Here is a 224,490-nt window from a genome sequence, read left to right as displayed (position 1 = left end):
GCCTGTCCGTCGCCGGGAGCCATCATTCAGTACGCCAACGGCATCGTGGATTTCCAGTCCGAGCACTGCATAGGCTGCGGCTATTGCATCTCCGGCTGTCCGTTCAATGTGCCGCGCATCAACCAGAAGGACAACAAGGCGTATAAATGCACCTTGTGTTCCGACCGGGTGATGGTGGGCCAGGAGCCGGCCTGCGTGAAGACCTGTCCCACCGGAGCCATTCGCTTCGGCACCAAGGCCGATATGCAGGCCTACGCCCATGACCGGGTGGAAGAGCTGAAGACCCGCGGCTACGCCAACGCCGGGCTGTACGATCCGGAAGGCGTGGGCGGCACCCACGTGATGTACGTGCTGCACCACGCCGACAAGCCGGAGCTGTATTCCGGCCTGGCCAAGGATCCCAAGATCAGCCCGGTGGTCAGCCTGTGGAAGGGCATCCTCAAGCCGCTGTCCACCATCGGCCTGGCGGCTTCGGTCTTGTTCGGCTTCTTCCACTACATCGGCGTCGGCCCCAATAAGGCGGAAGAGGAAGAGGAGGAAAAGGCATGAGCAAGGAAAAGCTGATCAAGCGCTACAGCGCGGCGGAACGCGTCAACCACTGGATCGTGGCGGTGTGCTTCGTGCTGTTGGCGATTTCCGGCCTGGCCTTCTTTTACCCGGCCTTCTTCTGGCTGACCGGCGTATTCGGCACGCCGCAGCTGGCGCGCATCATCCACCCCTTCGTCGGGGTGCTGATGTTCGTCGGCTTCGCGCGCCAATTCCTGCGTTACTGGCATCACAACTTCCTGGACAAGGAAGACGTGAAGTGGATGATGGCGGTGAAGTCGGTGCTGTCCGGCCACGAGGTCGGCGACATCGGCAAGTACAACGGCGGCCAGAAAGGCATGTTCTGGCTGATGACCGGCTGCATGCTGGTGCTGGTGTGCACCGGCTTCATCATGTGGCGGCCGTACTTCGCGCTGTACTTCCCCATCCCGGTGATCCGCGTGGCCCTGCTCCTGCACGCCTGGAGCGCGCTGATCCTGATCGCCGGCATCATCGTCCACGTCTACGCCGCCATCTGGGTGCGCGGCACGATACGGGCGATGGTGGAAGGCGTGGTCACCCATGCCTGGGCCAAGAAGCATCATCCGCGCTGGTACCGTGAAATGACCGGAGACAAGAACAAGCCATGAGCATACGCATCGTCCCCCTGGACGAGGCTGGCCGGCTGCAAACCGCGGCGGGAGAGATCCCGCCGTTATTGCTGCCCCAGCCCGCCGAACGCTATCTGGCCCGCAGCCGGCGCCTGACGGCGCTGGCCGACGGCCACCCGATGGCGGCCTATCTGGCCTTCGCCGCCCGCATCGCCGCGGCTCAGCACCTCCTGGTGCGCGAACAGCCGGTGACGCTGCCGCCGCGCGGCGATTACTTCCATCATTGCGCCGAACACGGCCTGCCGCCGCTGGGCGCCGCCGCCTGGCCGCGCGATCCGGTCTGGCGCGATCTGCTGCGCGCGCTGTGCGCGGAGCTCGCCGCCCTGCCCGGCCCCGCCGGCCAGGTGGCGCGCGAGCTGGAACAGACGGACGACGCCGCGCTGGAAAGCGCCGCCCGCGCGCTGCTGGACGGCGACTTCACCGCCGTCGGCTCGGCGCGCGCGCCCTTGCTGTGGGCGGCGCTGTCGGTCTATTTCAGCCAGCTGGCCGCGCAACTACAGGTGACGGCGGTGGCCGAACCCGACGACGCCCGCCACCTGTGCCCGGTGTGCGCGATGCCGCCGGTGGCCAGCGTGGTGCGCCTCGGCAACGAGTCCGGCCTGCGCTATCTGCATTGCAGCCTGTGCGAGAGCGAATGGCATCTGGTGCGCGCCAAGTGCAGCAATTGCGAGGCGACCCGCGACATCGGCTACTGGTCGCTGGAGCAAGGCGACAGCCAGCAGGCCGCGGTGCGCGGCGAAAGCTGCGGCGACTGCGGCAGCTATCTGAAGATCCTGGCGCTGGACAAGGACCTGGACGCCGAGCCGGCGGCCGACGATCTGGCCACGCTGGCGCTGGACCAGCAGCTGGAACAGCGCGGCTTCGCTCGCAGCGGGGTCAATCCGCTGCTGTTTCCCGGCTAAGCCCCCGCTCCCAACGTCCCCCAAGCCTCCTACGCGGAGGCTTTTTTCATGGCGTCGGCGAGCGCTTTGGCCGCGCCGTCCGTTTGCATAAGAAAAAACCAACAACTACAAAAAAGGTATGACTTTTTTCCATCCCGGTTGATCGACATGGTCCTGCTCCCGCCTCTGACGCCAAGAAACCGCCTGTTGCTGGGCCTGGCCATCAATGGCGGCGTCCTCTGCTGGCTGTTCTGGGGGCATCCGCTGCTTTGGGCCGGACTGGCGCTCAGCTGCGCCGCGCTGGCGCTGGTCCTGTTCTGGCCGGCGCCGGCCGCCGCCGCGGAGCCGGCCCCGACTCCGGACGAATACTGGCAGGGCTTCGCCAGCCACGTCTGCGCCTTGCTGCCCTTGTGGGCCGGCCACATCTCCTTGGGCAAGGAGCAGATGGACGACGCCGCCAACCGGCTGACCCTGCGCTTCGACGGCATACTGCGCCAAGTGGGCGGCGCGGTGCCCAAGCCGGGCGAACACACCGACCAGGCGGCGCTGGCCCAGGCGGAGAGCCGGCTCAAGCACATGCTGCAGCTATTGCAGAACGCCACCCGGCAACAGACCGATCTCGCCATCCACCTGCACACCCTGGGCCAATCGGCCAACACCCTGCAGAACCTGGTGCGCAGCCTGGTCAGCGGCCACCAGCTGGACGGCGAGCAAAGCATGGAGCAATTGGGCAGCGACACGCTGGAACAGCTGTCCCGGCTGCAGAACCAGATCGACAAGGCCATGGACAGCCTGGCGCAGATGGCGCACGAGCCGCTGCGGCCGCACGCGCCGCTGAACGCCGCCGACGCCTCCGCCCCGGCGGAAGAAGCCGCGCCTGACGACGAGGCCGTCCAATCCCAGTCCTTGCAGCAAGCGCTGGAAGACATTCTGGTGCAGCTGCAATTCCAGGACCGGGTCGACCAAATCCTCAGCGGAGTGCAGAACGATATGCGCCGGCTGGAGAGCGTCTTCAGCCAGGCGCTGGTGGACACCGAGCGTCGGCCGACGCCGCCGGACACCGCCGCCTGGCTGGACGCCTTGAAAAACAGCTATACCACCCATGAGCAGCGCGTCCTGCACAGCAGCGACCAAGCGGAATCGGGCAATAAGCAAAACAACATCACTTTCTTTTGATCCGGGGAATGTTCCAGATGGCCAAGACCATACTCATCGTCGATGACTCGGCCAGCCTGCGGCAGGTGGTTCGCATGACGCTCGCCGGCGCGGGCTATGAGGTGCTGGAGGCCGCCAACGGCCAGGAAGCCCTTGACGTGCTGGACGGACGCAAAGTCCATTTGATCGTCTCCGATGTGAACATGCCGTTGATGGACGGCATCGCGCTGCTGCGCAATATCAAGATCCATCCCAATTACAAATTCACTCCGGTCATCATGCTGACCACGGAATCCTCCGAGGAAAAGAAGCAGGAAGGCAAGGCCGCCGGGGCCAAGGCCTGGGTGGTCAAACCCTTCCAGCCGCCGGTGCTGTTGACCGCCGTTTCCAAATTGATCCTGCCCTGATCGGGAGCCCGACATGCCGCGCGCCCGCAAAAAACCAGACGCCAAAGACAGCGCGCCCGCCGCGCCGGCCGCCGCCGTTTTCCAACTGACGCTCAGCGGAGAACAAACCATTTACCAGGCGGCGGAACTGCATCAGCAGCTCCACGCCGCCCTCGCCGGCCACGCCGCCATCGAACTGGATCTGTCCTGCGTCGGAGAGCTGGACTGCGCCATCGCCCAGGTCTTGCTGTGGCTGCGCCGGGAAAGCCTGCGCAAGGACGTCGCGTTGCGCTTCATCGCCCCCAGCCCGGCCTCGCTGGACTTCATCCGCCTGGTGGGCCTGCAAGGCCAGCTCTCTTTGGAGGAGGTTGCGCATGGATCTTGAACTGGCGCTGCAAACCTTCTTCGAAGAATCCAACGATCTGCTGGGGGAGATGGAAAGCATTCTGCTGGACGCGGAAGCCGACTCCACCACCACGGAACAGTTGAACGCCCTGTTCCGCTCCATGCACACCATCAAGGGCTCGGCCGGGCTGTTCGGCCTGGACGTCGTCGTCGGCTTCACCCATGAAGTGGAAAACGTGCTGGACCTGCTGCGCGACGGCGCACTGCGGCTGGACGATATGCTGACCGGCCTGCTGCTGCGCTGCCACGACCACGTCAAGGAAATGCTGACCGCGCTGGCGGCCAAGGACAGCCTGGAGCGTTTCGCCGGCACCGAGCTGCTGGACGAGCTGGTCGCCTACAGCCGCGCCGCCGGCGGCGCGGCCGCCCAGGAGGCGCCGGCCGGGATGGAACAAACGGAAGCGCCGCCCGAGCCGCAGCCCGAGCTCGCCGCGCCGCCGCCGGAGCAATGGCTGCTGTCGCTGCGCTTCGGTCCGGACATGCTGCGCAACGGCATGGACCCGTCGTCCTTTATCCGCTATCTCGCCACCATAGGCGAGATCGACCGGATCGAGGCCGTCGCCACCCAGCTGCCAAGCGGCGACGACTTCAACCCGGAAACCAATTATCTGCGCCTGGAGGCGCTGTACCGCAGCCAGGAGGCGCAGCAGACGCTGCTGGATGTTTTCGAGTTCGCGCGCGAAGACAGCGAGGTCCATATCTGGCCGTGGCCGCCCAGCTCGCGGCAGCAGGCTCAGACCCTGGCCAGCGCGCCACGGGAGGAGGCCGACGCGGTCCGGGCGGTATGGCTGCGCTTTGGCCTGGAACCCGCAGCCGATGCCGCCGAGCCGGAAGCGGCGTTCGCCGAAGCAGAGGCGACGGCGCCGTCGGTGGAAATCGTGGAGTTCGCGCCGGACGAACCGCTCGCCGCCGACGCCGTGTCCGATGCCCCCGCCGACGCCGCGCCGGAAGCGCCCGCCGCGCGCGCCGCCGCCAAAACCGCCGGCGACGCCAAAAGCGGCAAATCGGCCGAAAGCAAATTCATCAAGGTGGAGGCCGGCAAACTGGACAGCCTGATCAATCTGATCGGCGAACTGGTGATCGCCGGCGCCGCCGCCAATCTGGTGGCGCGCCGCTCGCAGCAAAGCGCGCTGGTGGAGTCCACCCAGACCATCGCCAATCTGATCGAACAGATCCGCGCCGGCACGCTGTCCATGCGCATGATACAGATAGGCGAAATCTTCAACCGCTTCCCGCGCGTGGCGCGCGACGTCTCGCGCGAACTGGGCAAGGACATCCAGCTGCACATCTCCGGCGCGGAGACCGAGCTGGACAAATCCATGGTGGAAAAACTGGGCGATCCGCTGATGCACATCGTGCGCAACGCCATCGACCACGGCATAGAAACCACCGAGCGCCGGCTGGCCGGCGGCAAGCCGGCCGAAGGCCATGTCTGGCTCAACGCCTACCATGAATCCGGCAGCATCGTGATCGAAGTGGCCGACGACGGCGGCGGCCTCAACCAAGAGCGCATCCTGGCCAAGGCGGTGGAGCGCGGCCTGCTGCCCGCCGACATGGCGCTGCCGGAGCAGGACGTGTTCCGCCTGATCTTCGAGGCCGGCTTCTCCACCGCGGACCAGGTCACCAACATCTCCGGCCGCGGCGTGGGCATGGACGTGGTGAGGAAAAGCATAGAGCAGCTGCGCGGCACCATAGACATCGAATCCGAACTGGGCTTAGGCACCACCTTCCGCATCCGGCTGCCGCTGACCCTCGCCATCATCGACGGCTTCCTGGTGGAAGTCGCCGCCGCCACCTTCGTGGTGCCGCTGGAAGCGGTGATCGAATGCATAGAGCTGCCCGCCGCGCTGGACAAGGACAGCGTTCACGACTGCCTGAACCTGCGCGGCGAACTGCTGCCCTTGCTGCGCCTGGACGGCTTTCTGGAACTACCCGCCGTCGCGGCCAAACGCCGCAACGTGGTGGTGGTGCACTACGGCGAACGCAAGGCCGGCCTGGTGGTGGACGCGCTGCTGGGCGAATTCCAGACCGTGATCAAGCCGCTGGGCAATCTGTTCCGCCACCTCAAGGCCATTAGCGGCTCCACCATCCTGGGCACCGGCGAAGTCGCCTTGATTCTCGACGTGCCCGCCCTGATCCACCATGCCACCCAAAAAGAGGCGGAGCGGTACGCGCTGCTTCCCGCCCGGGAATGGGAAGCTGGCACCACAAACACCGCGGCGAAAACGGATAGGAGCGCCCAATGAGCCAATACAAACACGGCATGTCCATCGCGCAGAAGCTCGGCCTGGGCTTCGGCCTGATCATCGCGCTGATGCTGATCTGCGTCAGCGCGGCGCTGTACGGGCTGGAGATCAGCAATATCGCCCTGCGCGACATCACCCAGGTCAACAATGTGGAAAGCCGGCTGGCGCGCCAATTGATCAGCGACAACCAGGACATCCGCATCGCCTACCGCAATGTGATGCTGGCCGAGGGGCCCGCCGACATCAACAGCGCGCTGCAAGCCTATCAGGCGAGCAAAGTCGCCTATATGGACAGGGAAAAGAAACTGGCCGAAGTCTTCCGGCAGGCCGACAACAACACCCCCCAGGAGCTGGAACAGATGAGCCGCATTCAGAACATGCGGCCGGCCACGCTCACGATGGTGGACAAGGCGGTGGACCTGGCCAATCAAGGGCGTCAGGACGAAGCCAAGAAACTGATGCAGAACGAGATCGCGCCGCAGATGGTCGCCTTCAACCAGCAACTGACCGCGCTGGCGGACCTGGAGGACAAACTCAACGACCAGTTGGCCAATCAGGCCAACGCCAGCTATCAACAGGCGCACTGGGTGATGATCGCGCTGTCCTTGCTGGCCGCCCTGATCAGCGCCGGCCTGGCCACCCTGATCACCCGCAATCTGCTGCGCACCCTGGGCGGGGAGCCGCACTATGTGTCCGAGGTGATGCGCCAGGTGGCCGACGGCAATCTGGACGCGGAAATCCGGCTGCGGCCGGGCGACCAAAGCAGCTTGTGCGCCGCCATCGCCGTCACCATTGAACGGATGCGCAACATCATCGCCGAGGTCAAGAGCGGCTCCGAGGCGCTGTCCAGCGCCGCGCAACAGATCAACTCCACCTCGCAGGCGCTGTCCCAGGCCGCCAGCGAGCAGGCGGCCGGCATCGAAGAAACCTCGGCCTCGGTGGAGGAAATGTCCTCCTCCATCAGCCAGACCAACGACAACGCCCGCGTCACCGAGAGCATCGCCACCAAGGCCTCGCGCGAGGCGGCCGAAGGCGGCGAGGCGGTGCGCCGCACCGTGGAGGCGATGCGCCAGATCGCCGACAAGATCGGCATCGTCGACGACATCGCCTACCAGACCAATCTGCTGGCGCTCAACGCCGCCATCGAAGCCGCTCGCGCCGGCGAACACGGCAAGGGCTTCGCCGTGGTGGCGGCCGAGGTGCGCAAGCTGGCCGAGCGCAGCCAGATCGCCGCCCAGGAAATCAGCGGCGTGGCCGGCAGCAGCGTCAAGCTGGCCGAGCAGGCCGGCCAGTTCCTGGAGGAAATCGTCCGCTCCAGCAGCCGCACCGCCGATCTGGTGCAGGAGATCGCCGCCGCCTCCAATGAACAGGCCAGCGGCGTCAGCCAGATCAACTCCGCCATCCAGCAACTGAGCCTGACCACGCAGCAAAACGCGTCCGCCAGCGAAGAACTGGCTTCCACCGCCGAGGAAATGAACGATCAGGCCGAGCACCTGCACGAGTTGATGGGCTACTTCAAGCTGGGCGCCGCCGAGTCCTTCCACCCGGCGCCGCGCGCGCGGCGCGAGCCCCTGTTGCCGCACAAGCCGCTGCACCCGCCGCTGGCGGAAGAGTCCGACTTCATCCGTTTCTAACCGGACAGCGCCATGAAACCGCTCCATCTGCAGCGCAAGCACGACAACGCCGCCTCCGCCGAACCGCAGGCCGACGCCCGCCAATACCTGACTTTCCAGCTGGGCGGCGACGTCTTCGCCATCGGCATCCTGGCGATACGCGAAATCCTGGAATACCTGAAACCGACCCACGTGCCGCTGATGCCGGCCTTCATCCGCGGCGTGATGAATTTGCGCGGCTCGGTGGTGCCGGTGATAGACCTGTCGCTGCGCTTCGCCCGCGGCGAAACCGAAATCAATCGCCGCACCTGCGTCGTCATCATCGAAGTGGAGGGCGAAGAACAATTGCAGCTGATCGGCATTCTGGTGGACGCGGTGCATGAGGTGCTGGCCATCCCCGACGCCGACATCGAACCGCCGCCTCAGTTCGGCAGCAAGATACGCGTCGACTTCATCGCCGGCATGGCCAAGCTGGACGGCCATTTCATCGTGCTGCTCAACGTCAACAAAGTGCTGTCGGTCGATGAAATGGCCTTGATCTCCAGCCTGGGCCAACAGGACGCCGCCGCGGAAACCCAGACGGAAAAGGCCTGAGCGGCGATGCCGGCCCACTTCGTCCCCGCGCCCGGCCGAAGCGCCCTGTCCGTCTCCCGGCAACTGAAACTGGGCTTCGGCGCGCTGCTGATCCTGCTGCTGGCCCTGATCGCCGCCGGGCTCTACGGCCTTGAGCAATTCCATACCCAGTTGGAAGAAATCACCCAAGTCTATGGCCGCCACGCCCGGCTCAGCGACCGCATGCACGTCCAGATCCAGGAAATGCGCATCGACTACCGCTCGCTGATCATCGTCTCCAGCCGCCGCGACATCCAGGCCTGGCGGGAGCGCTATCTGGCCGCCCGCGGCCGCTATCTGGAGTTGGAGCGGAAACTGGCCGACGCCATCGAGCGGCAGCAGGCGCCTGGCAAGGACGCGCTGCAACGCTCGATGCGGCAGCTGCAAGCCCAGCGCGGCCTGGCCTTCCCCATGCTGGACCAGGGCGTGCGCCAGGCCGCCGCCAATCAGAAGTACGAAGCCCGCAAAGCGCTGGACCAGGCCGCGCCGGCGCTGCTCGCCCCGCTGCGGCAAGTCCGCGAACAAGCGCACGCCTTGCGCCAGCAAGCCGCCCTGCAAGCGGAGCGCCGCGGCCGCGAACTGAAAACGCTGCTGATGGCGCTGGCCGGCGGCAGCGCGCTGGCCGGCCTGGCGCTGGCCTGGGCCATCCACCGCAATCTGTGGCGCATTCTGGGCGCGGAGCCCGACGCGCTGGCCGAGCGCATGCGCGAGATGGCCGCCGGCCGGCTATCCCGCGGCGACAGGCCGCCCCCCGGAACGCGCCGCAGCGTGCACGCCACCCTGGGCTACTGCAGCCGCCACCTGAGCGACATCATCCTGGACGTGCGCCGCAGCGCCGACCAACTGGCCGACAGCGCCCAGGAAATCCGGGCCACCGCCGAGGCGCTGGCGCAAAACAGCTGGGCCGCCGCGCTCAGCGTCGGCGCCACCGCCCACTCCTGCGCCCAAATGCACGAAGTCAGCCAAAGCAATCTGGCGCAGGCGGAACTGACCAACGCCGCCGCGCACGACGCCGCGCGCCAGGTGGCGGACGGCAAGCAAGCGGTGCAGACCGCGGAAAGCGCGCTGGAGCAGATCGCCGGGCGCATAGAAATCGTCGAGGACATCGCCTACCAGACCAATTTGCTGGCCCTCAACGCCGCCATCGAAGCCGCCACCGCCGGCCCGCACGGCCGCGGCTTCGCCGTGGTGGCCGACGACGTGCGCAAACTGGCGGAACGCAGCCAGAACGCCGCCCGGGAAATCGGCGAACTGGCCCGGCGCAGCCGCCATGAAGCGCGTCTGGCCGCGCGCGCGCTGTCCGGCATTCTGGAGCGCAGCGCGGCCACCGCGGAGTTGGTGGGCGGCATCAGCACCGCCAGCCGGGAAGAAGCGCGCGGCATCGCCCAGGTCAACGGCTCGATGGAACACCTGGGCGGCGTGTCCCAGCGCAACACCGCCAACAGCGAAGCCCTGGCCGCCACCGCCGCCGAAGTGCACAAACAGGCTGCGCGCCTGCAACAGCAAATCGCCTATTTCCTGGTCCGGGAATCGGGCGCGGCGGCGGAGGACGCGCCGAATCCGCCCTGAAACGGCGCGGCAACTGTTCTACATTGAAACGAATGAACCGGTCGCTTGGCCGACTTTCGGCGCAAAGGCCCTGGCAATGACAAAACAAGAAGTCGATATATTCCTGCATCCCGGCGATTGGTACTTTGGCGACAAGCACCACAAGATCCGCACGCTGCTCGGCTCCTGCGTCTCGATCACGCTGTGGCACCCCAAGGCCAAGATCGGCGGCATGTGCCACTACCTGCTGGCGCGGCGCACCGACCGCAGACCGACGGCGCTGTCCGGCCGCTACGGCGACGAAGCCATGCTGCTGATGCTGCACGAGGTGCTGGCCTCCGGCCTGCCCTTGCAGGAATTCCACGCCAAGCTGGTGGGCGGCGCCGCGGTGCTGGCCGGCGTCGAGCGCGATCAGCCGCACGACGTGCCCTCGCGCAATATCGACATGGCCTACCAGTTGGTCAAGCAGCTCGGACTATCGGTGCAGGCGGAGGATTTGGGCGGCAACAGCCCGCGGTTGGTGATGTTCGACCTGGCCACGGGCGATGTGTGGGTAAAACAGACGCAGGACGCGGACATGAGCAGGATTTCCGCACACCATAAGGCAAGGACTCGGGCATGACTATCAAAGTGCTGATCGTGGACGACTCTGCAGTGGTTCGCCAGGTGCTGAGCCAGGTTTTCAGCCAGGCAACCGGCATGACGGTGATGGATGTGGCCACCGACCCCATCGCCGCGATGGAAAAAATGAAGCAGCAATGGCCGGACGTCATCGTGCTGGACATCGAGATGCCGCGCATGGACGGCATCACCTTTCTCAAGCAGCTGATGGCCAGCCGGCCCACGCCGGTGGTGATCTGCTCCTCGCTGACGCAGAAAGGCACCGACATCAGCATGCAGGCGATGGCCGCCGGCGCGGTGGAGGTGATCGCCAAGCCCATGGCCGGGGTCAAGGGCTTCCTGGAGGAAAGCGCCAATCAGCTGGTGCACGCGGTGCGAAGCGCCGCCGCCGCCCGGATGAACCGGGTGCGGGTGATGCCCTCGGCCGGCGGCTCCGCGCCCGGCGGCGCCGCGCCGGCGTCCAACCCGCTGGAGACCCGGCCCAAGCTGTCCGCCGACGCCATCCTGTCCGCGCCCACCGGCGGCAATATGTTCGCCACCACCGAACGCATCATCGCCGTGGGCACCTCCACCGGCGGCACCCAGGCGCTGGAAACCGTGCTCACCGCGCTGCCGCGCACCTGCCCCGGCCTCGCCATCGTCCAGCACATGCCGGAAAAATTCACCCGCTCCTTCGCCGAGCGGCTGGACAGCCTGTCCCAGATCGAAGTCAAGGAAGCGAGCAACGGCGACCGCATCCTGCCGGGCCGCGCGCTGATCGCCCCCGGCGGCAAGCACATGATGATCAAGCGCAGCGGCGCTTTTTATCTGGTGGAGGTGGTGGACGGCCCGCTGGTCAGCCGCCACAAGCCCTCGGTGGACGTGCTGTTCCGCTCCGCCGCCAAGTTCGCCGGCAAGAACGCGCTGGGCATCATCATGACCGGCATGGGCGACGACGGCGCCAAGGGCTTGAAGGAAATGCACGACTGCGGCGCCAAGACCATCGCCCAGGACGAGGAAAGCTGCGTGGTCTTCGGCATGCCCAAGGAGGCGATCCGCCTGGGCGCGGCCGACGAAGTGATGCCGCTGGACACCATCGCCAAGGCGATTTGCCGTTGAACGAGGAAACACCATGCAACTGGATATCCAGGACGTCCTGATCATCGACGACAGCACCTTGCAGCGTCAGCACGGCTGCGAGATCTGCCAAGGCCTGGGCGCGCAGCAGATCCGCCAAGCCGCCAACGGCGAGGAAGGCCTGGAGCGGATGCGCGAGCAGCTTCCCAGCCTGATCCTGCTGGATTTGGAAATGCCCAAGCTGGACGGCGTGCAAGTGATGCAGCACATGGCCAAAGAAGGCCTGGGCGCGCCGCTGGTGGTCACCTCCAGCAAGGATTACCTGCTGATCTCCACCGTGGAACTGATGGGGCGGGAACTGGGTCTGCCGGTGCTCGGCGGCCTAAAGAAGCCGCTGCGCCAGCCCGAGCTGCTGGACCTGCTCAAACGGGTGTGGACGCCCAAGGGCGGCGACGACCATCACGCCGAACTGTTCAGCGAGGTGGAAGTGCGCGAAGCGCTGGACAAGGGCGAGATCATTCCCTACTACCAGCCCAAGGTCACCCTCAACGGCGGCCTGCTCAAGGGCGCGGAAATGCTGGCGCGCTGGCAGCATCCGGAACTCGGCATCGTCTCCCCCGCCCGTTTCATCCCGGTGGTGGAGGCCAGCGGCTGGGCCACCGAACTGACGCTGAGCATGCTGGACCAGGGCCTGAAGCAATGGCAGGAATGGGCGCGCCGCGGCCTGCGGCTGCCGCTGTCGGTCAATCTGTCGGCGCTGTCGCTCAAGGGTGACGACCTGACCCAGCAAATCGAACAACGGCTGCTCAGCACCCATGTGCCGCCGCGCTTCATCATTTTCGAAGTGACGGAAACCGCCATCGCCGACAATCTGGCCGAAGCCATCGGCATCGCCGCCCGGCTGCGCCTGGGCGGCCTGGGCCTGTCCATCGACGACTTCGGCACCGGCTTCGCCACCTTGCAGCAACTGACCCGTTTCCCGTTCACCGAACTGAAAATCGACCAGTCGCTGGTCACCTCGGTGTCCACCAAGCCTCATCTGGAGGCGGTGCTCAACAGCGTGATCGAACTGGCCCAGCGCATGCAGCTGACCACGGTGGCCGAAGGCATAGAAACCACCACCGACCTGGACTTCATGGGCAACCGCGGCTGCTTGATGGGCCAGGGTTATTTCATCGCCAAGCCGATGGACGCACCCCACTTCGAAAGCTGGGTCAAGGAAAGAATGCAGCAAAGCAAGGAAGCCAGCACCGGCTGAACGGCACGCTCAGGCAGACCACAGCGGCGGCTCGTCCAGCAGCGCAATCTGTTCGCGCAGCGTCAGAATCTGCTCCTCCCAGTAACGCTGGCTGTTGAACCAGGGGAAGGCGGCCGGGAAGGCCGGATCGTGCCAGCGCCGCGCCAGCCAGGCGCTGTAATGGATCAAGCGCAAGGTGCGCAGCGCCTCCAGCAGATGCAGCTCGCGCAGATCGAACTCGCAGAAATCCTCGTAGCCGGCCAGCACCTCGGCCAGTTGCGCCGACTGCTCCTCGCGGCTGCCGGACAACAGCATCCACAAATCCTGCACCGCCGGCCCCATGCGGCTGTCGTCGAAGTCGACGAAATGCGGGCCGTCGTCGGTCCACAGCATATTCCCGACATGGCAATCGCCGTGCAGCCGCAGCGCGCTCACCGCGCCGGCGCGCTGGTAAGCGCGGTCGACGCCGGCCAGCGCCTGCTCCAGCACGCCGCGGAAGACTTCGCGCAGTTCCGGCGGCAAGTCCGCGTGCCGCAATAGATAGTCCGCCGGCTCGCGGCCGAAGCTGTCCGCGTCCAAAGCCGGCCGCCGCGCGTAATCCTCCACCCGGCCCAAAGCGTGGATGCGGCCCAGAAAGCGGCCTATCCATTCCAGCGTGCGCGCGTCGCCCAACTCCGGCACCCGGCCGCCGCGACGCGGAAACAAAGCAAAACGGAAACCGCCGTGATGATGCAAGGTGGCGCCCTTGAAGGCCAGCGGCGGCACCACCGGAATCTCGCGCTCCGCCAATTGCAGCGAAAACGCGTGCTCCTCCAGAATCTGCTCATCGCTCCAGCGCTCCGGCCGGTAAAACTTGGCCACCAGCGGCGCGGCGTCGTCGATGCCGATCTGGTAAACCCGGTTCTCATAGCTGTTCAGCGCCAGCAGGCTGCCGGAGCTGTAAAGGCCAAGGCTATCCACGGCGTCGAGAATGGCGTCCGGCGTCAGGCCGGCGAAGGGAGGCGTTTGATGTGTCTGCATCCAGGCATTATACGCAGCCGGCAGCGCTCGAGCGTAAGCGGGTAAAATGAAGGAATCTGACCTTGCGCCGGAAGCTTCCATGGACCTGAAGAACCTGTACACCCGCCTGCCCTCCGTTGACCGCCTGCTGGGCCACGAGCGTCTGGCCCGCCTGCTGGGCCGCCACGGCAACGCCGCGCTGGCCGAGGCCGTGCGCCAGACGCTGGAGCAGGCGCGCCGGACCATACGCGAACAACAGGCGCTGCCCGCCTGGGCCGACAGCGACGACAGCCTGGCCGCCGCCGTCGGCGACCGGGTCGCCGAACGGCAACGCATGCGGATGCGGCCGGTGTTCAATCTGTCCGGCACCGTATTGCACACCAATCTGGGCCGCGCGCCGATGGCCGAGGCCGCGGTGGAAGCCGTCGCCGCGGCGATGCGCGAAGCCGCCACGCTGGAATTTGATCTGCAAGGCGCTGGCCGCGGCCACCGCGACCAGGCGGTCAGCGAGCTGCTGCGCGAACTCACCGGCGCCGAAGCCGCCTGCGTGGTCAACAACAACGCGGCCGCGGTGCTCATCATGCTGTCCACCGTCGCCGCCGGCCGCGAGGTGATCCTGTCCCGCGGCGAGATGGTGGAGATCGGCGGCGCCTTCCGCATGCCGGACGTGATGCGTCAGGCCGGCTGCCGGCTGGTGGAAGTGGGCGCCACCAACCGCACCCATCTGAAGGACTATCGCAACGCCGTCACCGCGGAAACCGGCCTCCTGCTCAAGGTCCACACCAGCAATTACGCGATTCAGGGCTTCGCCAGCAGCGTGGCGGAGGCCGAACTGGCGGAACTGGCGCGCGAACGCGGCCTGCCGGTGGCCACCGACCTGGGCTCCGGCGCGCTGATCGACCTGGCCGCCTACGGCCTGCCGCACGAGCCTATGCCGCAACAGATGATCGCCGCCGGCGTTGACCTGGTCAGCTTCTCCGGCGACAAGCTGCTGGGCGGCCCGCAGGCCGGCCTGATCATCGGCAAGCGCGAATGGATAGACAAGATTCAACAGCACCCGCTCAAACGCGCGCTGCGCTGCGACAAGATGACGCTGGCGGCGCTGGAAGCCACGCTGCGCCTCTATCTGGAACCGGACCGGCTGGCCGACACGCTGCCGACGCTGCGCCGGCTGAGCCGCCCGCAAGCGGCGATGCGCGCCAGCGCCGAGCGCTTGCTCGCCCCGCTGAGCGCGGCGCTGGGAACGGACTACCTGGTGGAAGGCGCCACCTGCCTGTCCCAGATCGGCAGCGGCTCGCTGCCGGTGGACCGGCTGCCCAGCTGGGCGCTGGCGGTTTCGCCGGCCGACGGCCGGGGCGGCACGCTGGAACGGCTGGCCGAAGCGCTGCGCGCGCTGCCGCAGCCGGTGATCGGCCGGCTGGCCGACGGCAGGCTGTGGCTGGACCTGCGCTGTCTGGAGGACGAAGCCGGCTTCATCGCCAATCTGGCCTCATTGGCGCGTCCATAGCCAGATCAAGACGCCGGCGGCCGCGGCCCAGCACGCCGCCGCGCCCAGCAAGGCCGCGCCCAGCCGCCAGCGGTCTATCAGCCAATACAGGGCCAGCAAATAGATGAAATAAGGCAGCAGCGAAGCCATGCCGAACAGCAAGGTGGTTTTCAGCTCGGCCGCGCCGCGCTCGCTGCCGACAATATAGTGCGCGATCAACGCGAAAGTGGGGAATAGCGGCACCAGGCCGGCGATATAGTAATTCCTGGACCTGGCCAACACGCTGATCAACAGCACCGCCAGCGCGCCCAAGGCGCTTTTCAGCAATAAAGCCATTCCCCTCCCCGTCCCCGGAAAACCCCAATTGTGTCACAAGGCGTCCCCGCCGCGGCTGAGGTTCATTCTTGTTCTCATTCTCATTAATAAAAACAATCAATTTTTTAAAATTAATAGCCTTTGTGCGATAATCAGGGCATCCCACCCACTGCCGGACTGCACTGCCATGGCCCACACTCATCACGCCATCGACGGCGACAGCGTAGAGAAACGCCGCGCCGGCCGCGTCAGCACGCTGGTCAGCGTCGCGGTCAACCTGATCCTCTCCACCACCCAGATCGTGGTGGGCGCACTGGCGCACTCCTCCGCCTTGATCGCCGACGGCCTGCACTCGCTGTCCGACCTGATCGCCGACTTCGTGGTCTTGCTGGCCGGCAAACACAGCCATAAAGCGCCGGACAACGATCACCACTACGGCCATCACCGCTACGAGAACGCCGCCTCGCTGATCCTGGGCCTGCTCTTGCTGGGCGTGGGCCTGGGCATGCTGTACAGCGCCGCCGCGAAATTCCACGACCCCGCCTCCATTCCCACCGTCCACGCCGTCGCCCTGTGGGTGGCGCTGCTGGCCTTGGCGGTCAAGGAGGCACTGTTCCGCTACATGCTGGCGGTGGCCAAGCGCGTGCGCTCCAGCATGCTGGTGGCCAATGCCTGGCACGCGCGCTCCGACGCGGCCTCCTCGCTGGTGGTGGCGCTGGGCATCATCGGCAACCTGATGGGCTATCCGCTGCTGGACCCGGTGGCCGCCCTGCTGGTGGGCCTGCTGGTCGCCCGCATGGGCTGGCGCTTCGGCTGGGACGCGATGCACGACCTGATGGACCGCGCCGCCGACGACGACGCCGTCGCCGCCATCCGCCAGACCCTGCTGAGCACCCCGGGCATTCACGGCGTGCACGATCTGCGCACCCGCAAGATGGGCGACCTGATCCAGGTGGACGTGCACCTGGAAGTGGACGGCGCCATCAGCGTGGAACAGGCCCACGCCATCTCGGAAGCCGCGCGCCACCGCGTGCTGGAACGGCACCCGGTGCTGGACGTACTCGCCCACATCGACCCCGCCGGCCATTATCTGCCGGACCCCTCGCCCGTCCGCTGAGCCCAGCCCATGGCCAAGTCCGCCGTTTCTGGCGATACTTGACCTTTTACCCCTGCCGCTTCGCCCGCCATGATTATCGCCACCGCCGGACACGTAGACCACGGCAAGACCGCCCTGCTTCACGCCCTGACCGGCACCGACGCCGACCGCCTGCCGGAAGAAAAAAAGCGCGGCATGACCATAGACCTGGGCTATGCCTATCTGCCGACGCCCGAGGGCGGCGCGATCGGCTTCATCGACGTGCCCGGCCATGAGCGTTTCCTGAGCAATATGCTGGCCGGCGTCGGCGGCGTGCGCCACGCGCTGCTGGTGATCGCCGCCGACGACGGCGTGATGCCGCAAACCCGAGAACACCTGGCCATCCTGCAATTGCTGCAACTGGACAGCCTGACCGTGGCCATCAGCAAAAGCGACCTGGCCGGCCCGGAAGCGCTGGAAGGCGTCATGGACGAGGCGCGGCGGGCGCTGGCCGAACACGGCCTGCGCGCGGCTGCGCTGCTGCCGGTTTCCGCGCGCAGCGGCGCCGGCGTCGACGTCTTGCGGCGGCATCTGCTGCAACTGCGCGACCAAGCCGCCGGAACCGAACGCCGCTTCCGCCTGGCGATAGACCGCGCCTTCACCATAGGCGGCGCCGGCCTGGTGGTGACCGGCACCGCCTGGGGCGGCCGCGTGAACGTGGGCGACGCCCTATGGCTGAGCGGCAAGGACGTCACCGTCCGCGTGCGCGGCCTGCACGTGCAAAACCAGCCGGCGCGGCAAGGCCAGGCCGGCCAGCGCATTGCGCTCAACCTGGTCGGCGACATCGACAAACGACAGATTCAACGCGGCGACTGGCTGCTGGAGCAAGCGGCGCCGGCGCCGGCCGCCCGCGTCAGCGTGCGCGTGCGCCTGGCCCCGGCCGCTCACGCCACTTTGCGCCACTGGCAGGCCGTCCATCTCCATCACGCCGCCAGCCACTGCACCGGCCGGGTGGCCCTGCTGGAACGTCCGCAACTCCATCCCGGCGACGAGGGACTGGCTGAACTGAGCCTGGACCGGCCGCTGCTCCTGGCCGACGGCGACAAGCTGATCCTGCGCGATGCCGGCGCGCAGCACACCCTGGCCTGCGCCACGGTGCTGGAACGGCAGCCGCCTACGCGCGGCAAGCGCCAAGACGAACGGCTGGCCCATCTGCGCGCCCTGGCCGCGGCCGGAAGCGACAACGTCCAGAACCTGCGGCTGCGCCTGAGCCGACAGGCGCTTTCCCTGCCCGATCTCGCCTGGGACCGGCAATTGAGCGAAGCCGGGCTGGCGGAGCTGCTGCGCGCCGCCCCGCTGCTCACCGCCGGCCAGCACGCTTACGCGCCGGAACACTGGGCGGAGTTGCAAGGACAGCTGCTGGAACGGCTGGCGGCGCTGCATCTCCAGCAGCCGGACCAGCTGGGCGCCAGCCGCGGCCGCGCGCGCCGGCTGGCGCTGCCGCAGGAAAGCGAGGCCGCAGTCAATTTGATGATCGATCAATTGCTGGCGGAGGGAAGGCTGGCCAATACCCGCGGCTGGCTGCATCTGCCCGGCCACGTGCTGGCTTTCGACGCGGAAGAGACCGCGCTGTGGCGGCGTTTGGAACCGGCTTTCACCGATCAGGGACAGCCGCATTGGGTGCGGGATTTGGCCGCGGCGGCCGGCGTGGAGGAGGACACGGCGCGCGCCGTGCTGCGCAAAGCCGCGAGGCTGGGCCATGTCCACGCCGTGGTGCGGGACCGTTATTTCTCCAGCACGGCGATCCGCGGCATGGCGGCCATCGTGCACAGCCTGAATCAGGACGCCGGCTATGCCGACGCCGCCAACTTCCGCGACCAACTGGGCTGCGGCCGCAAGCTGGCGATTCAAATCCTGGAGTATTTCGACCGCTGCGGCTTCACCCGCCGCCTGGGGGACAGGCATTTGCTGCGCGAAGCGCGGCTGTTCGACTAACCTGCGTGTCCAGGGCCGGACGGCGATTCCAGCGCCCGGCCCAACACCGCGCGCAACCGGCTGATATCGAAAGGCTTCTCCAGCCGCGCGGCGAACCAGGCGGCGCGCGGATCGGCGTATTCCTCGGGGTAAGCGGTCATCGCGATGATTTTCACGCCGCGGTGGCGCACGCTGCGCTTCAGCGCCTCCGCCACCGAATAACCGCTCTCATTGCCCAGCTGCATGTCCAGCAAGACCACGTTGAAGCTGGCTTGTTGCAGCTTCTGACAGGCTTCCGCCACCGAGCTGGCGGTGGACACCGCGTAGCCGTTCATTTGCAGGCAATCGGAAAACGGCTCTCGGATATTCTTGTCGTCGTCCACCACTAGCACCGAACGTTCCGGCCCCGGCGGCTGATCCGGCACCACGATGGGCAAGCGGACGATGAACTCGGAGCCCACGCCCACCACGCTCTTCAGCTCCAGCTCCCCGCCCAGCAAGGACACCAGTTCCTTGACCACCGCCAGGCCCAGCACGCTGCTGCCCACCCGGCGCGCGTGCCCCTGGAAAAACGGCTGGAAGATGCGCGATTGAAACTCCTCCGGCACGCCGATGCCGGTGTCTATCACGCGGATATCCAGGATATTGCGACCGTCGGCGCTGTCCACGCCGGCCTCCACCGTGACCGTGCCGTGATCGGTGTAGCGGATGGCGTTGGTCAGCAGATTGCCGACGATCTGCCGCAAGCGGTCGCCGTCCAGTTTCACCGTCTCAGGCAATTCGCCCAGCCGCACATGCAGGCCCAGGCCCTTGCCGTCCAACTGCGCGCGATGCACGTCGATCACCTCGTTCAAGGTCGCCGCCACGTCCACATCGCCGATATGCAGCCGGAACTGCATATTCTTGATCGCGGAGATGTCCATGATGTCGCGCACCTGGGTCATCAGATGCGCCATGCAGGTTTTCAAGCGTCCCACCGCCTTGGCGGCCTTACCGGCCGGATCGATGTCCGGCTCGATCAACTCCACGCACACCTGCATGGTCTGCAGCGGCGAGCGGATCTCGTGGCTTAGCGTGGCGAGGAAGGTGGTGCGGTCCAGCTCCGCGTTCACCGTGGCCTTGTGCGCCGCCCGCTCCTGCTCCAGCAGCTGCTGGCGCGCGGCGGCGTCGCGACGCGCGCCCTGATAGCGGTACAGCAGCACGAAAATCACCATGCAGATGCCGCCCAGCGCAAACCACAGCGAGGCGACCAATTGCTGGTTGTGCCGCAAGTCCTTGTTGCGCGCGTCGCGCGAAGACACCTCGGCCACGCGCGCCTGGACCGCGAACTCCGCCAGCGACGGCCGGATGCTGTCGATGCGGTCTATGTTCTGCTGCGCGCTCCGGACGCTGGGATGCAGGATGTTTTCGTCCTCGAAGAAATCCTGCAACAGGCTGGCTGTGCCTTTGAAACCATCGACGCGGCTCAGCATCTCCTGCATCTTGGACGGCGTAACGAAATCCAGGAAACGGCTGTTGGCCACCGCCAGCCGGAATTGCACCTGCGACTCGGGAACTTCCCCCGCCTTCAAACGCAATAAGTCGGCGCGCGCTTTCTCCAGCTCAAGCTGCATCTGCGCCACCGACCAGTACAAATCCTCGCTGCGCCCCTCAAAGCTGCGCGCCGGCACATAACGCTCGATCGCCATGTAAACGCCGATGCCCAACAGCAAAAAGCCGAGCAAGGCCAGCGCCGGGATGCCCTTCCAGCCGGACAGCATCGACTTGTTCACCGCTCGTCCCGAGCCCTCCTGGCCGGCCGGCATCAGAACACCACCAGGCGGTTGATCTGCCACACCAGCTTGGCGTCCATCACCGGCCCTTTCTTGTCCTCCGGCATTTGATCCAGCGGATACATCAGCCATAAGGGACCGCGGTTGGTGATGTCCAAAGGCTTGTTGTTGACCGAGCGCGCCAACACCACGTCGAAGTCGTAGAACTCGCGGCGGTCTATCCAGTACACGTAATCGTTCAGGGCCCGCAGCTTGACCTTCTGGCCGCTGGCGCCCACCTTGGCCAGAATGTCCCGCATCAGCGGCCCGCTGAACACCGATTGCGGCGTCCAGGTGGTCCGGGTCACCACCGAATGCTGACGCAAGCTCTGCAAGTCCTGCTCACGGAACTCGTACACATTCTTTTCTTTATTGGTGAACTGGCTGATCTTGCCCGACACCGTCAACACCACAGGCCCCGGCGCGGCATGAAGCGCGGCCACGCAACACGCCAGCGCCACTCCGCTCAAGACCGCCTTCCCGCTCTTCCCCATGCCAAGCTCCCAACCCTGCTCATCCCGCGTCCTTGGCCCGGCGGCTTCACGCGCCGGACTCATGACATTTGAACTTTGATTTCACAAGCAAAATAATTGAATCTAATTAGAACAAAAATGCCATTAAAATATTTACGGCCAATATATCAAGCCGTCCAACAAAACGCCATCCGCCCGCATCCAGACCAGTCCCATGGGACAGTAGCCGCGACCCGCCGCCAGGGCGGCGCGCCGCGCGCAATGAAAAAGCGGCCCCTTGGGCCGCTTTTTCTGGGCTCCGCCGGCGTCGCCGGCCATGCTTTACTTGCCGCGACGCAGCCCCGGACGGCCGGCGACATGGCAAAGCTGGATAAACAGGGACAGAACGTGCTTCATGCTGATTTCCTTTATTCTCGGTAGACGGAATGCCCCGACGCTCTTGCGGCGCGTTCGGCGGGGCTCTCCATTCTAACGGCATGAGGCGAGGCCAAGACATTCATTTTATTTATCAGGCATAAAATTAACTTATCGCCGGTTCACCCTCTCGCCAGCAAGACAAGGCAGGCCGGCAGAGGCGGAGGAAGCGGATCGCACTAGCCGCTCATCCTCGTTTCAAAGCGGTGCTCAAGGCCCTTCCCCCGTATCCTTGCCGCGCGACAGATCGTGAACGGGTTCCGCGATTCCGCGATATAATGCGCGCTGGCGTCCCCGGACGCCATCGGGCCAAGAGCCCGCTCGCTCGCAGGAAGAGACGCGTCCCCGGTGGGGCGGCTGGTCTTCAAAATCAGATGGGGCCGCCAGCGGTCCCGGGCAGGTTCGACTCCTGTTCTCTTCCGCCAGTTCCAAGCCGTTGAAAACCACGGCAAGCCAAGGAAAGCCAAGCAAGCAAAGGGCTTTCAGTGTGTATCACACTAATCGCCGCCGGCCTTGAACGGCTTGCCGCGGCTTCGAAATTCGCACAACTATCGCACAAATTTTCCAGCGACCTACCATTCCTTCTATATAGGGTTTTGTGCATCACATTCGGCCATACCCTTGGCCTCTGCTGAGAGTCTCCACTCTTGCCGCGATTGCATGCATAGCACGCATGAAAACGCATGAACCAAGCCACCCCACCAGCCGGCCGGATTGCCGCGCCTGAAGCGTTTGCGGGGTATCTGTGCAGGTGCATAAATCCCGGCCTATTTAGTGCGGGGGCGAGGCGGGGCTTCGATAGCGCGCGCCGGGGTTTGGGTGGGGATCTGGCTGCCGGCCGCCAAGGCTTGGGGGCTGATAATGGGCCGTGCCGGGCCACCGTCGCACATGGCGAGGCGCTGGAGTTCTGGATGGGGCGGCAGCATGCAAAAAGGCCGCCTTACAGGCGGCCTTCTATGGGGCGGTGGCGCCCTATTGCGCTTGGCTTTTCGGGCTGTAGGGTAGGAACTCGATGATCTCCTCCCCGACCATGTCGTTGATCGCGGATATCCGCGCCTGGAGCGGGACAATCTCGCCTTCGTGGAAGGCTTCGTCCGCCTTGCCGACGTCACCGAAGCCGCCGGTATTGCTAGGAACGATGCCTAGAAGCTGAGGCGGGACACGGTGCGCGGCCAGGACATCGTCGCGGGTCACGTTCTTGATGTTGAAGAACTCGTCGCGCGCGGCCACTTCGCTGATCGGGATGATCTGCACCCCGTCTTTCTTGCCTCCCGGCGCGTACATGAACAGGTTGCGAAAATTCCCCACGCCTTTGGACTCTTTCACTTTCTGCCGTAGCTCGTCCACGTCCTTCTGGCTGTGGGCGGCGTCGGTCATGTAGAGCAGGAAGCCCGCGTGCGAACCGTTCAAATAGTATTTACGCCGGAACAGTGTCGCCGACTCATTCAGCCAGGCGCTGTTCAGCGCGGCCAGGTATTCCGGCAAGCCGTAGATTTCCTGATTGATGTCGGGTTCGATCAGGTGGCAGACCTCGCCCAGTTCCTGTTCCTGACCATGGTTCGGTACCCACCAGTATTGACCGGCCTCTTTGCCGCGGCGGGTGTGCTTGGCTAGCGCCGGCTTGTGGCGGATGGTGCCGCCCAGGACATTGCGTTCGCGCTCTAGATAGCCGTTGCCGAAAATCAGAAAGTCCTGCGCCAGAATGGTGAAATGTTCACGGGACAACAGCTTGTGCGGCTTGAACAACGCGGCCAGGCGGTTGCGCTTCACCGCCAGCGCGCTGGCGTGGTGGACGCTGGCGCGCCAGGAACGGGCCAGCCCTTCCCATGAAATCGGCGGTTCGTACCACTTGCCCGCGTCCGAACACTGTAAGTAGTCGAGGATTTCTCGCCTGTCCAAAACCGGGACCGGGTCGCCAAAGCTGAAGGCTTCCATCTTGGTAGCGCCTGCGGCTGTTTCTTGTTGGGTGGCGCGGATGCGTCGATTGCGTGGCTTGCTCATCAGGAAAACTCCATGAAGCTGGAAGACACGCCGCTGGCGCCCTCCAGCGGTTCGTTGATCAGGGTATGCATCACGGCGAACGCCAGATCCGCGTGACTGGTTTCTTCGGATCGACCGGCCTGGAAGGTCACGGCGCGGCCGCTAGCGGTGCTGGTTTTCTTGATCGACAGGAAGGATGCGGCGATATCCGTGTGGCCGGCTTCGAACTCAAGGCGGCCGTGGTGGATCACGTCCATGGCCTTGAGCACCATCTTGGTTTTCAGCTCCAGCGAATACTGCAGGCCCACCGCATCAGGCCGGAACTGCTTCACCAGCTGGAACACACCGGAGCCCAGGCCGGTGGCGTCGATGCCCAAATAGCCAACGTTGTAGCGCTCGCACTGGTCCTTGATCGCCTTGGCCTGGGCGGCGAAGTCCCAGCCCTTGAACTGCATGCGCTCCAGCACGCGGAACTTGCCGCCCGGCGTCAACGGCGGCGCCACGATCACCAGCGCGGCGCTGTCACCGCTCTCGCTTGGGTCATAACCCAGCCACACTTCGCGGTGGCCGTAGGGCCGCAGCGCGAACGGCTTGAAGTCGTCGGACCATTTCTCCCAGCTGTCCACCATGCAGCTCTGCAGCGAAGCGAAGGAAAACACGCTGGCGCCGTCGTCGATGAACTGGCAATAGAACAGCTGCAGCAGTTCCTCCGGGCTGTACTCCAGCCGCAGCCGGTCCAGATCGAACAAATCGCAACCACCGCGCAAGGCGTCTTCGATGGTGACGATCTGGCGCCACTGGCCATCGGCGCAGAGCAGGCCGCCGGCCAGCGCCGCATGACTGACGTCCAGCTTGATGTGGTCCTTCTTCGGCCGGCCTTTGTTGTAGTGCTCGCCGGTCCAGAACGGGTAAGCCTCGTGGCTCATTGCCGACGGCGTCGAAAAATAGGTCATGCGGAAGCGCTTTTGCGACGCCATCGCGCTGACCAGCTTGCGCAGCTCCTGGTAACGCGGAATCCAGAACACCTCGTCAACGTAGACATTGCCGGAACGCCCTTGCGCGGTACGGCCATTGGTCCCCAGGAAGGCCAGCTCCGCGCCGTTGGGCAGCTTGATCACCTCCCCTTTCAGCTCCACATCCGCAGCGTCGCGGGCGAAGTCGACGATATAGGCCCGGAACAGGTGGGCCTGGGCCTTGGACGCCGACAGGAAAATCTGATTGCGCCCGGTCTGCAGCGCGTCGATGAAGGCTTCGTGGGCAAAGTAATAGGTCGCGCCGATCTGGCGGCTCTTGAGGATGTTGCGGATGCGTTCGGTCTGGCCGGCGCGGTGCCAGTTCTTCTGGTAGCCGAACATCTTGTCGAGGAAGGCCGCCACCAGCTTGGCCTGCTGCTCCTCGCTGATCGCGTTCTTCTCCGGCGCCTTGCGCGGCTTGGCGTTGCGGCCGGCCACCTTCGGATTAAGGTCAGCCTCATTGCCGCCGGTGCGATAGCGCCGCACCCGCTCCAGCCGCTCCATCTGCCGACCGAGAGCGTCCAGCTCCTTGTATTCGCTGTTTCCCTTCGTCGGCATGCTGATCAGCTGAATCATGCGTGTTTCCAGCGCGCAATCCACCCGCTCCAGCGGCGTGGTGTCGTCCCACTGGTCGCGGCGCTTCCAGCTATGGATGGTCGCCGGCTTCTGTTTCAGCGTCTCCGCAATGCGCGCCACCCGCCAGCCTTGAAAGTACAAATGCTTGGCCAGGCGGCGCGGGTCCAGATCGTCGGGAATGGGAAAAGTGCTCGTCATGCCGCGAGTGTGCAGAGCGCTCCCGGCTAAATCCCGCCATGCCGGTTGTCCTGCGGCGTGGCACAACGACATGTCGATGACGGCGCGGCGGCGCGGCCGGAACATGGGCGCATCGTCACGACCGACACCTGACAGAGGACCGCAACCCATGGCAAGCAAGAGCCGGAAATTCCGCGTCGCCACCGAAGGCGCCACCACCGACGGCCGCAAAATCGAACGCGTCTGGATTGAGCAGATGGCCGCGAACTACAACCCGAAAAAATACGGCGCCCGCGTCAACCTGGAACACGTCAAAGGCATCTCGCCGGACAGCCAGTTCAAGCGCTACGGAGACGTGCTGGCGCTGAGCTCCGACAAGGTGGAAGACGGCAAGCTCGGGCTGTTCGCCGTCATCGACCCCACCGACGATTTGATCGCGCTGAACAAGGCGCGACAGAAAGTTTACACCTCCATCGAGGTGAACCCCGAGTTCTCCGATACCGGCGAGGCCTATCTGGTGGGCCTGGCCGTCACCGACGACCCCGCCAGCCTGGGCTGCGAAATGCTGCAATTCAGTGCCACAGCGAGCAGAAGCCCGCTGGCCGGCCGCAAGCTCAGCCCTAGCAATCTGTTCACCGAAGCCATCGAATTCACCCTGGAGCTGGAAGACGACCACCCCGGCGCCGTCGAGGGCTTCGCCAACAAGATCAAGGCCATGTTCAGCAGCAACCGCAAGGCGGTGGACAGCGGTTTCAGCGAGCTGCAGCAGGCCATCGAAACCATCGCCGACAGCCAACAGCAAGTGCTCAAACAGACGGAAGGCTTCAGCCAGCTGGAAGACCAGCACAAGACGCTGCAGGCCGAGCACAAGACCCTGGCCGGCGATTTCGCCGAACTGAAGCAGCAATTGAGCGCGCAGCCGGCCGGCTTCGTCCGCCAGCCCACTGCCGGCGGCAAAGACCGCATCGCGACCGATTGCTGAGCAATCGACGGCCGAACCCAAGCCCACTACCCCGGAGCCTCACACTATGCGCAAAGAAACCCGCGAGCAGTTCAAGCACTATCTGAACGACATCGCCCGCCTGAACGGCATCGAAGTCGGCGACGTCGTCAGCAAATTCAACGTCGAACCCAGCGTCCAGCAAAAGCTGGAAACCCGGGTGCAGGAATCCAGCGAGTTCCTGGGCAAGATCAACCTCTACCCGGTGCAAGAGCAATCCGGCGATACCGTAGGCCTGGGCGTGTCCGGCCCCATCGCCGGCACTCAGAACACCGACGAGGGAGAACGCGAAACTCGCGACGTGGCGCAGCTGGACGAAGACGGCTACCGCTGCGAGCAGATCAACTACGACACCCACATCAAATACAAGATGCTGGACGCCTGGGCCAAATTCCCGGACTTCGCCCCTCGACTCAGCGGCGCCATCATCCAGCGCATCGCGCTGGACCGCATCATGATGGGCTTCAACGGCGTCAAACGCGCCCGTACCAGCAACCGCGTTCAATACCCGCTGCTGCAGGATGTCGCCGTCGGCTGGCTGCAGAAAATCCGCGAGCGCGCGCCCGGCCGCTACCTGAAGGAAGGCAAGAAAGAAGCCGGCAAGATGAAGATCGGCAAGGGTGGCGACTTCAACAACCTGGACGCGATGGTGTTCGCCGCGGTCAATGAGCTGATCGACCCCTGGCACCAGAACGACACCCAGTTGGTGGCCATCAGCGGCCGCCGGCTGATGTCGGACAAGCTGTTCCCGCTGGTCAACGGCAACTACGACCCGATGAACCAGAAAGCCGCCCAGGATCTGATCGTCAGCCAGCGTCGCATCGGCAATCTGCAAGCGGTGCAAGTGCCCTACTTCCCGCCCAACGCCATGCTGATCACCCGCCTGGACAACCTGTCGGTGTACTGGCAGGAAGGCACCAACCGCCGTAGCGTCATCGACAACCCCAAGCGCGACCGCATCGAAACCTACCAGTCCAGCAATGACGACTTCGTCATCGAGGACTACGGCTGCTGCGCCTTCATCGAAAACATCGAGCTGCTGCCGGAGTCCGCCGCATGAACTTGTTCCGCGAGCACTTCCAGCGCGAAGCCGCGCGGCGGGAGTCGGGCGAGGACGACTTCGGCGGCATGGCCAACGCCAGCGGCTACCAGCTGATGCTGGCCAAGCTGGCCGACGACCGGCGCCGGCTCAAGCAAATCCAGTCCATCGAGCGCAAGGGCGAGGTCAAGCGCGAGCTGCTGCCGGATTACGCGCCCTGGGTCGACGGCGTGCTGCAGGCCGACGCCGGCGGTCGCGACGACGTCGTCGTCACGGTGATGATCTGGCGCATCGACGCCGGCGACTACCCGGGCGCGCTCGACATCGCCGACTACGCAATGCGCCATGACCTCTATGTGCCGGACCGCTTCGAACGCACGCTGGGCACCATCGTCGCCGAAGAACTCTCCGACGCCGCCAAACGTCTGCGCGACGCCAAAGAGCACGGCTTTGATGTCGGCCTGCTGGCGCGCGCCATGGCCATGACCGCCCATGCCGACATGCCGGATCAGGTGCGCGCCAAGCTGCATTGCGAGCTGGGCTTCGCGCTGGCGGACAGCAACCCGGAACAGGCGCTGGAGCAGTTGCGCCGCGCGCTGCAGTTGCACAACGGCATCGGCGTCAAGAAAGCCATCGAAGGGCTGGAACGCAAGCTGAAGAACACGTCAACGCCCCCGGGCTGAGGCACACCGAGCGACCCCGCGCGACTGACGGCAGGGGGTGGACGCCGGGCGCAAGCCCACAGCCGAAGCCCCCTCCACCGTCACACCAAGGACAGCCATGATCATCCCCTCCACCGCCGCCCCGGCCGCCGACAGCCCGCTGGCCCAGCCCATCCGCCCCGGCGCGTTCTGGCCGGAGCTAGACCCGGCCCACGCGCGCGCCGTCATGCGCCTGGACGGCACCGTCACCGATGAACGGCTGCGCCATGAACTGGTGGTCGCCATCGCCAGCGTCAACAGCGAGCTGACCGAGTGGCGCCAACGCCAACAGGCCGCCGGCGTCCAGCGGCTGGCCGACGTGGCCGGCGAGGACATCGACGGCGAGCCGGTCAACCTGACCCACTGGCGCCGCGCCATCTACGCCACCGCCGCCGCCGCGCTGAACGAACGCTATCGCAGCTTCGACAGCACCGCCGAAGGCCGGCGCCGCGCCGAAGAGCTGGACCTGGCCGCCGACGACCTGCGGCGCGACGCGCGCTGGGCCATCAGCGACATCCAGAGCAAGGGCCGCGCCACCGTGGATCTGATCTGATGCGCACCGTTCGCGCCCAGCAGCATGACAGCGTCGACGCCATCGTCTGGCGGCACTACGGCAAAACCGCCGGTGTGGTGGAGGCCATCCTGGCCAGCAATCCCGGCCTGGCCGAGCACGGCCCGACCCTGCCCATGGGCCTGGCGGTGCAACTGCCGGAGCTGGACGCCTCCGACGCCGAACCCGTCAAAACCTTAATCAACCTGTGGGACTAAATATGGCCGAACCCATCAGCACCACCACCACCGCCGGCGCGCTCGCCACCGCCGCGCTGCTGACCCTGATTCCCGGCGTCGACGCCGCCGTCGTGCTCGGCGCGTTCGCCGGCGGCGCCGTCTTCGTCATCAGCTCCAGAGACATCAGCGTCGGCAAAAAAGCAGTCTTCTTCGTGCTCAGCTTTGTGGCCGGCCTCATCGCCGCCCGCGGCGTCGCCACCTTCGTTGACTGGCTGCTGCCGGAACCGGTGGAAGTCAGCAACGGCGTGGGCGCGCTGATCGCCTCCGCCCTCGCCGTCAAAGCGCTGCTGAGCCTGATCAGCGCCGCCGACAGTCCGGAGTTTTTCCAAAAGCTGCGCCTGACCAAGGGGAAAGAGAAATGACCCTGCCCATCGCTACCGCCCTGGTTTGCCTGCTGATCGCCGCCCGCCTGCTGCTGTTCGCCCGCGGCGGCGCCGTGCACCGGCCGCGCGCCGGCCTGTTCGCCTACCTGCTGGCCGTCGCCGCCGGCAGCGTCGGCGTATTCGAGCTGTTCGGCCTGGACAGCCGCCTGCCGCAGCTGGCGCTGAACTTGGCCTTGCTGCTGGCGTTGCTGGCGGTGCGCGGCAATGTGGTGGAGCTGTTCCGCACCACCGACAACCGCCAGTCCTGGCTCGCCATCCTGTTGCGCAAAGAAAAATGGATTTGAAGGAGGAAACCGCCATGCCCAGCCGTCGCATTGAAGACCTGCACCCGGCGCTGCAGCCGCTATGCCGCCAGTTCCTGGAACACTGCCAGGCCGCCGGCCTCGACATCCTGATCACCTGCACCTGGCGCAGCGGCCAAGAGCAAGACCAGCTCTATGCCCAAGGCCGCACCGCGCCCGGCGCCAAAGTCACCAAGGCCCGCGCCGGCCAGTCCGCCCACAACGCCATGTTGGCCGGCAAGCCGGCGGCGCGCGCCTTCGACATCGTGCCCAAGGTGAACGGCAAACCGGAATGGAACGCCGCCCACCCGCATTGGCAGATCGCCGGCCGCATCGGCATGGAGCTGGGCCTCAACTGGTACGGCCGCCCCGGCGCGCCGTTCCGCGAGTTTCCCCACTTCGAGCTGCCGAAGGAACGCTGATGCTCGCCGACATCGTCAAGCGCTACGCCGCCACCCTGGCCCTGCTCGCCGCGCTGCTCGGCGGGCTCGGCCTGTGGCTGCAAGCCCGCGTTATCCAGCAGCAGCAAGCGGCGGCACGGGAGCGGATCGCCGCCTATGCCCAACTGGAAGCCGCCCACCGCCAGCAGACCGCGCAACTGCGCCAGCAAGAACAGGACGCCCGCGCCCAGGCTGCCGCCGTGCGCCAGCTGGCTGAGCGCCTGGAAGCCCTCGCCCGCAAACACGCCGCCAACGCGGCCAAACTGGAGAACGCCCTTAATGCCACCCCGGAAAATATTGCTTGGGGCGATGTGGTTATCCCTGCTGACATTGCCCGCCTGCTCGACTACGCCGCCGCCGGCGCCCACGGTGCTGAGCAGTCCGCGCTGCGCGCCGCTGACCCGCTGCCAGCTGCCGCCGACGGCACCGGCCAACAACCGCCAGCTGGCCCAGGCGCTGCAACTGCAGCGGCAGGCGCTTGAAGTCTGCGCCGCCAAAGTCAACGCCACCCTCGAATGCCAAGACCATGACTGACTTTTACGACCGCGCCCAGGCGCTGGAACAGCTGCAGCGCGACGCCGCCATCGATGCCCACTTTGCCGGCGCCCGCGCCGCCGGCGACAGCCTCAGCCACTGCGAGGATTGCGGCGAACCGATACCGGCCGCGCGCCAGCGCATCGTCCCCGGCTGCACCCGCTGCGTGCCCTGCCAGCAATGGGCGGAACGATGAACAAGCCGCACGCCCTGCGCGCGGCGCTGGAAGCCGCGCTGCCCGAACTGCGTCACAACCCGGACCGGCTGACCATGTGGACCGAGGACGGCCAGCTGGCCACCCGGCCCGGCGCGCTGCATTTCACCCTGCACTACACCCTGAAGCTGGTCGTCATCGAATACGGCCGCGGCATCGAATCCATCCTGCTGCCGCTGCTGGACTGGATCGCCGTCAACGAGCCGCCGCTGCAGCAAAACCCGGACGCGCGCGCCGACGGCCTCAGCTACCGCAGTGAAATCATCAGCCACAGCGCCGAGGACATCGAAATCACCCTCAAGCTGAGCGAGCGCGTCAAGGCGGTCAAAGACGCCGCCGGCGGCTTCGCCTTCGAATACCTGGGCGAGCCGGAAGACCCGCCGGGTATGTTCTGATGGCCGACGCCCTCGCCCAGCTGGACAGCAAGCTGTCCGGCCTGCTCGCCCAGCTCGGCCCCGCTCAGCGCCGCGCGCTGGCGCGCCAGATCGTCACCCGCCTGCGCGCCAGCCAGCAACAGCGCATCCGTCTGCAGCAAAACCCGGACGGCAGCGGCTTTGAAGCCCGCCGGCCACAGCTGCGCAAGAAAAAGGGCGCCCTCCGCCGGCAGATGTTCGCCAAGCTGCGCCTGGCGCGCTTCCTCAAGACCCAGGCCGGCCCGGCCGGCGGCGCGGTGGAATTCATCGGCCAGGTCCAGCGCATCGCCCGCGTGCACCAACTCGGCCTGCGCGACCGCGTCAGCCGCCAGCGCGGCGTGATGGCGCAATACCCGGCGCGCGAGCTGCTGGGCTTCAGCAATGCCGATATCGATGCGATACAAGGCCAGATTGTCGACCACCTGGCCGTCTAGGTTGTCGCAAGGCCCGGCACAACAGCCGCCGCGCCACAGCGGCCGGCGGCACATGCACACTGGCGCCATGGACCAAATCGACCTGCTCACCCGCCTGGAAAACCTGCTGCGCACCGGCACCGTCGCCGCCGTGCAGGCCAAGCCGCCACGCGTCCGCATCCGCTCCGGCGGCCTGCTGACCGGCTGGCTGGCCTGGCTGCACGCGCGCGCCGGCGGCACCCGCGATTGGGACCCGCCGACACCCGGCGAACAATGCCTGATCCTGAGCCCGTCCGGCGAAACCACCGCCGGCCTGGTGCTGCTGGGCCTCAATGCCGACGACGCGCCGCCGCCCAGCGCCGACACCGGCGAATGGGTTCGCGTGTTCCCGGACGGCGCCCGCCTCGCCTACCACCACGGCCGCGGCGCGCTCAGCGTGTCCGGCATCCAGACCGCCACCGTCCAGGCTGCGGTGCGCTGCGTCATCGACTGCCCGGAAACCGAAACCAGCGGCAACCTGACCGTGGGCGGCAATCTGCTGGTCAAGGGCGCCACCACCAGCGAAGGCCTGCTCAGCTATCAAGCCGGCCTGGCCGGCACCGGCGGCGGCGCCGGCACCGCCATCAGCGGCGACATCACCCACAGCGGCGGCCAGCTCAGCAGCAACGGCGTGGTGCTGGACAGCCACACCCACCCCGACGCCCACGGCGGCAACACCGGAGGCCCGCAATGAACTACCTCGGACTCAACGCCAACACCGGCCGCGCCATCATCGACGATGCGCAGCTGCGGCAATGCGTACAAAAAGTGCTGACCACGCCGCTGTATCAGCGCGTGCAGCGCCGGCTGTTCGGCAGCCAGTTGCCGGAACTGGTGGACGCGCCGCTCAACGGCAAAACCCGGATGCAATGCCTGGCCGCCACCGTGATGGCGCTGGCGCGTCATGAGCCACGCATTGAGCTGCAGCGGGTGGGCATGCGCATCGGCGCCGGCAGTCAGGCCGGCGCGCTGGCCATCGACATCGAAGCGCGGCGCCGCGATGGACCGTCCACCGGCCAGGCGCTCAATCTCTCGGTGGGCCTGCGATGATAGACCTGACCCAGCTGCCGCCGCCGGACGTGATCGAAGCGCTGGACTTCGAAACCCTGTTCCAAAGCCGCAAGGCCAGGCTGCTGGCGGCCGCGCCGGCGGAGCTGCGCGCCGGCCTCGCCGCCGCGCTGCAATTGGACAGCGAACCGCTGACCATGCTGCTGCAGGAGTTCGCCTTCACCGAGCTGCTGCTGCGCCAGCGCGTCAACGAAGCCGCGCTCGCCAGCCTGCTGGCCTACGCCGCCGGAGCCGACCTTGACAACCGCGCCGCCGACTACGGCGTACAACGGCTGCTGCTGCGGCCGGCCGATCCGGACGCCGAGCCGCCGACGCCGGCGGAATGGGAAGAAGACAGCGCGCTGCGCCGGCGCTGCCAGATGGCGCTGGAAGGCCTCAGCGTGGCCGGCCCGGCCGGCGCCTACAAATTCCACGCCCTCAGCGCCAACGGCCAGGTGCTGGACGCCAGCGTCGAAGGCCCGAACAGTCCCTTGCCTATGCCGCCGGAGCCCGGCACCGTGCGCGTGTTCGTGATGGACCGTCGCGGCGACGGCGTGCCCGACGCCGCGCTGCTGTCCGCCGTCGCCGCGGCGCTCAACGACGAAGCCGTGCGGCCGATCTGCGACACCGTCGAAGTGCGGCCAGCCGAGCCCTTGGCCTTTGCCGTGGAAGCCGCCATCGAATGGGAGCCCGGCGGCCGGGCCGCCAGCGGCGGGCTGGACGGCGCCAGACTAAGGCTGGCCCGCCTGCTGGAATCGCGCCGCCGGCTGGGCGCCGCCGTCGCGCGTTCGGCCATTGACGCCGCGCTACATGTCGCCGGCGTACGCCGCGTGCTGCTCACCGCGCCGACGGCCGACGTGCTGTGCTCGCTGCGCCAATTCCCCACGGCCGAGGAGATTGCCCTTCATGACTAGCCGCTTGCTGCCATCCAATCGCACCCCGCTGGAAGCCGCCATCGCCGATTGCTGCGCGCCGGATCTCGACCCATCGCCGATACGCGGCATCGCCGACAGCGCCCGCTGTCCGATAGCGCTGCTGCCGCTGCTGGCCTGGGAACGCAGCATCGACAACTTCGACGCCGCCGCCAGCGAGGCGCGCCAGCGCGCCGTGATCCGCTCCTCCGTCGCCGTGCATCGCCGCAAGGGCACCGTCGCCGCGGTGCGCCAGTTGTTCCGGGATCTCGGCCTGGGCGAAGTCGACATTGAGCAAGGCCGCAGCGGCTACCGGCGCAACGGCAGCCGCCGGCGCGAAGCCTACAACCGACGCGGGACGCGCGGCGCGCATTGGGCCGAATACCGCGTCATCTGTTACAGCCTGCTGACCAACCAACAAGCCAGGACCGCGCGCGCGCTGCTGGACGACATCGCCGCCGGCCGCTGCCGGCTGGTGGCGCTGGACTTCAGCCGCGCGGCGCTGACGCGCAACGGCTACGGCCGGCGCGACGGCGCGTTCTCCCGCGGCCTGGCGTGATGAGAGAGGAACACAATGGGATATCTGAACGATAAGGAAGTCTGGGACCGCGTCCCCTATTTTGCCGAAGACGCGGTGCTGACCGGCGGGCCGGACTGCCCGGACAACATCCCGATTCAAGCGCTGACAAACCGGACGGCCCTGCTTAAGAAGCGGCTGGACGACGCCGTGGCCGGCGCGCTGGCCATCGAGTACGCCAACAGGCTGAGCACGGCGCGCAAAATCGGAATGAGCGGCGACGGTAGTTGGTCTGTGCAGTTCGACGGCGGCGGCAACGTCAGCGCGGCGCTGACGCTGGCGGACTCCGGTGTGGAGGCCGGCGCGTACCCGGTGATCACGGTGGACAAGAAGGGCCGCGCCACGGCCGGCCGCGCGCTGCAGTCGGCGGACTTGCCGATCAATGCCGCGCTGCCGGGCGAGCCCACGGTAAAAACGCCTCCGGCCGGCGCCAGCGACAAGCGCATCGTCAACGCCGAATTCGTCGCCGGCGCGCTGGCGGCGCTGGTGGGATCAGCGCCGGCAGTGCTGGACACGCTGAACGAGCTGGCCGCGGCCTTGGGCAACGACCCGAACTTCGCCACCACCATGACAAGCGCGCTGGCGGGTAAAGCGCCCAAGGCAACAACGTTGGCCGGATATGGCATCGTCGATGGCGCGACCAAAACCGATGTCAATCACGCCGCCCCAGCCGGCGCTGTCGCATTCTTCGCCATGTCGGCTGAGCCGGTTGGCTGGCTGAGAGCGGACGGCGCCGTGGTCAGCCGGACTGTCTATTCGGCGTTGTTCGCTGCAATTGGAACCCGATTCGGGGCCGGCGACGGCGCGAGTACGTTCAAGCTTCCGGATCTGCGGGGCGAGTTCGTGCGTGGGTGGGACGATGGCGGCGGCGGGGTAGATAGCAGCGATGGAACGCGGGCATTGGGATCGCTTCAAAAAGCAACGGCAATCGCTAACTACACGCACTCAGATTCAACAATCGTTGGAGCGTCAACAGGAATCCAATCACCGATTGCGTTTCCGGATAGTGCGGGGCCTGTGCTGGCTACGGCTAACGCCGCCTATTACCTGACCGCTGTGAGCGCGTCGAATGGGGGGGCGGGGTATTCAGGCATGTCAAACGTTCGCCCGCGCAACATCGCGCTGCTCGCCTGCATCAAATTCTGAGGGTTCACAATGATTACGATCTACCACTATCACCCCGTCACGGGTGAATACCTGTCAACCGGCACCGCCAACGCGTCGCCGCTCGAGCCCGGTGTATGGCTACTCCCCGCCCATGCCTCCAAGGCCAAGCCGCCGGTCACCGCAGAGAGAGAAATTGCGCTGTTCCGCGACGGTGCTTGGGTCGTGGAGCAAGATTGGCGCGGAATAGAACTCTGGAGTAAAGCGACGGCGGCACGAGTTCAGGCGCAATTGGGCAACAGCCCGGACAGCCTCAATGCAACTGAACTGGAGCCGCCGCCCTTCGCTGTCTGGTCCGGCGATGGCTGGAGCGTCGACGCCAACGCCCAGCGCGCGGCCCAAGCCGCGGCCGTGGATATCGAAACCGCCAGTCGACGAGCGGCGGCGGACGCCGCCATCACCCCGCTGGAAGATGCGGTGGAGCTGGGCATGGCCACGGCGGATGAACTGGCCGCGCTCAAAGCCTGGAAGCGCTGCCGCGTGCTGTTGTCGCGGGTACCGCAACAAGCCGGCTATCCTGCGACAGTAGACTGGCCGCCGGCGCCTTGAGCGGCGCGAAACGCAAAAAGCCCGGCCAATTGCCGGGCTGTTTCATTGAGATGATGGGAATTAACGCTGGCCCAGCCTGCCGGCTTCAAACCGTAGCGCCGCCGCGCAGCTGGCAGTGAAAAAATAGATGGACGGATCGGCATGACTGGCCGCCAGCGTTTCGCCTAGCCGGCTCAGACAGGTGGTCAAGTTTTCCAGCGTGTCCTGGCAAGTGTCCCCGATCAGGGGGTTTAATTGTTGTGGAGTCGTCACTGCGCCTAGAGTCATTTTTAACCTCGCTTGCTTAATGTACTGCAACGACGATTGTGAAGACTCGACTCCCGCGCGTTAATCGGCGGAAACGCCGGTGTCCCGCATAGTCTCCGCGAAATAGACATGGCGGATGATTTTTCTAACGGTGATTTTGCCCTCGTCAGAATGGCCCACGCCTAGTTTTCTCCCAATGTTTTCAATGTGATTCCGCACGGTTCGCTCGCTAATGCCCAAAGCTTCCGCCGCTTGCCGATTGCTACAACCAGCAGCTACCGCCTCAAGAACCTGAATTTCCCTATCCGTCAATTGACCTAAAGCATGGGCTTTTTTTTGCTCCCGCGCCGCGGCCTCGCCCAGCAAGCGCCGCAAACCCGCCGCCATGCCGCCGACCAGATGGGGCGGAATCTCAAGATGAGCGACGCCGGACAGATGCCGCAACAACGTGCGAATCTCGCGGTCTCCCGCCGCCGCCAAATAATGCTGGAGCAAGCCGGCGACGTCTGGCGGCATCCTAAAACATTCTAATTCAGACCATCGGCCCGTCACTCTAAGTTGTCCGGGCCGCTGGCACAACGCAGCGCAGTCGCATCGACCCGCCGCCTGCGCCACCATGCCGGAAACCCCGCATGGAGAAGCCCGCATGGCCACTGATTACCATCACGGCGTCCGCGTCCTTGAAATCGACGAAGGCAGCCGCCCCATCCGCACCATCGCCACCGCCGTTATCGGCATGGTCTGCACCTCCGACGACGCCGACCCGGTCGCGTTCCCGGAAGACGTGCCGGTGCTGATCACCGATATTGACCGCGCCATCGGCAAGGCCGGCGTCAAGGGCACGCTGGCGCCCAGCCTGGCCGGCATCGCCGACCAGTGCAAGCCGGTGCTCATCGTCGTGCGCATCAAGCCCGGCAAGACCGCAGAAGAAACCACCACCAAGGTGATCGGCACCACCACCCCGGACGGCCGCAAGACCGGCATCAAAGCCTTGCTGAACAGCAAAGCCCGCTTTGCCCTGTCGCCACGCATTCTCGGCGCGCCCGGCCTGGACAGCCAGCCGGTGGCGGCGGCGCTGGCCGCGCTGGCACAACAGACCCGCGCCTTCGCCTACCTGTCCGCCTACGGTTGCAAAACCATGGAAGACGCGGTGGCCTACCGCAAAAACTTCGGCCAGCGCGAGGCGATGCTGATCTGGCCGGACTTCATCGCCAGGGACGGCGCCGCCAATAAAGAGGCCGCCGCCTACGCCACCGCTCGCGCGCTGGGCCTGCGAGCCTTCATCGACGAAACCGTCGGCTGGCACAAGACCTTGTCCAATGTGCCGGTGCAGGGCGTCACCGGCATCAGCGCTGACGTCTACTTCGATCTGCAAGGCACCGCCACCGACGCCGACTACCTGAACAGCAATGAAGTCACCACCCTGATCAACCAGAACGGCTACCGCTTCTGGGGCTCGCGCACCTGCAGCGCAGACCCCTTGTATGCCTTCGAAAGCTACACCCGCACCGCCCAAGTGCTGGCCGACACCTTCGCCGAGGCGCAATTCTGGGCCGTCGACAAGCCGCTGACACCGGGCCTGGCGCGCGACATCATCGAAAGCCTCAAGGCCAAGGGCCGCAGTCTGGTCAACCAAGGCTATCTGCTCGGCTTCGACTGCTGGTTCGACGCCAAGGTCAACGACAAGGACAGCCTCAAGGCCGGCAAGCTGGCCATCGACTACGACTACACCCCGGTGCCGCCGGCGGAAAACATCACCTTGCGCCAGCGCATCACCGATCACTACCTGATGGACTTCGCCAGCCAGGTCAACGCATAAGGACACGCCCCCATGTCAGGCATCGCACTGCCGCGCGCGCTGCGCAAATTCAATGTCTTCATCGACGGCGTCGGCTTCATCGGCCAGGCGCTGGAAGTCAAGCTGCCCAAGGTCTCAATGGAAACCGAAAAGTACCGCGGCGCCGGCATGATCGGCTCGGTCGCGCTGCTCAAGGGCCTGGGCGACCTGGAGATGGAGCAGACCTATAACGGACCCATCCGCGAAATCGTCGCCACCTTCGGCGCCGAAAACCACGACGCCGCCCAGATCCGCTTCATGGGCAGCTACGCCAAGGAAGACGACGCCAGCGCCCAGGCGGTGGAAGTCGTCGTCCGCGGCCGCCACAACGAACTGGACATGGGCGACGCCAAGGCCAAGGAAAACGGCTCGTTCAAGGTCAAGTCCGATCTCAGCTATTACAAGCTGATCGTCGACGGCGAGGAGTGGCTGGAAGTGGACGTCGTCAACGACGTGTTCAAAGTGTTTGGCCAAGACCGCCAGGCCCAGCACCGCGCCAACGTCGGTCTGTAAAACCCTCACCCGGCCCGCTCGGGCCGCTCAATCCTAAGGACGCATCATGCAAGACAAAGACCCCATCACCCTGGACCAGCCTATCCAGCGCGGACAGACCCAAATCGCCGCCATCCGCATCAGCAAGCCCAGCGCCGGCCAGCTGCGCGGCACCAAGCTGGTGGACCTGCTGCAAATGGACGTCGGCGCGCTGATCACCCTGCTGCCGCGCATCACCCTGCCGCCGCTGACCGAGCAGGAAGTGCAAGCCATGGACCCGGCCGACCTGACCGAATGCGGCATCGCGGTGGCCAGTTTTTTGGGGAAGAAGGAGCGGCAGCCGAGCGAAGCGGACACGGCCTCCCCGGCCGCGTAGAAGACGCCATCGCCGACGTCGCGGTCATCTTCCATTGGCCGCCGTCGGCGTTTGATCACATGAGCCTGGCCGAACTGGCCGATTGGCGCGAACACGCCCGCCTGCGCAGCGGCAACGAGGACACATGAGCGATACCCGGATGAAGCTGGAAGTGCTGCTGGCGGGCGTGGACAAACTGAGCCGCCCGCTGCGCGACGCCATGGCCGGCAGCAAGGAGCTGGCCCAGGCGGTCAAGCACTCCCGCGAACAGCTGAAGGCGCTGGAGCGCACCCAGTCCAATATCAGCGGCTACAAAAAGCAGGCCGCCGCGCTGCAGGATACCCGCGCCAAGCTGGACCAGGCGCAGCAGCGCGTGCGCACGATGCGCGACCAGATGCGCGCCGGTGAGGAACAAACCGCCAAATTCCGCAAAGCCTTCACCAAGGTCAACGAAAGCGTGCACAGCCTCACCACCCAGGTACAGCGCCAAACCCGCGACCTAGCCCCGCTGCGCGCCAAGCTGAGCGAGGCCGGCGTCAAGGTCGCGCAGCTGGGCAACGCGGAAACCGCGCTCAAGGGCAAGATCGACGGCACCAGCGAAGCGCTGAAGCGGCAGCGCGAACAACTGGAAAAAGTCAGCCGCCACCAGCAGCGCCTGAACGACATTCGCGGCCGCTACGGCCGGGCCAAGGAAGTGCGCGACAAGGTGGCCGGCGTTGGCGTGGCCTCCATGGCCGGCGGCGTGGCCACCGGCGCGGCGGTGCTGAAGCCGGTAGCGGCCTATGCGGAAGCGGAAGATTCGGCAACCCAGTTGAAGGGCGCCATGATGCGCGCCGGCGGCGTCGTGCCCCCCGAATACGAGCAAGTCAACCGGCTGGCCGAAAAGCTGGGCGACCGTCTGCCAGGCACAACGGCGGACTTTCAGGACATGATGACGATGCTGCAGCGCCAGGGCATGAGCGCCAAGTCCGTGTTGGGCGGCTTGGGCGAGGCCACCGCCTACCTGGGCGTGCAACTGAAGATGGCGCCGACGGAAGCCGCGGAATTCACCGCCAAGCTGCAAGACGCCACCCGCACCAGCGAAAAAGACATGATGGGGCTGGTGGACATGATCCAGCGCGGTTTCTACGCCGGCGTCGACTCCGGCAACATGCTGGAAGCCTACAAGGGTTTGGGCGCGGCCATGGACATGATCAAGGTCAAGGGCCTGGAGGGCGCCAAGGCCTTCGCGCCCTTCGTCGTGATGATGGACCAAGCCGGCATGCGTGGAGAGTCCGCCGGCAACGCCATCCGCAAAGTCATCGCGGCGGGGCTGAACGTCGACAAGATCAAAAAAGTGGAGAAGTCACTGCTCAAGAAGAAAAAGATAAGCCTGGGGCTGGACTTCACCAATGGCAAGGGCGAGTTCGGCGGCCTGGACAATCTGATGAAGCAGCTGGGCAAGCTGCAGAAGCTGGACACCGTCAACCGCCTGGCGGTGCTGAAAGACATTTTTGGCGACGACAAGGAAACCAATGAAGTTCTTTCCAAGATCATCGAGAAGGGCCAAGGCGGCTACGACGATGTGGTAAAGAACTTGGCGGAACAGGCCAGCCTGCAGGAGCGCGTCAACCAACAGCTCGGCACCCTCAAGAACCTGTGGGACGCCGCCAGCGGCACCTTCACCAACGCCATGGTGAAGTTTGGCGAATCCATCTCGCCGGAGTTGAAAGCCGCCGCGGAATGGATCGCCGACTTATCCGAAAAAACCGGCGCCTGGGCGCGGGAAAACCCGCAACTGGCGGCCACCCTGATGAAAATCGCCGCCGTCGTCGCCGTGGCGCTCACCGCGCTGGGCGGGCTGCTGATCGCCGCGGCGGCCATCGCCGGCCCCTTCATGCTGGCGCGCTTCGGCCTGTCCATGTTCATGGCCACCCTCAGCAGCGGCCTGGGCGTCCTCGGCCGGGTAGGCCCGGCGCTGATGACGGTGCTGAAAGTCGTCGGTTTCGTCGGCCGCATGATGATGTTCACTCCGATTGGCCTCGCCATCACCGCCATCGCCGCCGCCGCCACGCTGATCTACCTCTACTGGGAGCCGATCAAGGCCTTCTTCGCCGACATCTGGGCGGAAATCGTTATGGCGTTCAGCGGCGGCGTCGCCGGCATTGCCGCGCTGATCCTCAACTGGTCACCGCTGGGGCTGTTCTATCGCGCCTTCGCCGCGGTGATGGGCTGGTTCGGCGTGGAGCTGCCAAACCGCTTTACCGGCTTCGGCAGCATGATCATGCAAGGCCTGGTCAGCGGCATCAAAAGCGGGCTGGGCTGGGTCAAAGACGCCATCCTCGGCGTCGGCGACATGCTGCCGGAGTGGCTGCGCAACAAGCTGGACATCCACTCGCCGTCCCGCGTGTTCGCCGGCATCGGCGGCTACACCATGGCCGGACTTGAACAGGGCATCACCCAGGGTCAAGACGGCCCGCTGGCCGCGCTGCGCAGCGCCACCGGCAAACTGACCGCGCTCGGCGCTGGCGTCATGCTCGGAGCCGGCCCGGCGCTGGCCGGCCAGCTGGACACCCGCCCGCCGCTGGCGCGGCCGGCCGCGGTGGCCACCGCTCCGGTGATGATCAACGCCCCGATCACCATCCACGCCGCGCCCGGCATGGACGAACGCGCGCTGGCGCGGCTAGTGCGCCAAGAACTGGAAAAAGCCCAGCGCGACGCCCAGGCCAGACAGCGCAGCAAATTTGGAGACATCGACTAATGCTAGGCCTGCCGATGATGGCGCTCGGGCTGTTCGTGTTCACCCGCAGCACCCTGCCCTATCAAGAAATGAAACAGCAATACGGCTGGCGCTGGCCGGGCAATCCCCGCGTCGGCGCCGCGCCCGGCCGCCAATACACCGGCCCGGAGGAAGAGCCCATCACCCTGTCCGGCAAGCTGCTGCCGGAACTGACCGGCGGCGACACTTCGCTGGCCCTGCTCAAGCTGATGGCCGATCAGGCGCTGGCCTGGCCGCTGATCGAGGGCACCGGCATGATTTACGGCTTCTACGTCATCGAAAAGCTGGACCTGACCCGCCGCGAATTCTTCAGCGACGGCAAGGCGCGCGAGATCGACTTCACCCTGACCCTGCAGCGCGTCGACGGCAGCATGCTGGACCTGCTCGGCAACCTCAGCCGCGCGGTGATGGAGTTGGCGTTTTGAGCCTGGACAGCCTGATGGCCGCCGGCCAGGGCATCGCCCAGCAAGGCCTGGACAACCTCGCCGACTTCGCCGGCCTCAACGGCGCGCCGACGCCGGCCTGGCGGCTCAGCCTCAACGGCAAGCCGCTGGACAGCGCGCTGCGCCACCGGCTGGTGGCGCTGACGCTGACCGACAACCGCGGCTTAGAGGCCGACCAGCTCGACATCGTGCTGGACGACAGCGACGGCATGCTGGAGCTGCCCGGCCGCGGCGCCGTCATCGCCGTGGCGCTGGGCTGGCGGCATAGCGGCCTGATCGACAAGGGCAGCTACACCGTCGACGAAGTCGAGCACAGCGGCACGCCGGACATTCTGACCCTGCGCGCTCGCTCCAGCGACTTGCGCGAAGGCATCGCCGCGAAGCGCGAAAAGAGCTGGAGCAAAACCACGCTCGGCGCCATCGTCCACGCCATCGCCGCCGCCAACCAGCTGCAGCCGGCGATACCGGACTGGCTGGCCAAGCGCCGCGTGGAGCAGCTGGATCAGCGCAATGAAAGCGACGCCCAGCTGCTGCACCGGCTGGCGCGCGAACACGACGCCGTGGCCACGGTGAAAAACGGCCGCTTGGTGTTCTGCAAGGCCGGCGACGCCGAAACCGTCAGCGGTAAGCCCTTCCCGGTCTGCACCCTCACCCGCGCCAACGGCGACAGCCACCGCTTCAACATCGCCGACCGCAACGCCTACACCGCCGTCAAAGCGCAATGGCAGGATCTGAACCGCGCCAAGCGCGGCGAAGTCGTCGTCGACAAAAACACCCGCTTCGAACGCCGCGCCACCGTCACCAAGCTGGGCCGCACAAGCAAGCGCAAAAAGCTCACCGCCATCCAGCAAAAAGGCGTGGAGCCGCGCGCCGGCAACGTCAAGGTGCTGCGCCACATCTACGCCAGCGAAGCCACCGCGCTGCAGGGCGCGAAAGCGGCGTGGGAGAAGCTGCAGCGCGGCGCCGCCGAGTTCAGCATCAACCTGGCCTACGGCCGACCGGAACTGTTCGCCGAACTGCCGGCCAGGGTGCAGGGCTTCAAGCCGGCCATCGACGCCACCGACTGGGTGATCAACAAAATCACCCACACCCTGAACGACGGCGGCTATACCTGCCAGCTGGAGCTGGAAATGAAGCTGGAGGCGATGGAAGACCCCGCGCCCTCCGGATCAACACCGCGCTAGGCGACGTTGCCGCCACTCACACAGCGTCCATTCATATCGGGTTTTCCGATCAAAACCATCTTCTCTCCATCTATAAAACCAATATAATCGCCTCACCTGTGATACACATTCCACCGCGGAAACCCGAGTAGGCTTATTAGACGGGCACGCGGTGAATAGGAGAAAACATGCAAGTACAAGCACCCAAATCCTGGCAAGAACGCGTCTTCTACGCAGTCGTTTATGAAGTGTGCGCCATCATCCTGCTGATGCTGCTGGGGACCTGGCTGCTCAACCAAGACACCACCAAAATGGGCGTATTGGCCGTCATGCTGACCACCATGGCCATGCTGTGGAACATGGTGTTCAACGCGCTGTTCGAGAGACTGGAACGGAGACAAGGCTGGACGCGCACCCCCGCGCTGCGCGTATTGCACGCATTGCTGTTTGAAGGCGGCTTGGTGATCCTGCTGGTGCCGCCGACCGCCTGGTGGATGGGTCTCAGCTACTGGCACGCCTTTCTGCTGGACATCGGCTTCTTCTTGTTTTTCCTGCCCTACACCTTTGTCTTCGGCTGGGTGTACGACAAGCTCCGCGCCCGCCTGCGGAGCCGCCAACACGGCTTCTAAACAGCCAGCCGTACCGCAGTGTTGGAAGAAACGCCCGGCGCCGTGCCGGGCGTTTTTTATTTAACGCTTCCCAGCCTCTGCCTGCCGGCAACGTCAAAGTGCTGTAGCGCGGCGCCGCCGAGTTCAGCATCAATCTGGCCTACGGCCGGTCGGAGCGGCTCGCCAAACTCCCCGCCAAGGTGCAGGGCTTCAAGCCCGTCATCGACGCCACCGGCTGGGTGCTAAAGAAGGTGATGCATCAGCTGAGCGACGGTGGCTGCACCGCAGCGCTGGAGCGGGAAGCACGGCGAGAGAATGCGGCGGGGTAAGAGCGGGTCGCAATTCTTTTTCATTGGTATACTATTCAAAATACGGCATTGCCGTATAATGCGCGCATGCACACCGTGATCGAAACCCATGTCTTCAAGCGCTGCGCGGACGAAATCTGGCCAGCGGACGAGCGTTTGGCCTTCATCGAATGGTTGGCCAACAATGCGCTGGCCGGCGATGTCATCCCTGGATCGGGCGGGCTGCGCAAGGTGCGCTGGAGCCGGCCGGGCATGGGTAAGCGCGGTGGTGCACGGGTGATTTACTACAACCTGCTGGAGGGTGGCCGCATCTATCTGCTGATTGCGTACACCAAGGCCAAGTTCGATAACTTGCCCCCAGCTTTCCTCAACCAGTTGCGTGAAGAGGTGGAAAATGGATAAGGAAATGGAGCAATTCCAGGCCGACTTGCTGCAGTCGGTCAAGGAAATGAAGGCCGGCGAAGCGGCGCGCGTAACGAAAGTGGCCGTGTCCTCGGTCGCAGCTACCCGCGCCAAGGTTGGACTGTCGCAAGCAGCATTCGCCGATCTGCTGGGCGTCAGCGCGCGCACGTTACAGGATTGGGAGCAGAATAGACGCCAACCGACTGGCGCCGCCAAAACACTGCTGAAGGTAGCGGACCAGCACCCTGAAGTGCTGCGGGAGCTTAACCCCGCGTAATGCGGCTACCCTGTTGAACTGCAAAGCACCCCGCCTGGGGTAATGCCAGTCAGTTAAGACTTGCAGATGCAAATCCAGTAAAAGGGGACATGTTCATCATGTTCCCTTTTTTGCTGCATGAGCCTGCTACAACGCGCCTTAGATGACACGCTACCACACGCCCCTTCTCGGCTGGAGACATTGGCCGCATTGATTGACCCTGCCTGGATCGAGCAAGCACTCGCCGTTACCGGCAAAGCTTCCATTCGGCGCCGCAAACTTCCTGCCGAGCATGCCGTCTGGTTGGTCATTGGCTTGGCCCTCTTTCACAACTTGCCGCTATGGCAGGTCGTGCAGCAATTGGCTCTGAGCCTCGATCAACACGCCTTGCTCGCCCTCAGTGCCAGCGTGCAGGCTCGTCAGCGGCTTGGCGATGAACCGATGGCGCAACTGTTCCGGATGCTTACGCAAGCCTGGTGCCGAGCCCCCGCCAATGACGCCCTGCGCGTACTGGCCGTTGCTGGCTAAGAGCTGCCCTAGATATGCTGGACTCGTTCGTGCTCATAACTCACCAGAATATCCATCAGCACAGAAGCCAAACCTGGGGTTAAAATTGTAAGTTGCTTCGAGGTGTAGGCTTCACTTATAGCATAGAATATTGCTCTACTATCACCTGCCAAGTCCCTCAAATCATTTACAGTAAACAGTCGAATGTCGTAGCGCCCACCCATCAACAACCAGAAGCTAGCTAGCAACGCACTATCGCGACTTCCATTCATCGCTTCGATTCGTTCCAAAATCTCACTTTCAGTCATCGAGCGCCTCTCATTCCAAGTATTACCGTTGTCTGCAACCGAATTTTGAGAAGTTCCACATCTTCTAACAAAAAGCCGGCCAATAGCTCTACTTTTGTTTACTTCTTTGCATCTGTTTGTGTCTGCCAGTGGCAACATTCAGGGCTAATCATTGAAACGACTTAACGGAACAACAGGTTTGCGACATTAGACAAGGTGACTTCGTCACTGATGTCCTGTTGTAGTCGTCTGGAGAAGTTCAGCACGAAATCAGCCGCAGCAGTAGCACTGGCCGCTCCCGCATCATGGCAGGGGCCAGGGGTGACGAACAAGGCTTTTGGGTCGGCTACAATGGCTTTGAGTAGCGCCGCCAGCGCTAGTACGTCGGCATTTGTTTTGTGCATAAAATTTTTCCAAATAATTTATTTCAGTCTTGTGCGTTGTAGAGAGGGGCGAGCAGACGGATACACCGGGCTTGCAAACCATTCACGCCGATAGCCTTTATGTAGCTGACACGTTGCCCTGGAGGTAAATTCTCCGGAATATCCATCATTACTTGCGACACCTCCAGATACAGATTATCTCCAGTAAAGTCTGGCTGGATGATGCCGACACCTTTGGCCGGATCAAAAAATTTGATAATACCTGTTGCCATAATGGCAATCTCCTTATTCATTAGTATCAATACATTCTAGAAGATGTGTGGGATATACCTGACCTTGATGCTTTTTTATTTAATGGAGATATATATGCCCAAGCCGTGCCTTCCGTTGCAAAATCGATTACTTACAGCTTTGCCTCCCGAAGTACAACAACGTCTTCTACCACATTTGGAGTACGTTTCGTTAGCCTTGGGGGAGATGCTAAGTGATGCTAGCCGCCCCATGTCCCGTGTTTACTTCCCTGCTGATTCAATCGTGTCGATTTTGTATGTAATGGAGAATGGCGCGTCTGCAGAAATCGCCGTGATCGGCAATGAAGGGCTGGTGGGCGTGTCAGCTTTCATGGGTGGGGCGCCCTCCACCGGTCAAGCCATTGTTCAAAGCGCTGGTCATGCTTACGCTTTACCCGCTACACATTTTTTGCACGAGTTCAGTCGCCATGGCGAGATGTTGCTGTTGATGCTGCGCTACACCCAAGCGTTAATGGCTCAAATGGTACAGACCGCCGCATGCAACCGGCATCACTCCATCGACCAACAACTCTGCCGCTGGCTGCTGCTATCCTTAGATTGTTTATCAGGCAACCAACTGTGTATGACTCAGGAACTGATTGCTAATATGTTAGGAGTGAGGCGTGCTGGGGTCACCCATGCCGCAGGCAAACTGCAAAAACTGAAAATAATCGAATATCGGCGCGGTCATATTACCGTACTAGATAGAGTAAAACTGGAGCAACTTAGTTGCGAGTGTTATGCGGTAGTGAGAGCTGAAATGGACCGCTTGTTGCCAGCACCGGGTAAAAGCTAATCCAGAATGCTTGCCGTTCCACTTGGGGATCTGGAACGGCAAGGTTTTTGCTTTTTCAAAAATTGCAAATTCTTGTTACAAGTCTGAACTCAGATCAACAAAGCCTGGTGGCTATTATTTGACTTTGCGAAAAATTGAGTTCGAGCTCGATGCTTTTTTAGGTGGGGTTGGAGTGATGGGCTCCTTCGGAGAGGTTCCTGGGGTGCCCGGTTTGGCCGAGGTATCTGCTGGCTGTGACGGCTTGACGACATCAGCGGGATTGCTGTGATCACCGGTAGTTTGTTGAGCGGGCTTATTCATAAAGATTACCTTAAGATTGGTATGCGCCTCACTTGCAAGGTTGCAGGTGTCGGTAAGCCTATAATGTCCGCTTGTTTCTTCCGTGTCTGTGCGGTAGCGCACATAATCTATATGTTCTTAATTGCATTGGGATACCCGGTTCATTTTGTTTGCTATCTTTACTAGCAACTCTCTTGTTTTTCCTCTTGGTGTCAAAGCAATTGCCGAAGCTAATCTCACTGTTATAGAAAATTAACGCTGCTGGGCTTCCCAGCCATTCTCGCGACTGAAGTGGTATGTTCCACATGGAGAGTGGATTGCAGCAAAACAGTACATGGGAGGCACCTTTGCGTCTAAAGCCTTATCAATAGATTCGAACCTGGCGCACGCCTCATGTTTGGAGCGATGAATCTGGCTATTTCTGGATGTGATATCGCCAGCAAATAAGTGTTTGTTGCTGTAGTAAAAGACAAGTACAAAATGGTTTGATTTGATCATTATTATTTCCTTAATTTCGCTCCAAAAAACATTATAGAATTTTTTAGACACGATTTTGATAATTAGGTTCAGCTTTTTTCCAATTAATTTTAATATTTAATTACCAAGAACATTAAAGTTCATTACAAAAATAAGACGGCAAGTGTTGATACTGGCCCCTCGACCCTAGCTAGACCTCCCACGTAAAAAAATTACATTTAATGTACGGTAGCAGACAGACAATCATTGAGGCCTCGCTGAGGATGGAAATCCAATAAGCAAGGAGCTCAAGTCATGATCAAGACAGATAGCCAGTTACAAGCCGATGTAATAGCCGAGCTAATGTGGGACCCAGCGATCAATTCCACCCATATTGGGGTACAGGTAAATGATGGGGTTGTTACACTTTGTGGACATGTTGCCAACTATGCACAGAAATGGTCAGCAGAACGCGCGGCGTTGCGTGTGAGTGGTGTAACAGCCATTGCGGAGGGAATAACGGTGGAACTCCCTGGCCAAGAAAATCCTAATGATTCAGATATCTCACGTACTGCAGCCCGTGTTCTTCAAATGATGGGATATCTCAAGGAGAACTCTATCAAAGTCTTGGTAGAGCATGGCTGGGTCACCCTTTCCGGCGAAGTTGAGTGGGACTACCAGAGAAAGGATGCCTGCAAGCTAGTGTGCCACCTTTCGGGGGTCACCGGGATTAGCAGCGACATTGGCATTCGCCCTAAAGTAATCAGCCGGGCGGTCAAAGAAGAGGTGGAAGCAGCGCTGAAGCGTCGGGCTATCCGTGATATTGCAAGCATCACCGTCAGTATTGACGGTTCCGATGTCATTCTGGGGGGCACTGTACACAGTTGGTCGGAACGTGCACTGGCCCAACATGCTGCCGCGGGGATGCCTGGTGTCCGTAATGTCATTGACAAAATCAAAGTCACTATCTGACGCCCCAAATCAATCTACAGGAGAAAATACCATGCTCAAACGTATCGGTATGATATTGCTACTCGGTGGCTCGCTGATCAGCTGCACGACGACATCGCCTAATTATCAAGCAAGTGACATGACGAGGAATCTGGCCATTGATGCCAATGTAGATCAAACACTAAGCGAGCTTTATCAGCAGGCAAAAGGATCTCGCGAACTGATGGGCCGCGCCAAAGGGGTTCTGGTTTTTCCCTCAGTGCTAACCGCCGGCTTAGTCGTTGGAGCCGCTTATGGAGAGGGCCAATTACGTATTGGAAACCAGTATGCAGGTTATTACAAGACAATGACGGGCTCTGTCGGCTTCCAGGCAGGGGCACAGTCTAAGGCCATTATATTTTTGTTCATGACACAGGAGTCATTGGATCATTTCCGCAAAGGGAATGGCTGGACCGCCGGGGTTGATGCCAATGTGGTTCTGTTGAAAATTGGCGCGGATGGATCGGTTGATACTGAAACAGCCAAAGCTCCAGTCATTGGTTTTGTGCTGACCAATGGTGGCCTAATGTTCAATGTCTCTTTACAAGGCACCAAGGTATCCAAGCTTAAACCGTGATTTAGTCCGGCCCAGTCTCATTTCCATATGGCTGTTAGCGTACAGACCGCTGTGCACACAAGCCATATAGTAATGATGCTGAATGTTGATTCTACGTAATTTTACGTGGAGCAACCTAATCAGAGGTGAACAAAATGACCAATATCCAAGAAAAGCATGAAACCGCAAAAACTGGCGAAACTGACAAAAACAAAACCAGTACCGGCCAAGCATTCGAAAATAAGGCAAAACCTACCAACGACCCCCAAAAAGACCATAACAAGGAATCCGATAAAAAAAAAGATGGTGGAACATTTGGGAATAAACAAGATGGGGTTCTGACCCATAAGGCCAAACCGTAACTGCGGGTTAGTTCTGAAACCCTGTCAATTAGAAGACTAGGCCTTTAATTGGCTTGATGGATGCCCATTAATTCTACATGTGAATTGATGGGCACCGTTCTTTTCACTTTCAATGTATGGCACAAGCAAAGTAGCCCTACTAGCTGGCACCGGCGGTAGCGTCGGACAGATTGCCATCGGCGGCGAGTTGATCACGCAGCGGGAGTTAAGCGCGCAGACGAACAATAGAGTTTTCCAGTTTAATTTTTCCATTCTTCATTCCGGGATAGCGCCTGCCCTACCATATCAATCCTGAGAACCCGATACATTCCACATGTGTATGGCAGCGAACAGACCAGATGTAGCTGATGAACTATGGTGCGATTGTGTGGCCGTCGCCATGCGTCGACATCGAGTCGACTGAATTTTTAGGAGCACATCATGGACATCAACAAAGATCAAATCAAAGGACGTGTAGAAGAAGCGAAGGGCAAAGTGAAGGAAGTCGTCGGCAAAGCCGTGGGTAACAAGGACCTAGAAGCGAAAGGCAATATCCAGAAAAACGTTGGGGCTGTTCAGGCATCAGTAGGCGATATGAAAGATGATCTCGCGAAGAAACTGAAAACGCCTTAATTACAACACAGAACCGGCGTGTGAATTCACTCGACGCCCGTTCGGTTGAAACAAATCAAATGGAGAAATCATGGACATCAAACTCACCGGCGCCTTGCTTTTGTTGGGTGCCTTGCTCGCTCCAGTAGGCGTATACGCCGAAGACTTAACGAGCGAAACACCTGGGCAGCACCTGGATGACTCCGTCATCACCACCAAGGTCAAGGCCGTATTCGCCAAAGACAAGGGGGTCAAAGGACTTGGTATCAATGTCCGCACCGACCATGGCGTTGTCGATCTAAATGGCACCGTAAACACCCAAAATCAATCTGATCGCGCCACGAAGCTGGCGGCACAGGTCAAGTCGGTTATCGCTGTTAACAACAAACTGACCGTTCTGCCTCGCTAGTGATGAATCGTGGTTATTAGCACTAGCATGGTGGAAAATCTGTGTGCATCAATGTTGACGGTCGAAGTTTCGCTTCTTACTTAGGAGAGAAAACATGGACTTACTCATTATTGCGATTTTGCTCTTGCTGCTGTTTGGCAGCGGCTTGTATTGGGGTCTGGGCATGGGCTGGGGAATGGGCCCTATCGGACTGATTGTTGTAGCTCTGATCGTTTCTTTTGCACTGCTTGGTTGTCGCGGGCGAAGGGGCAGCTGAAATGGAGCGCGCTCCGACCCATGGGACATGGATTGCCCATAGAAGCCGGGCAGTTCAGCGAGGCTCACAAGGTATCTGGGAACGTAGGGGCGATTCAAGATTCATGCGTCGACTCAAGCAAAAAGCCCCGCTAATGCGGGGCTATTGTTTTAGAGGATCGCGCAGCGGTCCAGCGTGGGGCTGCCAATGATTCGGGTGCTGCCTTGGCAGGACACGGTCACGGTTTGCCCTTTCTTGAGCACTTTGGCCTTGGGGGCTTCCTCGTCACTCAGCTTGGCCATGACACGGTTGAAATCGTCCTTGGCACGCAGCCAGACTATCGTGTTGTCGAAAGCGTCTTTGTCGATGGAGGCAATGCGGCCTTCCACCTCCAACAGCTTGCCTTTGTATTCATCATCCGCCGCGGCCTCGTTATCGTCATAGGCTTGAAATAGCTTCTTGGCGCTAACCTTGATGGCCGCCTCTTGGACCGGCGCAGCGGCAGGTGACTCCTGCTGCGCCGTCTGTTGGGCGCCGCTGGCATCATGGCTGGCCGTGACCGGCGCCTTGCCCTTGTTCTCTCCAAAGATAATGCCGATAGCGATCAAAGCCACTAGGGCAATCCCAATCCATTTCAGGGCTTTTTTCATAGCGTGCATCCTAAGCGATATTTGTCATTATCAAATCAAACTTGCCAAACCTTTATCATATCACGTGGGCATAATGCAAATCACAAGCACAACGCCCGGCACATGGCCGGGCGTTGTCTTGAAGCAAACAAACCTGAATTACTTGCTGGCGGAAGCCTCAGCAGCCTTGCCCGCCGGGCTAGCCTTATCGGCTGTGGCTTTGGCGTCTGACTTGCTGCTCTGCCCGGCCTGGAAGGCGGACAATGTGGTTTGAACAATACTGAGATTGGAAGACTGCGTAGCGAAGTAAGCGCCGACAGCAATCCCCAGAATGGAAACGATGGTGGTGAGGGACGTGACCCACATCGTCGACTTCAGGCCCGCGGCGCGGTTAGCGGACGCTTCCGCGCTGGCGGCCAAATCGGTTAGCCGCTTATCCCGTTCATTGAGCTGATTGGTCAGCCCCTCGAAAGTAGCTTTTAGCGTCTTTTCGCGTTCCTGTGCCACCCCCTCAAACCGTTTCTCCTGATCGACGACTTTCGCCTCCAAACGCTCGGACATTGCTTGCAGGCTGGCCGTCAAGGCACGATCACGCCCTTCCATGCTGGCCAGCATGGTGTTGATCTTGCCTTCCACCGACGCCACCCGGGCATCCATGCGCGCTTCCATGGCTTCCAGCCGGGCGTCGAAGACTTCTTGAGATTGGCTCATATCATTATCTTGGGGGCGAGCATCCTCAAGGTCAAGCCTAGACTGGAGTGCCCCCGTCACCACTACTACCTCAGATCGCTGTCTAGCCTTTTCTTTCTCCAATTCGTCATAAACTTGCTGAGCGCTAGCGACAAGGCGCTCAATCACGTCTTCTTTCATGCTTCGCCTCCATCACTGGCTAACCCTAGCGCCTTAGTTTTCTCAACAGACTTCGTGTTGTTTTCTGTCAGGATCAAACCGATCTCAACCAGTTTTTCCGACGTAGCGTCACCAAGCTTGAAATTGTATTTTCCAGGGTTCTGGAGCATTTCGACCACGATATCAACCGCTTCTTGCTTCGCTTGCATCTGCTCCCATGAAAGCGACTCCCATGCACGAAGCAACTCTTTGAGTTTCATTTTTCTTACCCGCTAACACGTAATCTCAGAAAGCATAATGTAAATCACTCGACATGCCAAAGTCGTATCAACCCATTTAAATAAAACGCCCGGCACATGGCCGGGCGTTGTGTTTGGTCTCGGGTCCGCGCTACTCGGACAGGTTTTGATGGATCTGCTGCATCACCCCGAGGGCCAGGCGCTGGCCACGCGGGTCCAGTTGCTGGAACTGATTCAAGAGGACGTGAGCTTCCGGCGTGAGCTTCGAATCATCGCGCTTGCCGGTGATGATGTAGGTGACATCGAAGCCGGCAGCATAGAGCTTTGCTAGCACTTCAGCGTTAGGGAAGCTGGTCCCTTTTTCATAGCCGAGGTAAGTCGCATAGCTAACATCGGCGGCCTTGTGCGCTTCCATCTGGATCAAGCCAAGACGGCCTCTTTCCTCTTTTAGACGTTCCCCGATGCTCACATTACACCCCGTTCGCCTGTGGCGAATATGAATCACACCTCTAGTTTTCTCGAGTATGTGGTTTGCAATATCAAATTTTCTAGAGTACGATTCACATCAACTCTACTTTTCCATAGATAGTAACTCACATGCAAAACGCCGAACAGACAGCACGCCCGCGCCGCGCTTACGGTCCGCGCGGCACCTCCAAGGTCAAGCCGGTGCAGATGCGCTTGCTGCAAGCCGAACGCAGCGAGTTCGATCAGGCCATCGCCGACACCGGTTACTCCGAAAGCAAGCTGGCCCGCGATATCTATCTGCTGGGCCTGGCCGCCTGGAAAGCCAGCCGCGCCGACAATGCTTGAACTGTAGCCAAGCCGCCGCGGCCTGGAAACCACAAGACCTCTAGATTTTTGGTGATACCCGATGGACAACTTCAGAAATTGCTACCAACAGATGTGCAAGGGCATGCCCGGCGGATGGCCGGCGATGGCCGCCGCGCTGGGGATCACCAAGGACGCGCTGGAAAACCGCGTCTACGAGCGCAAAGGTCAGGCGGTGAGCCTGCATGAGGCGATGCAGATGCAGGCCTTTCACGGCTCCACGCTGTTTGCCGAGGCGGTGGCGATGGACAGCGGCGGCGTGTTTGTGCGCATGCCGGACGCCGAGCGGGTGGACAACGAGGAAATCCAGACCCTGTACATGGAGCTGGTGGAAGACGTGGCGCGGCTGGCGCGCGAGTGGCGCGAGGCCACCCGCGACGGCGAGGTGGACAGCCGCGAGCGCCGCCGCCTGGAGCGCATCCAGCACGATATCTGCGCCAAGACGGTGCAGATGAACGAGCTGACCTTTCAGTTGTTTTGCCGGAGCTGAGGCATGGCGTACCCGTGCAAATACTGCGGCTTTGTCTCCTACGCGCGCACCAGCCGGATGCTGACGGAAACGGTGAGGGAAACCTACTACCAGTGCGGCGATTACGAGAACTGCGGCAAGCCGTTCAAAACCTATAGCGAGTCCTGCGCCATCGAGCATAAGCGCACGCGCCTGGGCTTGAGAACGCCGATTGACGATAGGCAGCTGGAGCTGCCCGGCCTCGCCTGACGAGCTGATTTAACCCCGTTCCCCCTTGCAAAAAATCGCACCCGCGCGGCGCGAGGGGGCTTTTTACGCCCAAAAACTGGAGAACCCCATGAAAAAGCTGCGTTACGTCCGCTTCCAAAACGGCACCGGCTGCTACACCGCGCCGCTGCGCCAGCCGGCCGGCAACGGCCAGGCCATCGCCGCCGGCCTGGTGCTGGCGCTGTTGGTGGTGCTCCAGTTCACCCTGCCCGTCTGAGGAAACCGTCATGTCCTACGCAAACTTTCAGGCCGCCCGTCAGCAGCTGGCCGCCCAGGTAGACGAACGCCGCGCGGTACGGCACTTGCAATCGGTCCGAGCGCTTCAGTCCAAAGTGCTGACGCTGGCGCAGCTGGAAGCCATCGCCGATATGCAGGACGGGCTGAAAGTGATGGCCGGGGTGCGCGAGCAGATCGTCCGCCTGTCCGCCTTGCACCGCCTGCCGCTTGCCGGCCTGGGCATGGCGGAGATGGGGCAGCTTTGGTATCAGCTGGAAACCCTGTTGGCGGAAAGCGAACACGCCGCGGCGCGGCTGGCCGCCGGTGCGGTAGACGTGGAAGCGCCGGCAGCTCAGCGGCACAGCCAGGACGCAGCCGCATGACACCCAAGATGCCGGAGTTGAGCCACCTGCCGGACAGCTGGGCGCTGGCCAAGATTGGCCACTTTCCGCGCCACTTGCAGCGGGCGGTGCGCCGCAACTGGCTGCGTCGGCGCAACCGCAACCTCACCTGCCGCAAGGGCGTGCTGGACGATGGCCGCGAGGCGGAGGCGAACAACTACCTGCGCGAGCTGGTGGGCCGTTTCCCGGCCAAGGCGCTGGAGCTGGGCGCCAGCGAAAGCCAACTGGTGGAATACGCCAAGGCCAAGGCCAGCCAGGCGGAGGCGCTGCACCGCGACGGCGCGAGCATGGAGGATCTGGAGCGCTTCTGCAGCGAGCACGGCATTGCGCTGCCCAACGCGGACACCGACGGCGGCATCAAGCTGCGCCTGGCTTGCAGCCTGTGGTGGCGCCGGAACCTGCGCCGTGTAAACGCGCGCAAGGCGGAGGCGCTGTCCATCGCCTTGGGCCTGGTCCATAAGCGCCACGCGCTGTACGCCAGTCATGATGCGGTCACTCGCCGGCGCGAGCAAAAGCGCCGCAACCGTGCGTTGCTGGAGGCGCTGACCGCCATCAATGAGTTGGGCGAGGCGTTCAACCTGGCCGACGTGGCCGACGCCGACATGAGCAATCCGCGCATCCGCCGCGCCGAGCTGATGTGCCGCATCGCCGGTTTCGAGCATATCGCCATCGGCCTGGAGCTGGCCGGCGAGTTCATCACCCTTACCGCCCCTAGCCGTTTCCACCCCCGCGTGGCGGCCAGCGGTCAACGCAATCCGCATTACGACGGCGTCAGCACGCCCACCGATACCCGGGATTACCTGGGCGGGGTGTGGTCACGCATTGGCGCCAGCCTTGCGCGCGCCGACATCAAGATTTTCGGCTTCCGGGTGGCGGAGCCGCACCACGACGGCACGCCCCACTACCACGGCTTGTTCTTTATGGCGCCTGAGCATGTGCGCGAGTTTCGCCGCATCGTGGCGCGCCATGCGGTGCGCGAGGACCGCCACGAGCTGGGTCTGCGCTACGCGCTGACGAAGGCCGACGCCATGGCCATGGCGCGGAAGCGCAAGGCCGCCGGCGCCAAGGAGCCGCTGGCCGCGCTGGCGGAGGCCATCGGCTGGGAAAAAGCGTTCTGGGCCGGCAAGGCCACGCGCTGGGTGTGGAAGGGTATCAAGGCCCGCGTCGACTTCAAGCGCATCGACTGGAGTCGCGGCACCGCCGCCGGCTACATCGCTAAATACATTGCCAAGAACGTGGACGGCACCCGCCAAGACGGGTTTTCCATCGGTCAAGACTATGAAGCCGTCGGCGGCCGGCCGGATGGCGACGACGGCCTGACGCTGGCAGAGGATTACGCAACCGATGCCACCGTCACCGCCCAGCGCGTGGACGCCTGGGCCAGCACTTGGGGCATTCGTCAGTTTCAGCAAGTGGGCGGCCCGCCGGTGGGCGTGTGGCGCGAGCTGCGTCGCATTGACTACGCGGACGCCGAGGATGTGCTGATGCGCGCCGCCGCCGCGGCGGACGCCGGCAACTGGGGGCGTTTCGTGGAGGTGATGGGCGGCCATGAGGCCAGCCGCAAGAACATGCCGCTGCGGCTGGCCAAGGATAGCGCGCCGGCCACCAACCGCTACGGCGAGCCGGGGCAGAAGCGCCTGTTTGGTGTTGTTGAAGTGGACGGCGGGCAGCTGGCGGTGACTCGGATGCACACATGGGAAATCAGGCGCGGGGTTGGGGTTTCAGGGCGCGAAAGCGCCCCTTGGACTCGTGTCAATAACTCTACGGAAACGAAATCCACCCCGATTCCGGCCCAGCCGGGCGACGCCCAGCGCATCGCGGCCGAGGCGGCGGAGATGGACATCTACATGAGCACACGGCCGGAAGACGACGCTTTTCTGCCGGTGGCCGAAAACCGCGCCCGCCAGCGACGAAGCCGCGCCGCTCAGCGGCAGTTCCAGCAGCAGATCAGCAACTTAATGAAGTTCGCGGACGGCTGGGTGCAGCAAGCCCAGCAGCAGGCGGAACAGAAACGCGCCGACACCGTGCTGCGCCTGACCAGTCAGCGCCTGACCAAGCGCTTCAAGCGCATGGCGCCGGCGGCCGGCCTGGAACACGTCAACGAAATCCGCATGGCCGCCCTGCTCCAAAGCCAGGACGCACCACGGCCAGGCGCCCGCTGGCGCGCCGAGGGCGGCAGCAGCAAGCCCATCGCCAGACAGCTGAACAACGCAATCGACCGCGCGCGGAAGTTCACCGCTCGGGTCCAGTGAGGAGGAAGGGAACATGCAACAGCAAGTGTATGGGCCGGACAGGCACGCAATGGCGAGCTTGATTGCCGAGCAAGCCAAGGACGTGGAATCGCGTCGCAACGTGTTTGCGTGTGTTGTGTGCCTCCAGCTTATTGGCGGTGGTGGATACAAAAAAACGTTGCAGCTGTTTCGGCAAGCGGAAGCGGACTGTTCGGAGAAGTGGGGACGGTTTAAACAACTTATCGAAAGGAATGAAAAATGATCTCTCTGAAACTAGATTCGGCCGCCGTGATGTCGCTTTTCCCTGAGGGAAGCGAAGCACGATTGGAGCTGCAAAACGCTGTCATCAAAAATGTTGCCGCCAAAGTAGGTAAGGCAAATGCGGTCGACAAAGAATTGGTAGAGGTGGCGGAGAGAGCGGCACGCGATGCCGGCAAAGAAGCCATGAAAGAGTATTTGGTTCGAGATGGTGGTTGGTGGGCTGATGAGCTGAATAAGACGACCCTGGCTGCCGGAGTGAGTGAACGAGTCTCTAAGTTGATCAAGCTGCGGATCGAGAGTGAGTTTCAGAGCGCCACCAATGCCAACTACGACGAGCTTTACTCCAAAACGGTAGAAACTCTGCGGGGTAAGCTGGAATTTTTTGTGAATAGCCAGGTGGAAAAGCTGACAAATAAGCTCATTCAAAGCGCTGTGGAAGAACGCTTTAACGCAGCCTTGCGGGCAGTTGAATCGCCATCCGGCAAAGATGGGGAGAGGTAGAAATGAACGTGCAAACCAATCTCTACACCCGCCTGGTGCAAGCGGCCACCGGTAAATTCAAGGCTGAACTGGATGCTGTAAATGGGCAGCTCCACAACATCGACCGCGCAGAACGCATTGCGCGGCGCCTGCGTGACATCGAGCTGGACGCCACCGCCGAGGCCGGCCCGGGTGCTGTCCCGTTCATCGTGTTGCGCTGGCCGATTGAGCTGTTGCAGCTGCAAGGCAACGTCATCGCCCTGGTGCGCAACACCCTGGAGCGCCAGCTCGTGCAGAACGGCCGCGACAACCAAGGCCGCGACTGCTTCCAGATCCTGGACGACGAGCGTGCAAGCCTCGCTTTGGTGGTGGAGCCCATCTGATATCCCGGCCGCAACCGCGGCCATAGGCGAGCGGCCGCCCAATCAACTAGGGTGCGCCGTTCTCTGATAAGCCGGCAAGGCCGCTCGCCTATGGCCGCCAGTGCAAGGAAGCAAGACATGATAGAAATCGGCGATAATGTAAAAATCCATCTGGAATGGCTACCGCAGGCGCGCTACTGCGAAATCATGGGCGATACGCCTGATGGGGTACGCGCCAAACGGCGCGGCGGCGTCTGGCGCGAGAATGTGGAGTGGCGGATTGCCGGCGACGGCAAAGTCTGGGTCAACATCAAGGCGGTTCAAGAATGGGCAGCGAGCAGCAGAGCACCAAAAGCACGCCACGCGGCGTAAACATCAGGGGGAAAAGCCTGCAAGTGGCTTTTTCCTTCCGGGGGGTCGAGTGCCGGGAGACGCTGAAACTCGACCCCACCGCGGCAAATATTCGATACGCCGAGCGCCTTCGCGCCGAAATCCTGAACGCTATCGAGCGTCAAACCTTCCGCTACTCCGACTACTTCCCCAATTCGAAACGCGCAGCCCTGTTTGGCCATGCGGTGTCTTCTGTCACCGTTGGCCAGCTGCTGGACAAGCTGATTGCACAGACGGAAAAGACGCTGGAGTTCGGTACGTGGAATGAATACCGCAAGTCGGTTGAGTTCAAGCTGAAGCCCAAGTTTGGAGCCAAGCGGATTACCGACTTGATCGGCGCCGATATCCGCGACTGGGTGGTGGAGCGCAATGTCACAATCAAGACCATCAGCAACGACCTGATACCGCTGCGCCATGTGGTCGAGCAGGCGCTGTCGGATGGGCTTATTGAGCGCAACCCATTCGCCGGCGTCATACTGAAAAAGCTGGTCAACAAGGAAACCGCCAGCACCGATTATGAGGTGGACCCGCTCAACCGCCGGGAGATTGCCGCGGTGGTGGCCACTGCCGAGGGTCAGCTTAGAAACCAGTTCCAGTTCGCCATCTATAGCGGGTTGCGCACCGGCGAGTTGATGGCGCTGCGCTGGGAGGATATCGACTTTGTGAATGGCGTTATCAAGGTCCGCCGTGCCATCAGCCGCAAGCGCGAGAAGGGAACCAAGACCAATGCCGGCAAGCGCGACGTGCTGATGCTGCCGCCGGCGCGCGCGGCGCTGCTGGAGCAAAAGCGATTTACGCTGACGGATCGTGAGCGGTTCGCCGGCCACGGTCGCGTTTTCATCAATCCGTACACAAAAGCCCCCTGGACGCTGCCGGACCAAATCAACCAGCAATGGGGAACGGTGCTCAAGCGTGCGGGTGTCCGCGCGCGCAATGCCTACCAGACCCGCCATACCTATGCGTCGATGTTGTTGTCCGCCGGCGAAAATATCATGTGGGTATCTAATCAGCTGGGGCACGTAGACACCGAAATGGTCATCAGGACTTACGGCCGGTGGATACCGGACCCGGATAAGCAGGGTGGGTATCAGCTGGTCAATGACTGGCAGCTGCCAGTTGAGAAAAAAGCATGAGGCTCTTGGCATCGCCAAATAATTTGTTTAGCACAGCGAAAGAGGTGACATATGGAATACCAGCAACAAGTGATAATAACGCTCGTAAGCGCTCCGGATGATCTCCCAAGATTTAGTCAGGAATTTCGTCAAGAACTGCAGGGGTACACAAAAGAAATAAAGGAGATTGCTGGGAATAAGTGCCATCAAAGATTTTTTGTACAAGATGGTATTGGCGCTGCCGGTGGGCCTTTGGGGGAATACATTATTGAAGTTGTGAAACTGGCAGTGCCGGTAGTTACTGCAGTCGGTGGGGCTTGGATTCAGTCGCGGTATGGAAGAAAGGTTCGTGTGGAAACTAAGGATTTTAAGATTGAGGCAAATACACAAAAAGAGGTGGAAGCTCTCATAGACAAGGTGAGCGAGATGCTTGGAAAAGAAGAGGATGAATAATGCGATTGGAGTCATTGGAAAGGTACGGGAGCCCATCGATAACGGTGGGCTCCTTTGTTTTTGGCCGCGTCACCGAATGCGTCACTTTTCGCACATTCGTCGCACAATCTAATGTGCGAAAAGATAAAAGCCACGCCAGTTCTGGGTTATAGAGGAGGGAGTAGCAGGTTCGACTCCTGTTCTCTTCCGCCATTCGCTTCGGCCACGCCCAGCCCCAGGCACAGCGAGCAATGGCATTGGATCGCATGCTGTTTCACCAGCGCGCGCAGACGCTCCAGCCGCTGCGCCTCCGCCACCATCACCGACACCGGCGCGGGTTTGGCTTCGGTTTTTCTCGACGCCGGCCAAGCCGTCGTCGTCGCTCCCGCCGCCGCGCCAACGCCCAACATCGCGCCGCCCACACCGATATGCCGCCATTTCACCCGCATCGCGCTCTCCTCGCCCAGGGCAAACCGCCCAGACATCCGACTCCGCGGCCGGCGGGAAGTGCCGCCGACGCCCATAAAAAAACGGCCCCGTTCGGGACCGTTCCTTGCTCGTTCGCCCAATCAGCGAATGATTTCCACCTTGTAGCGCGGCGGCAGCAACAGCGCCGGCACTTCCCGCTTCGCCTTGCGGCTGCGGCGGCCGTTCAAGGGCTTCTTCACGCCCTCGGAGGAGCCGGCCAGAACCGAAGCCTCCGGCTTGGGCGGCGCAGACGGGCGCTCGCGTTCGCGTTCGCGCTCGTTGGGGCGCGCCAGCCAGGAGGGACGGAAGCCGTCCACGATCTGCGGCGTCAGCGTCTGCTTGGTCAGCTTCTCGATGGAGTCGTGCTGGCGGGTTTCTTCCGGAGACATCAAAGAGATCGCCACGCCCTTGGCGCCGGCGCGGCCGGTGCGGCCAATCCGGTGCACATAGTCTTCCGGGGCGTTCGGCAGCTCGAAGTTGACTACATAGGGCAGCTCCGTCACGTCCAGACCGCGGGCGGCGACATCGGTGGCCACCAGCACGCGCAGCTTGCCTTCCTTGAACGAGGCCAGCGTTTCCAGACGCGCGCCCTGCGCCTTGTCGCCGTGAATGGCTTCGGCTTGCAGACCGTCGCGCTGCAACTCGCGCGCCAGACGATCGGCGCTGAGCTTGGTCTTACAGAACACGATGACCTGGCTCATGTCGCGGGACTTGATCAGATGCGTCAGCAGATGACGCTTCTTGAAGGCGTCCACCGAGTAAACGATCTGCTCGACCTGATCGTTGGTGGCGTTCTGACGCGCCACCTCCACCGTTTGCGGCGACTTCATGAAATCGGCGGCCAGCCGCTTGATCTCCGGCGCGAAAGTGGCGGAGAACAGCAGGGTCTGACGCTCTTTGGGCAGCATGCCCATGATCTTGCGGATGTCCTGGATGAAGCCCATGTCCAGCATGCGGTCGCCTTCGTCCAGCACCAGCACTTCCACCTTGTTCAATTGAACGGTTTTTTGCTGGATGTGGTCGAGCAGGCGGCCCGGCGTGGCGATCAGGATTTCAACGCCGCGGCGCAGTTCCTGAGTTTGCGGGTCCATATTGACCCCGCCGAACACCGTGGTGGCGCGCAGCGGCAGGTATTTGGTGTAGCTCTTGACGTTGACGCCGATCTGATCCGCCAACTCGCGGGTTGGCGACAACACCAAGGCGCGCAGCGGATGCATCGCCGGCGATACGCTGGTATTGGCGTATTTCTTCAGGCGCTCCAGAATGGGCAGCATGAAGGCCGCGGTCTTGCCGGTGCCGGTTTGAGCGGCGGCCAGCAAATCACGGCTGGACAAGACCAGAGGAATCGCCTTTTCCTGAATCGGGGTGGGCTGGGAATAGCCCTGTTCTTCGATGGCGCGCAGAATCTCGGGAGACAACCCGAGTTCGGAAAACAGCATGGACAACACTCCTGCAAAACTCGCGGGGCCTGTTGCGCGCATGCGCCAACACGCCCCCGTATTCAAATGACACGAACGGACAAGGCAACGCCGCCCGAACGGCGGCGTTGGGTCGTCAGCCCATGTGGCTTGCGACGCTGAGCAGCAGGATTACGGCCAACCATAGCAAGGCGGAACGCCAGACCAGACCAACCGCGCTTTTCAGGTAGTTGGGGTCCGCTTCGTCGCCCAAGCCCAGTTCGGGCCGGAAGCGTATGGAGTAATCCTGTCTGAGCGGATCGCCCAATTTCACGCCGATCGCACCCGCGGCCGAAGCCAACAAAATGCCATTAGCGTAGTTCCCCCATGTTTTGGCCTGGGAGCGCCAGCAATACACCGCATCCTCGAAATCGCCCATGATGGCGAAGCTGGCGGCGGTCAAACGCACCGGAATCCAGTCCAGCCAAGCGGCGGCGCTGGCCGAGAAACGGCCGAACGGGTCCTCGTTCGCGTCGCGGTTGCCCCATTTCTGATTCAGCATAGAACAGAGACGATACAACAGCGCGCCGGCCGGACCCGGCAACAGCACGAACCAGAACATGGTGCCGAACACGTGGCGGTAACTGTCCACCACCCCCTGCTCGATCGCCAGCCGGGAAATCTCCTCAACCGACAACTCCGCGGTGCCCTGTCCGGTCCAGTTCGCCAAGGAGGCGCGCGCGTCCAGATCCCGCCCTTCGGCCAAGGCCTGGGAGATTTCGGAGAACGCACTGGAGAAATGGCGGAAACCCATGGTCAGATACAAGACCAGGACATTCCACAACATCGCCAGAATCGGACTCAAGGCGTGCAGCGCGTAATAGATCAGCAAGCTGAGCAAGACCGCAGGCACGATCGCCAAGGACCACGCCAACACGCCATGACGGTTGGAGCCGGCATTCAGATTGCGTTCCAAATGATTGGCGTAGCGGGTGAACAGCAGCCAGACGCGATTGCGATTGCCCAAGGGCCGCAACTGCTCCAGTGCCAGAGCGATAATCAAGGAAATCAGGGTCATTGGTTCCGGATAGTGGTTTTCTCAGGCCCGGAGAGGAAGATACCATAAAGGCCAGGGCATTCCCACTGCTCCTTGAGAATAGACTCTAAAACCGTCGGACGGAAACGCCAAGAGCGCCGCAACGGCGCTCTTGCATGCCCCCTCGGGAGCGGCTTCAAACGCTCAGGCGGAGCCGAGAAAGCGTCGCCCGGCGGCCAGTTCCGGCAATTGGCCGGCCTTGTCGTAGCCCACGGTGGACGCGGCGGCGTCCTTCAAGGTGTTCAGCGCGCCCTCCACCAGCGACAAGCGCTGATCGATGAAGCTGCCGTTGAGCTGATTGATGCTCTGCGCCCGCTGGATCGCCTCTTCCAGCCCGGTCCAGGCCAGGCTGGCCTCCGGCTTGTCCGCCAGCCAGATGTAAACCGTCTCGCTGTCCTGCACGCCGATCCGCCGCATCAATTCGCCGCGCTGGGCGGCGCTGACGGCCAATAGGTCCAAGACGCCGCTCTTGCTCTCGGCCAGGGCGTCCAGCTGAACGTCAAAGCCCTGCACCAGCACCTTCTGTTCCTGCTCCAGCAACGCGATCAGCCGGGCGACGAGAGCGCTCTCGGCCCGGCACAGCTGGCAGAATTCTTCAACAACGTTCATGCCTGACTCTCACCTGCGCGCGCTCAGCGCGCCAACAATTCCTTGGTGGAGGCGATCAAGCCGTCGGCGATCTTCTCCGGATTGACGTTGAAGGTGCCCGCGGCTATCGCCGACTTGATCGCGGCCACTTTGCCTGCGTCGAAGCCGGAATCGCCGCTGACCTTGCTTTCCACCGCGCTCAGACGGCTGGCCAAAGGGTTGATCGTCACGCTGTCGGATCCACTGGCGGCAGGGTTGGCGTTGGCGGCCGCGTCGCGCGGCGCCGCCTTGTTCTGGGTGCTGTAGCTTGCTGACAGCTTGCCCGAGTTATCTACTTTCATGGCATGGCCTTCCCAAAGGGAACCTGGATTACCTCTATTATCGGACGGAAAAACAATATCTTGAAGACTTTCGCCCAATTATCCGCCGCTGCGCGCCGAGACCTGCCGGCGAACCGTCTCTAATATATCACCATCACGCTGCCGTCCGCTTGAACTTGCCCGCGTATCACCCGCCCGGAAGCCATGCGCACCGACACTTGCTCGCCCTCGGCGGCATTGCCTATCGCCAAACCGTCGGCCGTCGCGGCGAAGCCCTCCCCCGAGGCCACCACTTTGACCCGCTGGTTGCTGTTCACCAGATAAGGCGCGCGCACCATGAAGCTGCGCAGCCAGGCGCCGGCCGGCGCGCCGGAGCGCATGGTCTTGCCTATCGCCTGCTGCAGATCGTCCAGCACATTGCGCGCCAGGCTGGGGTTGGCCACCTCGACCAGGCGCAGGTCGGCGGCGCTCAGCACCTCGCCGGCCGCCACCGCGCGGCTCAAAGCCACGCCCATTTTCTTTTCATTGATCCGCACCGGAATCCGCAGCGCCCACCCCAGTTCCGGGCAGGACACCGCGACGAAGGTGGAACCGGTGGTCACCCCCGGCGTCGCCCAATCCGCCTTGGGCTGCGCGCAGGCCGGCACCGCCAGCTTGCGGTCCAGCTGCCCCAGCGTCCAGGTGGCCGGCCGCATCGACAACTCGTGCTTGAGAAAGTCGCCGGCCAAAGCCTCCAGCCGCCCCAGATCCTGCATGGCGGCCGACGCCGCCACGCTCCAGGCGCAGCACATCATCCACAGTAGTAAACGTCGCATTCCCGCATTCTAGCGCAAGCGGGCCCAGGGCTGCAGCCTGGGGCCGCTATTGACAATGCGATGCATACATTCAAATAATCGTTCGAATAGAGCTTAGACTCTTAAATCTAAATTAAATAAAACCAAAGTTTTATCCGGAAGGGGACATTCCAAATGCGCAAGCGCCTGAACACGCTGGCCGTGGCCACTCTGCTGGCCCTGCCGGCCGCCGCCAACGCCTATAGCAATTTCTATTTTTTCGGGGACAGTCTGACCGACACCGGCGCCTTCGGCGGCCTGGGCGGCCTGCCGTCCAACGCCCGCTGGACCTTGGGCTACGGCACCGGCTGGGCCGAAGTCCTGGCCAAGCACTATGGCCAGAACGTATCGCCCAACAACAGCCTAAACAGCCACATCGCCAATACTGCGGGCAATAATTACGCTCAGGGCGATGCGCGCGCGCAGCCGGCCAGCCCGCCCAACACCAATCCGGACACCCCCAGCCAGACCCCTGCAGCCGATGCGATCGCGGTCACAGACCTGCCGGGCCAGATCAACGCTTATCTGGGCCAGAAAGGCCAAAAAGCCGACCCCAACGCGGCCTACGCCATCTGGATAGGCGGCAACGACGTCATTGCCGCCGGCAGCCAAAGCGATCCGACCGCCTATCTGGGCGCCTCCGCCGGCTACACTGTACAAGCCGTGGCCGCGCTCAAAGCCGCCGGGGCCAATACCATCATCTTGCCCAATCTGCCTGATATCTCGGCGGCTCCACTCTCTGTGCTCGCCGCCATTCAGACCGCTCTGCCCGGCGCCGGCAACGCCGGCAAAGTCGTCGCCGCCTGGGGCGCCGCATGGCAGATACTGAGCTCCGGTCAAACCAGCAATTCCCCCGCCCTGATCAATCAGGCGCTAAGCCAGGCGGAGGCCGCCGCCGGTCTGAGCGCCGGCACGCTGAGCAGCGTTTACGCCGCGGTGCAGCCCAATCTTCAGAAAGGCGCCAGCGGCTACAACCAGTTGGTAGACATGGCGCTTAGCGCCGGCAATCTGCAACACGGGATCGTCAGGGCCAATATATCGGGCCTGTTCACGGAGCTTCTGGCCAATCCGCAAGCCTATGGCTTCAGCAATACCTCCGGCGCGGCCTGCCCTCAGTCCGCGCTGTACTGCCTGGCCGCCGTCATACCTGGGCAAAGCTATCTGTTCACCGATGCCTTGCACCCCACTCCGGCCGCCTATCAGCTGATTGGCGACTATATATACGGCCTGCTGCAAGCGCCCTATTTCGCCGGCGCGCTGCCGGAATCCGCGCTGAACAACGCCCGCCAGTTGGGCGGGACGCTGGATAGCCGCTACCAGGCCATCCGCGCGCAGAAGCGCGAAGTCGGCGCGGTCAGCGCCTTCGTCAGCGGCGCCTTCAACGACGACAAGGTCGGCTACGACGACGTATCCGCCAAGCCGCAAGGCCGGCTGTACACCGTGGGTCTGGACTTCCAGACCAGTCCGGCGCTGAGCCTGGGACTGGCGATGTCCCGCCAGAACGGCAAGACCGACATCAACGGCATCGCCACGCCGGGCAGCGTCGACAACCGCAGCACGCTGATGAGCGCGCTGTTCAGCTACAGCCAGGAACGGTTCTGGGTGGACGGCGACGCCCATATCGGCGCCGGCGACATCGACACCAGCCGCCAAGTCTCGCTGGGCGCGGCCCGGATCACGCTGAACGGCACGGCGCGCCAGAGCCAATACGGCCTGCGCATCGGCGGCGGCTACCGTTTCCCGCTGGGCGCCTACCGCACCGGCCCCATCGCCGGCCTGGACTACGCCCACGTCAAGGTGAACGGCTTCACCGAGCAAGGAGGCAACAGCAGCAGCATGGCCTTCAACGCGCAAAACGGCACGTCCCTGGTGGCGCGCGTCGGCTGGCAGCTGGAAGCCGACATCGGCCGTTTCAGCCCCTACGCCAAGGTCAGCTACGCGCACGAGTTCAAGCGCGACGACCGTGTGGTCACCGCCGGCCTGGCCACCACCCTGGGCGATTACAGCGTCAAGCTGGGCAAGCCCAAGGCGGACTGGCTGGAATGGACCGCCGGTCTCAGCGCCCAATTGAGCAAGAGCGTGTCGATGCTCGGCCAGCTCAGCGCCGCCAGCGGCCGCAGCGGCAGCAATCAGACCGCCGGCAATATCGGCGTGGCGCTGACGTTTTAAGAGCCTGTTCAATGTCTGTCGCGCGTCGGCGAGAGGGATGGAACGGGGCCTTGAACAGGCTCTAACGCCGCGGCGGACGCAAAAAAAACGGCCCCTGGGGGCCGTTTTTTCGTCCGACGCGCGTCAGCCCAAACTGCGCTCGATAAAGGCTTTGACCTCGCCGGCGTCCGCCGGGAACACCGACACTTTTTGCGGCAAGTCCTCCAGGCCGTCGAAACCGGCCGGTCGCGGCGGATCGCGGTCCAGCGCTTCGCGTATGGCGGCGGCGAACTTGGCCGGCAAAGCGGTTTCCAGGCAAACCACGGTTTCGCCGGGGCGGCGCAGCTCGCGCGCCACCTTGACGCCGTCGGCGGTATGGGTGTCCACCACCACGCCGTCTTCGCGGTCCAGCTGGCGAATGGTGGCCAACCGGTCCGCATGCGCGCTCTTGCCGGAAGCGAATCCGAACACCTCGGCCGCGGCAGCCGTTTGCGCGGCGGACAGCGTGAAGCCGGTGCCGGCGTCTACCTGGCGCCACAGCGCTTTCAGCGCCTCGGGGTCCCGTCCCAGCAGATCGAACACAAAGCGCTCGAAGTTGGACGCCTTGGAGATGTCCATCGACGGGCTGGAGGTGACATAGGTGTTGGCCGTGCCGCGCGGACGGTAGGCGCCGGAGCGGAAGAACTCGTCCAGCACGTCGTTCTCGTTGGTGGCCACCAGCAGGCGCTCGATCGGCAAGCCCATCTGCCGCGCGATGTGGCCGGCGCAGACATTGCCGAAGTTGCCGGACGGCACGCAGAAGCTGACCTGCTCCTCATTGCCGGCGGTGGCGTTGAAATAGCCCTTGAAGTAATACACCACCTGAGCCACCACTCGCGCCCAGTTGATGGAGTTGACGGTGCCGATCTTGTGGCGCGCCTTGAAAGCATGGTCGTTCTGCACCGCCTTCACGATGTCCTGGCAGTCGTCGAACATGCCCTTGATCGCGATATTGTGGATGTTGGCGTCCTGCAGGCTGTACATTTGCGCGCGCTGGAACGGGCTCATCAACCCGTCCGGACTCAGCATGAACACCTGGATGCCCGCCTTGCCGCGCATCGCGTACTCGGCGGCGCTGCCGGTGTCGCCCGAGGTGGCGCCCAGGATGTTCAGGCGCTCGCCCTTCCTGGCCAGCACGTATTCGAACAGATTGCCCAGCAGCTGCATCGCCATGTCCTTGAAGGCCAACGTCGGACCGTTGGACAGTTCCAGGACGGCCAGGCCGTCGTGCAGCCGCTTGAGCGGCGTGATCGCCTCGCTGCCGAAGGCCGCGCGGGTATAGGTGCGCTCGACGATGGACTTGAGATCGTCTTCCGGGATATCGGTGGCGAACAAGCGAATGATTTCAAAAGCTAATTCGGCGTAGGACAGGCCGCGCCAGGCGTCCAGCTGCTCGCGGCCGATCTGCGGATAGCTTTCCGGCAACACCAGGCCGCCGTCGGGCGCCAGGCCCATCAGCAGGATGTCGCTGAACGATTGCGGGGCCATGCCGCCGCGGGTGCTGATATAACGCATCAGGGGGTTTCCAGATATTGGGCGCAGGCGGCGGAGGCGTCCTTCATCCGCTGTTTGCCGCGCGGGTCGTCTTTCTTGATCTGGCCGGTCAGCACGCCCATCACTTCTTCCGAGGAGAAGCGGCCGGCCAGATGCTGGCTGGCGCATTGGCAGTATTTCTGCACTTGCTCCGAAGAGCGCTGGCCGACGCCGTCCGAGGCCGGCGTGCGCTTGACGCAGCCTCGCATCAAAAAGCCCTGCAACAGGCTGTGCTGGCCGGGGGACAAGGGCGTCGCCCCGGCGCTCGCCAGGATCAGACCGGCGCCGAGGCCGGTCAGCCAGCGTTTAATCATTCAGCTCTTCCATACGCAGGCGCACCACCTTGCCGGTAATGCTTTCCAGCGCCTCGATGCCGGTGATGGCGCGGTCTATCGCCTGTTCCTGAACGCGATGGGTCAGGATCACCACCTCGGCGGTGCCGTCGGACACCGAGCCTTTCTGGATCACCGCCTCGATCGAGATGCCGTTCTCCGCCAGCAAGCGGGTGATGTTGGCCAGCACGCCGGCGCGGTCGGCGGCGCCGATGCGCAGATAGTAGGAGCTGACCACGTCGGAGATCGGCAGGATGGGCAGGTTCTGCAGCTGGTCCGGCTGGAAAGCCAGATGCGGCACGCGGTGCTCCGGGTCCGCCGTCAGCAAGCGAGTCACGTCGACGATGTCGGCCACCACCGCGGAGGCGGTGGGCAGCGCGCCGGCGCCGGCGCCGTAGTACAAGGTCGGCCCCACCGCGTCGCCCTTGGCCAGCACCGCGTTCATCACGCCGTTGACGTTGGCGATCAGCTGGCGCGCCGGGATCAGCGTCGGGTGCACGCGCAACTCGACGCCGGCGGCGGTGCGCCGGGTCAGGCCCAGCAGCTTGACGCGGTAGCCCAGTTCCTCGGCGTACTTGATGTCGCGCCCTTCCAGCTTGCTGATGCCTTCCAGGTAACAGCGGTCGAACTGCATCGGGATGCCGAAGGCCAGCGCCGCCATGATGGTGAGCTTGTGGCCGGCGTCATGGCCTTCGATGTCGAAGGTGGGATCGGCTTCGGCGTAGCCCAGCTGCTGCGCCTCGGCCAGCACTTCGGCGAAGCTCGCGCCCTTGTCGCGCATCTCGGTCAGGATGAAGTTGGAGGTGCCATTGATGATGCCGGCTATCCACTCGATGCGGTTGGCGGACAGGCCTTCGCGCAGCGCCTTGATGATGGGGATGCCGCCGGCCACCGCGGCCTCGAAGGCCACCATCACGCCCTGTTCTTGGGCGCGGGCGAAGATTTCGGTGCCGTGCAGCGCCAGCAGCTTCTTGTTGGCGGTGACCACGTGTTTGCCGTTGGCGATGGCCTTGAGCACCAGTTCCTTGGCCACGGTGTCGCCGCCTATCAGTTCCACCACGATGTCGACGTCGGGGTTGTTCACCACCTGCATCGCATCGGCCACCACGTCCACGTCCGGACCCAGCAGCGATTGCGCGCGCGCCTGATTGCGGTTGGCCGCCTGCAGCAGGCGGATTTGACGGCCGGCACGGCGGCTGATTTCCTCGGCGTTGCGTTTGAGAACGGTGGCGGTGCCGCCACCGACAGTCCCCACGCCCAATAGGCCGATATTGATCGGTTTCATTCTTGCTCCCTGTCTCTAGTATTCTGTCCCTGCCCGCGGCGGCCAGGCGCAAGATCCTTGCGCGCGGCCCGCGCCGGCGGCCGGCCCTGATCAAGAGCCGCGCCGCCAGGCCGCTGCTGGCGCAGCGGGCGCGTGTCCCAAGTTTTCCTTGGCAGCGGACGCTATCCGCTGTCAAGGAAAGCCTGATGGCCAAACGGGGGCCGCAGCCCCCGTCCGCCGGCTCAAGCCGCCATGATTTCAGGCTTCGCCGCCGTGGCGCTTGCGATAGTTTTCCAGGAAGCGCGCGATGCGGCCGATGGCCTCCACCAAATCGTCCGAGTTGGGAAGGAATACCACGCGGAAGTGATCGGGCGCAATCCAGTTAAACCCTGAACCCTGCACCAGCAGCACCTTTTCCTCCTGCAGCAGTTCCAAGATGAACTGCTGATCGTCGCCGACCGGATAGATCTTGGGATCCAGCTTGGGGAACAGGTAGAGCGCGCCCTGCGGCTTGACGCAGCTGACGCCGGGAATGTCGGTCAGCAGTTTGTGCGCCAGGTCGCGCTGGCGCGCGAGGCGGCCGCCCGGCGCCACCAGATCGTCAATGCTCTGGTAGCCGCCCAAGGCGGTCTGGATCGCGAACTGCGCCGGCACGTTGGCGCACAAGCGCATCGAGGCCAGCATGTTCAGGCCTTCGATATAGTCCTTGGCGTGTTTCTTCTCGCCGGACAGAATCATCCAGCCGGCGCGGTAGCCGCAGGCGCGGTAATTCTTGGACAGGCCGTTGAAGGTGACCACGAACAGATCCGGCGCCAAGGAAGCGATGGAGGTGTGCTTGACCTCGTCGTACAGCACTTTGTCGTAGATTTCGTCGGCGTAGATGATCAGCTGGTGCTGGCGCGCCACTTCCACGATCTGCTTGAGCAGCGCCGGCGGGTAGACCGCGCCGGTGGGATTGTTGGGGTTGATCACCACGATGGCGCGGGTGGCCGGCGTGATCTTGGCGCGGATGTCGTCGATGCTGGGGAACCAGCCCTGCTCTTCGTCGCACAGATAATGCACCGCCTTGCCGCCGGCCAGGCTGACGCCGGCGGTCCACAGCGGGTAATCCGGCGCCGGCACCAGCACTTCGTCGCCGTTGTCCAGCAGCGCCTGCATCGACATCACGATCAGCTCGGACACGCCGTTGCCGACGATGATGTCGTCCATGCCCACATTGGGCAGCTGCTTTTGCTGGGCGTAATGCATGATCGCCTTGCGCGCGGCGAACAGGCCCTTGGAATCGGAATAGCCGGAGGCGGACGGCAGGTTGACGATCACGTCCTCGATGATTTCGTCCGGCGCGAAGAAGCCGAACGGCGCCGGGTTGCCGATGTTCAGCTTGATGATGCGATGGCCTTCGTCTTCCATCTTCTTGGCGTGCTCAAGCACCGGACCGCGGATGTCGTAACAAACGTTGGCGAGTTTTTGCGATTTATGGACTGGCTGCATGACGACAATGGTTTCCGTGGCTTGCCGCCCGCCGGAGACGGCGGTCTTGCCCTGGCGGCGCGGTTTGTGTTCTTTCATCTGATCTCTTTGGATGTCCCCGCTGAAGCGATGACCACGTTGACGTTGTGGCGGCAATCAGCGGCGGGGTCGAGTTATAATCCTATCCCAATCTCTGATGCACTGCAGCAGGTATTCGCGCCCGGAAAGGGCCGTCCGCCGCAGCGCTCGCAATCGGGAATCCGCTCACATGAAAATGCAGCAATCGCTGGGGCAAGGCCGCAACTTGTTCACCGGCTATGGCGACGGCCATGTTCTAATCAACGCCCAGCGCCACGAGGGCAATCTGATCGTCACCGCGGACAGCGTGGCGCCCTGGCCGGTGGACGCTTTCGAGGATTTGCAGGAAAGCCATTTCAGCGCGCTGCTGGCGCTGCAGCCGGAAGTGGTGCTCTTCGGCACCGGCAAAAGCCTGCGCTTTTGCCATCCGCGCCTGTCCGCCGCGCTGGCCAACGCCGGCATAGGCGTGGAAACCATGGACACCCAGGCCGCCTGTCGCACCTTCAACATCCTGCTGGCGGAAGACCGCCGCGTCGTCGCCGCATTGCTGGCGATCTGACTCAGACGGCGGCCGGCCGCGCCGCCTGCGGGCACATCCACACCAGCCAGGCCGCCAGCAAGGCCGGCGTCGCCGCCAGCATGAACAGGCTGGCCAGGCTCCAGTCCTGGCGCAGCAGCTCGCCGCCCAGCCACGGTCCCAACACCGAGCCCACCCGGCCCACGCCCAGACTCCAGCCCACGCCGGTGGCGCGCAAGGACGTGGGATAGGCGTTGGCCGCCAGGGCGTTGATCGCCGGCTGGCCGCCCACCACGCAAAAACCGGCGGCGAACAATAAGCCGAACAAGCCGGCCTGCTGCGTCCCCCACTGCCCCAGCATGGCCACGGCGGCGGCGGCCAGCGCGAAACTGGGCAGCATCACCCGCAAGAAACCCAGTCTGTCTATCCAGACCCCCAACAGCAAGGTGCCGGCCACGCCGCCCAGTTGCAGCGCGGCGCCGGCGAGGATGGCGTTTTGCGTGTTCAGACCGGCGTCCCGCGCCAAGGCCGGCATCCAGTTGGACAGGAAATAGAGCAAGAGCAGGTTCAGAAAGCTGAGCGCCCACAAGGTCAGCGTCAATCGCGCGCGGCCGGCCCGAAACAAATGCGGCAACGACGCCGCGGCGACGGGTTCGCGCAGCGCCAGGCTGGACGCCGCCGCCCCGCTCATCGCCGGGTCCAGACGACGCAGCCAGGCCAGCGCCTGTTCCCGCCTTTGCCGCGACAACAGAAACTGCAGCGACTCCGGTAATTGCCGCCACATCCACAGCGCCAGCAGCAGCGGCGCGACGCCGCCGGCCAGGAACACCGCGCGCCAGCCGTGCGCGGGCACCAGCCAGGCCGCCAACAAGCCGCCCAGCAGCGCGCCGACGGTAAAGCCGCAGGAAATCAGCATCATCATGCTGACTCTGCGCCGGCTCGGGCTGTACTCGCCGGCCAGTGCCATCGCGTTCGGCATGATGCCTCCCAGGCCCAGACCGGTCAGGAAGCGCAGCCACAGCAGCTGCTCCAGCGTGGCGGCGAAGCCGGTGGCCAACATGCCCAGGCCGAACCACACGGTGCACAGCAGCAGCAAGGCGCGGCGGCCGAAGCGATCCGCCAGCGGGCTGAACAGCAAGGCGCCCAGCAGCAGACCCAGCAAGCCGGCGCTGAACACCGGCCCCAAGGCCGGCTTGGCCAAGCCCCAGTCCGCCAATAGCGCCGGCGCGACGTAGGCCATGGCCTGCACGTCGAATCCGTCCAGAATCATCAGCAAGCCGCAGATCAGCAGCAGCCGGCGCTGAAACCCGCCCAGCGGCCGCTGATCCAGCCAGGCGTCTATCTCCAGGCGAGAAGCTTGCGTCATCCCCATCCCCATTTATGCAAATGGCAATAAAGATGTTCGCAAACCGCCGCCCGGTCAAGCCGCGCCAACGAAAAGCCCACCTCGAAGGTGGGCTTGGCATTGGACGGGGCGGCTCAGTGCAGCTTCAAGGACGGCCGCGCGGCGCGGCGCAGCTTGTCGCCGACATAGAGCAGAGTGGCCAGCACCCAGCCATGCACCGCCGCCTGATGCATGCGGTACAGCGAGCTGTAGATCAGTTTGGCGCCGAGGCCTTCCACATAGTAATCGCGTTTGGGGCCGACCACCGCCGCCAGGCTGCCCACCGCGCTGTGCTTGCCCAGCGACACCAGCATGCCCTGCGGTTTGAAGACGAAGGGCTTGCCCTGGCGACCAGCCACGCGCCGGCTCAATTCGTCCGCCAGATAACGCGCCTGCTGGTGCGCCACCTGGGCGGTGGCCGGCAGATTGCGGCCGCTGTCGCCGTCCGGCGCCTCGGCGCAATCGCCCAAGGCGTAGACGCAGGCGGCGCCCTGGCAACGCAGCCACTTATCCACCTGCAGTTGATTGATGCGGTTGGTCTGCAAGCCGGCGAGGCCGGCCAGCCAGGTCGGCGCCTTGACGCCGGCGGCCCAGACGGTGATGTCGGCCGCCACCTTGTCGCCGCCCTGCAATTCCACGCCGTCGGCGCGCACCGCCGCCACCCGGCTGCCGGTCAGCACCTTGATGTTGCGCGCGGCCAATTGCTCCTGGGCGTAAGCGGACAAGGACGGCGGCGCGGCGGCGAGGATGCGGTCCGCGCCTTCGATCACGCTGATTTCCACGCGCTCCGGCTGCAGGCGCGCGCCGTAATGATGCAGTTCGCACAGGGTGTGGTTCAGCTCCGCCGCCAGTTCCACCCCGGTGGCGCCGCCGCCGACAATGGCGATGCCCAGCTTGGACAGCGGTTGCTGGCCGCTGCTGCAGCGGAAGGCCAGTTCCAGCACCCGGTGACGCAGCTTCTCCGCATCGTCCGGGGTGTTCAGAAACATCGCGTGCTCGCCGACGCCGGGCGTGCCGAAGTCGTTCGCTTCCGCGCCCACCGCCAGCACCAGCCAGTCGTAGGGCACCTCGCGCGGCGGGCTCAGCTGCTCCCCGCCGGCGTCGCGCACTTCGGCGAGCTGAATGCAGCGCCGCTCGGTGTCCAGCGACTGCATATAGCCGAATTCGAACTCGTAGCCGTTGCGATAGCCATGGGCGAAGTAATTGACCTCATCCTCGCCGGTGTTGAGCGCGCCGGTGGCCACCTCGTGCAGCAGCGGTTTCCAGATATGGGTGGGCGAACCGTCGACCAGCACAACGCGGGCCTTGTGTTGCGCGCCCAAGCTGCGTCCCAGACGAGTGGCCAGCTCCAGGCCGCCGGCGCCGCCGCCGACGACGACGATGCTGGGCAATGCGGAATTGCGACTTAACATGACAGATCCTTACAAGGTAGAAATCACTAAACAAGCGTTCTGGCGGCAGCACGCTTGTTTAGTGAGTTCTTGCTTCAGATCAAAACGGAAGTATGCACAGACTGGCAGGGCAAGCCAATCTTTCCGTGCCACAAAATGCCAAAGACATTATAAAAAGCCGCCTCCGGGCAAGGCGCCGCCGCGCTGTGGACGGTACAAGGGGGAAGATCAGGGCGAGACGCGGCCGTCAAGAATGGCCGCGCAAGAGGAGAGGAACGGCGGCGCTGCCAGGCCGCGCGCTGACTGCCGACTTAGAATGGCGCTTTGGCGTCGAAGCTCATCTCTTCGCGAGTGATGGGATGGCGCAGCGTCAGGCGATCCGCATGCAGCAGCAGGCGATCGGCCTTGGCCAGCACCGCTTCCGGCGCGTAGATGTCGTCGCCCAGGATGGGGTGGCCCAGATGCAGCATATGCATGCGCAGCTGATGGGCGCGGCCGGTCAAGGGCTCCAGCTCCACCCGACTGGTCTGGCGCAAACCGTCGCGCAGCACCACACGGAAATGGGTGATCGCCTGCTTGCCATGTTCGAAATCCACCTTCTGACGCGGACGGTTCGGCCAGTCTATGATCAGCGGCAGATCCACGGTGCCGCTGTTCTGTTCCACGATGCCGTCCACCACCGCCACATAGCGCTTGTCCACCTTGCGGTCCATGAAGGCGATGGACAGTTCTCGCTGCATGCTGGCGCCGCGTCCCATCACCACCAGGCCGGACGTCGCCATATCCAGCCGGTGCACGGTCAGCGCGTCCGGATAGACCCGCTGCGCGCGGCTGATCAAGCAGTCCGCCTTGTCTTCGCCGCGCCCCGGCACCGACAGCAAGCCGGAAGGCTTGTTCAGCACCAGCAAGGCCTCGTCGGCGTAAATCACGTCTAGGCCCGCGTCCGGCGGCGGATTGTAATGTTCCAGATTATGGCGAATGGTCATGAGAGCAATGGGCAGGAAGGCGGAAAAAGTCGGCGATTATCTGCGCTAAACGCTGTTGCGACAAGCTGTTGCCATGATTTTTCGCCAGCGCTGTCTCTTGAAATACACAGCCGGCGGCAGCATTCTCAAAATTATCGGGACCGGCGGCGACAAGCGACGCCGGTCTTCCCAGCATAGTCTGAAAAGGAATCACCGCATGGCAGAGCGCTTTTACATCGATCCCTACCAAACCCGCCTGGAAACCCGCGTGGCGCGGCATGACGACGCCGGCCTGGTGCTGGAGGACACGCTGTGCTATCCGCTGGGCGGCGGCCAGCCCGGCGACAGCGCCGCGCTGAGCTGGGACGGCGGCGGCTGTGCGATCAGCGATACCCGCCGCGACCGCGAAACGCGCGCCATCGTCCACCTGCTGCCCGCCGATGCGCCCCGGCTCGCCGCCGGCACGCCGGTCGTCCTGGAACTGGATTGGGCGCGCCGCCACCGCCACATGCGCATTCACACCTGTCTGCACTTATTGTCCGTGGTGATCAAGGCCGGCGTCACCGGCGGCAATCTGAGCGCGGAATCCGGCCGTCTGGACTTCGATCTGCCGGAAGGCATGGAGTTGGACCGCGAGCACATCGAGCGCGAGCTGAACCGGCTGGTGGCGGAGGACCGCGCGGTGCGCATCGAAATGAGCAGCGGCGAGGCGCTGCGGCGTCAGCCGGAGCTGATCAAGACCATGTCGGTGACGCCGCCGCTGCACCTGCCGGAAATCCGCTTGATCAATATCGACGGCATCGATCTGCAGCCTTGCGGCGGCACCCATGTACGCAGCACCGGCGAGATCGGCCCGGTCGTGGTCAAGAAGATTGAAAGTAAGGGCGCGCGCAATAAGCGGGTGGTGGTGGCGCTGCGCGACTAAGAACCGGCTCAAAGCCTGCGCACAGACTAGCTCGCGAGACTTTGCACTGCCGCTAAGCCCCCGTCGGCGCGGCCAGCCTCCGGCTGACCGCGGCCAGCTCGGCCTTCAGACTGTCGACCAAGCGCTCCAGCAGCGGCGAGGCGGGCCGGTGCAGCGGCCGCACCAGATTGACCGCGAACGGAATCGACACGCTGAAGCGCCTTGCGGCCAGGCCTGAGCCGGCATAATCCAGCGCCGTCAGCGGATTGACGACGGCCACGCCTATGCCCTGCCGCGCCATCGCGCATACCGAGGCGGCGCTATGCGTCTCCACCACCATGCGCCGCTTGACCCCCCGCTCGGCGAACACCTGATCCAGCTGTTGCCTATAGCTGTCGGTCGCCGCCAGGCTGATGAAGGCCTCGCCTTCGAAATCCTCCGGCGCCAACACCGTCTTGCTCAGCAGCCTATGCCCCTCCGGCAACACGCACAGCTCGTCCGCCAGCAGCAAGGGCTCCATCCGCGTCCCCGCCGGCGCGTGCGCGCTCTCGCTCAAACCCAGGTCATGACGCTGCGCCGCCAGCCACTCTTCCAGCAAAGGCGACTCCTGCGGCGCGATGTTCAGGCTGATGCCCGGCGCTTGCGACAGAAATCGCCGGCACGCCGCCGGCAACAGCGATTGCGCGAATACCGGCAAACAGGCAATCGATAACTGCCCCTGCTCGAACTGGCGAATCGCCGCCGCGCTGCTGACGATGCGTTCCAGACCTTGATAGCTGCGCTGCACTTCCTCGAACAACTGCAGCCCCTGCGCGCTTGGCCGCAAGCGGCCGCGGCTGCGCTCGAACAAGACCATGCCCAGCAATTGTTCGCAACGCGCCAGTTCTCGGCTGACCGTGGGCTGCGAGGTGCGCAGCAGGACGGCCGCCTCGGTGACGCTGCCGGTGGTCATCACCGCGCGAAACACTTCAATGTGGCGCAGACTGATTTCCATCCCCTACCCCTTGCGCATAGGCGGCGCCAAGCCCGCCTTTCCCCTTGGCAATCCATATCATAAATGAAAGAAGCAGCGATAATTTGATATTTTATTTTTGCCGCGGCGCACGCCATGATGCAGTTGTCTATCACCTACGCCATCGCCACGCCATGAAATGCTTCGACGCCCGCCAACTGGCCGAACTCGCCCGCCAATACGGCAGCCCGCTCTGGGTGTACCACGCCGACACCATTCGCCGGCGCATTGCCGAGCTGAAAGGCTTCGACGTGATCCGCTATGCGCAAAAAGCCAACTCCAACACCCATATCCTCAGCCTGATGCGGGAACAGGGCGTCAAGGTGGACGCGGTGTCGCTGGGCGAAATCGAACGCGCGCTGGCCGCCGGCTATCGGGCGGACTCCGCCGAGCCTTCCGACATCGTCTTCACCGCCGACGTGCTGGACCGGGCCACGCTGGCGCGAGTGGCCGCCGAGGGCATCGCCGTCAACGCCGGTTCCATCGACATGCTGCGTCAGCTGGGCGCGGCTTCGCCCGGCCATAGGGTCTGGCTGCGCGTCAACCCCGGCTTCGGCCATGGCCATAGCCAGAAAACCAACACCGGCGGCGAGAACAGCAAGCACGGCATCTGGCATGAACAGGTGGCCGACGCGCTGGCGGCGATCCGCCAGTTCGGCCTGCACTTGGTGGGCTTGCACATGCATATCGGCTCAGGCGTCGATTACGGCCACCTGCAACAGGTCTGCGGCGCCATGGTCAGGCTGGCGACCCAGTTGGGCCACGACATCGAGGCGATCTCCGCCGGCGGCGGTCTGTCCATCCCTTACCGCGACGGCGATGCCCGCATCGACACCACGCATTATTTCGAGCTGTGGGACGAGGCGCGGCGGCGGATCGCCGCTCACCTGGGCCACCCGGTGCGGCTGGAGATCGAGCCCGGTCGTTTCCTAGTGGCGGAATCCGGCGCCCTGATCTCCGAGGTGAGGGCGGTCAAAACCATGGGCAGCCGGCGCTTCGTGCTGGTGGACGCGGGCTTCAACGACTTGATGCGCCCCGCCATGTACGGCAGCCACCACGATATTTCCGTCCTCAGCGCGGACGGCGAGGAAAAATCAGGCGAGCGCGCCCCCTGCGTGGTGGCGGGCCCCCTGTGCGAATCGGGGGATGTCTTTACCCAACAGGAGGGCGGCGTGGTGGAAAGCCGCCTGCTGCCGGAGGCTCAGGTAGGGGATTTGCTGGTGTTTCACGACGCCGGCGCTTACGGCGCCACCATGTCGTCTAACTACAATAGCCGGCCGCTGCTGGCCGAGGCCATGATAGACGGCGCCTCCAGCCGGCTGATCCGCCGCCGTCAAACCATGGCGGAGTTGCTGGAGCTGGAACGCGTCTAAGTGCTCAGCTGAGCTTCAGGTCGGCCAGCGTCTGCTGGAAGGCCTGATAGATGTCCTGATAACTGGCGTAGCCGTCGAACACGCCCACCACCTGGGGCGATTGCAAACCGCGCGCCAGCAATTGCTGGCCGCGGCGCGAACGCGGACTCAGCGCGCGCAGCCGCTGGCTGCGTTCGTCCCAATACACCAGCTTGGCTTCGTCCGCGCCCTCCAGCCGTGAAATCAGTTTGTCCACCTGCTCCGCCGGTTGCAGCATCATGCGGTGGGAAACCCTCTTGCCAAGTGCGGATGCATATTCCATGAGTCGTGTCCGGTGCTTCGCAGTGGGCCGCGAGCGATCCATACTGCTGATTGGAAAAACCTTGCCGGCTCCAGCCTCCGGAAAGGCCGTCAGCCGGCAACACCACATATTTTTCGCAATAAGAGAAGGCACCACAATCGGATTAATCTTAAATTCCCGACGAAAAACTGGATGAATAAAATGACAAAAGGGCGCCGAAGCGCCCTTTGCTGCCGCCGGACAAGCCGCCGGAGCAAACCTTTTTAGTTTTTCAGCACCATATTGTTGATGACGAACTTCACGCCCGGCACTTTTTCGGCAATCTGCCCCGCTTTGAACATCTGCTGGTCGTCGGTCATGCCGCCTTCAATCGTCACCTCGCTCTTCTTGCTGCTCACCTTCAGGCTCAGCGGCTGCAGTTCGGCATCGCCGTTCAAGGCCTGTTGCACGCTGGCGGCCAACTCTTCATCGGTCGGCGGGGTCTGCTCGGCGTAAGCCGGCAGGCCGGCGGACAGCAAGGTGGTCAACAACAAGGCGCGGATGCAAAAACGTTTCATCAGATTCTCCAGTGATATGGCCTGCATGCGCTCAAGCCCAAGCTTCAGCGCGAATGTTTTACCGCATACTAGCGAGGAAACTTTTCAATTTTGTTGCCGGTCCATGACAACGCGGCGCGACGGTCTCGCCTGTTGGCGCCGCCGCAACAATCGCCGCGGCCGTCATCGCCCCGTCATGCGCGTCCCAGCGTAGAATCAGACCGGTTCGCAGCGCGTCGCTGCCCTAGCCCCGTTTCAGAGAACTTAGCGCATGTTAAAAAAATGGCTGTTGTTACTGCTTGTCGTCGGCCTGGCCGCCTGCTCCACTTCCAGTCCGCCCGGCAAGACGGGCGGGGCGGCGCGGGAAAGCGGCGCGCCGACCGCCTTGCCGGCCTGGGGCCAGCAGGACTTGGGCGATACCCTCCTCGCGCTGAAGCAAAGCTGTAAGGCCATCGCCAGAAAACCAGGCTGGACCGAAGTGTGCCGGCAAGCCGACGGCATCGCCGCCGACAACGCGCAGGCGGTGCGCCAGTTCTTCGAAAACCGCTTCGCCGCCTGGAAGGTCAACGACGGCAGCCGCGACAGCGGCTTGATCACCGGTTATTACGAACCGCTGCTCAGCGGCAGCCGGACGCGCAGCGAACGCACCCCCTGGCCGGTATACGGCATCCCTGCCGATTTTTACAGCGTGGACGTTCCGCCCTCGGTTCGCGGCAAGTCCAGCCTGACGGCGCGCCGCAGCGGGCCCAACCGGCTGGCGCTGAGCGCGGCCGGTGATATTGAAATCCGCCCCGGCGACTTTCCCGCCGACAACCGCGGCACGCGGCTGAAGGGCCGCCTGGAAGGCAAACGTCTACTGCCGTATTACACCCGCGCGGAAATCAACCAGGGCAAGGGCGTGGCCAACGCGCCCATCCTCGCCTGGGTCGAAGATCCGGTGGAGCTGTTCTTCCTGCAAGTGCAGGGCTCGGGCCGCATCCAGCTGGACGACGGCAGCTTCATCCATATCGGCTACGCCGAGCAAAACGGCTACGGCTATCAGTCGATCGGCAAATGGCTGGTGGACAAGGGCGAGCTGACCATGGGCGACGCGTCCATGCAGGGCATCAAGGACTGGCTGGCGCGCAATCCGCAACGCCGGCAAGAGCTGTTCGCGGTGAATCCCAGCTATGTGTTCTTCAAAACCTTGCCGGGCGACAACGGCGGCCCCATGGGCGCGCTGGGCGTGCCGCTGACCGGCGGCTACAGCATCGCGGTTGACCCGCGCTACATCCCGCTGGGCGCGCCGGTCTACCTGCTCACCACCTGGCCTCATTCCACCCAGCCGCTGGCGCGGCTGGTGCACGCCCAGGATACCGGCAGCGCGATCAAGGGCGCGGTGCGCGCGGACTTCTTCTGGGGCTTCGGCACCGAGGCCGGCATGTACGCCGGCAGAATGAAGCAGCAAGGCAATCTGTGGATGCTGCTACCCAAAGGCATGAACCCGTCCCAGGCCCTGTAAACCTTTAGCCTCCTCCGGCGGCGCATGCCTGCTTGCGCCGCCGCTTCCGCGCCCCGCGGTCCTCCTCCAGCACACCCATCCCGTCTTCTCGCCGTCCCGCGACGTCAGCGCCGCCTCACACTCTGCTGCGCCTGGCGTGACGCAAAGCGCTGAGCGCCGCCCGAAGCCCTCATCCGCCACGCGTGGGTTCCGTTTCTCAGCCGCAAGGCCTTGTCTCTCTCGCTTGCGAGAACGTAAACAGGCGGCCAAAACCGCCGCCGCGCCAGCGCCAAGCCAAATTCATCCTCAATAGCCTGATCCGCCCCAAGACCAATCAAAGCCTTGCCTGGCAAGGCTTTGCCGGCCTACTCCAATTATTCCATAAGAATTATCGTTTATCGAATTTTCCTAATATTGACTTTCATCAAACGCTGAACATGGCGAAATAAATAATATTTTCGAAATTTTATGTTTGAACGTTTTTATTTATTTGTTCGATGGAGATGAAAATGACGACAATCGATAAGGCGCCTCCCAAGATCAGCGTCTTCGCCTTCGTCATGATCACCGCCGCCGTGGTCGTCAGCGTCCGTACGCTGCCGATGACGGCGCAGCCGGGGATGATGACGATTTTCCTGACCTTGGCGGCCGCGCTGCTGTTCCTGGTGCCCACCGCGCTGGTGTCCGCGGAGCTGGCCACCGCCTGGCCGCAGGACGGCGGCCTGTTCATCTGGGTGCGCGAGGCCTTCGGCGAGCGCATGGGCTTTGTCGCGGTGTGGATGCAGTGGATACAGATGGTGTTCGGCATGACCTCCATCATCATGATCATCGCCGCCACCTTCGCCTATGTGTTCGACCCTGCTCTCGCCAGCAACAAGCTCTACATGCTGGCGATGATTCTGGGCATCTGGTGGGCCTGCACCCTGGTCAACATGCGCGGCGTGAAAACCCTGGGTTGGGTCTCCACCATCTGCGTGAGCCTGGGCGTGTTCCTGCCCGGCGTGGTGCTGATCGGCTGCGGCATCGCCTATCTTGCCGGCGGCCACCCCATCATGACCGACGTGTCCTGGAGCTGGAACAATCTGGTGCCCAGCTTTAGCGACAGCGGCACCCTCGGCCTGTTCATCGGCTTCATCTTCGTGGTGATGGGCATGGAGGTGTCGGCGTCCAATGTGTCCTCCATCAAGGATGCCCGCCGCAATTATCCGATCGCCATCATCCTGGTGTCGGTGATCATGGTGCTGCTGTCCGTGATCGGCTCCGCCGCGATCTTCATCGCCATCCCCAAAGAGAAGATCTCGATGACCGCCGGTCTGATGCAGGCCTTCGAGCTCTACTTCAATCAATGGGGCATGGGCTGGCTGGCCCCGGTCATGGGCCTGTGCATCGGCCTGGGCCTGGTGGGTCAGGTGAACTCCTGGGTGCTGGGCCCGGTGCGCGGCCTGCAAGCCACCGCCGACTCCGGCGCGCTGCCGAAATTCCTGCAGACGACCAATCGCCACGGCGTGCCGGTGACCCTGGTGCTGATCCAGGCGGCGGCCATCACCATCGTCGGCGTGCTGATCACCGTGATGCCCAATGTGGACAACTTCTACTTCATGCTGATGGGCCTGACCGGGCTCGTCTATCTGGTGGCCTATCTGTTCATGTTCTCCGCCGCCATCTATCTGCGCTACAAGCGCCCGGACGTGGAACGCAGCTTCCGCGTTCCCGGCGGCAAGGCGGGCATGTGGATCTGCTCCGGCCTGGGCATCGCCATCTCCCTGCTGGCCGGCTACCTGGGCTTCATCCCGCCGGGCAGCTTCCATGGCTCCGCGCATGAATACCTGCAGTTCCAGCTCATCGGCCTCGCCGTCATGCTGGTGATTCCCTTCCTGGTGTACGCCTACGGCCAAAAAGCCAAGCACGCCCGTTCCGCCGGCGTCGCCCCGCGCACCTCGCCCGCCAGCAAGGCTCGTCCCGCCGAAGGCAAATGAGCCGGCTCACGCCTCTCTTAAATAACAAGGTTACTCAGTCATGACCAATCCGACTTTCTCCCCGCTTAACGTCGATGCCCTGTTCATCGGCCCCAAATCCGAAAACCGCGTGTTCTTCAAGGAAATGATGGAATACGCCGTGTCCGAACACCTGCACTGGCGCGCGGACTTTCACCCGGAAGACCCGGCGCTGGTCACCCCGGTGGAACAGCACGCCGGCGATTTCCGCCAGACCCTGTATCGCACCGAAGGCATCTTGCGCCAGCTGTCCTCCAAGCTGAAGAACACCTCGGTGCCCTGGTTCTCGCCGCGTTATCTGGGCCATATGAATGCGGACACGCTGATGGTGTCCAATCTGGCCTACGTAATGACCATGATGTACAACCCGAACAACTGCGCGCACGAAGCCTCGCCCACCACCACCGAACTGGAAGTGGAAGCCGGCCTCGATCTGTGCCGGATGTTCGGCTACGACCCCAAGCGCAGCTGGGGCCACATCACCTCCGGCGGCACCGTGGCCAACTACGAAGGCATGTGGGTGGCGCGCAATCTGAAGACCATGCCGCTGGCCATCGCCCAGCATGAAAAAGCCCGCGATCTGGTCGCCGGCAAGAGCGAGCGCGAACTGCTGAACCTGTCGCCCAGCGCGGTGCTGGACCTGACCGACGAATTGAAAAAACGCGGCCTGTTCGAAGAAGTGCGCGCGATGTCCTGCCGCGGCGTCGGCATCAAGCAAGGTTCGCTGGGCAAGATCCTGGTGCCGCAATCCAAGCACTACTCGTGGATGAAGGCGATGGACGTGCTGGGCATCGGCCAGGAACACATCGTGCCGCTGCCGGTGGACGAGAACTACCGCACCGACGTGGCCAAGATGCGCGAGATCACCTTCCGCCTGATCGAGGAAGGCCACCCCATCCTGGCCATGGTCTCCGTGGTGGGCACCACCGAGGAAGGCTCGATCGACCATGTCGACGAAGTGATCAAGCTGCGCGCCGAGTGCGAACAGAAATACGGCGCCTCCTTCTACGTGCACGTGGACGCGGCCTACGGCGGCTATGTCCGCGCGATGTTCCTCGATGACAACAATCAGTTCATGGACTACGACGCGCTGCTGGCCCGCTACCGCGCCGAAGACATCATCCCGGCCGGCGTGACCTGGCCCAAGCGCGACGTCTACGAAGGCTTCAAGGCGATGGCGGAAGCGGACTCCATCACCGTGGACCCGCACAAGGTGGGCTACATCCAGTACGCGGCCGGCGCCGTCTGCATGAAGGACAAGCGCATCGTCGACCTGATCTCCTACCACGCGGCCTATGTGTTCGAAGAAGTGGACGAGGCCGAAGGCGCGGACACCAAGGTGGTGCTGGGCTCCTCCATCATGGAAGGCTCCAAGGCCGGCGCCACCGCCGCCGCGGTATGGGCGGCCCACCGTCTGGTGCCGCTGAACATCGGCGGCTACGGCAAGGTGATCGGCCGCGGCATCGTCACCGCCGACTGGTTCGCCCAGCGTCTGGCCGCCGCCAAGCCGCTGACCGTCGGCCGCCGCCAGTTCGAAGTGCGTCCCATCATGCACCCGGACTTCCACATGGTGAACTTCACCTTCAAGGAAATCGGCAACGACAGCCTGGAAGACCACAACCGGCTGAACAAGAAGATGTACGAGATCTGCTCCTACGCTTCCGGCCGCACCTACACCAACGACTTCCTGACCTCCTCGACTTCGCTGTCGGTGGAAGAGTACGGCGACACCCCATGGCACTACGTGGCCAGCCGCGGCTTCAGCCGCGCCGAATGGGACAAGGTGGAAAGCGTCTACATCCTGCGCGCCGCGGTGATGACCCACTTCCTGCGCAAGGCCGAGGACTTCGACGCCTACTGGGAACAGCTGCGCGAAGTCTTCGCCGCCAAGCTGGCCCAGATCGTGGACATGGAAGACAAGGCCGGCGCCGACGCCCTGATCGCCGCCTGATCCCCCTCCGCTCCCGGCCTGGCCGGGAGCGTTTTTTTCACTACCAGACCCAATACCGACTATGAGTTTGTCCGGTTTTTACGAACGCATCCTTCTCTTCATCAAGGATGGTTGAGGATTCCACATGCAAGTCAATTTCAAGGCCATCGGGGCCACCTTGCTGATTTCCGGCACCATGCTGGGCGCCGGCATGCTGGCGCTGCCGCTGGTGTCCGCCGGCATGGGCTTCGGCTACGCCTGCCTGACCCTGTTTCTGATCTGGGCGCTGATGACCTATACCGGCCTGATGCTGCTGGAGGTCTGTCTGTCCTTTCCCGAAGGCTACGGCTTCGACGCCATCGCCCGCTCGCTGTTCAACGCCAAGGGCAGCTATCTGATCAACGCCAGCCTGTTGCTCCTGCTCTACGCGCTCTCCTCCGCCTATATCTCCGGCGGCGGCTCCACCTATCAATCCGGCCTGCACCAATACCTGGGCCTGACCCTGTCGCCCGGCCAGGTCTCGCTGGCCTTCACCGCGCTGATCGGCGGCATCGTCTTCGCCAGCACCACCGCGGTGGACAAGGTCAACCGGTTGCTGTTCAGCCTCAACATCCTGATCTTTCTCTCGCTCAGCGCGGTCATTCAGCCCTATGTCGACACCGGCAACCTGTCGGAAAACACGGACTCGGCCAAATACATGCTGGCCGCCATCCCCATGTTTCTGACCGCCTTCGGCTTTCACGGCAGCGTGCCCAGCATGGTCAAATACCTGGGCCGCGATCAGCCCCGCACGCTGCGCAATGTCTTCATCGCCGGCAGCCTGATTCCCATGGGCGTCTACCTGCTGTGGGTGTTCAACACGCTGGGCGCGCTGCCGCGCTACGGCAGCCACAGCTTTCAAGCCATCTCCGCCCATAACGGTTCGGTGGGCATGTTCCTGGACGAATTCCACGCGCTGGTGCCCACGCCGCAAGTGCCCTCCCTGCTGTCCGCCTTCTCGTCCATCGCGCTGTTCACTTCTTATCTGTGCGTTTCGCTCGGCCTGTTCGACGCCATGGCCAGCACGCTGAAACGCGGCGACAGCCTGCGGCAGCGGCTGCAGACCGCGCTGATCACCTATCTGCCGCCGCTGGGCTTCGCCCTGTTTTTCCCCAGCGGCTTCATCGCCGCGCTGGGCGCCGCCGCCATCTTCCTGGTGATTCTCGCCATCCTGTTCCCGGCGCTGGCCCTGATCAAGCTGCGCCGCCAGGACAACTACCGGCCCGGCTACCAGGTCAGCGGCGGCGGCACCCTGCATTGGGCGATAGGCGGTTCCGGCCTCGCCATCATCCTGTTCCAGATCCTGGTGATGCAAGGACTGCTGCCCGTGTTCTGACGGCGCAAGCGCGCCGTCGTCCGGACGCGCGGCCAATACGGCCGCGCGCCGCAATCATGGAGGTAAACGAAATGAAGCAATCGACCCTGATCCGGGATCTGCAGCAACGCGGCCTGATCTCGCAGGCCACCGACGCGGACGCGCTCGACGCGCTGCTGTCCCGGGAAACGGTCACCCTGTACTGCGGTTTCGACCCCACCGCCGACAGCCTGCACCTCGGCCACCTGGTGCCGCTGCTGTTGCTCAAGCGCTTCCAGATGGCCGGGCACCGCCCTATCGCCCTGGTCGGCGGCGCCACCGGCATGATAGGCGACCCCAGCTTCAAGGCCAGCGAGCGCAAACTCAACACCTCGGACGTGGTGGCCGGCTGGGTGGACAAGATCCGCCGCCAGGTGGAGCCCTTCCTCAGTTTCGAAGGCGACAACGCCGCCCTGATGGCCAACAACCACGATTGGTTCGCCCAGATGAGCGCGCTGGACTTCCTGCGCGACGTCGGCAAGCATTTCTCGGTCAACGCCATGATCAAGAAGGAGTCGGTGCAGCAGCGGATCAACCGCGACGATGTCGGCATCTCCTTCACCGAGTTTGCCTACAGCCTGCTCCAGAGCCACGACTTCGTGGAGCTGAACCGCCGCTTCGGCTGCAAACTGCAGATCGGCGGTTCCGATCAATGGGGCAATATCACCGCCGGCGTCGACCTGGTCAGACGGGTGACCCAGCAACAGGCCTTCGGCCTGACCATGCCCTTGATCACCAATAGCGACGGCACCAAATTCGGCAAAAGCGAAGGCAACGCGGTGTGGCTGGACCCGAGCAAGTGCTCACCCTACGCCTTCTACCAGTTCTGGCTGGGCGCGGCCGATGCCGACGTCTACCGCTTCCTGCGCTACTTCACCTTTTTGTCCAACGAGGAGATCGAGGTCATCGAGGCCGAGGACCGCGCGTCCGGTGGCAAGCCGCGGGCGCAACGCATCCTGGCCGAACAAGTGACCGAGCTGGTTCACGGTCCGGCCGCGCTCGCCGCCGCCCAGCGCATCACCCTCAGCCTGTTCGACAACGATGTGGAGCGGCTCGGCGCCGCGGACTTCGCCCAACTGGCGCAAGACGGCATGCCCCGGCTGGCCTTGCCGCGGCAGTCCACGCCCTTGGTCGACGCCTTGGCGGCCAGCGGCCTGGCCGCGTCCAAAAGCGAGGCCCGCACGCTGCTGCAAAGCGGCGCCGTCAGCGTCAACGGCGCCAGGGCGGACGCGTTGGACGCGCGCCTGGAGCAGGCCGACCACCTTCATCAGCGCTACACGCTGTTGCGACGCGGCAAGAAACAGTACTGTCTGTTGATTTGGGAGTAAGCGCGTGAAACGGCCCGGGCGCTGAAGCGCCGGGCTCGCCCCGTCCGGCCGCCCAAGCGCGCATGGGCGGGGCAGCCGGCTGGATAGGCTAGCGGGGCAGAAAAGCCTCTGTGCTCAGGCCTTCCACCACCTGCATCACGTGGGAATAATGCTGATCCAGCAATTGCAGCGTCCGGTCCGCGTCTCTGGCCAGCACCGCCTGCATGATGGCCTGATGCTCGCCCTCGTCGCTATAGCGCTTGGAGGTCGGCAAGGCCGGGTCGAACCAGATGTGCCGATAGCGCTCCAAACGGTTGTACAAGGACTCCATCACCTCCACAATCACCGGCGAGTGGCTGCCGCTGATGATGGCCAGGTGAAACGCCATGTGGCGGTCTGCCCAGTCCTGCAAATCCACATTCACGTCGTTCAGATCTATCCGGCTCAAGCGGTGATAGCTGGCCAACACCTCCAGCTCCCACGCCTCGTCGCCCTGCGCCAGAGAACGGCGCACCGCCTCCTCCGCCAGCACTCGGCGCACCAGCAGGATGTCGTAAAGTTCATGGTGGGAAATCGGCGCCACCCAAAAGCCGCGCTGCGGCTCCATCACCACGTATTTGCACCAGCTCAGGCGCAGCAGCGCCTCGCGGATCGGCGAGCCGCCGGCGTCGTAGCGCGCCTTGAGATCATGCAATAGCAGCTTCTGCGACGGGCGGTACACGCCCAGCAGAATGTCCCGCCGCAACTCCTGGAATACCTTGTCGGCCAATGTGGCGTTGCTGCTTGCCGCCTTTTTTTCCTTCTGGGGCATTCGGTCTTTTCCACATGAGAGCGCGCAATGATGCGCGAAACGCTAGATAGTAACTTAAAATAGCGCAGCATATTGATTTTCCCCATCGGCATAGCAGGGAAATAGCTAAAAGCTACGTCTCTCCGGCATGGAGATCGGGCGGGGAAACCCCAAAGAAAAGGCGGATAGGGAGGCCGCGGCGGCGCGGCCGCCGCAACAAAAAAGCCGACTTGAGCGTCGGCTTCCGATATCAATGCGCCAAGCGCCGCCGCATGCTGCGCGGAAGTCTTGGTGGGCCCCCGGGGAGTCGAACCCCGCACCAACGGATTATGAGTCCGCTGCTCTAACCAAGCATGAGCTAGAGGCCCAGAGCAGCGCATTATAACAGCCAAAAAGCAAAACCCCAAGCGTCGAATTCCGACGGCTTGGGGTTTTCATCCGGCTCAGGCCATCGGCCTAGACCCGGTCTCGCGATCCGATCACTGACCGCCCGGCTCGTTGTCCAGGAAACTGCGCAGGCGTTCCGAACGGGTCGGATGACGCAGCTTGCGCAAGGCCTTGGCTTCGATCTGGCGGATGCGCTCGCGGGTCACGTCGAACTGCTTGCCCACTTCTTCCAGCGTGTGGTCAGTGTTCATATCGATGCCGAAGCGCATGCGCAGCACCTTGGCTTCGCGCGGCGTCAGCGTGTCCAGCACTTCCTTGGTGGCGTCCTTCAGGCTGGAATACATCGCAGCGTCGGACGGCGCCAGGTTGTTCTGGTCCTCGATGAAATCGCCAAGATGGGAATCGTCGTCGTCGCCGATCGGGGTTTCCATGGAGATGGGCTCCTTGGAAATCTTCATGATCTTGCGAATCTTCTCTTCCGGCATCTCCATCTTTTCCGCCAACTCGGCCGGATCCGGCTCGTGGCCGGTTTCCTGCAGAATCTGACGGCTGATGCGGTTCATCTTGTTGATGGTCTCGATCATGTGCACCGGAATGCGGATGGTGCGCGCCTGGTCCGCGATGGAGCGGGTGATCGCCTGGCGAATCCACCAGGTGGCGTAGGTCGAGAACTTGTAGCCGCGGCGGTATTCGAACTTGTCCACGGCCTTCATCAAACCGATATTGCCTTCCTGGATCAGATCGAGGAATTGCAAACCGCGGTTGGTGTACTTCTTGGCGATGGAGATCACCAGGCGCAAGTTGGCCTCGATCATCTCTTTCTTGGCGCGGCGCGCCTTGGACTCGCCCGCCGACATCTGGCGGTTGATTTCCTTCAGCGCCTTGATCGGCAGCATCGCGCGATCCTGCAGCTCGGACAGCTTGGTCTGCTTCTCGATGATCGCGTATTTGAAGCGGGTCAAGGCTTCCGCCCAGGCCTTGCCGGAATGGATTTCGTCTTCCACCCAGTCAAGATTGGTCTCGTTGCCCGGGAACACCTTGATGAAGTGGGCGCGCTCCATGCGCACGCGGCTGACACAGATATCCTGGATGTCGCGTTCGTAAGTGCGGATTTCGTTGACGCGGCTGCGCAGCGAGTCGCACAGGCTTTCCACCTGGCGGGTGGAGAAGCGCACCAGCATGAACTCGGTGGTGATCGCGTCCTGCAGCTCCAGGTATTCCTTGCTCTGCGCGCCCTTGACGGACAGCACCTTGACCATCTTGTCGAACAACATGCGCACGCCGGTGAAGTGCTCCAGCGCCTGCTGCTTCAGCTCTTCCAGGTTGACGCCGGCGGCGTCGGCGGCGTCGCCGTCCTCGTCCTCGCTCTCGTCTTCCTCTTCGGCCTCGGCTTCGAGCAACTCGTCTTCGTCCGCCGGCTCGGCGAACGCGGCGTCCTCTTCGGACGGCGCGTTCAGATCGATAAAGCCGTCAACCACTTCGTCCACGCGCACTTCGTCGCGGCCGACGCGCTCAACCAGCTCCAGCACTTCGGCGATGGTGCCCGGACAAGCCGAAATCGCCTGGATCATGTACTTCAGGCCGTCTTCGATCCGCTTGGCGATTTCGATCTCGCCTTCGCGGGTCAGCAGCTCCACCGAGCCCATTTCGCGCATATACATGCGCACCGGGTCCGTGGTGCGGCCAAATTCGGAATCCACCGAGGACAGCGCCGCTTCGGCTTCTTCCACGGCGTCTTCGTCGGCCACCGGCGGGGTGGCGTCGGACATCAGCAGCGTGTCCGCATCCGGCGCCTCGTCGTAAACCTGGATGCCCAGACCGGAAATCATCGTGACGATGTTTTCGATCTGTTCTGCGTCGGACACGTCTTCCGGCAGGTGGTCGTTGATTTCCGCGTAGGTCAGATACCCACGCTCCTTGCCCAAGGCGATCAGCTGGCGCAGGCGTTTACGCTGCTCTTCCAGGCTCATCACTTCGGTTTCGTTTTCCTGCACGTCTTTTTGATTTTCGGGAGAGGCCGCCATTTCGCTTCCTGCTTGAAATAAGCCGAAAAAAACAGTTGATAATAACACAAGCAAATAACGCTGTTTGTGTAGCCCTGCGGGGCGCTTTCTACCGCCGCGGCATCGCTTTCGGCAGTCCGGCGCGTACGCCAGACCGCTCTGCGATCTGCCGGGGCGGCGACGTCGTCAAGCGTTTGGCGTCAGCAAATCCCGCAGCAATTCCCCTAGCAATCTGACTTCTTCCGGAGTCAGGCCTTCGTTCCGGTCCTTTTGTTTTAGCCGCTCCACCTGAGTTTGATGCAGCATTTTCAGGAGCTTGGCCGCGCCGTCCTGAAACTGCTGCCTATCTTCCTCGCTGGGATCGGCGAACTCATCCGGATCCTGCATGGCCTGCTGCAGAACACTATCCACCAGCCCTTCATATGGAGTGCCACGCAGGCTTTCCATCAATTGCGCCGTATTCGGCGGCTGGTCGTGCCCTTGCACGCATTCGGCCAACATGGCAAAACAGGCAAGCTCGTCGGACAGCGCCATGCTGTCCGGCAAGCGCACATCGCCAGCCCAACCAGGATTCAACAGCAGCCATTTGATCAGGCGCGTCACCATGGAGGACTGTTGCGGACGATGCGATACCTCCGGCAAACGGTGCTCCCGCTTGCCTTTGCGCTCCGACTTCCTTTGGCCCGTCGTCAACATGTCGAATTCGTCGACATCCACACCGGCAAGTTCTGCCAGTCTTTTCTTGATGATGAAGCCCAGTGCCGGAGCGGCAATCTGCGCCAGAAGGGGGGCGGCCTGACGGATCAGATCGGCCTTGCCTTCCGGCGTGGTCAGGTTCACCTCGCGACACAGCTCGCGGGTGAAGTAAACGGACAGAGGCAGGCTCTGCTCTTCCAATACTTTTTCAAAGGCCTCGGCGCCGAACTCGCGGATATAGCTGTCCGGATCATGCTCCTGCGGCAGGAACAGAAAGTTCAGCGCCTTGCCGTCCTGCAATTGCGGCAGGCTGTTTTCCAGCGCGCGCCAAGCCGCCTTTTGACCGGCCTTGTCGCCGTCGAAGCAGAAGTACACCTGGTCCGCGTGGCGCATCAGCTTGCGCGCGTGCTCGCCGGTGGTGGCGGTGCCCAGCGTGGCCACCGCGTAAGCGACGCCGAACTGAGCCAGCGCCACCACGTCCATATAGCCTTCGACCACCAGCACGCGGTTTTTATCCCGTATCGCCTGCCGCGCCTCGTAGAGGCCGTACAACTCCCGGCCCTTCTCGAACAAGGGCGTTTCCGGCGAATTCAGATACTTGGGCTCGCCCTTGCCCATCACCCTGCCGCCAAAGCCGATGATGGCGCCGCGCTGGTTGCGGATGGGGAACATCACCCGATCGCGAAAGCGGTCGTAACGCTGGCCCTTCTCTTCATTGACGATGACCAGGCCGGTATCGACCAGCTTGTCGTCCTGGTAGTCCGGAAACACCGCTTCCAGGTTCTGCCAGCCGTCCGGCGCGAAGCCAAGACCAAAGCGGCCGGCCACTTCGCCGCTCAAACCCCGGCCTTTCAGATAGGAAATGGCGTTGGGCGCGGACTTCAGCTGCTGTTTGTAGTAGCCTGCCGCCATCTGCATCATTTGTTCCAGCGACAGCTTGCGCTCGCGCGCGGCACGGCTGGCTTCCGGGTTGGCGTGGGCGCGGCTGTCCGGCACCTGCATGCCGATGCCTTCGGCCAGCAGCTTCACCGCGTCGACGAAGCCCAGCCCCTGGTATTCCATCACGAAGCCGATGGCCGAGCCGTGAGCGCCGCAGCCAAAGCAGTGATAGAACTGCTTGGACGGGCTCACCGTGAACGACGGCGACTTTTCCTTATGAAACGGGCAGCAGGCCAGATAGTTCTGGCCGCCCTTTTTCAAGGGGACGTAACGGTCCACCACGTCGACGATATCGACGCGGGACAATAACTGATCGACAAAATCCTGAGGGATCAAACAAGGTCACCGATGGCGCGGGCCGCACACGCGGCCCGAAGCCGGCTAGCCGGCCAGCTTGGCCTTGATGGAGGCGGAAACCTGCGCCATATCGGCGCGGCCGGCCAATTGCGGCCGCAACAGCCCCATCACCTTGCCCATGTCCTGCATGCCGGCGGCGCCGCTGTCGGCGACAGCCTTGGCCACCAGCGCGTCAATCTCTCCGGCGGACAATTGCTGCGGCATATAGGCCATCAGCACGTCCATCTCGAATTTTTCCTTGTCGGCCAAATCCTGGCGCTGAGCCGCCTCGTACTGGCTGACCGAATCGCGGCGCTGCTTGAGCATCTTGTCGATGACGGCGACCACGCCGGCGTCGTCCAGCTCCACGCGCTCGTCCACTTCCTTCTGCTTGATGGCCGCCAGCAACAGGCGGATAGCCGCCAGCTTGTCGCTTTCCCGCGCTTTCATTGCAGATTTCATGTCGTCGCTGATTCGCTGCTTGAGGCTCATTGCTTGCTTTCCGAAAGATGACCGCCACTCGTCGCCGGCGGCGAGCGCGCACTTTAGAGAGAGTCAAACCCTGATGACATTGGTTTTGAATCGTTCAAAACCCATGCCGTCAGAGTCTGCAAACGGGGAACTACAAATGGCAAAACCGCAGGCTAAGCCTGCGGTCCTGCTTACTGACCAGACGAACTCTTAGTAGAGTTTCGGCGGCAGCATTTGGCTGCGGATGCGCTTGTAGTGGCGCTTAACGGCAGCTGCGTGCTTGCGCTTGCGCTCGGCAGTCGGTTTTTCGTAGAACTCGCGGGCGCGCAGTTCGGTCAGCAGACCGGTTTTTTCCACCGCGCGCTTGAAGCGACGCATTGCAACTTCAAACGGCTCGTTCTCTTTAACGCGAATGTTCGGCATTGAATCTAGTATCCTTAGTTCCTAGCGTCCAGACGTGGCTGGAGCTATAAAAAACAGCATTTTAACAATCTTACGCGGTTTGGAAAAGTCTGAAGCGTTCCGACCAAGCAATCTGTGGCGCTTTACGCATCACGGCTTGACGGAAGAAATCACCCCCTCACTAGGAGAACTAGGTACTGCACTATAAAAACGTTTCGGCATCCGGCCGGCAAGATATGCCGATCGGCCTGCTTCTACAGCCTGTTTCATAGCGTGGGCCATCAACACCGGTTGTTGCGCGGCGGCAATCGCAGTGTTCATCAGCACGCCATCGCAGCCCAGTTCCATCGCAATCGCCGCGTCGGACGCGGTGCCGACGCCGGCGTCAACCAGCACGGGAACCTTGGACTGCTCGATAATCAACTTCAAATTCCACGGATTCAGAATCCCCATCCCGGAGCCGATTAGGCTGGCCAGCGGCATGATGGCGCAGCAGCCCATTTGCTCCAGCTCCCGGGCGATGATGGGATCGTCCGAGGTGTACACCATCACGTCGAAACCTTCGGCCACCAGCACTTCGGCCGCTTTCAGGGTTTCCTTGACGTTGGGGAACAAGGTATTCGGATCGCCCAGCACTTCCAGTTTGACCAGACGATGGTCGTCCAGAAGCTCTCTGGCCAGGCGCAAAGTGCGAATGGCGTCGTCGGCGGAATAACACCCCGCCGTATTGGGGAGAAGGTTATACCGGTTTTTCGGCAAAAAGTCCAGCAAATTGGGTTCGCCGGCATTCTGACCCAGGTTGACGCGACGAATGGCGACGGTGACGATTTCCGTTCCCGACGCGTCCAGCGCCCGGGCCGTTTCCTCAAAATCCCGATACTTGCCGGTTCCCACCAGCAAACGCGAATTGTAAGCCTTGCCTGCGATGATCAGTTGATCCGCCACTCCTGCACCTCTATCAGCTTTGCCGCTCAGCCTCCGCCGACGGCCACCACGATTTCGAGTTCGTCGCCATCGGCCAGCCCGGTGGCCGGATACTGGCTGCGCGGCACGATCTCGCCATTCTTTTCCAGCGCCACGCGCTTGCCGACAAGGCCCAGCGCCGCCACCAGCTCGGCCACATTGGCGACGCCGCCCAGTTCGCGGCCCTCGCCGTTGATCTTGAGTTTCAGCATCTCATCTCCTTTGCACGCGCTGCACCACCGGCAGCACGCGGATGGCGCTCAGCACGCGCTCCAGATGCTCGACGCCCTCCACCTGCAAGCGGAAGTGGATGTTGAACAGGCCGTCGCCGTCGCGGCTGCTGTCCTGGGTGTCGGCGCTTTCGATATTGGCCGAGGCCTGGGAAATCGCGGTGGCGATATCGGCCAGCGCGCCGCGCTCGTTGCGGGACAGCACGCCGACGGTGACGCCGAACATGCGGTCGCGCTGCGCTTCCCAATTGACGTCCAGCAGCTTGTCGTGATCCGCCCGCCGCGCGTTCGGGCAGCCCTTGCGGTGGATGACCAGGCCCTGGCCCTTGGTGATGACACCCAAAATGTCGTCGCCCGGCAGCGGGTTGCAGCACGGCGACAGCTGCACCATGCCGCCCTCGTTGCCGCGTATGGTCACCGGCCCCACTTTCACTTCCTCGCCCAAGCGCTCGCCGGCCAGCTCCAGCAGCCTGCGCGCCACCACGATGGGCATCAGCTTGCCGGCGCCGATGTCGGCCAGCACGTCCTGCTGCGAGGCGAGTTTCTCGCCGAAAGCGGCCAGATACTCCACCCACAGCTCCTCGCTCAAGGCCAGCGGCGTCACCGCCAGCGCGCCTATCGCTTGCTTGAGCAGCTTCTCGCCCAGGCCGACCGCTTCTTCCTGCTGCAAACTCTTCAGGTAATTGCGGATGCCGGAACGCGCGCGGCCGCTCTGCACGAAGGTCAGCCAGGACGGATTGGGCTTGGCCTGGGTGGAGGTGATGATTTCCACGGTGTCGCCGTTGCGCAGCACGGTGCGCAGCGGCACCAGCGCGTGATTGACGCGCGCGGCGATGCAGCGGTGCCCGATGTCGGTGTGCACCGCGTAGGCGAAGTCCACCGGGGTCGCGCCCTGCGGCATCACCATGATCTTGCCCTTGGGCGTGAACACGTAGACTTCGTCCGGGAACAGGTCGATCTTGATGTGCTCGAGGAATTCGACCGGATCGTCGCTCTCCTCCTGCATGTCCATGATTTTTTGCAGCCACTGGTGGGTGCGCTGCTGCGCGGTGTTGACGCCGTCGCCGCTCTTGTACATCCAGTGCGAGGCCACGCCGGCCTCGGCCACGCTGTTCATTTCGCGAGTGCGGATCTGCATCTCCACCGGCGTGCCGTAGGGGCCGAACAAGGTGGTGTGCAGACTCTGATAGCCATTGCCCTTGGGAATGGCGATGTAATCCTTGAATTTGCCGGGAATCGGCTTGTACAGGCTGTGCAGCGCGCCCAGGGCCAGGTAACAGCCGGGAATGTCGTTGACGACGACGCGGAAGCCGTAGATGTCCAGCACCTCGGAAAACGACAGGTGTTTTTCCTGCATTTTCTTGTAGATGCTGTAGAGGTTTTTCTCTCGCCCCTTGATGGTGGCTTCGATATTGCTCTGCACCAGCTTCTGGCTGACGGATTGCAGGATCTTGGTGACCACTTCGCGGCGATTGCCGCGCGCGGCGCGCACCGCCTTGGACAACACGCCGTAGCGATGCGGGTGCAGGTGCTTGAACGCCAGGTCCTGGAGTTCGCGGTAAACCTTGTTCAGGCCGATGCGGTTGGCGATCGGCGCGTAGATTTCCAAGGTTTCCAGCGCGATGCGGCGGCGCTTGTCCTCGCGCATCGAATCCAGCGTGCGCATATTGTGCAGCCGGTCCGCCAGCTTGACGATGATGACGCGGATGTCGCGCGCCATCGCCAGCACCATTTTGCGGAAGCTTTCCGCCTGCGCGGTTTCCTTGGTCTGGTATTCCAGCCGCTCCAGCTTGGAGAGGCCGTCCACCAGATCGGCGATGATCTTGCCGAACTTTTCGATCAGCGTCGGCTTGGTGACGCCGGTGTCTTCCAGCACATCGTGCAGCAAGGCGGCGGCGAGGCCCTGCACGTCCAACCGCCACTCGGCCAACATGCAGGCCACCGCCAGCGGGTGGGTGATGTAGGGTTCGCCGCTCTTGCGGGTTTGCCCTTCGTGCGCCGCGCGGCTGACTTCGAAAGCCTGCCGCAACAGCTGGACGTCCTCCGGCTTGAGATAACGCGCGACAGACTCGAAAAACGCTTGCGCTTCGCTGTCGATCAGGGCGTTATAGTCGATTTCATCCTCGATGCCGGTTGCCATAACCCACCACCCACTTGCAATCAGGCTTTGCCGCGGCTCAGAACTTCCTTGCCGACGTGGCCGGCGGCGATTTCGCGCAGCGCGACGACGGTGGGCTTATGGCGGCCGGCTTCAACGAAGGGGCTGGCGCCGGAAGCCACTTGGCGCGCGCGGTAGGCGGCGGCCAGGGTCAGGTCGAAACGGTTCTGGATGCGGTCCAGGCAATCGTCAACAGTAATACGGGCCATGTGCTTTCTTTCTTCCAAAGTTGCCAAGGGCGTTGTCGGTCGCCGTTCTTGCGGCCGCGGCAACGCCCAGAGGGATCACTATATCTAAATTTTAGTCGACTCACCAACAAACGGTCGGATCAGCCGGTCTGTCCCATCCGCGCCAGCATCGTCGCCAGCTTGCGGCATTGGATGGCGCTGCGCAGCCGATTGGCGCGCACGACGCTGATCAGGTCGAGGCGGGCGCGCTCGAAATCGTCGTTGACCACGATGTAGTCGTATTCGGCGATCTTGTCGATCTCGGCGCGGGCGGAAGCCAGCCGGCGGCGGATCACTTCCTCGCTGTCGGTGGCGCGTCCGCGCAGGCGGCGCTCCAGCTCTTCTATCGACGGCGGCGCGATGAAAATGCCTATCGCCTCGGGGAAGACCTTGCGCACTTGCTCGGCGCCCTGCCAGTCTATCTCCAGCAGAATGTCCTGCCCCACGGCCAGGCGGCTGCGTATCCACGGCGCGCTGGTGCCGTAGTAGTTGCCGTAGACTTCCGCGTACTCGAGGAAATCGCCGCGTTCGATCATGGACTTGAACGTGGCCTGATCGACGAAGTGGTAATGCTTGCCGTCCTCTTCGCCCTTGCGCGGCGCGCGCGTGCTATAAGAAATGGACAGTTCCACAGACGGCTCCGCCTGGAGCAAGGCCGCCACTAGCGAGGTTTTCCCCGCGCCGGAAGGAGCGACCACGATAAAAATATTACCGGTTGGCTGGCTCATGAAAGGTACTTCCTGCCAAATGAGTAATTCTCCAGAATACCATAAGCGCGTACCGGCTGTTAATCGCCAAGTTATTTTCACGTCAAGATTTAGGTAAATCTCTTCAGGCTGAATAAAATGGCTGGTTTTTTTCCTACCTACCTCCTTTGGAGCGCGTTTCGCCATGCAATTCCTTGACAGCTTCTTCAAGCTGAAAGAAAACGGCACCACGGTGAAGACCGAGGTCATCGCCGGCTTTACCACCTTCTTGACCATGGCTTACATCATCCTGGTCAACCCGCTGATCCTGTCGAGCACCGGCATGGACCTGAACGCCGTCTTCGTCGCCACCTGTCTGGCCGCGGCGCTGGGCACCGCCATCATGGGCCTGGTGGCCAATTACCCGATCGCGCTGGCGCCGGGCATGGGCCTGAACGCCTACTTCACCTTCAGCGTGGTCAAGGGCATGGGGCTGTCCTGGGAAACCGCGCTGGGCGCGGTGTTCATCTCCGGCATCGTGTTCCTGGCGGTCAGCCTGTTCCGCGTGCGCGAGGCCATCGTCAACGCCATCCCGCAGTCGCTGAAATTCGCCATTTCCGCCGGCGTCGGCATGTTCCTCGCCATCATCGCGCTGAAGAACGCCGGCGTGATCGCGCCGCACCCGGAAACTTATCTGACCCTGGGCGACATCCACAAGCCCACCACCCTGCTGGCCATTCTGGGCTTCTTCCTAATCGTGGCGCTGGAATACCGCAAGGTGCCGGGCTCCATCATCATCGGCATCCTGGTGGTGACGGTGCTGTCCATCGCCATGGGCCTGTCTCCGTTCAAGGGCGTGGTGGCGCCGGTGCCGAGCATGGCGCCCACCTTCATGCAGATGGATATCGCCGGCGCCTTGCAAGCCGGCCTGATCGGCGTGATCTTCGTCTTCTTCTTCGTCGATCTGTTCGATACCACCGGCACTCTGGTGGGCGTGTCTCACCGCGCCGGCCTGCTGGACAAGGACGGCAAGCTGCCGCGCCTGAAGCGCGCGCTGCTGGCCGACTCGGTGGCGATCACCGCCGGCGCGGTAATGGGCACTTCGTCCACCACCGCCTATGTCGAGTCCGCCGCCGGCACCGCCGTGGGCGGCCGCACCGGCCTGACCGCCATGGTGGTGGCGCTGCTGTTCCTGGCCTCGCTGTGGCTGTCGCCGCTGGCCGCCACCGTGCCCGCCTACGCCACCGCGCCCGCGCTGTGCTATGTGGCGGTGCTGATGGCGCGCGGCCTGGCCGAGATCGACTGGAGCGATCTGACCGAATCCGCGCCGGCGGTGATGACCGCGCTGGCGATGCCCTTCACCTTCTCCATCGCCGACGGCATCGCCTTCGGCTTCATCAGCTACGCGGTGATCAAGATTCTGGCCGGCCGTTTCTCCGATCTGAAGCCGCCGGTGCTGGTGATCGCCGCGCTGTGGATCTTCAAACTGGCTTTCTTCCACTGAAACGTCAATAATTGATACGGACTCCTAGCCTGCCGCGCTGCGCGGCGGGCTTTTTCTTGTGGGGCGCGCGGCGACTCTCCTTATTTCGAAGTACAATAAGGCCATGGAAAACCTTAGCAATCTCGACTACTCCAGCTATCTGAAAGGCTGGATCCGCACTGTGCCCAACTGGCCGCAACAAGGCGTGATGTTCCGCGACATCACCCCGCTGCTGCAGAACCCCAAAACCTTCCGCATGCTGATCGACATCTATGTGCATCGCTACATGATGGAGAAAGTGGACCTGGTGGCGGGCCTGGACGCGCGCGGCTTCATCATCGGTTCGGTGCTGGCTTACGAGTTGAACGTAGGCTTCGTGCCCATCCGAAAACGCGGCAAGCTGCCCTTCACCACGGTGGAGGAGGAGTACGAGCTGGAATACGGCAACGCCGCGGTGGAAATGCACACCGACGCCTGCAAGCCGGGCGACCGCGTCATCCTGATTGACGATCTGGTCGCCACCGGCGGCACCATGATGGCCGGCTACAAACTGCTGAAGCGCATGGGCGCCGACGTGCTGGAAGCCGCCGCCATCATCGAACTGCCCGAACTGGGCGGCGGCAAGCTGGTGCGCGACGGCGGCCTGGAGTTGTTCACCGTCTGCGCTTACTGAGCCGGATTCGTCGGCCAAGCGAACGGAGCCCTCGGGCTCCGTTTTTGTTTGGCCGCGTCTTAATCCGCCTCCACCGCCACTTTCAACGCCTGGCCGCGCGCGCTCAGCTTCAGCGGCGCGCCAGCGGTGCTGGGCAGCTTGCTGTCCACCGAGGCCGCCGTGCCCCGCACCTCGTATTGCAGCGTTGCGGACTTGGGCAGCGTCAGCGACAACTTGCCGGTGGTGGCGTCCAGCGACAAGGAGCCGCTGGGCTTGGCGTCGGTCAGCTTCACCTTCGCCTTCACCGCCTGGCCGTCAAAAACCATGTCGCGGCTGCTGCCTTCGAAACCCAAGGTCAGCGCCTGCCCCTTGAGCGCCAGCTTGTCGTAAGCGCCCTTGGCCTGCGCCCTGATCGCGTCGGCGGACATGGACAGGCTGGCGGCTTTGCCGTCCAGCGTTAGATCCACCGCCCGGCTGTCCACCCGGATCGCCGAATACGCGCCGCGGATCGACCCCTTGACCGCAGCCAGCCCCAATTCCACCTGTTTGCCCGGCTTCAGATTGCCGGCGATCTCCAACCCGCAACTGCTGCCCAACAGCTTGTCGTTGAGCTTGACTGTGATCGTGACCACGCCGCCTGCGCGCCGCACCAGGGCGCTGCACTGCTTGGCGTCCCAATTGCTTTTGTTCAGGTCCAGCTGATACGGCCGCTTGTCGTCCGCGCTCAGCTTGAGCACGGCCGCGTCGCCGTTGATCACCAGCTTTTCAATCGGCGCTTCCGCCGCGTAAGCCACCCCGCCGCCCATCAGCCCCGTCAATGCCAGCAAGCGCACTATCCCACGCCTCATCACGCACCCCTTTCCCAAGTAGAAGCCGCCGCCTTGGCCGGCGGCGGTGGTTTTCCTCACTGCATGAACAACCAGTACATCGCGATCACGCCGCAAGCGGCCGCCATTCCGCCCACCGCGTGGCGGGCCAACCGCGCCCACTGAGCGCTCAGCGAGCCTTTGCGCGCAAGAATCGAAACGGTCCGTCGCGAATCCGCCCACGCGGCGATCAGGCGGCTCTCATTGCGCTGATCGGCCACCGCCTCGCGAATGTATTCGCGATAGTCGCTGAGAATCTTGCGCAGCTCGGCTTCGGGCAAGCGCTCCATGGTCAGCTGCAATTGTTGAATGCATGCATCGTGTTTCATGTTTCTCTCCCAAGTCCGGTCAAAAACACCACTCCTCACACCGCGTTGCCGCCCAAGCCCCTGCCCGCCACCAAATCGATCTGATAACGGACGTAACGCACCAGCCCGCGCCAGGTCAGCCGCGTCAGCCATACGCAGAACACCAGCCCCAATCCGCCAACCAATAACAACACCAGGCCGCTGACCGCCGCCGAGCCCTGCAGCGACAAGCCCGGAATGCCGTCGATCTCGATATGGTCCTTGCCGTCCTTCAGCGACAGCCGGTTATCCTTGATCACCAGCGAGCTCTCGCCGTCGTTCAACACCAGATCGCCGGCTTCTCCGGCTTCGCCGACAGCGGCGGAGGCCTGCGCCGAGATCATCCGCCAACGCAGCGAACGGCCATCCCCATCCTGCGCCAGCACCATGCTGTCGCCGCCGTCCGAAACCAGCGTCAGCGCGCTCAGCTGGCCGCGCTCCAGGCTGACGGAGCGTTCGCTCTCGCGTTTGATCGTTTGCCGCGCCGCCGGATTGCTGGCGTCGACTTTCAACTCGCCGCCGTCGTAACTGACCCTGACCGGCTCTCCGCTACGCAACTTCAGGCTGGCGGTTTCATCCTCCTCCAGCGTCAGCAACAGCCTCCCCTGCTTCAGGCTCACGCCGTGGACCGGCTCCCCGTCGGCTTGAAGCTTGAACTCGATCTTGCCCTTCTCGGGCGACAGGCTGGGCTCCAGCTCCGGCCAGCCGAACAGGCTGTTGCCGCCCCAGGCCGCCACCAGCGCCACGCCGGCGATCAACAGGCTGCCGGACACCATATAGCCTATGGACAGACATAGCAGGTAGATCATGAAGGGCAGCGCCAGGAAGAAGTTCAGCACGCCCAGGCCGGCGACCGAAGCCACCACCCTCATCAAATTGCCGAAGGAACGATGGCTTTCCCATTGGCGGTAATGCGCCTGCGCCTTCAGTTCCTTGGCCAGCTTCTGCGGACTGCCCAGGGCGGCGACCACCTCGTCCTCGTCGCGGCCGGCTTCTTGCGCGTCGCTGAAGTACTCTTGGTAGTCGGCGACGATTTCACGGATTTCCTCGGCCGGCATCCCCGCCAGGGCCTGTTCCAATTGCGCCAAAAACGCTTTGCGGTTCATGCTTGTTGTTCTCCCGGCTGACCGGCCGCCGGCAGGCGGCTCAGCACGCTGTCCACTTCGCTGACGAATTCCTGCCACTCGCGCCGCATCAATTCCAACTCCCGTTTGCCCGCCTCGGTCAGCGTGTAATATTTACGCGACGGCCCGGACGCCGACTCCACCAGATAGGTGCTGACCCAGGATTCATTCTGCAGCCTGCGCATCAACGGATAGATCGTCCCTTCGCTGATTTCCATCGTGCGCGACAAAGTGCTGACCAATTCGTAGGCATAGCTGTCGGACTGGGCCAATACCGCCAATACGCACATGTCCAGGGTCCCCTTCTTCAACTGGGTTTTCATCTTGCCTTCCTTGAAACCGCCCGGTTCTTTCCACCCAACTACCTTGCATTGCAAGATAGCTAGACGGACCAAGGCATCGATCTGCTTGTGATTGCACTATACAAACCACTACCTTGTACCGCAAGGTATCTTTCATTACCCAATGACAAATCACTGCCACTGCTGCTTTCTCGCAACAAATCAGAATGTCATTACTGACACCATATTGCGTTGCAAAATACGCCTTGGCATCCATAATTCAACAGCAACAATGACATTGAACTAAATCATAATCCCAACCGGTTGCAACAACCGGCCACTCTCTCGACGAGGACTCCGATGGCAAAAGCAAACAGGCCCAGCATCGCGCTGGTCTTGGGCGGCGGCGCGCCCAACGCAACCTTGATGGCCGGCGCGCTGGTCGCGCTGATGGAGGCCGGCGTCGAATTCGACATCATCTCCACCTCCGGCGCCGGCGCCATAGTCGGCCTCTTGTACGCGGCGCCGCGCAAGGGCTCGCCGCTGGACAATTTGCGCCGGCTGGCCGATCTCGGCGTATCCGATCCGATCTACCGGCTGCTGCCGATCAACTACAAGGTGTTCAACAAACCCGGCCCGGCCGCCGACCTGTGGCGCAGCTGGCAAAGCCAGAACCCCCTGTTGCAGAGCATTCAACAACAGGCCGATCAAGGGCCTTGGCAGCGTCTGCTGGCCGACTGGACATCGCTGCTGCTGGCCACGCTCTGCCCCAGCGATCTGGGCCCCAACAGCCAAGGCCTGTGCGCGCACGTGCCCTTCATCGAGGAGATCGTGGATTTCGACCGCCTCAAGACCATTGCGCCGCAGTTCTACCTGAACGCCTACAACATCAGCCGCGGCGAGATGCGTTGCTGGGACAAGAGCGAGATCGGTCATGAACACTTCCTGGCCGCGCTGTCCTTTCCTTTCATCTACCCGCCGTATCCGCTGGCCGACGGCGATTACATCGAAGGCGCGGCCATAGACACGCTGAACTTCAAGCAATTGTTCCGCGATCATCCTCACATCGACTACACCCTGGTGTTCGACGTGCTGGGCAGCGACCGGCTCCTGCATCCGCCGCGCGGCCTTTACGACGCCTGGGTGCAATCCATCATCACCCCGCTGACCGAAATCGCGCGCGATGACCTGAAGCTGTTCGAAGCCTTGCACAATAAGGACGAGCAAGGCCGGCCGCGCACCGAGGTGCTGAAGATCCAGTTCGACCAACTGATTGACCCGCAACGCCGCGCCGAGGAGCTGGACTGGTCGCACTCCAATCTGTCCCAGCTCTACCAGATCGGCTATCAAGCCGGACAGGACCTCCTCCGCCAGCACCGCGGCAAGCTGCTGGGCTAGACGCCGCCAATAAAAAAGGGCTGCCTGACGGCAGCCCTTGACGCTTGGCTAAGCAAAAACGGCATCAATACCAGCTGATGCCGGCCTGCTCGGTGGAGATCACCGTGCCGGCCTCGCCCTTGACGATTTTCTCGATGTCTTCCAGCGCGCCGATCACGGCCTTCTTGCCGGTCAGACGGGCAAACTCGCAAGCCGCCTCCACTTTCGGGCCCATCGAGCCGGCGGCGAAACCCAGTTTGTCCATCTCGTCCGGATGGGCCTGCTTGATCGCCTTGGCTTCCGGCGTGCCCCAACCGATGAACACGCTCTTCACGTCGGTGGCGATCACGAAGTAATCGGCGTCGATTTCACGCGCCAGCAAGGCGGAGGCTAGATCCTTGTCGATCACCGCTTCCACGCCCACCAGCTTGTCGCCCTCGTACATGGTGGGGATGCCGCCGCCGCCGGCGGCGATCACGACCACGCCTTTTTCGATCAGCCACTTGATCGGGCGCATTTCGAAGATGCGCTTCGGTTTCGGGCTGGGCACCACGCGGCGGAAGTATTCGCCGTCGGCCTTCACCGTCCAGCCTTTTTCCGCGGCCAGCTTGTCCGCCTCTTCCTTGCTGTAAACCGGGCCGACGAATTTGGTCGGATTCTTGAAGGCCGGGTCCTTGGCGTCCACTTCGGTCTGGGTCAGGATGGTGGCGATCGGTACGTCGAAGGGCAGCACATTGCCCAGTTCCTGCTCAACCATGTAGCCGATCATGCCTTCGGTCTGCGCGCCCAGCACGTCCAGCGGATAGGGCGTCACTTTTTCGTCCACGTGGCGGGCGTAGGCGTCGTTCTGCAGGCCCAGCAGGCCCACTTGCGGCCCGTTGCCGTGGCACATCACCAGGTTATGGCCCAGCCGGGTCACGCCGGCCAGTTGTTCGGCGGCCACTTTGACGTTGGCGCGCTGGTTGTCGGCGGTCATGGCCTCGCCGCGACGTTGCAGGGCATTGCCGCCCAGAGCTACGACGACTCGCATATTCTATTCCTCGCTATTGCCGCGCCCGCCGTCTGCGACGGCGAGCCGCGTGCTTGATGTGAAACCGGCCAAGGTTCCCGGTCAGGGAAGCCTTGGCCGGCAAAGTGCAGCTAGGGATGCCTAGGGCCGGATCAATCGCCCAGCGTGGCCACCAGGATGGCTTTGATGGTGTGCATGCGGTTTTCGGCCTGTTCGAAAGCGATGCAAGCCTCGGACTCGAACACGTCCTCGGTCACTTCGATGCCGTTGGCCAGGTCCGGATATTGCGCGGCGATTTCCTTGCCCACCTTGGTTTCGCTGTTATGGTAGGCCGGCAGGCAGTGCATGAACTTCACTTGCAGATTCTCGGCGGCGGCCATCAGCGCGGCGTTCACTTGGTAAGGCTTCAGCAGCTTGATGCGTTCGGCCCAGACTTCGGCCGGCTCGCCCATGGATACCCATACGTCGGTGTGGATGAAGTCGGTGCCCTTGACCGCCGCTTTGGCGTCCTCGGTCAGCGTGATGCGCGCGCCGGTCTTGGCGGCGATTTCGCGGCACTGAGCCACCAGTTCGTCGGTCGGCCACAGGTGCTTGGGCGCGCCGATGCGCACGTCCATGCCCAGTTTGGCGCCGATCACCAGCAGGGAGTTGCCCATATTGTTGCGGGCGTCGCCCAGATAGGTGTAGCTGATCTGGGAGATGGGCTTGTCGCTGTTTTCCCACATGGTCAGCACGTCGGCCAGCATCTGGGTCGGGTGCCATTCATCGGTCAGACCGTTGTATACCGGCACGCCGGCGAACTTGGCCAACTCGGTTTCCACCATGTGCTGGTCGAAGCCGCGGTATTCGATCGCGTCATACATACGGCCCAACACGCGAGCGGTGTCCTTCATCGATTCCTTGATGCCGATTTGCGAACCGGACGGCCCAAGGTAAGTCACGTTGGCGCCCTGGTCGTAGCAAGCCACTTCAAACGCGCAGCGGGTGCGGGTGGAGGTTTTTTCAAAGATCAGGGCGATGTTCTTGCCCTTCAGGTGCTGCTGTTCGGTGCCGGTGTACTTGGCGCGCTTCAGGTCGCGGGCCAGGTCGAGCATGTAGCGGATTTCGCGCGGGGTGAAGTCCAGCATGCGGAGGAAGTTACGGTTGCGCAGATTGAAAGCCATGATATTGCTCCTGATTAGAGTCTGGGCAAGCCGGCCGTCGTTTCCGGGGAAACCGGCGGTCAACCTGTCTTTTTGCACATGAATCTTGGGTTTTCCTCCCGGCCGCGCCTGCGGCCGGGACACTACAGCTGAATTACAGTTTCACTTCGTCGCGAGTGATCGGGCAGGTCATGCAGTGACCGCCGCCGCGGCCGCGGCCCAGCTCGGAAGCCGGAATCTCGATCACTTCCACGCCATGCTCGCGCATCAGGCGGTTGGTATAGGTGTTGCGGTCGTAGGCCACCACCACGCGGCGATCCAGCGCCACCACGTTGTTGCCGTCGTCCCACTGTTCGCGTTCGCGCTGGTAGGCGTCACCGCCGGTCTGGATCACGCGGATTTCCTTGAGACCCAGCGCCTGGCGCACCACTTCCACCAGATGCACGCCTTCGTGGCGTTCGAAGCGGATTTCGCCTTCGCGGTCGCCAACGTACATGCTGGTGCAAGTGATGTCGTCCACCACGTCCGGGAACAACGACAAGAGATCGATGTCGAGGAAGCTGAACACGGTATCCAGGTGCATCGCCGCACGGGACTTAGGCATCTGGCAAGCGATCACGCGAGTGGCGCCGCCTTCCTTGCCCAGCACGCGCTTGGCCACTTGCACCACCGCCTGCGGGCTGGTGCGCTCGCCCATGCCGATCAGGACCACGCCGTTGCCGATAGGCATCACGTCGCCGCCTTCCAGCGTGGCCGGGCCGTGTTCCTGGTCGCAATCGCCCCACCATACTTTCACCTTGCCGGCGAACATCGGGTGGAATTTGTAGATGGATTGCAGAATCAGGGTTTCCTGACGACGCGCCGGCCAGTACATCGGGTTCAGCGTCACGCCTTCATAAATCCAGCAAGACGGGTCGCGCTGGAACAGGCTGTTCGGCACCGGCGGCAGCACGAATTCGGATTGGTCCAGATAGCCGCCGAACAGGCCTTTCGGGTCGAACGGCAGTTCGAATTTGGCGATGCCGCCCACCAGATGCTCGGCCAGTTGCGAAGACGGCATTTCGTCCAGCCAGCTGCGCAGATCGCGCAACATGCCGATACCTACGTTGTCGGCCTTGACCTTGCGGTCCAGGATCCAGGCACGGGAAGCTTTGTCGTCCAAGACCTTGGCCAGCGCGTCGTGCACCTCCACCACTTCGATGCCGCGGGAGCGCATTTGCTCAACCATGTAAGCATGGTCTTTCTGTGCGCGTTCCACCCAGATCACGTCATCGAACAACAGGCCGTGGCAGTTGTCCGGGGTCAGGCGCTTATGCGCCAGGCCGGGACGGCACACCATCACAGTTCGCAACTTGCCGCACTCGGAATGAACACCAAACTTGGTCATGACAAACTCCTTAATGATATTGGGGGAGCTGGTGGAGGCCCGTGGATCTCGCGCGCCTCCGGTAATCTTCTTACAAGGTTCCGGCTTAGAGCGTCAGCGCTCCGGTAGCCAGTTCGTAGGCGGCGAACAAACCCGCCACTACAATCAGCGCAGCCAGTACCGCCTCGGCGCCGGTGAACGCTTTCTCGCCGCGTTCCTTGCGAGCCCACAGGTAGAACAGCAGGCCCGGGGCGTACAGCACCATGGACAGGAACAGATACTTCAGGCCGGCGGCGTAGATCAGCCAGACGCCGTAGACCGAGGCGACGGCGGCGATGCTGAACTCTTTGCCGCTGGATTCGCCCTGGGCGTAGCCCTCGCCGCGCTTGGCCACCAGCAAGGCGTAGCCGGAGCACAACAGGTAAGGAATCAGAATCATCGAGGTGGCCAGCGACAGCAACGCCAGGTAGCCCGCGGAACTGAACAGCGTGATGATCAGGAACAGTTGGATCAGGCCGTTGGTCAGCCACAGCGAGGCGGCCGGGGAGCCATTGGCGTTGGTGGTGCCGAACACTTTGGGCATCACGCCGTCCTTGCCCGCCAGGTAGGGCGCTTCGGAAGCCAGCAGCGTCCAGGCCAGCAGCGCGCCGCCCACCGAGATCACCAAACCGGCGTTCATCAGATTGGCGCCCCAGGGGCCGATGGCTTTTTCCAGCACATAGGCGGTGGACGGGTTCTTCAGCGCGGCCAGTTCAGTTTGCGACATCACGCCCAGCGACAGCACCGATACCGCAACCAGCAGAGCGATGGTCAGCAGGAAGCCGATCACGGTGGCCTTGCCCACTTCTTTCATGTTTTCCGCACGGCTGGAGAACATCGACGCGCCTTCGATGCCGATGAACACCCATACCGTCACCAACATGGTGCTCTTGACTTGATCGACGACCGAGCCGAGTTTGGCCGAGCCCCAGAAGTCCAGATTAAAGGTATCCACTTTGAAGGCGAAAATGACCAGCAGGATGAACAGCGCCAGCGGCACCAGTTTGGCCACGGTGGTGATGGTGTTGATGAAGGCCGCGCCGTGCACGCCGCGCAACACCAGGAAGTGCAAGGCCCACAACAGAATGGACGCGCAGACGATGGCGGTGGTGGTATTGCCTTCGCCGAACACCGGGAACCAGAAGGCCAGCGCCGAGAACATCACCACAAAGTAGGACACGTTGCCGATCCAGGCCGAAATCCAGTAACCCCAGGCCGAGTTGAAGCCCATATAGTTGCCGAAACCCGCCTTGGCGTAGCCGTAGACGCCGCCCTCCACTTCCGGTTTGCGATTGGCCAGCATCTGAAAGGCGAATGCCAGAGTCAACATCCCGAAGAAGGTAATCACCCAACCGATCAAGATGGCGCCGGCTCCGGCGCCCGCCGCCATGTTCTGCGGTAGCGAGAAGATGCCGCCGCCGATCATGGAGCCCACCACCAGAGCGGTCAGCGCGCCAAGCTTGAGCTTGGGAGCGCCGCCGCCTTGGGTTTCAGTTTCCGTAGACATTTTCGTTCTCCGTGAGAGTACATTAACCTGCAAATCTGTTGTTATATAATTAAATTCTTATCATCTGAGACAATGGTATACCCCGGATTTAGTGATCGCCAGAACAGTCGAACATCCGTTTGACCTGCGTCAAATAGCGTCCTCCCGCTCCATTCGCCCCATCCCGACATTAGAACAAAAGCTTTATAGAAGCCCCAGACACAATTGGCAGAACTAACAATTGTGCTGCGCACAAAACATTTAATTAATTTTGTATTTAATTTTTATTAAAAATAAAACGCAATATCAGATTGTCTGAACGCGTCCAATAGAGAAGAGCCGCAAACGGCCATAAAGAGACGGGACAAAGAAGCAGTGAGATAAAGATAGAGAGAGGAAACAGAGAATAAGGCAGGCGGCCACGGCAATTGCGGGCAAAAAAAAAGTGGATGCGGCCCACCACCGCATCCACCAACACACACATCAAGAGGATAAACACATCCTGTTTGCCCAGGCGCTCACTCCGGTTTTTTCACGTTCTTGAAAATCGCCACCAGAGCGCCCAGCACCACCAAGGTGGTCACCACAATGGTCACCAAGCTTAAAATGCCGACATCGTCGGAAAGAAGAAGAGTCAGAAGTTCCATCGCCACTCCTTTTCCGGGGCCACGCCCCATATAGGTTTCTTGATCCTCATCTTAGCCAGTTGGGCGGCCCGTCCATTGACGCAAATCAAATGGCATGACCCCCAAGTTTGATGCAAGACAAATAAAAAGCCCCTGGCTCGCGCCAAGGGCTCATTTCCTAAAAATCAGCAACTTATATCATTACAGTTGTGCGTCAGGCGATACAGTTCGAATCAGTTCAGCTGAAAAAATCGGCTTACGTCATCCCTGTCTCGCCGGCGTGTTCACTTGCTGCCGCCCATGTCCTTGGACAGGAAGAAGGCGTCGGAGAAGAACTCGTCTTCCGGCAAGCCGCGCTCGCGGGTGAAGCTGCCGTGCGCGGCCTCCACCATCAGCGGCGCGCCGCAGGCGTAAACCTGATAGCCGGCCAGATCGTCGAAATCCTCCAGCACCGCCTGGTGAACAAAACCGGTGCGGCCCGCCCACTCGTCGCCCGGCAGCGCGTCGGACAGCACGGGGATGAAGGTGATGTTGGGATGCTGCGCCTGCCAGGCGCCGGCCAGATCCGCCATGTAAAGATCCGCCTTGGTGCGCGCGCCCCAGTAGAACACCATCTCGCGCTGGATGCCGCTATGAATCGCGTGCTCGATGATGCCCTTGACCGGCGCGAAGCCGGTGCCGCTGGCCACGAAGAGAATGGGCTTGTCGGAGTCCTCGCGCAGGAAGAAAGAGCCCAGCGGGCCTTTGAAGCGCATGATCTCGCGCTCCTTCATCTGACTGAACACATACTCGGAAAAAGAGCCGCCCGGCTGATTGCGGATATGCAGTTCCAGGAAAGCATCGTCATGCGGCGCGTTGGCGATGGAAAAACTGCGCTTCTTGCCGTCCTTCATCAGGATGTCGATGTATTGGCCAGCCTTGAACTGCAAGCGCTCGGACACCGGCAGCTTGAGCTTGAGCACCGCCACGTCGTGGATTTTTTCGATTTTCTCTACGCGGCACGGCAAGGTCTTGATCTGGATGTCGCCGGCGCCGGCCACTTCGCGCGCCTCGATGGCGATGTCGCCCTTGGGGCGGGCGCAACAGAACAGCGCCATGCCCTGGGCGCGTTCGGCCTCGGTCAAGGCCTTTTCCTGGAAACCGTCCTGGCTCACTTCGCCTTCCACCACCTTGCCTTTGCAGGCGCCGCACGCGCCGTCGCGGCAGCCGTAAGGCAGGCCCACGCCCTGGCGCAACGCCGCTTCCAATACGGTTTCATGCGGCTCGACGCCAAATGTATGCCCGCTGGGGAGCACTTTCACCTGCGCTGTCATCTATTTCCTCTACTCAATATCTGGCTAAAATGCGCATCATGCGAACCTTAATGATCATCGGCGCCGGCGATGTCGCGCGCCGCGCCCTGCCGGAACTGACCCGCCGCTGGCGGGTGCTGGCGCTGTGCCGTTCCAACGCTAGCGCGGAAGCGCTGCGCCGCCAGGGCGTCACGCCCATCCGGGGCGATCTGGACGACCCCCGCGCTTTGCGCCGTTTGGCCGGCCTGGCCGACGATCTGCTGCTGACCGCTCCCCCCCAGGAAATCGGCCGCAAGGACTTGCGCATGCGCAAGTTGTTGTCTGCGTTGGCAAAAGGTTGCAGGATACCACAGCGTCTAGTCTATATCAGCACCAGCGGCGTGTACGGCAATGCCGACGGGGCTTTGCTGGACGAAGGCGCCCGCCTCCGCCCGCACAATGACCGCGCCTGGCGCCGCCTGGACGCGGAAACCTGCTTACGCGGCTTCGCCGCCGCCCACGGCTGCCAGTTGACGGTGCTGCGCGCGCCGGGCATCTACGCCGACGACCGCCTGCCCTTGAGCCGCTTCGCCTCGCAAACGCCGCTGATCCGGCCGGAGGAGGACAGCTGGAGCAATCACATCCACGCCGACGACCTCGCCGCCGCCTGCGTGGCCGCCTTGCTGCAATGCCGCGGCGGTCCGCGCGTATTCAACGCCAGCGACGATCAGCCGCTGCCGATCAGCGAATGGTATCGCCGGCTGGCCGCCGCGCTGGACCTGACCTTGCCGCCCCTGTTGCCGCGGGAGGAGGTCCGCGCCCGGGTCTCCGCTGGTCTATGGTCTTATATGATGGAGTCCAGACGGCTTAACAACCGGCGCTTGCGCCGGGAATTGCTGCCGGCTCCCCGCTGGCCCGACACCGCCGACTACCTGGCGGCGCTGGCCCAAGCGCCGGAGCGCATCGCCGCCGCACTCGCTTCGGCGGCCAAGATTCGGTAACATCGCGGTTTTTTTGAGTTTTTAAGCAGGCTTCTCTATGGAAAATCCGGCATTTCAACGCGCCATCCGCAGCTTCGTGCTGCGCCAAGGCCATCTGTCTCCCGGCCAGCAACGCGCGATGGACGAAGGCATGCCGCGCTGGGGCATCGAATACCGCCCCGAGCGCATCGATCTGGAGCAGGCCTTCGGCCGCGCCGCGCCCAAGATCCTGGAAATCGGCTTCGGCATGGGCGGCGCCACCGCCGAAATCGCCGCCGCCAATCCGGCTCAGGACTACCTGGGCGTGGAAGTGCATTCGCCCGGCGTCGGCAATCTGTGCAAGCTGATCGCGGAAAAGGAATTGAGCAATCTGCGCATCATCCGCCACGACGCGGTGGAAGTGCTGGACCACATGCTGGCCGACGGCAGCCTGGACGGCGTGCATATTTTCTTCCCCGACCCCTGGCACAAGAAGCGCCACAACAAGCGCCGCCTGATTCAGGCCCCGCTAGTGGAGAAGCTGGTCGCCAAGCTCAAGCCGGGCGGCTATCTGCACGCCGCCACCGACTGGGAAGACTACGCGCTGCAGATCATGGAGGTGTTCAGCGGCCAGCCTCAGCTGGTCAACACCGCCGACGGCTACGCGCCGCGCCCGGACTACCGCCCGCTGACCAAGTTCGAAGCCCGCGGCATCAAGCTGGGCCACGGCGTGTGGGACGTGATTTTCCGCCGGCGCTGATGTCCGCCCGGACCCGCCGCCAGCGGCGGGTCTCAGCCGCCTTTAGGCAGCAAGGCCTCGATATCCTCCAGCAATTCATGCGGCTCCACCGCCGGCTCGTAGCGCTTGACCACCCTGCCCCTGGCGTCGATCAGGAATTTGGTGAAGTTCCACTTCACCGGGTGCGGGTGGGTGGAATCCGCCTGGGTCAGCCAACGCCACAGCGGATGGGCGCGCGGCCCGTTGACTTCCACCTTGGCGAACAGAGGGAAATCCACCTCGAAACGCGTCCGGCAAAAACGCTCGATCTCGGCCTCGTCGCCCGGCTCCTGGCCGCCGAACTGATTGCAGGGGAAACCCAGCACCGCCAGACCGCGGCCGCCCAGACTATGCTGCAAGTCCTGCAAGCCGGCGTATTGCCGGGTGTAGCCGCACTCGCTGGCGGTATTCACCACTAGCGCCACTTGGCCGGCGTACGCCGACAGCGGCTGTTCGCTGCCGTCTATGCGCGCGGCGGAGAAGTCGTAAAGCGTGGTCATGGCCACCTCCGTCTCGTATAATGAGCGCTCCCGAGAATCCACTCAGGCACTATCCGATGTTGTTCAATCCCAGCCGGCAGGACGCCCGGCGCTTCTTCTTCGACACCTGGCAGAAATCCAAATCCGGAACGGACCTGTCCGACCTGGAAAAACTGGTGCTCCCCATTCTTATAGACCACCCGGAGTATCACGCCATTCTGGATCGGCCGGAACAGTATATGGAACAGGAGTGGACGCCGGAAATGGGCCAGAGCAATCCCTTCCTGCATCTGGGCCTGCATGTGGCGATTGAGGAACAGCGCTCCATAGACCAGCCCTTCGGCATCCGCTCTCTGTACGCGCAGCTGGCGCTGCGCCTGGGCAGCGAGCATCAGGCGCAACATGCGATGATGGACTGTCTGGGCGAAATGATCTGGCACGCTCAGCACCATGGCGGCGGTCCGGACGTGAACCGCTACATCGGCTGTATTCGCGGCAAGCTGGGCATGGGGGCGGAGGAACAGCCTCGCATCAACCCCAACGACGTCCCGGACTGACGCCGCACGGCCGGCAGACGCCGACTCAAGCCCAACGCCCGGTTCCGCCGGGCGTTTTGCATGGCCGCGAAACAGGCAAAAAAAGAGCCGTGGGGGGAAACCCTCCACGGCGATCAAGCGGGGCAGCTCGTACTGGCAAAGCCAGAAGAGCCTCCTCATGCTATTCTCACAATAAACAAAATGCAAATAGTTTTTTAACAGTTAACAATAAATAAAATATCCAATCATTTATATGAATATATAATTTAAAATGCGCCGTCAAAAAAGCCGGCCTACGCCGGCTTGACGCCCCAAACTCACAACAAACGATTGCGCTCGATGCCCGCTACGAAAGCGGCGATATTGTCCACCAGCTGCGCGGCCAAACGCTCCATCGCCTGCCGGCTGGCCCAGCCGATATGAGGGGTGACGATCAGATTGGGCAAGCGGGTTTTCAGCAAGGGATTGCCGTGAACCGGCGGCTCTTCGCTCAGAACGTCGAAACCGGCGCCGCCCAACTGCCCATACTTGAGCGCGGCCACCAGATCTTCCTCGTTGACCAGGCCACCGCGCGCGGTATTGATCAACAAGGCACCCGGCTTCATCACGATCAATTCCGGCTGGGCGATCAGGTCCCGGGTGTCCTCGGTCAACGGGCAATGCAGCGAAATCACATCGGCCTGCGCCAGAGCCTCGGCAAAAGCCACATGCCCGGAACGCACTTCCTTGGCGCCTTTGCGTTCGACGAACATCACCTGCATGCCAAGCGCGCCGGCCAGCTCCGCTAAGCGCAGGCCGATGCCGCCCGCGCCGACGATGCCCAGAGTCGCGCCGCGCAAATCTCGGATCGGCGCGCCGAAATGGCAGAACTGCCGCGACTGCTGCCACACGCCGGCAGCGACGTCGCGCTGGTAGGCCGGCAAGTTCTTGGCCAGGGCCAGCATCAGGGTCAAGGCGTGTTCGGCCACGGTGTCGTCGCCGTAATGGCGAATATTGCACACCGCGATGCCCAAGTCGCGACAGGCGTCCAGATCGACGTGGTTGTAACCGGTGGCGGCGATCGCCACCAGCTTCAGGCCGGGCAGTTGCTCCAGGGTTTCCCGCCGCAGCGGCACCTTGTTGGTGATAACAATGTCAGCCCCCGAACAGTTCATCGCCGCGTCTTCGATGCTGGTGGAGGGGAACTCGTGATATTCGGACGGGAACGGCAAAAGCGGAACCGGGACAGGCAAGCTGTCCCGGTCAAGAAACACGACGGAGTGGGTCATCAGCTATTCAGTCATCTCTCAAAGGTGATCAAATCGCGGTAAGCATGCCAGCTGGCCAGCGCCAGCACCGGCATGATGATGATCAGGCCCAGGAAATAGGTCACAAAGCCCACCGCGCTCAAGGCCACAATGATAGCCGCCCATATCCCCATCGTCAGCACATTCTTCAGCACCGCCTGCACGCTGGCGATCATCGCGGTGACGGTGTCCACTTCCTTATCCAGCATCAAGGGAATGGAAACCACGCTGACCGAGAACACCACCTGAGCGAACACAAAGCCCACCGCGAAATAGGCCACCAGGAAGACGACATTGTCCGGGTTGAAAGCGTTGGCCACGATGTCGTTCAAGGACGGCAAGGCCGCGGTGTCGTAGAACAGCGCGAACATCAGCAAGGACACCCGGAACCAGCCGAACACCAGCACCGCCAGCAAGGCCGCATACAAGGTGAAGGCAGGCAGATTGACGCGCCAGGCCGCCATGCTGTGCGCCAGCTTGACCCTGCCATGGCCGTCGAAAGCCTCCATCTGCTTGGCGATGTCGTACAGGCCGATGGCCAGGAAGGGGCCGGCCAACAGGAAGATGGTGGCGAAGGTGATGATCAGTTCAGGAGAGTGCTCGGAGTACAAGGTCAGCAAATACCCCATCAACACGAAAACCGCGCCGTAAAACAGGCAGTCGGCCGGGGCTTTTTGAAAGTCGCGGAAGCCTTTTTTCAGCCATTGCAACGGCCGGGAGGTTTCCACCCTGCGCGCAACCGGGCGGTCGCGCGGGATATCGTGAGTCGCGTCCATGACAAGTCCCCCTCAAGGATACGATGCGAGGCAGCCCCGCATCCTTACCGTTATACGCCACGCGTCGTAAAACACAAGCCGGCCGTCCGGCTGCTATAATCCCGCGATTGCCACGGCCCTTGGCGAGCGCCGCCTTCCGCGCCGCCGGGCCGGGCCTCATTCAGCGCTTGCGCGACAAGGACATATCATGAGCGAACTGATTATCGAAGAACTGGCGATAGGCGACGGCGCCGAAGCCGTCATCGGCCAGGAAGTCACCGTGCATTACACCGGCTGGCTGACCGACGGCACCAAGTTCGATTCCAGCAAGGACCGCTTCCAGCCGTTCAGCTTCCCGCTGGGCGACGGTTATGTGATCAAGGGCTGGGACCAGGGCGTGGTCGGCATGAAAGTGGGCGGCAAGCGCAAGCTGACCATCCCGGCCGAGCTCGGCTACGGCGCGCGCGGCGCCGGCGGCGTGATCCCGCCCAACGCCACCCTGGTGTTCGAAGTGGAGCTCTTGCAAGTGGGTTGAAACCCAAGAGCGCAAGGACGTAAAAAAAGCTTCCTCAGGGAAGCTTTTTTTATGGGATGACGCGGGCTTATTTCTTCACGCACTGATGCTGACGACGACGACGCATCCAGACGAAGGCCACGCCCAGCAGCAAGGCCGCCACCACCGCCAGAATGCCGGCCTGACCGCGGTGCACCATGGTCATCAGCCACTCGCGATTGGCCGCGCCGTAATAGCCTAGATACACCCAGACCGGCACCGAAATCAGCGCGGCGAAGCCGTCCATCACCAGGAAACGCCAGTAGGAAATGCGGCGGGTCATGCCGGCGGTGATGAAGATGGGGGAACGCAGTCCAGGCAGGAAACGGGCGACGAACAGCACCCAATTGCCGTATTTTTCGAACTTTTCCTGCACCGCCTCGAAACGCTCCTGGGTCAGAATGCGCGCGATCGGCCGGAATTTCAGCACCCTGTTGCCGAATACTCGCCCGGCGGTGAACATGATGCCGTCGCCGGCCAGCACCCCGGCCATGCCGACGAAAAACATCCAATGCACATTGGTGTAGCCGAGGCCGGAAATGATGCCTCCGGCCACCAAGGTGATGTCCTCGGGAATCGGCACGCCGAAACCGCATACCAGCAACACGGTGAATACGGCGATGTAGCCGTAGCCAGTGAAAAAATCGAGAAGTATTTGCAGAGTGTCCATTTTGTTCCGCTTGCCGCCATGTCTCCGTTCAGGACGATCCTGGCGCGGCTGCGTTATCGGGGTACATCACCAGGGGCTTATAATAGCACACCTCCAACGCAGACTTTCTTGACATGACTCGCCCTATCCAGGTGGAAATCCACCGCGCCGCCATCCGCCACAACTACCTGCTATCCCGCGCCCAAGCCCCGCAATCCAAGGCCTACGCCGTGCTCAAGGCCAATGCCTACGGCCATGGCCTGCTCGACGCGGTCCAGGCGCTGGCCGATGTCGCCGACGGCTTCGCCCTGCTCAATATCGAGGACGCCGTCCGCTTGCGCGAAGCCGGCGTCCAGCAGGATATCGTGCTGCTGGAAGGCGCCTTCGACGCCGAAGAGGCCGCGGCGATGGCGCATTACCGGTTGGGCGGCGCGATACATTCCCAACAACAGATAAGCTGGCTGGCCAAAGGTTCCGCCAAACAGCCGGTTTCCTGCTGGCTCAAGATCAATAGCGGCATGAACCGGCTGGGTTTCACGCCGGCGGAAGCCGCGCACGCGCTCGCTCAATTGCGCGCCTTGCCCGGCGCGCGCCTCGACGCCTTGATGACCCACTTCGCCACCGCCGACGACGACTACGGCGTCGCCGAGCAATGGGGACGCTTCCAGCCCTTGATCGCCCCCAGCGCCTTGCCGGTCAGCGCCGCCAACTCCGCCGCCTTGTTCCGCCACCCGCATACCCACGGCGCCGTCGTGCGCCCCGGCATCGTGCTCTACGGCTGTTCGCCCTTCGCCGACGTAGACGGCGCCGGCCTGGGCCTGCAAGCGGCGATGACGCTGAGCAGCCGCGTCATCGCGGTGCAAAAGGTGCCAGCCGGCGACGCCGTCGGCTACGGCCGCCGTCTGGTGGCCGAAGGCGAAATGCGCGTCGGCATCGTCGCCTGCGGCTATGCCGACGGCTATCCGCGCATCGCCGACAACGGCACGCCGGTCGCGGTGGACGGCCAGCCGACGGGTACGGTTGGCCGGGTGTCCATGGACATGCTGGCGGTGGATTTGAGCAAGCTGCCGCAAGCCGGCGTCGGCAGCCGGGTCGAACTATGGGGCCCGCAAGTGCCGATAGAACGCGTCGCGGCTGGCGCCGACACCCTGGGCTATGAACTGATGTGCGCGGTGGCGCCGCGAGTGCCGCGCCTCGTCCATAACTGAAGCCAGCAGCAAGCGGCCAGCAAACCCAAGGCGGCGCCGCTCCAATGCGCCGATACCAATACCGGCTCGCCACCGTTCCAGTACCCCGGGAACAGGCTCTGCCAAGCCAGCCGGCCCAACAAGGCGGCCAGCCACAGAGCGCGCCAGTTCGGCTGCGTCAGCGCCAGCGCCGCCCACCAGCAATACACCAGGCCGGAGGCGCCGACGAAGGCCTGCGGCGCCGGCCACAGCCATTGCATCGCGGCGATGGCCGGAGGCGCCGCCAAGGCCAGCGTCAGCAACAAGGGCGCCCTATCCCGCCCCAGCCACGCCAGCACCGCCAGCGCGGCGCTGTTGAGGCAGGCGTGGCGCGCGTCGGCGTGCACCCAGCCTCCGCTCAGCATCCGCCACCATTCCGCGGCGTTCCACGGCTCGAAGCGCCAGGCCAAAGCCGCCGCGCCCCAGGGCGCGGCCAGCGGCAGCAGCGCGGCCAGGGCCAGCCATAACGACCGGCCGCCGGCCATGGACCTTAGCGCTTGCGGCGCCACAGCGCCGTCGCTCCCAGCGCCCCCAAGCCCAGCAACAGGGCCAGACCGCCTTCGTCCGCCGCCGCCACCGCGTTGCCGCGGCGCGCCACGTCGACGTACAGGGGATCATGGTCCGAAGAACGATAGGCGTCCGCCGCGTAGTACTTCTGCTGCTGTTCGGCGCTCTTGAACTCGCTGCTGTACTCCAGCGCCGTCGGCTCGTCGGCGTTGATGTGCCACTCGCCCGCGGCCAGCACCATGGCGCTCAGCGGCTTGTCGGCCAAGGCGTGGTCCAGATTGCCGGATTCTCCGTTGAACACATAGGAGTAAGCGTCGCGGCTCCAGCGCGCCAACAGATTGTTGAAGCCGGCGCTTTCAAACGCGCGGATCGGATCTTCCTTGGCGTAGGAGTTCATATCGCCCAGCAACAACATGCCGTCGTTGGGGCCGGGCTGCGGGCGGGTGGCGTACCAGGCCATCAGATCGCGCACCGCCTGCACCCGGGTCAGATTGCAATTGCCCTGGCCGTCGCCCTTGTCCACATCGGCCTGGCCGTCCACCACCACGTCGGCGCAGCTGCTGCCCTTGGACTTCAGATGATTGACCGCCACGGTGACCCGGGTCTTGCTCTTGGCGTCCAGCACAAAGGTCTGCAGCAGCGCCGGCCGGTTCTTCTGCGGATTGCCTATCGTCCTGACCTCGGCCTTGCCTTGCGCCGTCACCGCGGCCGGACGGTAGATCAGGCCGGTGGTGATCGCGTCGCTGCCCACCTGCGGCAGGCCGGGATTGGCGAACTGGTATTGCTTGGGCTGCGACTGGCCCTGATTCAAGGCGTTGACCAGATCCTGGATCGCCGAATAGCGGTCGAAACCGTCGTTCTCGATTTCCATCAGGCCCACCACGTCGGCGTCCAGCTGGCGAATCGCCGCCACGATCTTGGCGCGCTGGCGCTCGAAATCCTGCGGGGTCTTGGCGCCGCGCAGGGTTGGGAAGCCCTTGCCCTGACCGTCGCCGTTGAAGAAGTTGAGCACGTTGAAGCTGGCGAAGCGCACGCTCTCCGGCTGGCGCTTGGGCGCGCCCGGGCGCGGATTGCCGGCCGCGACGCGCGGCGCGGCCAGCGGTTGCAGCCGGTATTTGCCGAAGGCGTAGCTGACCACGCCGGTCACGCCGTCCAGACGGTCGCCGCTGCGCAGGGTGCGGCTGGCGGAGAGGCCGCCGGGCGCCGGCAGCCAGGCGTCGGCGTTCTGGATCTGCAAGCCGTCGTCCAGGGTCAGCTTGTCCAGCTGATTGGCCTCGCTCAACGCCTTGGCCTCGGCGCTGCCGGGCAGGAAGCGCTGGGTGGCGGTCCATAACCTGGGCCGGCTGGACAAGGTCAGTTCGCCGTAACGGCCGTAGTCGTAATTGGCGACGACGTGGACCGGGCCTTCCAGGCGCACGGCCATGCCGGCCAGCGCCTCCAGCTGGGCGCTGGACTGCAAGGGCAGCCGCAGGCTGGCGTAAGTCAGCGGCTCGCTGTAAGCGCACTGCTCCACCGCGGCGAGATTGGCCGGGGTGATCTGGGTTTCGCTGGCGGCGTCGCCCTTGCGGCTGTACTCGGACACCTTGCCGGTGACGCGCACCACGTCGCCGGGCTTGAGCGTCGGCGCGGCCAGGTTGCCGAGGAAGACGAACACGCCTTCCGAGGTGGCCGGATCGGCGTCCTGATCCCGCGCCTCTTCCTGCAGATAAAAGCCGCGCAGCTGGCCGGCGCCGGTGAAGGCGCCGCTGACCACGCCCTCTACGGTGACGGTCTTGCCTTGCAGCGGGCTGCCGATGACGCGGCCCTGCACATCATGGATCAAGGTGGCGCCGGCGGCGCCGCAAGCGGCCTGGGCCAGGGCCGGAATCGCCAGCGCCACTGCCATGGCGATGGGGCTCAAGGCCTTCAATGCGTTTGCTGTTTTCATGGTATGGATCATCACGAGCGTAAGGAGCGCTGATTCTAACCAGTGCGCAATGACAAAAAGATGTCATTAGATACAGTTGCACGCAAAGTCACTATCTGTATGTTTCACCTGAAAACAGTAAGCGCCGTTTCTTTCCCCATTCAGGCAATAAAAAAACGCCAAACAAATAATGTCTGGCGTTTTCGTGCTGACGCCGGCGCAAGCCGGCTGTCGCGATCAGGCGACTCTCTGGATGGCCGCCGCGATGGATTGCGCCCACTGATCGGCCAGCGCCTTATCGTCGGCCTCCACCATCACCCGCACCACCGGCTCGGTGCCGGACGGGCGCAACACCACGCGGCCGCGGCCTTGCAGCGCCTGTTCGGCGGCGGCCAGCGCTTCCGCGGACGCGCCCTTCCAGTCGCAGCCGTTGTGACGGACATTGATCAGCGTCTGCGGATAGGGCTGCCAGTCGCTGCAGGCGTCGGCCAGGCTCATGCCCAGATCGGTCAGGCTGGCCAGCACTTGCAGGCTGGAGATGATGCCGTCGCCGGTGGAATGGCAATCCAGGCACAGGATGTGGCCGGAAGCTTCGCCCCCCACCTGCCAGCCCTGGCCGTGCAGCATTTCCAATACGTAGCGGTCGCCCACCTTGGCGCGGCCGAAGGCCACGCCCTGCTTGTTCAGCGCCAGTTCCATCGCCAGATTGGTCATCACCGTGCCCACCACGCCGCCCTTGAGCTCGCCCTTGGCCGCGCGCGCCTTGGCGATCACGTAGATCAGCTGATCGCCGTCGTACACCGTGCCCTCGCGGTCCACCATGATCAGGCGGTCGCCGTCTCCGTCCAGCGCGATGCCGTAATCGGCGTGATGCTCCAGCACCGCCACCTGCAAGGTCTTGGGATAGGTGGCGCCCACCTTCTCGTTGATGTTGTAGCCGTCCGGCTCGCCGCCTATGGTCACCACCTCGGCGCCCAGTTCGTGGAACACCTTGGGCGCCACGTGGTAGGTGGCGCCGTGGGCGCAATCCACCACCAGTTTCAAACCCTTGAGGTCGCGGTCGTTGGGGAAGCTGCTCTTGCAGAATTCAATGTAGCGTTCCACCGCGCCTTCGATGCGGCGCACCCGGCCCAGCTCTTCGGACGGATTGGTCGCCATCGGCTGCTCCAGCATCGCCTCGATTTCCAGTTCGACGGCGTCGTCCAGTTTCTTGCCGCCTTCGGCGAAGAACTTGATGCCGTTATCCTGGAAGGGATTGTGCGAGGCGGAGATCATCACCCCGGCCTCCAGGCGCAGCGCGCGGGTCAGGTAGGCGATGCCCGGCGTCGGCAGCGGGCCGGTCAGCAGCACATTGACGCCGGCGGCGGAAAAGCCGGCCTGCAGCGCGGCTTCCAGCATATAGCCGGAAATCCGGGTGTCCTTGCCTATCAGCACCGTCGGACGATGCCCCTTGTCGTGGTCCACCAGCACGCGGCCAGCGGCATAGCCCAGTTTCATCACGAATTCCGGCGTGATCGGGAATTGACCGACCTCGCCGCGCACGCCATCGGTGCCAAAGTATTTACGGCTCATGTTTTTCTCTCGAATCCGGCCGGCTTCAGGCCAACCGCGGTAATCGCTACGCAGGCTATTGTGCGCCAGACACCGCGCTCAGTTCAAACTTTCCACAGCATCCAGCACTTGCAAGGCCTGATGCGTGGCCTTGACGTCGTGCACGCGGATGATGCGCGCGCCGCGCCGCGCCGACTCCAGCGCCACGGCCACACTGGCGCCCAGGCGCTCCGCCGGCACCGCTTCGCCGGTGATCGCGCCCAGCATGGATTTGCGGCTCAAGCCCACCAGCAGCGGCGCGCCGGCGGCGCGCTCGATCCCGGGCAGGCCCCGCAACAGGGCCAGATTGTGCTCCAGCGTCTTGCCGAAGCCAAAGCCGGGGTCCACCAGCAAACGCTCGCGGATCACGCCGGCGTCCAGACACAGCCGGACGCGCCGCGCCAGATAGTCGGCCACTTCGGCCACCACGTCCGCGTATTCCGGACGGTCCTGCATGGTGTCCGGATTGCCCTGTTTGTGCATCAGGCAGATCGCCGCGTCCGCGCCCGCCACCAATTCCAGCGCGCCCGCGTCTTCCAGCGCCGACACGTCGTTGACCAGGTCCACCGCGCCCAAGGCCAGCGCCTCGCGCATCACCGCCGCGCGGCGGGTGTCCAGCGACAGCGGCGCGCCGATGTCGCGCAGACGCTCCAGCACCGGCAGCACCCGCTCCATCTCCTGTTCCGGGCTGACATGGGGCGCGTTGGGCCGCGTCGATTCGCCGCCGATGTCTAGAATGGCCGCGCCTTCGGCCAGCATCCGCTCGGCGTGGCGCAAAGCCTGGTCCAGCGCGTTGAAGCGGCCGCCGTCGGAGAAGGAGTCCGGCGTGACGTTCAGAATGCCCATCACCAAGGGACGGGACAGATCGAGCGTGAAGCGCCCGCATTGCAAAGAGGGTTTCATGATCTGACTGCGCTCATGGATGGGGGGAGGATGTCGCAAAAAAACCGGGCAAGCCTGTCTAGGCTTGCCCGGCTTCGTCGCTTAAGGACTCAGACTTCCTGCGCCGGATCGGCGGTCGGCTCGGCGGCCGGCGGAGTCGGTTTGTCTTCCTGCGGCTTGGCCGCGAAACCGGCGCCCGGCTTGGGCGGACGCGGCGGCTTGCCGTCCATCAGATCGTTGATCTGATCGGCGTCTATGGTTTCCCATTCCAGCAGCGCGGCGGTCATCGCCTCCACCTTGTCGCGGTTCTCTTCCAACAGACGGCGCGCCAGCGCGTACTGCTCGTCGATGATGCGGCGGATTTCAGCGTCCACCTGCTGCATGGTGGCTTCGGACAGATTCTTGTGGGTGGTGATGGAACGGCCGAGGAAGACTTCGCCCTCGTTCTCGCCGTAAACCATCGGACCCAGCTTGTCGCTCATGCCGTAGCGGGTCACCATGTCGCGCGCCATTTGCGTGGCGCGCTCGAAGTCGTTGGAAGCGCCGGTGGTCATCTGGTTCATGAACAGCTCTTCCGCGATGCGGCCGCCGAACAGAATGGCGACGCGGTCCAGCAGATAACCGCGGTCGTAGGCGAAGCGGTCCTGCTCCGGCAGCTGCATGGTCACGCCCAGCGCGCGGCCGCGCGGGATGATGGTGACCTTGTGCACCGGGTCCGCCTTGGGCAGCAGCTTGGCGACGACGGCATGGCCGGACTCGTGATAAGCGGTGTTGCGCTTTTCCTCGTCGGTCATCACCATGCTGCGGCGCTCGGCGCCCATCATGATCTTGTCCTTGGCTGACTCCAGATCCTCCATGTCCACCAGGCGCTTGTTGCGGCGCGCGGCGAACAGGGCGGCTTCGTTGATCAGGTTGGCGAGGTCGGCGCCGGAGAAGCCCGGCGTGCCGCGCGCGATCACCTCGGCGTTGACGTCGGCGGCGATCGGCACCTTGCGCATGTGCACGCCCAGGATCTGTTCGCGGCCGCGGATGTCCGGCAGCGGCACCACCACCTGGCGGTCGAAACGGCCCGGACGCTGCAGCGCCGGGTCCAGCACGTCCGGACGGTTGGTCGCGGCGATCACGATCACGGTGGAATTGGTGTCGAAACCGTCCATCTCCACCAGCAGTTGGTTCAAGGTCTGCTCGCGTTCGTCGTTGCCGCCGCCGAGTCCGGCGCCGCGCTGACGGCCGACCGCGTCGATCTCGTCGATGAAGATGATGCACGGCGAGTTCTTCTTGGCCTGCTCGAACATGTCGCGCACGCGGGCCGCGCCCACGCCGACGAACATTTCAACGAAGTCGGAACCGGAGATGCTGAAGAACGGCACCTTGGCTTCGCCGGCGATGGCCTTGGCCAGCAAGGTCTTGCCGGTGCCGGGCGAGCCGGCCAGCAAGATGCCGCGCGGAATGCGGCCGCCCAGGCTCTGGTAGCGGGAAGGATCGCGCAGGTAATCGACGATCTCCTTCACCTCCTCCTTGGCCTCGTCGCAACCTGCGACGTCGGCGAAGGTGACGGTGTTGGCGTCCTGGTCCAGCATTCTGGCCTTGCTCTTGCCGAAGGAGAACGCGCCGCCCTTGCCGCCGCCCTGCATCTGGCGCATGAAGAACACCCAGACGCCGATCAGCAACAGCATCGGGAACCAGCTGATGAAAATATTCATCAGCATGGACGGCTCTTCTTCCGGCTTGGCGGAGAAGCGGACGTTGTTTTTGATCAGGTCGTCGACCAGCTGCGGGTCGTAAGGCGCGTAGGTGCTGAACGCGGAGCCGTCGGTCAGCTTGCCTTTCAGCCATTGCCCGCGCAGCGGGTGGCCTTCTATGGTCAGGGACTGGACCTTGCCGGATTCGACATCGCTGATGAACTGCGAATACTCAAGCTGATTCTGGGTATCCTGACGCTTGTTGAACTGATTGAATACCGTCATCAGTACCAAACCGATGATGACCCATATCGCGATGTTTTTGCCGATATTGTTCACGAGTAGCGGACTCCTCTGTGCCCTGACTTTTTGGTTGCTTGTCTAGATATTTGCTTTGATTGTACGCCGCGAGCCACTTTATGTCAGCGTCGGCCTTTGCCCAGCAGGTAAATTTCGCTGGAACGGTCGCGCGACGCTTTCGGCTTGCGGGTGACTACCTCGTCGAACAGCTCGCGCATGGACTTGAGATAGGCTTGGAAATCGCTGCCCTGGAACACTTTGACGAGAAAATGGCCGCCAGGTTTCAAATGATCTCGCGCAAATTCCAGCGCCAGCTCGCACAGCAGGAAACTCCTGGCCTGGTCGATGGCGCTCATGCCTGACATATTGGGCGCCATATCGGAAATTACAAGGTCCAATTCGCGGCCGCCGAGCAATTGCACGAATTGCGCCAGCACCTCTTCCTCGCGGAAGTCGCCCTGGATGAAGTCGACGCCGGGCACCGGGTCCATGTCCAGGATGTCGAGCGCGAACACCTTGCCGCCGTCGCCGACGATGCGCGCCGCCACCTGCGACCAGCTGCCGGGCGTGGAGCCCAGATCGGCCAGCACCGTGCCGGGGCGGATCAGCTTGTCCTTGTCGTTGATTTCCAGCAGCTTGTAAGCGGCCCGCGCGCGGTAACCGTCTTTCTGCGCCTGGTTGACGTAGGGATCGTTGACGTGTTCCTGCAGCCAGCCATTGCTGCTCTTGCTTCTAGCCATTGCGCTATGCTCTCAAAGGTGGGCAACAGGCCAGCCGCGCTATCCTGTTGTTTTTCATTTATTTTAGGTCCGGACTTTGGGAAAGCGCCCAACTCGAGTAGAATCGGCTTTTGCTTTGTAAATCCGTATTTCTCATGAAAATTGAACTCAAGCCGTTCCAGCGCAAGTATCTGCAGGGACTGGCGCACGGCCTCAACCCGGTGGTGATGATAGGCAACAACGGCCTGACCGAAGCGGTGATCCGCGAAGTCGCCATCAATCTGGACGCCCACGAACTGATCAAGGTTCGCGTGCTGGGCGACGACCGCGAAGCGCGCGTCGCCATGTTCGAGCAGATCTGCGAAGACCTGGGCGCCGCCCCGGTCCAGCACATCGGCAAGCTGCTGGTGCTGTGGCGCCCCAGCGATAAAGAGCGCATCGTTCTGCCCAAGAACAAGCAGGCGCTGAAGGGCTGAACGCCGTTAGCGGCGATCGCGCTTCGTAGAAAAGCGGTGGCATGCCACCGCTTTTGTTTTGTCCGCTCCCAAGGGAGCGCTACGGCGAACAGTCGCTTAATCGTTGCGCCAGACGTAGACCAAGCCCATCAGGCTCTGCACCAGATAGATCAGGCTGGAAATCGCGTGCCAGGTGGCGAAGCCGCCGCCGAACAGGCCTTCGGCCGCATGATTCATCTGCGCCTTGAGATTGGCGATGATGGGGGTGACGGCGAAGTGATTGATCAGCGTGCAGGCCAGCATGCCCATCACCAGCCAGAAACCGCTTTCCTTGACCCCGGCCGCGCCGTTGCGGCGGATATGGTCGACCAGCAGGATAGCCCCGCACACCAGCCCCACCCAGGCGATGCTGGCGAACAGCTTGCCCGCCACCATGCCGGCGGTGACCCGATCCAGCATGGCGAACAGCACCGGCGCCACGATGATGCCTATCACCCACAAGCCGCCAATCCAGAACGTCTTGGCAATGGAACGCAACCCATCCATGTCTCAGCCCCTCTCCCGCGCCGCGCCGCGCGCGGACCGCCAAGCCCGCGCGCCGGCGGGATTCAGATGTATTTGACGTCGAGCACTTCGTATTCGCGAATACCGCCCGGGGCCACCACTTCGGCCACGTCGCCGGCTTCCTTGCCGATCAGCGCGCGCGCGATCGGGGAGTTCACCGACACCTTGCACACCTTGATGTCGGCCTCGTCGTCGCCGACGATCTGGTAGGTGACGTTTTCCTCGCTCTCCAGATCCATCAGCTCGACGGTGGCGCCGAACACCACGCGGCCGTCGGCGTCCAACTCGGCCGGGTTCACGATCAGCGCGTTGGAAATCTTGCCTTCCAGTTCGGCGATACGGCCTTCGACAAAGCCCTGACGCTCCTTGGCGGCGTCGTATTCGGCGTTCTCGGACAGGTCGCCATGCGAGCGAGCCTCGGCAATCGCCTCGATCACGGCCGGACGTTCCACGCTCTTGAGGCGCTGCAGCTCTTCTTTCAGCAGCTCTGCACCGCGCACGGTCAACGGGACTTTGATCATTTCAGAATTCTCTCCAGAGGCGGCATCCGCCTTCATCAAAAGCACAAGCCGCCGTACTGGACGGCGGCTTGAAGTAGCGGGTTATGGGAGGGATTGTAACGGCAAACCCCTCCCGCTTCCAAGCCCCCGCGTCAGGACTCAGCCCTGAATCTGGCTGTGCAGTTCCTGCACGCTGTAGACATCGAACTCCTCGGCGTGGGCCATGCCCACGCACACCGCCTTGGCGCCGGCCAGGGTGGTGTATTGCGGAATCCGCGCCTGCAGCGCCGAACGGCGGATGGAGTGGCTGTCCTGAATCGCCTGGCGCTTCTCGTCCACGGTATTGATCAGCAGATCGATTTCCGAGTTCTTGATCATGTCGACGATGTGCGGGCGGCCTTCATTGACCTTGTTGACCACCTGCACCACGATGCCGGCGGCGGACAGATGCTTGGCGGTGCCGCGCGTCGCGCAGACGCCGAAGCCCAGGCGCTGCAGTTCGCGCGCCACTTCCACCGCGCCGTTCTTGTCGCTGTCGCGGACGGACAGGAAGACCTTGCCGGTCTTGGGCAGGCGGTCGCCGGCGCCCAGCTGGCCCTTGACGTAGGCTTCGGCGAAGGTCTTGCCCACGCCCATCACCTCGCCGGTGGACTTCATTTCCGGCCCCAGGATGGTGTCCACGCCGGGGAACTTGATGAAGGGGAAGACCGCTTCCTTCACCGCGTAGAACGGCGGAATCACTTCCTTGGTGAAGCCCTGCTCGTTGAGGCTGATGCCGGCCATCGCCCGCGCGGCGATCTTGGCCAGCGGCGCGGAAGTCACTTTGGAGACGAAGGGCACGGTGCGGCTGGCGCGCGGATTCACTTCCAGCACGTAGATGGTGTCGCCCTGGATGGCGAACTGCACGTTCATCAGGCCGATCACGTTCAGCGCGCGGGCCATGGCCACGGTCTGGCGGCGGATTTCATCCTGCACCGCCGGGAACAGGCTGTACGGCGGCAGCGAGCAGGCGGAGTCGCCGGAGTGAACGCCGGCCTGCTCCACGTGCTGCATGATGCCGCCGATCACCACGTTCTCGCCGTCGGACACGCAGTCCACGTCGACTTCGATGGCGTCGTTGAGGAAGCGGTCCAACAGCACCGGGCTGTCGTTGGACACCTTCACCGCCTCGCGCATATAGCGCTCCAGGTCGGCCGGCTCGTGGACGATTTCCATCGCGCGGCCGCCCAGCACGTAGGACGGGCGCACCACCAGCGGGTAGCCGATTTCCTCGGCCAGCTTCATCGCTTCGGCCGGCGCGCGCGCGGTGCGGTTGGGCGGCTGCTTCAGGCCCAGCTCGTTCAGCAGCTTCTGGAAGCGCTCGCGGTCCTCGGCGGCGTCTATCATGTCCGGCGTGGTGCCGATGATGGGCACGCCGTTGGCTTCCAGCGCGCGCGCCAGTTTCAACGGAGTCTGGCCGCCGTACTGGACGATGACGCCGAACGGTTTTTCGATGCGGCAGATTTCCAGCACGTCTTCCAGCGTCAGCGGCTCGAAATACAGGCGGTCCGAGGTGTCGTAGTCGGTGGACACGGTTTCCGGGTTGCAGTTGACCATGATGGTCTCGAAACCGGATTCGCGCAGCGCCAGCGCCGCGTGCACGCAGCAGTAGTCGAACTCGATGCCCTGGCCGATACGGTTGGGCCCGCCGCCCAGCACCATCACCTTCTTGCGGTCGGACGGATTGGATTCGCACTCTTCCTCATAGGTCGAGTACATATAGGCGGTATTGGTGGCGAACTCGGCGGCGCAGGTGTCCACGCGCTTGTACACCGGGTGCAGGCTCAAGCTCCAGCGCTTGGCGCGCACCGCAGCCTGATCCGAGCCCAGCAGCTCGCCCAGACGGCGGTCGGAGAAACCCTTGCGCTTCAGGCGGCGCAATTCGGCGTAGTCCAGTTCTTCCACCTTGCGGCCGGCCAGCGCTTGTTCTTCGCCGATCAGGTCTTCGATCTGGGCCAGGAACCAGGGATCGATCTTGCTGACCGCGTGGATATCGTCGCGGCTCATGCCGATGCGGAAGGCGTCGGCCACGTACAAGATGCGTTCCGGTCCCGGCGTGCCCAGTTCGTGGCGGATCGCCGCTTCGTCGCTGGTCACCGGGTCGAAGCCGGCCAGGCCGGTTTCCAGGCCGCGCAACGCTTTCTGCATCGATTCCTGCAAGGTGCGACCCATCGCCATCACCTCGCCCACCGACTTCATCTGGGTGGTCAGGCGGTCGTCGGCCTGTGGGAATTTCTCAAAGGCGAAACGCGGAATCTTGGTGACCACGTAGTCGATGGACGGCTCGAAGGAGGCCGGGGTGGCGCCGCCGGTGATGTCGTTCTTCAGTTCGTCCAGCGTGAAGCCCACCGCCAGTTTGGCGGCGATCTTGGCGATGGGGAAACCGGTGGCCTTGGACGCCAGCGCCGAGGAACGCGACACGCGCGGGTTCATTTCGATGACGATCATCTCGCCGGTGGCCGGATTGGTGGCGAACTGCACATTGGAGCCGCCGGTGTCCACGCCGATCTCGCGCAGCACCGCCAGGCTGGCGTTGCGCATGATCTGGTATTCCTTGTCGGTCAGCGTCTGCGCCGGCGCCACGGTGATGGAGTCCCCGGTGTGCACGCCCATCGGATCGAAGTTTTCGATGGAGCAGATGATGATGCAGTTGTCGTTCTTGTCGCGCACCACCTCCATCTCGTACTCTTTCCAGCCCAGCACCGATTGTTCGATCAGCAGCTCATGGGTGGGCGAGGCTTCGAAGCCGCGCTCGCAGATGGCCAGGAATTCTTCGCGGTTGTAGGCGATGCCGCCGCCGGAGCCGCCCATGGTGAAGGACGGGCGGATCAGCGTCGGGAAGCCCACCTTGGACTGCGCTTCCAGCGCCGCCGCCAGGGTGTGGCAAACAAAGGACAGCGGGCAGGACAGGCCGATCTTGGCCATGGCCTCCTTGAAGCGGCCGCGGTCTTCGGCCTTGTCGATGGCGTCCTCGGTGGCGCCGATCAGCTCCACCTTGTATTTTTCCAGCACCCCGTTCTTGGCCAGGTCCAGCGCGCAGTTGAGCGCGGTCTGCCCGCCCATGGTCGGCAGGATGGCGTCCGGACGCTCCTTGGCGATGATTTTTTCCACCACCTTCCAGGTGATGGGTTCGATGTAGGTGACATCGGCCATGTCCGGGTCGGTCATGATGGTGGCCGGGTTGGAGTTCACCAGAATGACTTTGTAGCCCTCTTCGCGCAGGGCCTTGCACGCTTGCGCGCCGGAGTAGTCGAATTCGCAGGCCTGGCCGATGACGATGGGGCCGGCTCCGATGATCAGAATGCTTTTGAGGTCGCTACGCTTTGGCATGGTTCTACTCTTTATGATTGCATTTTGTGTGCCGCGAAGCCCGGACGCCTGAGACGCCCGGCCGCTTCGCGGCGAATATTAAATCTCTGCCTTACAGGCTGGCCGCGGCCAGTTTGGCGCCGAAGCCGACGAACAGCGCGCCCACCGAGCCGCCCAGCGCCGCGCTCAGCTTGCGCCGGCGGCGGAAAGCCTGGGCCAGCCGGTGGCCGGCGACGATCAGCGCGGTCAGATACAGCGTGCTGCACACTTCCACGATCAGCCCCAGCGCGACGAAGGTCAGCGCCGGATGCGGGTAGGCGGGATCGACGAACTGGACGAAGAAGGACACGAAAAACAGGATGGCCTTCGGATTCATCAGGCTGATCAGCAAGGCTTTGACGAAGGGATTTTCCTCGCCCACCAACACCGACTTGGCCTCGGCGGCTTCGCCGCGGGCGGCGCGGCGCCAGGCCGTCAACGCGCCGCGCAGCATATTGAAGCCCAGCCAGGCCAGGTAGCCGCCGCCCAGGTACTTGACCACGGCGAACAGCGCCGGATTGGCCTTCAGCAGGCCGGCCGCGCCGGTGGCCGCCAGCGTCATCAGGATGAAGTCCCCGATGATGATGCCGCCGGCGCCGGCAAAGCCGGCGCGGGTGCCGCGCTGCGCCGCCACCGACAGCACATACATGGAGTTGGGCCCCGGCAGCAATACGATGAGCACGGCGCCCAGCAGATAGGTGGTGAGATCGGTAATCCCCAGCATGTTCCCGCTCCCCGGCTTAAACGCGTTCCGCCATCGAGGCGATGAAGCGATCGAACAGATAGGCGACGTCTTCCGGGCCCGGACTGGCTTCCGGATGGCCTTGGAAGGAGAAGGCCGGACGGTCGGTCAGCGCGATGCCCTGCACCGTGCCGTCGAACAACGAACGATGGGTGACGCGCACATTGGCCGGCAAGCTGGTTTCGTCCACTTGGAAACCGTGGTTCTGGCTGGTGATCATCACCCGGCCGCTGTCCAGGTCCTGCACCGGGTGGTTGGCGCCGTGGTGGCCGAACTTCATCTTGGACGTCTTGCCGCCGCTGGCCAGGCCCAGCAGTTGATGGCCGAGGCAGATGCCGAACACCGGCAGCTTGGCGTCCAGGATGTCGCGGATGGCCGCGATCGCGTAATCGCAGGGCTCCGGATCGCCGGGGCCGTTGGACAGGAAGACGCCGTGCGGATTCAGCGCCAGCACGTCGGCGGCCGGGGTCTTGGCCGGCACCACGGTCAGCTGGCAGCCGCGCTCGGCCAGCATGCGCAGGATGTTGTGCTTGACGCCGAAGTCGTAGGCGACCACATGGAAACGGGTGGATGCCTGCACCTGATAGCCGGCGCCCAATTTCCACTCGCGCTCGGTCCAGGCGTAAGGCTTGTCGCAGCTGACCACCTGGGCCAGATCCTGCCCTGCCATGGAGCCGAAGCCGCGCGCCAGTTCCAGCGCGCGCGCCTCATCGACGTCCCCGGCCATCACGCAGCCGGCCTGAGCGCCCTTCTCGCGCAGGATGCGAGTCAGACGGCGGGTGTCGATGTCGGCGATGGCGACGACATTGTGCCGCTTCAGATAAGCGGACAAGGAGTCTTCGGCGCGGAAGTTGCTGTGCAGCAGCGGCAGATCGCGAATGATCAGGCCGGATGCAAAAACGGCGCGAGATTCGGTGTCTTCCGAATTCGCGCCGACGTTGCCGATATGGGGATAAGTCAGGGTGACGATCTGTTTGGTATAGGAGGGGTCGGTCAAAATCTCCTGATAGCCGGTGATGGCGGTATTGAAAACCACCTCGCCCACCGTATGTCCGGCGGCCCCGATAGCACTGCCCTTGAACACGGTGCCATCGGCCAAGACAAGGATTGCGGGTACGGTTGACACAAGCTGCTCCTATTGCGTTTGCGGCGGGTAAGGAAAAACCGGCTGCGCCGGTTTTTGTTGACCCCCTCCGCCGGCCCGGCCGCCTCGCTCGCGCAAGGCCTCCGCCGCGACAGATGGGATCTGTCCCTACCCTAAGTTTTCGAATTGCTTTATGTGAAGAACGGGACTCGATGCCTGGCGCATCAGTCCCGTTTGGTTAAACCTTTCTATAGTAACGCTGTACCGGAAAAATCACAAGAAAATTCGATAACATGACAAATGAACCGTCATCAAGCCCCTGGACGAATCTGCCATTGCACGCTGGTCGGTCCGCTCGGTTTGCCCAGCATCAGCATCAACGGTTTCAAGGCGTCGTATTTTTCCGGCGGGCTGTCGGCGCTGCCGGCCAGCGAGAACGCCGCCCCCGGCTGCCACTGCCCCTGGCCGCTCAGATTCAAGGGGCCGTCCAGCGTCGCCACGTTCAAGGCCACGCCCGCGCCGGCGCCGTTGACGTCCATTTGGTAGGAGCCGAACGGCGACAACGGGCTCAAGGGCGAGGCCGCGCCCAGCCAGCTGAGCTGCAGATTGCCGGCCAGTTGCCCGCCCTTGCGGCTGAACTGGCCGACCTTGAGCTGCAGATCGCCGCCCAAGCGCGCCGCCTGCCAGGTCTTGGACAGATTCGCCAAAGCCGCCACCGGCACCGTCAGGTTGACGCCGTTCACTTCCACGCCGCCCCAGCTCCACTCCAGCTTGCCGTCCTGACCGTCGCTCTCCAGCAGCCAGATCGCCCTCCCCGACAACAAGGCCTTGGGCTGAAAGCGCCAGCCTATCCGGCTCATCGGCAACACCTCGCCCTTATCGCCGACATAGACCAGCTGCGTCTTGCCCTGCCACACCGTGCCTTGCGCGCCGCTGAACTGCCAGCGCTCGCCGGTGGCGCGCAACAAGGGCAGCGACAGCAAACTCGCCGGCAAGGCGGCGATCAGGCCAGCCAGAAACAGCGCGCCCAATAGCGCGCCAATCAGCATTTTACGTTTCATGCGCCGCCTCCGGCGTGCGCCAGCAACGCCTTGATATGCACTTGGCCCGGCATCGGCTGCGCCTCCGCCCTCACGCTGAGCACGCGTACCTGATGCTGAGCCGCCAGCACGCCGGCCAGCTTGACCCAGGCGTCGAACGCCATCGTCCCCTCCATCGCCACGCCGGACTCGCCCTCCGGGCTCAGCTGCCAGCCGGCCTCGGACAAGCCTTGGCTCTGCGCCACCTGACGGATCACCGGCAAGAGTTCCTTGGCCGGCAGCGCCGCCTGCGCCGGCTGGCGCTTCAGTTGCTCGGCCTCCCGCGCCAGAGACTGCACATAGCTCAGCTCGGCTTGCAGCCGGGACGCGGCGGCGCGATTGCGCTCCACCGATTTGCCCGCCGGCTCCCAGACCCCGGCGTAGAGCACGCCGACGCCGAGCACCGCGGCCATCGCCAGCAGCAGCCCTTGTTCGCGACGGCTGCGCTGCCGCCAGTAGGCGGCGAATTGTTCACGGTATTGCTTCATTTCACGGCTCCCGGGACAGGCTGAGTTCTTTGGTCCCCTGCTGGGTGGCGGTCACGTCCAGGCGGATCTGCTTGGCCGCCAGTTGCCCGCGCCAGCGTTGCAGGGTTTCCGCCGGCACGTCCGCCACTTGCAGCTTGAGCCGGCCGCCGTCGTAGCTGAGGGAGCGGGTCTGCAGATCGCGGCCGCTGAGCGCGGCCAGCGCGCCCATCAGTTCCAAGGCGTCGTCGCGCGCCGGCTGGCCGTGACTCAATCGCAGCTTGTCCACCGCGCGCGTCATCGCCAGCGCGCTGCTGCCCGGCATCGCCTGACCGCCGATCCAGGGCTTGGCCGCGGCGCGGATGTCCGCCGACAGGCTTTGTTTCTGCCAGGCGTACCAAGCGGCCTGGCCCAGGGTCAGCGCCAGCTGCGCCGCCAGCAAGCCAACCAACACCAAGCCGGTCCGCCGCAGCGCCGGCCCCCAGTCGCGCCAGCGCCGATTGGCCGCCAGTTCGCCGTTGGCGAAGTCGAAAGCCTGTTGCGCCTGGCCCTGCCGCCAATCATGAGCGGCCAATTGCTTGGGCTCGCCTTGCCACGCCGGCAGGCGCGAGCCGATCAGGCCGGCCGCTTCGGCGCCGCACACGGTCAGGCTGGCCGGCGGCAGCTGCGCCGCCAGCCGCGCGAACAGCAGTTGTTCCGTCGTTTCGCCGCAGTAGGGCAGCCAGGCCGCGCGCGTGGCGCTCAAGCGCAGCAGCCAGCCCTCGCCGCCGCGCGCCACGCTCCAGCCGTCGCGCGCCGGCGGCGGCAACAGGCTTTCCTCCGGCAGGATGCGGTCGCACAGCCGCCCGGCGCTCTTGAGCATGGCCACGGCGCGGCGCACCGGAAAAGCCTCGGTCACCGCCACCGCCCGGCTGCCGTCCGGCAACTCCCCGCCGATGGCGTAAAGATTGGCGGAGGGATCGTTGATCAAGCCTTCTTCCAGGGCGAAACCCATCATCGCCGCCGTCGGCTGTTTGACCGAGGCCGGCAGCCGCGCCTGGGTGAACAGGGTGCGGCCGGCGGGCAGGATCAATTCGCAGCGATCGGCGCGCGGCCAGCCGGCCGGCGCGCTGTCGCCCTGAGCGCTGGGTTCGCCGCGCGCGCCCAATAGGGCCCAGGGCAGCCCCGGTTCGCTATCGGGCCAACCGGCCCGCAGATACAGTCTAAGCGTTGTCATTCTGGTTTCCGTTTCCCCTGGCCGGCGGAGGACGTCCCGCGCCGTCTTGCCGCCACAGCGTCTTCACCACGTTCATATTGCTGTAGATCAGCGCCCGCATTTCCAGCCGCGCCCGCTCCAGCCGGGCCGAGCTGTCCAGCATGAAGTAATTGGACGCCGCCGCGATATCGGTGTCGGCGATGATGCCCGGCGCCGGCAGCCGCGCCTTGAAATCGTTGGCGTCCTTGTAGTAATTGACCTTGCGCTGATTGAGCAGCACCAGCAGATTGCCTTCGCCCACGCCCGGCAGCAGCGTCTTCATCACCGCCGGCGTGGCGGTGTTGATGTTGATCTGGCTGACGTCGGCCGGCAAGGCGGCCACATGCGGCAGCAGCTTGTCCAAGACCTCCGGGGTGTAGCCCGGCAGCCAGCGCAGCATCTCCACCCGCAGCAAGGGGTAGCCGGGCAGGGCCGCGCCCGGCTCCGGCGGCCGGCCCTCTCCCGCCGGCTGGCTGGCGTCCTCCGGATCCTTGCCGCCGCGCAGTTGCTTGACCAGCGGTTCGGACAAGCGCGTGGGCAGGCCCAGCGTGGCCAATAGCCGCTTGTAGAACACCAGCTGGCGCGCATTGGTCTGACCGTTCTGCACCAGCGAATTCAGATTGAAGCGCCCTTGCAGATCGCTCAGCCGGCCGGACACGGTCACGCCCTGGGCCTCGGTCTGCGGCAAGGGCTGGGCCCACAGCTGCGACAGGGCCACCACGCCGTTGCCGGCCGCGCCGTTGTTGAAGCGCAGGATTTCCATCGCCCAGCCCAGGCCGGCGTCGGCCACCAGGCGCAGCTGGGCGCGATTGCGGTCGTTGTCGAGCTGGTGCCACCACAGGCCTTGCTGCCACAGCACCAGCGAGGCGGCGGTGGTGGCCAGCGCCACGATCAGCAAGGCCATGATCACCGCCATGCCGCGCTGCTTCCGGCTTCCCGGCGTCCTCATGGCAGCGCCCATATCCGTTTCGCCCATTCATTGCCCGGCATGCGGATGCGCATTTCCAGCGCGCGCGGGCTGTGCGCCGGGCTGGCCTCGCGCGGCGGCCAGTTGTCCAGCCAATTGCCGTCGTCCAGCAGCACGCGCCAGCGCACCGCGGCGTCCTTGCCCAAGAGCACGTAGGCGGTCGGCGCCACGCCCTGGGCGTCGCCCGCCGCCCAGCTGAGGCCCTGAGCGCCGGCATGGTAGCTGATGCGCTCCTGGCCGCCGGGATAGCGGGCGGAAAAACTCTGCAAGGTCAGCGTCTGGCCGTCGCCGTCGCTTTGCAGCAATAGCTGACTGCCGCCCAGACTGGGGCCCTGCCCTTGCGTCGGCGCCGGCATCTGGCCGGTCAGATCGCCTTCCAGCCGCCGGAAGGCGCGCGCGGCGTCCACCCATTGCTCGCTGGTCTGCATCAGCCGCTCGCGCGAGATCAGCAAGGAGCCGAAAGCCTTGTAGCCCAGCACCGACAAGATGGCGAGCAAGCTCATCGCCACCAGGATCTCGATCAAGGTCATGCCGTCCTGCCGGCCGCGCATCACGAACCGCCTCCGGCGTTCATCCGCAGATAGCCGGTCATCTCGGCCAGCACGTAACGGCCGTCGCCCTGCGCCAGCACGCGCACCACCACCTTGCGGAAATTGGGGTTGGGCGTCTGGCTGATCACGCGCTGCCAACGCCAGCGCGCGCCGTCGTCGTCCAGCTCTCCCGCCTGTTCGCCCACGTCCGGCCATTCGCGGCGCGCCTGCATCAGCGCGATCATGTTCTGCGCTTCCCAAGCGGCCTGCATTCGGCGCTTCATGCCTTCGCCGTTGTCGGCGGCCAGGCCGGTGGCGCGCAACAGCGCGCCCAGCGCCACCGCGATGATGGCCAGCGCTACCAGCACTTCAAACAAGGTAAAGCCGCGCTCGCGCTTCATGAGCCTTCGTCCACCCGACTGCGGCCCAACGGCGACAGGGTCACGGCCAGGCCGCGCGTCTCAGTCTTGATCTGCAAAGCCAGCGCGTTGGCGCGCCCATCCTGCCACAAGGGCAGCGGCCGTCCCGCCGGCCAGGGCTGGCCGTCCAGCAACAAAGCGCCGCCGTGCACGCCCTCCGGCCACAACCGGTCGGCCAGCAGTTCGTCGTTGGCGCCGCCCCATTCGCCGTTGTCGCCGCGGCGCCGGAAGCCGTAACCCTTGGCGTCCCACATCAGGGCCAGCGGATCCCCCATTTCGGCGGCGTCCGCCGCCTGCTCCAGCACCCGCGCCAAGCGGTAGGCCTCGTCCGAGGCCTGGCGATGCGTGTCCGGCCGCATGCTGAGCGTCACCGTGGTGGCCAGCACGCCGATGATCAGCATCACCACCATCACCTCGATCAGGGTGAAGCCGCGCGCCGGAACGGAAGAGCCCATCAACGACTCCGGTCTTACTTAACCGCGTCCCAGTTGCCGATGTCGGCGTCCACGCCCTCGCCGCCCGGCTCGCCGTCGGCGCCGAAGCTCCAGATGTCGATCTCGCCGTGCGTGCCCGGGTTGGCGTACTGGTAGGGATTGCCCCACGGGTCCTTGGGCAGGCGCTCCAGGTAGCCGCCCGGCTTCCAGTTCTTCGGCTCCGGCGCCGAGGTCGGTTTCTGCACCAGCGCCTGCAGGCCCTGCTCGCTGCTGGGGTAGCGGCCGTTATCCAGACGATACAGTTTCAGGGCCTGGCTCAAAGCGCCCAGATCCTGCTTGGCGGCGACGGCGCGCGCCTCGTCCGGACGGCTCATCACCTTGGGCACCACCAACGCCGCGAGTACGCCGAGAATCACGATCACCACCATGATTTCGATCAGGGTGAAGCCTCGCTGGGCCGCTTTGGAAAGGTGTCGCATATCTACTCCTACTACCGAGGTTTCAAAGGGTCAAAACAGGGAGGGGCCGTCGCCGGACAACTCCCAGACGCCGGCGGGTCCGGCATTGGCCGGCTTGAGCTGGCCCAGCTTTCTCAACTCGCTCGCCGCCCAGCTCATATCGTATTGCCAGGTGTAGAACAACTCGGTGCCTTCCAGCTCGCGAGCGCGCGCATGCCAGATGTGTTTGGCCACCGTCAGCCGGTCCGCCTTGCCGCCGTGCGCGGCCAGCGCTTCCAACACCCATTGCTGTAAAACTGCCTTGTGAGACATTCCGTGCTTCTTTCCGCGAAAATCAATGCACCATCTGGTTCATGTCGATGATGGGCATCATGATGGCCAGCACGATCAACAAGACCATGCCGCCCATGAACAGGATCAGCAGCGGCTCCATCAGCGTGGTGAAGGTGGCGAGCTTGCGCTCCACCTCCTGCTCCTGCTGCTGGGCGGCGCGGTCCAGCATATGGGCCAGCGTGCCGCTGGATTCGCCGCTGCCGATCAGATGGATCAGCACCGGCGGGAATTGACGAGTGGCGTGCAGCGCGCGCGACAGCGCCACGCCCTCGCGCACCTTGGCCATCGCCTCGCTGACCGCGTCCTGCATCGGCAGCAGGGTCATCAGGCCGCGCGCGGTTTCCAGCGCGGTCAGCAAGGGCACGCCGCTGCCCACCAGGATGGACAGGGTGCTGGCCATGCGCGCGGTGTTGAGCGCGCGCAGCAGGCGGCCGAACACCGGCAGCTTCAACAGCCGGGCGTGGAAGCGCCGTTTCAGCGCCGGCGCGCGCAAGGCGCGCACGGTCAGGAACAGCGCGGCGGCGATGCCGGCCAGCAGCGCGAGGCCCCATTGCCGCAGGAAATCGCTGGCGGCCACCAGCGCCCGGGTCAGAAAAGGCAGGGTCTGCTTGGTCTGCGCGAACACGCTGACCACCTGCGGCACCACATAACTCATCAGACCGGCCACAACTAGGATGGCCACCACGGTGACCACGGCCGGATAGGCCATCGCCAGCATCACTTTTTGTTGGGTGTTCTGGCGCTTGTCCAGGTATTCGGCCAAGCGCGCCATCACGGTGTCGAGATGGCCGGACTGTTCGCCGGCCTGCACCAGCGAGCGATACAGCGGAAAAAACACGCCCGGCGCCGAAGCCAGCGCCTGGGCGAAGCTCTTGCCTTCCAGGATGTCGCTGCGCAAGGCCGCCAGCACGGTGCGGCTGCGCGGGTGTTCGCACTGCTCGGTCACCGCGGTCAGCGCCTTTTCCAACGGCAGGCCCGCGTTGAGCAGAGTGGACAGCTGTTCGGTGATCATCACCAGTTCCGCGCGCGGCAGGCCGCGGCGCAGCGCCGAGCTGCCGGCGTCGCCGTTCTTGGCGCTGACGCTTTCCACCTCCAGCGGCAGCAGGCCGCGCTCGCGCAGCTGGCTGCGCGCGGCGCGCGCGGAGTCCGCCTCCAGCAAGCCTTTCTGCTCCTTGCCGGCGGGGTCGAAAGCGGTAAAACGGAAGGCGGCCATCAGTTCCTCGTCACCCGCATGATTTCTTCCAGCGAGGTTTCGCCGGCCTTCACCCAACGCAAGCCGTCGTCGCGCAGCGAACGCATGCCGTGGCGGGCGGCGTAATCGCGCATTTTCTGTTCGGAGGCACGGTCGTGGATCAAGCGCTGTAATTGATCGTCGACCAAGAGCAGTTCATAAACGCCGTAGCGCCCCTTGTAACCGGAATGGCCGCAGCTCGGGCAGCCCGCCGGCCGGTAGTGCGGAGCGTCCGCCTCCCCTTCCAGCGGCACCGGATGCGGCGCCTTGCAGTGCGGGCACAGCCGGCGCACCAGCCGTTGCGCCATCACGCCCAGCAGGCTGGAGGCCAGCAGGAAGGGCTCGACCCCCATGTCCACCAGCCGCGTCACCGCCGAGGCGGCGTCGTTGGTGTGCAGCGTGGCCAGCACCAGGTGGCCGGTCAGCGAGGCCTGCACCGCGATCTGCGCGGTTTCCAGATCCCGGATCTCGCCTATCATCACCACGTCCGGATCCTGGCGCAGAATCGCGCGCAGCGCCTTGGCGAAACTCATATCGATGCGCGGATTGACCTGGGTCTGACCGACGCCGTCCAGGTGGTATTCCACCGGATCCTCCACCGTCATGATATTGGTGTGGCGCGCGTCCAGCCGCGACAAGGCCGCGTACAGCGTGGTGGTCTTGCCCGAGCCGGTGGGGCCGGTGACCAGCAGGATGCCGTGCGGCTGGCGGATCACCTTGTCCACCGCCTGCAGCGTGTCCGCCGCCATGCCCAGCGTGGCCAGATCCAGGCGGGCGTTTTCCTTGTCCAGCAGACGCAACACCACGCGCTCGCCGTGGCTGGTGGGTAGTGTGGAGACCCGCACGTCCACCGGGCGGCCGCCCAGACGCAGCGAGATGCGGCCGTCTTGCGGAATGCGTTTTTCGGCGATGTCGAGATTGGCCATGATCTTGATCCGCGACACCATGGCCGCGTGCAGCGCGCGGTGCGGGCTGACCACGTCGCGCAGCGAACCGTCCAGGCGGAAACGCACCACCGAGCGGTCTTCAAAGGCTTCGATGTGGATGTCCGAGGCGCCGTCGCGCAGTGCCTGGGTCAGCAAGGCGTTGATCATGCGGATGATGGGCGCGTCGCCCTCGCTCTCCAGCAAGTCCTCCACCGTTGGCAAGGACTCCACCATCTGGGTCAGATCCAGGTCCTGGCCGATATCGTCCACCACCTCGGCCGCCGCGCCGTCGCGATTGGCGTAATGCTCGGACAGGCGCTTGTCGAACAAGGCCGCCTCCAGCGTCTCGACGCTGGCCAGTCCCTGGCCGTGCAGGCGCAGTACTTCGGCCCAGGCCTCCGGCCGGCTGTCTTCGCGCAGCAGCAGATGACGGCCGCTTTCCCCGTCCAGCAGGATCACGCCGTTGGCGCGCGCGAACGGAAAGCCCAGCGCCGGCGACAGCTTGGGCTTGTTCATTTCGGCTGCGCCTTCAGGCTCTGTTCCAGCGTCGAGCGGATGCCGCCCTCCGGCAGGGACTTCAGCGCCGAATCCAGATTCATCTGCAGCTTTTCCCTCTCCGCCTTATGGCCTTCGCCGATGATGTAGTTGTAGCGATCGGTGGCGATGGACCGCGCGCCCAGATCGTCGCGGATGATGGTGGGCTTGATGAAGATCATCAGATTGGTCTTGTTGCGCTGCTTGTTGCTGTAGCGGAACAAGGCGCCCAGCCACGGGATGTCGCCCAGCAGCGGCACCTTGCTCTCATTGTCGCTGACCGTTTCCTGCAGCAGGCCGCCGATGGCGATGATGCCGCTGTCGTCCACATTGGCGATGGTTTCTATCGTCCGCTTGTTGGTGGTTGGACCTTGCGGGTTTTTCTCGGTGCCCGGCACGATGGTGGACGCCTCCTGCAAAATCTTCATGCGGATGGAACCGCCTTCGGAAATCTGCGGCGTGATCTCCAGATTGAAGCCGATGGTCTTGCGGTCGTAGGTCTGGAAGGGATTGACCGAGCCGCTGCTGCTGCTGCCGGTATTGCTGTACTGGCCGGTCAGGATGGGCACTTCCTGGCCGATCTGGATCTTGGCCTTTTCATTGTCCATCGCCATCAGGGACGGGCTGGACACGATGTTGCCCCCTACCTCGGTCTCCATCGCCTTGGCCAGCGCTCCCATGTTCAGCACGGTGCCGATGCCGGGAATATTGACCGTGCCCTTGACCCAGCCCACGTTCAGGCCGCCGGAGCCCGCCAGGGTGCCAAGCGGCGTGGCGGCGGTGCCGCCGGCCAACGCGCCGCCGGACAAGCCGATGATGCCGGGGCCGCTGTTGCCGGGGAAGTTGGTGCCGCCGAACACGCCGGCGCCGTTGCCGTTGAGCGCGCCCAGCGCCTGCCATTGCACGCCCAACTCCATCGCCCTTTGCGCGGCCACTTCCACCACCAGCGCCTCCACCAGCACTTGGGCGCGGCGCTTGTCCAGCAGGTCGATGACATTGCGCAGATTCTGGTACATGGAATCCGGCACGTTCAGAATCAGCGCGTTGTTGGTGGGGTCGGCCTGGATCATGGATCCGCCGCCGCCGGCCCCGCTGCCGCCGCCGCTGGACGCGCTGTCGCCGCCCACCGGGCTGGCCGCCTGGGCGGCGCTGGCGGAGCCGCTGGACGAGGCGCCGGAACCGCTGCCCGAACCGCTCTGGTTCAGCAGGCTGGTACTGGAGCCGCCGTTGGTGCTCACCGCGGTGCGGCCCTGCAAGGGCCCCGCGTCGCCGGTCATCAAGGCGCGCAGCGTCTGCGCCACCTTGCCGGCCTCGGCGTTCTTCAGATAGACCACGCGCACATTGGCGCCGGCCTGGCTGGGCTGATCCAGGAGCTTGAGCAGGCTTTTGATCTTGCCGATCTTGCCCGGGGTGTCGGCGCGCACCATCAGCACATTGGCGCGCGCGTCCGGGATGATGGTGGTCTTGCCGCCGTCGGCGCCGGCGCCGCTGTCCTGCAACAACTTGTTCAGGCTGCCGGCCAGTTCCACCGCGGAGCCGAACAGCACCGGCACCACCACGGTGTCGCCGGCGGCCGCGCTCTCGATCGAATCGATGATGGACTCTATGCGCTGAATATTGTCGGCGTAGTCGGTGACGATCAGCGCATTGGACTGCGGATAGGCGGCAATGGTGTTGTTGGGCGACACGATGGGACGGATCACCGGCACCAGCTGATTGGCGTTGCCGTATTTGAGCGTGAACACCTTGGTGATCAAGCGATCGCCGTCGCCGCGCGGGATGCTCTTGCTGGCCTTGGCGTGCAACTTGGCGTCGGCCTCCGGCACGATCTTGACCACGCCGCCGCCCTCCACCGCTGAGAAGCCCTGCAAACGCAAGGAAGACAACAGGATCTGGTAAGACAGCGCACGCGGCACCGGCTTGCTGGACACGATGTTGACCGTGCCCTTCACCCGCGGGTCGATGATGAAGTTCTTGCCGGTGATCTCGCCTATCGCCTTGACCACGGTTTCGATGTCGGCGTTGACGAAGTTGAGCATCACTCCGTCGTTCTGCGGGGTGGCGGCCAATGCGGCGTTACAACCGTAGACCAGGGCCAGGATGGCGACAAGTTTGTGGATACGCATATTCAGTCTTCTTATTGGCGAACCATGCTGGCGGAATCCAGCCCAGGTTGCGGCGGGGTTTCAGGATTCACAGGAACCACGACGGGGGGCGAAACGGGAGCCTGGGAAGGAGGAGAAATCGGAGGCGGCATCGGCGGCGGCGCACTGCCGCCGACCGCGCCGCCCGCGCCGGGCACGCGCTCGACCAGCGGCACGAACTGCTCGCTACCGCCGGAACGCATCAACACGCCGGAGGCGGTGATCTGGGCCAGTTCCCAGCCGTCGGGCGTAGTCTTGCCCAGCAACAGGGCGACGGAGCGGCCATTGTCGTCTATCACCGCGAAACCGGGCGCGCCGGAAGCCTGAGGCGCGTAGACGCCGATCAGCTTGACCGGCGGCAAGGCCGCCGCCTGCTGCGCCACCGGCTCGCCAAACCAGTGCGCCATCGCCACATTGGCGGCGGCGGACTGCGGCGCCGGCTCGCTTAAGCCTCGCCATTGCTTGGCCGCGGGACCCAAAATCGGCGCCACGGTCATGCCCAGCCACACGGCGGCGCCTGCCAGCGCCAGCCAAGGCAAAGCGGCGACCAGACGCCCCAGCGTCGCCGCCGACGGCAACAACCGCTTCCCCTTTTCACTCCAATGGACCACTTGCTTCATTGCATCCTGGCTTCTGTATTCATTCTTGAAATCTAAGCGCGGACCTTGCGGCCAAGGTCAAGCGGACGCCTCGCGCCGCGATGGGATCGGCCGGGACTTGGCTCGAGCTTGGCTGTGAGTCATGCAGCGGATTATTTGCACGCCATCAGGATACGGTCAATCCAAAAAAAGACCGAATTGCATAGCCAGGCAATATTCAAGCGAATATCAGCGCGCCATGCGATTAATTCTTCTATTAAGAACTATTTTTCCGCCTGATTTCGCACACCGCCCGTAGCTAGGGGCGGAGCAAACACTATGCGGCAAAATATTTTTAATGACAAACGGTTTTTGATGCCGCACCGCAGCAACCCGCAACAAGGTCTTTTCCATTATCTCAAAGCCTGATTACACGCTCATGCAATAATCGCTCTTGCATCGGCCAGGCAACAAAAAACGCCGCGGCATCCCGCGGCGTCTGTTGCGCATCTTCCTAGAACCACCTCAGAACCAGGCTTCGTCCATCTCCAGCACGCTGTCCGCGCCGTCAACGATGGCGGCCGCCAAACCGCCCGCCTGCGGCAACAGATGTTCGCCGTAGAAACGCGCGGTGGCCAGTTTGGCGCGCATGAAGTCCTGATCGGACTCGCCGTCGCTCTGCTTTTCCTTGGCGATCAGGGCCGCGCGCGCCATCTGCCAGCCGCCCAGCACAATGCCCATCAGCTTGAGGAAGGGCACGGACCCGGCCGCCGCCCGTTGCGGCTGTCCGGCGAAGGTATCCAGGATGAAGTCGACGCTGCGGCGCGCCTGCTTGACCGCTTCGTCCAGATTGTCCGCCAGGCTGGTCAGCCCGGCGGCGCGCAGCTTGGCCGCGCAGCCGGCGGCTTCCTCCAGCAAGGCGCGCGCGGTGACGCCGCCCTCGCCCGCGGTCTTGCGGCCGATCAAATCCAGGGCCTGGATGCCGGTGGTGCCTTCGTAGATGGCGGTGATGCGCGCATCGCGATAGTACTGCGCCACGCCGGTTTCCTCGATATATCCCATGCCGCCGTGCACCTGCAGCGCCAGGCTGGTGATTTCGTTGGCCTGCTCGGTGTTCCAGCCCTTGACGATGGGGATCAGGAAATTGGCCAGCGCCTGGTTGCGCGCTTTTTCGCTCGCCACCGGATGACGCGCCGCGCGGTCCAGCGCCGCCGCGGTATACAGGGCCAGCGCGCGCTGCGCCTCCACCTGGGCGCGCATGGTCAGCAGCATGCGGCGCACGTCCGGATGCTGGATGATGGCCACGCCGGACGGATCGGGCGAACCCACCGCGCGGCTCTGCACCCGTTCGCGCGCGTATTCCACCGCCTTCTGGTAGGCGCGCTCCGACACCGCCAGGCCTTCGATGCCCACGCCCAGACGCGCGTGGTTCATCATGGTGAACATATAGTTCAGGCCCTTGTTGGCTTCGCCGACCAGATAGCCGATCGCGCCGTCCTGATCGCCGAAGCTCATCACCGCGGTGGGGCTGCCGTGGATGCCCAGCTTGTGCTCCAGCGACACGCAGCGCACATCGTTGCGCGCGCCCAGGCTGCCGTCGGCGTTGACCAGGAATTTGGGCACGATGAACAAGGAAATGCCCTTCACCCCGGCCGGCGCGTCCGGCAGGCGGGCCAGCACCAGGTGGACGATGTTGTCCGCCATATCGTGCTCGCCCCAGGTAATGAAGATTTTCTGGCCGCTGATGCGATAGCTGCCGTCAGCCTGCGGCAAGGCCTTGCTGCGCACCTGGGCGAGGTCGGAACCGGCCTGCGGCTCGGTCAAATTCATGGTGCCGGTCCAGGCGCCGCTGGACATCGGCGGCAGATAGACGCTCTTGAGTTCTTCCGAGGCGTGATGATGAATGGCCTCGATCGCGCCCAGCGTCAACAGCGGCGCCAGCGAGAAAGCCAGATTGGCGGAACACCACATTTCTTCGGCCGCGGTGGCCACCAAGGCCGGCATGCCCTGGCCGCCGTAGGCTTCCGGCGCGCGCAGGCCCACCCAGCCGGATTCGACGTACTGACGCCAGGCGTCCTTGAAGCCGGGCGCGGCGCTGACTTCGCCGTCGCGCCATTTGGCGCCCTGATCGCCCTGCTTGTTGATCGGCGCCAGCACGCCTTCGGCGAACTTGGCGCCCTCCTCCAGAATGGCGTCCACCAGCTCCACCGAGCATTCGCCGTAGCCCGGCAGGCCGCAGACGGCCGGCAACTCGGCCAACTCATTGAGCGCGAATTGAATGTCCTTGATCGGTGCTTGATAAATCATCGCCTTCTCCTCGTGTTTGGATGGCTGGGACCGCCGGTTCGGCCGGCAATCGGTTTCTATTCGCAGACATGAAAAAGCCGGCAAGCGCCGCGGCGGGTCCGGTCCGCATCGGGCCGATGACTGCGCGCGGGCGTTGCCGGCTGAATATTATTGTTCCGGGCGGCTCGCCCGGCCCGCTGTCCGCGCCGGCGAGAGACTCGCGGCGCGGATCCGGGATTATTTGGACAACTCGGCCATCAACTCCGGCACCACGGTGAACAGATCGCCGACGATGCCGTAATCCGCCACCTGGAAGATGGGCGCTTCCTCGTCCTTGTTGATGGCGACGATCACCTTGGAGTCCTTCATGCCGGCCAGGTGCTGGATTGCGCCGGAAATGCCAACCGCGAAGTACAGCTGCGGCGCCACCACCTTGCCGGTCTGGCCCACTTGGTAGTCGTTCGGCGCGTAGCCGGCGTCCACCGCGGCGCGGGAAGCGCCCACGGCGGCGGAGAGCTTGTCCGCCAGCGGATCGATCACCGCCTTGAACTGCTCCTCCGAACCCAGCGCGCGGCCGCCGGAAACGATGACCTTGGCCGAGCCCAGTTCCGGACGATCGGACTTGGTCAGTTCCTGGCCGACGAAGCTGGACAGCTGCGCGTCCGCTGCCGCGGCCACGGTTTCCACCGCGGCGGAACCGCCCTGGCCCGCCGCGTCGAAGGCGGTGGTGCGCACGGTGATGACCTTGATCGGGTCGGCGGACTGCACGGTGGCCAGCACGTTGCCGGCGTAGATGGGCCGCACGAAGGTGTCGGCGGATTCGATGGCGACGATCTCGGAGATCTGCGCCACGTCCAGCAAAGCGGCTACGCGCGGCAGCAGGTTCTTGCCGAAGGAGGACGCCGGCGCCAGCACGTGGCTGTAGCTCTTGGCCAGGCCGGACACCAGCGCGCCCAGATTCTCGGCCAGGCCGTGCGCGTAGTGAGCGGCGTCGGCCAGCAGCACTTTGGCGACGCCGGCCACGCCTTTGGCGGCCTCGGCGGCGGCGGCGGCGTTGTGGCCGGCCACCAGCACATGCACCTCGCCCAGCTTGGCGGCGGCGGTAATGGTGTTCAGGGTGCCTGCTTTCAGGCTCTGGTTGTCGTGTTCAGCGATAACGAGAATGGCCATGGCTTACAGCACCTTTGCTTCGGTTTTCAGTTTGGCGACCAGCTCGGCGGCGTTAGCCACCTTGATGCCGGCGCTGCGCTTGGAAGGCTCGGCCACCTTCAGCGTCTTCAGACGCGGAGCGGCGTCCACGCCCAGTTCCGCCGGCGTGGTCTTGTCCAGCGGCTTTTTCTTGGCGGCCATGATGTTGGGCAGCTTGATGAAGCGCGGCTCGTTCAGGCGCAGGTCGGAGGTGACCACCGCCGGCAAACGCAGCTTGACGGTTTCCAGGCCGCCGTCGATCTCGCGGGTGACGTCCACGGTCTCGGCCGACAAGTCCACCTTGGAGGCGAACGTGCCCTGGCCCCAGCCCAGCAGCGCCGACACCATCTGGCCGGTCTGGTTGGCGTCGTCGTCGATCGCCTGCTTGCCCACGATCAAGAGCTGCGGCTGTTCCTTGTCCGCCACCGCTTTCAGCAGCTTGGCCACCGCCAGCGGCTGCAGCTCCGCATCGGTTTCCACCAGAATGGCGCGGTCGGCGCCCATCGCCAGCGCGGTGCGCAGCGTTTCCTCGCATTGCTTGACGCCCAGCGACACCACGACGATTTCGCTGACCTTGCCGGCTTCCTTGAGACGCACCGCCTCTTCCACCGCGATTTCGTCAAACGGGTTCATCGACATCTTGACGTTGGCGATATCCACGTCAGTGCCGTCGGCCTTGACCCGAACCTTCACGTTGTAATCCACAACGCGTTTCACAGCGACTAGAACTTTCATATTCCTCCAACAAACCTCTGGACATCTCTAAAAAGAAACCTGGAGCGGACCGTCGCCGCCGCCGCGCCAAGCGCGGCCGTTTCAGAAATGCCGCCGTCTGGATTGATCGAACGCGGAAGCAGCAATTGCCGAAGCAAGCCTGATTATGCCCCAAGCACAAATTCAAACGAGCGTTTGGTTGATTTGTATTGCATACAGCGTGGCAAAAACGCAACTTATCGCCGATAGTACGTGATTTCTCGGTAATTTGCATTCCGGCCAAAAGCTGTCACAATGCACTGCAACATTTCCCCGTCATATCAAGTCAGGAGCGGTCATGACTGTTTGGTTTGAAGATCTTGGCCTCGGCGATTTCGCCGAATTCAGCAAGACCATCACCGAAGCCGACGTGCTGATGTTCGCCGCCGTGTCCGGCGACAACAATCCGGTGCACATCAATCAGGAGTACGCGGAACAGACGCCGTTCGAAACGCGCATCGCGCACGGCATGCTGACCGCCAGCCTGATTTCCACCGTAGTGGGCACCCAGTTGCCCGGCCACGGCACCATTTATCTATCGCAATCCACCCGTTTCAAAGCGCCGGTGCGCATCGGCGACACCGTGACCGCCCGCGCCACCGTGATCGAACTGAATCCGGACAAACACTTCGTCAAACTGGCGACCCAGTGCTCGGTCCGCGGCAAGGTGGTGCTGGAAGGCGAATCCCTGGTCAAGGCGCCCAGCAAACCCTGAGCTTCAAACGATGACGCCGTGCCGGCCCAGCGCCCAACGCACCGGCTCGGCCACCATCTCGTCGGGAAAATCCAGACGCGCGCGCAAGCCCGCCACCACCTCCGGCGCGGTGGGCGCGTTGCCCAGCCCCACCGCCAGATTGGACAGCCACTTGAGGTAGCCGATGCGGTAAATCGGGCTGCCGGCCATCTTCTCCTTGAATTCGGCCTCGCTCCAGGCGAACAACTCTAGCAAGCTCACGTCGTCCAAACCATGACGCACCGCAAAATCGGTCTCCCGGGTGTCGACCGCGAAACGGTTCCAAGGACAGAACAACTGACAATCGTCGCAGCCGTAGACGCGGTTGCCGATCAAGGGCCGCATCTCCTCCGGAATCGCCCGCTTCAGCTCTATCGTCAGATAGGAAATGCAGCGCCGCGCGTCCACGGTATAGGGCGCGACGATGGCCGCGGTGGGACAGACATCGATGCAACGAGTGCAGCGGCCGCAATGGCCGTCCTCCGCCTCGTCCTCCGGCAGGGGCAGGTCGGTGAAGACCTCTCCCAGGAAAAACAGCGAGCCCTCGTTCTTGGTCAGCAACAGAGTGTGTTTGCCGCGCCAGCCCAGGCCGGCCTGCGCCGCCAGCGCCACCTCGGCCACCGGCGCGCTGTCGGTGAACACCCGGTAGCCAAACTCGCCTATCTCCCGCTTGATCCGGTCCGCCAGCGCCTGCAGCCGGTTGCGCAAGACCTTGTGATAGTCGCGCCCCAGCGCGTAGCGCGATAAATAGGCTTTGCCGCCGTCGGCCAGCACCTCGGCCGACGCGCGCGCCTGGGGCCAGTAATGCATGCGCAGGGAAATAACGGACAGGGTGCCGGGCACCAGATCCGCCGGCTTGACCCGCAAAGCGCCGTGGCGGGCCATATAGTCCATCTCGCCGTGATGGCCGGCGGCCAGCCAGGCGTTCAACTTCTGTTCCGCCTCCGGCGGCAGGCCGGCGCGACCGATTCTGGCGTCGGCAAAACCCAATTCGCGCGCCCAGGCTTTGATTTGGCGCGCCAATTCGGGATAATCCGGTTTTTGTAAAGAGTTTTCGGTCATGGCCATGGATGATACCAGCGTTCGCTGCGGCTACCTGGAAGATGAAACCGCCACCCTGGCGCTGGGCAAAGCCTTCGCCGAAGCGGCGCAAGCCGGCCTCGTCGTCTATCTATTGGGCGATCTGGGCGCGGGCAAGACCACGTTCACGCGCGGCCTGCTGACCGCGCTCGGCCATGCCGGCAAGGTCAAAAGCCCCACCTATACTCTGGTGGAGAGCTATCCTTTTCCTCACTATAGCGTGCACCATTTCGACCTGTACCGTTTCGCCGACCCCGAGGAATGGGAGGATGCCGGCTTCCGCGAATACTTCGGCCCGGACAGCCTGTGCCTGGTCGAGTGGCCGGACAAGGCAGCAGAGCTCTTGCCGCGCGCCGACATCGTGCTGGAACTAGCCGTGGCCGGAAATGGTCGCAATTATCGTTTACTTGCCCACTCAGAAACCGGACAGTCATGCCTGATTCGACTTTCGATCCCCTCCGCCGCCGCTTGATCGGCGCCGCGGCCGCCACCTTCATGCTGTCGGTGAGCCGCGTCGGCTTCGCCGCCAACAGTCAGATCGTCGCCCTGCGCATCTGGCCGGCGTCGCTTTACACCCGCATCACGCTGGAGGCCAGCGAGGCCATCCAATACAAGCAGTTCACCATCGCCAACCCCAACCGGCTGGTGATCGACCTGCAAGGCGTGCAGCTCAACAGCGTGCTCAAAGACATCGGCGGCCAGATTTCCGCCGCCGACCCCTATATCAAGACCGCCCGCGCCGGCCAGTTCGATCCGGACACGGTGCGCCTGGTGCTGGAGTTGAAAGCGGACATCACGCCACAAGCCTTCACCATGACGCCGGTGGCCGAGTACAAACACCGGCTGGTGGTGGACCTCTACCCGGCCGGCAAGCAGGACGATCCCTTGCTCGCCCTGCTTCAGGACTACAACAAGGGCAAGCTGGAACAGCCTGCGCCACAGATCAAGCCCAAGAAAAAAGACAGCAATCGCCCCATCATCGTGATGCTGGACCCCGGCCACGGCGGCATCGATCCCGGCGCCGTCGGTCTGAACGGCACGCGCGAGAAGGACGTGGTGCTGAGCATCGGCAAACAGTTGAAGCGCATGATAGACGCGGAAAGCAATATGAAGGCCTATATGACCCGCGACGAAGACGTGTTCATCCCGCTGGGCGTGCGCGTGGCCAAGGCGCGCAAGCTGAACGCCGACCTGTTCGTGTCCATCCACGCCGACGCCGCGCCCAACCGCGCCGCGCGCGGCTCCTCGGTGTTCGCGCTGTCTGAAAAAGGCGCCACCAGCGCCTTCGCCAAGGCGCTGGCGCAAAGCCAGAACGACGCCGACCTGGTCGGCGGCGTCAAGATAGGCAGCAAGGACAAATACCTGGCCCACACCCTGCTGGACCTGACCCAGACCGCCACCATCAACGACAGCCTGAAACTGGGCAAGACCGTGCTGGGCCATCTGGGCGGCCTCAACAAGCTGCACAAGAGCGCGGTGGAACAAGCCGGCTTCGCGGTGCTGAAAGCGCCGGACATCCCGTCCATCCTGGTGGAAACCGCCTTCATCTCCAACCCGGAGGAAGAGCAGCGTCTGCTCAGCAGCGATTTCCAGCAGCAAATGGCCAATGCCATCTTCACCGGCATGAAAGGCTATTTCTCGCAGGGCGCGGCGCTGGCGGCCAGGGCCTGAGTCCGTCCCGCGGCCAAAACAAAACAGGTCCCGCTCAGGGACCTGTTTTTCATTGCGGCCGGGCGCTCACTCTCCGCGGCTCGCCTCGCTCGGCGACTCTTCCTGCGCCGGCACCCGATAGCTTTCCGTCGCCCACTCGCCCAAATCGATCAGACGGCAGCGCTTGCTGCAAAACGGGCGGAACTGGCTTTGCGGCTCCCAGCGCACCGGCGCGCGACAAGTGGGACAGGCGACAACGCGAACAGAATCAGACATGGCTTCTCAAAACGGGGCAAGGTCCGGCGCGCGCGCCGGTCAGAACTTGCAATTGGTCAGGTGAAACTCGACATCCTGCTCGGTTTGCCGCGGCCGGGATTCCCCGGTCACCGCGCTGACGAAGCGGATATTGAGCGCGTATTTATTGGCGGACAGCTCGGGCAACAGCTCCAGGCCGCCATCGTAGGCCACGCGGATCAGCTGCACCACCTTGCCGCCGGACATCTGCTGGAACACGCCGCGGCGCGCCACGTAATGATGGGTCTTGCCGCTGTCGCGCAGCAGGGTCAGCAGAATGCCCGCCGCCTCGGCGGTGGGCATCAGCGGCGACGCCCAGCGCTTGATGTCCTGACGCCGCACCTCGGCCGACTTCTGCTGCCACTGGTGGTAAGACGGCAAATCGAACTGGCAGGTGCCGCCGGGGATGCCGGCGCGCTGCTTGATCGCCATCAGCCACTCGTTTTCGCGCAGATGCTGGCCGAACTTGCCGGTCAGCGCCAGCAGCCGGCTGGACGCGTGCTCGATGTCCTCCAGCACGCCCTCCAGAGTCTCTTCCGCCACTTGTGGATTCTCGCGCAACGCTTCCAGCATCTGTTTCTGCCGTTCCAACTCCTGCAGCAGATCCGCCTTCAAATCCGCGCGCGAGGCGGTTTCCATCAGCTCGAACAACACCAGCAGGGCCGCATGATGATCATACGGATGGTCCTTGCCGATGAAATACCCAAGACGTGCGTAGAGATGCTCCAGGCGGAGCAGGATGCGGGTTCGCTCGGTGACGGGAAACTCAAAACTGATCACGGCGCATCGGCCCTTCTGCTTGGCTCGCGAGAGCCCGGTTATGATCTATCGGCTAGGCTGGCAAGATAATAATCGTGTTTGGCGTCGACTTGAAGCCTCAACGCAGCCAAGCTGTCATTATTACAAATTATATCGTCGGCGCGTTCGCGTCGCTGCGCTCTCGAACATTGCGCCGCCATGATCGCGCGCACGGCGTTTTCGTCCATGCCGTTGCGCCGCATCACCCGCTCCAGTTGCGCCGACTCCTCGCAATCCACCAACAAGGTGCGCGCCAGCATCGGCAGATAATGCCCGGTTTCAAACAATAAGGGCACCACCAACACGCAATACGGCCCGCGCGCCTCGGCCACCCTGGCCTCGCTCTGCTGCCGGATCAGCGGATGCAGCACGCTCTCCAGCCGCTGCCGGCAGCCGGCGTCGGCGAACACGCGCTCGCGCATCCAGCCGCGGTCCAAAGCGCCGTCCGCTCGCACCGCGCCCGCGCCGAAAGCCGCCGCCAAGGCCGGCATCGCCGCGCCATGCGGCCCGGTCAGCTCGTGCGCGATGGCGTCGGTGTCGACCACCGGCACGCCCAATTCGGCGAAGCGATCGGCCGCCGCGCTCTTACCGGAACCAATGCCGCCGGTCAGCCCCACCACTTTAATAGCCATGCAAATACCAATACACGATGTCTTGCCCCCAGATCAGGGCAATCCAGCCGGCGGCCGCGAGATAAGGGCCAAACGGCAAGGGCTGGCCACGACCGTGCTTGGCCAGCAAAATCAAGACCACGCCCACCACCGCGCCCACCAGCGAGGACAGCAGGATCACCAAAGGCAGCAAGGTCCATCCCAGCCAGGCGCCCAAGGCGGCCAGCAGCTTGAAGTCGCCATAGCCCATGCCCTCCTTGCCGGTGACCAGCTTGAAACCGTGAAACAACAGCCACAAGCTCAGATAGCCGGCCATCGCGCCTATCACCGCGTCGGCCAAGGGCACGGTTCCGGTCAGCAGGTTGAACAGCAATCCGCCCCACAGCAAGGGCAAGGTCAGGTTGTCCGGCAGCAGCTGCGTGTCCGCATCGATGAAGGTCAGCGCCAGCAGCACCGCAGTCAAGGCCATATAGGCCGGCAATTGCGCCGACCACCCATAGCGCCAGGCCAGGAAAGCGAACAACACGCCGGCCGACAGCTCCACCGCCGGATAACGCCAAGGGATGTTGACTCGGCAGCTCGCGCAGCGGCCGCGCAGCAACAGGAAGCTCAACAGCGGAATGTTCTGCCACGGACGCACCACGGCCCGGCATTGCGGGCAGTGCGAGGCCGGCCGCATTAAATTATAGGGCTCGACCGCCTCGCACTCCTCCAGCTGCAGACAATCAACGCAATTCCGCCGCCATTCGGCTTCCAGCATCTTGGGCAAACGATGGATGAGCACATTCAGAAAACTGCCAAGCAATAAACCCAGCACCAGCGCCGCGCCGGCGAAAGCCAGCGGGTACGAGCTGGCGATCCAGCGCCACTCCTCGATCATCCAACCACCTGCCCCATTTTGAAAATCGGCATATACATCGCAATGATCAAACCGCCGATCAAGATCCCCAGAATCACCATGATGGCCGGCTCCAGCAAGCTGGACAGCGCGGCCACCGCATTATCGACTTCTTCTTCGTAAAAATCCGCCACCTTGTCCAGCATCTGGTCCAGCGAGCCGGACTCCTCGCCGATCGAGGTCATTTGCAGCACCATATTAGGGAACAAGTCGGTGCGCTGCATCGAATAATTGAGGCTGGAGCCGGTGCTGACGTCGTTCTGAATCCGCTTAGTGGCGTCCGCGTACACCTGATTGCCGGAGGCGCCCCCCACCGAATCCAGCGCTTCCACCAGCGGCACCCCGGCGGCGAACAAGGTGGACAAGGTGCGCGCCCAGCGCGCGATGGTGGCCTTGCGGATGATGTCGCCGATCACCGGCATGCGCAGCAGAATGCGGTCCATCCGCTCTTGCAGCTTGGGCGTGCGCTTGAAGGCGTAGAGAAAGCCGAACAGGCTGCCGAAGATCACGCCGAAGATCAACCACCAGTAATGGACGAAGCCATCCGACAGCCAGATCACGAACAAGGTCGGCGCCGGCAAATTGGCGCCGAAGCTGGAGAACAAATCCTTGAACGCCGGAATCACGTAAATCATGATGACGGCAGTAATGATGAAGGCGGTGCCGACAATGGCCGACGGATAGATCAGCGCCGACTTGATCTTGCCCTTGATCGCCATCACCTTTTCCTTATAGGTGGCCAGCTTGTCCAGCAAGGAGTCCAGCACGCCGCCGGTTTCGCCCGCGGCGATGATGTTGCAGAACAGCTTGTCGAAGTACAAGGGCCGCTTGCGGAAGGCCTCCGCCAGCGACAGACCGGTTTCCACATCCGCGCGCACTTCCAGCAGCATCTTGGTCACGGCGGGGTTGCCGTGGCCCTTGGCCGCGATGTCGAAAGCCTGCAACAGGGGCACGCCGGCGCGCATCATGGTCGCCAGCTGCCGGGTGAACAAGGTGATGTCCCGCTCAGTGATGCGCTTGCCGAACCCGGCGCGCCGGCGCTTGATCTTGACGACATTGATGCCTTGACGCCGCAGCTGAGTCTTGGCCACCGCCTCGGACTCCGCTCTCAATTCCCCGCGTATCGCCTTGCCCGCCTTGTCTTTGCCTTCCCACTCCCAGACAAAGCCCGGCGTCGCTTTTTTCGCTACCGTGACTGCCATTCCATGGCCTCTTTCTTATTCCAAGCCGTTAAGTCAGCTTTCCGGCGACAGCCGGAGGCGCGAAACCGCTTTTATTCGTTGGTCACCGCCTCGATCTCGGTCAACGAGGTCAAGCCCGCCTTGACCTTCAGCAGGCCGGCGTGGCGCAAATCCACCATGCCCTCCTTGCGCGCCAGATCAGCGATATCGATGGCGGTGCCGTTCTGCATGATCAAACGCGTCATCGCGTCGGTGATGGGCATCACTTCGTAAATGCCGGTACGGCCGCGGTAGCCGGTATTGCGGCACTCCTCGCAGCCCACCGGCGCATAGGGCTTCCAGCTGCCGTCCAACTCCTCTTTCTTGAAACCCGCCCGCAACAGCGCCTCTTCGGGAATGTCCGCCGGCTTCTTGCAATGCGCGCACAAACGGCGCGCCAGGCGCTGCGCCATGATCAGCAGCACCGAGCTGGCGATATTGAACGGCGCCACCCCCATGTTCAGCATCCGGGTCAAAGTCGCCGGCGCGTTATTGGTATGCAGGGTGGAGAACACCATGTGACCGGTCTGCGCCGCCTTGATCGCGATGTCCGCCGTTTCGAAGTCCCGGATCTCGCCCACCATGATCACGTCCGGATCCTGGCGCAGAAAAGCCTTCAGGGCCGAGGCGAAGGTCAGCCCGGCGCGCTCGTTGACGTTGACCTGATTGATGCCCGGCAGGTTGATTTCCACCGGGTCCTCGGCCGTGGCGATATTGATGTCCGGCTTGTTCAGCAAATTAAGACAGGTATACAGCGACACCGTTTTACCGCTGCCGGTGGGGCCGGTCACCAGCACCATGCCGTAGGGACGCCCAATCGCGTCCAGCAACAAACGTTTCTGCTCCGGCTCGAAGCCGAGCTGCTCGATATCCAGATTCGCCGCCGACGAGTCCAGGATACGCATCACAATCTTTTCGCCGTACAAAGTGGGCAAGGTGCTGACCCGGAAATCGATCGCCCGCGCCTTGGAAATGACCAGCTTCATCCGGCCATCCTGCGGCACCCGCTTTTCCGAAATATCCAGCTTGGAAATCACCTTGATCCGGGAAGCGATCTTTTCCTTCAACACCAAGGGCGGCTGCGAGATCTCCTTCAACACCCCATCCACCCGGTAACGGATGCGGTAGAACTTCTCATAGGGTTCGAAATGGATATCGGACGCGCCGCCATTGATCGCGTCCAGCAACACCTTGTGGATGAATTTGACCACCGGCGCGTCGTCGACGTCCGGCTGCGCGCCGGTATCCGCCGGCGCGTCCGGATCGGCGAATTCGAGATCGCCAAAATCCTCGTTTTCCAGGGCCTTGATCGCGGCGGTGGCGTCCTCGCCGTACTTGCCGAGCATCTTGCCCAGCTTGTCGTCCTCCACCACCACCACTTCCACCGTCATCCCGGTCTTGAAGGTGATGGCGTGATAGGCCGAGGTTTGAGTCGGGTCCGAGGTGCCGACATACAGCTTGTTGCCGCGCTTGAGCAGGGGCAGCAAGCGCCGGCTGGCGATCAGCTCGTCATCCACCACGCCCTTGGGCAACTGATCGAGATCGATGGCCGACATGTCCAATAAGGGATAGCCAAAGGTCTTGGACGCGAACATCGCGACATCCTGCGCCGTCATCTTCTTGCTCTGAATCAGCTGCTCAACAAAGCTGATATGCGATGCCTGAGACTGACGCAGAATGGCGTCCGCATCCTGCTGCAACAGCATATTGTTTTGCACCAAGGCCCGACCCAAGCCGGAAATGCCAGCCGAAGCTTCCATACGCTTGCAACTCACCAGTAAACAGATTTGAGGACACCGCGCGACGCTCCCGTGCCAGAGCCCGCCGCCTTCAAGACAGCCGCACTACCGTTACAACATTATATGCAAAATGCGGATGCTGCTTTGACTTAAATCCCGGCGTGGCTGGATAGGTCCGGCTTAGCGCCAAAACAAAAAGGACTGCCGAAGCAGTCCTTTCAAGGTGGTACTCAGGTGCGCTTAGAAGCGGTGCACCAGACCCAGGCCGAAGGAGTTTTCCTTGTCCAGAGTACCGTCTTTCCACTTCACATGACCGTAGGAAGTGTAAACCTCGGTACGCTTGGACAAAGCGTAGTCCAGAGCCAAGACAAACTGATCGTAGCCGGACTTGTCGATGGTATTGCCGTTCAAGCTGGCGTCATACCCTTTGACATAGGAGAAGTACGGAGTGAAGGCGCCAAAAGTGTAACCAAGAGTCAAAGCGAGTTCTTTGGTTTTCAGCTTAGCCCCATCAATCTGAGCTTGGGTCGCGCCAGTTGCCAATGCCGCAGTGTTATAACTGGAACTCAGCGACCCGTTATAGAAGGTGCCGAAACCATAACCCTGAATCTGCTGATAGCCCAAAGCGGCGTAGAGGTTGTTGGCCATATAACCGGCCTCAAGACGGTGCCAGTCTTTGGCGCTAGCAAGCTTGCTGGCATCGTTCCAGTTCTGGTAGTTGTACTTACCGAAGAAACCGGAGTTTTCGTAGCTCAGACCCAGGTTCCAGGTCTGGTTATTGGTAGTGGAGCCGCTAACAACCTTGCGGGTTTCATCGGTGCCGTACAACAAGGCAAAGCTGAAACCATTCCAGTTCGGGCTATCATAACGGACCGCGTTAGTCACACGATCATCCAGACGGGTAAACATCCCCAAGCCGCCAACGCTCTGGTTGCTATAGTAACCAGGGTCAACCTGCTCCATCATATCGTTGGCGTAATTGGACAGTTTGCCCAAGCGAATCTTACCCCAGCTGTCGCCGGCCAGACCGATGAAACTGTCACGAGTAGCAAAGCCATCAGAGCTCGGCTCGTTAGCAGTGCCTTTAGTGCCGTCGATGTGCACGCGGCTTTCCACCTGCCAGATCGCCTTCAGGCCATTGCCCAGATCTTCGTTGCCCTTGAAACCGATGCGCGAAGTCCAGTCATTGATCTCGGAGCCGCCTTGCAGCTTGCCGTTGGCATCAAGGTTGATCGTGGAGCTGTAAGATTTGTTGTACTCGTAACCACCACGGATTTCACCGTAAACGGTAACGTCGGCCATTGCGGCGGCGGCCGGCATCAGGGCGGCGATTGCAAGAGCGATATGCGTCTTGTTCATTGCAGTTCCTTTCAAGTCAGTTGATATTGTCCTGTTGATTTCGCTAGTTCTAAGGCCAGAGAACCCGGACATTTATGTGTCGCCGATATGCTTCGGTGATCGCTAGGCTCAATATAAGACCGACGTTGCGAAAAAACAAAAACAGCATGCACTTCCAACAAAAAAGCACTCAAAAAAACAACACATGCATCACAAACCCTTGTTTTACATGAACACCAGACTGAAGCGCCACCAGCCATGAGATGCAATTACGCAACACAAGCAGCAACTTAGTGCAAAAAAGCAACAAACCACAAAGCATAAAATGGACCATCCACTGTCAGACAATCAAACCATGACGAGCTTACCCATGAGCAAGGTTTCGCTTTACTGGCTCAGGCGCGACTTGCGCCTGGAAGACAACCACGCTTTGCAGCAAGCGCTGGCCTCGGGCCGCCCGGTGCAGTGCGTCTTTGTTTTCGACAGCAATATTCTCGACACGCTCTCCCCCGCCGACAGACGCATCGGCTTCATCTGGCAATCCTTGCAGGAAGTTCAGACGTCCCTGCGCGCAGCGGGCGGGGAGCTATGGTGTGCGACAGGGCCAGCGCAAGACATCATCCCGAGGCTGGCGGCGCAGCTAGACGCCGAGGCCGTTTACGTGAACGAGGATTACGAGCCCTATGCGCGCCAGCGAGACCAGATGGTTGCCCAGACTCTGGCAACAATGGGCAAGAGCTTGCTCTCATACAAGGACCAGGTCATTTTCGCCAGGGACGAGCTGCTCACCTCCAGCGGCAAACCCTTCACCGTGTTTACCCCCTACTGCAATGCCTGGCTCAAAAGACTGAGCCCACAGCACAGCCAATCGCTGACCATGCCTTCGCTGGCGGGCCGCTTGCGCCCGCCAGCGGGCACGCCGGCTATGCCCGACCTGGCGGAATTGGGCTTCGCCCAGGCAGAACCCTGCTTGCTGCCCCCTGGTGCCTCCGGCGCCCAAGAGCGGTTCGCCGATTTCTGTCAGCAACGCATCCAACGCTACCATCAACAAAGGGACTACCCCGGCGTAAAGGGCGTGTCCTATCTGTCCACCCATTTGCGCTTCGGCACCATCTCGATTCGCCAACTGGTGCAATTCGCCAGTTTCGACGGCGGAGAGGGCGCGATGTGCTGGCTGAAGGAGTTGATCTGGCGAGAGTTTTATCAGCAGCTGCTATGGCACTTCCCCAATATCGCCGCTCACAGCTTCAAGCCGCAATACCGAGACCTTCCCTTTCCCAACCGCCGGGACTGGCTGGAAAGCTGGCAAAAAGGACTAAGTGGTTATCCATTGATTGATGCGGCCATGCGACAACTGAACCAAACCGGCTATATGCACAACCGGCTGCGCATGATCGCCGCCAGTTTTCTGGTCAAGGATTTGCTGATTGACTGGCGTCTGGGCGAACGCTATTTCGCGGAGAAGCTGCTGGACTTCGATCTGGCCTCGAACAACGGCGGCTGGCAATGGGCGGCCTCCACCGGCTGCGACGCGCAACCCTATTTCCGCATCTTCAACCCGGTGACGCAATCGCAGAAATTCGATCCGGACGGCCGCTTCATCCGTCGCTACGTGCCGGAGTTGGCCGCGCTCAGCGATCAGGCGATCCACGCCCCCTGGCAGGCCAAGGCGCTGCCGGAAGGCTTCGTGCTGGGCCGGGACTATCCACGCCCCATCGTCGACCACGCCGAGCAAAGGCAATTGGCGCTGGCTCTGTTCGGCAAGCAATGAAAAACGCCCGCATCCGCGGGCGTTGTTTCCAGCAAACCATTGACGGGTAAACGTCAGGGCTTTTTCTTGGCCGCCGGTTTGGAGGCTTCTTTCTTGACGCCGGCCACCGGTTTGGCCGCAGCGGCGGCGGGCTTGGCGGCGGCGGCGGGTTTGGCCGCGGCTTTCGGCGCGGCGCTGGAAGCGCCGCTGACCGCGATCTCGCTGCGCAGTTTTTCCAAGGTCTTGTCGCCAATCCCGCTGACGTTTTTCAGATCGTCAACGCTCTTGAACGGTCCGTTCTTGGCGCGATAATCCACAATGGCCTTGGCCTTGACTGGGCCGATTCCGTTCAGCGCCTCCAGCTCCTGCTGGTTGGCGGTATTAATGTTGACGGCGGCGAAAGCGGTGCCGCAAATCAGCATCAGGGCGGCAAACAGGGCTAACAATTTTTTCATCATTGATCTCCTTGTGAGACAGAACTGGCAACCTCAACCGCGTTGCAGGATCAATTCTATGACGACCTTGCTGCCAATGTAAGCTAGCGCCAAGGACAGGAAGCCGGCCAAAGTCCAGCGAATCGCCACCCGGCCGCGCCAGCCTTGCAACTTGCGGCCGATCAACAGGCCGCCGAACAATAGCCAGGACAACACGGCGAAGATGGTCTTGTGCGTCAGCGCCGCGGCATGTCCCAACACTTCTTCGGAAAACACCACGCCGGTCAACAAGGAAACCGTCAGCAGCAAGAAGCCGACGCCTATCACCTGGAACATCATTTTTTCCAGGGACAGCAAGGGTGGCAATTGCTTGACCAGCGGAGAGGCCCGTTTATCGTGCAGGGCTTTCTCCAAAAACAGCATCAGAATGGCGATCAGCGCGCCGATGGCGAACAGGCTGTAAGCAAACAGGGAGACCAGGATATGCAGCACAAAAGCCGGATTGCTCAGGTCTTGAACCACGTGCTGGCCGGGGAACAGCAGGGCGAAACCCAGCGCGGCCATCGCCAGCGGCATCATGAACAGCTGCAGGCCTTCCACGCGATAGAAGAAGCTGCAAGTCCAATAAATCAGCAGCATGATCCACACCATCACCGACAGCGCGCGGCCAACCCCCAGGGACAGCAAAGCGCCCTGAGTCAGCGGCAACAACACCGCAATCGCCTGCAGCAGCAGCAGCACGCCCAATAGGCTGTGTTCCAGCCGCGGCTTGCGCGGCCAGCACGCCAGGCCGCGCCAGTTGGCGAAGTAGTGCCAGCTGAAAACCCCGTAAGAGAGGATCAGCGCAATAGAAAGTACGAGCAGGAAACGAGTCATGTCGGGTGTTTTATCAAAACCGGGCGCAGCCCCGGCGGCTCGTGGTAAAATCGATAGTTTGAGAGTCTACACCAACCGGCAAGCCGTTGGCAGAAGTAAGGACGCACCATGCTAGACAACCTGACCAGCCGCCTGTCCGGCGTGATGAAAAATCTGCGCGGCAATGCGCGCTTGACCGAGGCCAATATCCAGGACGCGATGCGCGAAGTGCGCATGGCCCTGCTGGAGGCCGACGTCGCCCTGCCCGTGGTCAAAACCTTTATCGCCCAGGTCAAGGAGCGCGCGCTCGGCCAGGACGTGGCCGGCAGCCTGACGCCGGGCCAAACTCTGGTGGGCGTGGTCAATGAGGAATTGACCAAATTGATGGGCGAGAAGAACGACGCCCTCAATCTGGCCGCCGTGCCACCCGCCATCGTGCTGATGGCCGGTCTGCAGGGCGCCGGCAAAACCACCACGGTCGGCAAGCTCGCCAAGCTGTTGAAAGAGACCCAGAAGAAAAAAGTGCTGGTCGTCTCCGCCGACGTTTACCGCCCCGCCGCCATCGAGCAGTTGAAACTGCTGGCCCAGCAGGTCGGCGTCGAATGGTTCCCGTCCTCCGGCGACCAGAATCCGGTCGATATCGCCCGCGCCGCGGTGGATCACGCCAAGCGCCACTTCTTCGATGTGCTGATGGTGGATACCGCCGGCCGTCTGGCCATCGACGAGGCGATGATGGCCGAGATCAAGGCGCTGCACGCGACGCTGAATCCGGTGGAGACCTTGTTTGTCGTCGACGCGATGCAGGGCCAGGATGCGGTCAACACCGCCCAGGCTTTCAATGAAGCGCTGCCGCTGACCGGCGTCATCCTCACCAAGATGGACGGCGACTCGCGCGGCGGCGCCGCGCTGTCGGTCCGCCACATCACCGGCAAGCCGATCAAATTCATCGGTGTCGGCGAAAAAGTGTCCGGCCTGGAACCCTTCCACCCGGACCGGATCGCCAGCCGGATTTTGGGCATGGGCGATGTGCTGTCGCTGATCGAGGAAGTGCAAAAAGGCATCGATCAGGACGAAGCCGCCGCCATGGCCAAGAAGTTGAAGTCCGGCAAGGGCTTCGACCTTGAAGACTTCAAGGCCCAGATGCAGCAGATGAAGAAAATGGGCGGCATGAGCAATCTGCTGGAGAAAATGCCGGGGCAACTGGGCCAGATGGCCAAGGGCGTGCAGGGCGCGGAGGCGGAGAAAGCCATGCGCCGCATCGAAGGCATCATCAACTCGATGACGCCGCAAGAGCGCCATAAGCCGGAATTGCTCAAGGCCAGCCGCAAACGACGCATCGCCGCCGGCGCCGGCGTGACGGTGCAGGAGGTCAACAAGCTGCTGAACCAGTTCGAACAGACTCAGAAAATGATGAAGCAGTTCTCCTCCAAGGGAGGCATGATGAAAATGCTTCGCGGCATGAAGGGCATGATGCCCGGCATGTAAGCTGAAACGGGTGCCTAGCACCCGTTTTTCTTGATGTAAAAGGATTTCGATGTCGCTCGATGTTGCCGTTCTGACCGATTCGCGCCTGCTGCCGCCTGACGACGGTGACTGGTACCGCCGCCAGGTTCATCATGAAGACGGCCTGGTGCTGGCGGCGCTGCAGCGCCAGGGCTTGCGCGTCCGCCGCCTGGCCTGGGACGATCCGGACATGGACTGGGCCGACTCGGCTTGCGCACTGTTCCGCACCACTTGGGATTACTTCGAGCGCCTGCCCGCGTTTTCCGACTGGCTGGCGCGCGCGGCCGCTCAAACCCGCCTCTTCAACGAGATTGAGCTGATTCGCTGGAATCTGGACAAACACTACCTGTCCGAGCTGCAACAAAACGCTGTTCATACGGTGGACACGCGCTACATTGAGAAAGGCGCGCCGCAAACGCTGCGCCAGTTACTGGAAGAGCGGAACTGGGACGACGCCATCTTGAAACCGGCCGTCTCCGGAGCCGCCCGGCACACTTATCGCGTCGCCCCGACAAACGCGGAATCGCTGGAATGCGTATACGCCGAGCTGATCCAGCAGGAGACCATGCTGCTGCAGCCCATGCAACACAATGTGCTGAGCCAGGGAGAATTGTCCCTGATCGTCATCGACGGCCGCTTCAGCCACGCCATCCGCAAAACGCCGAAGTCCGGCGACTTCCGCGTGCAAGACGATCACGGCGGCCAGGTCCACCCGCATCAGGCCGACGCGCAAGAGATCGCTTTCGCCGAAGCCGCCGTGCGGGCGGTCCCTTTCGACGTGCTGTACGCGCGCGTCGACATGATTCGCGACAACCATGACCGCCTGGCGGTCATGGAGCTGGAAATGATTGAACCGGAGCTGTTTTTCCGCTTCCGACCGCAAGCCGCGGAGGAGTTGGCCGCGGCGCTCGCGCGCCGTCTGCGCTGAGCAATGAGCGATTTTGTACCGCAACCCGCCAGAACACCGGCAACCCACGTTTGGAACTACCCAGCATGAACCTGACCACGCTGACCGCCCTAAGCCCCCTGGATGGCCGCTACGCCGGCCAAGTCGAGGCCTTGCGCAATCTGTTTTCCGAGTACGGCCTGATGAAGTTCCGCATCAAAGTGGAGCTGGAATGGCTGAAGATGCTGGCCGCCGAGCCGGGCATCGAGGAAGTGCCTTCCTTCTCGGAGGCCACCATCCGTGAAATCGACGACGTGATCGCCAACTTCAACGTGCAACACGGCGAAGAAGTCAAAGCCATCGAGGCGCGCACCAATCACGACGTGAAAGCCATCGAATACTGGCTGAAGGAACGCCTGTCCGGCAATCCGGAAGTGATGGCGGCCAGCGAGTTCATCCACTTCGCCTGCACCTCCGAAGACATCAACAATCTGTCACACGCGCTGATGCTGAAAACCGCGCGCAACACCGTGGTGCTGCCCGCGATCGACGAAGTCATCCACAAGCTGCAAAAACTGGCCCACGAACTGGCCGACACCGCGATGATGTGCCGCACCCATGGCCAGCCTGCGACCCCGTCCACGATGGGCAAGGAGTTGGCCAATACGGTCTACCGCCTGAAACGTCAGCGCGAGCAACTGGTTCATCAGGAAATCCTCGGCAAGATCAACGGCGCGGTGGGCAATTACAACGCCCATCTGGTCGCCTACCCCGACATCGACTGGGAAAGCTTCTGCGGCCGCTTCGTCACCGGCCTGGGCCTGACCTTCAACCCCTACACCATTCAGATCGAACCGCACGATTACATGGCCGAGCTGTATCAGGTCCTAGCGCGGGTCAACACCATCCTGATCGACCTGAACCGCGACATCTGGGGCTATATCTCGCTGGGCTATTTCAAGCAAAAAGTGAAGAAAGACGAAGTCGGCAGCTCCACCATGCCGCACAAGGTCAATCCGATCGACTTCGAAAACGCCGAAGGCAATCTGGGCATGGCCAACGCCATCCTGGGCCACTTGGCGGAAAAGCTGCCGGTATCGCGCTGGCAGCGCGACCTGACTGACTCCACTGTGCTGCGCAATATGGGCGTGGGCTTCGGCTACACCATTCTGGGCCTCAAAGCCTGCCTGAAAGGCCTGAACAAGCTGGAAATCAATCCTCAGGCAATCGCATCCGAGCTGGACAATAGCTGGGAGCTGCTGGCGGAGCCGGTGCAAACCGTAATGCGTCGCCATGGCGTGCCCAACCCCTACGAGCAACTGAAAGAGCTGACGCGCGGCAAGGGCGGCATTACCCGTGAAACCCTGCATGCCTTCATCAAGAACCTGGAGTTGCCCGAAGCGGAGAAAGCCCGCCTGCTGGAATTGACCCCGGCCAGCTATATCGGCAAGGCCGCGGAACTGGCCAAGCGCATTTAATCTCGCCTGCGCGAGCAATAAAAAAACCGCCCTCACCCGGCGGTTTTTTTTATTCAACGACCATTTAAAAAAATAGATCGGCGCGAAAAACAAAAAACCCAGCTTTCAAAAGAAAGCTGGGTTTTTGAATTTGGTTGCGGGGGCAGGATTTGAACCTACGACCTTCGGGTTATGAGCCCGACGAGCTACCAGACTGCTCCACCCCGCGTCAGAGAGGTTGCATATTATACAAGCCAGCTTTGACTGTCAAGATATTTCTACCTTGAGCCAGTTCAGGCGCTCCAATTCACCCAGCCCAGCTGCCATGTCGCCAAGATCACCAAGCCAAAGACGATGCGGTACCAGGCGAACGCATTGAAATTATGGCTGGACACATAGCGGATCAAACCACGCACGGCGAAGAAGGCGCTGATGAAGGCCGCGACAAAGCCAACGCCTATCACCGGCACATCGGCGGCGGTGAATTGGTGCCAATGCTTGTACACATCGTAGAAGGTGGCCGCGAACATGGTCGGCACCGCCAGGAAAAAGGAAAACTCGGTGGCGACCTTGCGATCCAGGCCAAACAGCATGCCGCCGATAATGGTGGAGCCCGAACGCGACGTGCCGGGCACCATGGCAAACACTTGGGCACACCCCACTTTCAAGGCGTCCTGCCAGCTCATTGCGTCCACGCTGCTCACCCGCGGCACGCGCTGTTTGCGCTCAACCAGCAGAATGATGACGCCGCCCACCACCAGGGCCAGCGCCACCGTCACCGGATTGAACAAATAGTGCTTGATCGCCTTGATCGCGAAAAAACCGATGACCGCCGCCGGCAGGAAAGCCACCAGCAAATTACTGATGAAGCGCAGCGACTGGGCCTCCCGCCGCAAAGCCCCCTGCGCCACGCCCAGAAAGCGCTGCCGATACTCCCAAACCACCGCCAGGATCGCGCCCAGCTGTATCACCACCTCGAACACGTCGGCATTGTTCTGAAAGTCGATCAGATCCCCGACCACGATCAAGTGCCCGGTGCTGGAAATCGGGAAAAACTCCGTCACCCCTTCGACAATGCCCAGCAATAAAGCCTTGGCCAACAGCATCACATCCATGTCCACCCATCCCCCATCAAGGATTAATACGCACAAAAGGCAGCCCCAGGGCTGCCTTCTTCACCAAGCGTCTTGCTCGATTCTTATTTTTTCTCGGCTCGGGCTTTGGCCACCAACTCGTTGATCACCTGCACCATGCGCTCCGGCGCCACCGGCGTCACCACGTACTTGCCGTTGACGATCACCGTCGGGGTGCCCTGGATCGCGTAATCGCGGGTCATCTTGGCCGCCTTGGCCACCTGCGCGTTCACGCCGAAGGATTTGTACGCCTGCATCACCTTGGCGGCGTCAACGCCCTTCTGCTGCTTCAGCCAGTTGGCGAACACGCCCTCGTCCGACAGGTTGACGCGCGACTTCACCACGGCCTCGAAAGCCGGGCGATGCAGTTTGTCGTAAGTGCCGGAGGTCTTGAAGGCGGAGAACATGCGCACAAAGCCTTCCATCGACTTCTGCCACACGATCTGTTCTTTGGAGAAGGCCACGTCGGCGGGCTTGCTCTTCTCCCAGGCGCTCATCGCCGGCTCAAGTTCCAGGCAGTGAATGCAATGGTAGGAGAAGAACTCGATCACCTCGACTTTTTTCGGATCCGCCACCGGCTGCGGCGTCGCCAGCATGGTGTAATCCTTGCCCAGCTCAATCGCCGCGTTTGCCAGGCCGCTGAACAGCATCAACGAAAGCAATAACCACTTTTTCATTATCGATTTCCTAAATAGAGGAAGAGTTTATTCCGCCTTGACGACCGTTGCGCCAATGCCGTCCTGCTTCAACTGAGCCTTCACCCGATCCACCTCGTCCTGGCGGTTGTACGGCCCCACCCTGACGCGATGCACCAGCCCCTTTTCCGGCACAGTCACCGACTGGATTTTGGCTTCCACGCCCAACAAGGCCAGCTTGGCCTTGAGGTTGTCCGCCTCGTCCTGATTCTGGAAGGATCCCAGCTGCAAGTAGACCTTTTTGGCCGGCTGCTGCGCAGAAGGTTCCGTCGCTTTGCCGTTCTTGCCGGGCACCGCATCCACCTGTCCTGGCAGGATCTTATAGAAATCAAAGCGTTGCTCGTCCTTGCCGGCTTCCTTGGCCGCCGGCGCGGCCGGGGCCGGCTTGGCCGGGGTTTCCGTCGGCATCGGCGGCGGAGCGGAAGGCGGCTCCTGAGCCGGCTTGACCGCCGGCACCGGAGCGGCGGCGGTTTCCGAGGCGGCGTCGGCAATACGGGTGCCCGGCGCCAGCAGTTCCGTCGGCGGCGCGGAAGCGCCGGCCGCCTTGCGATCCAACTTCTCCAAGTTGCTGAACGGCGTAGAGGACTTATTCAGATACATGGCGAGGCCGACCGCGACGGCAATGCCGACGATCAGACCGATGACGATGCCCGCCACCATGCCGCCGCCTCCGCTTTTGGAGCTGGATGAGCGACCGCGGGAACCACGGGAGGAATTTTTTAAATCTCGATTTGCCATGCAGCACTTACGCTTTTAACTAATCAAATAGTTCAACAAACTATCTGGATTGATCAATTCTTTATTTATTGTTAGCCATTAGGCATTGCGGCGCGTCGTAATTGAATCGCCTGCAACACATGCTCCCGCATGACCATTGCCTGACCCTGTAAATCGGCAATGGTTCTGGAAACTCGAAGTATCCGATGATAACTGCGCGCAGACAAGCCGATCTTGTCCAAAACTTGCCGCAATAATGCCAGCGCCTCGGCGTGAAAATCGCCAATCGCCTCCAATTCGGCCCCGCTCAAGCCGGCATTCGCCTTGCCCTGCCGGGCCAATTGCAGACGATACGCCGTCTCCACCCGTTCGCGCACCAAGGCGCTGGACTCGCCGGCGGCCCCGCCCACCAACTGCTCCGCCGGCAAGGACTGCACTTCAACGTGCAAATCGATGCGATCCAATAAGGGACCGGAGATTTTACCTCGATAGCGCCCCACTTGCTCGGGCGTGCAGCTGCATTTTCCGCTGAAATGTCCAAGATAACCACACGGACAGGGATTCATGGCCGCAATCAGCTGGAAGCGCGCGGGAAAACTGGCTTGGCGCGCGGCGCGCGAGATGTGGATCACCCCGGCCTCCAGAGGCTCGCGCAGCACTTCCAGCACCTTGCGATCGAACTCGGGCAATTCGTCCAGAAACAAGACGCCGTGATGCGCCAGGCTGATTTCTCCCGGCCGCGGATCGCTGCCGCCGCCCACCAGCGCCACCGCGGACGCGGTATGGTGCGGTGAGCGGAACGGCCTTACGCCCCAATCGTCCAGCACGAAGCCGTCGGTCCCCAAGGAGCGCACGGCGGCGCTTTCCAGCGCCTCTTCGTCCGGCATGCCGGGCAAGATGCCGGGCAGACGCGCGGCCAACATGGATTTGCCGGTGCCGGGCGGCCCCATCATCAAAAGACTATGCCGTCCGGCCGCGGCCACTTCCAACGCGTGGCGCGCCAGCGGCTGGCCTTTGATGTCTTGTAGATCGGGGTAGTCCGGGGCCGAACGAGGCAAACCGCCTTCTGGTCGATACGGTTCCAGTTCGGAGAGGCCGTTGAGAAAGGCGCAGGCTTCCACCAGAGTGCTCACGCCGTACAAGGGCATGCCTTCCAGCACTGCGGCCTCCTTGGCGCTGGCTATCGGCAAGATGAAGGCCCGCCCCGCTTCCCGCGTCCGGCACGCCATCGCCAAGGCGCCGCGGACCGGCCGCAAGGCCCCGGTCAAAGCCAGTTCTCCCGCGATCTCATACTCCGCCAAACGGGGGCAACGCACCTGTCCGCTGGCCGCCAGAATGCCGATGGCGATGGGCAGATCGAAACGGCCGGAGTCCTTGGGCAGATCGGCCGGAGCCAGGTTGACGGTGATGCGTCGGGCCGGGAACTCAAAACCCGAGGTCAGAATCGCCGCGCGCACACGCTCCCGGCTTTCCTTCACCTCAAGGTCAGGCAGGCCGACAATGGTGAATGCGGGCAAACCGTTGGCCAGATGCACTTCCACCGCGACCTCGGGCGCTTCCAACCCTGCCAGCGCCCGGCTTGCCACCACGGCCAGCGTCATATCGCTAGGAGTGGCCGAGCTCTGATTGCGCTTCCACCGCGGCCTGCGTTTCCTCCGGGAACACCTGCGCCTCCAGGCGCGCCAGCTTCAGCTCCAGCTGCGCCAGCTTCTCCCGGGTGCGCACCAGCACCTCCTGCTGCACGTCGAACTCCTCGCGCGTCACCAGATCCATCTTGCTAAAGGTGGAAGCCATCATCGCTTTGACGTTTTTCTCGATGTCCTTGGCCGGGCTGGCGGCGATGGTTTCGCTGATCTTGTTGCCGATTTCCTCAAACAGCTTTTGGCTCAACATGACGCGGCTCCTTATGAGTAAGTGATAACAGTGCAGAGTGTAGCAAAAAGCCAAGTCCGCCACCCGCCGGCGCGCACCCGGCCTAGAGCGATCCGGCCAGGCCCCTCCCCTGACGCCGCAGCGCTTGCGGCACCAAATCAGTGCGGCCCGCCACGACCCCATGCACCGGGAAAGTGCCAAAACGGTCAGTACAGGCCTTTTTTGCGTTGCAACATGATCTTAGGGTTTTCTTTTGCGCCAATCAGGCCTGGCACGATTCATGCGTATCGACGCTACAGCAGCGCTCATCTCAAGCCACCGGATCATCAGACCCTAAGGAGCAGTCATGAAACTCGTTTCCGCCATCATCAAGCCCTTCAAGCTGGATGAAGTCCGCGAAGCCTTGTCCGCCATCGGCGTGCAAGGGGTCACGGTTACCGAAGTCAAAGGCTTCGGCCGTCAAAAAGGACACACCGAACTCTATCGCGGCGCCGAATACGTGGTGGACTTCCTGCCCAAGGTCAAGCTGGAGATCGCCATAGACGACGCTTTGCTGGATCAGGTGGTGGAAGCCATCGAAAAGTCCGCCCGCACCGGCAAGATCGGCGACGGCAAGATCTTCGTCTACGACCTGGAACAAGTGGTGCGCATCCGCACCGGCGAAACCGGCGCCGACGCGGTCTGAACCGCGATAGAGACACAGGGGAAACGACAATGAAAAAACTGCTCGCAACCATTCAGCTCGCCGGCTTGAGCCTGGCGGCTCCGCTGGCCTTGGCCGCCGCGCCGGCGGGTCCGGCGATTGCCGACGCCAAGAGCATCAGCGCCGGCGACACCGCCTGGATGCTGATCTCCACCGCCCTGGTGCTGTTCATGACCATTCCCGGCCTGGCGCTGTTCTATGGCGGCATGGTGCGCAAAAAGAACGTGCTGGCGACGCTGATGCAAAGCTTCGCCATCACCGCGCTGATCACGGTGCTGTGGGCGGTCATCGGCTACAGCCTGGCCTTCACCGTCGGCAGCCCCTATCTGGGCGATTTGAGCCGCGTGATGCTGGACGGCATGGTTTACCTGAAAGAGGCCGGCAAACTGGCCGTGCACCCGCTGGCCGGCACCATTCCTGAATCAGTGTTCATGACCTTCCAGATGACCTTCGCCATCATCACTCCGGCGCTGATCACCGGGGCCTTCGCCGAGCGGATGAAGTTTTCCGCCATGCTGGTCTTCATGGCCCTGTGGTCCTTGCTGGTCTACGTGCCGGTGGCTCACTGGGTCTGGGCGCCGGGCGGCTGGATGGCGGACAAGGGCGTGCTGGACTTCGCCGGCGGCACCGTCGTGCACATCAACGCCGGTATCGCCGGCCTGGTGACCGCCTTGGTGCTGGGCAAGCGCGTCGGCTTCGGCAAGGAAGCGATGCCGCCGCATAACCTGGTGCTGACCCTGGTGGGCGCGTCCATGTTGTGGGTGGGCTGGTTCGGCTTCAACGCCGGCTCCGCCGCCGCGGCGGACGGCCGCGCCGGCATGGCGATGGTCACCACTCAGCTCGCCACCGCCGCCGCCGCGCTGGCCTGGATGTTCGCCGAATGGCTCACCAAGAAGAAGCCTTCGGTGCTGGGCATTGCCTCGGGCGCGGTCGCCGGCTTGGTCGCCATCACGCCCGCCGCCGGCTTCGTGGACGTCAAGGGCGCGCTGATCATCGGCCTGGCGGCCGGCGTGGTGTGCTTCTGGGGCGCCACCGGGCTCAAGCACATGCTGGGTTATGACGACTCCCTGGACGCCTTCGGCGTGCATGGCATCGGCGGCATCCTGGGCGCGCTGCTCACCGGCGTCTTCGCCGTCAAGGAAATCGGCGGCGCGGAAGGCAGCCTGGCCGCGCAAGCGCTCGGCGTCGGCGTCACCGCGGCTTATTGCGCCGTCGTCACCTTCATCTTGCTGAAGCTGATCGATATCGCGATCGGACTGCGCGTCGCGGAAGACGAAGAGCGCGAAGGGCTGGACGTGATCCTGCACGGGGAACGCGTCGAATAAATCCGGATTTTCTTGTTGTGGTAAGGGACTTGGGGCGCCGCTGGCGCCCTTTTTTTTTGGAAAGCCGCCCATGAAAAAGCCGGCCCTGACGGACCGGCTTTCGCTTGCGGAGTTGAAACCGCTATTTAACGATGCGCAGGCTGGGGCGGCCCGTCGGCTTGGCCGGCGCATCCGGCTCGGACGGCGCTTCCGCCGGCTTGGCCTCCTCGTCGGCCGCCACCGGTTTCAGCGTCGGCGCGGGCGCTTCCGCCTCGCCCAGCTCCACCTCGAATCCCATGCCTTCGCCGGTTTCCCGGGCAAAAATCGACATCACATTGCCTATCGGCACCCAGATGTCGCGGGACACGCCGCCGAAGCGGGCGGAAAACGACAACCAGTCATTGTCGATACGCAGATTCTTGGTGGCCGACAGACCGATATTCAGCACGATCTCGTTGTTTTTCACGTACTCGCGCGGCACATCGGCACGCTCGTTGACCCATACCACCACATAGGGCGTGAAGCCGTTGTCGCCGCACCACTCGTGCAGCGCTCGGATCATGTAGGGCTTGGTGCTGGAGCTCATTGGCAATCCTTATTTGCGCATGGCCTTTTCGGACGGCGTCAGCGAGTCGATGAAGGACTGGCGCTGGAAAATACGCTCGGCGTACTTGAGGATAGGCGCGGAGTTTTTGCCCAGATCGATATTGTAATGCTCCAGACGCCACATCAAGGGCGCGATCGCCACGTCGATCATGGAGAAATCGTCGCCCAACATGAACTTCTGCTTGGCGAAAATCGGCGCGATCGTGGTCAGGCCGTCGCGAATGGCTTCGCGAGCCTTGTTCGCTTCCTTGCCGGTGGCGCCCGCTTCCAGCGCCTTCACATGGATGAAGAGCTCGTTTTCAAACCGGTAGAGGAACAAACGGGCGCGCGCGCGCATTACCGGGTCAGCCGGCATCAGCTGCGGGTGCGGGAAGCGCTCGTCGATGTACTCGTTGATGATATTGGATTCGTGCAGGATCAAATCGCGCTCGACCAATACCGGCACCTCATTGTAGGGGTTCATCACCGCCAGATCTTCCGGCTTGTTATGGATGTCCACATCAATGATTTCGAAATCCATTCCCTTTTCAAAAAGCACGATGCGGCAACGCTGGCTGAACGGGCAGGTAATTCCGGAGTAAAGAGTCATCATGGCAGGAGGAAATCCTTAACTAACAATGGGTTGATTCAGCTGGGCATTCTAGCACTTTCCATCCACTAATTTCCAGCGCCGCATCATAAGCCAATGATTAAAAAGAAAAAAGGCGGATTTCTCCGCCTTGATCAAATCAAGCAACCGGGCTTAATGCACGTCGCGCCAGTACTCTTTCTTCAGGAAATACGCCAGCGGCAACAGCAACAGCGACAGGAACATCAACACAACATAACCAATCTGCTGACGCTTCACCTGAGCAGGTTCGCCCACATAGACCAGGAAATTGGTCAGGTCCGCCATCCGCTTGTCGAACTCCACGGTATTGGCTTTGCCGTTCTCCAGCTTGGTCAGGGTGCCGGCCTTGATCAGCTCCAGCTTGTGCTCTTCGTGGCCTTCCGCGTTCTTCTCGGTCTTCAGCACCTGCTCGCCTTGCCATTCCCAGAAGATGTGCGGCATGCCCACCTTGTCGAACACCGCGTTGTTCCAGCCAGTCGGCCGGCTCGGATCCCGGTAGAAACCACGCAGATAACCATACAGGTAATCTGCGCCGCGGGAACGCGCGATCAGCGACAAGTCCGGCGGCGTGGCGCCGAACCAGGCTTGAGCGTCCTTCTTGTTCATCGCGATATTCATCGGATCGCCGATTTTGGCGCCCACCGGCAGCAGGTTCGCCTTGATCTGCTCTTCGGTCAGGCCGATATCGGTCAGGCGGTTGTAACGCATCGCGCTGGCCGAATGGCAGGACAAGCAGTAGTTGGTGAAGATCTGCGCGCCGCGTTGCAGGCTTTCCGTATCTTGAATATTGATCGGCGCCTTGGGCAGCTTGGGGCCTTCGCCGGAAGCCAGGGCCGTAGCGCTGAACGGCAGCGCCAGCGCCATGGCCGCGATCAGGTGGCGGATTTTGCTTTTCATGAGTCCTCTCCCCTTTTTACACGTTCATGGCGAATACGGCGGCGGCCACCACGGTCACCACCACCAGCACCGCAAACCGGATCTGACGCTTGGCGTTGGTATCCGTCACCCGCGTCGGCACCGGGATACTGCCTACATCGTTCTTGGTGTAGAACGGCATGCCCAGGAAGAAGACGAAGTAGACGAACGAGAGCACCTGCGCGATCACGGTGCGGGCATTGGTGGACGGCAAAGCGCCCAGAATGCCAAGACCGATGAAGGACACGATGAACAGGACCAGCATGAACTTGAACTTGGGACCGCGGTAGCGGATGGATTTCACCGGCGAGCGATCCAGCCACGGCAGGAAGGCGATCAACACCACCGCCGCGCCCATCGCGATCACGCCCCACACCTGGGTGCCCAGGAAGGACGGGATGGCGCGCAAGATGGCGTAGAACGGCGTGAAGTACCATACCGGCGCGATATGCGGCGGGGTCTTCAGCGGGTCGGCCTGGTCGAAGTTGGGCTTCTCCAGGAAGTAACCGCCCATTTCCGGCATGAAGAAGACAATGGCCGAGAACACGATCAGGAACACCACCACGCCCAGCACATCCTTGACGGTGTAATACGGGTGGAAGGGAATGCCATCCAGGGGAATGCCCTTGTCGTCCTTCAGCTTCTTGATCTCAACGCCGTCCGGGTTGTTGGAGCCCACTTCGTGCAAGGCGATCAGGTGAGCCACCACCAGCGCCAGCAGCACCAGCGGCACCGCGATCACGTGCAGCGCGAAGAAGCGGTTCAGCGTGGCGTCGGATACCACGTAGTCGCCGCGGATCCACACCGACAGGTCCGGACCGATTACCGGGATGGAGCCGAACAGATTGACGATCACCTGCGCGCCCCAGAACGACATCTGTCCCCAAGGCAGCAGATAGCCCATGAAGGCTTCCGCCATCAGGCACAGGAAGATCAGCGTGCCGAACACCCACACCAGTTCGCGCGGTTGCTTGTAGGAACCATAGATCAGGCCGCGGAACATGTGCAGATAGACCACCACGAAGAACATCGAGGCACCGGTGGAGTGCATGTAGCGGATGATCCAGCCGCCGGCCACATCGCGCATGATGTATTCGACCGAGGCGAAGGCGACCGGAATGCCGGCGCCATTCAAGGTGCCGTCCGGCTTGTAGTTCATGGTCAGGAAGATGCCGGTGACAATCTGGATCACCAGCACCAACATGGCCAGCGAACCGAAGAAGTACCAGAAGTTGAAGTTCTTCGGCGCGTAATACTCGGTGACGTGCTCTTTGAGCATCGACGATAACGGAAAACGTTCGTCTACCCAGTTGAGCAGCTTTTGTCCTTTAGTCATGTAGCCCCCTCAGCTTATTTGTCTTCGCCAATCAGCAGGCGGGTATCGGACAGATATTTGTGCGGCGGAATTTCCAGGTTCTTCGGAGCCGGCACGCCTTTGTAGACGCGCGCGGCCAAGTCGAACTTGGAACCATGACAGGGGCAATAGAAGCCTCCCACCCAGTCCGGGCCCAGATCGGCGGGCGCGATGTCCGGACGGTGGGTCGGCGAACAGCCCAAATGCGTGCAGATGCCGACGGCGATCAGCAGCTCAGGCTTGATCGAACGGTGCTCGTTCTGGCAATACGTCGGCTGCTGATCCATTTCGGACTTGGGATCCACCAGCTTCTCGTCCAGCTTCGGCAGGTTTTTCAATTGCTCCGGCGTGCGGTTCAGCACCCATACCGGCTTGCCGCGCCACTCGACGTTGATCTTCTGGCCCGGCTCGATCTTGCCGATATCCACCTCGACGGGAGCGCCGGCGGCCTTCGCCCTCTCGGACGGGAAGAAACTCATCAGAAACGGCGTCGCCACTCCGGCCGCCGCCACACCACCAACAGCGCTGGTTGCAACCGTCAGAAAGCGACGGCGCCCCGCATCGACTTGTTGTTCACTCATTACAGTCATCCTCAAACGTGGAAACCGAGCCCAAAACTGCCTGATTTTACCCGATTCCGAGTAGGGACTTGAAGCTTCTATGCAAATAAATTGGCCGAAGCCCTGCCTAGCCGCCTAAACCGGGTTGGAAATGTCTACAAATTCAACACTTATGCCATGAAGCTGAGCCAGGCGCTCGCCCAAAGCCTTGATGCCAAAACGCTCCGTGGCGTGATGCCCCGCAGCGATGAAAGCCACATCACACTCCATTGCCATATGATGATTTTGCTCGGACGCTTCGCCGGTGATGAAGGCGTCCACGCCCAGATCGATGGCTTCGGCGAAAAAACTCTGCGCGCCGCCGGTGCACCAGGCTATGCGCGAAATCGGTTTGTCCGCCCTGCCCAACAACAAAGCCTCGCGCCCCAGACGAGCGGAAACGTGTTCACGGAAATCACTCGCACTGCCGCCTCGCCGCCACGCCCCATGCCACAGCAAACCCGGCTCACCGCCCTGCCCCTGGGCCTCCAAATCCAGCACCTTGCCCAACATCGCGTTATTGCCCAGCTCCGGATGCGCGTCCAAAGGCAGGTGGTAAGCCAGCAAGTTAAGATCATGCTCCAGCAGCGCCTTGACCCGCTGGCGCTTCATTCCGCAAATCCGGGCGTCTTCCCCCTTCCAGAAATAACCGTGGTGCACCAGTACGGCGTCCGCTCCGCGCGACGCCGCGGCATCGATCAAAGCTTGCGAAGCGGTGACGCCGGTCACCAGCTTGCGCACCGCCTGCCGCCCTTCCACCTGCAAGCCGTTAGGCGCATAGTCTTTGAAGCGCCAAGGCTCCAAAATCGTGTCCAGACTGCTCAGCAAGGCCTTCAATTCCATCACGCACTCCTTAACTTAATATATGCCCCGGCCTTATTTTGCCAGAAGCCAACGCATTTTAAGCCCGCAAAAGAAAAACCCCGCCGTAGCGGGGTTTTCAAAGCCTAAGGAGGCGTTGGCTTACATCATGCCGCCCATGCCGCCCATGCCGCCCATATCCGGCATGCCGGCCGCCGGCTTGTCTTCCGGCAATTCAGCGATCATGCAGTCGGTGGTCAGCATCAGACCAGCAACCGAAGCCGCGTGCTGCAGAGCGGAGCGGGTTACCTTGGCCGGATCCAGCACGCCCATTTCCAGCATATCGCCGTACTCGCCGCTAGCCGCGTTGTAACCGAAGTTGCCCTTGCCCTCCAGCACCTTGTTCACCACGACCGACGGCTCTTCGCCAGCGTTCTTGACGATCTGGCGCAGCGGCGCTTCGATGGCCTTCAACACGATCTTAACACCCGCGTCTTGATCGGCATTGTCGGTTTTCAGGCTGTCCAGAGTGGAGCGGGCGCGCAGCAGAGCAACGCCGCCGCCAGCCACAACGCCTTCTTCCACAGCGGCGCGGGTAGCGTGCAAGGCGTCTTCAACGCGAGCCTTTTTCTCTTTCATTTCCACTTCGGTGGCAGCGCCAACCTTGATCACCGCAACACCGCCGGCCAGCTTGGCCACGCGCTCTTGCAGTTTCTCGCGATCGTAATCGGAAGTGGCTTCTTCCATCTGCTTGCGGATCTCGCCCACGCGCGACTGGATCTCGGCCGCTTGGCCGGCGCCGTCGATGATGGTGGTGTTTTCCTTGCCCACTTCAACGCGCTTGGCTTGGCCCAGCATTTCCAGCGAAGCTTTTTCCAGGGTCAGGCCCACTTCTTCGGCAATCACGGTGCCGCCGGTCAGGAAGGCGATATCCTGCAACATGGCTTTGCGACGATCGCCAAAGCCCGGGGCTTTAACGGCTACCACTTTCAGGATGCCGCGGATGGTGTTGACCACCAGAGTGGCCAGCGCTTCGCCTTCCACGTCTTCTGCGATGATCAGCAGCGGGCGGCCGGACTTGGCCACTTGCTCCAGAACCGGCAGCAGATCGCGGATATTGGAGATTTTCTTATCGAACAGCAGGATGAAGGGATTGTCCAGAGCGGCAATCTGTTTGTCCTGGTTGTTGATGAAGTACGGGGACAGGTAGCCGCGGTCGAACTGCATGCCTTCAACCACGTCCAGTTCGTTGTTCAGGCTCTTGCCGTCTTCAACGGTGATCACGCCTTCCTTGCCCACTTTTTCCATGGCATTGGCGATGATGTCGCCGATGTCGGAATCGGAGTTGGCGGAGATGGAGCCAACCTGAGCGATTTCCTTGGTGGTGGCGCACGGCTTGGCGATCTTGGCGATCTCACCCACCAGCGAGGCAACGGCCTTGTCGATGCCGCGCTTCAGGTCCATCGGGTTCATGCCGGCGGCAACGTACTTCATGCCTTCCAACACGATGGCTTGAGCCAACACGGTAGCGGTGGTGGTGCCGTCGCCAGCCACGTCGGAAGTCTTGGAAGCGACTTCTTTCACCATCTGCGCGCCCATGTTCTCGAACTTGTCCTTCAGTTCGATTTCCTTGGCGACGGATACGCCGTCCTTGGTGATGGTCGGCGCGCCGAAGGAGCGGTCCAGCACCACGTTGCGGCCTTTCGGGCCCAGAGTCACTTTTACGGCATCAGCCAGGATGTTGACGCCAGTTACCATCTTGGCGCGAGCGGAATCACCAAACTTTACGTCTTTAGCAGCCATTCTTTAAATCTCCAGAATTCTGAGTTGGGGAAGTTCAGATGTGGGTCGGATTACTCAACGATGCCCATTACATCTTCCTCGCGCATCACGAGGACTTCATCGCCGTCAACCTTGACGGCCTGACCGGAATACTTGCCGAAGATGACTTTGTCGTTAGGCTTCAGTTCCAGCGGACGGCGCTCGCCGTTCTCCAGAATCTTGCCATTGCCGATGGCCAAAACGATGCCCATATCCGGTTTTTCTGCGGCTGCGCCCGGCAGAACGATGCCGGAAGCCGTTTTTTCTTCAGCCTCGAGGCGCTTGATAACAACACGGTCGTGCAAAGGACGAATTGCCATGGATCTCTCCTGTTACAGTGGCTGTTGAGAGTTGAAACCTGTTTGAGTTGAGGCGAGTGTTAGCACTCACCTGCTGCGAGTGCTAATGATAGGGACGAGCGGGAGGGTTTTCAAGAGCCTGCCACGCCAAATTTCAATCGCAGGTCTGGCTTGTCTGATCGGAACTTACAACTCGACACTCAGCCACTACTCGCGAAGCTCTCAGTTAGGTGAAGAAGTGGCCAATCAGGAATGTTCACCACTAAATCCAACTAGCAAGCTTGTCTTGGTCGGCAACTGCGGCAAACCACTCGGCAATCCAATGAGAAAAAGCCCAAGCCTATGACCTCAATCGCCAAGACAGAAAAACTGATGTGTACACGGTTTCAGCTAGCTAAATGCTCGAACCATCTAAATTTTCGCTTGTCGAGACCAACAACGATCAGATTGATTATCTTCATTAAGATCGCGCAACAACGTTCTGTTTAGGTACGGGGCAGCCAGGGACATATCCGTTTTTTGATAGCAGCGAACCTCAATCTACTTTATTGAGGAGGAGTGATCCCAAATAGCCAAACAGGCTTTATACGCCACATTTTCACATTGCCCCAACGAAAAGTAAAATTTCTAAAAAAATTGACACCTGTACACAACCGATTTGAAAATAAAGCATATCGAATAGCCATAAAACATCAATGCCTAACTGACTTCCGCAGCAACATCCATCCTGGAGTACGAAAACGAATAATCATTCGATATAACCGTACATAAGTGAACATGAATGCCAACACAAAACCAATCAACACCGTCGTGTTATTCCAAAACAGCATAGCCGGCACCACTGAAATAGAAGATAAGGCCCATAAATACGGGGAAGTCAAACTGTTACGCATTGTTTTATGATTGACATCTTTGGAACCCACCATCCATCGCACCAACCGCATATAGACAAGCTGATGTAGGTGCAGTGCATCGGGATACCCCACCCTTCGACCTTGCAAAAATTTCCGTCTATAGATTGAAAACAAGGTTTCAAATACGGGGTAAATCACACACAGCAACGGAAACCAAGGAGAAACTTGAGAGTGGCGAGCAACCAATAACACGGCGACCTCAGCGATCATAAAACCAACCAAATAAGCGCCACCATCTCCTGCAAACATTAACCCACGGGGGAAATTCCAAAACAAAAAACCTGCGATAGCACCTACCATAGCAAAACAGATGCCTACCAGCATAGTATCCTGTACTTTAAATGCCACATAAGCCAAAGCAAGGAAAATGAAAATTGATACAACACCAGACAATCCATTGTAGCCATCAATAATATTCACGGCGTGTGCCACTCCACCTACGGCAACCACCGTTAAAAGCAATGAAAAAATCCAAACATGTACCAAAAAAACATCGAGCAAAGGGATATCCAGGCGCTGCAAACTTGCACCAAGAATAAAATACCCTAGAGCAGCAGCAAAAAAAGTAGCCAACAATCTAGGTAGCGGACCTACTTTTTTTGTCACATCTTCAAAAATCCCAGCAGCAAAAGCAGGAAGGGCCACCAACAACAGCATCAAAATTGAGGCATCCTTCAACAACCACGCCAACACACCGCTTCCTGCCACCAACCCAGCAGCAATCGGCACTCCTCCGATACGTGGCACAGGTTGTGCGTGAAACTTTTGAACTCCGCCCAACTCATAATCAGCTGAAAAGTGTTCGTGCAAATGTGAGAAATGAATCAAACACATCCCAACAAGCAAGGATAAAAATGTAGCCGCCAATAGAATTACCAGCATTTATATACACCTTTCGATGTTTTCCAACAAAGATAGAGCAAAAACACTCTCGAACAACAAAATAAAAACGTAAAAGTACTACAAGAACACCTCAAAAATTGACCAATGCCTCTGAACCCAAAAATATCAAAACAAGCCGCCTTGCATTTTCCATTATTTTTTAGTAGATCACACGCCATGGTAAAGAGACAATCTTCGAGCAGAGAAAATAACACCTCGGAAATAACCACTTGTGAAATCACTCATAAACCTCAAGAGGCTAGTCCCGCAACAATTTGCTCCACTACCTTTTTAACTGAAAACTCACGCTCAAAAAGCCCCCGACAACGTGCGGTAAAGTCAGTGCCATCATCAATCTGAACCAATAGCTTCTCTGCACACAATTGCAACTCATCGACCTGGTTACTTTCACAGATTTGCCCTACCTGTTCACTACGAATTAAATGGGCAAGATCATTACCACGGTTGATATTTGCCAATACAGGAAGCCCGCTTTGCATATAAGTCAAAAATTTCCCAGGAATATTATGGGATTTATGGCGAGGATCCAAAGCCACAATTCCAACATTACACTGCGCATAAAGCCCTGGAATTTCATCAGGATGAATTTCTTCAAAAAACACAACATTATCTAGCTGCCTCTCCTGAGCGGCAGCACGCAACCTTCCCACCTCACTACCTCGACCAACAAATAAAAAACCGACATCTTGTCTACTGTACAGTTTATCGGCCAAGTCGAGCAAAACATCCATGCCTTGCGCCACCCCCATGTTGCCCGCATAAACAAAAATTTTCCGCCCCCTTAAACGAGTCTCGTTGATCCGTATTGAGCAAGGTACCGCAGCAGGAATATCAAGCCAGTTTTGCAATACTTCCAAACGTCGACCAGGTTGCCGTTGCCAACAATCGAAATACGCTTGATTTCCAGGAGTTTGAACACCAATAATATCGGCAACCGAATACTGATAGCGTGCCATCATATCAAAAAAAAGATAAGGCAAACCACGCCTCATCAGCCCCATATCAACAGCCCAATTAGGAAAAATATCACGGATTATCAGGTAGCCTTTACAACCATTTGAACGCTTAAGAATTTGGGCCAAAGGAGCATGGAAAATAGATGGTGCATACCACACGATGCCCTCCCAACATGCATGGGCTAAAGGGCTTTTCCGAAGCTGTAATAGCATCGAAAAGGGCATGAGCAACTCACCTAACGTACGTCGCACATAACCAACATCCTTCGTACGCGGAGCTTTTAAACGTAATACCTGCGCCCCATCAAACTCCTCCAACTGCCAAGACTCCTTCTGATCAGACGAAGGAAGAAGCACGGTCAAATTATGCCCTTGACGTACAAACTCGCGAGCCAAATCCCGGAGCTGGACTGCGCCAGAAGTCCGATGGGGTGGAAAAGTATCAGCAATCAGCACAACCTGCATTAATCGAGCCTCAGTACTTTCTCCATACCACTCGATTCACATAATCGGTGTGGCTATGAATAATGCGTACAACTTTGTCAGAGACATTTTTCATGGAATAGTCTGAAACAGATCTCAGCAATCTTTCTTCACCACGTGGCTGTAAATCAAGAATAGACAAACCTTGCATAACTCTATCAACATCCAATCCCACCATCATGACAGACCCCTCTTCAAAAGCCTCATGACGCTCTTGAGTCTCTCTCATATTTAAAGCAGGGAAGTTCAAAATTGAAGATTCCTCACTTATTGTTCCACTATCGGAAAGAACCGCACGGGCTGAAAGTTGAAGCTTATTGTAATCCGTAAAACCTAATGGCTTAAGCAATCTTACCAATTCATTAAATTTTGCCCCAACAGTAGCAAGTCTTTTTTGAGTTCTAGGGTGTGTGGATACAATTATAGGAAGCTTAAATTGCTCTGAAATTTCATTTAAAATATTTATCAACTTACACAGATTAACATCTGAATCAACATTTTCTTCACGATGGGCACTAACAACGAAAAACTCGCCAGATTTTAATCCTAGTCGTTCCAAAACATCTGAATGGTCAATTGCCTCTCGGTAGAACTCAATCACTTCAGACATTGGACTACCCGTTTTAATAATCAAGTCTGCAGGTAGACCCTCTTTAAGCAAACATTCTCGCGAAATGGTACTGTAAGTCAAATTCACATCAGAGGTATGGTCAACAATTTTCCTATTAATCTCTTCAGGGACTCGCATGTCGAAACAACGATTACCAGCCTCCATATGGAAGATTGGCACTTTTCTTCTTTTTGCCGGAATCACCGACAAGCAACTATTTGTATCACCTAAAACAAGCAATGCGTCAGGACTTTCTTCCGCAAGCACCCCATCCATTTTTGCGATGATCATGCCGATAGTTTCAGCAGAAGTTGAGCCCGCTGCATTCAAAAAAATATCGGGCTTTCTAATTTTTAAATCATCAAAAAATATTTGATTCAATTCATAATCATAGTTTTGGCCGGTGTGCACAATTGTATGATCACAAAATTCATCAAGCTTCGCCATTACCCTTGACAACCGTATAATCTCAGGGCGGGTGCCAACTACAGTCATGACTTTAAGCTTTTTCATTTTCAATCCTCAGCTTCAGCATATTCACCACGAGAAATACGTGCCATAAAATCTAGCTTCAAAAGCAGCTTTTTCATATCTTCAAAATCCAGGCGCACTGTATTGTGCGAGTTGTAATCGTCACCATGACTCGTCTGGGTCAGCAGTTGATTCCCTTGTTCAACATATTTTTCATAATTTAAGTCACGCCCATCAGCGGGAATTCTAAAATAATCCCCCATATCCTCAGCGCACGCCATTTCTTCACGCCCCAGCAGTACTTCGTACAATTTTTCACCATGCCGGGTTCCAATCACCTGCACAGGAGAATCTGACTTATTCATTATAGAAAGAACGGCATGAGCCAGTACTTCAACCGTAGCGGCAGGAGCCTTCTGTACAAAAATGTCCCCATTATGCCCATGCTCAAAAGCATAAAGGACCAAGTCCACCGCATCATTCAAAGTCATCATAAAACGGGTCATTGCTGGGTCTGTAATTGTGATGGGCTTACCAGCCCGGACCTGCTCTACAAATAATGGAATAACGGAACCTCGAGAGGCCATTACATTACCATATCTTGTACCGCAAATGACCGTCCCTGTTCCTTCAAGATTGCGACTTGTAGCCACCATCACTTTTTCCATCATCGCCTTGCTTATTCCCATGGCATTGATAGGGTAGACGGCCTTGTCGGTACTTAAACAAATAACCCGCTTTATTCCTGCCGCAATAGCCGCAATGAGTACATTCTCAGTACCGTATACGTTAGTCTGAACAGCCTGCATTGGATGAAACTCACAAGATGGAACTTGCTTAAGCGCAGCAGCATGAAACACAAAATCAACACCACGCATTGCTTGCTCAACGCTTCTAAAGTCTCTGACATCTCCTAAGTAAAATTTTATTTTGGCATTATTGTATTTTTTCCGCATGTCATCTTGTTTTTTTTCATCACGGCTAAAAATTCGAATTTCTTTTAAGTCCGATTCGAGAAAACGGCGCAATACTGCATTACCAAACGAGCCCGTTCCACCTGTAATAAGCAAGGTACGATCATTAAACATTAGCATTATCCTGATACTGAATATGATGTGATTAGCCAAAAGAGTACATACTTTGGACAAGCTCAAACCAAGGTGGAGCTTGGTAACCGGTTGCACTACGGAACCGCGACGAATCAAGTGAGCGGTCAATGATTAGTTTATCATCAGCCAAAATTTCAATATTATGATTATAAGTTTTTGCAACCAACTTCAACAAATCATGCTTTGAAATTGGACTGCTAGAAACATGATATAACCCACACAATTTTTCATTAGGCAGAACATGCTCAGCAATAATGCGTGCCAATTCACACGTTGGCAATCCAGAAAAAACTGCTCGGGTAAATCCACGAACACTTAGATTTTGATCAAGAAACCACCCGATCAATCCATGTGATGATGCTAACTCGTGCCCGATAATTGATGTTCTTAATGTGACTGCATGTGGATAATCAACCTCGCCGATAAGCTTACTTCTTCCATATAGATCCATTGCATCGGGAGCATCAGACTCTACATAATTCCCCTTTAGGCCTGTGAAAACACAATCAGTGCTCACATGAATTAACCTAGAGTCAGTCAACCCGCATAGCCTAGCAAGCCTATGGGGTAATAGTGCATTTATTGGCAAGGCTAAAAGTGGATCATTGGACTCTGCCAACTGTTTGACGAGACCAATACAATTAATTACCACATCGGGCTTAACCTTTGCAAAAACCTGACAAAGACTGTCGAAATTTTCAACATCAACCCCACCAATTACTTTATTTGACGAAGGAAGTCTATTAATAACACCGCTACTTCTCGCTGTCCCCCAGACCTGAAATAGCTTTTGTTCTGTCAAATAACGGAAAACAGCATTTCCGAGCATGCCAGTACATCCCAAGACAAGAATTTTCATTTCGCTCGAATTTTTCTTCATAATATTAATATAATATATTTATAGAAATACATACTTGGCAAGCATAACGTTAGCGTTGACCTAATTTCAGAACTTCTCTCCAAGTACTATTCGCGGTACATTTCCAATCATAATAAGTGCTACGCTCTCTTGCTGCAGCAGCCCAACTGGCCGCAGTTGCTGGCTCCAGCAACACTCTAGTCATAGCCATCGCAATACTCTCCGGACTAAATGGTGAAAAGTAGCCAATATTTTTTCCACCAAACTCAGGCATTGGATCAATATCCGATGATAGCACTGGCCGACCAGCAGCCAGCGCCTCAAGTAAAATATTAGGACAGTTCTCACAGGAGGAAGCAAATATATTTGCTTCTGCATTTTGATAAAGGGCGGGTAGTTCTTGATAATTTATCGCGCCACTCAAAATAATCCTATCAGTCAATCCAAGAGTTTTAATCATTCGACGAAGTTTCTCTGCACCAGCCCCATCTGCTTCACCAACAAGAATAAGCCGACACCGCTCGCGCAATTCTGATGCGAGCAAAGCATACCCGCTTACAACCTCTTCGTGGTGTTTGTAGCTATCCACCTTTGACACATACAACAGATACGGTTCCCCACCCGCAATCGCTGGAGAAGGAGGTACTTGCTCTCTAATGCGAAAGGCTTCTGAAATACCATGCGGAATAGTAACTGCACGAGGAACCGGGGCCAGAGCCTCAATCACCCGGCGCGCGTAATCGGAAATGAAAATAGTTAAATCCGCCTCCCTCATGCTACGTAGCATGAGATTACGCAATAGATACTGGCGAACACGCTGCAAATCCCAAGGCATACGACGCAATGCCTTGGCATCGAAAGGGGTCATATTGCGAAACATAGTTACTACACGACAACCGTTTGGCACCTTGGTAGCAACCAATCCTCCCGGACAGAACAATACATCTGCACCCGTACGCTTAAGGTACTTAGGCAGCATCCAACGCTCCCATAAAGCCCGCAGCACCGGGTTTTCTGTCGGCCAATCAGCGTGCACCCGCCGAATATTTGGATGAACAGGTAAGGCTAGCCGTCTTGGGGCAAAAACCTCTATCTGCAGAGAGTTACTCTCCGGCAAATGGTTCAATAAGTTTATCAGGTAGGTTTGCCCCCCACCTTGACGAGCCGAATAAGCGTTAATAACAATCTTCATGAGCGCGGCACCTTCAGCACAACATTATAGAGATCGATATACTGCTGAGCTGCGCGATCGATACTCAGGCCCTCAGTTAAGAAGCGAGCATTCTGAGCTCGAGCAATGGCCGCGTCTCGATTTAATACCGTATCCACTAAAGCTTGTGCAAACGTTTTGACATCTATTGTGTCCGCAAATAGCGCACTTTCTGCATCGGCAAATTCACGATGAGCCGGAATATCTGATAGAACAAGTGGGCATCCCATGGCAGCGGCTTCAATCACAACATTTGGGTGCCCTTCCATAAAACTCGCAGAAATGAACACATCGGCATGGCGCAACCACCATGAGAGAGAGTTAGTATACCCTCCCATATGTATGCGGTCGGCTAGACCCGTAGCAATAATACTTGCCTGCGTTTTCTCACGCTCAGGGCCTTCACCAAAAATTAGCGCGTGATGCTCAGGCAATCGTCGCAGTGCCATCGCGATTGCATCCACAACTACAGATATGTTTTTTTCATAACTTAGTCGACCTGCCGCTACAATTAATGGCTGCGTCCTAAGCCCAAAGTCATCTAAAGGTACATCTACCTTAGGAGGGGTAAGAGCATTATGAATCACACGCAGTTCAGCCTCATGGGAGAACATACGCCAATAGTCTAATCCTCCCATGGAATTCGCTACAATGGCCTGTGCTCTCTGTCCAATTAGTTTTCGCAAACCAATCTTCCATCCACCAGCTTCATATAATGGGCCTGAGGAACGTTCGCTTAGTACATGTGGACGCTTTCGCAAATGAGCGGCAAGCCCTCCCATCACATCCATTTGCATAAGCCATGTTTGCACAACATTTGCGTCACTTTTATTAATACAGTCAACAATGTCCATACAGATGCGGGGGTCATTGTTGTTTCGATTTGGCAGTTGAATAAGATTCACACCGCACCGCTGCACATTATCAAAATTGGGGCCTTTTTCGTGATATGCCACGGTCACCGCCCCTCCCATACGAGCTATTGCAGGAGCCAAGATGGATAGTTGACGCTCCGCACCTCCATGTCCAAAGCTATGAATCAAGTGGAGAACATGAACAGAATACCCCATTAATTTGCAACCTTGAAAAAATATACAAAAAGCACATGACTAATAGCAAAGACAACCCAAACCCTCATGGCATACCTAGGTATCTCTCGCAAATAAATAGCAGTCAGCACAAATTCAATAGAGGCAAGAAAATAAAGATGTCGCGGCCCCGTTAATACTGCAATGGGAAGAAAGATAGCGATGCCAACAACATAGCACAGTAAGCTCGCAACAATAAATCTGTGCTGCAGCGCGCTCCACCCCTCTCGGGCTCCGCCAATAAATATGCTACTATACAACGCCCACATCAATGCAGGTGTTATTAATACATAACGCACTGCACCTGTAAAAAACAATGGCAATAGATCGGATCCCGGATTCATCGGAATTCGAAGAAGAAGCACAGGAACGCTTGCTGCAACCAACAAAAAAATCCCCGCAGGCCCTCCCGATAAAGAAACAATCATCGAAGTTAGCCCATTATCTCGGACATCACCAGCGGTAGTTGGTATTGCATTCCCTATTGCTAAAGCAATAATATTTTCGCGCACAGGGGGATATAACAGCATAACTAAAATTGCAAACAACAAAAGCATGAGAAATATTTTTACTAAACGCCGAATACTGAAATTCAAAAACCGAGGGGGAGAAAGAAAAATATACGGTATTAAAGCTAAAACAATGGCTACATGCCTATAGTAAAAAAGAACAACCAAAAAAAATACACTTATAAAGATCCGCCCAGGAAACCGAGAAAGAGCAAGCAAAACATTAATAGCCATGAGAACCGCGATATGACTATCCCGATAAGCAGCTGCTCCATGAACAACCCCATCAGACAAACCTAGACTTAATAGCGCAACCAATAAAGTCATTGAACGCGAAATAGTCTCTGGAGCGACTTTTCGTAAAATACTCCACGCAAGAGGCAGCACCATCGAATCTACCGCTGCATTTATAAATGGAATTGAAATAAACTTTTCAGCACCAAGCGATTTAAATATCCACAAAACAAAGGGAAATCCAACTTGAGTGACAACTTGCTCAGGATGCAGGGGAGTTGCCGTCGGAACCCATAAGCCCTCCCAAAATATACTTAACGTAAGCGTGCCAGCACGAAACCGGTTCTCCAGTTCATTTGCCGCTGCCCACCAAAAAGTATCATCAGCCCCTCGGTCTCCTTCTCCTCCCATTAACAAAGAGTCTGACGCAAAATATGCAACCATCCCCCACCTAAGCAATAGAGCAATAAGAAACAGGAAAAATACATTTTCATTTCGAGCAACAAAAAATGCGATCAAAATGATTAGCATTGTAACTGGGGCGGCTTCTAAAAGCCCATCGAATAGAGAAACTCCGACACGGCCCATCTCATTAAACCATGTCAGTACCAGCGCCGTGCTCAACATCCACACTAACAACCAGCAGATACTCACCTGCATTCTATATGGCTTTAGCATTAAATATCCGATCGCTAATTATCGCACCACGCCATTACGCCAAGCGCAGAACATTAGTATGTTCCAAAGATAGCTACTACGATCGAATTGACCCGATAAATGCTCCAACCACAACCTACGAATTGGTTGCTCATCCAGTAGCCCGTCCTGCTGGAGATTTGATGGACTTAATAACTCCTCAGCCCACTCACGAAGCGGCCCTCTCAACCAAGCTCCTAAAGGAACGGAGAACCCCGTCTTTGGCCGCTCAATGAGTTCACGCGGCACATAACGGTAAAGTACCTGACGCAGTGCCCACTTACCAACCCCCCCTCGCACCAATGAATGCTCTGGCAAGGCAAACGCCAGTTCGACCACACGATGGTCCAACAAAGGTGCTCGCGCCTCAAGGCTCGCGTTCATTGAAGCACGATCCACCTTCACTAATAGATCATCTGGCAAATACTGCCCCACATCCCATCGACGCATAGCCTCAATCGGAGCAGCGTTTTCAATCCAATGCTTCAATTCGAACGGACGCCTACCAAGCCCAAGCACCAAATTTTCCTCCGGCTGCCACTGCGACATCAGGCGAACATACATTTCCCCCAAACTGCTCGTTACCAACAACTGGGAAAGTCGGTGCATACGCCGTCCATTAATTGACTGCCTGCGCGTAGCCGGAAGAACCGACAGCATACGATCCCATGCGGCAGCTGAAGGAATTCGCAACATTGCTGACACGGCACGACGCACCGGCAAAGGCAATCGGTTGACCTTGTTCCAAAGCTCAGAGGTCAACATGTAACGTGGGTAGCCAGCGAAAAGCTCGTCACCACCATCGCCCGATAACGATACCGTTACATGCTGCTTTGTCAGGTGGGACACTAGAGTCGTCGGAATTTGCGATGAGTCTGCGAAAGGCTCATCATAAATAAACGGGAGCCGAGGTATCAGTTCCTCTGCATCCTTGGAGGTCACATAAAGTTCGGTATGCTCCGTGCCCAGATGTCGGGCAACCTCCTTGGCAAATGGCGCTTCGTTGAACTCCGGCTGGTCGAAACCTATTGTGAAAGTCTTCACAGGTCTACTGCTATGCTTCTGCATCAATGCTACGACTGTGCTAGAGTCCACCCCCCCTGAAAGAAACGCACCCAAAGGAACATCTGCCACCATCTGTAAACGGACTGACTCGCTCAAACGCGCATCCACAAGATCTATCAGTGTCGCATCATCGGAGTGAGCAAGCTCCCTCGACAAGTCCTCATGCCCCCCTCCCCCCACGCACCAGAATGAACGTGGTATAAGAGTAGCATCCACAGGCCGGCGCAGTTCCAGCATATGTCCGGGAGGCAGCTTATGAATACCTTTCCAGATTGACCTAGGCGCAGGTAGGTAGGCAAAACGAAGAAATTCGCTCAGCGCCTCCCTATCAACTTCAAGCCGGCCTCCTGCTACTGCCGTCAAGGACTTGAGTTCTGAGCCAAACAGCACACGCCCTCCCACTTCACCGTAGTAAAGCGGCTTCTCCCCCATTCGATCGCGAGCCAAAGTCAGGACACGATCACGCCGATCCCATAGAGAGATGGCGAACATCCCGACTGCGCGCTGCAAGGTCAGCTCTACCCCCCAGGCCTCTATGCAGGCCAGCAACACTTCGGTATCGCTATGCCCACGCCACACAGGGGCTCTGCCGGCGCTCTCCAGCTCATCACGCAACTCGGTGAAATTGTAGATCTCACCGTTATAAGACAAGATCCAGCGCCCACTAGCCGACGACATCGGTTGGTGGCCCTGTGCAGATAAATCGATGATTGACAGCCGTCGCTGGCCTAAGCCAATGCCAGCCTCATCATCAGTCCAAGCGCCCCAGTCATCAGGTCCCCGATGGGTGATAGGGTCGGTCATACGCTTGAGCTCAGGCCCCAGCGCCGCCGAATTCTGCCAGGTGGCAATTCCTGCGATTCCGCACATTATAATCGTCCAGTCGAAAAGTCAGTTGAGGGCCGGCGACAGAATATCCCGCAACTGATGTAGCCTTGTTCCCGCTCGATGCTCAGCCATTGCTCGGCGGTAGCCTGCACGCGCGAGCATCTCGCGCTCGGCCGAGTACGTCAGCAATCGGTCCAATTTGGTAATAAGGTCATCAGCATCGTCATAACTCTCAACCTCACGCCCAACATCGTAGAAATGCCCCAAATACTCGCCGCCATCGCTCAGCTGGGCCACTCCATTGGCCGGCAAATCAAACAATCGATAGCTCCCTACAGTGAACTTGCCACGCAAATGGGCGTTCACACCAAGTTTTGCCCGACGGTACAGTGGCACATAATCTTCGAAACGGATAGGCGTGACCCACATTGGAGTACGGTACTTCAAATTGAAGTAAACATTTTTCTTGGTCGATGCCAAACCGTGCACCTGGAAACGTCTTCCAAATGCCCGACGAATGGCAGCCAAGAATGGCATTTTGTCTAAGTAAAGCGCACCTACGAAGATAATGTCGATATCCCGAGGGCAGGCCATTACCTGCTCTTCAGACTCCTGCGGACGGCAGAACTGATCAAAGACCATCAGCGGCCAGAAATCGTGGCGTTTTGCTCCGCAATAGCTCAATTTCTCTGGCATCGTCAAGTCACGACTATACGCCGGACTGTGATACAACACATGATCGTACGCATGGATATATGCGAAGTCTCGATCATAGGCCGTCGCAGGACCATCCGTTGTCCGGATAACCTTGTAGGTGTCGAGCTTAAGTAGAAACTCGGGGTGGTAAGGATGGCAGTTGTCAACCAACAACACATCCGTGCGCTCTTTGGCCATCAATGCTTTTAACGCGTCATACATGGCAGCAAGGCCAGGATGCCCCTGATAATAGAGATTATCTAACTGCTGCGCCCGCAAATACATTGCCGGATTAAGGAATTTTCCGTGGTTAAAAGGGATAAAGGTGATCTCCGTATTACTTGCCGCACGAATCTCACGCTCCCAATACGCCGCTTCAAATCCAGTCTTATTGTAGGAATACAGAATTTTCACGAAACCACCTTGTCAACAGGAAGCTGCTCTCGTCCGCCAATGCCCACCAAAAAGGTTGCAACACAGCCAAACGAATAGGCAATAAGATAAGCCAGCCCAGCACCAGCTAGACCCCATTGGGGTAACGCAAGAGCAGCCAGTCCCAGATACATGAGATCACGCGGTCCCACGATCAGCAGCAGCGAACGCCACATTCGTCCAGAGGACTGAACTAATTGATAAGCCGTTACGCCAGCCACTTCTGGAATAACAGCTAGCAACAACAACAACAGCAAGGAGCGCCCCTCCACAAAACCAGGTCCATAGAGCCCTAAAACCCAGTTGGACAGTGCAGCCATTACGGCCACAACCACAGTGGTAAAACCCACGCCAACGAAGAGATTGGCACGAAAGACCCTCCAATACTCTTTGCCCTCCCCCTGCCCCTTCAAGCGGCTCAGCACTGATGCCGTCACCGTATTGAGAAGTACAGGCAGCTGCAGTAAAAGTTGTCGGAGTTGGTGTGCCACGGAAAATACGCCGACCCAAGCCATGCCACCTGGCTGACGCGCCACTAAGGCCGTGACGCCCCATAAGCAGGGCAAGGTCACCAAGCTGGCAAGCCCCGCGGGCAATGCAAAACGCCAAATTAGATCCCAGTCATCCCTCTCGATCCGCTTTGCTTTTTTAATCGCATGCCCATGACACGTTACTCGCAGAGCACCACGAAACGCCCACCAGCGGGCTGCTGACGAAAGAGTGAATGCGATGACGGCCCCCTCCAGCCCAAACTTCCAAGCCCCTACTGCAGACAAAATGCAATGCAATAAGCCGACCATGGCTCCTGCGCGGCTAATCACCCGAAAGGCTCCAAAACCCTGCAGAGCACCTTGCAAGTAGACTGTCTGCACATGAAACAACACACCAACCGAGGCCCACCGCAATGCAGATTCAACATCAGGATTATCCAAGATATGACGAGCTACAAATGGGGCTAAAGCCCATAACATTGCCGTTGAAATGAAGCCAGTGACAGAAGTAAATACCGCACACATACGCAACACTCGAGATACCCGTTCGGGGTGAGCATGTAAAAACTCACCCACAAACTTGGTGCCAATGATTCCCACGCCCCCTTGAGTAACCCCAACAACCGTCATCACGGTGGCAGTCGCCAACGCATAGGCCCCAAATACTTGCAGCCCCAACATGCGCGCAAGTATTAACCCCGTCAGCATGACAGAGCCTTGAAGTGAGACAGCAGAGACCAGGCTCCAGAGGAAGCCTGAAGCAAGTCTTACGCGAAACGCACCAAATACGTTGAACAGCGCATGCAGGAAGTCATGCGGTGCGCGAGGCCGACCTCGATCGACCTTCATCATTCGTGGTGGTTGTAAATTTTGAAGCCCGCATCCTTCACCAAGGAATCACGACGAGCAGACTCGTAGTCCGCGTCTACCATCTCGTTTACCAATTCTTCGAAGGTAGTACGAGGCGTCCATCCCAGTTTCTCACGGGCCTTGGTCGGGTCTCCCAGAAGTGTCTCAACTTCAGTTGGGCGATAGTAGCGCGGGTCTATTTTGACAATAACATCCCCTCGTTGGCAGGAAGCCAACGCCTTGCCTTCAACCTCTTCGACACGAGCCACTCGACCGACCTCGCAGTCGCCTTCTCCAGAGAACTCAACCGAAATCCCCAAACGCAGAGCGGCCCTACGGATGAACTCCCGCACGCTGTACTGCACTCCGGTGGCTATTACATAATCCTCGGGTTGCTGTTGCTGCAACATCAGCCATTGCATCTCAACATAGTCCCGAGCATGCCCCCAGTCCCGTAGTGCGCTCAAATTCCCCATAAACATGCTGTCCTGCAATCCCAGAGCAATGCGCGCCAACGCTCGAGTGATCTTGCGCGTTACAAACGTCTCACCACGCACCGGACTTTCATGATTGAAGAGGATGCCGTTACACCCATACATCCCATAGGCTTCTCTATAGTTTACGGTAATCCAATAGGCATAAAGCTTTGCCACTGCATAGGGGCTACGTGGATAAAAAGGCGTAGTTTCCTTCTGCGGAGTCTCCTGCACCAGTCCATACAACTCAGAAGTACTAGCCTGATAAAAACGCGTGGTCTTCTCCAGTCCTACAATACGAATCGCCTCGAGAAGGCGCAATGCACCCAAACCATCCGCGTTAGCGGTGTATTCCGGCTCCTGAAAACTAACAGCCACGTGGCTTTGAGCAGCTAGATTGTAGATTTCGTCCGGCTGCACTTTCTGCACCGTGCGAATCAAGGCAGTAGAATCCGTCATCTCACCGAAATGCAGGATAAAGCGAGGATCATCTGCATGAGGGTCCTGATATAGATGATCAATTCTATCCGTATTGAACAGCGACGTACGGCGCTTGATACCATGAACCTCATAACCCTTGTCTAACAGAAACTGTGCGAGGTAGGCACCATCCTGTCCGGTAATACCAGTGATCAGAGCCTTCTTTCGGGCATTGGTTGACATAAAAAAGCTCCTCAGAAACGCAACGAGGCGATCGCTTCAATCGCCTCAGGAATAGGGTAATGGTGGTTACCAACGAACAGGCCAAGCTTATCTATATGATTGGCATTTTCTAATTGACCAACCACCTCATGGTCAAAGTATTGAACAACAGGGTTCTTTGCAAAGTTGCCGGTCACAATGGGACGACATTCAAAGCCAAGAGCGCGCAAACGCTCCAGCAGTTGAGGGCGTGTCACCCTTGATCCTGGGCGGATCACAATGCTAAAACCAAACCAACTACTATTACCATGCTCGTGTTGGATCAGCAGATCGGGATGATTAATCATACGCTCAGTCCACTGTGCACCGTTACGGCGACGCTCAGCAACTATACTAGGTAATTTTTTGACCTGCGCACTACCCAATGCCCCTCCCATCTCCAACGGCCTTAAATTATAACCAGGCAAGACAAACTTGAATGACTCTTCAAAAGGATCATCGCTCTTACGCCCAGTAACTAGATTCTCCTGAGGTAAATTTCGAGTCCAGCCATGGGCACGCAAGCACAGCAGAATATGGTACAACTCCTCATCGTCCGTGCAGATGAGACCACCTTCCATCGTGGAAATATGGTGGGAGAAAAAAGTGGAATAGGAGCCCATCAAACCAAAGGTACCGCATTGACGACCTTCCAGCGTCGCCCCCATAGATTCGCAATTATCCTCTAACAAAACCAGATGATGCTCATCGCAGACAACTTGCAATGCATTGAAATCGCAAGGATTCCCGAGTAAATTTACCGCAAGGATCGCACGAGTATGGGAACTCACGGCCTTACGAACTTGCTCCACGTCCATGTTCAGTGTCTGCAGATCAATATCTACAAACTTGACCTTCAACCCATACTGATGCAACGGATAATAAGTTGTGCTCCAAGAAACAGCCGGCACAATCACCTCATCACCAGGGCGTAAACGACGCGACTCGTCCTTTGTGTAGAACATCGCCGCAATCATGGCTAGATTTGCTGACGAGCCTGAATTCACCATGACGCAGAAGCGGCTGCCGGAAAATTCTGCAAACTCTCGCTCAAACTGCGCCACTCTCGGCCCCATACTGAATACATTGGAGTCCACTACCGATTGAATGGCCCCATACTCTGCATCATCCCAAGTAAACGTAGCCAACGGAAATTTGTAACTCATCTCACAGTCCCTCCAAAAATGCCTTATAAGTATTTTCAATACCCTGATCAAGACTAATACATGGCTTCCAATCCCATTCGGCTTGCCGACTAACATCAACTACTTTTCGCTTCATACCTGCAGGTCTAGCTAAGTCATACTGGAAAGAACCGTTCCAACCAATTACTCGGCGGGCTGCCTCATAATACTCTTGGATACTAAAATCCACGCCGGTACCGACATTCATCAGCGGCGGCAGCTCCTCATAACGTTCACAGCCTTCAATAATTGCGTCAGCTAGATCGCCTGCATACATAAATTCGCGACGAGCCGTTCCATCACCCCAGATTTCAACTGTATTTTCGCCCCCCGTTTTGGCCTCATGAATTTTGCGAATGATGGCGGGAAGCAGGTGCGCGCGGACAGGATCAAAATTATCAAAAGGCCCAAATATATTACACGGAATAAATGACTTATACTCAATGCCAGAAATAGTATCACGTGCATAGGTGCAGAGTTTTAGCACTGCGATCTTGGCAATTGCATACGCTTCATTAGTAGGCTCCAGCTCCCCAGTCAATAGCATCTCCTCAGTAAGATGCCCAGAATGATTCGCGGGGTAGATACACGAGCTAGCCAGATTGAGCAGACGCGGCACACCAGCCTGACGTGCAGCGCTTACAACATTCATCCCAATAGACACATTCTCGATCATGAAGCCCCAAGGATCAGCCCGATTCGCCTCAATGCCACCTACCTTTCCAGCAGCGTGTACAATGATATCTGGCTGAAATGCCTTGATTACCTTCAGCACCGCAGCCCCATCCCTCAAATCCAGCTCGTCCCTAGTTGGCGCCATGAACTCATGCCTATTGGCGCGTTCATGCAGCAACACATTCTTACCGACCATTCCTCGACCACCAGTCAGAAAAATCTTCATTGCCTAATACTCCGATCTGGGGATTATTAACGGTTCGTCACATACCAAGACAGTGCTTCATCCAGCCCCAACTTCAAGGTATGTGTGGGTTCATAACCCAGCAGCCGACGAGCCTTACTCACATCCGCCTGACTATGGCGAACATCTCCTGCCCGGAAATCTCTATAGGTCGGCGTTGCATCCAGCGAGCTCCCTTCCTTAGATAAACCATCCCGCAACAGATCAAAAAGCTGGTTCAAAGTAGTACGATCACCGACCGCAACGTTATAAACCTGATTACGAGCCAAGGGGTCTACTGTCGTAGCCGCCAAGATATTAGCTTGGATCGCGTTGGCTACATAGCAAAAATCTCGGCTGGTCTCCCCATCTCCATTGATAAACACCTGCTGGCGATCAAGGAGGGCCGCCGCCCATTTTGGAATCACAGCTGCATATGCGCCATTCGGATCTTGACGGCGGCCGAAGACGTTAAAATAACGCAGCCCGATCGTTGTGAAGTCATAACTTCGAGCGAACACATCAGCATACAATTCATTTACATATTTAGTAACTGCATAAGGAGACAGTGGCTTGCCGATATTTTCTTCAATCTTGGGTAACGCAGGATGATCCCCATAGGTACTGCTGCTAGCTGCATAGGTAAAACTCTTCGCATTAGCATCCTTCGCCGCCACCAACATATGCAAGAACCCAGTGATATTCGTGGAATTACTCGTAATAGGATCAGCTAAGCTTCGTGGCACAGAACCTAGTGCGGCCTGATGCAGCACATAATCCACACCCTCACATGCCGCGTGACAAGCTTGGATATCGCAGATATCCGCTTCGATGAAACGGAAGTGGCTCCACTCTTTGGCACTCACAAGTTGTCGAACCTCATCAAGGTTACGACGGTGTCCTGTGGCGAAATTATCGAGGCCCATCACATTCTGTCCAAGCTTGAGCAGCGCCTCTAAAAGATTACTACCAATAAAACCAGCAACCCCGGTGATCAACCAGGTTCGTGGGGAAGCGCGCAAGTCGGCGCAAACTTGTTCATATCGATTCACAAAAGGCCTTTCACAAGCGACCATCGGCGCTGCCCAGCGGCAGGATGCCCTTAACGTCGTACAGCACCACATCTGGCTTACCCAGAGATTTGATACCTTGCTCACCTAAGGTCACAAACTGATGGTGGCCTACAGCAAGAACAATAGCATCATACCTTCCTTCTGGAGGAAACTCAGATAGACACTCGAGACCATATTCATGCTTGGCTTCAGCCGGATCAATCCAGGGGTCGTAGATATCAACATCTGTATTGTACTGCCGCAAACCTTTTACGATATCTACCACCTTGGTATTTCGTACATCAGGGCAATTCTCCTTGAAGCTCAGCCCCAATACCAGCACCCGCCCACCAAGTACAGGCTTATTTTTACGCAGCATCAACTTAACCGTTTCGTCAGCTACGTGATGAGCCATGCTATCATTAATCCGCCGTCCGGCTAAAATAACCTCTGGATGATATCCAACCTCTTGCGCCTTATGTGTCAAATAGTAAGGATCTACACCAATACAATGCCCCCCAACCAAACCAGGACGGAATGGTAAAAAATTCCATTTTGTTCCAGCCGCAATCAAAACTTCTTGCGTATCAATCTCAAGTCTATGGAAAATCAGACTCAACTCATTCATCAGAGCAATATTTACATCTCGCTGCGTGTTCTCAATCACCTTAGCAGCCTCAGCCACCTTGATACTGCTAGCTTGGTGCGTGCCTGCCACGATAATTGAGGCATATAGTTCATTTACCTCGCTAGCGATTTCCGGAGTACTACCGCTGGTCACCTTTTTGATGGCGGGCAATCTATGTACTTTATCGCCTGGATTAATTCTCTCTGGGCTATATCCACAAAAAAAGTCTTGATTAAATTTCAAACCGCTTACACGCTCCAGAACGGGAACGCAAATCTCTTCTGTAGCTCCCGGATAGACTGTCGACTCATAAATTATGACATCACCAGCCTTGATCACCTTGCCAACGGTCTCACTAGCTTTAATCAATGGCACCATGTCTGGTCGATTGGCTTTATCGACCGGCGTCGGCACTGTTACAATAAAAATTTGGGCATCCGCAATATCTGCCACGAGGTGGGTATAGCTAAGATTTTTTGCTTCAGCCAACTCTGAAGAGCTACACTCTAGGGTATGATCCTCTCCTCTTTTCAATTCAGAAACCCTTGCCTCATTAATATCAAACCCAACAACGCAACGAATTCGACCAAACTCGACAGCAAGTGGCAAGCCGACATAGCCCAAACCAATAATTGCTATTTTTTTTTCTGACATTTTCAAATTAGACCTCTAAAAAATGGAAACCGGAAAATCAAATAAAACCTTGCCCCTCATGAGCTTTCCGCCCTTAGGCTGCAATCTAGAGAGACTATTTATCGACCACACTTAACCCCAAGCACTACAATTAACCTAAGTGCTTTTAAAAAACGGGTACATTTCCTCAAAGCCTAAGCAACTAAAGCACTTGCTGAATAAGAGTTTTAGCAACGAAAATCTCTCAAACTGCAGCATCCATATCTTTAATTATAAAACACCATAATAAATGATAGAATTTCTGTAGTTTTGCAATGGCAATCTGAAACTACGACACCACCAATCAGACATGTGCAATATTTGGCCACCCCATCACCCTCATCGGCCATAGTTGTCTTCAAAGCGGACTATATCATCCTCGCCAAGGTAGCCGCCAGATTGAACCTCTATAATCTCCAATGGAATTGTTCCTGGGTTTGCCAGTCGATGCACCTCTCCCAATGGGATGTAGGTTGACTGGTTTTCCGTCAAGATAAAAGTTTGGCTCCCATTAGTAATCTCCGCAGTACCCCTCACTACGATCCAATGCTCTGCACGATGATGGTGCTTCTGGAGGCTAAGGCTAGCCTTCGGCTTAACTAAAATACGTTTAACCTTGAAACGCCCTCCTTCATCTATACTGTCATACCATCCCCACGGACGGTGTACCTTGCGATGCAGCGTGTGTTCTTCTCGCCTTTGTCTTCCAAGCGTACTCACAATATGTTTAACGTCTTGACTGTGTGACTTATCTACAACCAATACTGCATCAGGGGTTTCAACAACGATGACATCCTTTACCCCAACTAAGCCCACCAGTCTACTAGTTGCATGTACCAAGGTATTCTTACTATTAGTTGTGAGTACATCGCCTATATGGGCATTACCATCACCATCTTTGGGCAAAACTTTCCAAACGGCATCCCAAGCACCTAAATCACTCCAACCTGCATCCAATGGTACCATTTTGATTGGAAATGCACTGCCAGGACAGTGCTCTAGAACTGCGTAATCAACTGACTCCGATGGAATCATGGAGAATTCAGCTTTACCAGGCCTAGTAAATTGAGAGTCGATTGTGCGTTTGCTCCAAGCCGAGCTTGTAGCATCAAAAACATCTGGACGAAATTGTTCAAGAACCTTCAGCCATACAGAAGCCTTGATCACAAATATTCCCGCATTCCAAAAGTACCCACCTTCTGCCAAGTATGCTTCAGCAGTCGATTCATCTGGCTTCTCAATAAAACGCTTGACCGTTAATACTTCCTCGCTTGAAGTACAACTCTCAATCTGAATATAGCCATAACCTGTTTCTGGACAGTCAGGTACTATACCTAGAATTACAATTGAACCGTGCTCGGCTTCATAAATAGCAGATTGCATGGCTGATGAAAAAGCGGTCGAATCAATAACCGTCTGATCCGCAGGAGTCACAACCAAAATTGGGTCTCCCTCTCCCTCGATGGCAGCCAGAGCAGCCAAGGTAAGAGCAGGAGCAGTGTTCCGTCCCACAGGCTCGAGCAAAGCCCCCCCCAACGCAACTCCTATTTCACGTAGTTGCTCAGAAGCTAAGAAACGATGATCCTCACCTGTAACAATAAGTGGATCTGAAACCAGAATGTCTTCACTTGACAAGTCAGAGAGTCGCCGGGCTGCTTGCTGAAAAAGGCTTTCACTTCCAGTCAAACACAGAAACTGTTTAGGGAACCCCGTTCGTGACAATGGCCACAAACGAGTACCCGATCCACCACATAGGATGACAGGCGCAACGTTGATCATACCTTTTGTGCTCCTTCTTTCTCAATTCCATCTATCTCTAACTTAAGAGCATCAATCTCTGCCTTTAGCGCCTCATACTCTTCAACTTTACGCTGTAAAAAACGGTGTGTGATAGCGGCTTTTTCTGCAACGCCGCTCAAAGTCAGCACATAAACATACCCAAACTTATTCTTGGAGTTGGCAAAATTCTTCATTTTCACCAATCCCTTTTGCATCAATGCCTTAAGACAATAGTTAAGCCCACCAACACTAATACCGAGTTTTTCGGCCAATTCACGCTGGGTAAGATCCGGATTTTCCTGCAAGATACGCATCACCCTAAAGTAGGTATCTTCTTGCAATTTTGCTTGGCGACTTATCATAAAATTGAATGATTCATCCAAATTAAATATACGATTACACCAACGATGACAAGGCCATTATAACGCGCCCTTTCAACAACCAAAATATAGACTTTAGACAGAAGAAATTTATGTACGAACTTGAACATCACACGAAGAAAAATACCGACTTAACCACATCGGCATTTAACCATTTCACATAAAGCTTTAGAGTCATAACACAGACTATGGCAAGATCAAACCCTGACCATCCCTGTATAATAAAACAAGTAGCGACTAAAAGTTATATCTTCACACTCAAATATCACTCAAAACCATTTCACATACAAACATTGAGATGAACAATAGCCTATAGAAAATATTACCTACTCTTACTTTCTCCAGTCGGTTTTGTGACACCCTAGTCAGATATGTTTAGAGGAGCAGGATACAGCTACTGTTCCCGCTACCAAATACCCAAGTACGCTAACATACCCTCTGCGGCCTGCCTTCCCTCAAACACAGCTCTCACCACCAAGTCTGCGCCTCGAACCATATCCCCACCAGCAAAAATCCTGGGATTGCTAGTTTGAAACGTGTACGCATCATGGGCAGCAACAAGGGTACGGAAATCAAGAGAGTTGGCAATCCCTAACATTTCCGACCAGGGGGCCGCCTCCGCCTGGAAACCAAAAGCCACAACAACATGGTCGCATTCTATGATTCCTTCGCTACCAGGTACAACCTCTGCCCTCCGACGCCCTTTCGCATCCGGCTCACTCAAGCGTGTCTCCGCTAGTCTCACCACCAACGTGTTATCAGATTTCTGTCCGATCTCCAACGGCTGCCGATTCCACAGGAAGTCAACGCCCTCTTCCTTCGCATTCGCCACCTCACGCTTGGAGCCCGGCATATTCGCCTCATCTCGGCGGTAGGCGCAAATCACGCTTTTCGCGCCCTGGCGTATCGCGGTACGGTTGCAGTCCATCGCGGTATCCCCCCCCCCCAACACCACGACGCGTTTGCCTTGCATCGTGATCGGCTCTTCGCCATCCGGCAGCGTACCCAGCCCTTGACGCACGTTATTGATCAAATAAGGCAGGGCTTCCAACACTCCGGGCAAATCCTCTCCAGGAAAGCCGCCCTTCATATACTTGTATGCGCCCATGCCCATGAAGATGGCGTCGTATTGTTCCAGCAACTCTTCTATCTGGATATCCTTGCCGATCTCGGTGTTGAGCACAAACTCCACCCCCATGCCCTCCATGATCTCGCGGCGGCGCTTGATCACGGATTTTTCCAGCTTGAACTCCGGAATGCCAAAGGTCAGCAGGCCGCCGATTTCCTCGTAGCGGTCAAACACCACCGCCTTGACGCCATTGCGCACCAATACGTCGGCACAGGCCAGGCCGGCCGGGCCGGCGCCGATTACCGCGACTTTCTTGTCCGTCCACACCACCTTGGACATATCCGGCCGCCAGCCGGCTTTGAAGGCCTCGTCGGTAATGTATTTCTCGATGCTGCCGATGGAAACCGCGCCGAAGCCGCCCTGGTTCAGGGTACACGCGCCTTCGCACAGACGGTCCTGCGGGCAGACCCGGCCGCAGATTTCCGGCAGGCTATTGGTTTTGTGCGACATTTCCGCCGCCTCGAATAGACGCCCCTCTTCCACCAACTTCAGCCAGTTGGGGATGTAGTTGTGCACCGGGCACTCCCATTCGCAGTACGGGTTGCCACAGGACAAGCAGCGGCCGGCCTGGTCGGCCGCGTCCACGCTGTGCAACGGCTGATAGATTTCTTTGAATTCGATCTTGCGCACCGAGGCGTCCACCTTGTCGCCGGGGTTGCGCGAAAGCTTCATGAATTGGAAAACATCGCTCATGGTTGTTTCCTGTCTTGCTGGGCCCGTCGCCCGCTGGCGCCCGGGTTTTGAATGAGGTATCGGCGGAACGGCACCAGGGCCGCCCGCCTTGCGCGTCTTAGTCCTTGAGCAGGCTGTCGAGCTTGGCCGCCTTGGGTTTGACCAGCCAGAAGTAATCGACGTAATCGTCGAAGTTCTCCAGCATCGCTTTGGCCGTCTCGGAACCGGTCAGCTCAACGTGCTTGGCTATTTTCTCCAATAGATAGGCGCGATACATGCCCATGGCTTCGCCGTTGATCAGGTGGATGTCGATCAGCTCGTTGTTGTAGCGATAAGCGAATTTCTCATTCGGGTCGTAGACGAAGGCGAAGCCGCCGGTCATGCCGGCACCGAAGTTGTAGCCGGTTTCGCCCAGCACGATGACGCTGCCGCCGGTCATGTATTCGCAGCAATGGTCGCCGGCGCCTTCGATGACGGCCAGCGCGCCGGAGTTGCGCACTCCGAAACGCTCGCCCGCCACGCCCGCGGCGAACAACTGGCCGCCGGTAGCCCCGTACAGACAGGTATTGCCTATGATGATGGACTCGCCCGCCCGGTATCCCGCGTTCTTGGGCGGATAGATGGTCACCCGGCCGCCGGCCATGCCCTTGCCCACATAGTCGTTGGCGTCGCCTTCCAGTTCCAGATGCAGACCGGACGCGTTCCATACGCCGAAACTTTGCCCGGCGCTGCCGCTGAACTTGATCTTGAGACAGCCGAACGGCAGGCCCGCCGCGCCGTGCACGCGGGCGATCTCGCCGGACAGGCGCGCGCCGATGGAGCGGTGGGTATTCTCGATCGGATAGCTCAGCTCCAACATCTGTTTATTGTGGATGGCGGACAAGGCGTCTTGCAGGATGGCCTCCGCCAGTTCGCCCTTGTCGAAGGAGGGATTGCTGGCGCTGACGCAGAAACGCGGCTCGTTGTCCGGCACCCGGCCTTGCGACAGCAGCGGCGACAGGTCCAGCTTCTGCTGCTTGTCGGTGTCGCCGGCCGTCAGGCTCAGCAGGTCCATCCGGCCGATCAGTTGCTCCATATTGCGCACCCCCAGCTTGGCCATCCACTCGCGGGTTTCGCGCGCGATGAACAGGAAGTAGTTCATCACCATTTCCGGCAAGCCGGTGAAGTACTTGGAGCGCAGCTTGATTTCCTGAGTGGCCACGCCGGTGGCGCAGTTGTTCAGATGGCAGATACGCAGGTATTTGCAACCCAACGCCACCATGGGGCCGGTGCCGAAGCCAAAGCTCTCCGCGCCCATCATCGCCGCCTTGATCACGTCCAGGCCGGTCTTCAAGCCGCCGTCGGTCTGTACCCGCACCCGGCCGCGCAGGCCGTTGGCGCGCAACACCTGCTGGGCTTCGGACAGGCCCAGCTCCCATGGGGAGCCGGCGTATTTGACCGAGGTCAGCGGCGAGGCGCCGGTGCCGCCGTCGTAGCCGGAGATGGTGATCAGGTCGGCGTAGGCCTTGGCCACGCCGGCGGCGATGGTGCCGACGCCGGGTTCGGCCACCAGCTTGACCGACACCAGCGCGGACGGGTTGACCTGCTTGAGATCGAAAATCAGCTGCGCCAGGTCTTCAATCGAGTAAATGTCATGGTGTGGCGGCGGCGAGATCAGGCTGATGCCTTCCTTGGCGTGGCGCAGCCGCGCAATCAGGCCGGACACCTTGTCCCCGGGCAGCTGGCCGCCCTCACCCGGCTTGGCGCCTTGCGCCACCTTGATCTGCAGCACTTCGGCATTGACCAGGTAATGCGGCGTGACGCCGAAGCGTCCCGAGGCCACCTGCTTGATCTTGGACATTTTCTCGGTGCCGTAGCGCGCGGCGTCTTCGCCGCCCTCGCCGGAATTGGAACGGCCGCCCAGGCGGTTCATCGCGATCGCCAGCGCTTCATGCGCCTCAGGCGACAAGGCGCCGAGCGACATCCCCGCGGAGTCGAAGCGCTTGAGGATGGCTTCCACCGGCTCCACTTCGTCGATGGAGATAGGCTCGCCCAGCGGCTGCACCTGCATCAGGTCGCGCAACATCGCCACCGGGCGCTGGTTCACCGCCTCGGCGTATTGCTGATAGGCCTGGTAATCGTCGTTCTGCACCGCTTTTTGCAGCAGGGTCACCACATCGGGGTTATAGGCGTGGTATTCCTCGCCGTGCACGTACTTGAGCAAGCCGCCCTGAGAGATCGGCCGCATCGGGTTGAAGGCGAAACGCGCCAGCTTGTGCTGATCGTCCTCGAAGTCGGCGAAACCCGCGCCGGATAGCCGCGACACCGTGCCCTTCAGACACAACTCCACCACTTCCTCGTGTACGCCTACCGCTTCGAACAGCTGCGCGCCGCGATAGGAGGCGATGGTGGAAATGCCCATCTTGGACAACACTTTGAGCAAACCCTTGTTGATGCCCTTGCGATAGTGCTGCAAGGCTTCGTTGAGCTTGAGTTTGACCTCGCCGCTCTGCACCAGCTCGATGATGCTTTGATAAGCCAGATAGGGGTATACCGCGGTGGCGCCGTAGCCGATGATGCAGGCCATCTGGTGCGCGTCGCGCACCGTGCCGGTTTCCACCAGGATATTGGTCTTGCAGCGCAAGCCGCTGTCTATCAGCGCGTGGTGCACCGCGCCGGTGGCGAACAGCGCCGGGATGGGCAGGCGCTGAGGCGTCACATGGCGATCGGACAGCACCACGATGACCGTGCCCTCCTTGACCGCGTCCACGACATGTCGGGTCAGCGTCTCCAGCGCCTGGCGCAAGTCGGTTTCGCTGGGGTCGTAGCACAGGTCGAAGGTCGTCGCCTTCAGATAAGGCTCCGGCCGCGTGGTGACGCGGGTGAATTTCTCGTGCGACAGCACCGGGGAGCGCACTTCCAGCCGCTTGGCGTGCTCGGCGCTCTCCTCGAACATATTGCGTTCCGGCCCGAACACCGTGTTCAGCGACATCACCACCGCTTCGCGGATCGGGTCGATAGGCGGGTTGGTCACCTGGGCGAATTGCTGGCGCAGATAGTCGAAGGGCGAGCGCACTTTCCGGCTCAGCACCGCCATCGGCGTATCGTCCCCCATCGAACCCACCGCCTCCTGGCCGTCCTCGGCCAACACGCGCAGGATTTGGTCTCGCTCTTCAAAGCTGATATTGAACAGCTTCTGCAAACGCGCCAGTTCGTCCTTGGACAAAGGCTCGACACCGGCGTCGTCCTCGATCGACAGCTCCAGGTATTTGGCGCTGTCCTTGATCCATTGCCGATACGGCTTGGCGCTCTTCAATTGGGCGTCGATTTCCTCCGGCAACAAGAGCTCGCCGGTGGCCAAATCCGCGGCGAACAGCTGACCCGGCTTGACCCGGCCCTTGCGCACCACGTTTTCGGGCTGGTAGTCCCACACCCCCACCTCGGAGGCGATGGTCAGCACATTGTCCCGGGTCAGCACCCAGCGGGCCGGCCGCAGGCCGTTGCGGTCCAGCATGCAGGCGGCGTAGCGGCCGTCGGTGAGCACGATACCGGCCGGGCCGTCCCACGGCTCCATATGCATGGAGTTGAATTCATAAAAGGCGCGCAAGTCCTTGTCGGTGGAGTCGACGTTCTGCCAGGCCGGCGGCACCAGCAGACGCAGAGCGCGGAACAGCGGAATGCCGCCCATCAGCAGGCCTTCCAGCATATTGTCCAGCGACATCGAGTCGGAGCCATCGGTCTGCACGATGGGACGCACCGCGTCCATGTCCAGATGCGGAGACGCCATGATGCGCTCGCGCGCGCGCGCCCAATGGCGGTTGCCCTGCACGGTGTTGATTTCGCCGTTGTGGGCAAGGAAACGGAAAGGCTGCGCCAGCTTCCATTGCGGCCAGGTATTGGTGGAGAAGCGCTGGTGGAATACGGCCAGGCTGGACTCGAAGCGTGGATCGTTCAAATCCAGGAAGAACTTGGACAGGTTCTCCGGCGTCACCAGGCCTTTGTAGGACAGAGTATGCGGCGACAAGGTCGGCAGATAAAAAAACGGGTCGTCCGCCTTATTGGCTTTCTCAGCCTGGCGACGACCCATGTACAAACGGCGCTGGAACATTAATTCATCCATGCCGAATGGACAGTTAACAAAGACCTGGACCATGGCGGGAAGCGAGGCCAAGGCCGCCTCCCCACAGGCGCTGTCGTCGGTGGGAACCTGTCGGAAACCGGACACCTCCAAACCCTGGGACTCCAGAAACTCACGCAGGCGGCGCAAGCTGCGCTCTCCCTGTTCCGGATCGGGATGGTGGAACACCAGCCCGGCGGCGTACACTGGCTTCAGCGTCAATCCGGCCGCAGCGGCGACTTCGCGCAAAAAACCGTCCGGCTTGCGAAACAACAGGCCGCAGCCGTCGCCGGATTTGCCGTCGGCGGCCACCGCGCCGCGGTGGGTCAATTTGGCCAGCGAGGAGATGGCGGTTTCCACCAGCCAGTGACTGGGTTTGTCGTCAAGCTGGGCGATCAAGCCAAAACCGCAGCTATCCTGCTCGAAGTCCGGATGGTACAGGGTGCCCTGTAGCCAGCGTTGTCTGTCCATAGCTTTGTCCTGCTTATAATGTGAAACGAATGTTTCGATTCTAAGGGCAAGGAGCTTGACCCTGCAACCGGTTTTTGTGCACCGCATTAGACGATAAAAATCATCATGTTACAGTGATTTTTTTGATTTTTCGATGTCGAAAAATCGTATTTTCACGGCGAATTAATTGTGATTTTGTGACGCGAACGTTCAATAAAACGACTGTCAAGCCGCCTTGTCAAGGACATCCAAAATGGCGATTTCAACCAAATTCAGTATATTGTCAAACAATAACCAAATATAATGCCCATTCTGTCCCCCCACCCCGCCAATCAGGAGCTGATCCGACACCTGGCCGAGCAGGCGTTTTCCCGCTCCGCCGGCGCCCCGCTGGTGGGCGGCAATCAGCTGGAACTGCTCTACGACAGCGTGGAGAACTTCCCGGCTTGGGAACAGGCCATCGCCGACAGCCGGGAATCGATCTTCATCGAGATGTATATCTTCGCCAAGGACGCGTTTGGCCTGCGCATACGGGATCTGCTGATTGAACGCGCGCGCGCCGGAGTGAAGGTCTGCCTGCTTTACGATTGGCTGGGCAGCTGGAAAACGCATCTGGGCAGTTTCTTCAAGCCCTTGCAGGCCGCGGGAGCGGAATTGCGCGCCTACAACCCGCCGTCTCTGACCGCCGGCCTCAGCATGCTGGGGCGCAATCATCGCAAGCTGATCGTGATCGACCGCCGGACCGTCTTCGTGTCCGGCCTGTGCATCAGCTCCAGCTGGGAAGGCCGTCCAGAGCGCGGCCAAGAGCCCTGGCGCGATACCGGCGTCAAATTCAGCGGACCGCTGGCGGCCGACGCGCTGGCGGCCTTCGCCGACAGCTGGGCCAGCTGCGGCGGCCCGCTGTCCGCGGAATGGCTGACGCCGCCGCCATTGGAAAACTGCGGCGCGGTGGCGGCGCGCCTGATCGCCACCACGCCCGCCACCGCGCAAATGATGCGGCTGGACTTGCTGATCGCCTGCTTCGCCCGACGCACCCTGTGGCTGACCGACGCCTACTTCATGGGCACCAGCATGTATCTGACCGCGCTGAAACAGGCCGCGCGCGACGGCGTCGACGTCCGCTTGCTGGTGCCGCGCTCCAGCGACATCGGCTGGATCGCCACGGTGTCGCGTACCCAGTACCGCCCGCTGCTGGAGGCCGGCGTGCGCGTCTTCGAATGGGACGGCCCGATGATCCACGCCAAAACCGCGGTGGCGGACGGCCGCTGGGCGCGCATCGGCTCCACCAACCTCAATCTGTCCAGCTGGCTGGCCAACCGCGAACTGGACGTGGCGGTGGAGGACCAGGCCTTGGCGGAAAAGCTGGCCGAGCGGTTCCTTCAGGATCTGGACCACGCCACCGAAGTGATCCTGGCCGGCCAGCGCCGCCGCCCGACGCTGACCAAGCCGCGGCCCAAGGACTATCACGGCCTGCTGCTGCCGCCGCATACCGCCGCCCTCAGCGGCGCCAGCGCCGCCGCGCGGCAAGCGGCGCGGATCGGCGACGCGCTGGGCGTGGTGGTGCGTGGCACCCGCAATGTCGACGCCAGCGAGGCGTCCGCCTTCCTGACCATAGGCATGGCGCTGCTGATCTTCGCCGGACTGATCGCCTTCTTCCCCTGGCTGGTGGCCGCGCCCTTGCTCTTTTTGCTGCTGCTCAGCGGCGGCGCCATCGTCGCCAAGGCTCTGGGCTTGTACTGGGCCAGGCGTGGCAAAAAACAACAGCCGCCGCCGGCCGCGCCGGCTGGCGAGCAAGATGGCTCGCCCCAGGACAAATTCGATTAAAAACAATCCGTTGACTTGGGCTGATGTCCCCAAGACATCGCCGCCGCATCGCGCCTGGCCGCCGTCAGGCGTTTTTTTCGCGGAAAAAATTTTGCTGCGCAACAACATGACAAGCAAAAGGTCTAAAATGCGCGCTTTCTTGGGATGTTCTCCAGGCCGGCAGACGTGCCGCCCGCGCAGACAGCACAGCGCGAGCCGACTACGGACCGCGGCGCAAAGCGCCCTGTTTTTATTCGCGCCTCAAGGCCAGCCTCCATGGCGGCGGCGGACCCCAGTCTGCCCGTGCGTACAGAACTGCGCCCCAACGCGCACCGAGTGACACCGCAAAGGGTTACAGGTGCCCGCGGCTTCGGCCCTCGCCCACGGCGAGCCGACGGCCCATCCGCGTCCCGCCCCGCGCGTGTCCGAGTTAACAGCAACAAGGACTCAGGTATGCGTTTTCATTTCCCCATCGTGATCATCGACGAGGACTTCCGCTCGGAAAACACCAGCGGCTCCGGCATCCGCGAACTCGCCGCCGCCATGGAGGCGGAAGGCATGAGCGTGATCGGCTACACCAGCTACGGCGACCTGACTTCCTTCGCCCAGCAGCAAAGCCGCGCCGCCGGCTTCATCTTGTCGATAGACGACGAGGAATTCCACACCGAGGACGCGGCGCAGGAAGCGCTGGGCAAGCTCTACGGCTTCGTCGCGGAAATCCGCCGCCGCAATCCGGACATCCCGGTCTATCTATACGGCGAAACCCGCACCGCGCGCCACATTCCCAACGACATCCTGCGCGAGTTGCACGGCTTCATTCACATGCACGAGGACACGCCGGAGTTCGTCGCCCGCCACATCATCCGCGAGGCCAAGAGCTATCTGGACAGCCTGGCGCCGCCGTTTTTCCGCGCGCTGGTGGATTACGCCCACGACGGTTCCTACTCCTGGCACTGCCCCGGCCATTCCGGCGGCGTCGCCTTCCTGAAGAGCCCGGTGGGCCAGATGTTCCACCAGTTCTTTGGCGAAAACATGCTGCGCGCCGACGTCTGCAACGCGGTGGACGAACTGGGCCAGCTGCTGGACCACACCGGCCCCATCGCCGCTTCGGAACGCAATGCCGCGCGCATCTTCAACGCCGACCACCTGTTCTTCGTCACCAACGGCACCTCCACTTCCAACAAAATCGTCTGGCACAGCTGCGTGGCGGCCGGCGACATCGTGCTGGTGGACCGCAACTGCCACAAATCCAATCTGCACGCCATCATGATGACCGGCGCCATCCCGGTGTTCCTGATGCCGACGCGCAACCACTACGGCATCATCGGCCCGATTCCTAAGTCCGAATTCCAGCTCGACAATATCAAGAAGAAAATTCAGGCCAACCCCTTCGCCCGCGAAGCGCTGGCCAAAAACCCGCAAGCCAAGCCCCGCATCCTGACCCTGACCCAGTCCACCTACGACGGCATTATCTACAACGTGGAGGACATCAAGCATCTGCTGGACGGCGAGGTCGATACCCTGCACTTCGACGAAGCCTGGCTGCCACACGCCGGCTTCCATGATTTCTACGGCGACTTCCACGCCATCGGCGAAGGCCGCCCGCGCTGCAAGGACAGCCTGATCTTCTCCACCCAGTCCACCCACAAACTGCTGGCCGGCATCAGCCAGGCCTCGCAGATCCTGGTGCAGGACCCGGAGCAACGCCAGTTGGACACCGCTTGGTTCAACGAAGCCTATCTGATGCACACGTCCACCAGCCCGCAGTACTCCATCATCGCCAGCTGCGATGTGGCGGCGGCGATGATGGAACAGCCGGGCGGACAGGCGCTGGTGGAAGAATCGCTGGTGGAGGCGCTGGACTTCCGCCGCGCCATGCGCAAAGTGGACGAGGAATACGGCCGCGACTGGTGGTTCAGCGTCTGGGGACCGGACGATCTGTCCGACGACGGCATCTGCGACCCGGCCGAGTGGCAACTGCGCCCGAACGAGCGCTGGCACGGCTTCGTCGGCATTGAGGACGGCTTCAATATGCTGGACCCAATCAAGGCCACGGTGCTGACTCCGGGCCTGGATGTGGACGGCAGTTTCGAAGAGATGGGCATTCCCGCCGCCATCGTCACCAAGTATATGACCGAACACGGCGTGGTGGTGGAAAAGACCGGGCTGTACAGCTTCTTCATCATGTTCACCATCGGCATCACCAAGGGCCGCTGGAACACGCTGATCTCCCTGCTGCAGCAATTCAAGGACGACTTCGACAAAAACCAGCCGATGTGGCGGGTGATGCCGGAATTCATCGCCCAGCACCCGCAATACGAGCGCGTCGGCCTGCGCGATCTGTGCCAGCGCATCCATCAGCTCTACAGCAAACACGATGTGGCCCGCATCACCACCGAGATCTATCTGTCGGAAATGGAGCCGGCGATGCGTCCGGCCGACGCCTTCGCCAAGATGGCCCACCGCGAGATCGAACGCGTGCCGGTGGAGCAACTGGAAGGCCGCGTCACCGCGGTGCTGTTGACGCCCTACCCGCCAGGCATCCCACTGCTGATTCCCGGCGAGCGCTTCAACAAGACCATCGTCGACTACCTGCGCTTCGCCCAAGACTTCAACCGCGAGCTGCCCGGCTTCGAAACCGATGTGCACGGGCTGGTGGCGACGGAACTGGACGGACGCAGGGTCTACTGCGTCGACTGCGTGAAATGAGAAAGGGCGGCGGCGCTCCGCCGGCACGCCGCCGCACAATTTCTACACAATAATCCTTAACACACCAGGCTGGCGCGCTCGCGGCGGCGTGCGATAATCGCCGCCATGATGTCATTGGACCGCCGCTACGCCCTCACCGCCTGGCTCTTGCTCAGCCTGGCGGGTTGCCTATGGCTGGGCTGGCGCCAGTTTGGCGCATTGGAACAGCGCTTCCGCCAGGAATCCTTCATTACCCTGCGCCTGCTGAGCCAGAAAGCTTCGCAACACGATGCGGTGCTGGCCACCCTGGCCGCTTCGGAACAAAGCCGTTTGCCCGCCGACATGCTCAAGCGCCTGCAAACCGCCATGCCTCAGCTGAGCGCCATCGGTTTTTGGCGACAGCAGCAATGGCATGGCGATCCCAGCGGCCTGCGTCCGCCGCTGGCCTTGCTGTGGCAAGCCCAGCAACAAGGCCAGACCCTGCTCGGCTTCGACGCGCAACAACGCTACTGGCTGCAAAGCCCGGACGGCTGGGCGCTGTTGATCGACCCGTTGCGCATGCTGGTCCAGGCCGAACTGCCCGAGCCGCTGGAAAACATCTCGCTGCAATTGCGCGGCCACCGCATCGAACTGCTGCAACGCAAGGCCGGCGCGTCTGCCAATGATTGGGATCTGAGCCTGGACCGCAAGCTGCCCAGCGCCAGCCAACCCTTCCGCCTGTCCAGCCGCACCGCCTTGAGTTGGGACAGCTTGCCCTGGATGGAAATCCTGCTGTGGAACGCGCTGCTCGCCGCCGTCGCCGTCGCCCTGTACGCCAGGCATAGGCAACGCGCTTCTCAACAGCGCCAGCAACAGCAGGACCGTCTGGCCGCTCAAGCCCGGCTCAATACCCTGAATGAAATGATGGCCGGGCTGGCGCAGGAATTGAATCCGCCGCTGACCGCCATCATCGCCAATACCCGCCAGCTGGAACGGACGCTGGACGAGCCCTCGCAACGCGAAGCCGCGCGCGACATCCTGCTCGCCACCGGCGCGCAAGCGCGCCGCGCCGCAGCCCTGATCAGCCGGCTCAGCCGCCTGCTGGCCCATCCCAAAGCGACGGACACCACGCCGCTGGATCCCGACGCGCTGGTGAACTCATTGCTGTTTCTGCGCCAGGCGGAATTGGCGAACCAGAACATCACCCTGGAATGGAATAATTTAAGCCCGGACGAATGGCCGCGCGCGGAACGCACCGCGCTGGAACAGATTCTGCACAACCTGGTGCAGAACGCCTGCGACGCGCTGCAGGAACAAGGCGGCCGCATTGTGATCAGCGGCGAAAGCGACGGCCACAACTACCGTTTCAAGGTCATAGACAACGGCCAGGGCATTCCCGAAGCCATCCTACCCAAGATCTTCCTGCCCTTCTTCACCACCCGCTCGCGCGGCATGGGCCTGGGGCTGCCGCTCTGCGAGACCTTGGCGCGGGCCCAAGGCGGCAAGCTGCACGTGCAAAACGCCGCCAACGGCGGCGTCATCGCCCAACTGATACTGCCCTGGGCCAAGCGCGGCGCCTGAGGCGGCGCGCGTCAAACCCGTTCAAAAATCTGCTGCGCTTCGGCGAGACGGATGGAGCAGGCCGTTAAAAACAAGCTCACAATGCTCATGAGCGCTCGCACATTTCGCTTGTGTTCTCTTCGCCTCGCCCCTGCCCTCAAGCTTTTGAACAGGCTCTCAGTTCTTGCTCGCCAGCGCCAGCCGCAAAGCCAGCCCGCCGAACACCGAAGCCAGCAGCCATTGCGGCAGCCGGCTGCTCCCCAGCCTGTCGCCAAGCGCGCGTCCGAAACGGCTGGCCGCCAGGATGATCGCCCCATTGATCAGCAGGCCGATCGCGTTCAACAAGGTCGCCAACACCATGATCTGCAGCGAGACCGGCCCCGCTGACGGATGCACGAACTGGGGAAACAAAGCCAGCACGAAGAGCGCCATCTTGGGATTGAGCAGATTAGTAAGCAGGCCCTGGGCCACGATGCGCGGCATAGACTGCGCGCCCGCGGCGCCCGGCACGCTCAACACGCTGCGGCTGCGCAGCGTCGTCCAGGCCAGATAGAACAGATAGGCGGCGCCGGCGATGCGGACCGCGTCGTAGGCCAGCGGCGCGTGCACGAACAACTGCGCCAAACCGAAGGCCGCCGCCAGCGCGTGGCAATACGTGCCCAGTTGAATGCCCGCCAGGGTGGCGAAGCCGGCCTTGCGTCCCTGGCTGGCGCTGCGGCTGGCGATCAGCAACATATCCGGCCCCGGCGTCGCCGCCAGCGCGACGCAGGCGAGACTGAACAGTAAAAGCGTGGACAAATCAGGCATGGCGGACATTCCGGACGAATACAAAGCGATATGATACAAGCCGGCCCGACGGAATCAAAGCCTCACTCCACCAGCGCCGCGCCGCGCTCCCGCAACAAGGCCCGCAACACCGAGCGGTGACAGCGCGCCTCGTCCTGGCAGTAACAGCCTATGGAAAAGTGGCTGCCGTGCGACAACGCCGCCAGCAAGTCCAGCTCGCGGCTTTGCTCCGGCGCCTTCATCTCCGCGCGATAGGCCCGCTCGAACGCCTGCCATTCGGCTGCGCTCTGCGCCGCCTGCGCCTGTTTCACCAATTCCGCGCTGGGCGCCAGGTTGGGAAACCACACATCGTACCAATCGCCGCTGGCGAAGGCCTCCTTTGACACGCCGCGCGGCGGCCGCCGCACCGTGCCGATGCGCGTGCCCTCCTGCGGGTGACGCGGACTGCCCAATTGCACCACGCGTATCGTCATCGCTCGTTCTCCAAAACAGCGCGGCCCATGCGCCGCACGCAACAACATTGTCATCGATGGCCAAGCCTGCGTAGACTAAGGGCCCGCCCCCTACGCGAACAATCCTCATGCAACACTATTCGCTTTATCTGCTGATGGCCGCTGCCACCGTGCTCAGCCCCGGCCCCGGCATTTTGATGACCCTGACCAACTCGCTGCGCTTCGGCCTGCGCGGCACCCTTGGCGGCATTCTCGGCACCGCCTGCGGTTCCTTCATCGTCGCCGGCGTGTCGGCCACCAGCCTCGGCCTGTTGCTGGCCGCGTCGGCGCTGGCCTTCACTGTGATGAAATGGATAGGCGCCGCTTACCTGTTTTATCTGGGCATCAAACTGCTGCGCGCGCCGGCTTTTCGCTTCGATGAGATCCCAAGCCAGCCGCGCGGCTTTGCCCGGCGCTTTGGAGAAGGCATGGCGGTGCAGCTGACCAACCCCAAGTCCATCTTCTTCTTTCTGTCCATCTTTCCGCAGTTCATCGACACTCAGGGGGCCTACGCGCCGCAATTCCTGCTGTTGGTCGGCACCTTCAGCGGCCTGATCATCCTGATCCACACCGTGTACGCGCTCACCGCGCAACGCGCGCGCCGTTGGCTGGCCAGCGACCGCGGCGGCAAATGGGTGAACAAGGCCGGCGGCGCGACCTTCCTGCTGTTCGGCGCCCTGCTCGCCAACTCCAACAGGTAAACGCCATGCGTCTGCAGCTGGAGTCGCCGCGACAAGCCGATGTGCTGGCCTTGATAAGCCAGCTGGACGCATACCAGGCCGCGCTCTATCCGGCGGAAAGCAATCATCTGATGGACCCGGCGGCGCTGGAACCGCCACGGGCGCATTTCATCGTCGCGCGCGACGAGAAGCTCGCGGCGGTCGGCTGCGCCGCGCTGGTGCCGCATGAGGATTACGGCGAGATCAAACGCATGTTCGTGGCGCCGTCCCAACGCGGCAAGGGCGTGGCCCAGGCGCTGCTGGCGCGCCTGGAGTGGGAAGCGCGCTCCGCCGGCCTGTCCGCGCTGAAACTGGAGACCGGCGTGTCCCAGCCTGAGGCGATCGGCCTATACCAGCGCGCCGGTTTCAAGCCCTGCCCGCCCTTCGGCGCCTACCAGCCCGACCCGCTCAGCCTGTTCATGAGCAAGGTTTTATAGGCCGCCCTGGGCGCGTCGGCTACCAACCGTTTTCCAACACCAGATGACCCGGCGCGCTCTGCCGGCTCATCCGGTAGCCCATCTTCATCAATTGCCGGTGGGTATCCTCCACCATGGCCGGGTTGCCGCAAATCATGAAGCGCGAGTTTTCCGGCGACATCGCCAGCCCCGCCGCCCGCTCCAAACCGCCATTGGCCAGCAAGGCCGGGATGCGCTCGTTCAACACGCCCTCCGGCGCGTCGCGCGTGACGATGGGCAAGTATTGCAACTTGTGGCCGTGCTCGTCCCACAAGGGGTGTTCGCTCAGCTCGGCGATGAAATCCTGATAACTGAGCTCAGCGGCGTGCCGCACGCAGTGCGCCAGCACGATGCGATCAAAGCGTTGCCACTGAGCGGGGTCTTGCAGAATCGACAAATACGGCGCCAAGCCGGTGCCGGTAGCCAACAACCACAAATCCTTGCCCGCCGGCAAGCGGTCCGCCAGGAAGAAGCCCATCGCCTTCTTGTCCAGCATCACTTCCGCGCCCACCTGCAGCTGCGCCAGACGCGAACTGAACTGGCCGTCCGGCACCACGATGGAATAGAACTCCAGATACTCGTCGGTCACTGCCGAACACATCGAATACGCCCGCCACACCTGACCGCCGTGTTCGCCCAACGGCAGGCCCAGCCTCGCGAACTGCCCAGGCTCAAAACGATAGGCGTCCGGCCGCCGCAAGCGGAAGCTGAGCAGATTGTCCGCCCAGCGCCGCAGCCACAAGATGGGTTGAACCGTGTACTTTTCTTCGATCGCTGTATCCATTGCTCGCCAATACCCAAGTAAATTACTCAAGTATTGTGCTCCAGATCGACGCCGGCTTCAAGCCTGCGCCGCGGCGGCGCTCAACGATAGGCGGCCAGCCATTCCTCGTGCAGCGTGGCGACCAGTTGCCCCGCCGCCAGTTCGCGGCCGGCCGCCACGTTTTCCCCGGCCCACAAGGACAGAAAATCGCTCAGCCCGGCCTTGGCCGCCGCGGCGCGCAAGGGCCCGGTCAAGGCGTTCATCACCGGATACGCCGGCACCAGGTCTTCCTTGTCGGCCATCAACTGCATATAACGGTTGTTCAGGCCGCGCGCGTAACGGCCGGAAAACGCGCGAGTCAAACGGGTGCCGCCGGGCGCGGCCTTGGCCAGCTCGCTTTTCCACAAGGCGGAAATGCCGGACTCCGGGCAACGCAAAAACGCGGTGCCCAACTGGCAGGCTTGGGCGCCGTGGCGCATCGCTGCGGCGATGTCGCGTCCATGCATGATGCCGCCTGCGGCGATCACCGGCAGCGGCTGGTTCTGCGCCAATTCATAGACCAGCGACAAAGTGGGCCGCAGGCTGTCCTGGGGCCGTCCGATGAAGGTGCCGCGATGGCCGCCGGCTTCCCTGCCTTGGGCGCAGATCGCGTCCGCGCCCAGTTCGGCCCAGGCCAGCCCTTCCGCCATATTGGTGGCGGTGCCGATCACATCTATCTTGGCCTGTTTCAAGAGCTTGAGCTGATGGCGATTGAGAATGCCGAAGGTGAAGCTGGCCGCCGCCGGCTTGGCCTCCAGCAGCGCTTCGAACTGGCGCGCGAACGGCTCGCAGAAGCGATCAGGGATCTGCGGCGCCGGCAGCCCCAGCTCCCGGTGCAGCGGCGCCAGCCATTCCAGCGCCTGCCGCAAGGCCTCCTCGCTGGGAGCGGGATCGTCCTGTACGAATAGATTGATGCCGAAGGGCTTGTCGGTGAGGCGCCGCACCGCGGCGGCTTCGCTGAGCAGGCGTTCGGGCGGCAGCAGCGCCGCCGCCAGAAACCCCAGGCCGCCGGCCTGGCTGACCGCGGCCACCAAGGCCGGAGAGGTGGCGCCGCCCGCCATCGGCGCCTGAATCAAAGGGGTGCGCAACTGCCAGCGACGGCACAAAGCGGAAGCCATATATTTCCTCGATTACGCCCGCGCGGGCGTCGGTTGAAAGAATAGCGCAGTCAGCTCAGTCCGCCAGAGCCTGCTCCAGATCGGCCAGGATATCGTCGATATCCTCTATGCCTATCGACAGCCTCACCCCGCCTTCGCGGATGCCCAATTGAGCCTTCTGCTCCGGCGGCATGCCGCCGTGCGACATGGTGTAGCTGTGGTTGATCAGCGATTCGACCCCGCCCAGCGATTCGGCCAGCGCGAACAGCCTCAACCGCTCGGCCAAGCGGCTGGCCGCCGCGCGGCTGTCGTCCTTCAGCCAGATGCTGACGATGCCGCCGAAGCGACGCATCTGCCGGCGGGCCAGTTCATGGCCCGGATGCCCCGGCAGCCCCGGAAAGAACACCCGCTCCACCTTGGGATGAGATCGCAGATAATCCGCCACCCTCTCCGCGTTGTCGCAATGGCGATCCATGCGCAGATGCAGGGTCTTGATGCCGCGCAGGGTCAGGAAGCAATCCTGAGGCCCCGGCACCGCTCCCGCCGCGTTCTGAATGAATTTGATCTCGCGGTGCAGCGCCTCGTCGTTGACGGCCGCCAGGCCCAGCAACACGTCGGAGTGGCCGGCCAGATACTTGGTGGCGGAATGCACGACGACGTCGGCCCCCAAGTCCAGCGGGTTCTGCAGATAAGGCGTGGCGAAAGTGCTGTCCACCGCCACTCGGGCGCCGTGCGCGTGCGCGATCCGGGCCAGTTCCGCGATGTCCACCATGCCCAGCAAGGGGTTGGTGGGCGACTCCAGCCACAGCAGCTTGGTCCGCGCGCTGATCAGCGCCGTCAGGTTCCGGCTATCGCTCAAATCCGCGAAAGTGACCTTGACGCCCGCCGGCTCCATCACCTTGCTCAGCAGCCGGTAAGCGCCGCCATAAAGGTCCGCCACCGCGATCACCTCGTCGTCCGGCTTCAGGCAGGCGCGCAGCACCGCGTCGATGGCCGCCATGCCGCTGGCGAAGGCCAGGCCGTGGCGGGCGTTCTCCAGGCTGGCCAGACAGGCCTCCAGCGCCGCCCGCGTGGGATTGCCGGTGCGGGCGTACACAAAGGGCATGGATTCGCCGACATGGCCGTATTCGAACACCGAAGTCTGGTACACCGGCGGCATCACCGCCTTGCCATGCTCTGCGTTGTCATAGCCGGCATGAATGGATCTGGTTGCAAATTTCACGACTTTTCCTCAAAAAATCATTCACTTGTCCGCTTTGTCGGACAAACCGACCGCAATCAAGCTTCTAGCGCGCCGCAGCCATGACTCTTTCATCATTTTTCGAAAACTTCAAGGAAACCGCCGTTAAAACGGCGACTACTCCCTTGATCTTGACTAAATTTTTAGCAGCTTTGGCTTTACATCCACGCTCTTTAGGACTATTTTGCAGCGTTTCGCATTCAAACAATTGTACGAATGAAGCTAGAACGCGTATTTGACATCCTGCCCCGCCAACTCGAACGCCACCCGCGCACCGACTGCCTCGCCGCCAAAACCGGCAAGGAATGGCGCAGGTTGTCCACCGAGGAAGTCGCGGACAGCGTCAACCGCTTCAGCCTGGGTCTGCTGGAGTTGGGCATCGCCAACGGCGACAAAGTCGCCCTCGCCGCCGACAACTCCATAGAATGGGTGCTGGCCGATCTGGCGCTGCAGCAAATCGGCGCCGTCAGCGTGCCGCTCTATCCCACCATGACCCTTGATGATGCACGCTATATCCTGACTCATGCCGAGGTCAAGCTCGCTTTCGTCGGCAATGCCGCATTGCAACGCAAATTGCATGAGGCGCTGGGCAAATTGAGCTGCCCGATCTACGGCCTGAGCCAGATCGACGGCTGCCCGTCCTGGACCGAAATCCTGGCCCTGGCCAAACCGGAGCGGCAGGCCGAGCTGGAACGCCGCCGCGACGCGATCCAGCCGGACGACGTCTACACCATCATTTACACCTCCGGAACCACCGGACGCTCCAAAGGCGTGATGCTGTCGCACCGCAACGTGCTCAGCACCGTGGTCGCCACCGCGGAATTCACCCGCCTGCCGCACGGAGAATGCCGCGCGCTGAGCTTTTTGCCGCTGTCGCACATCTTCGAGCGCGCCGGGGTCTTCTACTATATGTACAGCAGCGCCGGCGTTTACTTCTCCAGCGTGGAATGCCTGTCTTCCGCGCTCGCCGACATCCGTCCGCACACCTTCAGCGCGGTGCCGCGCGTGCTGGAGAAAGTGCACGACAAACTGGTGGGCAAGGCGCGCGAACTCAGCGGCTTCAAACGCCGTCTTTATCTGTGGGCCGTGGAGCGCGCCGAGCGCTTCGACCCCAACGCCCGCCGCTCGCCGCTGGAAGCCGCCAAGCACGCGCTGGCCGACAAGCTCGTTTACCGCAAGTGGCGCGCCGCGATGGGCGGCGAGCTCAAATGGATCAATGTCGGTTCCGCCGCGCTGCAACCGCGGCTGGCGCGCCTGTTCTGGGCCTGCGGCGTGTCGGTGGCGGAGGGCTACGGCATGACCGAATCCGCGCCGGTGATCTCCGCCAACCCGTTCAACGCCCGGGACACTCGGATCGGCAGCGTGGGCCTGCCCTTGCCCGGCGTGGAAGTGCGCCTGGCCGACGACGGCGAAATCCTGGTGCGCGGCGACAATGTGATGCTCGGCTATTACAAGGAGCCGGGACTCACCGCCGAAGCGCTGAACAACGGCTGGCTGCACACCGGCGACATCGGCGTGCTGGAACACGGCTATCTGCGCATCACCGACCGCAAGAAGGAAATGTTCAAGACCAGCAACGGCAAATACATTGCGCCGCAAGCGCTGGAGAACAAGCTGAAGGAATCCGCCTTCATCGACCAGATCATGGTGGTGGGCGACGGTCAGAAGTACGCGGCGGCGCTGATTGTCCCGCTCTTCGAGAAACTGAAGGAATGGTGCGCCGAACACGGCATCGCCTACACCACCGACAGCGAGATGAGCAGCCACCCCAAGATCGTCGAGTTGATTGACCGCGAGATCAAGCGCTTCAACCGCTACTTCGGCAACTGGGAACACATCAAGAAATTCACCCTGATCGACAAGCCCTGGTGCGTCGACGCCGGCGAATTGGCGCCCACGCTGAAGCTGCGTCGCAAGGTGATCGCCGAACGCTGCCGCGCAATGATAGAAAACCTCTACGCCCCGGCCTGAGCCGGATGCGACAAAGCCCCGCAACGCGGGGCTTTTTGCTTGAAGACGGCGGTCAACGCTTGTGGGCCAATTCCAGCCGCCGCTCCACATAACCCTGCACCCGCTCGAAGCTGGCGCTCAGCACCCAGTAGATCGCCGCCGCCGCCAGATAGAGCGGCAAGGGCTGAAAGGTCTGGGCGATCACTTCCTTGGTCGCCAGCATCAATTCGGTCACGGTGATCACCGATACCAGCGAAGTATCCTTGATCAGGCTGATCAGCGAATTGGACAGGCTGGGCACCGACAAACGCAAAGCCTGCGGAGCGATGATGTGGCGCATGGTCTGCCACCAGCTCAGGCCCAAGGACAGGCCGGCGTCCCACTGGCCGCGGTGCACGCCGGCGATGCCGCCGCGCAGACTTTCTGACAAATAGGCGGCCACATTCAGCGTCAAGGCCAGAATGCCCGCCGTCACCGGTCCCAACTCGATGCCCGCGCCGGGCAAGCCGTAATAGATGACGAAAATCTGCACCAAGAGCGGAGTGCCGCGCATCGCGCTGACATAGAAGGCGGCCAGTTGCGCCAGGACCGGCACTTGCGCCACTCGCAGCAAGGCCACGACGAAGCCCAGCGCCAGCCCCAGGATCATGGAGACCACCGCGAACATCAAGGTATAGCCCGCGCCTTGCAATAGCACCGGCAGCGCCGATTCGAACAGGACGATCCAGTCAGTCATTCACGTTTTTCCAAAAAAAACCGACGCCCCCGCGCAAGCAGGGGCGTCTTGCCCTATCCACTCTGAAATCAACTACCGCTTATTTCTTGGCCGCCGCCGGCGCTTTCGACACGTCGATGCCGAACCATTTGACCGAGATCTTCTTGAAGCTGCCGTCGGCCTTCATATCGCCCAGCGCCTTGTCTATCGCCGCCTTGAACTGCGGATTGTTCTTGGCGAACGGGATAGCCATCGTCGCCACCTCGCCCACCGGCGCGCCGGCCTTCAAGGGCAACTTGGCCTGCTTGATGGCGAAGGGAATCAGCAAGCTGTCGTTCAGCGCCGCATCCACGCGGCCGCTGGCCAGATCCTGCAGGTATTCGGGCGCGCCGGGATAGGTTTTCACCTCGATGCCGGCCACGGCCTTGGCCATATCGGCGTAATTGCTGCCCTGGCCCACGCCCAGCTTCTTGCCTTTCAGGTCCGCCAGGCTCTTGAAAACGCGGCTCTCGTTCTTGCGCACGATCAGCTGCGCGCTGGAATAAGTATAAGGCTGGGAAAAGTCGAACACGTCCTTGCGTTTGTCGGTCACGCCCACCTGATTGACCACGATGTCGAACTTGCCGGCCTGCAAGCCCGCCAGCAGGCCGCTCCACTCCGCCGTGGTGAATTCCGGCTTCACTTTCAGACGCTTGGCGATTTCAGTGGCGATCTCGACATCGAAACCCGTCAGCTGCTGTTTGGCGTCCTTGAAGTTGAACGGCGGGTAAGTGCCTTCCAACGCGATTTTCAGGCTGCCGCGCTGCTTGACCGTATCCAGCAAGTCCGCCGCGAACACCTGTCCAGCCAGGCCCGCCATTACGAGAAGCGTCATCAGCTTGCGCATATCAATATAACCTTTGGTAATTTTGAAAAACAAAATAGTCAAAAACGAGAATATCACTAGCCGTTGGCGCTGCCAAGTTCTAGATAGAACAATGGCCGCGAAAAGCGGCCATGATGTCAATTCATCTTACTCTGCTTGCAAGCGCTGGCGCAGCGTTGCCCCCAACTTACGCCCCAAGCCAATCAATACCGCCAAGACAAAGCCCCCCAGACCGGCCAGCAACACGATCATAGTCCGTTTCGGTCCCGCCTTTTCCAAAGGGGGGCTTGCCGGCAACACCACCTGCACATCCTGCGACATCAACGCTCTGGCCACCGAAGCCTGCTTCTGCAGCTCCTCCAACGTGGCCTGATAGAAGAACAAATCACGCATCGTAGCCAACTGCCTCGGAGAGATGGACTTGACCTGCGGATTGCTGCGCTCCAATTCCGCGCGCAGTTGCAATAAAGACGACTGTACCGGGCTATTCCCTTCCATTTGCTGAGCGTTCATTTGCGCTTCCAAGCGCGCGAAACTCTCGATCACACGCGCCGATTCGCTGTTCAGGAAGGTCTCGGCTACCGCGCCCAGCTGCTTCTGCTCGCGCTTCGCCCCTGACACCTGGCCTTGCACCACCTTGATCCGCTCCTGCAGCACCAGGTATTTCCTGCTCTGCTCCGTCACGTGCAAGCCCAGAATCCGCTGCCGGGTCTGCTCCACCAGGTAATTGGCAAGCCGGGCGGCGAACTCCGCATCCACATCTTGGACCGAGACTTCAAGCAAACCGTCTTTGCCCGCGGAAACTCTGAGATTGTCCAACAAACTGAGCTTGGTCTTGTCCGCTCCGGCCACACCGTAATGCTTGGCCAGCTCAAAATGGGCCGCCGCCTCGCCCAGCATCGCATTATCCTTCAACACGCTGGCGCCGCCCTGAGGACCCAACGGGGCAGGCACGAGGAGCAGGGATGTCGCCGCATACCTGTCTTGCAGGTTCAACGCCAAGGCCACCGCAGCCAGCGCGGCGATGATGGGGAGGAAAACCATCAAACGCCATTGTTCTTTACAAAAACGCACGACATCAATCAAACCAATCTCTTCAACACTTTCAGCTTGGCGTTCCAAAACGTATTCCCTTTTATCGACATCCCGCCGGCATCATATTGCCGCATGACAGTTTACGTCCAAAAAAAAGGCATGAGCCAGAGCTGCATGCCTTTATATTCGATTCGATAAGATCACACATTAAATAAGAAGTTCATCACATCGCCGTCCTGGACCACGTAGTCCTTGCCCTCGGCCCGCATCTTGCCGGCCTCCTTGGCCTTGGCCTCGCCGCCCAGCGCGATGAAGTCAGTATAGGCGATGGTCTGCGCGCGGATGAAGCCGCGTTCGAAATCGGTGTGGATCACGCCGGCCGCCTGCGGCGCGGTGTCGCCGATATGAATCGTCCAGGCTCGCACTTCCTTAACGCCGGCGGTGAAGTAGGTCTGCAGACCCAGCAGCTTGTAACCCGCTCGGATCAGACGATCCAGGCCAGGCTCTTCCAGACCCAGCGTCTCCAGGAATTCGGCCTTGTCGGCGTCGTCCAGCTCAGCGATTTCGGACTCGATCGCCGCGCACAAGGCCACCACCGGCGCGCCTTCCTTGTCGGCCAGTTGCTGTACCCGCTCCAGCAAGGGGTTGTTGCTGAAGCCGTCTTCAGCCACGTTGGCCACATACATCGCCGGCTTGATCGTCAGCAGACACAGCGGCTTGACC

The 224,490-nt window shown here is 61.3% G+C and carries 231 protein-coding genes and 3 tRNA genes (2 of these 234 cut by a window edge); 99 read left to right on the top strand and 135 right to left on the bottom strand.

Annotation, left to right across the window (positions count from 1 at the left end):
• The 13 genes from fdxH to ACODRW_RS01615 all read left to right on the top strand — a co-directional run.
• Positions 1-549, top strand: the 3' portion of a protein-coding gene (fdxH, locus tag ACODRW_RS01675) for a formate dehydrogenase subunit beta (protein WP_488905047.1). Its footprint begins 327 nt before the window's first position; the window shows 549 of its 876 coding nt (coding positions 328-876); its start codon lies beyond the left edge, outside the window; the stop codon is at positions 547-549.
• Positions 546-1,175, top strand: a complete 630-nt coding sequence (locus ACODRW_RS01670) for a formate dehydrogenase subunit gamma (protein WP_235086813.1) — start codon at positions 546-548, stop codon at positions 1,173-1,175. Before fdxH ends, ACODRW_RS01670 begins: the two co-directional genes overlap by 4 nt.
• A complete protein-coding gene (gene fdhE / locus ACODRW_RS01665) occupies positions 1,172-2,098 on the top strand; it encodes a formate dehydrogenase accessory protein FdhE (protein WP_488905046.1) in 927 nt (308 codons plus the stop codon). Before ACODRW_RS01670 ends, fdhE begins: the two co-directional genes overlap by 4 nt.
• Positions 2,099-2,245: 147 nt before the next feature.
• Entirely contained in the window at positions 2,246-3,253 is a 1,008-nt protein-coding gene (locus ACODRW_RS01660) for a hypothetical protein (protein WP_146176705.1), read from the top strand.
• 17 nt (positions 3,254-3,270) lie between these two features.
• The gene (locus ACODRW_RS01655) at positions 3,271-3,639 is read left to right on the top strand and encodes a response regulator (RefSeq protein ID WP_235086808.1); all 369 of its coding nucleotides are present in this window, start codon (positions 3,271-3,273) and stop codon (positions 3,637-3,639) included.
• 13 nt (positions 3,640-3,652) lie between these two features.
• Positions 3,653-4,003: an STAS domain-containing protein gene (locus ACODRW_RS01650; protein WP_107800491.1), complete on the top strand. Its 351-nt coding sequence runs from the start codon at positions 3,653-3,655 to the stop codon at positions 4,001-4,003.
• The gene (locus ACODRW_RS01645) at positions 3,993-6,269 is read left to right on the top strand and encodes a chemotaxis protein CheA (RefSeq protein ID WP_488905045.1); all 2,277 of its coding nucleotides are present in this window, start codon (positions 3,993-3,995) and stop codon (positions 6,267-6,269) included. The genes ACODRW_RS01650 and ACODRW_RS01645 overlap by 11 nt, the downstream gene beginning before the upstream one ends.
• Positions 6,266-7,903, top strand: a complete 1,638-nt coding sequence (locus tag ACODRW_RS01640) for a methyl-accepting chemotaxis protein (protein WP_107800493.1) — start codon at positions 6,266-6,268, stop codon at positions 7,901-7,903. The genes ACODRW_RS01645 and ACODRW_RS01640 overlap by 4 nt, the downstream gene beginning before the upstream one ends.
• 12 nt (positions 7,904-7,915) lie before the next feature.
• Positions 7,916-8,476 (top strand): chemotaxis protein CheW, encoded by a 561-nt coding sequence (locus ACODRW_RS01635; RefSeq protein WP_107800494.1) that lies wholly within the window; start codon positions 7,916-7,918, stop codon positions 8,474-8,476.
• 6 nt (positions 8,477-8,482) lie between these two features.
• Positions 8,483-10,063 carry a methyl-accepting chemotaxis protein gene (locus ACODRW_RS01630; RefSeq protein ID WP_488905044.1) on the top strand — a complete coding sequence of 527 codons (1,581 nt, stop codon included), beginning with the start codon at positions 8,483-8,485 and terminating at the stop codon, positions 10,061-10,063.
• Between the two features lie 76 nt (positions 10,064-10,139).
• Positions 10,140-10,664, top strand: coding sequence for a chemotaxis protein CheD (locus tag ACODRW_RS01625; RefSeq protein ID WP_107800496.1), 525 nt, complete (start codon positions 10,140-10,142; stop codon positions 10,662-10,664).
• Complete coding sequence (locus ACODRW_RS01620; RefSeq protein ID WP_107800497.1) at positions 10,661-11,761, top strand: protein-glutamate methylesterase/protein-glutamine glutaminase; 1,101 nt, start codon at positions 10,661-10,663, stop codon at positions 11,759-11,761. Before ACODRW_RS01625 ends, ACODRW_RS01620 begins: the two co-directional genes overlap by 4 nt.
• A 13-nt stretch (positions 11,762-11,774) precedes the next feature.
• Complete coding sequence (locus tag ACODRW_RS01615) at positions 11,775-12,977, top strand: EAL domain-containing response regulator (RefSeq protein ID WP_235086801.1); 1,203 nt, start codon at positions 11,775-11,777, stop codon at positions 12,975-12,977.
• A 9-nt stretch (positions 12,978-12,986) separates the two neighbouring features.
• Here ACODRW_RS01615 and ACODRW_RS01610 read toward each other — a convergent pair whose 3' ends face one another.
• Complete coding sequence (locus tag ACODRW_RS01610) at positions 12,987-13,976, bottom strand: serine/threonine protein kinase (RefSeq protein WP_107800498.1); 990 nt, start codon at positions 13,974-13,976, stop codon at positions 12,987-12,989.
• A 79-nt stretch (positions 13,977-14,055) separates the two neighbouring features.
• Here ACODRW_RS01610 and selA point away from each other — a divergent pair, with 79 nt between their 5' ends.
• Positions 14,056-15,462, top strand: coding sequence for an L-seryl-tRNA(Sec) selenium transferase (selA, locus tag ACODRW_RS01605; protein ID WP_488905043.1), 1,407 nt, complete (start codon positions 14,056-14,058; stop codon positions 15,460-15,462).
• Here selA and ACODRW_RS01600 read toward each other — a convergent pair.
• A complete protein-coding gene (locus ACODRW_RS01600; protein ID WP_107800500.1) occupies positions 15,445-15,777 on the bottom strand; it encodes a GlpM family protein in 333 nt (110 codons plus the stop codon). The genes selA and ACODRW_RS01600 overlap by 18 nt on opposite strands.
• Before the next feature lie 166 nt (positions 15,778-15,943).
• Between ACODRW_RS01600 and ACODRW_RS01595 the strand changes: the two genes are divergently transcribed.
• Together ACODRW_RS01595 and selB are read left to right on the top strand one after the other, a co-directional pair.
• Entirely contained in the window at positions 15,944-16,873 is a 930-nt protein-coding gene (locus tag ACODRW_RS01595; RefSeq protein ID WP_107800501.1) for a cation diffusion facilitator family transporter, read from the top strand.
• A gap of 69 nt (positions 16,874-16,942) precedes the next feature.
• On the top strand, positions 16,943-18,826 hold the full coding sequence (gene selB / locus ACODRW_RS01590) for a selenocysteine-specific translation elongation factor (protein ID WP_488905042.1): 1,884 nt from the start codon (positions 16,943-16,945) through the stop codon (positions 18,824-18,826).
• Here selB and ACODRW_RS01585 read toward each other — a convergent pair.
• Together ACODRW_RS01585 and ACODRW_RS01580 are read right to left on the bottom strand one after the other, a co-directional pair.
• Positions 18,823-20,640 carry an ATP-binding response regulator gene (locus ACODRW_RS01585; protein WP_488905041.1) on the bottom strand — a complete coding sequence of 606 codons (1,818 nt, stop codon included), beginning with the start codon at positions 20,638-20,640 and terminating at the stop codon, positions 18,823-18,825. The two genes, selB and ACODRW_RS01585, sit on opposite strands and share 4 nt — an antisense overlap.
• Positions 20,610-21,110, bottom strand: coding sequence for a putative pterin-binding protein (locus ACODRW_RS01580; protein ID WP_107800504.1), 501 nt, complete (start codon positions 21,108-21,110; stop codon positions 20,610-20,612). Before ACODRW_RS01580 ends, ACODRW_RS01585 begins: the two co-directional genes overlap by 31 nt.
• A 723-nt stretch (positions 21,111-21,833) precedes the next feature.
• Between ACODRW_RS01580 and ACODRW_RS01575 the strand changes: the two genes are divergently transcribed.
• Positions 21,834-21,928: transfer RNA gene (locus ACODRW_RS01575), tRNA-Sec, on the top strand.
• A 547-nt stretch (positions 21,929-22,475) separates the two neighbouring features.
• Here ACODRW_RS01575 and ACODRW_RS01570 read toward each other — a convergent pair.
• Together ACODRW_RS01570 and ACODRW_RS01565 are read right to left on the bottom strand one after the other, a co-directional pair.
• Positions 22,476-23,504 (bottom strand): phage portal protein, encoded by a 1,029-nt coding sequence (locus ACODRW_RS01570; protein ID WP_488905040.1) that lies wholly within the window; start codon positions 23,502-23,504, stop codon positions 22,476-22,478.
• Positions 23,504-25,270 carry a terminase ATPase subunit family protein gene (locus tag ACODRW_RS01565; protein ID WP_488905039.1) on the bottom strand — a complete coding sequence of 589 codons (1,767 nt, stop codon included), beginning with the start codon at positions 25,268-25,270 and terminating at the stop codon, positions 23,504-23,506. The genes ACODRW_RS01570 and ACODRW_RS01565 overlap by 1 nt, the downstream gene beginning before the upstream one ends.
• A gap of 148 nt (positions 25,271-25,418) precedes the next feature.
• Between ACODRW_RS01565 and ACODRW_RS01560 the strand changes: the two genes are divergently transcribed.
• The 18 genes from ACODRW_RS01560 (at position 25,419) to ACODRW_RS01475 (ending at position 35,743) form a co-directional block, all read left to right on the top strand.
• Entirely contained in the window at positions 25,419-26,231 is an 813-nt protein-coding gene (locus tag ACODRW_RS01560; RefSeq protein WP_488905038.1) for a GPO family capsid scaffolding protein, read from the top strand.
• Between the two features lie 46 nt (positions 26,232-26,277).
• A complete protein-coding gene (locus ACODRW_RS01555; protein ID WP_488905037.1) occupies positions 26,278-27,309 on the top strand; it encodes a phage major capsid protein, P2 family in 1,032 nt (343 codons plus the stop codon).
• Positions 27,306-27,971 carry a phage terminase small subunit gene (gene gpM, locus ACODRW_RS01550; protein WP_488905036.1) on the top strand — a complete coding sequence of 222 codons (666 nt, stop codon included), beginning with the start codon at positions 27,306-27,308 and terminating at the stop codon, positions 27,969-27,971. The genes ACODRW_RS01555 and gpM overlap by 4 nt, the downstream gene beginning before the upstream one ends.
• A 97-nt stretch (positions 27,972-28,068) precedes the next feature.
• Complete coding sequence (locus ACODRW_RS01545) at positions 28,069-28,542, top strand: head completion/stabilization protein (RefSeq protein ID WP_488905035.1); 474 nt, start codon at positions 28,069-28,071, stop codon at positions 28,540-28,542.
• Entirely contained in the window at positions 28,542-28,757 is a 216-nt protein-coding gene (locus ACODRW_RS01540) for a tail protein X (protein ID WP_488905034.1), read from the top strand. The genes ACODRW_RS01545 and ACODRW_RS01540 overlap by 1 nt, the downstream gene beginning before the upstream one ends.
• Positions 28,758-28,759: 2 nt before the next feature.
• Positions 28,760-29,140: a putative holin gene (locus tag ACODRW_RS01535; protein ID WP_488905033.1), complete on the top strand. Its 381-nt coding sequence runs from the start codon at positions 28,760-28,762 to the stop codon at positions 29,138-29,140.
• Entirely contained in the window at positions 29,137-29,445 is a 309-nt protein-coding gene (locus ACODRW_RS01530; protein ID WP_486635658.1) for a phage holin family protein, read from the top strand. The genes ACODRW_RS01535 and ACODRW_RS01530 overlap by 4 nt, the downstream gene beginning before the upstream one ends.
• A gap of 14 nt (positions 29,446-29,459) precedes the next feature.
• Positions 29,460-29,864 (top strand): M15 family metallopeptidase, encoded by a 405-nt coding sequence (locus tag ACODRW_RS01525; protein ID WP_488905032.1) that lies wholly within the window; start codon positions 29,460-29,462, stop codon positions 29,862-29,864.
• Between the two features lie 135 nt (positions 29,865-29,999).
• Positions 30,000-30,416, top strand: a complete 417-nt coding sequence (gene lysC, locus ACODRW_RS01520) for an Rz1-like lysis system protein LysC (RefSeq protein WP_488905031.1) — start codon at positions 30,000-30,002, stop codon at positions 30,414-30,416.
• Positions 30,409-30,612: a TraR/DksA family transcriptional regulator gene (locus ACODRW_RS01515; protein WP_043591235.1), complete on the top strand. Its 204-nt coding sequence runs from the start codon at positions 30,409-30,411 to the stop codon at positions 30,610-30,612. Before lysC ends, ACODRW_RS01515 begins: the two co-directional genes overlap by 8 nt.
• A complete protein-coding gene (locus ACODRW_RS01510) occupies positions 30,609-31,025 on the top strand; it encodes a phage tail protein (protein WP_488905030.1) in 417 nt (138 codons plus the stop codon). Before ACODRW_RS01515 ends, ACODRW_RS01510 begins: the two co-directional genes overlap by 4 nt.
• Positions 31,025-31,477, top strand: coding sequence for a phage virion morphogenesis protein (locus tag ACODRW_RS01505; RefSeq protein ID WP_488905029.1), 453 nt, complete (start codon positions 31,025-31,027; stop codon positions 31,475-31,477). Before ACODRW_RS01510 ends, ACODRW_RS01505 begins: the two co-directional genes overlap by 1 nt.
• A 67-nt stretch (positions 31,478-31,544) precedes the next feature.
• Positions 31,545-32,189: a phage baseplate assembly protein V gene (locus ACODRW_RS01500; protein WP_488905028.1), complete on the top strand. Its 645-nt coding sequence runs from the start codon at positions 31,545-31,547 to the stop codon at positions 32,187-32,189.
• Positions 32,186-32,545: a GPW/gp25 family protein gene (locus ACODRW_RS01495; protein WP_488905027.1), complete on the top strand. Its 360-nt coding sequence runs from the start codon at positions 32,186-32,188 to the stop codon at positions 32,543-32,545. Before ACODRW_RS01500 ends, ACODRW_RS01495 begins: the two co-directional genes overlap by 4 nt.
• A complete protein-coding gene (locus tag ACODRW_RS01490; protein ID WP_235086754.1) occupies positions 32,542-33,456 on the top strand; it encodes a baseplate assembly protein in 915 nt (304 codons plus the stop codon). Before ACODRW_RS01495 ends, ACODRW_RS01490 begins: the two co-directional genes overlap by 4 nt.
• Positions 33,449-34,012: a phage tail protein I gene (locus ACODRW_RS01485; protein ID WP_488905026.1), complete on the top strand. Its 564-nt coding sequence runs from the start codon at positions 33,449-33,451 to the stop codon at positions 34,010-34,012. The genes ACODRW_RS01490 and ACODRW_RS01485 overlap by 8 nt, the downstream gene beginning before the upstream one ends.
• Positions 34,013-34,027: 15 nt before the next feature.
• A complete protein-coding gene (locus ACODRW_RS01480; protein ID WP_488905025.1) occupies positions 34,028-35,176 on the top strand; it encodes a phage tail protein in 1,149 nt (382 codons plus the stop codon).
• Positions 35,177-35,185: 9 nt separating this feature from the next.
• On the top strand, positions 35,186-35,743 hold the full coding sequence (locus ACODRW_RS01475; protein ID WP_488905024.1) for a tail fiber assembly protein: 558 nt from the start codon (positions 35,186-35,188) through the stop codon (positions 35,741-35,743).
• Between the two features lie 327 nt (positions 35,744-36,070).
• Here ACODRW_RS01475 and ACODRW_RS01470 read toward each other — a convergent pair whose 3' ends face one another.
• A complete protein-coding gene (locus ACODRW_RS01470; protein ID WP_488905023.1) occupies positions 36,071-36,505 on the bottom strand; it encodes a LuxR C-terminal-related transcriptional regulator in 435 nt (144 codons plus the stop codon).
• Positions 36,506-36,635: 130 nt separating this feature from the next.
• Between ACODRW_RS01470 and ACODRW_RS01465 the strand changes: the two genes are divergently transcribed.
• The 11 genes from ACODRW_RS01465 to ACODRW_RS01415 all read left to right on the top strand — a co-directional run bounded on the left by ACODRW_RS01465 (position 36,636) and on the right by ACODRW_RS01415 (position 45,139).
• On the top strand, positions 36,636-37,808 hold the full coding sequence (locus tag ACODRW_RS01465) for a phage tail sheath protein (protein WP_488905022.1): 1,173 nt from the start codon (positions 36,636-36,638) through the stop codon (positions 37,806-37,808).
• A 12-nt stretch (positions 37,809-37,820) separates the two neighbouring features.
• Positions 37,821-38,339, top strand: coding sequence for a phage major tail tube protein (locus ACODRW_RS01460; protein ID WP_488905021.1), 519 nt, complete (start codon positions 37,821-37,823; stop codon positions 38,337-38,339).
• Positions 38,340-38,385: 46 nt separating this feature from the next.
• On the top strand, positions 38,386-38,694 hold the full coding sequence (locus tag ACODRW_RS01455; RefSeq protein ID WP_118268215.1) for a phage tail assembly protein: 309 nt from the start codon (positions 38,386-38,388) through the stop codon (positions 38,692-38,694).
• Complete coding sequence (locus tag ACODRW_RS01450) at positions 38,613-38,822, top strand: GpE family phage tail protein (RefSeq protein ID WP_488905020.1); 210 nt, start codon at positions 38,613-38,615, stop codon at positions 38,820-38,822. Before ACODRW_RS01455 ends, ACODRW_RS01450 begins: the two co-directional genes overlap by 82 nt.
• A complete protein-coding gene (locus ACODRW_RS01445) occupies positions 38,819-41,413 on the top strand; it encodes a phage tail tape measure protein (protein WP_488905019.1) in 2,595 nt (864 codons plus the stop codon). Before ACODRW_RS01450 ends, ACODRW_RS01445 begins: the two co-directional genes overlap by 4 nt.
• Entirely contained in the window at positions 41,413-41,856 is a 444-nt protein-coding gene (locus tag ACODRW_RS01440) for a phage tail protein (RefSeq protein ID WP_488905018.1), read from the top strand. The genes ACODRW_RS01445 and ACODRW_RS01440 overlap by 1 nt, the downstream gene beginning before the upstream one ends.
• Positions 41,853-43,058: a phage late control D family protein gene (locus tag ACODRW_RS01435; protein WP_488905017.1), complete on the top strand. Its 1,206-nt coding sequence runs from the start codon at positions 41,853-41,855 to the stop codon at positions 43,056-43,058. The genes ACODRW_RS01440 and ACODRW_RS01435 overlap by 4 nt, the downstream gene beginning before the upstream one ends.
• 167 nt (positions 43,059-43,225) lie before the next feature.
• Positions 43,226-43,666, top strand: coding sequence for a multidrug/biocide efflux PACE transporter (locus ACODRW_RS01430; RefSeq protein ID WP_488905016.1), 441 nt, complete (start codon positions 43,226-43,228; stop codon positions 43,664-43,666).
• A 374-nt stretch (positions 43,667-44,040) separates the two neighbouring features.
• The gene (locus tag ACODRW_RS01425) at positions 44,041-44,355 is read left to right on the top strand and encodes a type II toxin-antitoxin system RelE/ParE family toxin (RefSeq protein WP_488905015.1); all 315 of its coding nucleotides are present in this window, start codon (positions 44,041-44,043) and stop codon (positions 44,353-44,355) included.
• Positions 44,348-44,632 (top strand): helix-turn-helix domain-containing protein, encoded by a 285-nt coding sequence (locus ACODRW_RS01420; RefSeq protein ID WP_405256025.1) that lies wholly within the window; start codon positions 44,348-44,350, stop codon positions 44,630-44,632. Before ACODRW_RS01425 ends, ACODRW_RS01420 begins: the two co-directional genes overlap by 8 nt.
• 117 nt (positions 44,633-44,749) lie before the next feature.
• Positions 44,750-45,139: a transposase domain-containing protein gene (locus ACODRW_RS01415; protein WP_488905014.1), complete on the top strand. Its 390-nt coding sequence runs from the start codon at positions 44,750-44,752 to the stop codon at positions 45,137-45,139.
• Between the two features lie 8 nt (positions 45,140-45,147).
• On the opposite strand, the gene ACODRW_RS01410 is transcribed toward ACODRW_RS01415, so the two are convergent.
• From ACODRW_RS01410 to ACODRW_RS01400, 3 genes are read right to left on the bottom strand one after another with little or no spacing between them, the layout of a single operon-like run.
• Positions 45,148-45,564: a hypothetical protein gene (locus ACODRW_RS01410; protein WP_488905013.1), complete on the bottom strand. Its 417-nt coding sequence runs from the start codon at positions 45,562-45,564 to the stop codon at positions 45,148-45,150.
• A gap of 23 nt (positions 45,565-45,587) precedes the next feature.
• Complete coding sequence (locus tag ACODRW_RS01405) at positions 45,588-45,809, bottom strand: hypothetical protein (protein WP_019101111.1); 222 nt, start codon at positions 45,807-45,809, stop codon at positions 45,588-45,590.
• 23 nt (positions 45,810-45,832) lie between these two features.
• A complete protein-coding gene (locus tag ACODRW_RS01400; RefSeq protein ID WP_488905012.1) occupies positions 45,833-46,081 on the bottom strand; it encodes a cold-shock protein in 249 nt (82 codons plus the stop codon).
• Between the two features lie 73 nt (positions 46,082-46,154).
• Between ACODRW_RS01400 and ACODRW_RS01395 the strand changes: the two genes are divergently transcribed.
• The 8 genes from ACODRW_RS01395 to ACODRW_RS01360 all read left to right on the top strand — a co-directional run bounded on the left by ACODRW_RS01395 (position 46,155) and on the right by ACODRW_RS01360 (position 50,773).
• Positions 46,155-46,874, top strand: coding sequence for a Crp/Fnr family transcriptional regulator (locus tag ACODRW_RS01395; protein WP_488905011.1), 720 nt, complete (start codon positions 46,155-46,157; stop codon positions 46,872-46,874).
• A 22-nt stretch (positions 46,875-46,896) separates the two neighbouring features.
• Entirely contained in the window at positions 46,897-47,142 is a 246-nt protein-coding gene (locus ACODRW_RS01390; protein ID WP_488905010.1) for a hypothetical protein, read from the top strand.
• 782 nt (positions 47,143-47,924) lie between these two features.
• Positions 47,925-48,581 carry a BON domain-containing protein gene (locus tag ACODRW_RS01385; RefSeq protein WP_488905009.1) on the top strand — a complete coding sequence of 219 codons (657 nt, stop codon included), beginning with the start codon at positions 47,925-47,927 and terminating at the stop codon, positions 48,579-48,581.
• A 31-nt stretch (positions 48,582-48,612) separates the two neighbouring features.
• The gene (locus ACODRW_RS01380; protein ID WP_488905008.1) at positions 48,613-49,176 is read left to right on the top strand and encodes a BPSL1445 family SYLF domain-containing lipoprotein; all 564 of its coding nucleotides are present in this window, start codon (positions 48,613-48,615) and stop codon (positions 49,174-49,176) included.
• A 134-nt stretch (positions 49,177-49,310) separates the two neighbouring features.
• Positions 49,311-49,517 (top strand): hypothetical protein, encoded by a 207-nt coding sequence (locus ACODRW_RS01375; protein ID WP_488905007.1) that lies wholly within the window; start codon positions 49,311-49,313, stop codon positions 49,515-49,517.
• Positions 49,518-49,937: 420 nt separating this feature from the next.
• Positions 49,938-50,129, top strand: a complete 192-nt coding sequence (locus ACODRW_RS01370) for a CsbD family protein (RefSeq protein WP_488905006.1) — start codon at positions 49,938-49,940, stop codon at positions 50,127-50,129.
• Positions 50,130-50,199: 70 nt separating this feature from the next.
• Positions 50,200-50,517 (top strand): BON domain-containing protein, encoded by a 318-nt coding sequence (locus ACODRW_RS01365; protein ID WP_488905005.1) that lies wholly within the window; start codon positions 50,200-50,202, stop codon positions 50,515-50,517.
• A 94-nt stretch (positions 50,518-50,611) separates the two neighbouring features.
• Positions 50,612-50,773 carry a DUF3309 family protein gene (locus ACODRW_RS01360; protein WP_488905004.1) on the top strand — a complete coding sequence of 54 codons (162 nt, stop codon included), beginning with the start codon at positions 50,612-50,614 and terminating at the stop codon, positions 50,771-50,773.
• Positions 50,774-50,922: 149 nt separating this feature from the next.
• On the opposite strand, the gene ACODRW_RS01355 is transcribed toward ACODRW_RS01360, so the two are convergent.
• From ACODRW_RS01355 to ACODRW_RS01340, 4 genes are all read right to left on the bottom strand, one after another.
• Positions 50,923-51,402 carry an OB-fold protein gene (locus tag ACODRW_RS01355; RefSeq protein WP_488905003.1) on the bottom strand — a complete coding sequence of 160 codons (480 nt, stop codon included), beginning with the start codon at positions 51,400-51,402 and terminating at the stop codon, positions 50,923-50,925.
• Between the two features lie 138 nt (positions 51,403-51,540).
• On the bottom strand, positions 51,541-52,251 hold the full coding sequence (locus ACODRW_RS01350) for a hypothetical protein (protein ID WP_488905002.1): 711 nt from the start codon (positions 52,249-52,251) through the stop codon (positions 51,541-51,543).
• Entirely contained in the window at positions 52,248-52,490 is a 243-nt protein-coding gene (locus ACODRW_RS01345) for a hypothetical protein (RefSeq protein ID WP_488905001.1), read from the bottom strand. The genes ACODRW_RS01350 and ACODRW_RS01345 overlap by 4 nt, the downstream gene beginning before the upstream one ends.
• 130 nt (positions 52,491-52,620) lie before the next feature.
• Entirely contained in the window at positions 52,621-52,938 is a 318-nt protein-coding gene (locus tag ACODRW_RS01340; RefSeq protein ID WP_488905000.1) for a helix-turn-helix domain-containing protein, read from the bottom strand.
• 128 nt (positions 52,939-53,066) lie between these two features.
• Between ACODRW_RS01340 and ACODRW_RS01335 the strand changes: the two genes are divergently transcribed.
• From ACODRW_RS01335 to ACODRW_RS01280, 12 genes are all read left to right on the top strand, one after another.
• Positions 53,067-53,282 (top strand): hypothetical protein, encoded by a 216-nt coding sequence (locus ACODRW_RS01335; RefSeq protein ID WP_488904999.1) that lies wholly within the window; start codon positions 53,067-53,069, stop codon positions 53,280-53,282.
• A gap of 61 nt (positions 53,283-53,343) precedes the next feature.
• The gene (locus ACODRW_RS01330) at positions 53,344-53,790 is read left to right on the top strand and encodes a YmfL family putative regulatory protein (protein WP_488904998.1); all 447 of its coding nucleotides are present in this window, start codon (positions 53,344-53,346) and stop codon (positions 53,788-53,790) included.
• Between the two features lie 3 nt (positions 53,791-53,793).
• Complete coding sequence (locus ACODRW_RS01325) at positions 53,794-54,018, top strand: ogr/Delta-like zinc finger family protein (protein WP_114155420.1); 225 nt, start codon at positions 53,794-53,796, stop codon at positions 54,016-54,018.
• An 88-nt stretch (positions 54,019-54,106) separates the two neighbouring features.
• A complete protein-coding gene (locus ACODRW_RS01320; protein ID WP_191185858.1) occupies positions 54,107-54,253 on the top strand; it encodes a hypothetical protein in 147 nt (48 codons plus the stop codon).
• Between the two features lie 10 nt (positions 54,254-54,263).
• Positions 54,264-54,635: a hypothetical protein gene (locus tag ACODRW_RS01315; protein ID WP_488904997.1), complete on the top strand. Its 372-nt coding sequence runs from the start codon at positions 54,264-54,266 to the stop codon at positions 54,633-54,635.
• The gene (locus tag ACODRW_RS01310) at positions 54,632-56,905 is read left to right on the top strand and encodes a replication endonuclease (RefSeq protein WP_488904996.1); all 2,274 of its coding nucleotides are present in this window, start codon (positions 54,632-54,634) and stop codon (positions 56,903-56,905) included. Before ACODRW_RS01315 ends, ACODRW_RS01310 begins: the two co-directional genes overlap by 4 nt.
• 13 nt (positions 56,906-56,918) lie before the next feature.
• Positions 56,919-57,146, top strand: coding sequence for a hypothetical protein (locus ACODRW_RS01305; protein ID WP_488904995.1), 228 nt, complete (start codon positions 56,919-56,921; stop codon positions 57,144-57,146).
• A complete protein-coding gene (locus ACODRW_RS01300; protein WP_488904994.1) occupies positions 57,143-57,646 on the top strand; it encodes a hypothetical protein in 504 nt (167 codons plus the stop codon). The genes ACODRW_RS01305 and ACODRW_RS01300 overlap by 4 nt, the downstream gene beginning before the upstream one ends.
• 2 nt (positions 57,647-57,648) lie before the next feature.
• Entirely contained in the window at positions 57,649-58,008 is a 360-nt protein-coding gene (locus ACODRW_RS01295; RefSeq protein WP_488904993.1) for a hypothetical protein, read from the top strand.
• A gap of 117 nt (positions 58,009-58,125) precedes the next feature.
• Complete coding sequence (gene xisR / locus ACODRW_RS01290; protein ID WP_043591267.1) at positions 58,126-58,359, top strand: excisionase family protein; 234 nt, start codon at positions 58,126-58,128, stop codon at positions 58,357-58,359.
• On the top strand, positions 58,314-59,510 hold the full coding sequence (locus ACODRW_RS01285) for a site-specific integrase (RefSeq protein WP_488904992.1): 1,197 nt from the start codon (positions 58,314-58,316) through the stop codon (positions 59,508-59,510). Before xisR ends, ACODRW_RS01285 begins: the two co-directional genes overlap by 46 nt.
• 51 nt (positions 59,511-59,561) lie before the next feature.
• Positions 59,562-59,942 carry a hypothetical protein gene (locus ACODRW_RS01280; protein WP_488904991.1) on the top strand — a complete coding sequence of 127 codons (381 nt, stop codon included), beginning with the start codon at positions 59,562-59,564 and terminating at the stop codon, positions 59,940-59,942.
• Positions 59,943-60,088: 146 nt separating this feature from the next.
• On the opposite strand, the gene ACODRW_RS01275 is transcribed toward ACODRW_RS01280, so the two are convergent.
• The 6 genes from ACODRW_RS01275 to flgA form a co-directional block, all read right to left on the bottom strand.
• Complete coding sequence (locus tag ACODRW_RS01275) at positions 60,089-60,370, bottom strand: hypothetical protein (RefSeq protein WP_488904990.1); 282 nt, start codon at positions 60,368-60,370, stop codon at positions 60,089-60,091.
• Positions 60,371-60,490: 120 nt separating this feature from the next.
• Positions 60,491-61,828, bottom strand: coding sequence for a DEAD/DEAH box helicase (locus ACODRW_RS01270; protein WP_227104872.1), 1,338 nt, complete (start codon positions 61,826-61,828; stop codon positions 60,491-60,493).
• A 115-nt stretch (positions 61,829-61,943) separates the two neighbouring features.
• The gene (locus tag ACODRW_RS01265; protein ID WP_107800507.1) at positions 61,944-62,864 is read right to left on the bottom strand and encodes a CobD/CbiB family protein; all 921 of its coding nucleotides are present in this window, start codon (positions 62,862-62,864) and stop codon (positions 61,944-61,946) included.
• A gap of 162 nt (positions 62,865-63,026) precedes the next feature.
• Positions 63,027-63,491, bottom strand: a complete 465-nt coding sequence (locus ACODRW_RS01260; RefSeq protein ID WP_107800508.1) for a flagella synthesis protein FlgN — start codon at positions 63,489-63,491, stop codon at positions 63,027-63,029.
• A gap of 23 nt (positions 63,492-63,514) precedes the next feature.
• Positions 63,515-63,811 (bottom strand): flagellar biosynthesis anti-sigma factor FlgM, encoded by a 297-nt coding sequence (gene flgM / locus ACODRW_RS01255; protein ID WP_019100618.1) that lies wholly within the window; start codon positions 63,809-63,811, stop codon positions 63,515-63,517.
• Between the two features lie 119 nt (positions 63,812-63,930).
• Positions 63,931-64,605, bottom strand: coding sequence for a flagellar basal body P-ring formation chaperone FlgA (gene flgA, locus ACODRW_RS01250; protein ID WP_488904989.1), 675 nt, complete (start codon positions 64,603-64,605; stop codon positions 63,931-63,933).
• A 153-nt stretch (positions 64,606-64,758) separates the two neighbouring features.
• On the opposite strand from flgA, the gene ACODRW_RS01245 reads away from it, so the two are divergent.
• Complete coding sequence (locus ACODRW_RS01245) at positions 64,759-66,792, top strand: autotransporter outer membrane beta-barrel domain-containing protein (RefSeq protein ID WP_488904988.1); 2,034 nt, start codon at positions 64,759-64,761, stop codon at positions 66,790-66,792.
• Positions 66,793-66,915: 123 nt separating this feature from the next.
• Here the strand turns inward: ACODRW_RS01245 and thrC are convergent, their stop codons facing one another.
• From thrC to ACODRW_RS01225, 4 genes are all read right to left on the bottom strand, one after another.
• On the bottom strand, positions 66,916-68,325 hold the full coding sequence (thrC, locus tag ACODRW_RS01240) for a threonine synthase (protein WP_488904987.1): 1,410 nt from the start codon (positions 68,323-68,325) through the stop codon (positions 66,916-66,918).
• A complete protein-coding gene (locus ACODRW_RS01235) occupies positions 68,325-68,657 on the bottom strand; it encodes a hypothetical protein (protein WP_107800512.1) in 333 nt (110 codons plus the stop codon). Before ACODRW_RS01235 ends, thrC begins: the two co-directional genes overlap by 1 nt.
• Positions 68,650-69,960 (bottom strand): homoserine dehydrogenase, encoded by a 1,311-nt coding sequence (locus ACODRW_RS01230; protein WP_107800513.1) that lies wholly within the window; start codon positions 69,958-69,960, stop codon positions 68,650-68,652. The genes ACODRW_RS01235 and ACODRW_RS01230 overlap by 8 nt, the downstream gene beginning before the upstream one ends.
• A gap of 237 nt (positions 69,961-70,197) precedes the next feature.
• Positions 70,198-71,430, bottom strand: coding sequence for a pyridoxal phosphate-dependent aminotransferase (locus ACODRW_RS01225; protein ID WP_227108608.1), 1,233 nt, complete (start codon positions 71,428-71,430; stop codon positions 70,198-70,200).
• A 247-nt stretch (positions 71,431-71,677) separates the two neighbouring features.
• On the opposite strand from ACODRW_RS01225, the gene ACODRW_RS01220 reads away from it, so the two are divergent.
• Positions 71,678-72,046: an Mth938-like domain-containing protein gene (locus ACODRW_RS01220; protein WP_227104880.1), complete on the top strand. Its 369-nt coding sequence runs from the start codon at positions 71,678-71,680 to the stop codon at positions 72,044-72,046.
• A gap of 1 nt (position 72,047) precedes the next feature.
• Here the strand turns inward: ACODRW_RS01220 and ACODRW_RS01215 are convergent, their stop codons facing one another.
• From ACODRW_RS01215 to ACODRW_RS01205, 3 genes are all read right to left on the bottom strand, one after another.
• Positions 72,048-73,370 (bottom strand): MFS transporter, encoded by a 1,323-nt coding sequence (locus ACODRW_RS01215; RefSeq protein ID WP_488904986.1) that lies wholly within the window; start codon positions 73,368-73,370, stop codon positions 72,048-72,050.
• A 113-nt stretch (positions 73,371-73,483) separates the two neighbouring features.
• Positions 73,484-74,800, bottom strand: coding sequence for an NAD(P)/FAD-dependent oxidoreductase (locus ACODRW_RS01210; RefSeq protein ID WP_107800516.1), 1,317 nt, complete (start codon positions 74,798-74,800; stop codon positions 73,484-73,486).
• Positions 74,801-75,090: 290 nt separating this feature from the next.
• On the bottom strand, positions 75,091-75,765 hold the full coding sequence (locus ACODRW_RS01205) for a pseudouridine synthase (protein ID WP_107800517.1): 675 nt from the start codon (positions 75,763-75,765) through the stop codon (positions 75,091-75,093).
• Positions 75,766-75,961: 196 nt separating this feature from the next.
• On the opposite strand from ACODRW_RS01205, the gene ACODRW_RS01200 reads away from it, so the two are divergent.
• Positions 75,962-76,669, top strand: a complete 708-nt coding sequence (locus tag ACODRW_RS01200) for an alanyl-tRNA editing protein (protein WP_227104882.1) — start codon at positions 75,962-75,964, stop codon at positions 76,667-76,669.
• 52 nt (positions 76,670-76,721) lie between these two features.
• Here ACODRW_RS01200 and ACODRW_RS01195 read toward each other — a convergent pair whose 3' ends face one another.
• Positions 76,722-77,642 carry a LysR family transcriptional regulator gene (locus ACODRW_RS01195; protein WP_253313738.1) on the bottom strand — a complete coding sequence of 307 codons (921 nt, stop codon included), beginning with the start codon at positions 77,640-77,642 and terminating at the stop codon, positions 76,722-76,724.
• Positions 77,643-77,794: 152 nt separating this feature from the next.
• Here ACODRW_RS01195 and lysA point away from each other — a divergent pair, with 152 nt between their 5' ends.
• Positions 77,795-79,033, top strand: a complete 1,239-nt coding sequence (gene lysA / locus ACODRW_RS01190; protein ID WP_488904985.1) for a diaminopimelate decarboxylase — start codon at positions 77,795-77,797, stop codon at positions 79,031-79,033.
• Between the two features lie 4 nt (positions 79,034-79,037).
• Here lysA and ACODRW_RS01185 read toward each other — a convergent pair whose 3' ends face one another.
• Together ACODRW_RS01185 and ACODRW_RS01180 are read right to left on the bottom strand one after the other, a co-directional pair.
• The gene (locus ACODRW_RS01185) at positions 79,038-79,292 is read right to left on the bottom strand and encodes a hypothetical protein (RefSeq protein ID WP_488904984.1); all 255 of its coding nucleotides are present in this window, start codon (positions 79,290-79,292) and stop codon (positions 79,038-79,040) included.
• A 284-nt stretch (positions 79,293-79,576) separates the two neighbouring features.
• A complete protein-coding gene (locus ACODRW_RS01180) occupies positions 79,577-79,870 on the bottom strand; it encodes a BON domain-containing protein (protein ID WP_158274334.1) in 294 nt (97 codons plus the stop codon).
• Positions 79,871-80,120: 250 nt separating this feature from the next.
• Between ACODRW_RS01180 and mltA the strand changes: the two genes are divergently transcribed.
• The 5 genes from mltA (at position 80,121) to tyrS (ending at position 87,974) form a co-directional block, all read left to right on the top strand.
• Positions 80,121-81,350 (top strand): murein transglycosylase A, encoded by a 1,230-nt coding sequence (mltA, locus tag ACODRW_RS01175; protein WP_486635830.1) that lies wholly within the window; start codon positions 80,121-80,123, stop codon positions 81,348-81,350.
• A gap of 488 nt (positions 81,351-81,838) precedes the next feature.
• Positions 81,839-83,305: an amino acid permease gene (locus ACODRW_RS01170; RefSeq protein ID WP_158274335.1), complete on the top strand. Its 1,467-nt coding sequence runs from the start codon at positions 81,839-81,841 to the stop codon at positions 83,303-83,305.
• Between the two features lie 40 nt (positions 83,306-83,345).
• Positions 83,346-85,274 carry a pyridoxal phosphate-dependent decarboxylase family protein gene (locus ACODRW_RS01165; RefSeq protein ID WP_107800525.1) on the top strand — a complete coding sequence of 643 codons (1,929 nt, stop codon included), beginning with the start codon at positions 83,346-83,348 and terminating at the stop codon, positions 85,272-85,274.
• A 124-nt stretch (positions 85,275-85,398) separates the two neighbouring features.
• Entirely contained in the window at positions 85,399-86,628 is a 1,230-nt protein-coding gene (locus ACODRW_RS01160; RefSeq protein WP_235086655.1) for an amino acid permease, read from the top strand.
• 71 nt (positions 86,629-86,699) lie between these two features.
• The gene (tyrS, locus tag ACODRW_RS01155; RefSeq protein WP_227104890.1) at positions 86,700-87,974 is read left to right on the top strand and encodes a tyrosine--tRNA ligase; all 1,275 of its coding nucleotides are present in this window, start codon (positions 86,700-86,702) and stop codon (positions 87,972-87,974) included.
• 88 nt (positions 87,975-88,062) lie between these two features.
• On the opposite strand, the gene ACODRW_RS01150 is transcribed toward tyrS, so the two are convergent.
• The 11 genes from ACODRW_RS01150 to gmk all read right to left on the bottom strand — a co-directional run bounded on the left by ACODRW_RS01150 (position 88,063) and on the right by gmk (position 98,283).
• Positions 88,063-88,764 carry an FCD domain-containing protein gene (locus tag ACODRW_RS01150; protein ID WP_107800528.1) on the bottom strand — a complete coding sequence of 234 codons (702 nt, stop codon included), beginning with the start codon at positions 88,762-88,764 and terminating at the stop codon, positions 88,063-88,065.
• 268 nt (positions 88,765-89,032) lie between these two features.
• Positions 89,033-89,111 (bottom strand) — tRNA-Ile (locus ACODRW_RS01145).
• A gap of 111 nt (positions 89,112-89,222) precedes the next feature.
• Positions 89,223-91,154 carry an RNA polymerase sigma factor RpoD gene (rpoD, locus tag ACODRW_RS01140; protein ID WP_107800529.1) on the bottom strand — a complete coding sequence of 644 codons (1,932 nt, stop codon included), beginning with the start codon at positions 91,152-91,154 and terminating at the stop codon, positions 89,223-89,225.
• Positions 91,155-91,319: 165 nt separating this feature from the next.
• Positions 91,320-93,104, bottom strand: coding sequence for a DNA primase (gene dnaG / locus ACODRW_RS01135; RefSeq protein ID WP_107800530.1), 1,785 nt, complete (start codon positions 93,102-93,104; stop codon positions 91,320-91,322).
• Positions 93,105-93,149: 45 nt separating this feature from the next.
• A complete protein-coding gene (locus ACODRW_RS01130) occupies positions 93,150-93,596 on the bottom strand; it encodes a GatB/YqeY domain-containing protein (protein WP_107800531.1) in 447 nt (148 codons plus the stop codon).
• A gap of 189 nt (positions 93,597-93,785) precedes the next feature.
• Complete coding sequence (rpsU, locus tag ACODRW_RS01125; protein ID WP_039756346.1) at positions 93,786-93,998, bottom strand: 30S ribosomal protein S21; 213 nt, start codon at positions 93,996-93,998, stop codon at positions 93,786-93,788.
• Positions 93,999-94,127: 129 nt separating this feature from the next.
• Positions 94,128-94,922: a thiazole synthase gene (locus ACODRW_RS01120; RefSeq protein ID WP_199225925.1), complete on the bottom strand. Its 795-nt coding sequence runs from the start codon at positions 94,920-94,922 to the stop codon at positions 94,128-94,130.
• Positions 94,923-94,948: 26 nt separating this feature from the next.
• Entirely contained in the window at positions 94,949-95,152 is a 204-nt protein-coding gene (thiS, locus tag ACODRW_RS01115; protein WP_255701199.1) for a sulfur carrier protein ThiS, read from the bottom strand.
• Position 95,153: 1 nt separating this feature from the next.
• The gene (locus ACODRW_RS01110) at positions 95,154-97,310 is read right to left on the bottom strand and encodes a RelA/SpoT family protein (protein ID WP_227104894.1); all 2,157 of its coding nucleotides are present in this window, start codon (positions 97,308-97,310) and stop codon (positions 95,154-95,156) included.
• Positions 97,311-97,330: 20 nt separating this feature from the next.
• Complete coding sequence (gene rpoZ, locus ACODRW_RS01105) at positions 97,331-97,537, bottom strand: DNA-directed RNA polymerase subunit omega (protein WP_019103869.1); 207 nt, start codon at positions 97,535-97,537, stop codon at positions 97,331-97,333.
• Positions 97,538-97,656: 119 nt separating this feature from the next.
• On the bottom strand, positions 97,657-98,283 hold the full coding sequence (gmk, locus tag ACODRW_RS01100) for a guanylate kinase (RefSeq protein WP_107800535.1): 627 nt from the start codon (positions 98,281-98,283) through the stop codon (positions 97,657-97,659).
• A 163-nt stretch (positions 98,284-98,446) separates the two neighbouring features.
• Between gmk and ACODRW_RS01095 the strand changes: the two genes are divergently transcribed.
• The gene (locus tag ACODRW_RS01095; protein WP_107800536.1) at positions 98,447-99,745 is read left to right on the top strand and encodes an NCS2 family permease; all 1,299 of its coding nucleotides are present in this window, start codon (positions 98,447-98,449) and stop codon (positions 99,743-99,745) included.
• A 103-nt stretch (positions 99,746-99,848) separates the two neighbouring features.
• Entirely contained in the window at positions 99,849-100,397 is a 549-nt protein-coding gene (locus tag ACODRW_RS01090) for an adenine phosphoribosyltransferase (protein WP_019103866.1), read from the top strand.
• 59 nt (positions 100,398-100,456) lie between these two features.
• On the opposite strand, the gene ACODRW_RS01085 is transcribed toward ACODRW_RS01090, so the two are convergent.
• Genes ACODRW_RS01085 through ACODRW_RS01070 form a run of 4 tightly spaced genes read right to left on the bottom strand, consistent with a single transcriptional unit; the run spans position 100,457 to position 103,036 of the window.
• On the bottom strand, positions 100,457-101,224 hold the full coding sequence (locus ACODRW_RS01085) for a hypothetical protein (protein WP_488904983.1): 768 nt from the start codon (positions 101,222-101,224) through the stop codon (positions 100,457-100,459).
• Positions 101,225-101,280: 56 nt separating this feature from the next.
• Positions 101,281-101,571, bottom strand: coding sequence for a DUF1700 domain-containing protein (locus tag ACODRW_RS01080; protein ID WP_146176709.1), 291 nt, complete (start codon positions 101,569-101,571; stop codon positions 101,281-101,283).
• A gap of 35 nt (positions 101,572-101,606) precedes the next feature.
• A complete protein-coding gene (locus ACODRW_RS01075) occupies positions 101,607-102,695 on the bottom strand; it encodes a DUF1700 domain-containing protein (RefSeq protein WP_488904982.1) in 1,089 nt (362 codons plus the stop codon).
• A complete protein-coding gene (locus tag ACODRW_RS01070; protein WP_107800540.1) occupies positions 102,692-103,036 on the bottom strand; it encodes a PadR family transcriptional regulator in 345 nt (114 codons plus the stop codon). The genes ACODRW_RS01075 and ACODRW_RS01070 overlap by 4 nt, the downstream gene beginning before the upstream one ends.
• Positions 103,037-103,354: 318 nt before the next feature.
• Here ACODRW_RS01070 and ACODRW_RS01065 point away from each other — a divergent pair, with 318 nt between their 5' ends.
• Positions 103,355-104,392 (top strand): patatin-like phospholipase family protein, encoded by a 1,038-nt coding sequence (locus tag ACODRW_RS01065; RefSeq protein WP_107800541.1) that lies wholly within the window; start codon positions 103,355-103,357, stop codon positions 104,390-104,392.
• Positions 104,393-104,456: 64 nt separating this feature from the next.
• Here the strand turns inward: ACODRW_RS01065 and arcC are convergent, their stop codons facing one another.
• The 6 genes from arcC to ACODRW_RS01035 all read right to left on the bottom strand — a co-directional run bounded on the left by arcC (position 104,457) and on the right by ACODRW_RS01035 (position 111,352).
• Positions 104,457-105,401 (bottom strand): carbamate kinase, encoded by a 945-nt coding sequence (gene arcC, locus ACODRW_RS01060; protein WP_488904981.1) that lies wholly within the window; start codon positions 105,399-105,401, stop codon positions 104,457-104,459.
• A gap of 131 nt (positions 105,402-105,532) precedes the next feature.
• A complete protein-coding gene (locus ACODRW_RS01055) occupies positions 105,533-106,543 on the bottom strand; it encodes an ornithine carbamoyltransferase (RefSeq protein WP_048409588.1) in 1,011 nt (336 codons plus the stop codon).
• A gap of 133 nt (positions 106,544-106,676) precedes the next feature.
• A complete protein-coding gene (locus ACODRW_RS01050) occupies positions 106,677-107,909 on the bottom strand; it encodes an arginine deiminase (RefSeq protein WP_043637845.1) in 1,233 nt (410 codons plus the stop codon).
• A gap of 85 nt (positions 107,910-107,994) precedes the next feature.
• Positions 107,995-109,434 carry an arginine-ornithine antiporter gene (gene arcD / locus ACODRW_RS01045; protein ID WP_107800543.1) on the bottom strand — a complete coding sequence of 480 codons (1,440 nt, stop codon included), beginning with the start codon at positions 109,432-109,434 and terminating at the stop codon, positions 107,995-107,997.
• 497 nt (positions 109,435-109,931) lie between these two features.
• Positions 109,932-110,060 (bottom strand): DUF3149 domain-containing protein, encoded by a 129-nt coding sequence (locus ACODRW_RS01040; RefSeq protein ID WP_019103856.1) that lies wholly within the window; start codon positions 110,058-110,060, stop codon positions 109,932-109,934.
• A gap of 263 nt (positions 110,061-110,323) precedes the next feature.
• On the bottom strand, positions 110,324-111,352 hold the full coding sequence (locus ACODRW_RS01035) for a CDP-6-deoxy-delta-3,4-glucoseen reductase (protein ID WP_227104900.1): 1,029 nt from the start codon (positions 111,350-111,352) through the stop codon (positions 110,324-110,326).
• A gap of 38 nt (positions 111,353-111,390) precedes the next feature.
• On the opposite strand from ACODRW_RS01035, the gene ACODRW_RS01030 reads away from it, so the two are divergent.
• Both ACODRW_RS01030 and trmB read left to right on the top strand, forming a co-directional pair.
• Positions 111,391-112,311 (top strand): NAD-dependent epimerase/dehydratase family protein, encoded by a 921-nt coding sequence (locus ACODRW_RS01030; RefSeq protein ID WP_227104902.1) that lies wholly within the window; start codon positions 111,391-111,393, stop codon positions 112,309-112,311.
• A 37-nt stretch (positions 112,312-112,348) separates the two neighbouring features.
• Entirely contained in the window at positions 112,349-113,029 is a 681-nt protein-coding gene (gene trmB / locus ACODRW_RS01025; RefSeq protein WP_107800545.1) for a tRNA (guanosine(46)-N7)-methyltransferase TrmB, read from the top strand.
• 32 nt (positions 113,030-113,061) lie between these two features.
• Here trmB and ACODRW_RS01020 read toward each other — a convergent pair whose 3' ends face one another.
• Positions 113,062-113,547 (bottom strand): glutathione peroxidase, encoded by a 486-nt coding sequence (locus ACODRW_RS01020; RefSeq protein ID WP_227104904.1) that lies wholly within the window; start codon positions 113,545-113,547, stop codon positions 113,062-113,064.
• A 56-nt stretch (positions 113,548-113,603) separates the two neighbouring features.
• On the opposite strand from ACODRW_RS01020, the gene ACODRW_RS01015 reads away from it, so the two are divergent.
• Complete coding sequence (locus ACODRW_RS01015) at positions 113,604-114,083, top strand: DUF1841 family protein (RefSeq protein ID WP_488904980.1); 480 nt, start codon at positions 113,604-113,606, stop codon at positions 114,081-114,083.
• A 296-nt stretch (positions 114,084-114,379) separates the two neighbouring features.
• On the opposite strand, the gene ACODRW_RS01010 is transcribed toward ACODRW_RS01015, so the two are convergent.
• Together ACODRW_RS01010 and ACODRW_RS01005 are read right to left on the bottom strand one after the other, a co-directional pair.
• Positions 114,380-115,330, bottom strand: coding sequence for a D-2-hydroxyacid dehydrogenase (locus ACODRW_RS01010; RefSeq protein WP_488904979.1), 951 nt, complete (start codon positions 115,328-115,330; stop codon positions 114,380-114,382).
• An 11-nt stretch (positions 115,331-115,341) separates the two neighbouring features.
• The gene (locus ACODRW_RS01005; RefSeq protein WP_107800548.1) at positions 115,342-116,124 is read right to left on the bottom strand and encodes a DUF2189 domain-containing protein; all 783 of its coding nucleotides are present in this window, start codon (positions 116,122-116,124) and stop codon (positions 115,342-115,344) included.
• 187 nt (positions 116,125-116,311) lie between these two features.
• Here ACODRW_RS01005 and ACODRW_RS01000 point away from each other — a divergent pair, with 187 nt between their 5' ends.
• The gene (locus ACODRW_RS01000; protein ID WP_199225927.1) at positions 116,312-116,638 is read left to right on the top strand and encodes an FKBP-type peptidyl-prolyl cis-trans isomerase; all 327 of its coding nucleotides are present in this window, start codon (positions 116,312-116,314) and stop codon (positions 116,636-116,638) included.
• 67 nt (positions 116,639-116,705) lie between these two features.
• Here ACODRW_RS01000 and ACODRW_RS00995 read toward each other — a convergent pair whose 3' ends face one another.
• A complete protein-coding gene (locus ACODRW_RS00995; RefSeq protein WP_107800550.1) occupies positions 116,706-117,326 on the bottom strand; it encodes a DedA family protein in 621 nt (206 codons plus the stop codon).
• Between the two features lie 113 nt (positions 117,327-117,439).
• Here ACODRW_RS00995 and alr point away from each other — a divergent pair, with 113 nt between their 5' ends.
• Positions 117,440-118,513 (top strand): alanine racemase, encoded by a 1,074-nt coding sequence (alr, locus tag ACODRW_RS00990; protein WP_235086633.1) that lies wholly within the window; start codon positions 117,440-117,442, stop codon positions 118,511-118,513.
• On the opposite strand, the gene ACODRW_RS00985 is transcribed toward alr, so the two are convergent.
• The 6 genes from ACODRW_RS00985 to rlmE form a co-directional block, all read right to left on the bottom strand.
• On the bottom strand, positions 118,459-119,016 hold the full coding sequence (locus tag ACODRW_RS00985) for a rhomboid family intramembrane serine protease (RefSeq protein ID WP_488904978.1): 558 nt from the start codon (positions 119,014-119,016) through the stop codon (positions 118,459-118,461). The genes alr and ACODRW_RS00985 overlap by 55 nt on opposite strands.
• Before the next feature lie 5 nt (positions 119,017-119,021).
• Positions 119,022-120,965 (bottom strand): ExeM/NucH family extracellular endonuclease, encoded by a 1,944-nt coding sequence (locus tag ACODRW_RS00980; RefSeq protein WP_488904977.1) that lies wholly within the window; start codon positions 120,963-120,965, stop codon positions 119,022-119,024.
• A gap of 216 nt (positions 120,966-121,181) precedes the next feature.
• Positions 121,182-122,516 (bottom strand): phosphoglucosamine mutase, encoded by a 1,335-nt coding sequence (gene glmM / locus ACODRW_RS00975; protein ID WP_488904976.1) that lies wholly within the window; start codon positions 122,514-122,516, stop codon positions 121,182-121,184.
• A 78-nt stretch (positions 122,517-122,594) separates the two neighbouring features.
• Positions 122,595-123,437 (bottom strand): dihydropteroate synthase, encoded by an 843-nt coding sequence (folP, locus tag ACODRW_RS00970; protein ID WP_488904975.1) that lies wholly within the window; start codon positions 123,435-123,437, stop codon positions 122,595-122,597.
• Positions 123,438-123,526: 89 nt separating this feature from the next.
• Positions 123,527-125,437: an ATP-dependent zinc metalloprotease FtsH gene (ftsH, locus tag ACODRW_RS00965; protein ID WP_107800556.1), complete on the bottom strand. Its 1,911-nt coding sequence runs from the start codon at positions 125,435-125,437 to the stop codon at positions 123,527-123,529.
• An 83-nt stretch (positions 125,438-125,520) separates the two neighbouring features.
• Positions 125,521-126,138: a 23S rRNA (uridine(2552)-2'-O)-methyltransferase RlmE gene (gene rlmE, locus ACODRW_RS00960; protein ID WP_227104917.1), complete on the bottom strand. Its 618-nt coding sequence runs from the start codon at positions 126,136-126,138 to the stop codon at positions 125,521-125,523.
• A 134-nt stretch (positions 126,139-126,272) separates the two neighbouring features.
• On the opposite strand from rlmE, the gene yhbY reads away from it, so the two are divergent.
• Positions 126,273-126,593, top strand: coding sequence for a ribosome assembly RNA-binding protein YhbY (gene yhbY / locus ACODRW_RS00955; protein WP_107800558.1), 321 nt, complete (start codon positions 126,273-126,275; stop codon positions 126,591-126,593).
• A gap of 96 nt (positions 126,594-126,689) precedes the next feature.
• Here yhbY and ACODRW_RS00950 read toward each other — a convergent pair whose 3' ends face one another.
• The 21 genes from ACODRW_RS00950 to ACODRW_RS00850 form a co-directional block, all read right to left on the bottom strand.
• The gene (locus tag ACODRW_RS00950; protein ID WP_043591328.1) at positions 126,690-127,118 is read right to left on the bottom strand and encodes a DUF4149 domain-containing protein; all 429 of its coding nucleotides are present in this window, start codon (positions 127,116-127,118) and stop codon (positions 126,690-126,692) included.
• A 62-nt stretch (positions 127,119-127,180) separates the two neighbouring features.
• The gene (gene greA, locus ACODRW_RS00945) at positions 127,181-127,657 is read right to left on the bottom strand and encodes a transcription elongation factor GreA (RefSeq protein ID WP_048414210.1); all 477 of its coding nucleotides are present in this window, start codon (positions 127,655-127,657) and stop codon (positions 127,181-127,183) included.
• Between the two features lie 138 nt (positions 127,658-127,795).
• On the bottom strand, positions 127,796-131,005 hold the full coding sequence (gene carB, locus ACODRW_RS00940; protein WP_488904974.1) for a carbamoyl-phosphate synthase large subunit: 3,210 nt from the start codon (positions 131,003-131,005) through the stop codon (positions 127,796-127,798).
• A gap of 91 nt (positions 131,006-131,096) precedes the next feature.
• On the bottom strand, positions 131,097-131,747 hold the full coding sequence (leuE, locus tag ACODRW_RS00935; RefSeq protein WP_107800560.1) for a leucine efflux protein LeuE: 651 nt from the start codon (positions 131,745-131,747) through the stop codon (positions 131,097-131,099).
• A 16-nt stretch (positions 131,748-131,763) separates the two neighbouring features.
• Positions 131,764-132,891 carry a glutamine-hydrolyzing carbamoyl-phosphate synthase small subunit gene (carA, locus tag ACODRW_RS00930; protein WP_107800561.1) on the bottom strand — a complete coding sequence of 376 codons (1,128 nt, stop codon included), beginning with the start codon at positions 132,889-132,891 and terminating at the stop codon, positions 131,764-131,766.
• 269 nt (positions 132,892-133,160) lie between these two features.
• Positions 133,161-133,910: a type II secretion system protein N gene (locus ACODRW_RS00925; protein ID WP_107800562.1), complete on the bottom strand. Its 750-nt coding sequence runs from the start codon at positions 133,908-133,910 to the stop codon at positions 133,161-133,163.
• Positions 133,907-134,416 carry a type II secretion system protein M gene (locus tag ACODRW_RS00920; RefSeq protein ID WP_107800563.1) on the bottom strand — a complete coding sequence of 170 codons (510 nt, stop codon included), beginning with the start codon at positions 134,414-134,416 and terminating at the stop codon, positions 133,907-133,909. Before ACODRW_RS00920 ends, ACODRW_RS00925 begins: the two co-directional genes overlap by 4 nt.
• A gap of 1 nt (position 134,417) precedes the next feature.
• Positions 134,418-135,608 carry a type II secretion system protein GspL gene (gspL, locus tag ACODRW_RS00915; protein WP_488904973.1) on the bottom strand — a complete coding sequence of 397 codons (1,191 nt, stop codon included), beginning with the start codon at positions 135,606-135,608 and terminating at the stop codon, positions 134,418-134,420.
• Entirely contained in the window at positions 135,595-136,542 is a 948-nt protein-coding gene (gene gspK / locus ACODRW_RS00910) for a type II secretion system minor pseudopilin GspK (protein ID WP_488904972.1), read from the bottom strand. Before gspK ends, gspL begins: the two co-directional genes overlap by 14 nt.
• Before the next feature lie 29 nt (positions 136,543-136,571).
• A complete protein-coding gene (locus ACODRW_RS00905; protein WP_488904971.1) occupies positions 136,572-137,144 on the bottom strand; it encodes a type II secretion system protein GspJ in 573 nt (190 codons plus the stop codon).
• A complete protein-coding gene (gspI, locus tag ACODRW_RS00900) occupies positions 137,144-137,524 on the bottom strand; it encodes a type II secretion system minor pseudopilin GspI (protein WP_107800567.1) in 381 nt (126 codons plus the stop codon). The genes ACODRW_RS00905 and gspI overlap by 1 nt, the downstream gene beginning before the upstream one ends.
• Positions 137,521-137,997, bottom strand: a complete 477-nt coding sequence (locus ACODRW_RS00895; protein ID WP_107800568.1) for a prepilin-type N-terminal cleavage/methylation domain-containing protein — start codon at positions 137,995-137,997, stop codon at positions 137,521-137,523. Before ACODRW_RS00895 ends, gspI begins: the two co-directional genes overlap by 4 nt.
• 14 nt (positions 137,998-138,011) lie before the next feature.
• A complete protein-coding gene (gene gspG, locus ACODRW_RS00890; protein ID WP_019100905.1) occupies positions 138,012-138,455 on the bottom strand; it encodes a type II secretion system major pseudopilin GspG in 444 nt (147 codons plus the stop codon).
• Between the two features lie 30 nt (positions 138,456-138,485).
• Complete coding sequence (locus ACODRW_RS00885; RefSeq protein ID WP_107800569.1) at positions 138,486-138,746, bottom strand: hypothetical protein; 261 nt, start codon at positions 138,744-138,746, stop codon at positions 138,486-138,488.
• Positions 138,747-138,768: 22 nt separating this feature from the next.
• Complete coding sequence (gspF, locus tag ACODRW_RS00880) at positions 138,769-139,980, bottom strand: type II secretion system inner membrane protein GspF (protein WP_488904970.1); 1,212 nt, start codon at positions 139,978-139,980, stop codon at positions 138,769-138,771.
• The gene (gene gspE / locus ACODRW_RS00875) at positions 139,980-141,440 is read right to left on the bottom strand and encodes a type II secretion system ATPase GspE (RefSeq protein WP_107800571.1); all 1,461 of its coding nucleotides are present in this window, start codon (positions 141,438-141,440) and stop codon (positions 139,980-139,982) included. The genes gspF and gspE overlap by 1 nt, the downstream gene beginning before the upstream one ends.
• Positions 141,437-143,584, bottom strand: a complete 2,148-nt coding sequence (gspD, locus tag ACODRW_RS00870) for a type II secretion system secretin GspD (RefSeq protein ID WP_488904969.1) — start codon at positions 143,582-143,584, stop codon at positions 141,437-141,439. Before gspD ends, gspE begins: the two co-directional genes overlap by 4 nt.
• Positions 143,585-143,595: 11 nt before the next feature.
• Complete coding sequence (locus ACODRW_RS00865) at positions 143,596-144,222, bottom strand: hypothetical protein (RefSeq protein ID WP_488904968.1); 627 nt, start codon at positions 144,220-144,222, stop codon at positions 143,596-143,598.
• Positions 144,223-144,705: 483 nt separating this feature from the next.
• Positions 144,706-146,487 (bottom strand): acyl-CoA dehydrogenase C-terminal domain-containing protein, encoded by a 1,782-nt coding sequence (locus ACODRW_RS00860; protein ID WP_488904967.1) that lies wholly within the window; start codon positions 146,485-146,487, stop codon positions 144,706-144,708.
• A 216-nt stretch (positions 146,488-146,703) separates the two neighbouring features.
• Positions 146,704-147,636 carry an electron transfer flavoprotein subunit alpha/FixB family protein gene (locus ACODRW_RS00855; protein ID WP_253313720.1) on the bottom strand — a complete coding sequence of 311 codons (933 nt, stop codon included), beginning with the start codon at positions 147,634-147,636 and terminating at the stop codon, positions 146,704-146,706.
• A 3-nt stretch (positions 147,637-147,639) separates the two neighbouring features.
• Entirely contained in the window at positions 147,640-148,389 is a 750-nt protein-coding gene (locus ACODRW_RS00850; protein WP_227104935.1) for an electron transfer flavoprotein subunit beta/FixA family protein, read from the bottom strand.
• A gap of 316 nt (positions 148,390-148,705) precedes the next feature.
• On the opposite strand from ACODRW_RS00850, the gene ACODRW_RS00845 reads away from it, so the two are divergent.
• Complete coding sequence (locus ACODRW_RS00845; protein WP_107800577.1) at positions 148,706-149,122, top strand: MaoC family dehydratase; 417 nt, start codon at positions 148,706-148,708, stop codon at positions 149,120-149,122.
• 3 nt (positions 149,123-149,125) lie between these two features.
• Here ACODRW_RS00845 and queG read toward each other — a convergent pair whose 3' ends face one another.
• Positions 149,126-150,208, bottom strand: coding sequence for a tRNA epoxyqueuosine(34) reductase QueG (queG, locus tag ACODRW_RS00840; protein WP_370445204.1), 1,083 nt, complete (start codon positions 150,206-150,208; stop codon positions 149,126-149,128).
• Here queG and tsaE point away from each other — a divergent pair.
• Complete coding sequence (gene tsaE / locus ACODRW_RS00835) at positions 150,207-150,692, top strand: tRNA (adenosine(37)-N6)-threonylcarbamoyltransferase complex ATPase subunit type 1 TsaE (RefSeq protein ID WP_370445205.1); 486 nt, start codon at positions 150,207-150,209, stop codon at positions 150,690-150,692. The genes queG and tsaE overlap by 2 nt on opposite strands.
• Positions 150,653-151,891 (top strand): N-acetylmuramoyl-L-alanine amidase, encoded by a 1,239-nt coding sequence (locus ACODRW_RS00830; protein WP_107800579.1) that lies wholly within the window; start codon positions 150,653-150,655, stop codon positions 151,889-151,891. The genes tsaE and ACODRW_RS00830 overlap by 40 nt, the downstream gene beginning before the upstream one ends.
• Positions 151,892-151,957: 66 nt before the next feature.
• On the opposite strand, the gene yacG is transcribed toward ACODRW_RS00830, so the two are convergent.
• The 7 genes from yacG to ACODRW_RS00795 all read right to left on the bottom strand — a co-directional run bounded on the left by yacG (position 151,958) and on the right by ACODRW_RS00795 (position 158,789).
• Entirely contained in the window at positions 151,958-152,146 is a 189-nt protein-coding gene (yacG, locus tag ACODRW_RS00825) for a DNA gyrase inhibitor YacG (RefSeq protein ID WP_048409544.1), read from the bottom strand.
• Positions 152,147-152,185: 39 nt separating this feature from the next.
• Positions 152,186-152,944: a cell division protein ZapD gene (gene zapD, locus ACODRW_RS00820; protein ID WP_019100891.1), complete on the bottom strand. Its 759-nt coding sequence runs from the start codon at positions 152,942-152,944 to the stop codon at positions 152,186-152,188.
• Between the two features lie 38 nt (positions 152,945-152,982).
• Positions 152,983-153,594 carry a dephospho-CoA kinase gene (gene coaE, locus ACODRW_RS00815; RefSeq protein WP_488904966.1) on the bottom strand — a complete coding sequence of 204 codons (612 nt, stop codon included), beginning with the start codon at positions 153,592-153,594 and terminating at the stop codon, positions 152,983-152,985.
• Positions 153,584-154,453, bottom strand: a complete 870-nt coding sequence (locus tag ACODRW_RS00810) for a prepilin peptidase (RefSeq protein WP_488904965.1) — start codon at positions 154,451-154,453, stop codon at positions 153,584-153,586. Before ACODRW_RS00810 ends, coaE begins: the two co-directional genes overlap by 11 nt.
• Complete coding sequence (locus tag ACODRW_RS00805; protein ID WP_107800582.1) at positions 154,450-155,673, bottom strand: type II secretion system F family protein; 1,224 nt, start codon at positions 155,671-155,673, stop codon at positions 154,450-154,452. Before ACODRW_RS00805 ends, ACODRW_RS00810 begins: the two co-directional genes overlap by 4 nt.
• Positions 155,674-155,744: 71 nt before the next feature.
• On the bottom strand, positions 155,745-157,451 hold the full coding sequence (gene pilB, locus ACODRW_RS00800) for a type IV-A pilus assembly ATPase PilB (RefSeq protein ID WP_107800583.1): 1,707 nt from the start codon (positions 157,449-157,451) through the stop codon (positions 155,745-155,747).
• A 219-nt stretch (positions 157,452-157,670) separates the two neighbouring features.
• Positions 157,671-158,789, bottom strand: a complete 1,119-nt coding sequence (locus ACODRW_RS00795; protein ID WP_488904964.1) for a porin — start codon at positions 158,787-158,789, stop codon at positions 157,671-157,673.
• 349 nt (positions 158,790-159,138) lie between these two features.
• On the opposite strand from ACODRW_RS00795, the gene ACODRW_RS00790 reads away from it, so the two are divergent.
• A complete protein-coding gene (locus ACODRW_RS00790) occupies positions 159,139-160,539 on the top strand; it encodes a cryptochrome/photolyase family protein (RefSeq protein WP_488904963.1) in 1,401 nt (466 codons plus the stop codon).
• A gap of 53 nt (positions 160,540-160,592) precedes the next feature.
• Here ACODRW_RS00790 and ACODRW_RS00785 read toward each other — a convergent pair whose 3' ends face one another.
• Complete coding sequence (locus ACODRW_RS00785; protein WP_107800586.1) at positions 160,593-160,973, bottom strand: ComEA family DNA-binding protein; 381 nt, start codon at positions 160,971-160,973, stop codon at positions 160,593-160,595.
• Positions 160,974-161,006: 33 nt separating this feature from the next.
• Positions 161,007-161,828, bottom strand: a complete 822-nt coding sequence (locus tag ACODRW_RS00780; RefSeq protein WP_107800587.1) for a cytochrome C assembly family protein — start codon at positions 161,826-161,828, stop codon at positions 161,007-161,009.
• A 108-nt stretch (positions 161,829-161,936) separates the two neighbouring features.
• Between ACODRW_RS00780 and ffh the strand changes: the two genes are divergently transcribed.
• The 3 genes from ffh to purB all read left to right on the top strand — a co-directional run bounded on the left by ffh (position 161,937) and on the right by purB (position 165,674).
• Entirely contained in the window at positions 161,937-163,292 is a 1,356-nt protein-coding gene (gene ffh, locus ACODRW_RS00775) for a signal recognition particle protein (RefSeq protein WP_488904962.1), read from the top strand.
• A 49-nt stretch (positions 163,293-163,341) separates the two neighbouring features.
• Positions 163,342-164,238: an ATP-grasp domain-containing protein gene (locus ACODRW_RS00770; RefSeq protein ID WP_486635853.1), complete on the top strand. Its 897-nt coding sequence runs from the start codon at positions 163,342-163,344 to the stop codon at positions 164,236-164,238.
• Between the two features lie 65 nt (positions 164,239-164,303).
• Complete coding sequence (gene purB / locus ACODRW_RS00765) at positions 164,304-165,674, top strand: adenylosuccinate lyase (RefSeq protein WP_107800590.1); 1,371 nt, start codon at positions 164,304-164,306, stop codon at positions 165,672-165,674.
• Between the two features lie 131 nt (positions 165,675-165,805).
• Here the strand turns inward: purB and ACODRW_RS00760 are convergent.
• The 6 genes from ACODRW_RS00760 to ACODRW_RS00735 all read right to left on the bottom strand — a co-directional run bounded on the left by ACODRW_RS00760 (position 165,806) and on the right by ACODRW_RS00735 (position 170,091).
• A tRNA-Met gene (locus ACODRW_RS00760) sits at positions 165,806-165,882 on the bottom strand.
• A 64-nt stretch (positions 165,883-165,946) separates the two neighbouring features.
• Complete coding sequence (locus ACODRW_RS00755) at positions 165,947-166,768, bottom strand: undecaprenyl-diphosphate phosphatase (RefSeq protein ID WP_107800591.1); 822 nt, start codon at positions 166,766-166,768, stop codon at positions 165,947-165,949.
• 83 nt (positions 166,769-166,851) lie between these two features.
• A complete protein-coding gene (locus ACODRW_RS00750) occupies positions 166,852-167,463 on the bottom strand; it encodes a thiol:disulfide interchange protein DsbA/DsbL (protein WP_107800592.1) in 612 nt (203 codons plus the stop codon).
• 27 nt (positions 167,464-167,490) lie between these two features.
• Positions 167,491-168,141 carry an SPOR domain-containing protein gene (locus tag ACODRW_RS00745; protein WP_488904961.1) on the bottom strand — a complete coding sequence of 217 codons (651 nt, stop codon included), beginning with the start codon at positions 168,139-168,141 and terminating at the stop codon, positions 167,491-167,493.
• 149 nt (positions 168,142-168,290) lie between these two features.
• Positions 168,291-169,799: a YifB family Mg chelatase-like AAA ATPase gene (locus ACODRW_RS00740; RefSeq protein WP_488904960.1), complete on the bottom strand. Its 1,509-nt coding sequence runs from the start codon at positions 169,797-169,799 to the stop codon at positions 168,291-168,293.
• A gap of 4 nt (positions 169,800-169,803) precedes the next feature.
• Complete coding sequence (locus ACODRW_RS00735) at positions 169,804-170,091, bottom strand: accessory factor UbiK family protein (RefSeq protein WP_107800595.1); 288 nt, start codon at positions 170,089-170,091, stop codon at positions 169,804-169,806.
• Between the two features lie 325 nt (positions 170,092-170,416).
• Between ACODRW_RS00735 and glnK the strand changes: the two genes are divergently transcribed.
• Together glnK and ACODRW_RS00725 are read left to right on the top strand one after the other, a co-directional pair.
• Complete coding sequence (glnK, locus tag ACODRW_RS00730) at positions 170,417-170,755, top strand: P-II family nitrogen regulator (protein WP_043591378.1); 339 nt, start codon at positions 170,417-170,419, stop codon at positions 170,753-170,755.
• A gap of 29 nt (positions 170,756-170,784) precedes the next feature.
• Positions 170,785-172,098 (top strand): ammonium transporter, encoded by a 1,314-nt coding sequence (locus ACODRW_RS00725; RefSeq protein ID WP_107800596.1) that lies wholly within the window; start codon positions 170,785-170,787, stop codon positions 172,096-172,098.
• Between the two features lie 121 nt (positions 172,099-172,219).
• On the opposite strand, the gene ACODRW_RS00720 is transcribed toward ACODRW_RS00725, so the two are convergent.
• The 28 genes from ACODRW_RS00720 to gltB form a co-directional block, all read right to left on the bottom strand.
• Positions 172,220-172,663: a ClpXP protease specificity-enhancing factor gene (locus ACODRW_RS00720; protein WP_227104953.1), complete on the bottom strand. Its 444-nt coding sequence runs from the start codon at positions 172,661-172,663 to the stop codon at positions 172,220-172,222.
• Between the two features lie 9 nt (positions 172,664-172,672).
• Positions 172,673-173,275, bottom strand: coding sequence for a glutathione S-transferase N-terminal domain-containing protein (locus tag ACODRW_RS00715; RefSeq protein WP_039756141.1), 603 nt, complete (start codon positions 173,273-173,275; stop codon positions 172,673-172,675).
• A gap of 150 nt (positions 173,276-173,425) precedes the next feature.
• Complete coding sequence (locus tag ACODRW_RS00710) at positions 173,426-174,190, bottom strand: cytochrome c1 (protein WP_107800598.1); 765 nt, start codon at positions 174,188-174,190, stop codon at positions 173,426-173,428.
• A gap of 16 nt (positions 174,191-174,206) precedes the next feature.
• The gene (locus tag ACODRW_RS00705) at positions 174,207-175,544 is read right to left on the bottom strand and encodes a cytochrome b (RefSeq protein WP_107800599.1); all 1,338 of its coding nucleotides are present in this window, start codon (positions 175,542-175,544) and stop codon (positions 174,207-174,209) included.
• A 14-nt stretch (positions 175,545-175,558) separates the two neighbouring features.
• Positions 175,559-176,143 (bottom strand): ubiquinol-cytochrome c reductase iron-sulfur subunit, encoded by a 585-nt coding sequence (petA, locus tag ACODRW_RS00700; protein ID WP_107800600.1) that lies wholly within the window; start codon positions 176,141-176,143, stop codon positions 175,559-175,561.
• 114 nt (positions 176,144-176,257) lie between these two features.
• Positions 176,258-177,004: a Nif3-like dinuclear metal center hexameric protein gene (locus ACODRW_RS00695; RefSeq protein WP_488904959.1), complete on the bottom strand. Its 747-nt coding sequence runs from the start codon at positions 177,002-177,004 to the stop codon at positions 176,258-176,260.
• Positions 177,005-177,124: 120 nt separating this feature from the next.
• Positions 177,125-178,765: a chaperonin GroEL gene (groL, locus tag ACODRW_RS00690; protein WP_048414165.1), complete on the bottom strand. Its 1,641-nt coding sequence runs from the start codon at positions 178,763-178,765 to the stop codon at positions 177,125-177,127.
• A gap of 50 nt (positions 178,766-178,815) precedes the next feature.
• Positions 178,816-179,103 carry a co-chaperone GroES gene (locus ACODRW_RS00685; protein WP_235086449.1) on the bottom strand — a complete coding sequence of 96 codons (288 nt, stop codon included), beginning with the start codon at positions 179,101-179,103 and terminating at the stop codon, positions 178,816-178,818.
• A gap of 671 nt (positions 179,104-179,774) precedes the next feature.
• A complete protein-coding gene (locus ACODRW_RS00680; protein WP_235086447.1) occupies positions 179,775-180,878 on the bottom strand; it encodes an MraY family glycosyltransferase in 1,104 nt (367 codons plus the stop codon).
• Between the two features lie 251 nt (positions 180,879-181,129).
• Complete coding sequence (locus tag ACODRW_RS00675) at positions 181,130-182,320, bottom strand: glycosyltransferase family 4 protein (RefSeq protein WP_488904958.1); 1,191 nt, start codon at positions 182,318-182,320, stop codon at positions 181,130-181,132.
• Between the two features lie 10 nt (positions 182,321-182,330).
• Positions 182,331-183,461 (bottom strand): non-hydrolyzing UDP-N-acetylglucosamine 2-epimerase, encoded by a 1,131-nt coding sequence (wecB, locus tag ACODRW_RS00670; RefSeq protein ID WP_488904957.1) that lies wholly within the window; start codon positions 183,459-183,461, stop codon positions 182,331-182,333.
• A 2-nt stretch (positions 183,462-183,463) separates the two neighbouring features.
• Positions 183,464-184,507, bottom strand: a complete 1,044-nt coding sequence (locus ACODRW_RS00665) for a polysaccharide biosynthesis protein (RefSeq protein ID WP_488904956.1) — start codon at positions 184,505-184,507, stop codon at positions 183,464-183,466.
• Positions 184,508-184,538: 31 nt separating this feature from the next.
• Entirely contained in the window at positions 184,539-185,387 is an 849-nt protein-coding gene (locus tag ACODRW_RS00660) for a dTDP-4-dehydrorhamnose reductase family protein (protein WP_235086437.1), read from the bottom strand.
• Between the two features lie 70 nt (positions 185,388-185,457).
• Positions 185,458-186,579, bottom strand: coding sequence for a glycosyltransferase family 4 protein (locus ACODRW_RS00655; RefSeq protein WP_488904955.1), 1,122 nt, complete (start codon positions 186,577-186,579; stop codon positions 185,458-185,460).
• Complete coding sequence (locus ACODRW_RS00650) at positions 186,576-187,667, bottom strand: glycosyltransferase (protein WP_488904954.1); 1,092 nt, start codon at positions 187,665-187,667, stop codon at positions 186,576-186,578. Before ACODRW_RS00650 ends, ACODRW_RS00655 begins: the two co-directional genes overlap by 4 nt.
• Positions 187,667-189,088 carry a hypothetical protein gene (locus tag ACODRW_RS00645; RefSeq protein ID WP_488904953.1) on the bottom strand — a complete coding sequence of 474 codons (1,422 nt, stop codon included), beginning with the start codon at positions 189,086-189,088 and terminating at the stop codon, positions 187,667-187,669. Before ACODRW_RS00645 ends, ACODRW_RS00650 begins: the two co-directional genes overlap by 1 nt.
• A 36-nt stretch (positions 189,089-189,124) precedes the next feature.
• Positions 189,125-191,059, bottom strand: a complete 1,935-nt coding sequence (gene asnB / locus ACODRW_RS00640) for an asparagine synthase (glutamine-hydrolyzing) (protein ID WP_488904952.1) — start codon at positions 191,057-191,059, stop codon at positions 189,125-189,127.
• Between the two features lie 21 nt (positions 191,060-191,080).
• Positions 191,081-192,127, bottom strand: coding sequence for a glycosyltransferase family protein (locus ACODRW_RS00635; RefSeq protein ID WP_488904951.1), 1,047 nt, complete (start codon positions 192,125-192,127; stop codon positions 191,081-191,083).
• Positions 192,124-193,488, bottom strand: a complete 1,365-nt coding sequence (locus ACODRW_RS00630; protein ID WP_488904950.1) for an oligosaccharide flippase family protein — start codon at positions 193,486-193,488, stop codon at positions 192,124-192,126. Before ACODRW_RS00630 ends, ACODRW_RS00635 begins: the two co-directional genes overlap by 4 nt.
• On the bottom strand, positions 193,485-194,624 hold the full coding sequence (gmd, locus tag ACODRW_RS00625) for a GDP-mannose 4,6-dehydratase (RefSeq protein WP_235086424.1): 1,140 nt from the start codon (positions 194,622-194,624) through the stop codon (positions 193,485-193,487). The genes ACODRW_RS00630 and gmd overlap by 4 nt, the downstream gene beginning before the upstream one ends.
• Before the next feature lie 11 nt (positions 194,625-194,635).
• The gene (locus ACODRW_RS00620; RefSeq protein WP_235086421.1) at positions 194,636-195,808 is read right to left on the bottom strand and encodes a DegT/DnrJ/EryC1/StrS family aminotransferase; all 1,173 of its coding nucleotides are present in this window, start codon (positions 195,806-195,808) and stop codon (positions 194,636-194,638) included.
• A gap of 1 nt (position 195,809) precedes the next feature.
• Entirely contained in the window at positions 195,810-196,727 is a 918-nt protein-coding gene (locus ACODRW_RS00615) for a GDP-L-fucose synthase family protein (RefSeq protein WP_488904949.1), read from the bottom strand.
• 26 nt (positions 196,728-196,753) lie between these two features.
• Positions 196,754-197,722: an NAD-dependent epimerase/dehydratase family protein gene (locus ACODRW_RS00610; protein WP_304502829.1), complete on the bottom strand. Its 969-nt coding sequence runs from the start codon at positions 197,720-197,722 to the stop codon at positions 196,754-196,756.
• Between the two features lie 64 nt (positions 197,723-197,786).
• Complete coding sequence (tviB, locus tag ACODRW_RS00605) at positions 197,787-199,058, bottom strand: Vi polysaccharide biosynthesis UDP-N-acetylglucosamine C-6 dehydrogenase TviB (RefSeq protein WP_488905082.1); 1,272 nt, start codon at positions 199,056-199,058, stop codon at positions 197,787-197,789.
• A 357-nt stretch (positions 199,059-199,415) separates the two neighbouring features.
• Entirely contained in the window at positions 199,416-200,855 is a 1,440-nt protein-coding gene (locus ACODRW_RS00600; RefSeq protein ID WP_488904948.1) for a mannose-1-phosphate guanylyltransferase/mannose-6-phosphate isomerase, read from the bottom strand.
• Positions 200,852-201,238 (bottom strand): MarR family EPS-associated transcriptional regulator, encoded by a 387-nt coding sequence (locus ACODRW_RS00595; protein ID WP_235086411.1) that lies wholly within the window; start codon positions 201,236-201,238, stop codon positions 200,852-200,854. Before ACODRW_RS00595 ends, ACODRW_RS00600 begins: the two co-directional genes overlap by 4 nt.
• A 403-nt stretch (positions 201,239-201,641) precedes the next feature.
• Complete coding sequence (locus ACODRW_RS00590; RefSeq protein ID WP_488904947.1) at positions 201,642-203,057, bottom strand: FAD-dependent oxidoreductase; 1,416 nt, start codon at positions 203,055-203,057, stop codon at positions 201,642-201,644.
• Positions 203,058-203,154: 97 nt separating this feature from the next.
• Positions 203,155-207,603, bottom strand: a complete 4,449-nt coding sequence (gene gltB, locus ACODRW_RS00585; RefSeq protein ID WP_488904946.1) for a glutamate synthase large subunit — start codon at positions 207,601-207,603, stop codon at positions 203,155-203,157.
• Between the two features lie 282 nt (positions 207,604-207,885).
• Here gltB and ACODRW_RS00580 point away from each other — a divergent pair, with 282 nt between their 5' ends.
• The 3 genes from ACODRW_RS00580 (at position 207,886) to ACODRW_RS00570 (ending at position 213,633) form a co-directional block, all read left to right on the top strand.
• Positions 207,886-209,406, top strand: a complete 1,521-nt coding sequence (locus ACODRW_RS00580) for a phospholipase D-like domain-containing protein (RefSeq protein WP_488876870.1) — start codon at positions 207,886-207,888, stop codon at positions 209,404-209,406.
• A 432-nt stretch (positions 209,407-209,838) separates the two neighbouring features.
• Positions 209,839-212,094, top strand: a complete 2,256-nt coding sequence (locus tag ACODRW_RS00575; RefSeq protein WP_488904945.1) for an Orn/Lys/Arg family decarboxylase — start codon at positions 209,839-209,841, stop codon at positions 212,092-212,094.
• A gap of 105 nt (positions 212,095-212,199) precedes the next feature.
• Entirely contained in the window at positions 212,200-213,633 is a 1,434-nt protein-coding gene (locus tag ACODRW_RS00570; RefSeq protein ID WP_488904944.1) for a sensor histidine kinase, read from the top strand.
• Between the two features lie 156 nt (positions 213,634-213,789).
• Here the strand turns inward: ACODRW_RS00570 and ACODRW_RS00565 are convergent, their stop codons facing one another.
• Complete coding sequence (locus tag ACODRW_RS00565) at positions 213,790-214,419, bottom strand: LysE family translocator (RefSeq protein WP_107801967.1); 630 nt, start codon at positions 214,417-214,419, stop codon at positions 213,790-213,792.
• A gap of 62 nt (positions 214,420-214,481) precedes the next feature.
• A complete protein-coding gene (locus tag ACODRW_RS00560; protein ID WP_488904943.1) occupies positions 214,482-214,871 on the bottom strand; it encodes a DUF488 domain-containing protein in 390 nt (129 codons plus the stop codon).
• A gap of 107 nt (positions 214,872-214,978) precedes the next feature.
• On the opposite strand from ACODRW_RS00560, the gene ACODRW_RS00555 reads away from it, so the two are divergent.
• Both ACODRW_RS00555 and ACODRW_RS00550 read left to right on the top strand, forming a co-directional pair.
• Positions 214,979-215,590 (top strand): LysE family translocator, encoded by a 612-nt coding sequence (locus tag ACODRW_RS00555; protein ID WP_488904942.1) that lies wholly within the window; start codon positions 214,979-214,981, stop codon positions 215,588-215,590.
• Between the two features lie 5 nt (positions 215,591-215,595).
• Complete coding sequence (locus ACODRW_RS00550) at positions 215,596-216,045, top strand: GNAT family N-acetyltransferase (protein WP_488904941.1); 450 nt, start codon at positions 215,596-215,598, stop codon at positions 216,043-216,045.
• Positions 216,046-216,064: 19 nt separating this feature from the next.
• Here ACODRW_RS00550 and ACODRW_RS00545 read toward each other — a convergent pair whose 3' ends face one another.
• The 3 genes from ACODRW_RS00545 to ACODRW_RS00535 form a co-directional block, all read right to left on the bottom strand.
• Positions 216,065-216,847, bottom strand: coding sequence for a ferredoxin--NADP reductase (locus ACODRW_RS00545; protein WP_253313697.1), 783 nt, complete (start codon positions 216,845-216,847; stop codon positions 216,065-216,067).
• An 80-nt stretch (positions 216,848-216,927) separates the two neighbouring features.
• The gene (locus tag ACODRW_RS00540) at positions 216,928-217,983 is read right to left on the bottom strand and encodes an NAD(P)H-dependent flavin oxidoreductase (protein WP_227105012.1); all 1,056 of its coding nucleotides are present in this window, start codon (positions 217,981-217,983) and stop codon (positions 216,928-216,930) included.
• Positions 217,984-218,038: 55 nt separating this feature from the next.
• Entirely contained in the window at positions 218,039-219,184 is a 1,146-nt protein-coding gene (locus ACODRW_RS00535) for a trans-sulfuration enzyme family protein (RefSeq protein ID WP_488904940.1), read from the bottom strand.
• Between the two features lie 234 nt (positions 219,185-219,418).
• Here ACODRW_RS00535 and ACODRW_RS00530 point away from each other — a divergent pair, with 234 nt between their 5' ends.
• Positions 219,419-221,173: an AMP-dependent synthetase/ligase gene (locus ACODRW_RS00530; RefSeq protein WP_488904939.1), complete on the top strand. Its 1,755-nt coding sequence runs from the start codon at positions 219,419-219,421 to the stop codon at positions 221,171-221,173.
• A gap of 52 nt (positions 221,174-221,225) precedes the next feature.
• Here the strand turns inward: ACODRW_RS00530 and ACODRW_RS00525 are convergent, their stop codons facing one another.
• The 4 genes from ACODRW_RS00525 to ychF all read right to left on the bottom strand — a co-directional run.
• Complete coding sequence (locus ACODRW_RS00525; RefSeq protein WP_118268338.1) at positions 221,226-221,888, bottom strand: amino acid ABC transporter permease; 663 nt, start codon at positions 221,886-221,888, stop codon at positions 221,226-221,228.
• A 79-nt stretch (positions 221,889-221,967) separates the two neighbouring features.
• On the bottom strand, positions 221,968-222,741 hold the full coding sequence (locus tag ACODRW_RS00520) for a transporter substrate-binding domain-containing protein (RefSeq protein WP_231580992.1): 774 nt from the start codon (positions 222,739-222,741) through the stop codon (positions 221,968-221,970).
• 138 nt (positions 222,742-222,879) lie between these two features.
• A complete protein-coding gene (locus ACODRW_RS00515) occupies positions 222,880-223,854 on the bottom strand; it encodes a GumC domain-containing protein (RefSeq protein WP_235086387.1) in 975 nt (324 codons plus the stop codon).
• Positions 223,855-223,967: 113 nt separating this feature from the next.
• Positions 223,968-224,490, bottom strand: partial view of a redox-regulated ATPase YchF gene (gene ychF, locus ACODRW_RS00510; protein WP_227105018.1) — the final stretch only. Its footprint extends 569 nt past the window's final position; 523 of the gene's 1,092 nt are visible here — the last part of the coding sequence; its start codon lies off the right edge, out of view; its stop codon occupies positions 223,968-223,970.

It is taken from the genome of Chromobacterium sp. FG89 (genome assembly GCF_057808735.1).
This window is presented reverse-complemented; position numbering and strand designations above follow the sequence as displayed.

Bases quoted from the DNA above. Each gene is read 5' to 3' on its own strand.
- ACODRW_RS00755 (WP_107800591.1), bottom strand. From the start codon at position 166,768: ATGGATGTGATGCTGTTGGCCAAGGCTTTATTGCTGGGCATTGTCGAA.
- ACODRW_RS01055 (WP_048409588.1), bottom strand. From the start codon at position 106,543: ATGGCTTTCAATCTGCGCAACCGTAACTTCCTCCGCATGCTGGACTTC.
- ACODRW_RS00855 (WP_253313720.1), bottom strand. From the start codon at position 147,636: ATGGCCATTCTCGTTATCGCTGAACACGACAACCAGAGCCTGAAAGCA.
- ACODRW_RS00580 (WP_488876870.1), top strand. From the start codon at position 207,886: ATGCCCATTCTGTCCCCCCACCCCGCCAATCAGGAGCTGATCCGACAC.
- ACODRW_RS01650 (WP_107800491.1), top strand. From the start codon at position 3,653: ATGCCGCGCGCCCGCAAAAAACCAGACGCCAAAGACAGCGCGCCCGCC.
- glmM (WP_488904976.1), bottom strand. From the start codon at position 122,516: ATGAGCCGTAAATACTTTGGCACCGATGGCGTGCGCGGCGAGGTCGGT.
- ACODRW_RS01195 (WP_253313738.1), bottom strand. From the start codon at position 77,642: ATGGAAATCAGTCTGCGCCACATTGAAGTGTTTCGCGCGGTGATGACC.
- ACODRW_RS01570 (WP_488905040.1), bottom strand. From the start codon at position 23,504: ATGAGCAAGCCACGCAATCGACGCATCCGCGCCACCCAACAAGAAACA.
- ACODRW_RS01645 (WP_488905045.1), top strand. From the start codon at position 3,993: ATGGATCTTGAACTGGCGCTGCAAACCTTCTTCGAAGAATCCAACGAT.
- ACODRW_RS00905 (WP_488904971.1), bottom strand. From the start codon at position 137,144: ATGCGCGGCCGGCAGGACGGCATGACCTTGATCGAGATCCTGGTGGCG.
- alr (WP_235086633.1), top strand. From the start codon at position 117,440: ATGACTCGCCCTATCCAGGTGGAAATCCACCGCGCCGCCATCCGCCAC.
- gltB (WP_488904946.1), bottom strand. From the start codon at position 207,603: ATGGACAGACAACGCTGGCTACAGGGCACCCTGTACCATCCGGACTTC.
- petA (WP_107800600.1), bottom strand. From the start codon at position 176,143: ATGAGTGAACAACAAGTCGATGCGGGGCGCCGTCGCTTTCTGACGGTT.
- ACODRW_RS01530 (WP_486635658.1), top strand. From the start codon at position 29,137: ATGACCCTGCCCATCGCTACCGCCCTGGTTTGCCTGCTGATCGCCGCC.
- ACODRW_RS01380 (WP_488905008.1), top strand. From the start codon at position 48,613: ATGCTCAAACGTATCGGTATGATATTGCTACTCGGTGGCTCGCTGATC.
- ACODRW_RS01200 (WP_227104882.1), top strand. From the start codon at position 75,962: ATGGCAGAGCGCTTTTACATCGATCCCTACCAAACCCGCCTGGAAACC.
- ACODRW_RS01310 (WP_488904996.1), top strand. From the start codon at position 54,632: ATGACACCCAAGATGCCGGAGTTGAGCCACCTGCCGGACAGCTGGGCG.
- ACODRW_RS00620 (WP_235086421.1), bottom strand. From the start codon at position 195,808: ATGAGTTACAAATTTCCGTTGGCTACGTTTACTTGGGATGATGCAGAG.
- ACODRW_RS01610 (WP_107800498.1), bottom strand. From the start codon at position 13,976: ATGCAGACACATCAAACGCCTCCCTTCGCCGGCCTGACGCCGGACGCC.
- ACODRW_RS00715 (WP_039756141.1), bottom strand. From the start codon at position 173,275: ATGATGACTCTTTACTCCGGAATTACCTGCCCGTTCAGCCAGCGTTGC.
- ACODRW_RS01470 (WP_488905023.1), bottom strand. From the start codon at position 36,505: ATGCCGCCAGACGTCGCCGGCTTGCTCCAGCATTATTTGGCGGCGGCG.
- ACODRW_RS00645 (WP_488904953.1), bottom strand. From the start codon at position 189,088: ATGCAGGTGAGTATCTGCTGGTTGTTAGTGTGGATGTTGAGCACGGCG.
- ACODRW_RS00850 (WP_227104935.1), bottom strand. From the start codon at position 148,389: ATGAAAGTTCTAGTCGCTGTGAAACGCGTTGTGGATTACAACGTGAAG.
- ACODRW_RS01510 (WP_488905030.1), top strand. From the start codon at position 30,609: ATGAACAAGCCGCACGCCCTGCGCGCGGCGCTGGAAGCCGCGCTGCCC.
- ACODRW_RS00660 (WP_235086437.1), bottom strand. From the start codon at position 185,387: ATGAAAATTCTTGTCTTGGGATGTACTGGCATGCTCGGAAATGCTGTT.
- ACODRW_RS00655 (WP_488904955.1), bottom strand. From the start codon at position 186,579: ATGAAGATTGTTATTAACGCTTATTCGGCTCGTCAAGGTGGGGGGCAA.
- ACODRW_RS01480 (WP_488905025.1), top strand. From the start codon at position 34,028: ATGGGATATCTGAACGATAAGGAAGTCTGGGACCGCGTCCCCTATTTT.
- gspI (WP_107800567.1), bottom strand. From the start codon at position 137,524: ATGAAGCGCGAGCGCGGCTTTACCTTGTTTGAAGTGCTGGTAGCGCTG.
- ACODRW_RS01595 (WP_107800501.1), top strand. From the start codon at position 15,944: ATGGCCCACACTCATCACGCCATCGACGGCGACAGCGTAGAGAAACGC.
- ACODRW_RS00985 (WP_488904978.1), bottom strand. From the start codon at position 119,016: ATGGCCGGCGGCCGGTCGTTATGGCTGGCCCTGGCCGCGCTGCTGCCG.
- ACODRW_RS01345 (WP_488905001.1), bottom strand. From the start codon at position 52,490: ATGAAACTCAAAGAGTTGCTTCGTGCATGGGAGTCGCTTTCATGGGAG.
- ACODRW_RS00865 (WP_488904968.1), bottom strand. From the start codon at position 144,222: ATGAAGCAAGTGGTCCATTGGAGTGAAAAGGGGAAGCGGTTGTTGCCG.
- ACODRW_RS01280 (WP_488904991.1), top strand. From the start codon at position 59,562: ATGGAATACCAGCAACAAGTGATAATAACGCTCGTAAGCGCTCCGGAT.
- ACODRW_RS01230 (WP_107800513.1), bottom strand. From the start codon at position 69,960: ATGAAACCGATCAATATCGGCCTATTGGGCGTGGGGACTGTCGGTGGC.
- ACODRW_RS01210 (WP_107800516.1), bottom strand. From the start codon at position 74,800: ATGTTAAGTCGCAATTCCGCATTGCCCAGCATCGTCGTCGTCGGCGGC.
- ACODRW_RS00790 (WP_488904963.1), top strand. From the start codon at position 159,139: ATGAGCAAGGTTTCGCTTTACTGGCTCAGGCGCGACTTGCGCCTGGAA.
- ACODRW_RS00600 (WP_488904948.1), bottom strand. From the start codon at position 200,855: ATGATCAACGTTGCGCCTGTCATCCTATGTGGTGGATCGGGTACTCGT.
- ACODRW_RS00705 (WP_107800599.1), bottom strand. From the start codon at position 175,544: ATGACTAAAGGACAAAAGCTGCTCAACTGGGTAGACGAACGTTTTCCG.
- ACODRW_RS00710 (WP_107800598.1), bottom strand. From the start codon at position 174,190: ATGAAAAGCAAAATCCGCCACCTGATCGCGGCCATGGCGCTGGCGCTG.
- gspE (WP_107800571.1), bottom strand. From the start codon at position 141,440: ATGAACAAGCCCAAGCTGTCGCCGGCGCTGGGCTTTCCGTTCGCGCGC.
- ACODRW_RS01495 (WP_488905027.1), top strand. From the start codon at position 32,186: ATGAACTACCTCGGACTCAACGCCAACACCGGCCGCGCCATCATCGAC.
- ACODRW_RS01300 (WP_488904994.1), top strand. From the start codon at position 57,143: ATGATCTCTCTGAAACTAGATTCGGCCGCCGTGATGTCGCTTTTCCCT.
- ACODRW_RS01285 (WP_488904992.1), top strand. From the start codon at position 58,314: ATGGGCAGCGAGCAGCAGAGCACCAAAAGCACGCCACGCGGCGTAAAC.
- ACODRW_RS00550 (WP_488904941.1), top strand. From the start codon at position 215,596: ATGCGTCTGCAGCTGGAGTCGCCGCGACAAGCCGATGTGCTGGCCTTG.
- thiS (WP_255701199.1), bottom strand. From the start codon at position 95,152: ATGCTGAAACTCAAGATCAACGGCGAGGGCCGCGAACTGGGCGGCGTC.
- selB (WP_488905042.1), top strand. From the start codon at position 16,943: ATGATTATCGCCACCGCCGGACACGTAGACCACGGCAAGACCGCCCTG.
- ACODRW_RS00575 (WP_488904945.1), top strand. From the start codon at position 209,839: ATGCGTTTTCATTTCCCCATCGTGATCATCGACGAGGACTTCCGCTCG.
- ACODRW_RS01260 (WP_107800508.1), bottom strand. From the start codon at position 63,491: ATGAACGTTGTTGAAGAATTCTGCCAGCTGTGCCGGGCCGAGAGCGCT.
- ACODRW_RS01095 (WP_107800536.1), top strand. From the start codon at position 98,447: ATGCAATTCCTTGACAGCTTCTTCAAGCTGAAAGAAAACGGCACCACG.
- ACODRW_RS01090 (WP_019103866.1), top strand. From the start codon at position 99,849: ATGGAAAACCTTAGCAATCTCGACTACTCCAGCTATCTGAAAGGCTGG.
- ACODRW_RS01515 (WP_043591235.1), top strand. From the start codon at position 30,409: ATGACTGACTTTTACGACCGCGCCCAGGCGCTGGAACAGCTGCAGCGC.
- arcC (WP_488904981.1), bottom strand. From the start codon at position 105,401: ATGCGAGTCGTCGTAGCTCTGGGCGGCAATGCCCTGCAACGTCGCGGC.
- ACODRW_RS01005 (WP_107800548.1), bottom strand. From the start codon at position 116,124: ATGGACGCGACTCACGATATCCCGCGCGACCGCCCGGTTGCGCGCAGG.
- ACODRW_RS00590 (WP_488904947.1), bottom strand. From the start codon at position 203,057: ATGAGCGATGTTTTCCAATTCATGAAGCTTTCGCGCAACCCCGGCGAC.
- mltA (WP_486635830.1), top strand. From the start codon at position 80,121: ATGTTAAAAAAATGGCTGTTGTTACTGCTTGTCGTCGGCCTGGCCGCC.
- ACODRW_RS00725 (WP_107800596.1), top strand. From the start codon at position 170,785: ATGAAAAAACTGCTCGCAACCATTCAGCTCGCCGGCTTGAGCCTGGCG.
- ACODRW_RS00785 (WP_107800586.1), bottom strand. From the start codon at position 160,973: ATGAAAAAATTGTTAGCCCTGTTTGCCGCCCTGATGCTGATTTGCGGC.
- ACODRW_RS01540 (WP_488905034.1), top strand. From the start codon at position 28,542: ATGCGCACCGTTCGCGCCCAGCAGCATGACAGCGTCGACGCCATCGTC.
- gspK (WP_488904972.1), bottom strand. From the start codon at position 136,542: ATGGCGGTGATCATGGCCTTGCTGATCGTGGCGCTGGCCACCACCGCC.
- ACODRW_RS01410 (WP_488905013.1), bottom strand. From the start codon at position 45,564: ATGTTGCCACTGGCAGACACAAACAGATGCAAAGAAGTAAACAAAAGT.
- rpsU (WP_039756346.1), bottom strand. From the start codon at position 93,998: ATGCCGAACATTCGCGTTAAAGAGAACGAGCCGTTTGAAGTTGCAATG.
- ACODRW_RS01490 (WP_235086754.1), top strand. From the start codon at position 32,542: ATGATAGACCTGACCCAGCTGCCGCCGCCGGACGTGATCGAAGCGCTG.
- ACODRW_RS00925 (WP_107800562.1), bottom strand. From the start codon at position 133,910: ATGAAACGTAAAATGCTGATTGGCGCGCTATTGGGCGCGCTGTTTCTG.
- ACODRW_RS01620 (WP_107800497.1), top strand. From the start codon at position 10,661: ATGACTATCAAAGTGCTGATCGTGGACGACTCTGCAGTGGTTCGCCAG.
- ACODRW_RS00665 (WP_488904956.1), bottom strand. From the start codon at position 184,507: ATGTTTAATGATCGTACCTTGCTTATTACAGGTGGAACGGGCTCGTTT.
- ACODRW_RS01635 (WP_107800494.1), top strand. From the start codon at position 7,916: ATGAAACCGCTCCATCTGCAGCGCAAGCACGACAACGCCGCCTCCGCC.
- ACODRW_RS01330 (WP_488904998.1), top strand. From the start codon at position 53,344: ATGGACAACTTCAGAAATTGCTACCAACAGATGTGCAAGGGCATGCCC.
- ACODRW_RS01225 (WP_227108608.1), bottom strand. From the start codon at position 71,430: ATGCAGCCAGTCCATAAATCGCAAAAACTCGCCAACGTTTGTTACGAC.
- ACODRW_RS01065 (WP_107800541.1), top strand. From the start codon at position 103,355: ATGGCAAAAGCAAACAGGCCCAGCATCGCGCTGGTCTTGGGCGGCGGC.
- groL (WP_048414165.1), bottom strand. From the start codon at position 178,765: ATGGCTGCTAAAGACGTAAAGTTTGGTGATTCCGCTCGCGCCAAGATG.
- ACODRW_RS01215 (WP_488904986.1), bottom strand. From the start codon at position 73,370: ATGACGCAAGCTTCTCGCCTGGAGATAGACGCCTGGCTGGATCAGCGG.
- tsaE (WP_370445205.1), top strand. From the start codon at position 150,207: ATGGATGATACCAGCGTTCGCTGCGGCTACCTGGAAGATGAAACCGCC.
- ACODRW_RS00740 (WP_488904960.1), bottom strand. From the start codon at position 169,799: ATGACGCTGGCCGTGGTGGCAAGCCGGGCGCTGGCAGGGTTGGAAGCG.
- ACODRW_RS01625 (WP_107800496.1), top strand. From the start codon at position 10,140: ATGACAAAACAAGAAGTCGATATATTCCTGCATCCCGGCGATTGGTAC.
- ACODRW_RS01275 (WP_488904990.1), bottom strand. From the start codon at position 60,370: ATGCGGGTGAAATGGCGGCATATCGGTGTGGGCGGCGCGATGTTGGGC.
- gpM (WP_488905036.1), top strand. From the start codon at position 27,306: ATGAACTTGTTCCGCGAGCACTTCCAGCGCGAAGCCGCGCGGCGGGAG.
- ACODRW_RS00685 (WP_235086449.1), bottom strand. From the start codon at position 179,103: ATGGCAATTCGTCCTTTGCACGACCGTGTTGTTATCAAGCGCCTCGAG.
- ACODRW_RS00805 (WP_107800582.1), bottom strand. From the start codon at position 155,673: ATGGCAGTCACGGTAGCGAAAAAAGCGACGCCGGGCTTTGTCTGGGAG.
- ACODRW_RS01545 (WP_488905035.1), top strand. From the start codon at position 28,069: ATGATCATCCCCTCCACCGCCGCCCCGGCCGCCGACAGCCCGCTGGCC.
- ACODRW_RS01220 (WP_227104880.1), top strand. From the start codon at position 71,678: ATGAAAATGCAGCAATCGCTGGGGCAAGGCCGCAACTTGTTCACCGGC.
- queG (WP_370445204.1), bottom strand. From the start codon at position 150,208: ATGGCCATGACCGAAAACTCTTTACAAAAACCGGATTATCCCGAATTG.
- ACODRW_RS00630 (WP_488904950.1), bottom strand. From the start codon at position 193,488: ATGATGAAGGTCGATCGAGGTCGGCCTCGCGCACCGCATGACTTCCTG.
- yhbY (WP_107800558.1), top strand. From the start codon at position 126,273: ATGAAAATTGAACTCAAGCCGTTCCAGCGCAAGTATCTGCAGGGACTG.
- ACODRW_RS01235 (WP_107800512.1), bottom strand. From the start codon at position 68,657: ATGATTAAACGCTGGCTGACCGGCCTCGGCGCCGGTCTGATCCTGGCG.
- ACODRW_RS01040 (WP_019103856.1), bottom strand. From the start codon at position 110,060: ATGGAACTTCTGACTCTTCTTCTTTCCGACGATGTCGGCATTTTAAGC.
- ACODRW_RS00545 (WP_253313697.1), bottom strand. From the start codon at position 216,847: ATGGATACAGCGATCGAAGAAAAGTACACGGTTCAACCCATCTTGTGG.
- ACODRW_RS01150 (WP_107800528.1), bottom strand. From the start codon at position 88,764: ATGCCCCAGAAGGAAAAAAAGGCGGCAAGCAGCAACGCCACATTGGCC.
- ACODRW_RS01000 (WP_199225927.1), top strand. From the start codon at position 116,312: ATGAGCGAACTGATTATCGAAGAACTGGCGATAGGCGACGGCGCCGAA.
- ACODRW_RS01450 (WP_488905020.1), top strand. From the start codon at position 38,613: ATGCGGCATCGCGGTGGCCAGTTTTTTGGGGAAGAAGGAGCGGCAGCC.
- gmk (WP_107800535.1), bottom strand. From the start codon at position 98,283: ATGAGCCAGCCAACCGGTAATATTTTTATCGTGGTCGCTCCTTCCGGC.
- ACODRW_RS00885 (WP_107800569.1), bottom strand. From the start codon at position 138,746: ATGTCTCACAAGGCAGTTTTACAGCAATGGGTGTTGGAAGCGCTGGCC.
- ACODRW_RS00780 (WP_107800587.1), bottom strand. From the start codon at position 161,828: ATGACTCGTTTCCTGCTCGTACTTTCTATTGCGCTGATCCTCTCTTAC.
- ACODRW_RS00950 (WP_043591328.1), bottom strand. From the start codon at position 127,118: ATGGATGGGTTGCGTTCCATTGCCAAGACGTTCTGGATTGGCGGCTTG.
- ACODRW_RS01440 (WP_488905018.1), top strand. From the start codon at position 41,413: ATGCTAGGCCTGCCGATGATGGCGCTCGGGCTGTTCGTGTTCACCCGC.
- ACODRW_RS01600 (WP_107800500.1), bottom strand. From the start codon at position 15,777: ATGGCTTTATTGCTGAAAAGCGCCTTGGGCGCGCTGGCGGTGCTGTTG.
- ACODRW_RS00995 (WP_107800550.1), bottom strand. From the start codon at position 117,326: ATGGACACTCTGCAAATACTTCTCGATTTTTTCACTGGCTACGGCTAC.
- ACODRW_RS01325 (WP_114155420.1), top strand. From the start codon at position 53,794: ATGGCGTACCCGTGCAAATACTGCGGCTTTGTCTCCTACGCGCGCACC.
- ACODRW_RS00830 (WP_107800579.1), top strand. From the start codon at position 150,653: ATGCCTGATTCGACTTTCGATCCCCTCCGCCGCCGCTTGATCGGCGCC.
- ACODRW_RS01035 (WP_227104900.1), bottom strand. From the start codon at position 111,352: ATGACAGCGCAGGTGAAAGTGCTCCCCAGCGGGCATACATTTGGCGTC.
- yacG (WP_048409544.1), bottom strand. From the start codon at position 152,146: ATGTCTGATTCTGTTCGCGTTGTCGCCTGTCCCACTTGTCGCGCGCCG.
- ACODRW_RS01420 (WP_405256025.1), top strand. From the start codon at position 44,348: ATGGATAAGGAAATGGAGCAATTCCAGGCCGACTTGCTGCAGTCGGTC.
- ACODRW_RS00675 (WP_488904958.1), bottom strand. From the start codon at position 182,320: ATGCAGGTTGTGCTGATTGCTGATACTTTTCCACCCCATCGGACTTCT.
- ACODRW_RS01205 (WP_107800517.1), bottom strand. From the start codon at position 75,765: ATGACCATTCGCCATAATCTGGAACATTACAATCCGCCGCCGGACGCG.
- ACODRW_RS00735 (WP_107800595.1), bottom strand. From the start codon at position 170,091: ATGTTGAGCCAAAAGCTGTTTGAGGAAATCGGCAACAAGATCAGCGAA.
- thrC (WP_488904987.1), bottom strand. From the start codon at position 68,325: ATGCGTTATATCAGCACCCGCGGCGGCATGGCCCCGCAATCGTTCAGC.
- ACODRW_RS00810 (WP_488904965.1), bottom strand. From the start codon at position 154,453: ATGATCGAGGAGTGGCGCTGGATCGCCAGCTCGTACCCGCTGGCTTTC.
- ffh (WP_488904962.1), top strand. From the start codon at position 161,937: ATGCTAGACAACCTGACCAGCCGCCTGTCCGGCGTGATGAAAAATCTG.
- ACODRW_RS01360 (WP_488905004.1), top strand. From the start codon at position 50,612: ATGGACTTACTCATTATTGCGATTTTGCTCTTGCTGCTGTTTGGCAGC.
- ACODRW_RS01020 (WP_227104904.1), bottom strand. From the start codon at position 113,547: ATGACCACGCTTTACGACTTCTCCGCCGCGCGCATAGACGGCAGCGAA.
- ACODRW_RS01370 (WP_488905006.1), top strand. From the start codon at position 49,938: ATGGACATCAACAAAGATCAAATCAAAGGACGTGTAGAAGAAGCGAAG.
- glnK (WP_043591378.1), top strand. From the start codon at position 170,417: ATGAAACTCGTTTCCGCCATCATCAAGCCCTTCAAGCTGGATGAAGTC.
- ACODRW_RS00980 (WP_488904977.1), bottom strand. From the start codon at position 120,965: ATGAAAACAGCAAACGCATTGAAGGCCTTGAGCCCCATCGCCATGGCA.
- flgM (WP_019100618.1), bottom strand. From the start codon at position 63,811: ATGAAAGTAGATAACTCGGGCAAGCTGTCAGCAAGCTACAGCACCCAG.
- pilB (WP_107800583.1), bottom strand. From the start codon at position 157,451: ATGGAAGCTTCGGCTGGCATTTCCGGCTTGGGTCGGGCCTTGGTGCAA.
- ACODRW_RS00520 (WP_231580992.1), bottom strand. From the start codon at position 222,741: ATGACGCTTCTCGTAATGGCGGGCCTGGCTGGACAGGTGTTCGCGGCG.
- ACODRW_RS01430 (WP_488905016.1), top strand. From the start codon at position 43,226: ATGCAAGTACAAGCACCCAAATCCTGGCAAGAACGCGTCTTCTACGCA.
- ACODRW_RS01460 (WP_488905021.1), top strand. From the start codon at position 37,821: ATGTCAGGCATCGCACTGCCGCGCGCGCTGCGCAAATTCAATGTCTTC.
- ACODRW_RS01660 (WP_146176705.1), top strand. From the start codon at position 2,246: ATGGTCCTGCTCCCGCCTCTGACGCCAAGAAACCGCCTGTTGCTGGGC.
- ACODRW_RS01265 (WP_107800507.1), bottom strand. From the start codon at position 62,864: ATGACCCTGATTTCCTTGATTATCGCTCTGGCACTGGAGCAGTTGCGG.
- xisR (WP_043591267.1), top strand. From the start codon at position 58,126: ATGATAGAAATCGGCGATAATGTAAAAATCCATCTGGAATGGCTACCG.
- ACODRW_RS01375 (WP_488905007.1), top strand. From the start codon at position 49,311: ATGACCAATATCCAAGAAAAGCATGAAACCGCAAAAACTGGCGAAACT.
- ACODRW_RS01525 (WP_488905032.1), top strand. From the start codon at position 29,460: ATGCCCAGCCGTCGCATTGAAGACCTGCACCCGGCGCTGCAGCCGCTA.
- ACODRW_RS00895 (WP_107800568.1), bottom strand. From the start codon at position 137,997: ATGGGCTCTTCCGTTCCGGCGCGCGGCTTCACCCTGATCGAGGTGATG.
- ACODRW_RS01655 (WP_235086808.1), top strand. From the start codon at position 3,271: ATGGCCAAGACCATACTCATCGTCGATGACTCGGCCAGCCTGCGGCAG.
- ACODRW_RS01415 (WP_488905014.1), top strand. From the start codon at position 44,750: ATGAGCCTGCTACAACGCGCCTTAGATGACACGCTACCACACGCCCCT.
- arcD (WP_107800543.1), bottom strand. From the start codon at position 109,434: ATGTCTACGGAAACTGAAACCCAAGGCGGCGGCGCTCCCAAGCTCAAG.
- greA (WP_048414210.1), bottom strand. From the start codon at position 127,657: ATGATCAAAGTCCCGTTGACCGTGCGCGGTGCAGAGCTGCTGAAAGAA.
- ACODRW_RS00525 (WP_118268338.1), bottom strand. From the start codon at position 221,888: ATGACTGACTGGATCGTCCTGTTCGAATCGGCGCTGCCGGTGCTATTG.
- ACODRW_RS01010 (WP_488904979.1), bottom strand. From the start codon at position 115,330: ATGACCCACTCCGTCGTGTTTCTTGACCGGGACAGCTTGCCTGTCCCG.
- ACODRW_RS01455 (WP_118268215.1), top strand. From the start codon at position 38,386: ATGCAAGACAAAGACCCCATCACCCTGGACCAGCCTATCCAGCGCGGA.
- ACODRW_RS00695 (WP_488904959.1), bottom strand. From the start codon at position 177,004: ATGGAATTGAAGGCCTTGCTGAGCAGTCTGGACACGATTTTGGAGCCT.
- ACODRW_RS01030 (WP_227104902.1), top strand. From the start codon at position 111,391: ATGCGAACCTTAATGATCATCGGCGCCGGCGATGTCGCGCGCCGCGCC.
- ACODRW_RS01425 (WP_488905015.1), top strand. From the start codon at position 44,041: ATGCACACCGTGATCGAAACCCATGTCTTCAAGCGCTGCGCGGACGAA.
- ACODRW_RS01405 (WP_019101111.1), bottom strand. From the start codon at position 45,809: ATGCACAAAACAAATGCCGACGTACTAGCGCTGGCGGCGCTACTCAAA.
- ACODRW_RS01560 (WP_488905038.1), top strand. From the start codon at position 25,419: ATGGCAAGCAAGAGCCGGAAATTCCGCGTCGCCACCGAAGGCGCCACC.
- ACODRW_RS00770 (WP_486635853.1), top strand. From the start codon at position 163,342: ATGTCGCTCGATGTTGCCGTTCTGACCGATTCGCGCCTGCTGCCGCCT.
- ACODRW_RS01500 (WP_488905028.1), top strand. From the start codon at position 31,545: ATGGACCAAATCGACCTGCTCACCCGCCTGGAAAACCTGCTGCGCACC.
- ACODRW_RS01395 (WP_488905011.1), top strand. From the start codon at position 46,155: ATGCCCAAGCCGTGCCTTCCGTTGCAAAATCGATTACTTACAGCTTTG.
- trmB (WP_107800545.1), top strand. From the start codon at position 112,349: ATGGAAAATCCGGCATTTCAACGCGCCATCCGCAGCTTCGTGCTGCGC.
- ACODRW_RS01185 (WP_488904984.1), bottom strand. From the start codon at position 79,292: ATGATGCTGCAACCGGCGGAGCAGGTGGACAAACTGATTTCACGGCTG.
- ACODRW_RS00795 (WP_488904964.1), bottom strand. From the start codon at position 158,789: ATGAACAAGACGCATATCGCTCTTGCAATCGCCGCCCTGATGCCGGCC.
- gspD (WP_488904969.1), bottom strand. From the start codon at position 143,584: ATGCGTATCCACAAACTTGTCGCCATCCTGGCCCTGGTCTACGGTTGT.
- ACODRW_RS00650 (WP_488904954.1), bottom strand. From the start codon at position 187,667: ATGGGGTATTCTGTTCATGTTCTCCACTTGATTCATAGCTTTGGACAT.
- ACODRW_RS01535 (WP_488905033.1), top strand. From the start codon at position 28,760: ATGGCCGAACCCATCAGCACCACCACCACCGCCGGCGCGCTCGCCACC.
- ACODRW_RS01475 (WP_488905024.1), top strand. From the start codon at position 35,186: ATGATTACGATCTACCACTATCACCCCGTCACGGGTGAATACCTGTCA.
- gspG (WP_019100905.1), bottom strand. From the start codon at position 138,455: ATGCGACACCTTTCCAAAGCGGCCCAGCGAGGCTTCACCCTGATCGAA.
- ACODRW_RS01580 (WP_107800504.1), bottom strand. From the start codon at position 21,110: ATGGGGAAGAGCGGGAAGGCGGTCTTGAGCGGAGTGGCGCTGGCGTGT.
- ACODRW_RS00570 (WP_488904944.1), top strand. From the start codon at position 212,200: ATGATGTCATTGGACCGCCGCTACGCCCTCACCGCCTGGCTCTTGCTC.
- ACODRW_RS00615 (WP_488904949.1), bottom strand. From the start codon at position 196,727: ATGAAGATTTTTCTGACTGGTGGTCGAGGAATGGTCGGTAAGAATGTG.
- ACODRW_RS01350 (WP_488905002.1), bottom strand. From the start codon at position 52,251: ATGAAAGAAGACGTGATTGAGCGCCTTGTCGCTAGCGCTCAGCAAGTT.
- leuE (WP_107800560.1), bottom strand. From the start codon at position 131,747: ATGCTGGGGATTACCGATCTCACCACCTATCTGCTGGGCGCCGTGCTC.
- ACODRW_RS01170 (WP_158274335.1), top strand. From the start codon at position 81,839: ATGACGACAATCGATAAGGCGCCTCCCAAGATCAGCGTCTTCGCCTTC.
- ACODRW_RS01160 (WP_235086655.1), top strand. From the start codon at position 85,399: ATGCAAGTCAATTTCAAGGCCATCGGGGCCACCTTGCTGATTTCCGGC.
- ACODRW_RS01015 (WP_488904980.1), top strand. From the start codon at position 113,604: ATGTTGTTCAATCCCAGCCGGCAGGACGCCCGGCGCTTCTTCTTCGAC.
- ACODRW_RS00560 (WP_488904943.1), bottom strand. From the start codon at position 214,871: ATGACGATACGCGTGGTGCAATTGGGCAGTCCGCGTCACCCGCAGGAG.
- ACODRW_RS00920 (WP_107800563.1), bottom strand. From the start codon at position 134,416: ATGAAGCAATACCGTGAACAATTCGCCGCCTACTGGCGGCAGCGCAGC.
- ACODRW_RS01485 (WP_488905026.1), top strand. From the start codon at position 33,449: ATGACTAGCCGCTTGCTGCCATCCAATCGCACCCCGCTGGAAGCCGCC.
- flgA (WP_488904989.1), bottom strand. From the start codon at position 64,605: ATGCGACGTTTACTACTGTGGATGATGTGCTGCGCCTGGAGCGTGGCG.
- selA (WP_488905043.1), top strand. From the start codon at position 14,056: ATGGACCTGAAGAACCTGTACACCCGCCTGCCCTCCGTTGACCGCCTG.
- ACODRW_RS01305 (WP_488904995.1), top strand. From the start codon at position 56,919: ATGCAACAGCAAGTGTATGGGCCGGACAGGCACGCAATGGCGAGCTTG.
- ACODRW_RS01555 (WP_488905037.1), top strand. From the start codon at position 26,278: ATGCGCAAAGAAACCCGCGAGCAGTTCAAGCACTATCTGAACGACATC.
- ACODRW_RS01295 (WP_488904993.1), top strand. From the start codon at position 57,649: ATGAACGTGCAAACCAATCTCTACACCCGCCTGGTGCAAGCGGCCACC.
- ACODRW_RS01445 (WP_488905019.1), top strand. From the start codon at position 38,819: ATGAGCGATACCCGGATGAAGCTGGAAGTGCTGCTGGCGGGCGTGGAC.
- ACODRW_RS01385 (WP_488905009.1), top strand. From the start codon at position 47,925: ATGATCAAGACAGATAGCCAGTTACAAGCCGATGTAATAGCCGAGCTA.
- lysA (WP_488904985.1), top strand. From the start codon at position 77,795: ATGAAATGCTTCGACGCCCGCCAACTGGCCGAACTCGCCCGCCAATAC.
- ACODRW_RS01320 (WP_191185858.1), top strand. From the start codon at position 54,107: ATGAAAAAGCTGCGTTACGTCCGCTTCCAAAACGGCACCGGCTGCTAC.
- ACODRW_RS01165 (WP_107800525.1), top strand. From the start codon at position 83,346: ATGACCAATCCGACTTTCTCCCCGCTTAACGTCGATGCCCTGTTCATC.
- ACODRW_RS01085 (WP_488904983.1), bottom strand. From the start codon at position 101,224: ATGAGGCGTGGGATAGTGCGCTTGCTGGCATTGACGGGGCTGATGGGC.
- ACODRW_RS01245 (WP_488904988.1), top strand. From the start codon at position 64,759: ATGCGCAAGCGCCTGAACACGCTGGCCGTGGCCACTCTGCTGGCCCTG.
- rpoD (WP_107800529.1), bottom strand. From the start codon at position 91,154: ATGGCGGCCTCTCCCGAAAATCAAAAAGACGTGCAGGAAAACGAAACC.
- ACODRW_RS01565 (WP_488905039.1), bottom strand. From the start codon at position 25,270: ATGACGAGCACTTTTCCCATTCCCGACGATCTGGACCCGCGCCGCCTG.
- ACODRW_RS00680 (WP_235086447.1), bottom strand. From the start codon at position 180,878: ATGCTGGTAATTCTATTGGCGGCTACATTTTTATCCTTGCTTGTTGGG.
- tviB (WP_488905082.1), bottom strand. From the start codon at position 199,058: ATGTCAGAAAAAAAAATAGCAATTATTGGTTTGGGCTATGTCGGCTTG.
- ACODRW_RS01615 (WP_235086801.1), top strand. From the start codon at position 11,775: ATGCAACTGGATATCCAGGACGTCCTGATCATCGACGACAGCACCTTG.
- ACODRW_RS00530 (WP_488904939.1), top strand. From the start codon at position 219,419: ATGAAGCTAGAACGCGTATTTGACATCCTGCCCCGCCAACTCGAACGC.
- rpoZ (WP_019103869.1), bottom strand. From the start codon at position 97,537: ATGGCCCGTATTACTGTTGACGATTGCCTGGACCGCATCCAGAACCGT.
- ACODRW_RS01080 (WP_146176709.1), bottom strand. From the start codon at position 101,571: ATGAAACACGATGCATGCATTCAACAATTGCAGCTGACCATGGAGCGC.
- gspF (WP_488904970.1), bottom strand. From the start codon at position 139,980: ATGGCCGCCTTCCGTTTTACCGCTTTCGACCCCGCCGGCAAGGAGCAG.
- wecB (WP_488904957.1), bottom strand. From the start codon at position 183,461: ATGAAAAAGCTTAAAGTCATGACTGTAGTTGGCACCCGCCCTGAGATT.
- folP (WP_488904975.1), bottom strand. From the start codon at position 123,437: ATGAAACCCTCTTTGCAATGCGGGCGCTTCACGCTCGATCTGTCCCGT.
- ACODRW_RS01505 (WP_488905029.1), top strand. From the start codon at position 31,025: ATGGCCGACGCCCTCGCCCAGCTGGACAGCAAGCTGTCCGGCCTGCTC.
- ACODRW_RS01050 (WP_043637845.1), bottom strand. From the start codon at position 107,909: ATGACCAAGTTTGGTGTTCATTCCGAGTGCGGCAAGTTGCGAACTGTG.
- tyrS (WP_227104890.1), top strand. From the start codon at position 86,700: ATGAAGCAATCGACCCTGATCCGGGATCTGCAGCAACGCGGCCTGATC.
- ACODRW_RS01630 (WP_488905044.1), top strand. From the start codon at position 8,483: ATGCCGGCCCACTTCGTCCCCGCGCCCGGCCGAAGCGCCCTGTCCGTC.
- purB (WP_107800590.1), top strand. From the start codon at position 164,304: ATGAACCTGACCACGCTGACCGCCCTAAGCCCCCTGGATGGCCGCTAC.
- ACODRW_RS01075 (WP_488904982.1), bottom strand. From the start codon at position 102,695: ATGAACCGCAAAGCGTTTTTGGCGCAATTGGAACAGGCCCTGGCGGGG.
- gspL (WP_488904973.1), bottom strand. From the start codon at position 135,608: ATGACAACGCTTAGACTGTATCTGCGGGCCGGTTGGCCCGATAGCGAA.
- ACODRW_RS00750 (WP_107800592.1), bottom strand. From the start codon at position 167,463: ATGAAAAAGTGGTTATTGCTTTCGTTGATGCTGTTCAGCGGCCTGGCA.
- ACODRW_RS01365 (WP_488905005.1), top strand. From the start codon at position 50,200: ATGGACATCAAACTCACCGGCGCCTTGCTTTTGTTGGGTGCCTTGCTC.
- ACODRW_RS00565 (WP_107801967.1), bottom strand. From the start codon at position 214,419: ATGCCTGATTTGTCCACGCTTTTACTGTTCAGTCTCGCCTGCGTCGCG.
- ACODRW_RS01640 (WP_107800493.1), top strand. From the start codon at position 6,266: ATGAGCCAATACAAACACGGCATGTCCATCGCGCAGAAGCTCGGCCTG.
- ACODRW_RS01465 (WP_488905022.1), top strand. From the start codon at position 36,636: ATGGCCACTGATTACCATCACGGCGTCCGCGTCCTTGAAATCGACGAA.
- ACODRW_RS00720 (WP_227104953.1), bottom strand. From the start codon at position 172,663: ATGAGCTCCAGCACCAAGCCCTACATGATCCGAGCGCTGCACGAGTGG.
- ACODRW_RS00540 (WP_227105012.1), bottom strand. From the start codon at position 217,983: ATGGCTTCCGCTTTGTGCCGTCGCTGGCAGTTGCGCACCCCTTTGATT.
- carB (WP_488904974.1), bottom strand. From the start codon at position 131,005: ATGCCAAAGCGTAGCGACCTCAAAAGCATTCTGATCATCGGAGCCGGC.
- ACODRW_RS01180 (WP_158274334.1), bottom strand. From the start codon at position 79,870: ATGAAACGTTTTTGCATCCGCGCCTTGTTGTTGACCACCTTGCTGTCC.
- ACODRW_RS00845 (WP_107800577.1), top strand. From the start codon at position 148,706: ATGACTGTTTGGTTTGAAGATCTTGGCCTCGGCGATTTCGCCGAATTC.
- ACODRW_RS01130 (WP_107800531.1), bottom strand. From the start codon at position 93,596: ATGAGCCTCAAGCAGCGAATCAGCGACGACATGAAATCTGCAATGAAA.
- asnB (WP_488904952.1), bottom strand. From the start codon at position 191,059: ATGTGCGGAATCGCAGGAATTGCCACCTGGCAGAATTCGGCGGCGCTG.
- rlmE (WP_227104917.1), bottom strand. From the start codon at position 126,138: ATGGCTAGAAGCAAGAGCAGCAATGGCTGGCTGCAGGAACACGTCAAC.
- ACODRW_RS01335 (WP_488904999.1), top strand. From the start codon at position 53,067: ATGCAAAACGCCGAACAGACAGCACGCCCGCGCCGCGCTTACGGTCCG.
- ACODRW_RS01315 (WP_488904997.1), top strand. From the start codon at position 54,264: ATGTCCTACGCAAACTTTCAGGCCGCCCGTCAGCAGCTGGCCGCCCAG.
- lysC (WP_488905031.1), top strand. From the start codon at position 30,000: ATGCCCAACTGGAAGCCGCCCACCGCCAGCAGACCGCGCAACTGCGCC.
- ACODRW_RS00860 (WP_488904967.1), bottom strand. From the start codon at position 146,487: ATGATTTATCAAGCACCGATCAAGGACATTCAATTCGCGCTCAATGAG.
- ACODRW_RS01070 (WP_107800540.1), bottom strand. From the start codon at position 103,036: ATGAAAACCCAGTTGAAGAAGGGGACCCTGGACATGTGCGTATTGGCG.
- ACODRW_RS01110 (WP_227104894.1), bottom strand. From the start codon at position 97,310: ATGGCAACCGGCATCGAGGATGAAATCGACTATAACGCCCTGATCGAC.
- coaE (WP_488904966.1), bottom strand. From the start codon at position 153,594: ATGGCTATTAAAGTGGTGGGGCTGACCGGCGGCATTGGTTCCGGTAAG.
- fdhE (WP_488905046.1), top strand. From the start codon at position 1,172: ATGAGCATACGCATCGTCCCCCTGGACGAGGCTGGCCGGCTGCAAACC.
- ACODRW_RS00745 (WP_488904961.1), bottom strand. From the start codon at position 168,141: ATGGTGGCGGGCATCGTCATCGGTCTGATCGTCGGCATTGCCGTCGCG.
- gmd (WP_235086424.1), bottom strand. From the start codon at position 194,624: ATGTCAACCAATGCCCGAAAGAAGGCTCTGATCACTGGTATTACCGGA.
- ACODRW_RS01670 (WP_235086813.1), top strand. From the start codon at position 546: ATGAGCAAGGAAAAGCTGATCAAGCGCTACAGCGCGGCGGAACGCGTC.
- ACODRW_RS01400 (WP_488905012.1), bottom strand. From the start codon at position 46,081: ATGAATAAGGAGATTGCCATTATGGCAACAGGTATTATCAAATTTTTT.
- ACODRW_RS01270 (WP_227104872.1), bottom strand. From the start codon at position 61,828: ATGCTGTTTTCCGAACTCGGGTTGTCTCCCGAGATTCTGCGCGCCATC.
- ACODRW_RS01355 (WP_488905003.1), bottom strand. From the start codon at position 51,402: ATGAAAAAAGCCCTGAAATGGATTGGGATTGCCCTAGTGGCTTTGATC.
- ACODRW_RS00555 (WP_488904942.1), top strand. From the start codon at position 214,979: ATGCAACACTATTCGCTTTATCTGCTGATGGCCGCTGCCACCGTGCTC.